General features: G+C 66.1%; 194 protein-coding genes, 4 tRNA genes, 6 pseudogenes and 2 riboswitches (1 of these 206 only partly in view). Of the genes and pseudogenes, 133 read left to right on the top strand and 71 right to left on the bottom strand.

The window, feature by feature from the left end; all coding sequences use genetic code 11:
• Positions 1 to 1,097: peptidoglycan bridge formation glycyltransferase FemA/FemB family protein (locus FDW81_RS07100; RefSeq protein WP_240720018.1), on the top strand; the 1,097-nt coding region annotated here is incomplete at its 5' end.
• A 52-nt stretch (positions 1,098 to 1,149) separates the two neighbouring features.
• Here FDW81_RS07100 and manA read toward each other — a convergent pair.
• From manA to FDW81_RS07080, 4 genes are read right to left on the bottom strand one after another with little or no spacing between them, the layout of a single operon-like run.
• Positions 1,150 to 2,400 (bottom strand): mannose-6-phosphate isomerase, class I, encoded by a 1,251-nt coding sequence (gene manA / locus FDW81_RS07095; RefSeq protein ID WP_138133466.1) that lies wholly within the window; start codon positions 2,398 to 2,400, stop codon positions 1,150 to 1,152.
• A gap of 38 nt (positions 2,401 to 2,438) precedes the next feature.
• A complete protein-coding gene (locus FDW81_RS07090) occupies positions 2,439 to 4,094 on the bottom strand; it encodes an LCP family protein (protein ID WP_138133464.1) in 1,656 nt (551 codons plus the stop codon).
• Between the two features lie 9 nt (positions 4,095 to 4,103).
• Positions 4,104 to 4,685: a 5-(carboxyamino)imidazole ribonucleotide mutase gene (purE, locus tag FDW81_RS07085; protein WP_138133462.1), complete on the bottom strand. Its 582-nt coding sequence runs from the start codon at positions 4,683 to 4,685 to the stop codon at positions 4,104 to 4,106.
• Complete coding sequence (locus FDW81_RS07080; protein ID WP_240720036.1) at positions 4,682 to 5,830, bottom strand: 5-(carboxyamino)imidazole ribonucleotide synthase; 1,149 nt, start codon at positions 5,828 to 5,830, stop codon at positions 4,682 to 4,684. The genes purE and FDW81_RS07080 overlap by 4 nt, the downstream gene beginning before the upstream one ends.
• A 222-nt stretch (positions 5,831 to 6,052) precedes the next feature.
• On the opposite strand from FDW81_RS07080, the gene FDW81_RS07075 reads away from it, so the two are divergent.
• The gene (locus FDW81_RS07075; protein WP_138133458.1) at positions 6,053 to 6,619 is read left to right on the top strand and encodes a GtrA family protein; all 567 of its coding nucleotides are present in this window, start codon (positions 6,053 to 6,055) and stop codon (positions 6,617 to 6,619) included.
• Between the two features lie 45 nt (positions 6,620 to 6,664).
• Here FDW81_RS07075 and FDW81_RS07070 read toward each other — a convergent pair whose 3' ends face one another.
• Positions 6,665 to 7,363, bottom strand: a complete 699-nt coding sequence (locus FDW81_RS07070) for a TIGR03089 family protein (RefSeq protein ID WP_138133456.1) — start codon at positions 7,361 to 7,363, stop codon at positions 6,665 to 6,667.
• A 400-nt stretch (positions 7,364 to 7,763) separates the two neighbouring features.
• On the opposite strand from FDW81_RS07070, the gene FDW81_RS07065 reads away from it, so the two are divergent.
• The 3 genes from FDW81_RS07065 to FDW81_RS07055 are packed head-to-tail and all read left to right on the top strand — an operon-like array spanning position 7,764 to position 13,418.
• Positions 7,764 to 8,297 (top strand): WhiB family transcriptional regulator, encoded by a 534-nt coding sequence (locus FDW81_RS07065; protein ID WP_138133454.1) that lies wholly within the window; start codon positions 7,764 to 7,766, stop codon positions 8,295 to 8,297.
• A gap of 29 nt (positions 8,298 to 8,326) precedes the next feature.
• The gene (locus tag FDW81_RS07060; protein WP_138133452.1) at positions 8,327 to 11,719 is read left to right on the top strand and encodes a glycosyltransferase family 2 protein; all 3,393 of its coding nucleotides are present in this window, start codon (positions 8,327 to 8,329) and stop codon (positions 11,717 to 11,719) included.
• Complete coding sequence (locus FDW81_RS07055) at positions 11,712 to 13,418, top strand: DUF5719 family protein (protein ID WP_138133450.1); 1,707 nt, start codon at positions 11,712 to 11,714, stop codon at positions 13,416 to 13,418. Before FDW81_RS07060 ends, FDW81_RS07055 begins: the two co-directional genes overlap by 8 nt.
• Positions 13,419 to 13,444: 26 nt before the next feature.
• On the opposite strand, the gene FDW81_RS07050 is transcribed toward FDW81_RS07055, so the two are convergent.
• Positions 13,445 to 13,957 (bottom strand): metallopeptidase family protein, encoded by a 513-nt coding sequence (locus FDW81_RS07050; RefSeq protein WP_138133448.1) that lies wholly within the window; start codon positions 13,955 to 13,957, stop codon positions 13,445 to 13,447.
• 119 nt (positions 13,958 to 14,076) lie between these two features.
• On the opposite strand from FDW81_RS07050, the gene FDW81_RS07045 reads away from it, so the two are divergent.
• The 4 genes from FDW81_RS07045 (at position 14,077) to FDW81_RS07030 (ending at position 17,671) form a co-directional block, all read left to right on the top strand.
• Positions 14,077 to 14,466, top strand: coding sequence for a DUF3499 domain-containing protein (locus FDW81_RS07045; RefSeq protein WP_138133446.1), 390 nt, complete (start codon positions 14,077 to 14,079; stop codon positions 14,464 to 14,466).
• 77 nt (positions 14,467 to 14,543) lie between these two features.
• Positions 14,544 to 14,780 (top strand): Trm112 family protein, encoded by a 237-nt coding sequence (locus FDW81_RS07040; RefSeq protein WP_138133444.1) that lies wholly within the window; start codon positions 14,544 to 14,546, stop codon positions 14,778 to 14,780.
• A 110-nt stretch (positions 14,781 to 14,890) separates the two neighbouring features.
• Positions 14,891 to 16,369: an adenosylhomocysteinase gene (gene ahcY, locus FDW81_RS07035; protein ID WP_138133442.1), complete on the top strand. Its 1,479-nt coding sequence runs from the start codon at positions 14,891 to 14,893 to the stop codon at positions 16,367 to 16,369.
• A 63-nt stretch (positions 16,370 to 16,432) separates the two neighbouring features.
• Positions 16,433 to 17,671 carry an Ig-like domain-containing protein gene (locus FDW81_RS07030; RefSeq protein ID WP_138133440.1) on the top strand — a complete coding sequence of 413 codons (1,239 nt, stop codon included), beginning with the start codon at positions 16,433 to 16,435 and terminating at the stop codon, positions 17,669 to 17,671.
• 4 nt (positions 17,672 to 17,675) lie between these two features.
• Here the strand turns inward: FDW81_RS07030 and FDW81_RS07025 are convergent, their stop codons facing one another.
• The gene (locus tag FDW81_RS07025) at positions 17,676 to 18,476 is read right to left on the bottom strand and encodes an RDD family protein (protein ID WP_138133438.1); all 801 of its coding nucleotides are present in this window, start codon (positions 18,474 to 18,476) and stop codon (positions 17,676 to 17,678) included.
• A gap of 71 nt (positions 18,477 to 18,547) precedes the next feature.
• Between FDW81_RS07025 and FDW81_RS07020 the strand changes: the two genes are divergently transcribed.
• On the top strand, positions 18,548 to 19,540 hold the full coding sequence (locus tag FDW81_RS07020; RefSeq protein WP_205754599.1) for a stage II sporulation protein M: 993 nt from the start codon (positions 18,548 to 18,550) through the stop codon (positions 19,538 to 19,540).
• Positions 19,541 to 19,665: 125 nt separating this feature from the next.
• The gene (locus tag FDW81_RS07015) at positions 19,666 to 20,808 is read left to right on the top strand and encodes a TIGR01906 family membrane protein (RefSeq protein WP_138133436.1); all 1,143 of its coding nucleotides are present in this window, start codon (positions 19,666 to 19,668) and stop codon (positions 20,806 to 20,808) included.
• 10 nt (positions 20,809 to 20,818) lie between these two features.
• Here the strand turns inward: FDW81_RS07015 and FDW81_RS07010 are convergent.
• Together FDW81_RS07010 and FDW81_RS07005 are read right to left on the bottom strand one after the other, a co-directional pair.
• Positions 20,819 to 22,388: pseudogene (locus FDW81_RS07010) on the bottom strand (long-chain fatty acid--CoA ligase).
• Between the two features lie 67 nt (positions 22,389 to 22,455).
• Entirely contained in the window at positions 22,456 to 24,072 is a 1,617-nt protein-coding gene (locus FDW81_RS07005; RefSeq protein ID WP_370278817.1) for a dolichyl-phosphate-mannose--protein mannosyltransferase, read from the bottom strand.
• 157 nt (positions 24,073 to 24,229) lie between these two features.
• Between FDW81_RS07005 and rsmI the strand changes: the two genes are divergently transcribed.
• Positions 24,230 to 25,105: a 16S rRNA (cytidine(1402)-2'-O)-methyltransferase gene (rsmI, locus tag FDW81_RS07000; protein WP_138133432.1), complete on the top strand. Its 876-nt coding sequence runs from the start codon at positions 24,230 to 24,232 to the stop codon at positions 25,103 to 25,105.
• A gap of 185 nt (positions 25,106 to 25,290) precedes the next feature.
• Positions 25,291 to 26,790 (top strand): NAD-dependent succinate-semialdehyde dehydrogenase, encoded by a 1,500-nt coding sequence (locus tag FDW81_RS06995; RefSeq protein ID WP_138133430.1) that lies wholly within the window; start codon positions 25,291 to 25,293, stop codon positions 26,788 to 26,790.
• Positions 26,791 to 26,824: 34 nt separating this feature from the next.
• Here the strand turns inward: FDW81_RS06995 and FDW81_RS06990 are convergent, their stop codons facing one another.
• From FDW81_RS06990 to FDW81_RS06980, 3 genes are read right to left on the bottom strand one after another with little or no spacing between them, the layout of a single operon-like run.
• Entirely contained in the window at positions 26,825 to 29,338 is a 2,514-nt protein-coding gene (locus tag FDW81_RS06990) for a DUF3488 and transglutaminase-like domain-containing protein (RefSeq protein ID WP_138133428.1), read from the bottom strand.
• Positions 29,335 to 30,810 carry a DUF58 domain-containing protein gene (locus FDW81_RS06985; protein WP_138133426.1) on the bottom strand — a complete coding sequence of 492 codons (1,476 nt, stop codon included), beginning with the start codon at positions 30,808 to 30,810 and terminating at the stop codon, positions 29,335 to 29,337. The genes FDW81_RS06990 and FDW81_RS06985 overlap by 4 nt, the downstream gene beginning before the upstream one ends.
• Before the next feature lie 9 nt (positions 30,811 to 30,819).
• Entirely contained in the window at positions 30,820 to 31,938 is a 1,119-nt protein-coding gene (locus FDW81_RS06980; protein ID WP_138133424.1) for a MoxR family ATPase, read from the bottom strand.
• Between the two features lie 162 nt (positions 31,939 to 32,100).
• Here FDW81_RS06980 and FDW81_RS06975 point away from each other — a divergent pair, with 162 nt between their 5' ends.
• From FDW81_RS06975 to FDW81_RS06955, 5 genes are all read left to right on the top strand, one after another.
• Complete coding sequence (locus FDW81_RS06975) at positions 32,101 to 33,006, top strand: TatD family hydrolase (protein ID WP_138133422.1); 906 nt, start codon at positions 32,101 to 32,103, stop codon at positions 33,004 to 33,006.
• Positions 33,007 to 33,283: 277 nt separating this feature from the next.
• Positions 33,284 to 34,462: a resuscitation-promoting factor gene (locus FDW81_RS06970; protein WP_138133420.1), complete on the top strand. Its 1,179-nt coding sequence runs from the start codon at positions 33,284 to 33,286 to the stop codon at positions 34,460 to 34,462.
• Between the two features lie 166 nt (positions 34,463 to 34,628).
• Positions 34,629 to 35,501, top strand: coding sequence for a 16S rRNA (adenine(1518)-N(6)/adenine(1519)-N(6))-dimethyltransferase RsmA (gene rsmA / locus FDW81_RS06965; RefSeq protein WP_138133418.1), 873 nt, complete (start codon positions 34,629 to 34,631; stop codon positions 35,499 to 35,501).
• Complete coding sequence (locus tag FDW81_RS06960; RefSeq protein WP_138133416.1) at positions 35,498 to 36,460, top strand: 4-(cytidine 5'-diphospho)-2-C-methyl-D-erythritol kinase; 963 nt, start codon at positions 35,498 to 35,500, stop codon at positions 36,458 to 36,460. Before rsmA ends, FDW81_RS06960 begins: the two co-directional genes overlap by 4 nt.
• 37 nt (positions 36,461 to 36,497) lie before the next feature.
• On the top strand, positions 36,498 to 38,324 hold the full coding sequence (locus FDW81_RS06955) for an ABC-F family ATP-binding cassette domain-containing protein (RefSeq protein ID WP_138133414.1): 1,827 nt from the start codon (positions 36,498 to 36,500) through the stop codon (positions 38,322 to 38,324).
• A gap of 38 nt (positions 38,325 to 38,362) precedes the next feature.
• On the opposite strand, the gene FDW81_RS06950 is transcribed toward FDW81_RS06955, so the two are convergent.
• Positions 38,363 to 38,989, bottom strand: coding sequence for a TetR/AcrR family transcriptional regulator (locus FDW81_RS06950; protein ID WP_138133412.1), 627 nt, complete (start codon positions 38,987 to 38,989; stop codon positions 38,363 to 38,365).
• A gap of 136 nt (positions 38,990 to 39,125) precedes the next feature.
• Here FDW81_RS06950 and FDW81_RS06945 point away from each other — a divergent pair.
• The 9 genes from FDW81_RS06945 (at position 39,126) to sufU (ending at position 51,175) form a co-directional block, all read left to right on the top strand.
• Positions 39,126 to 39,197, top strand: a tRNA-Gln gene (locus FDW81_RS06945).
• A gap of 98 nt (positions 39,198 to 39,295) precedes the next feature.
• Complete coding sequence (glmU, locus tag FDW81_RS06940; RefSeq protein WP_138133410.1) at positions 39,296 to 40,774, top strand: bifunctional UDP-N-acetylglucosamine diphosphorylase/glucosamine-1-phosphate N-acetyltransferase GlmU; 1,479 nt, start codon at positions 39,296 to 39,298, stop codon at positions 40,772 to 40,774.
• Between the two features lie 2 nt (positions 40,775 to 40,776).
• Positions 40,777 to 41,757, top strand: coding sequence for a ribose-phosphate diphosphokinase (locus FDW81_RS06935; RefSeq protein WP_138133408.1), 981 nt, complete (start codon positions 40,777 to 40,779; stop codon positions 41,755 to 41,757).
• Positions 41,758 to 42,125: 368 nt separating this feature from the next.
• Positions 42,126 to 42,740 (top strand): 50S ribosomal protein L25/general stress protein Ctc, encoded by a 615-nt coding sequence (locus FDW81_RS06930; RefSeq protein ID WP_138133406.1) that lies wholly within the window; start codon positions 42,126 to 42,128, stop codon positions 42,738 to 42,740.
• A gap of 110 nt (positions 42,741 to 42,850) precedes the next feature.
• Positions 42,851 to 43,441 carry an aminoacyl-tRNA hydrolase gene (gene pth, locus FDW81_RS06925; RefSeq protein WP_138133404.1) on the top strand — a complete coding sequence of 197 codons (591 nt, stop codon included), beginning with the start codon at positions 42,851 to 42,853 and terminating at the stop codon, positions 43,439 to 43,441.
• Between the two features lie 122 nt (positions 43,442 to 43,563).
• Positions 43,564 to 46,299: a LuxR family transcriptional regulator gene (locus FDW81_RS06920; RefSeq protein WP_138133402.1), complete on the top strand. Its 2,736-nt coding sequence runs from the start codon at positions 43,564 to 43,566 to the stop codon at positions 46,297 to 46,299.
• Positions 46,300 to 46,372: 73 nt separating this feature from the next.
• A complete protein-coding gene (locus tag FDW81_RS06915) occupies positions 46,373 to 48,946 on the top strand; it encodes a helix-turn-helix transcriptional regulator (RefSeq protein WP_240720016.1) in 2,574 nt (857 codons plus the stop codon).
• 433 nt (positions 48,947 to 49,379) lie between these two features.
• Positions 49,380 to 50,705, top strand: a complete 1,326-nt coding sequence (locus tag FDW81_RS06910; RefSeq protein ID WP_138133400.1) for a SufS family cysteine desulfurase — start codon at positions 49,380 to 49,382, stop codon at positions 50,703 to 50,705.
• A 20-nt stretch (positions 50,706 to 50,725) separates the two neighbouring features.
• Entirely contained in the window at positions 50,726 to 51,175 is a 450-nt protein-coding gene (gene sufU, locus FDW81_RS06905) for a Fe-S cluster assembly sulfur transfer protein SufU (RefSeq protein ID WP_138133399.1), read from the top strand.
• 78 nt (positions 51,176 to 51,253) lie between these two features.
• Here the strand turns inward: sufU and FDW81_RS06900 are convergent, their stop codons facing one another.
• From FDW81_RS06900 to FDW81_RS06890, 3 genes are read right to left on the bottom strand one after another with little or no spacing between them, the layout of a single operon-like run.
• A complete protein-coding gene (locus tag FDW81_RS06900; protein ID WP_138133397.1) occupies positions 51,254 to 51,475 on the bottom strand; it encodes an SCO4848 family membrane protein in 222 nt (73 codons plus the stop codon).
• Between the two features lie 3 nt (positions 51,476 to 51,478).
• Positions 51,479 to 51,976: a DUF2505 domain-containing protein gene (locus FDW81_RS06895; RefSeq protein ID WP_138133396.1), complete on the bottom strand. Its 498-nt coding sequence runs from the start codon at positions 51,974 to 51,976 to the stop codon at positions 51,479 to 51,481.
• 43 nt (positions 51,977 to 52,019) lie between these two features.
• Complete coding sequence (locus FDW81_RS06890; RefSeq protein ID WP_138133395.1) at positions 52,020 to 53,528, bottom strand: SDR family oxidoreductase; 1,509 nt, start codon at positions 53,526 to 53,528, stop codon at positions 52,020 to 52,022.
• Between the two features lie 253 nt (positions 53,529 to 53,781).
• Here FDW81_RS06890 and mfd point away from each other — a divergent pair, with 253 nt between their 5' ends.
• The gene (mfd, locus tag FDW81_RS06885; protein ID WP_240720014.1) at positions 53,782 to 57,564 is read left to right on the top strand and encodes a transcription-repair coupling factor; all 3,783 of its coding nucleotides are present in this window, start codon (positions 53,782 to 53,784) and stop codon (positions 57,562 to 57,564) included.
• A gap of 6 nt (positions 57,565 to 57,570) precedes the next feature.
• The gene (locus FDW81_RS06880; RefSeq protein ID WP_138133394.1) at positions 57,571 to 58,383 is read left to right on the top strand and encodes a metal-dependent hydrolase; all 813 of its coding nucleotides are present in this window, start codon (positions 57,571 to 57,573) and stop codon (positions 58,381 to 58,383) included.
• 85 nt (positions 58,384 to 58,468) lie between these two features.
• Here FDW81_RS06880 and FDW81_RS06875 read toward each other — a convergent pair whose 3' ends face one another.
• From FDW81_RS06875 to nirB, 6 genes are all read right to left on the bottom strand, one after another.
• On the bottom strand, positions 58,469 to 58,732 hold the full coding sequence (locus FDW81_RS06875; protein ID WP_138133393.1) for a hypothetical protein: 264 nt from the start codon (positions 58,730 to 58,732) through the stop codon (positions 58,469 to 58,471).
• A 54-nt stretch (positions 58,733 to 58,786) separates the two neighbouring features.
• Entirely contained in the window at positions 58,787 to 59,512 is a 726-nt protein-coding gene (gene deoC, locus FDW81_RS06870) for a deoxyribose-phosphate aldolase (protein ID WP_138133392.1), read from the bottom strand.
• 97 nt (positions 59,513 to 59,609) lie between these two features.
• Positions 59,610 to 60,470, bottom strand: coding sequence for an FAD-dependent oxidoreductase (locus FDW81_RS06865; RefSeq protein WP_138133391.1), 861 nt, complete (start codon positions 60,468 to 60,470; stop codon positions 59,610 to 59,612).
• 214 nt (positions 60,471 to 60,684) lie between these two features.
• Entirely contained in the window at positions 60,685 to 61,833 is a 1,149-nt protein-coding gene (locus tag FDW81_RS06860; RefSeq protein WP_138133390.1) for a uroporphyrinogen-III synthase, read from the bottom strand.
• 14 nt (positions 61,834 to 61,847) lie between these two features.
• A complete protein-coding gene (gene cobA / locus FDW81_RS06855; RefSeq protein ID WP_138133389.1) occupies positions 61,848 to 62,879 on the bottom strand; it encodes a uroporphyrinogen-III C-methyltransferase in 1,032 nt (343 codons plus the stop codon).
• 2 nt (positions 62,880 to 62,881) lie between these two features.
• On the bottom strand, positions 62,882 to 65,524 hold the full coding sequence (gene nirB / locus FDW81_RS06850; protein ID WP_138133388.1) for a nitrite reductase large subunit NirB: 2,643 nt from the start codon (positions 65,522 to 65,524) through the stop codon (positions 62,882 to 62,884).
• Between the two features lie 274 nt (positions 65,525 to 65,798).
• Between nirB and nirD the strand changes: the two genes are divergently transcribed.
• Positions 65,799 to 66,173 carry a nitrite reductase small subunit NirD gene (gene nirD / locus FDW81_RS06845; protein ID WP_138133387.1) on the top strand — a complete coding sequence of 125 codons (375 nt, stop codon included), beginning with the start codon at positions 65,799 to 65,801 and terminating at the stop codon, positions 66,171 to 66,173.
• A 6-nt stretch (positions 66,174 to 66,179) separates the two neighbouring features.
• On the opposite strand, the gene FDW81_RS06840 is transcribed toward nirD, so the two are convergent.
• Both FDW81_RS06840 and FDW81_RS06835 read right to left on the bottom strand, forming a co-directional pair.
• On the bottom strand, positions 66,180 to 67,940 hold the full coding sequence (locus tag FDW81_RS06840; RefSeq protein ID WP_171027126.1) for a phospho-sugar mutase: 1,761 nt from the start codon (positions 67,938 to 67,940) through the stop codon (positions 66,180 to 66,182).
• A gap of 100 nt (positions 67,941 to 68,040) precedes the next feature.
• On the bottom strand, positions 68,041 to 68,859 hold the full coding sequence (locus FDW81_RS06835; protein ID WP_138133385.1) for a purine-nucleoside phosphorylase: 819 nt from the start codon (positions 68,857 to 68,859) through the stop codon (positions 68,041 to 68,043).
• A 103-nt stretch (positions 68,860 to 68,962) separates the two neighbouring features.
• On the opposite strand from FDW81_RS06835, the gene FDW81_RS06830 reads away from it, so the two are divergent.
• From FDW81_RS06830 to FDW81_RS06820, 3 genes are all read left to right on the top strand, one after another.
• A complete protein-coding gene (locus FDW81_RS06830; RefSeq protein ID WP_138133384.1) occupies positions 68,963 to 70,378 on the top strand; it encodes an NAD(P)H-quinone dehydrogenase in 1,416 nt (471 codons plus the stop codon).
• A gap of 150 nt (positions 70,379 to 70,528) precedes the next feature.
• Positions 70,529 to 70,789, top strand: a complete 261-nt coding sequence (locus FDW81_RS06825) for a hypothetical protein (protein WP_138133383.1) — start codon at positions 70,529 to 70,531, stop codon at positions 70,787 to 70,789.
• Between the two features lie 3 nt (positions 70,790 to 70,792).
• Positions 70,793 to 70,978 (top strand): PspC domain-containing protein, encoded by a 186-nt coding sequence (locus FDW81_RS06820; RefSeq protein WP_138133382.1) that lies wholly within the window; start codon positions 70,793 to 70,795, stop codon positions 70,976 to 70,978.
• 62 nt (positions 70,979 to 71,040) lie between these two features.
• Here the strand turns inward: FDW81_RS06820 and FDW81_RS06815 are convergent, their stop codons facing one another.
• From FDW81_RS06815 to FDW81_RS06805, 3 genes are read right to left on the bottom strand one after another with little or no spacing between them, the layout of a single operon-like run.
• Complete coding sequence (locus FDW81_RS06815; protein ID WP_138133381.1) at positions 71,041 to 72,603, bottom strand: FAD-dependent oxidoreductase; 1,563 nt, start codon at positions 72,601 to 72,603, stop codon at positions 71,041 to 71,043.
• A complete protein-coding gene (locus FDW81_RS06810; RefSeq protein ID WP_138133380.1) occupies positions 72,600 to 74,843 on the bottom strand; it encodes a molybdopterin oxidoreductase family protein in 2,244 nt (747 codons plus the stop codon). Before FDW81_RS06810 ends, FDW81_RS06815 begins: the two co-directional genes overlap by 4 nt.
• Position 74,844: 1 nt before the next feature.
• Positions 74,845 to 76,320, bottom strand: coding sequence for an MFS transporter (locus tag FDW81_RS06805; protein ID WP_138133379.1), 1,476 nt, complete (start codon positions 76,318 to 76,320; stop codon positions 74,845 to 74,847).
• A gap of 275 nt (positions 76,321 to 76,595) precedes the next feature.
• On the opposite strand from FDW81_RS06805, the gene FDW81_RS06800 reads away from it, so the two are divergent.
• Positions 76,596 to 78,008, top strand: coding sequence for an MFS transporter (locus tag FDW81_RS06800; RefSeq protein ID WP_138133378.1), 1,413 nt, complete (start codon positions 76,596 to 76,598; stop codon positions 78,006 to 78,008).
• Positions 78,009 to 78,160: 152 nt separating this feature from the next.
• Here FDW81_RS06800 and FDW81_RS06795 read toward each other — a convergent pair whose 3' ends face one another.
• From FDW81_RS06795 to FDW81_RS06770, 6 genes are all read right to left on the bottom strand, one after another.
• Positions 78,161 to 78,892, bottom strand: coding sequence for a glutamine amidotransferase (locus FDW81_RS06795; RefSeq protein ID WP_138133377.1), 732 nt, complete (start codon positions 78,890 to 78,892; stop codon positions 78,161 to 78,163).
• A 35-nt stretch (positions 78,893 to 78,927) separates the two neighbouring features.
• Positions 78,928 to 79,362: a nuclear transport factor 2 family protein gene (locus FDW81_RS06790; protein ID WP_138133376.1), complete on the bottom strand. Its 435-nt coding sequence runs from the start codon at positions 79,360 to 79,362 to the stop codon at positions 78,928 to 78,930.
• Positions 79,363 to 79,380: 18 nt separating this feature from the next.
• Positions 79,381 to 81,195: a biotin carboxylase N-terminal domain-containing protein gene (locus FDW81_RS06785; RefSeq protein ID WP_138133375.1), complete on the bottom strand. Its 1,815-nt coding sequence runs from the start codon at positions 81,193 to 81,195 to the stop codon at positions 79,381 to 79,383.
• A gap of 163 nt (positions 81,196 to 81,358) precedes the next feature.
• Positions 81,359 to 82,000 (bottom strand): nucleoside triphosphate pyrophosphatase, encoded by a 642-nt coding sequence (locus FDW81_RS06780; protein WP_138133374.1) that lies wholly within the window; start codon positions 81,998 to 82,000, stop codon positions 81,359 to 81,361.
• Positions 82,001 to 82,056: 56 nt separating this feature from the next.
• Complete coding sequence (locus tag FDW81_RS06775) at positions 82,057 to 84,579, bottom strand: MMPL family transporter (protein WP_138133373.1); 2,523 nt, start codon at positions 84,577 to 84,579, stop codon at positions 82,057 to 82,059.
• A gap of 35 nt (positions 84,580 to 84,614) precedes the next feature.
• A complete protein-coding gene (locus FDW81_RS06770) occupies positions 84,615 to 85,316 on the bottom strand; it encodes a TetR/AcrR family transcriptional regulator (protein ID WP_138133372.1) in 702 nt (233 codons plus the stop codon).
• A 112-nt stretch (positions 85,317 to 85,428) separates the two neighbouring features.
• On the opposite strand from FDW81_RS06770, the pseudogene FDW81_RS06765 reads away from it, so the two are divergent.
• Positions 85,429 to 85,758, top strand: a pseudogene (locus FDW81_RS06765) (hypothetical protein); the annotation flags it as partial.
• 104 nt (positions 85,759 to 85,862) lie between these two features.
• On the opposite strand, the gene FDW81_RS06760 reads toward FDW81_RS06765, so the two are convergent.
• From FDW81_RS06760 to FDW81_RS06740, 6 genes are all read right to left on the bottom strand, one after another.
• Positions 85,863 to 86,717 carry an IS3 family transposase gene (locus FDW81_RS06760; protein ID WP_240720012.1) on the bottom strand — a complete coding sequence of 285 codons (855 nt, stop codon included), beginning with the start codon at positions 86,715 to 86,717 and terminating at the stop codon, positions 85,863 to 85,865.
• Positions 86,714 to 87,040, bottom strand: a complete 327-nt coding sequence (locus FDW81_RS18695; RefSeq protein WP_370278806.1) for a helix-turn-helix domain-containing protein — start codon at positions 87,038 to 87,040, stop codon at positions 86,714 to 86,716. The genes FDW81_RS06760 and FDW81_RS18695 overlap by 4 nt, the downstream gene beginning before the upstream one ends.
• Before the next feature lie 269 nt (positions 87,041 to 87,309).
• A complete protein-coding gene (locus tag FDW81_RS06755) occupies positions 87,310 to 88,752 on the bottom strand; it encodes a dicarboxylate/amino acid:cation symporter (RefSeq protein ID WP_138133371.1) in 1,443 nt (480 codons plus the stop codon).
• Positions 88,753 to 89,055: 303 nt separating this feature from the next.
• Positions 89,056 to 90,741: a DUF885 domain-containing protein gene (locus FDW81_RS06750; protein WP_138133370.1), complete on the bottom strand. Its 1,686-nt coding sequence runs from the start codon at positions 90,739 to 90,741 to the stop codon at positions 89,056 to 89,058.
• Positions 90,742 to 90,858: 117 nt separating this feature from the next.
• The gene (locus FDW81_RS06745; protein ID WP_138133369.1) at positions 90,859 to 91,095 is read right to left on the bottom strand and encodes an acyl-CoA carboxylase subunit epsilon; all 237 of its coding nucleotides are present in this window, start codon (positions 91,093 to 91,095) and stop codon (positions 90,859 to 90,861) included.
• Entirely contained in the window at positions 91,092 to 92,675 is a 1,584-nt protein-coding gene (locus FDW81_RS06740) for an acyl-CoA carboxylase subunit beta (RefSeq protein ID WP_138133368.1), read from the bottom strand. Before FDW81_RS06740 ends, FDW81_RS06745 begins: the two co-directional genes overlap by 4 nt.
• 218 nt (positions 92,676 to 92,893) lie before the next feature.
• Here FDW81_RS06740 and FDW81_RS06735 point away from each other — a divergent pair, with 218 nt between their 5' ends.
• From FDW81_RS06735 to FDW81_RS06695, 9 genes and pseudogenes are all read left to right on the top strand, one after another.
• Positions 92,894 to 93,781: an NAD(P)-dependent oxidoreductase gene (locus tag FDW81_RS06735; protein WP_138133367.1), complete on the top strand. Its 888-nt coding sequence runs from the start codon at positions 92,894 to 92,896 to the stop codon at positions 93,779 to 93,781.
• Positions 93,782 to 93,816: 35 nt separating this feature from the next.
• Entirely contained in the window at positions 93,817 to 94,725 is a 909-nt protein-coding gene (locus tag FDW81_RS06730; protein ID WP_138133366.1) for a biotin--[acetyl-CoA-carboxylase] ligase, read from the top strand.
• Positions 94,718 to 95,317, top strand: coding sequence for a PH domain-containing protein (locus tag FDW81_RS06725; RefSeq protein WP_138133365.1), 600 nt, complete (start codon positions 94,718 to 94,720; stop codon positions 95,315 to 95,317). Before FDW81_RS06730 ends, FDW81_RS06725 begins: the two co-directional genes overlap by 8 nt.
• Entirely contained in the window at positions 95,307 to 96,470 is a 1,164-nt protein-coding gene (locus FDW81_RS06720) for an adenylate/guanylate cyclase domain-containing protein (RefSeq protein ID WP_138133364.1), read from the top strand. The genes FDW81_RS06725 and FDW81_RS06720 overlap by 11 nt, the downstream gene beginning before the upstream one ends.
• Positions 96,471 to 96,803: 333 nt before the next feature.
• A pseudogene (locus FDW81_RS06715) lies at positions 96,804 to 97,707 on the top strand (PP2C family serine/threonine-protein phosphatase).
• 144 nt (positions 97,708 to 97,851) lie between these two features.
• A complete protein-coding gene (gene ligA, locus FDW81_RS06710) occupies positions 97,852 to 100,185 on the top strand; it encodes an NAD-dependent DNA ligase LigA (protein ID WP_138133363.1) in 2,334 nt (777 codons plus the stop codon).
• Complete coding sequence (locus tag FDW81_RS06705; protein ID WP_138133362.1) at positions 100,182 to 100,991, top strand: inositol monophosphatase family protein; 810 nt, start codon at positions 100,182 to 100,184, stop codon at positions 100,989 to 100,991. Before ligA ends, FDW81_RS06705 begins: the two co-directional genes overlap by 4 nt.
• A 111-nt stretch (positions 100,992 to 101,102) precedes the next feature.
• Positions 101,103 to 101,606, top strand: coding sequence for a GNAT family N-acetyltransferase (locus FDW81_RS06700; RefSeq protein ID WP_138133361.1), 504 nt, complete (start codon positions 101,103 to 101,105; stop codon positions 101,604 to 101,606).
• A 46-nt stretch (positions 101,607 to 101,652) separates the two neighbouring features.
• Positions 101,653 to 102,036, top strand: coding sequence for a RidA family protein (locus tag FDW81_RS06695; RefSeq protein WP_138133360.1), 384 nt, complete (start codon positions 101,653 to 101,655; stop codon positions 102,034 to 102,036).
• 1 nt (position 102,037) lies between these two features.
• Here FDW81_RS06695 and FDW81_RS06690 read toward each other — a convergent pair whose 3' ends face one another.
• Together FDW81_RS06690 and FDW81_RS06685 are read right to left on the bottom strand one after the other, a co-directional pair.
• Entirely contained in the window at positions 102,038 to 102,700 is a 663-nt protein-coding gene (locus tag FDW81_RS06690; protein ID WP_138133359.1) for a response regulator, read from the bottom strand.
• Positions 102,693 to 104,444 carry an ATP-binding protein gene (locus FDW81_RS06685; RefSeq protein WP_138133358.1) on the bottom strand — a complete coding sequence of 584 codons (1,752 nt, stop codon included), beginning with the start codon at positions 104,442 to 104,444 and terminating at the stop codon, positions 102,693 to 102,695. The genes FDW81_RS06690 and FDW81_RS06685 overlap by 8 nt, the downstream gene beginning before the upstream one ends.
• Before the next feature lie 199 nt (positions 104,445 to 104,643).
• Here FDW81_RS06685 and FDW81_RS06680 point away from each other — a divergent pair, with 199 nt between their 5' ends.
• The 5 genes from FDW81_RS06680 to FDW81_RS06660 all read left to right on the top strand — a co-directional run bounded on the left by FDW81_RS06680 (position 104,644) and on the right by FDW81_RS06660 (position 110,271).
• Positions 104,644 to 106,119 carry a CitMHS family transporter gene (locus FDW81_RS06680; RefSeq protein WP_138133357.1) on the top strand — a complete coding sequence of 492 codons (1,476 nt, stop codon included), beginning with the start codon at positions 104,644 to 104,646 and terminating at the stop codon, positions 106,117 to 106,119.
• 146 nt (positions 106,120 to 106,265) lie between these two features.
• Positions 106,266 to 106,562: an Asp-tRNA(Asn)/Glu-tRNA(Gln) amidotransferase subunit GatC gene (gatC, locus tag FDW81_RS06675; RefSeq protein WP_138133356.1), complete on the top strand. Its 297-nt coding sequence runs from the start codon at positions 106,266 to 106,268 to the stop codon at positions 106,560 to 106,562.
• A gap of 4 nt (positions 106,563 to 106,566) precedes the next feature.
• Positions 106,567 to 108,147, top strand: coding sequence for an Asp-tRNA(Asn)/Glu-tRNA(Gln) amidotransferase subunit GatA (gene gatA, locus FDW81_RS06670; RefSeq protein ID WP_138133355.1), 1,581 nt, complete (start codon positions 106,567 to 106,569; stop codon positions 108,145 to 108,147).
• Positions 108,147 to 109,655, top strand: a complete 1,509-nt coding sequence (gatB, locus tag FDW81_RS06665; protein WP_138133354.1) for an Asp-tRNA(Asn)/Glu-tRNA(Gln) amidotransferase subunit GatB — start codon at positions 108,147 to 108,149, stop codon at positions 109,653 to 109,655. The genes gatA and gatB overlap by 1 nt, the downstream gene beginning before the upstream one ends.
• A 361-nt stretch (positions 109,656 to 110,016) precedes the next feature.
• Complete coding sequence (locus tag FDW81_RS06660; RefSeq protein WP_138133353.1) at positions 110,017 to 110,271, top strand: hypothetical protein; 255 nt, start codon at positions 110,017 to 110,019, stop codon at positions 110,269 to 110,271.
• Between the two features lie 99 nt (positions 110,272 to 110,370).
• On the opposite strand, the gene FDW81_RS06655 is transcribed toward FDW81_RS06660, so the two are convergent.
• Positions 110,371 to 111,282, bottom strand: a complete 912-nt coding sequence (locus FDW81_RS06655; RefSeq protein ID WP_138133352.1) for a LysR family transcriptional regulator — start codon at positions 111,280 to 111,282, stop codon at positions 110,371 to 110,373.
• A gap of 126 nt (positions 111,283 to 111,408) precedes the next feature.
• On the opposite strand from FDW81_RS06655, the gene tdh reads away from it, so the two are divergent.
• The 6 genes from tdh to FDW81_RS06625 all read left to right on the top strand — a co-directional run bounded on the left by tdh (position 111,409) and on the right by FDW81_RS06625 (position 117,843).
• Positions 111,409 to 112,455: an L-threonine 3-dehydrogenase gene (gene tdh / locus FDW81_RS06650; RefSeq protein ID WP_138133351.1), complete on the top strand. Its 1,047-nt coding sequence runs from the start codon at positions 111,409 to 111,411 to the stop codon at positions 112,453 to 112,455.
• Between the two features lie 8 nt (positions 112,456 to 112,463).
• A complete protein-coding gene (locus FDW81_RS06645; RefSeq protein ID WP_138133350.1) occupies positions 112,464 to 113,660 on the top strand; it encodes a glycine C-acetyltransferase in 1,197 nt (398 codons plus the stop codon).
• A gap of 54 nt (positions 113,661 to 113,714) precedes the next feature.
• Entirely contained in the window at positions 113,715 to 114,836 is a 1,122-nt protein-coding gene (locus tag FDW81_RS06640) for an FAD-binding oxidoreductase (RefSeq protein ID WP_138133349.1), read from the top strand.
• Between the two features lie 11 nt (positions 114,837 to 114,847).
• The gene (gene hutI, locus FDW81_RS06635; RefSeq protein WP_138133348.1) at positions 114,848 to 116,059 is read left to right on the top strand and encodes an imidazolonepropionase; all 1,212 of its coding nucleotides are present in this window, start codon (positions 114,848 to 114,850) and stop codon (positions 116,057 to 116,059) included.
• A 100-nt stretch (positions 116,060 to 116,159) separates the two neighbouring features.
• Entirely contained in the window at positions 116,160 to 116,948 is a 789-nt protein-coding gene (locus FDW81_RS06630) for a DeoR/GlpR family DNA-binding transcription regulator (protein WP_138133347.1), read from the top strand.
• Positions 116,949 to 117,063: 115 nt separating this feature from the next.
• Positions 117,064 to 117,843, top strand: coding sequence for a CPBP family intramembrane glutamic endopeptidase (locus tag FDW81_RS06625; RefSeq protein WP_138133346.1), 780 nt, complete (start codon positions 117,064 to 117,066; stop codon positions 117,841 to 117,843).
• 174 nt (positions 117,844 to 118,017) lie between these two features.
• Here FDW81_RS06625 and FDW81_RS18395 read toward each other — a convergent pair whose 3' ends face one another.
• Together FDW81_RS18395 and FDW81_RS18390 are read right to left on the bottom strand one after the other, a co-directional pair.
• Positions 118,018 to 118,389: a DUF222 domain-containing protein gene (locus tag FDW81_RS18395; protein ID WP_240720034.1), complete on the bottom strand. Its 372-nt coding sequence runs from the start codon at positions 118,387 to 118,389 to the stop codon at positions 118,018 to 118,020.
• The gene (locus FDW81_RS18390) at positions 118,347 to 118,673 is read right to left on the bottom strand and encodes a hypothetical protein (RefSeq protein ID WP_240720010.1); all 327 of its coding nucleotides are present in this window, start codon (positions 118,671 to 118,673) and stop codon (positions 118,347 to 118,349) included. The genes FDW81_RS18395 and FDW81_RS18390 overlap by 43 nt, the downstream gene beginning before the upstream one ends.
• A 50-nt stretch (positions 118,674 to 118,723) precedes the next feature.
• Here FDW81_RS18390 and FDW81_RS18385 point away from each other — a divergent pair, with 50 nt between their 5' ends.
• Positions 118,724 to 119,023: a hypothetical protein gene (locus FDW81_RS18385; protein ID WP_240720008.1), complete on the top strand. Its 300-nt coding sequence runs from the start codon at positions 118,724 to 118,726 to the stop codon at positions 119,021 to 119,023.
• A 228-nt stretch (positions 119,024 to 119,251) separates the two neighbouring features.
• Here FDW81_RS18385 and FDW81_RS06615 read toward each other — a convergent pair whose 3' ends face one another.
• Positions 119,252 to 119,890, bottom strand: a complete 639-nt coding sequence (locus FDW81_RS06615) for a VOC family protein (RefSeq protein ID WP_138133345.1) — start codon at positions 119,888 to 119,890, stop codon at positions 119,252 to 119,254.
• A gap of 163 nt (positions 119,891 to 120,053) precedes the next feature.
• A riboswitch (SAM riboswitch) is annotated at positions 120,054 to 120,169 on the top strand.
• Between the two features lie 43 nt (positions 120,170 to 120,212).
• Here FDW81_RS06615 and FDW81_RS06610 point away from each other — a divergent pair.
• The 4 genes from FDW81_RS06610 (at position 120,213) to FDW81_RS06595 (ending at position 125,698) form a co-directional block, all read left to right on the top strand.
• The gene (locus FDW81_RS06610) at positions 120,213 to 121,538 is read left to right on the top strand and encodes a bifunctional o-acetylhomoserine/o-acetylserine sulfhydrylase (protein WP_138133344.1); all 1,326 of its coding nucleotides are present in this window, start codon (positions 120,213 to 120,215) and stop codon (positions 121,536 to 121,538) included.
• A gap of 129 nt (positions 121,539 to 121,667) precedes the next feature.
• A riboswitch (SAM riboswitch) is annotated at positions 121,668 to 121,783 on the top strand.
• A 12-nt stretch (positions 121,784 to 121,795) separates the two neighbouring features.
• The gene (locus FDW81_RS06605; protein WP_138133343.1) at positions 121,796 to 122,911 is read left to right on the top strand and encodes a homoserine O-acetyltransferase; all 1,116 of its coding nucleotides are present in this window, start codon (positions 121,796 to 121,798) and stop codon (positions 122,909 to 122,911) included.
• Between the two features lie 201 nt (positions 122,912 to 123,112).
• Positions 123,113 to 124,495, top strand: a complete 1,383-nt coding sequence (locus tag FDW81_RS06600; protein ID WP_138133342.1) for an MFS transporter — start codon at positions 123,113 to 123,115, stop codon at positions 124,493 to 124,495.
• A gap of 84 nt (positions 124,496 to 124,579) precedes the next feature.
• Positions 124,580 to 125,698 (top strand): zinc-dependent alcohol dehydrogenase family protein, encoded by a 1,119-nt coding sequence (locus FDW81_RS06595; protein WP_138133341.1) that lies wholly within the window; start codon positions 124,580 to 124,582, stop codon positions 125,696 to 125,698.
• Between the two features lie 23 nt (positions 125,699 to 125,721).
• On the opposite strand, the gene FDW81_RS06590 is transcribed toward FDW81_RS06595, so the two are convergent.
• Positions 125,722 to 126,621, bottom strand: coding sequence for a LysR family transcriptional regulator (locus tag FDW81_RS06590; protein ID WP_138133340.1), 900 nt, complete (start codon positions 126,619 to 126,621; stop codon positions 125,722 to 125,724).
• Positions 126,622 to 126,760: 139 nt separating this feature from the next.
• Between FDW81_RS06590 and mmsB the strand changes: the two genes are divergently transcribed.
• A complete protein-coding gene (gene mmsB, locus FDW81_RS06585; protein ID WP_138133339.1) occupies positions 126,761 to 127,663 on the top strand; it encodes a 3-hydroxyisobutyrate dehydrogenase in 903 nt (300 codons plus the stop codon).
• 34 nt (positions 127,664 to 127,697) lie between these two features.
• On the top strand, positions 127,698 to 129,182 hold the full coding sequence (locus FDW81_RS06580; RefSeq protein WP_138133338.1) for a CoA-acylating methylmalonate-semialdehyde dehydrogenase: 1,485 nt from the start codon (positions 127,698 to 127,700) through the stop codon (positions 129,180 to 129,182).
• Between the two features lie 22 nt (positions 129,183 to 129,204).
• Here the strand turns inward: FDW81_RS06580 and FDW81_RS06575 are convergent, their stop codons facing one another.
• A complete protein-coding gene (locus tag FDW81_RS06575) occupies positions 129,205 to 129,723 on the bottom strand; it encodes a hypothetical protein (protein ID WP_138133337.1) in 519 nt (172 codons plus the stop codon).
• Positions 129,724 to 129,789: 66 nt separating this feature from the next.
• Positions 129,790 to 130,575: an SGNH/GDSL hydrolase family protein gene (locus tag FDW81_RS06570; protein WP_240720032.1), complete on the bottom strand. Its 786-nt coding sequence runs from the start codon at positions 130,573 to 130,575 to the stop codon at positions 129,790 to 129,792.
• A gap of 150 nt (positions 130,576 to 130,725) precedes the next feature.
• On the opposite strand from FDW81_RS06570, the gene FDW81_RS06565 reads away from it, so the two are divergent.
• Positions 130,726 to 131,376 (top strand): alpha/beta hydrolase, encoded by a 651-nt coding sequence (locus FDW81_RS06565; protein WP_138133335.1) that lies wholly within the window; start codon positions 130,726 to 130,728, stop codon positions 131,374 to 131,376.
• Between the two features lie 63 nt (positions 131,377 to 131,439).
• Here the strand turns inward: FDW81_RS06565 and FDW81_RS06560 are convergent, their stop codons facing one another.
• Positions 131,440 to 131,670 (bottom strand): RNA-binding S4 domain-containing protein, encoded by a 231-nt coding sequence (locus FDW81_RS06560; RefSeq protein WP_138133334.1) that lies wholly within the window; start codon positions 131,668 to 131,670, stop codon positions 131,440 to 131,442.
• A gap of 33 nt (positions 131,671 to 131,703) precedes the next feature.
• Between FDW81_RS06560 and FDW81_RS06555 the strand changes: the two genes are divergently transcribed.
• The 3 genes from FDW81_RS06555 (at position 131,704) to FDW81_RS06545 (ending at position 135,279) form a co-directional block, all read left to right on the top strand.
• Positions 131,704 to 132,690, top strand: coding sequence for a DMT family transporter (locus FDW81_RS06555; RefSeq protein ID WP_138133333.1), 987 nt, complete (start codon positions 131,704 to 131,706; stop codon positions 132,688 to 132,690).
• A gap of 159 nt (positions 132,691 to 132,849) precedes the next feature.
• Positions 132,850 to 134,235: a glycine--tRNA ligase gene (locus FDW81_RS06550; RefSeq protein WP_138133332.1), complete on the top strand. Its 1,386-nt coding sequence runs from the start codon at positions 132,850 to 132,852 to the stop codon at positions 134,233 to 134,235.
• A 3-nt stretch (positions 134,236 to 134,238) separates the two neighbouring features.
• On the top strand, positions 134,239 to 135,279 hold the full coding sequence (locus tag FDW81_RS06545; protein ID WP_138133331.1) for a GNAT family N-acetyltransferase: 1,041 nt from the start codon (positions 134,239 to 134,241) through the stop codon (positions 135,277 to 135,279).
• A 97-nt stretch (positions 135,280 to 135,376) separates the two neighbouring features.
• On the opposite strand, the gene FDW81_RS06540 is transcribed toward FDW81_RS06545, so the two are convergent.
• The gene (locus tag FDW81_RS06540; RefSeq protein ID WP_138133330.1) at positions 135,377 to 136,132 is read right to left on the bottom strand and encodes an alpha/beta hydrolase; all 756 of its coding nucleotides are present in this window, start codon (positions 136,130 to 136,132) and stop codon (positions 135,377 to 135,379) included.
• An 84-nt stretch (positions 136,133 to 136,216) separates the two neighbouring features.
• On the opposite strand from FDW81_RS06540, the gene FDW81_RS06535 reads away from it, so the two are divergent.
• From FDW81_RS06535 to FDW81_RS06510, 6 genes are all read left to right on the top strand, one after another.
• Entirely contained in the window at positions 136,217 to 137,818 is a 1,602-nt protein-coding gene (locus FDW81_RS06535; protein WP_240720006.1) for a YibE/F family protein, read from the top strand.
• An 80-nt stretch (positions 137,819 to 137,898) separates the two neighbouring features.
• The gene (gene dusB, locus FDW81_RS06530; protein WP_138133329.1) at positions 137,899 to 139,077 is read left to right on the top strand and encodes a tRNA dihydrouridine synthase DusB; all 1,179 of its coding nucleotides are present in this window, start codon (positions 137,899 to 137,901) and stop codon (positions 139,075 to 139,077) included.
• Positions 139,070 to 140,359, top strand: a complete 1,290-nt coding sequence (locus tag FDW81_RS06525; RefSeq protein ID WP_138133328.1) for a deoxyguanosinetriphosphate triphosphohydrolase — start codon at positions 139,070 to 139,072, stop codon at positions 140,357 to 140,359. The genes dusB and FDW81_RS06525 overlap by 8 nt, the downstream gene beginning before the upstream one ends.
• Before the next feature lie 82 nt (positions 140,360 to 140,441).
• On the top strand, positions 140,442 to 142,421 hold the full coding sequence (dnaG, locus tag FDW81_RS06520) for a DNA primase (protein ID WP_138133327.1): 1,980 nt from the start codon (positions 140,442 to 140,444) through the stop codon (positions 142,419 to 142,421).
• 77 nt (positions 142,422 to 142,498) lie between these two features.
• Positions 142,499 to 142,571: transfer RNA gene (locus FDW81_RS06515), tRNA-Asn, on the top strand.
• Positions 142,572 to 142,717: 146 nt separating this feature from the next.
• Positions 142,718 to 142,790, top strand: a tRNA-Asn gene (locus FDW81_RS06510).
• Positions 142,791 to 142,840: 50 nt separating this feature from the next.
• Here FDW81_RS06510 and FDW81_RS06505 read toward each other — a convergent pair.
• The 3 genes from FDW81_RS06505 to FDW81_RS06495 form a co-directional block, all read right to left on the bottom strand.
• The gene (locus FDW81_RS06505; protein ID WP_138133326.1) at positions 142,841 to 143,248 is read right to left on the bottom strand and encodes a hypothetical protein; all 408 of its coding nucleotides are present in this window, start codon (positions 143,246 to 143,248) and stop codon (positions 142,841 to 142,843) included.
• Between the two features lie 76 nt (positions 143,249 to 143,324).
• Positions 143,325 to 143,516: a hypothetical protein gene (locus FDW81_RS06500; protein ID WP_138133325.1), complete on the bottom strand. Its 192-nt coding sequence runs from the start codon at positions 143,514 to 143,516 to the stop codon at positions 143,325 to 143,327.
• Between the two features lie 4 nt (positions 143,517 to 143,520).
• Entirely contained in the window at positions 143,521 to 144,744 is a 1,224-nt protein-coding gene (locus FDW81_RS06495; protein WP_171027125.1) for a multidrug effflux MFS transporter, read from the bottom strand.
• 178 nt (positions 144,745 to 144,922) lie between these two features.
• Here FDW81_RS06495 and FDW81_RS06490 point away from each other — a divergent pair, with 178 nt between their 5' ends.
• The 6 genes from FDW81_RS06490 (at position 144,923) to FDW81_RS06465 (ending at position 150,199) form a co-directional block, all read left to right on the top strand.
• Positions 144,923 to 145,774: a phage holin family protein gene (locus FDW81_RS06490; RefSeq protein ID WP_138133324.1), complete on the top strand. Its 852-nt coding sequence runs from the start codon at positions 144,923 to 144,925 to the stop codon at positions 145,772 to 145,774.
• A gap of 96 nt (positions 145,775 to 145,870) precedes the next feature.
• Entirely contained in the window at positions 145,871 to 146,494 is a 624-nt protein-coding gene (locus tag FDW81_RS06485) for a CDP-alcohol phosphatidyltransferase family protein (RefSeq protein WP_138133323.1), read from the top strand.
• Entirely contained in the window at positions 146,494 to 147,402 is a 909-nt protein-coding gene (locus tag FDW81_RS06480; RefSeq protein ID WP_138133322.1) for a DMT family transporter, read from the top strand. The genes FDW81_RS06485 and FDW81_RS06480 overlap by 1 nt, the downstream gene beginning before the upstream one ends.
• Before the next feature lie 122 nt (positions 147,403 to 147,524).
• Positions 147,525 to 148,721: a glycosyltransferase gene (locus FDW81_RS06475; RefSeq protein ID WP_138133321.1), complete on the top strand. Its 1,197-nt coding sequence runs from the start codon at positions 147,525 to 147,527 to the stop codon at positions 148,719 to 148,721.
• 74 nt (positions 148,722 to 148,795) lie between these two features.
• A tRNA-Ile gene (locus FDW81_RS06470) sits at positions 148,796 to 148,869 on the top strand.
• 142 nt (positions 148,870 to 149,011) lie between these two features.
• Positions 149,012 to 150,199, top strand: a complete 1,188-nt coding sequence (locus FDW81_RS06465; protein ID WP_138133320.1) for an acyl-CoA dehydrogenase family protein — start codon at positions 149,012 to 149,014, stop codon at positions 150,197 to 150,199.
• Between the two features lie 20 nt (positions 150,200 to 150,219).
• Here the strand turns inward: FDW81_RS06465 and FDW81_RS06460 are convergent, their stop codons facing one another.
• A complete protein-coding gene (locus FDW81_RS06460; RefSeq protein WP_138133319.1) occupies positions 150,220 to 150,846 on the bottom strand; it encodes a M23 family metallopeptidase in 627 nt (208 codons plus the stop codon).
• A gap of 460 nt (positions 150,847 to 151,306) precedes the next feature.
• Between FDW81_RS06460 and rpsB the strand changes: the two genes are divergently transcribed.
• The 6 genes from rpsB to FDW81_RS06430 all read left to right on the top strand — a co-directional run bounded on the left by rpsB (position 151,307) and on the right by FDW81_RS06430 (position 156,299).
• Entirely contained in the window at positions 151,307 to 152,164 is an 858-nt protein-coding gene (gene rpsB, locus FDW81_RS06455) for a 30S ribosomal protein S2 (RefSeq protein WP_138133318.1), read from the top strand.
• A 129-nt stretch (positions 152,165 to 152,293) separates the two neighbouring features.
• Positions 152,294 to 153,130, top strand: coding sequence for a translation elongation factor Ts (gene tsf / locus FDW81_RS06450; protein WP_138133317.1), 837 nt, complete (start codon positions 152,294 to 152,296; stop codon positions 153,128 to 153,130).
• A 124-nt stretch (positions 153,131 to 153,254) separates the two neighbouring features.
• Positions 153,255 to 153,992: a UMP kinase gene (gene pyrH / locus FDW81_RS06445; RefSeq protein WP_138133316.1), complete on the top strand. Its 738-nt coding sequence runs from the start codon at positions 153,255 to 153,257 to the stop codon at positions 153,990 to 153,992.
• Positions 153,993 to 154,119: 127 nt separating this feature from the next.
• Complete coding sequence (gene frr / locus FDW81_RS06440) at positions 154,120 to 154,677, top strand: ribosome recycling factor (RefSeq protein ID WP_138133315.1); 558 nt, start codon at positions 154,120 to 154,122, stop codon at positions 154,675 to 154,677.
• Positions 154,677 to 155,600 (top strand): phosphatidate cytidylyltransferase, encoded by a 924-nt coding sequence (locus tag FDW81_RS06435; RefSeq protein WP_138133314.1) that lies wholly within the window; start codon positions 154,677 to 154,679, stop codon positions 155,598 to 155,600. The genes frr and FDW81_RS06435 overlap by 1 nt, the downstream gene beginning before the upstream one ends.
• 114 nt (positions 155,601 to 155,714) lie before the next feature.
• Positions 155,715 to 156,299 carry a DivIVA domain-containing protein gene (locus FDW81_RS06430; protein ID WP_138133313.1) on the top strand — a complete coding sequence of 195 codons (585 nt, stop codon included), beginning with the start codon at positions 155,715 to 155,717 and terminating at the stop codon, positions 156,297 to 156,299.
• Between the two features lie 42 nt (positions 156,300 to 156,341).
• On the opposite strand, the gene FDW81_RS06425 is transcribed toward FDW81_RS06430, so the two are convergent.
• The 4 genes from FDW81_RS06425 to FDW81_RS06410 are packed head-to-tail and all read right to left on the bottom strand — an operon-like array spanning position 156,342 to position 160,125.
• Positions 156,342 to 157,808, bottom strand: coding sequence for a cation acetate symporter (locus tag FDW81_RS06425; RefSeq protein ID WP_138133312.1), 1,467 nt, complete (start codon positions 157,806 to 157,808; stop codon positions 156,342 to 156,344).
• A 21-nt stretch (positions 157,809 to 157,829) separates the two neighbouring features.
• Entirely contained in the window at positions 157,830 to 158,180 is a 351-nt protein-coding gene (locus tag FDW81_RS06420; RefSeq protein ID WP_138133311.1) for a DUF485 domain-containing protein, read from the bottom strand.
• Positions 158,177 to 158,893, bottom strand: coding sequence for a LytTR family DNA-binding domain-containing protein (locus FDW81_RS06415; RefSeq protein WP_138133310.1), 717 nt, complete (start codon positions 158,891 to 158,893; stop codon positions 158,177 to 158,179). Before FDW81_RS06415 ends, FDW81_RS06420 begins: the two co-directional genes overlap by 4 nt.
• Positions 158,894 to 158,916: 23 nt before the next feature.
• Entirely contained in the window at positions 158,917 to 160,125 is a 1,209-nt protein-coding gene (locus FDW81_RS06410) for a sensor histidine kinase (protein ID WP_138133309.1), read from the bottom strand.
• Positions 160,126 to 160,305: 180 nt separating this feature from the next.
• On the opposite strand from FDW81_RS06410, the gene FDW81_RS06405 reads away from it, so the two are divergent.
• Positions 160,306 to 160,686, top strand: a complete 381-nt coding sequence (locus FDW81_RS06405; RefSeq protein WP_138133308.1) for a DUF485 domain-containing protein — start codon at positions 160,306 to 160,308, stop codon at positions 160,684 to 160,686.
• Positions 160,683 to 162,299 (top strand): cation acetate symporter, encoded by a 1,617-nt coding sequence (locus FDW81_RS06400; RefSeq protein WP_138133307.1) that lies wholly within the window; start codon positions 160,683 to 160,685, stop codon positions 162,297 to 162,299. The genes FDW81_RS06405 and FDW81_RS06400 overlap by 4 nt, the downstream gene beginning before the upstream one ends.
• An 83-nt stretch (positions 162,300 to 162,382) precedes the next feature.
• Here FDW81_RS06400 and FDW81_RS06395 read toward each other — a convergent pair whose 3' ends face one another.
• Together FDW81_RS06395 and FDW81_RS06390 are read right to left on the bottom strand one after the other, a co-directional pair.
• A complete protein-coding gene (locus FDW81_RS06395; RefSeq protein WP_138133306.1) occupies positions 162,383 to 162,997 on the bottom strand; it encodes a hypothetical protein in 615 nt (204 codons plus the stop codon).
• Between the two features lie 166 nt (positions 162,998 to 163,163).
• Positions 163,164 to 163,490 (bottom strand): annotated as a pseudogene (locus FDW81_RS06390) (Lrp/AsnC family transcriptional regulator); the annotation flags it as partial.
• 142 nt (positions 163,491 to 163,632) lie between these two features.
• Between FDW81_RS06390 and pdhA the strand changes: the two are divergent.
• Genes pdhA through FDW81_RS06375 form a run of 3 tightly spaced genes read left to right on the top strand, consistent with a single transcriptional unit; the run spans position 163,633 to position 167,293 of the window.
• Positions 163,633 to 164,802 (top strand): pyruvate dehydrogenase (acetyl-transferring) E1 component subunit alpha, encoded by a 1,170-nt coding sequence (gene pdhA / locus FDW81_RS06385; RefSeq protein WP_138133305.1) that lies wholly within the window; start codon positions 163,633 to 163,635, stop codon positions 164,800 to 164,802.
• The gene (locus FDW81_RS06380; protein WP_138133304.1) at positions 164,802 to 165,812 is read left to right on the top strand and encodes an alpha-ketoacid dehydrogenase subunit beta; all 1,011 of its coding nucleotides are present in this window, start codon (positions 164,802 to 164,804) and stop codon (positions 165,810 to 165,812) included. The genes pdhA and FDW81_RS06380 overlap by 1 nt, the downstream gene beginning before the upstream one ends.
• Positions 165,813 to 165,820: 8 nt before the next feature.
• Positions 165,821 to 167,293, top strand: a complete 1,473-nt coding sequence (locus FDW81_RS06375) for a dihydrolipoamide acetyltransferase family protein (protein ID WP_138133303.1) — start codon at positions 165,821 to 165,823, stop codon at positions 167,291 to 167,293.
• Positions 167,294 to 167,364: 71 nt separating this feature from the next.
• Here FDW81_RS06375 and FDW81_RS06370 read toward each other — a convergent pair whose 3' ends face one another.
• A complete protein-coding gene (locus FDW81_RS06370; protein WP_305004148.1) occupies positions 167,365 to 168,021 on the bottom strand; it encodes a TetR/AcrR family transcriptional regulator in 657 nt (218 codons plus the stop codon).
• 198 nt (positions 168,022 to 168,219) lie between these two features.
• Between FDW81_RS06370 and FDW81_RS06365 the strand changes: the two genes are divergently transcribed.
• Genes FDW81_RS06365 through FDW81_RS06335 form a run of 7 tightly spaced genes read left to right on the top strand, consistent with a single transcriptional unit; the run spans position 168,220 to position 176,381 of the window.
• The gene (locus FDW81_RS06365; RefSeq protein ID WP_138133301.1) at positions 168,220 to 169,827 is read left to right on the top strand and encodes a carboxyl transferase domain-containing protein; all 1,608 of its coding nucleotides are present in this window, start codon (positions 168,220 to 168,222) and stop codon (positions 169,825 to 169,827) included.
• Positions 169,828 to 169,834: 7 nt separating this feature from the next.
• Entirely contained in the window at positions 169,835 to 172,123 is a 2,289-nt protein-coding gene (locus tag FDW81_RS06360; protein WP_138133300.1) for a biotin carboxylase N-terminal domain-containing protein, read from the top strand.
• 2 nt (positions 172,124 to 172,125) lie between these two features.
• Positions 172,126 to 173,289 carry an acyl-CoA dehydrogenase family protein gene (locus FDW81_RS06355; protein ID WP_138133299.1) on the top strand — a complete coding sequence of 388 codons (1,164 nt, stop codon included), beginning with the start codon at positions 172,126 to 172,128 and terminating at the stop codon, positions 173,287 to 173,289.
• Between the two features lie 35 nt (positions 173,290 to 173,324).
• On the top strand, positions 173,325 to 174,155 hold the full coding sequence (locus FDW81_RS06350) for a CoA transferase subunit A (protein ID WP_138133298.1): 831 nt from the start codon (positions 173,325 to 173,327) through the stop codon (positions 174,153 to 174,155).
• Positions 174,156 to 174,157: 2 nt separating this feature from the next.
• Positions 174,158 to 174,934: a CoA transferase subunit B gene (locus FDW81_RS06345; protein ID WP_138133297.1), complete on the top strand. Its 777-nt coding sequence runs from the start codon at positions 174,158 to 174,160 to the stop codon at positions 174,932 to 174,934.
• Complete coding sequence (locus FDW81_RS06340) at positions 174,931 to 175,545, top strand: MaoC family dehydratase (RefSeq protein ID WP_240720004.1); 615 nt, start codon at positions 174,931 to 174,933, stop codon at positions 175,543 to 175,545. The genes FDW81_RS06345 and FDW81_RS06340 overlap by 4 nt, the downstream gene beginning before the upstream one ends.
• Positions 175,542 to 176,381 carry a CoA ester lyase gene (locus tag FDW81_RS06335; protein WP_138133296.1) on the top strand — a complete coding sequence of 280 codons (840 nt, stop codon included), beginning with the start codon at positions 175,542 to 175,544 and terminating at the stop codon, positions 176,379 to 176,381. Before FDW81_RS06340 ends, FDW81_RS06335 begins: the two co-directional genes overlap by 4 nt.
• 50 nt (positions 176,382 to 176,431) lie before the next feature.
• Here FDW81_RS06335 and FDW81_RS06330 read toward each other — a convergent pair whose 3' ends face one another.
• Positions 176,432 to 177,904 (bottom strand): lipase maturation factor family protein, encoded by a 1,473-nt coding sequence (locus FDW81_RS06330; protein WP_138133295.1) that lies wholly within the window; start codon positions 177,902 to 177,904, stop codon positions 176,432 to 176,434.
• 50 nt (positions 177,905 to 177,954) lie between these two features.
• On the opposite strand from FDW81_RS06330, the gene FDW81_RS06325 reads away from it, so the two are divergent.
• The 12 genes from FDW81_RS06325 (at position 177,955) to FDW81_RS06270 (ending at position 190,337) form a co-directional block, all read left to right on the top strand.
• Positions 177,955 to 178,698, top strand: a complete 744-nt coding sequence (locus FDW81_RS06325) for a TSUP family transporter (RefSeq protein ID WP_138133294.1) — start codon at positions 177,955 to 177,957, stop codon at positions 178,696 to 178,698.
• A 59-nt stretch (positions 178,699 to 178,757) separates the two neighbouring features.
• A complete protein-coding gene (locus FDW81_RS06320; RefSeq protein ID WP_240720002.1) occupies positions 178,758 to 179,549 on the top strand; it encodes an FAD-binding oxidoreductase in 792 nt (263 codons plus the stop codon).
• 69 nt (positions 179,550 to 179,618) lie between these two features.
• Positions 179,619 to 180,803, top strand: a complete 1,185-nt coding sequence (gene dxr, locus FDW81_RS06315) for a 1-deoxy-D-xylulose-5-phosphate reductoisomerase (RefSeq protein WP_138133293.1) — start codon at positions 179,619 to 179,621, stop codon at positions 180,801 to 180,803.
• A gap of 17 nt (positions 180,804 to 180,820) precedes the next feature.
• Positions 180,821 to 182,152: an RIP metalloprotease gene (locus FDW81_RS06310; RefSeq protein ID WP_138133292.1), complete on the top strand. Its 1,332-nt coding sequence runs from the start codon at positions 180,821 to 180,823 to the stop codon at positions 182,150 to 182,152.
• Between the two features lie 108 nt (positions 182,153 to 182,260).
• Positions 182,261 to 182,935, top strand: a complete 675-nt coding sequence (locus FDW81_RS06305; protein WP_138133291.1) for a MarR family transcriptional regulator — start codon at positions 182,261 to 182,263, stop codon at positions 182,933 to 182,935.
• A 13-nt stretch (positions 182,936 to 182,948) separates the two neighbouring features.
• Positions 182,949 to 183,461, top strand: coding sequence for a hypothetical protein (locus FDW81_RS06300; protein WP_138133290.1), 513 nt, complete (start codon positions 182,949 to 182,951; stop codon positions 183,459 to 183,461).
• Between the two features lie 83 nt (positions 183,462 to 183,544).
• Complete coding sequence (locus tag FDW81_RS06295) at positions 183,545 to 183,838, top strand: YciI family protein (protein WP_138133289.1); 294 nt, start codon at positions 183,545 to 183,547, stop codon at positions 183,836 to 183,838.
• Positions 183,839 to 183,868: 30 nt separating this feature from the next.
• Positions 183,869 to 185,035 (top strand): flavodoxin-dependent (E)-4-hydroxy-3-methylbut-2-enyl-diphosphate synthase, encoded by a 1,167-nt coding sequence (gene ispG, locus FDW81_RS06290; protein ID WP_138133288.1) that lies wholly within the window; start codon positions 183,869 to 183,871, stop codon positions 185,033 to 185,035.
• Positions 184,998 to 185,888, top strand: coding sequence for a DUF4081 domain-containing GNAT family N-acetyltransferase (locus tag FDW81_RS06285; RefSeq protein WP_138133485.1), 891 nt, complete (start codon positions 184,998 to 185,000; stop codon positions 185,886 to 185,888). The genes ispG and FDW81_RS06285 overlap by 38 nt, the downstream gene beginning before the upstream one ends.
• 389 nt (positions 185,889 to 186,277) lie before the next feature.
• The gene (locus FDW81_RS06280) at positions 186,278 to 188,089 is read left to right on the top strand and encodes a proline--tRNA ligase (protein WP_138133287.1); all 1,812 of its coding nucleotides are present in this window, start codon (positions 186,278 to 186,280) and stop codon (positions 188,087 to 188,089) included.
• 5 nt (positions 188,090 to 188,094) lie between these two features.
• Positions 188,095 to 188,889: a TSUP family transporter gene (locus tag FDW81_RS06275; protein ID WP_138133286.1), complete on the top strand. Its 795-nt coding sequence runs from the start codon at positions 188,095 to 188,097 to the stop codon at positions 188,887 to 188,889.
• 56 nt (positions 188,890 to 188,945) lie between these two features.
• On the top strand, positions 188,946 to 190,337 hold the full coding sequence (locus FDW81_RS06270; protein ID WP_138133285.1) for a pyridoxal-dependent decarboxylase: 1,392 nt from the start codon (positions 188,946 to 188,948) through the stop codon (positions 190,335 to 190,337).
• 110 nt (positions 190,338 to 190,447) lie between these two features.
• On the opposite strand, the pseudogene FDW81_RS06265 reads toward FDW81_RS06270, so the two are convergent.
• The 3 genes and pseudogenes from FDW81_RS06265 to FDW81_RS06255 form a co-directional block, all read right to left on the bottom strand.
• Positions 190,448 to 191,490: pseudogene (locus FDW81_RS06265) on the bottom strand (aminoglycoside phosphotransferase family protein).
• Positions 191,491 to 191,618: 128 nt separating this feature from the next.
• Complete coding sequence (locus FDW81_RS06260) at positions 191,619 to 192,377, bottom strand: VIT family protein (RefSeq protein ID WP_138133284.1); 759 nt, start codon at positions 192,375 to 192,377, stop codon at positions 191,619 to 191,621.
• A gap of 103 nt (positions 192,378 to 192,480) precedes the next feature.
• Complete coding sequence (locus tag FDW81_RS06255; RefSeq protein WP_240720000.1) at positions 192,481 to 193,749, bottom strand: DUF4439 domain-containing protein; 1,269 nt, start codon at positions 193,747 to 193,749, stop codon at positions 192,481 to 192,483.
• Positions 193,750 to 193,853: 104 nt separating this feature from the next.
• On the opposite strand from FDW81_RS06255, the gene rimP reads away from it, so the two are divergent.
• The 5 genes from rimP to rbfA all read left to right on the top strand — a co-directional run bounded on the left by rimP (position 193,854) and on the right by rbfA (position 199,779).
• The gene (gene rimP / locus FDW81_RS06250) at positions 193,854 to 194,429 is read left to right on the top strand and encodes a ribosome maturation factor RimP (protein ID WP_370278784.1); all 576 of its coding nucleotides are present in this window, start codon (positions 193,854 to 193,856) and stop codon (positions 194,427 to 194,429) included.
• On the top strand, positions 194,429 to 195,409 hold the full coding sequence (nusA, locus tag FDW81_RS06245) for a transcription termination factor NusA (protein WP_138133282.1): 981 nt from the start codon (positions 194,429 to 194,431) through the stop codon (positions 195,407 to 195,409). Before rimP ends, nusA begins: the two co-directional genes overlap by 1 nt.
• Positions 195,410 to 195,607: 198 nt before the next feature.
• Positions 195,608 to 195,964, top strand: coding sequence for a YlxR family protein (locus tag FDW81_RS06240; RefSeq protein ID WP_138133281.1), 357 nt, complete (start codon positions 195,608 to 195,610; stop codon positions 195,962 to 195,964).
• 152 nt (positions 195,965 to 196,116) lie between these two features.
• On the top strand, positions 196,117 to 199,038 hold the full coding sequence (gene infB, locus FDW81_RS06235; protein ID WP_138133280.1) for a translation initiation factor IF-2: 2,922 nt from the start codon (positions 196,117 to 196,119) through the stop codon (positions 199,036 to 199,038).
• A gap of 231 nt (positions 199,039 to 199,269) precedes the next feature.
• Entirely contained in the window at positions 199,270 to 199,779 is a 510-nt protein-coding gene (gene rbfA, locus FDW81_RS06230; RefSeq protein ID WP_138133279.1) for a 30S ribosome-binding factor RbfA, read from the top strand.
• Between the two features lie 77 nt (positions 199,780 to 199,856).
• Here rbfA and FDW81_RS06225 read toward each other — a convergent pair whose 3' ends face one another.
• The gene (locus FDW81_RS06225) at positions 199,857 to 200,981 is read right to left on the bottom strand and encodes a ScyD/ScyE family protein (protein WP_138133278.1); all 1,125 of its coding nucleotides are present in this window, start codon (positions 200,979 to 200,981) and stop codon (positions 199,857 to 199,859) included.
• A gap of 180 nt (positions 200,982 to 201,161) precedes the next feature.
• Between FDW81_RS06225 and FDW81_RS06220 the strand changes: the two genes are divergently transcribed.
• Both FDW81_RS06220 and trxA read left to right on the top strand, forming a co-directional pair.
• Positions 201,162 to 201,647: a nucleoside deaminase gene (locus FDW81_RS06220; protein WP_138133277.1), complete on the top strand. Its 486-nt coding sequence runs from the start codon at positions 201,162 to 201,164 to the stop codon at positions 201,645 to 201,647.
• Positions 201,648 to 201,649: 2 nt separating this feature from the next.
• Entirely contained in the window at positions 201,650 to 202,087 is a 438-nt protein-coding gene (gene trxA, locus FDW81_RS06215; RefSeq protein WP_138133276.1) for a thioredoxin, read from the top strand.
• Between the two features lie 33 nt (positions 202,088 to 202,120).
• On the opposite strand, the gene FDW81_RS06210 is transcribed toward trxA, so the two are convergent.
• Complete coding sequence (locus tag FDW81_RS06210; protein ID WP_171027124.1) at positions 202,121 to 203,278, bottom strand: pyridoxal phosphate-dependent aminotransferase; 1,158 nt, start codon at positions 203,276 to 203,278, stop codon at positions 202,121 to 202,123.
• Positions 203,279 to 203,370: 92 nt separating this feature from the next.
• Here FDW81_RS06210 and truB point away from each other — a divergent pair, with 92 nt between their 5' ends.
• From truB to FDW81_RS06150, 11 genes and pseudogenes are all read left to right on the top strand, one after another.
• Positions 203,371 to 204,300: a tRNA pseudouridine(55) synthase TruB gene (truB, locus tag FDW81_RS06205; RefSeq protein WP_138133274.1), complete on the top strand. Its 930-nt coding sequence runs from the start codon at positions 203,371 to 203,373 to the stop codon at positions 204,298 to 204,300.
• Between the two features lie 2 nt (positions 204,301 to 204,302).
• The gene (locus tag FDW81_RS06200; RefSeq protein ID WP_138133273.1) at positions 204,303 to 204,656 is read left to right on the top strand and encodes a hypothetical protein; all 354 of its coding nucleotides are present in this window, start codon (positions 204,303 to 204,305) and stop codon (positions 204,654 to 204,656) included.
• 1 nt (position 204,657) lies between these two features.
• Positions 204,658 to 205,146, top strand: coding sequence for a hypothetical protein (locus FDW81_RS06195; RefSeq protein WP_370278782.1), 489 nt, complete (start codon positions 204,658 to 204,660; stop codon positions 205,144 to 205,146).
• A 13-nt stretch (positions 205,147 to 205,159) separates the two neighbouring features.
• Positions 205,160 to 205,709, top strand: a pseudogene (locus FDW81_RS06190) (tellurium resistance protein TerC); the annotation flags it as partial.
• A 521-nt stretch (positions 205,710 to 206,230) separates the two neighbouring features.
• Entirely contained in the window at positions 206,231 to 207,214 is a 984-nt protein-coding gene (locus FDW81_RS06180; protein ID WP_138133270.1) for a bifunctional riboflavin kinase/FAD synthetase, read from the top strand.
• Positions 207,215 to 207,245: 31 nt separating this feature from the next.
• Positions 207,246 to 208,100, top strand: coding sequence for a tryptophan 2,3-dioxygenase (kynA, locus tag FDW81_RS06175; protein ID WP_138133269.1), 855 nt, complete (start codon positions 207,246 to 207,248; stop codon positions 208,098 to 208,100).
• A gap of 68 nt (positions 208,101 to 208,168) precedes the next feature.
• Positions 208,169 to 209,389 carry a kynureninase gene (locus FDW81_RS06170; RefSeq protein ID WP_138133481.1) on the top strand — a complete coding sequence of 407 codons (1,221 nt, stop codon included), beginning with the start codon at positions 208,169 to 208,171 and terminating at the stop codon, positions 209,387 to 209,389.
• Positions 209,390 to 209,599: 210 nt separating this feature from the next.
• Positions 209,600 to 209,869: a 30S ribosomal protein S15 gene (rpsO, locus tag FDW81_RS06165; RefSeq protein ID WP_043452786.1), complete on the top strand. Its 270-nt coding sequence runs from the start codon at positions 209,600 to 209,602 to the stop codon at positions 209,867 to 209,869.
• 242 nt (positions 209,870 to 210,111) lie between these two features.
• Positions 210,112 to 212,373, top strand: a complete 2,262-nt coding sequence (locus FDW81_RS06160; RefSeq protein ID WP_138133479.1) for a polyribonucleotide nucleotidyltransferase — start codon at positions 210,112 to 210,114, stop codon at positions 212,371 to 212,373.
• Positions 212,374 to 212,483: 110 nt separating this feature from the next.
• The gene (locus FDW81_RS06155; protein WP_138133268.1) at positions 212,484 to 213,827 is read left to right on the top strand and encodes a pitrilysin family protein; all 1,344 of its coding nucleotides are present in this window, start codon (positions 212,484 to 212,486) and stop codon (positions 213,825 to 213,827) included.
• Positions 213,828 to 213,867: 40 nt separating this feature from the next.
• On the top strand, positions 213,868 to 214,371 hold the full coding sequence (locus tag FDW81_RS06150) for a DUF1579 family protein (protein ID WP_138133267.1): 504 nt from the start codon (positions 213,868 to 213,870) through the stop codon (positions 214,369 to 214,371).
• 201 nt (positions 214,372 to 214,572) lie between these two features.
• Here the strand turns inward: FDW81_RS06150 and FDW81_RS06145 are convergent, their stop codons facing one another.
• From FDW81_RS06145 to moaA, 3 genes are all read right to left on the bottom strand, one after another.
• Positions 214,573 to 216,303, bottom strand: coding sequence for an HNH endonuclease signature motif containing protein (locus FDW81_RS06145; RefSeq protein ID WP_240719997.1), 1,731 nt, complete (start codon positions 216,301 to 216,303; stop codon positions 214,573 to 214,575).
• Positions 216,304 to 216,478: 175 nt separating this feature from the next.
• Complete coding sequence (locus FDW81_RS06140; RefSeq protein ID WP_138133266.1) at positions 216,479 to 216,745, bottom strand: MoaD/ThiS family protein; 267 nt, start codon at positions 216,743 to 216,745, stop codon at positions 216,479 to 216,481.
• A gap of 5 nt (positions 216,746 to 216,750) precedes the next feature.
• Entirely contained in the window at positions 216,751 to 217,878 is a 1,128-nt protein-coding gene (gene moaA, locus FDW81_RS06135; RefSeq protein ID WP_171027123.1) for a GTP 3',8-cyclase MoaA, read from the bottom strand.
• A gap of 224 nt (positions 217,879 to 218,102) precedes the next feature.
• Between moaA and FDW81_RS06130 the strand changes: the two genes are divergently transcribed.
• The 7 genes from FDW81_RS06130 (at position 218,103) to FDW81_RS06100 (ending at position 222,519) form a co-directional block, all read left to right on the top strand.
• A complete protein-coding gene (locus tag FDW81_RS06130) occupies positions 218,103 to 218,333 on the top strand; it encodes a hypothetical protein (RefSeq protein WP_370278780.1) in 231 nt (76 codons plus the stop codon).
• 22 nt (positions 218,334 to 218,355) lie between these two features.
• Positions 218,356 to 219,666, top strand: coding sequence for a gephyrin-like molybdotransferase Glp (gene glp / locus FDW81_RS06125; RefSeq protein WP_138133265.1), 1,311 nt, complete (start codon positions 218,356 to 218,358; stop codon positions 219,664 to 219,666).
• On the top strand, positions 219,654 to 220,148 hold the full coding sequence (gene moaC / locus FDW81_RS06120; RefSeq protein WP_138133264.1) for a cyclic pyranopterin monophosphate synthase MoaC: 495 nt from the start codon (positions 219,654 to 219,656) through the stop codon (positions 220,146 to 220,148). Before glp ends, moaC begins: the two co-directional genes overlap by 13 nt.
• Positions 220,145 to 220,669, top strand: coding sequence for a MogA/MoaB family molybdenum cofactor biosynthesis protein (locus FDW81_RS06115; protein ID WP_138133263.1), 525 nt, complete (start codon positions 220,145 to 220,147; stop codon positions 220,667 to 220,669). The genes moaC and FDW81_RS06115 overlap by 4 nt, the downstream gene beginning before the upstream one ends.
• Positions 220,659 to 221,132 (top strand): molybdenum cofactor biosynthesis protein MoaE, encoded by a 474-nt coding sequence (locus tag FDW81_RS06110; RefSeq protein WP_138133262.1) that lies wholly within the window; start codon positions 220,659 to 220,661, stop codon positions 221,130 to 221,132. Before FDW81_RS06115 ends, FDW81_RS06110 begins: the two co-directional genes overlap by 11 nt.
• A 133-nt stretch (positions 221,133 to 221,265) precedes the next feature.
• Positions 221,266 to 222,036 carry a 4-hydroxy-tetrahydrodipicolinate reductase gene (gene dapB, locus FDW81_RS06105; protein ID WP_138133261.1) on the top strand — a complete coding sequence of 257 codons (771 nt, stop codon included), beginning with the start codon at positions 221,266 to 221,268 and terminating at the stop codon, positions 222,034 to 222,036.
• Between the two features lie 3 nt (positions 222,037 to 222,039).
• Positions 222,040 to 222,519: a hypothetical protein gene (locus FDW81_RS06100; RefSeq protein ID WP_138133260.1), complete on the top strand. Its 480-nt coding sequence runs from the start codon at positions 222,040 to 222,042 to the stop codon at positions 222,517 to 222,519.
• Between the two features lie 64 nt (positions 222,520 to 222,583).
• On the opposite strand, the gene FDW81_RS06095 is transcribed toward FDW81_RS06100, so the two are convergent.
• A protein-coding gene (locus FDW81_RS06095; protein WP_138133259.1) for a heparan-alpha-glucosaminide N-acetyltransferase domain-containing protein crosses the window boundary here: on the bottom strand, positions 222,584 to 222,907 show its end. The gene runs 912 nt beyond the window's last position; the window shows 324 of its 1,236 coding nt (coding positions 913-1,236); its start codon lies beyond the right edge, outside the window; the stop codon is at positions 222,584 to 222,586.

Below are 222,907 nucleotides of genomic sequence, written 5' to 3'. Positions count from 1 at the left end.
CGCGGAGCCCGCCATTATGGCCTTGGTATAGGGTTGAAGCCATGATTCCTGCTGTTGTGCCCTGTACTGACCGCGCCCTCTGGGACGAATTCGTTGACCAATTTCAGGGCCATCCGCAGCAGCTGTGGGGCTGGGGCGAGACCAAGGCGATGCACGGCTGGTCAGTGGACCGGGTGCTCGTCAAGGACGGTGACAACACCATCGGCTGCGCGCAATTGCTGGTCCGCCGCCTTCCGCTTCCGTTCCGGGCCCTGGTCTACATCCCCCGGGGGCCCATGTGTTCGGCCGAGAACGCACAGGTAGTCCTCAACCGGCTGGCCGAGCATGCGGCCGTCCGGCACCGCGGAGTCGCCCTGAGCATCGAACCGGACTGGGACCACGACTCCGTTGTTGCGGGTGCCGTGGCTGCAGCCGGATTCCGTCCCTCCACGAACACCGTGCTGATTCCGCGCACGCTGATCCTCGACCTGAACAGGTCCGACGACGAGCTGATGGCGGACATGTCCAAGTCCACCCGCGCCAATATCCGCAAGGCTATGCGCAGCGACGTGGAGTTCCGCAAGGTGAAGAACGATGCGGAACTTGAGCAGGTGCTTGCCATCTACCACGAGACGGCGGAACGCGCCGGGTTCGGGATCCACGAAGACCAGTATTACCGCGACATCTTCCGCAACATGGGTGACGGCTCACCAATCATCGGCGCGTTCGACGGCGAGCAGCTGCTGGCATTCGCCTGGCTCGCCAGGAGCGGCTCCACGGCTTTTGAGCTGTACGGTGGCGTCTCTGCCGAAGGGCAGAAACAGCGCGTCAACTACGGCGTGAAGTGGGCCGCGCTCCAGGCCATGCGCGAAGATGGCTGCACACGGTACGACTTCAACGGCCTGCTCAATGACGGAATCTCGGACTTTAAGAAGCAGTTCGCCAAGCACGAGAACATGCTCATGGGCACCTGGGAGAAGCCGCTCTCGCCGCTCTACCCCGTCTATGCACAGGCAATGCCCCTGGCGCGCCGCGGGCTGCAAACCGCTCGGCGCCTCGTGAAGGCAGCTGCCCGGCAGGTCCGTCCGGTACTGCAGCGCCTGCGCCCCGGCAGCTAGCTTCACAGGCGGCTGGCGGGGCTTCATAGCAGCCGGTTGGCCGCCAAGCCGGCTAGCGAAGGCCGGTGGTCACCGCGAACGCCAGGGCGGGCACGGTACTGCCCGCCACGGGGTGGACGTTGACGGGGGCCTCGGCCGCGGCCAGGAAAGCGCTGCCGCCACGGGAGAGCTGAAGGTCACCCTTGGGCGAATCGAGATATATATTCCCGGCCACCACAATCACCACTGCTGCTCCCGCCTGTGCCAGCGGAACCGGGCCCGCGTCCGGTGCCAGCTCGATGCGCTGAAGCTGGAACTCCTCGAACGGCGGGCGGAAGACTTCCTGGTCCAGTTCCGTCCTTTCGGCCGGGAGCATGGGCACTGCAACAGGACGAAAGTCAATGGTCCGCAGGAGTTCGGGCACGTCCACGAACTTCGGAGTCAGGCCACCGCGCAGGACATTGTCCGAGGAGGCCATCACTTCCACGCCCAGACCGTGCAAATAGGCGTGGACATTTCCAGCGGGGAGGTAGACAGCCTCACCCGGCGCCAGCGAGATGCGGTTCAGCAGCAGTGAGATCAGTACCCCGGGATCACCGGGGTACTTCTCGTTGAGGCTGATGACCGTGTTGAGTTCGGCCTCGTACGGGGCCAGGGGAGCGCCGGAGACCAGCGCCGCCACTACCAGCGCCGTGTCATCAGAGACGGACCCGCCACCGGTGATCAGGCGTTCAAAGGCCGCCCGGAGACCGGCACCTTCATCGGTGGAGGCGAGGTCTCCAAGCAGCGAACCGATCAGCGGCGGCACATCGCCTCCCGCTTCATCGAACGCTGCTGCCACGTGGGCCAGGATGTTCCGTGTTTCCGCCGCCGGGCGGAAACCGCAGAGTGCCTCGAACGGTGTCAGGGCAAAAATCATCTCGGGCTTATGGTTGTCGTCCCGGTAATTCCTGTTGGGCGCGTTTGCCGCCAGTCCCTCGGCATTTTCGCGCGCAAAGCCAGCCCGCGCCTGCTCGAGGCTGGGATGAACCTGAAGGGACAGCGGCTGCGCCGCGGCCAGGATCTTTGCCAGGAACGGCAGCCGCGGGCCGAAACGCGTCACAGACTCCGTGCCCAGGAAATGCTCCGGGTCGCTGGCCACCAAAGCATCAAGGGGGGTGGCCGTCCCATCTTCGGGGACGTGCGCTACGGACGGTGAGTCCGGGTGCGCGCCAATCCACAGCTCTGCTTCCGGCCGGCCTGACTCCTCCCGTCCCAGGAGGGAGGCGATGGCCGTCGTCGAACCCCAGGCGTAGTCCCGCAGGACATTCTCAATCTCGTACAAAGCCGTTCCGTTCCCCTAGGTTTGCTTATTGAATCCGGCTACAGCGGAGCGCACTGGCCGTTGGTTGCCACGAGTTCACTGATGTACGGCTCATTGCCCTCGAGCTTGAGCTGGTTCAGCATCTCTTCCGTAATCAGTTCGCCGTCCGGTGTGGTGGTCACCGGGGTGAAGTCCGACGGCGCGGGGGACTGTTGCGTTTTGACCCTTCCAGCCAGCGACGCAGCCTGGAAGTGCGGCGCCGCGGCTGCCTGGATGTGCCCGGCACCGGCACCCGGGGCCACCATGACGTCGTCGGGGATGCCCGTGGACTGGCTACCCCCGGCCGATGCCGATGCCAGCAACTGGTCCACCCGGTCATGAATCTGGTCGAAGTCCGGAACGGTGGAGAAGGAGGCATCGAAGTCGGGCGGCCCGATGGTGAGCCGCTTGATGTCCTGGCCCTTGGCCTTAATCGCCAGATCCACAAAGCTGCCCAGCTGCGACGCGGAGATGTTGGAGTCCACCACCTTGGTGCCCGCGTTGGCGATGTCCTCGAATTTCGACAGCAGGGTTGCGGGGTCGAGCTGCTTCAGCATCGCCTGCTGCACGCACTGCTGACGCTGGATGCGGGCGTAGTCATCCACGTACTCCCGCGACCTGCCGTACCAGAGCGCCTGGTTGCCGTCGAGGGTCTGCTCACCGGCAGGGATCCAGCCCAGAGGCATGCCGTGGGTCTTGGTGGCCTCGTCGAAGTAGCCGCTCATGGGCACCCAGCCGCCGGCCTTGATCCTGATGCCGCCCATCGCATCAATGAGCTTGGCGAAACCCTCCATGTCCACCAGCACATAGGCCTGGACCGTGATTCCGAGCGTTCCGGAGACGGCTTCCAGCGTGGCCTGGGCACCGGGATCGGCTACATCCGGGTAGAGATCGGCATATTCGTTGGTGACTTCGGTGTTGATGGCGTTGATAAGGCACTCGTCGCCGCAGTTGTAACCGTCCGGATAGATGGCCCGCATGGGCGAGTCTTTGCTGAACTGGGCGTTCTGGAGGTTCCGGGGCACCGAAATGATCGCGGTCCGGCCCGATTCGGCATCCACGCTGAGCACGGAAAGGCTGTCCGGACGCCTGCCGGTGCGGTCGTCGCCGGCGTCCCCTCCCATCATCAGGAAGTTGTAGCGCCCGTCCACCGGTTCGATGACGGGACCGGAAGAAAAGATGCTGCCGATGGCGTTGCGGCCCACGTTGAGCAGGTAGGCGAGGTAGCTGAGCGAGCCGCTGCCCAGGACCAGCGCGAGCACGAGCACAATCACGACGGCGGGCCGTGCGGAGGGTGCCAGCAGCACAGGACGGATGAGCCGCAGTGTGTTGATGAAGAGCACTGCCCATCCCGCGGCCAGCGCTACCAGCAGGATGACAATCGCCAGCGAGGCAAAAGGATTGGTGACGATGCTGATCAGCAGGCTCCGGTTAAGGAGCAGCAGGAGTCCCGCCAGCAGGACCGCGGCCCACACCCCGAGCGTCACGCGCAGCGCGGCCCGGCCCAGTTTCCGGTCCCCGGCCACCAATTGCGCGCTGCCCGGGATGAAGAGGGTAAGCAGCACCAGCACGAAGGCACGTTTGGTGCGGACCGGAGGGGAGGCACTGACCGGGTACCGGACGGGATCGGTCAGGCCGGTGTCCGTGTCTGACTGCGGGACTTTGCTGCTTGTCATACGCGCCGCCTAGCGGCTGCCCCGGAGCGTGCCGTTGCCATCGGCGAAGACTTCGCTGACTTTTTGCCGCAGGTTCGCGCCCTTGCGGGAGGCGACGGCGTTCAGGTCGGCTGCGAATTCCAAGAGGTCGGTGCGCAGCGACGCCGCCAGCTCGTCCGTGCCCGCAGCGAGCATCCGCACGGCAAGGAGCCCTGCGTTGCGGGCCCCGGCGATGGAGACGGTGGCCACCGGAACGCCGGCCGGCATTTGGACGATGGACAGCAGTGAATCCATCCCGTCCAGGGTTTTCAGGGGGACGGGTACGCCGATGACCGGAAGCGGCGTGACGCTTGCCAGCATGCCCGGCAGGTGTGCTGCACCGCCTGCGCCGGCAATGATCACCCGCAGTCCGCGCTCGTGTGCCGTCTGTCCGTAGCGGATCATCTCCGTGGGCATGCGGTGCGCTGACACCACGTCCGCTTCAAAGGGAATCCTGAACTCCGCCAGCGCATCAGCCGCTGCCTCCATCACCGGCCAGTCCGAGTCGGAGCCCATGACCAGTCCCACCAGCGGGGCGGTCGGCGAAGCGGCGGACTGTGCTTGGGCACTCATGCGGTCTCCTCGAAAGTCTGCGACCGTTCTTCTGCCGGAACCCGACCGTCGCGGATGATGTTTGCTACCAGGGCGGCGCGGCGGCGGACGGTCTCGACGTCCGCGGTGGATTGGCCCACCAGGTTCACGTGTCCGACCTTGCGGCCGGGGCGCACCGACTTGCCATAACAGTGGACTTTGGCAGCAGGCTCGCTGGCGAGCGCCAGCGGGTAGGCGGAAAACAGGTCCTGGTTTTCGCCCCCGAGGAAGTTCTTCATCACCGCGACGGGGGCAAGCGCATCGGTGGCTCCCAGGGGGAGGTTGAGCACTGCGCGCAGGTGCTGCTCGAACTGGCTGGTCACCGACCCGTCCTGCGTCCAGTGCCCGGTGTTGTGCGGGCGCATGGCAAGTTCGTTGATGAGGAATCCGGCGCCGGTTCCGGGGGTCTCGAACAGTTCCACGGCCAGCACGCCCGTCACGCCCAGTTCGCCGGCAATCCGCAGCGCCGCATCCTCGGCGGCTGCCGCAACTTCCACCGGGATGTCCAGTGCAGGCGCTATCACTTCGTCACACACACCATCCACCTGGATGGTGTGGACTACCGGCCATGCACGGGCTTCGCCGTCGGGGGTCCTGGCAACCAGCGCGGAAAGCTCGCGGGTGAAGTCGACCTTGGCCTCGACGAGGAGCGGGCTCATGGAGTCAAACCAGTCACTGGTCTCCGCGGCCTCCTCTGCAGATGAAACGATGCGGACCCCCTTGCCGTCGTACCCGCCGCGTGGCATTTTCAGCACCACGGGCCAGCCTGTCTCTTCACCGAAGCCGACCAGTGCTGCCACGTCCTGCACCTCTGCCCACGCGGGGTTGGGCAGCTCCAGCCGGTCGATCGCTGCCCGCATAACCAGCTTGTCCTGCGCATGGACGAGTGCATCCGGCCCCGGCTGGACATTGACGCCGGCCTCCTGAAGGGCGCGGAGATGCCCTGTGGGCACGTGCTCGTGGTCAAAGGTCATGACGTCCAGGCCCTGTGCAAAGTCCAGGAGCGTCTGGAGGTCCTTGTAGTCGCCCACTGGGGAAGAGGACACTGCCGATACGGCGGAGACGTCGTCGCCTTCGGCAAGGACGCGGAGTTCGAAGCCGAGCGCAGTTGCGGCCGGCGCCATCATTCGGGCTAGCTGGCCGCCGCCAACTACACCTATCACTGGAAAAGTCACAGTAGCCAGCCTACCGAAGACCGCCCGTATCCCGCGTTTCCGTGCCGTCGGCCGGGGAGTGTTTCGGCGGCTGCCCACTCCGCGGGCACAGGTTAGGGAGGCTGTGGCACAGGTTTGGGGGCTAAAATAGGCCTCTGGCCCGATGGCCCACAGTTCACAAAGCCATGGAGGGCCATGATCACCGCACTTGCAGACCGTATTCGGGGGCTCGCCTCGCTTTTTTGGCGCGAGGTGGCCAAGTTCGGAGCAGTAGGCGGGGTGGCGTTCGTCATTGACAACGGCCTGACCTACTACCTGATGCATGGCCCGATGACCGACAGCGAGGCCAAGGCGAGGTTTGTTGGCGCCTCGGTGGCCACGGTCTTCTCGTGGATCGCCAATCGGTTGTGGACATTCCGGCACCGCCGCCAGGCCAACGTGCTCCGCGAATTCCTGATGTTTGTCCTTATCAACGGGATTGGCATCGGCATTTCCACGGGCTTTACGGCCCTTGCCAAGTACGGGCTGGGCGTTACGGACAAGAACCTGCTGTTCTCTGCCGGGGTGTTGGGCATCCTGGTGGCTACGGTGGTCCGATTCTTCGCCTACCGCTTTTTGGTGTTCAACCAGGAACTGGACCAGGAACCCGAGTTTTCCCACGACCACGAGCTCATCGAGCTCCACCACCACAAGGAACACGAGGTTGCAGTGGAGCGGGCTGTGGAGCGCGAGCCTGCCCCTGAAGGTCCCGCCAAGCAGTAGCGGAACCGGTTTGGCAGGGCCGGTCCGCCGGAAGCCTCAGCTTTTCTAGCTGCCGTGGATCCGCTCCGCCGCCAGAAGCTTGTCCGTCAGTTCCACGTCCTGATGCGTAAGCACCACTGAGCCGTCACGCCGCCAGGCACCAAGGGCATTGGAGAGGGCAGCCTCCAGTCCGTCACCGGCGGGTATGTGGAGACGGACGCCTTCTTCATGGGCAACGGCGAAGCCCTCCAGCAGGTCCCGGTGAAGGTGCCGGCGCCCGTCGCTGCCCACAATGGCGCATGCTGAAGGATCGGGATCCGCGTGCGGCATGAAGACGTCCCCATGGGAGCGGACCTCGGCCGCATAGTCAAGGTGTCCGGAGGCCAGCTCACCGGGCCAGCGCATGGCCAGCGCCGGAAGCGCAACGGCAATCACGGCGTCGTAGCGTCCTGTTGCGGATGCGGGCTCGGCGGTGACCAAGAAATCCGCTGCCTCCCCGTCCAGTACAGTCTCCAGCCCGAGCTGCCAGGCGGCCAGCGCCCACACCATGGCTTTCCAGTGCGCCGGAAGGTCAAGCCGGAGCCGCATGCCTGGTTCAGCGTCCAGTTCGTCCTGGAGCAGATTGCTCGTCTTGGCAACCCAGTTGTCCAGCACCCTGCCGGACAACTCCACCCGCTCGGCGTCCGGGCCGTACCAGGTAAGGCGCGGAGCGGTGGAATTGCCGGAACGAAGGGCTGCCATGAGATCAGATGCGGGGGTGTCCATGGCTACATCCTGCCACCGGCACAGAAGCTGGTCACTGCCGATGCTGCCGTTGCCAGGCCTAACAGCACACATCAGACCAGCGTGGTGTGAAATATCTCACATGGAACGCTCAGTTTGCTTGCTAATTTTTCGGGATGCAGGTATTTTCCAGCATTTGACGGCAATTTGGCGGCTTCCGGAAGCCTCACCTGCCGGCCGAGGACTTCCGGCGGCCGCGTCGGAAAAATTCCCGGGCGTGGCGTGCGCCAACTTCAACAGCCGGAGTGATTATTATCCGGCAGCGGCTTGACTCGCCCTAGTTACACACGTGTAATTAGATAACTAAAGGCAACTGCGTAAATGCCGGCACATCACCGAGTGCCACCTATCAGGCAGGGGCTGCAACATCAGGAGGGTCGCCGTGGGGCAAGCAGAGCGTATCCAGGAAGATGCCGTCGTGGCCGGTCAGGCGACGGCGAAGTACCGGGCCCGGGGGGTGCCCAGCGATTGGTTCGTGGACCCGGCCGATCCTGATGCTGCCGAGCGGTACAACAGGGACGCCACCGGCCTGCTGGAAGACCAGGCAACTGCCTTCCTCGCGGCCCATGAAGCCCTGCTGGACGGCGGTGCGGACCCCGACGATGACCTCGACCCGCCCATGGAACTGGCAGCCGCCAGCGCAAGCCAGCCGGTATGGATTGGATTGCCCCTCCAGCAGGATTTCGACGACGAAGGCGAGCTGGGCTGGCAAACAGACGCCCTGTGCGCCCAGACGGACCCGGAGGCCTTTTTCCCGGAGAAGGGCGGGTCCACCCGAGATGCGAAGAAGGTGTGCGGGGCCTGCAACGTTCGCTCCCAGTGCCTGGAATATGCACTGGCGAATGACGAACGGTTCGGGATCTGGGGAGGCCTTTCCGAGCGCGAGCGCCGGCGGCTGAGGAAGCGGGCAGTCTAATTCACCAGGATGTCCATGTCACTGCCGTTGTGGTAGCCCATAACGGCAGCGACTATCTTCCCCGAACCCTCGCGGCCCTGGCGGACCAGACCCGGCCCGTGAACTACGCCATCGGCGTCGACACCGGTTCCCGCGACGATTCCAAGGAACTGCTTCAACGGGCCCTGGGTGAAGCTAACGTGGTCAGCCACCAGCGCGGCAAAGGCGGCATGGGAGCCGCTGTTTCCGCCGGGCTGGCAGAGCTCGCACCGTGGAGCGGAAGCGCTGCCGGCGGCAGGTCCGAGTGGATCTGGCTGCTCCACGACGACGCAGCCCCTGACCCGCAGGCTTTGGCCGAGCTGCTCAGCGCCGTCGAACGTGCCCCTTCCGTGACCGTTGCCGGTTGCAAGCAATTGGATTGGCATGCGGGGAGGAACCTGATAGATGTCGGCCTTTCCACGAGCCGCTGGGCGGAGCGGTTGACCCTGATCGACGCCGACGAGCTCGACCAGGGGCAATACGACGGACGCAGCGACACCTTCGCGGTGAATTCCGCCGGCATGCTGGTGCGCCGCGACGTTTGGGAGCAACTGGACGGCTTCGACCCTGCCCTGCCGGGCAGCGGCGACGACGTTGACTTCTGCTGGCGCAACCGGCTGGCCGGGCACCGCGTGGTGGTTGTACCGGCAGCCAGGATGTTCCACGTGGCGCACCGGCCCCATGCCCTGGGCAACGCCGCAGCAGCGCGGAAAGCCCAGGTTCACCTGCGCCTCAAGCATGCCCCACTGGGGATGGTTCCGGTTCATTGGGCAGGGGCGCTCCTGGGCAGCCTGTTCAAACTCGTGCTGAGCATTCTGGTCAAGGACCCAGGGCACGGCGTGTCGCAGCTCGTTGCCACCTGCGCTGCCTTGAGCCGGCCGCGGGCGGTCGCGAGGACCCGCCGCAGCGCGCGGCAAACCCGCCGGATCCGTCGCTCCGTCATCCGCAAGCTCCAGACGCCCAGGCGCGAAGTCTGGAGCCATCGGCGGTCCCTGATGGAGGCTCTTGGATCGGATACATCGCCCCCGGACGACCTTGAGCAGGATCCGCTGGCCCACCAGCCGTCGGGCGATGCGTCCGACGACTTTGCGGCGTTGGCCACCACGAAGCGGGGCTGGGTGGGCAACGGTGCACTTGCCGCCGTCATCCTTGCGTCTGTTGCGTCCCTCCTGGCCCTGACGGGTCTTTTCCGGGCTGACGCCGTCGCTGGTGGTGCCCTTATTCCAGTCTCCGCCAGCCTGGGTGACATCTGGCACCACGCCTCCAGCTGGTGGATTAACCTGGGGGCAGGGCTGCCCGGCAGGGGAGATCCATTCGACTACGTCCTCTGGATCCTGGGCGTCCTGGGAGGAGGCGACGCCAACCCGGCCGTGGCCTGGCTGCTCCTGCTTGCGGCGCCGCTGTCCGCGCTCACTGCATGGTTCGCCGCCGGAGGGCTGACGGTCCGCCGCCGGCTCCGGCTTGCCGCGGCAGTCCTTTGGGCCGCCGCCCCTGCACTCCAGGTGGCACTGAACCAAGGCAGGGCCGGCGCCCTGATTGCCCACATCATGCTCCCCCTGCTGGTCCTCGCACTGCTGAGGGCGACTGGATCAGCTGCAGGGCACGGCCGCTTCAGGCTGCCGCCCCCTTCTGAACGCCGCCCCTTTGAAAAGCCACCTGCAAGGCCTGGCATCAACGGCATCCCGTCGTGGACGGCAGCGGCCGCAGCCGGTCTTGTGCTGGCTGTTGTTGTTGCCTCTGCTCCTTCACTCCTGGCCCCGTCCGCCGTGGTCATCGTGCTCTGCGGCCTCCTGCTTGGCCGCCGCGGCCGCACAGTCTGGTGGGCACTGCTGCCCACAGCCGCCCTGTTCATTCCCTTCGGACTCTCCGTGCTTGACCGGCCGCGGGCGTTGCTGGCGGATCCTGGCCTGCCCCTGGCTTTTGACGCCGCTCCAGCGTGGCAGCAATTCCTGGGCCAGCCCCTGCGGTTTGATCCGCAGGGAGGGCTGGAAGGGCTTCCACTCTTCGCCGGCGGCACGGTGCCCTGGGCGCTGTTGCTGGCGCTCCTCGTGGCCGCCCCGGTGCTGGCACTGGCTCTTGCCGGGCTTTTGATACCCGGGAACCGTGCCAGGCTGGCGGGGTCTTTCTGGGTCGCTGGGATCATCGCTCTCGTCGGTGGGTGGTTGGCCAGCCACGTGGCCACTGCGGTGAACGCGGACGTCCTCGTGACTCCCTTCACGGGTCCGGCTGTCTCAGCCACCGCTTTCGCCCTCCTGGCAGCAGGCATCCTGGGAGGAGAGAGACTCCTGGCGATGGCGGACAGCGCGGCGGCCGGCACCCGGGCCAGGCACAAGGCAGCTTTTCGCTCAGCCGTTGCCCTTGGCATGGTAATCCTGCTTGCCGGGCCCTTGGCCGGAATGGCTGCCTGGTCAGCCCAAAACCTGCTCCGCCCCGGCACCGCTGCCTCCGCCGCCGGGACCGGTTCCCCGTCCGCCGGCGCCGAAACCGGCTCCGCGGCAACTGGTTCCGGGGGAGACCGCCCAGCCGCCCCGCTCGGTGCTAAGCGTCTGGTGGAAGCCGTTAATGCCAGGACGCTTCCCGCCACTGCGATCGACCGGGGAACCGGGCCGGAGCAGACCCGGACGCTGCTCATCAGCACGCGCGACGACGGAACGTTTGACGCATCCGTGGTGCGCGGCTCCGGCACCACCCTCGACAACCTGTCCACCATTGCCTCCGCACGGAACATCATCGGCAGCCCCGGAAGCGAGACCGTCCGCGAGGACGACGACGTCTCATCCACAGTCCGGCGTGCGGTGGCCACCCTCGTTGTGGGCCAGGGAGTGGACCCGCGCAGCGACCTGGAGCAGCTGGGTGTGGGATTCCTCGTCCTGCGCTCAACGGATACCGCGGCCCAGCTGACGGCAAGCAGAATGGATGCGGTACCGGGGCTCGTGGCGGTCGGCCAGACCGATGTGGGCTGGCTCTGGCGGATTACCCCGTTGAACCGGCCGGCGCTGGAGGCCGCCGATGTGGCACACCGGGTGAGGATCGTGGATGGGAGCGGCGCTGCCATCGCGTTGGTGCCCTCGGCCTATAACGACGTGGACGCCCCCGTGCCGGCCGGCCCCGAAGGGCGCCTGCTGGTGCTCGCTGAACGCGCCGATTCCGGCTGGAGCGCGTGGCTTGACGGCCGCAGGCTGACATCGACCACCTCCGGCTGGTCCCAGGCCTTCACCCTCCCCGCGGCCGGAGGCCATCTGACAGTCCGCTACGAGAACCCCTGGGCGCTGTGGACGGCCATTGCCCAGGCCACAGTGATTGGGCTGACGGTCCTGCTCGCCATCCCAATACCGGCCCGGCGGCCGAGGACCGGCCTGTCCCGTGACGAGGGCTCCCTGCGTAAGGAACACCAGAATGCATGAGCACAAAGTCCCCGGCGGGGCGCCCGATGCCCACCACGATGGTGGCCCCGTCACGCCGACAGGGACGGAGTCATCAGCTCTGAGGCCCGCAGGCAGCGGCTCAACAGCCACCGGCCAGCGGCCTGCCGGCAAAGGAAACAGGGCGGCATTGATCGGGGCCGCGGCGGCAGCACTCATCCTGGCCGGCGCCGGAGCGGTAGTTGCCGGCGGATCGCTCCTGCCGGTTCCTGAGTCGACCCGGCCCGTGCCCGCCACGGCAGCAGCGGTCCCGGCAGGGACTAGCCTGGGCGTCTGTCCTGGTCCTGCCCGGCTGCTCGAGGGCACAGAAGCGGGAACCGATCCACAATTCAGTCCCGTTTCTGCTACTGCGGCCAGTGCCGTGACCGGTGCGGTGCTGGGTGCGGCAGGGGTACTGCCTGCCAGCCGGCTGGCCCAGCTGGACGGGACTGCCGCCGTCGAGATCGCCAAAGAATCCGGTCAGTCGCCGGCTCCGGCCGGCCCGCCCCAGGAACCTGTGGCGGGCGTGCTCGCGTCCCGGCCGGTGGACCAGGTGACCATTCTCAGTGCCGATGCGTTGTCGAACCAACAGGCTTCATCTGCAGGGGCGATGAAATTCACCGCTAGCGACGGTGACCTCCAGGGCACCGCGACGTCCAACTGCCAGCAGCCCTCCAACGACCAGTGGCTCGCGGGGGCAAGCACCACTGTGGGGCGGACGTCCGTGCTGATCCTGGCAAATGCCTCCAGCACACCGGCCACGGTGAGCCTTGAGCTTTTCGGCGGCGGCGGACAGATCCAGGCACCAGGCAGCCGAGGCCTGCTGGTAGCGCCGGGAACGTCGCGGTCCATAGTCCTCGCGGGGCTCGCGCCCGGAGAGGAGCAGCTCAGCGTCCATGTCCGCAGTGCGGGCGGTCCTGTCGCAGCAGTGATCCAGCAAAGCGTCCTGCGCGGCCTAACGCCGGGAGGAGTGGACTTCATCGCCCCCGGCGCGGCGCCTGCAGTACGGCAGGTCATGGCGGGCGTCGACATCCAGGACCCTGCCGGACTGGCCCAGCTGACCGGCAAGCCAGGGTACGAGGACGCCGGACCCGCGCTCCACCTGACAGTGCCCGGTCCGTCGGATGCAGTGGTGGAAGTCAAGCTCTACGGCAGTGACGGCCAGAAGGCACTGCCCTCCGGCGGTGTCGTCACTGCCAAGGCCGGGGCTGTCACCGAAGTTTCCCTCGCGGGTGTCCCCGCCGGGCAATACACGGTGGCCGCATTATCAGACGTTTCTTTTGTGGCCGCTGCGCGCGTCTCACGCGGGCTCCAGGAAGGCCAGGCCTCGGACGTGGCGTGGGCAGCGTCCGGAGTTCGCCTCGGGAGCCAGCACGTTGTTCCGGTGCCCCAGGGCGGGGTCCGCCACATGGTCTTCGGTGCGCTGGATGACAGGGCTACCATCACCTACTCAGCCATCACATCCGACGGCAAGGTCCGCGCGGCGTCCACCGCAGATATCGCCGGCGGCACCACGTCCTCCATCGCCGTTCCTGACAAGGTGGAGGATGCCGGCGTGGTGGGCTACGTGGTGTCCGCCTCCGGCGGAGCGGCCTACGGGGCTTTGCTGGTGCAGCAGGACGGCAGGAACGACGTATCCACCCTGGCGTTCCTGCCGGAAGCCGCAGGCCAGGAAACAGTGCCGGTTACCCTTAGCTACTGAGGACCTCAGGGGCTCAGTTGCCGGCGTCAGTACCGGCGGCGGTAGACCGGGTCCAGTGTCTCCGGAGCAACTCCCAGCATCTCAGCGGTGTGCTCCACCACGACGTCATGAACCAGGTCCTGGAGCTCTTCGGGGCCGGGGCAGGCCTGCTCAACCACGCGCCGGTACACCGTGATCATCGGTCCTTCGCCGTCCGTAGCCGGAGTGTAGGAGCCCATGGGGGCTGTGGCGGCGTTGGCCGCCAACTGTTCCAGATCGGGCGGAATCTCATCCACGCCGAACCGGACGCCGTCCAAAGTCTTTCCCCAGATATCGTGGAGGCGTTGTGCCGAATCGAGCACCATGTCATCAAAGCGGTCCGAGCGCGTGCGGTAACCGGGATGTGTTGGGAGCATGACCTCCCCGCGGAGTCCCCGTCCGTGGCGGTTCCGGCGGCGCATTGCGAAGCTTTTGCCCGGAGAACCGGTGCCCTGAACTTCCGGGGCATCCGGATCAGCCAACCGGACCGTGAAACCTGATTTCTGGTTCGATGACTGCATACTTCGACTCTAAACCCGCCGCTTGATTTACGCGATAGATTCCACCTGCAGCGAAGGCGCGTCCTGCCCGCAGTGCCAATGCGCCGTTTTGGCACCGACACGGAGTAGTCTGTGATGTCGTGGGAGCTATCCGTCAGTGTTCAAGATCGGCCTGCCGCCAGTCAGCGGTGGCAACTCTGACCTACGTGTACGCAGACTCCACCGCGGTCCTGGGTCCGCTCGCCACGTACGCCGAGCCCCACTGTTACGATCTCTGCGAACAGCACGCAGACTCCCTCACCGTTCCCCGCGGCTGGGAAGTCCTGCGGCTGGCCATGCCCGCAACGCCCCAGCAGCCCGGCCCTGACGACCTTCTGGCCCTGGCCAACGCTGTCCGGGACGCAGCGGCGTTGCCCACCCAGGCCCAGCAGCCTCCTGCCCAGCGCGGCCACCATTCAGCCCTCGAAGCGCCGGCCGGGGCAGAAGGCACCCGAAGGGGACACCTGCGCGTGCTGCGTGAACCCTCCTGAGCACCGTCTGGCGGTAGGCTGGTAGCTGAAACCAGTCCGCTACCGGCGCGAGCGCGCCCGCCAGGGAGCATCACTACATGCCAAAAATCAGTCCTGAGCTTTTGTCCGTCCTGCGGTGCCCCGTGACGGGCGCACCCCTGGTCCAGGAGGGCGAGGAACTGGTGGCCGCCCTCACCGGCGAAGCCGGGGCCGCACCGCGGTATGCCATCGAGGACGGGATTCCGCTGCTCCTGCCTCCAGAGCTGCTCCCGGCAGCCACCGCCGCCGGGATGGACCAGCACAATTCCGCTTCCGGAACTTCTGAGGCCCCCTAGCGGAACCACCGGGCTATCCAACCCCAGGAGCACAAGCACCGCGGTTGCCGCTCCGCACCCATACAGAAATACCGGGACATCAGCATTCCGGACGGGACTAAGGACCATTCATGACTTTTGATTACAAGGTTGCCGATATCACGCTGGCCGAAGCCGGCCGCCACCAGATCCGCCTTGCCGAACACGAAATGCCCGGCCTGATGGCGCTTCGGGAGGAATTCGGGCCCACTCAGCCGCTCAAGGGTGCACGGATCGCAGGATCCCTGCACATGACGGTGCAGACTGCCGTACTGATCGAAACGCTTACCGCCCTGGGCGCTGAGGTCCGCTGGGCCTCCTGCAATATCTTCTCCACGCAGGACGAGGCCGCCGCGGCCGTGGTTGTGGGCAACGGCACTGTTGAGGACCCGCAGGGCGTGCCCGTGTTCGCCTGGAAGGGCGAAACCCTCGAAGAGTACTGGTGGACCGCCGAGCAGATCCTCACGTGGCCGGGCGCCGAGTCCAACCCGGAGCTCGGACCGAACATGATCCTTGACGACGGCGGGGACGCCACCATGCTGGTGCACAAGGGCGTCGAGTTCGAGGCCGCAGGCAACGTGCCGTCCGCGGACCCCACTGACTCCGAAGAGTACGGAATCTTCCTGGACGTGCTGCGCCGTTCCATTGGGGCGGACCCGCACAAGTGGACCAGGATCGCAGCCACCATCAAGGGCGTCAGCGAGGAAACCACCACGGGAGTCCACCGTCTCTACCAGCTTGCCGAACAGGGCAAGCTGCTGTTCCCCGCCATCAACGTCAACGACTCCGTCACCAAGAGCAAGTTTGATAACAAGTACGGAATCAGGCACTCGCTGCCGGACGGCATCAACCGCGCCACGGACGTACTCATGGGCGGCAAGGTCGCCGTCGTCTGCGGCTACGGCGACGTTGGCAAGGGAGCCGCGGAAGCGCTGCGCGGCCAGGGTTCGCGTGTCATTGTCACCGAAATCGACCCCATCTGCGCGCTGCAGGCAGCGATGGACGGCTACCAAGTGGCAAAGCTTGAATCCGTCCTTTCCCAGGGCGATATCTTCATCACCACCACGGGCAACAAGGACGTCATCATGGCCGAGCACATGGCCGGCATGAAGAATAAGGCGATAGTCGGCAACATCGGTCACTTCGACAACGAGATCGACATGGCCGGGCTGGCCAAGGTCCCCGGCATCAAGAAGGTGGAAATCAAGCCGCAGGTCCACGAATGGGTCTTTGACGAGGGCAGTGATGCAGAACGCTCCATCATCGTCCTCTCGGAAGGGCGGCTGCTGAACCTGGGCAACGCCACGGGACACCCGTCCTTTGTGATGAGCAACTCCTTCGCCAACCAGACCATCGCCCAAATAGAGCTGTGGACCAAGAAGGATCAGCCGGAAAGCGAACGCGAATACGAAAACCAGGTGTACGTCCTCCCCAAGGTCCTTGATGAAAAGGTGGCCCGCCTGCACCTCGAGGCCCTGGGCGTTGAGCTGACCGAGCTGACCAAGGACCAGGCCGAGTACCTGGACATCGATGTTGCCGGCCCCTACAAGCCCGAGCACTACCGTTACTAAGAAGTGAGGTGCCCGGGTGCTGCGCGCACCCGGGCTGTTACTTCCTGCGCCTAGGATCAAAATATGGAGCCTGAAGTCCAATCCCGCCGCCCCGGGACCCTCAAGAAAATCCTCGTCGTGGTGGCCGTCTGCGTTCTCGCGGCCGTCGGCGGGGTTTTCGCTGCCGTGGCTCCGGGCCTCGCCCGGGGCGCCATTGAGTCCGAGGCCGGCTCCACCGTCAGGACGTCCCCTGGCATAGCCTCGCCGGTTATCGCCCCGGTCAAGTCCGAGGCCACACCGGCTGACGGCGCCAAGCAGGTGAACCCGGCAGCACCAGTTTCGCTGCAGGTGACCAACGGCACCATCGAGCGGGTCACACTTACCAGCACTTCAGGTGAAACGGTGGAGGGCCGCATCGACGCCGGAGGCACAGGCTGGTCAGCTGCCGCGCCGTTGAAGTTCAATACCGAGTACCGCTACACCTACGTCGTCAAGGACAGTGCGGGACGGGACACAAGCACCACCCAGTCCTTCAGCACAGTGTCCAGCTCGCATGAGGCGGACGCCGCCATCTACCCGCTGGACGGCATGAAAGTCGGTGTGGGGCAGCCTCTGCAGATCATCTTCAGCGAGCCCGTGCTTCACCGCGACGCCGTTGAGAAGGCCATCACCATCACCAGCAGCGCAGGCCAGGTAGGCGCGTTCCACTGGCACAGCGACACCATGGTGCGGTACCGGGCAGAAAACTTCTGGACTGCAAACTCCATTGTTTCCATGGACATGAAGCTCTTCGGCGTGGACCTCGGCAACGGCCAGATCGCCAACTTCAACAAGAAAGTCAACGTTTCCATCGGTGACAAAAAGGTGGCGGTCGCTGACGCCGCCGCGCACACGTTCACCCTGAGCGTCAACGACCAGGTGGTCAAGACCCTGCCGGTCAGCATGGGGGACAAGCGCTTCCCGTCTGCCCGCGGCTACGGGGTGCTGATGGAAAAGAAGCGGTATGACCACTTCCGGGCCTCAAGCATCGGACTGAAACCGGATGACCCCGCCTACTATGGCGACAAGGACGTGGAGTACACCATCCGTCTCACCCTGAGCGGTGCCTATATCCACCAGGCACTGGAGTCCGCCTACCCGTTTATCGGTAACACGAACGTCTCGCACGGCTGCATTGGTTTCGCTCCCGACGGCGCCGCCTGGGTTTTTGAGAACATGGGCACCGGGGACGTGGTCAACATTGTGAACACCGAAGGTGATTACGCCGCACACGACGACGGGTTCGGGGACTGGAACATCCCCTGGAGTGAATACGACAACTAGGGGCTCAGCTACCGAATGGCAGCCGGTGCAGCCTCTCGCCAACCTCGGTGTTGCGCCGTCGTGATTGCGTCAGCCGGTTGAGTTCCCTGTTCCGGCGTTCAGCGACGACGGCGGCGAGGTAGTCGTCCGGGGTGGTCCCCGGCGGCGGCGGCGGAGCCACGTGGGCGGAAAGCTCCGAAGCGATGGATGTTGACAGCTCCGCCCGCGACCGGGGAGCCATCCGTCCCGCCTGCCGAATGAATTGGGAAGCCCTCCGCGCGGTCGCATCCGGAATCCTGCCGATGTCGGCGCTGGCGGCCCAGGCCCGCAGCCGGGGCGGCACGAACACCGCAACGGGCTGCTCAACCGGTACCCTGGTGCGGATGGCGTAGGTTCCGGCCATGAGGTCCCCCAGCCGGCGGGACCTGTCATTAAACATGGCAACAGTCAGCGCAATCCCGCCGAACGTCAGGTAAATCTCGAGGAACCCTGTCAGGCCCCGGATCACGGCGTGGCGAAAGCGGATGGCGCCGCCGTCCTCCCGGACTACCCGGAGGCCGGCGGCCAGCTTTCCCAGCGACAGTCCGCGGCTTAGCGTTTCGACTGCCACGGGCACGATGACCAGGGAAAAGACCACACTGGACAGGACCAGGGCACGCAGCGCGGCCTCGTCCAGGTCCTCACCGGCAGCAGCCAGGCCCATCAGGATCACCACGAGCAGGATGACATTGAAAGCAACATCCAGCAGCAGGCCGAGTGCGCGAGCGGCAAAAGATGCCGGGCGCAGCTCCAGCAGCACTGCTTCGCCGGTGACTATCGAACTCACAGTTGCTCCTTGGTCTTCCGGCATAAGGTGTGGTCGCTCAAAGTCTAGTGCCGTGCCGCTAGGCTGGTGCCGTGGATATGGACGCCTTCACCGCTGTCAACGCGGACAAGTGGGCACGGCTGCACGAGCTCGCATCCCGGAACAGGCTGAGCGGGCGCGAGGCCGATGAACTGCTGGTGTTGTACCAGTCCACGTCCTCGCACCTGTCGCTGATCCGCTCGGTTGCCCCCGAAAGCGGACTTTCCGCCTCGCTGTCCGCCACCCTGGCACAGGCAAGGACACGCTTCACCGGCGCGCGGTCCAACCTGATGGCGGACTTGGCACGGTTTTTCGTCGTGGCACTGCCGGCCGCGTTTTACCGGCTGACCTGGCTGACACTCGCCTGCGGCGCAGCATTCACCCTCATCGGCGCGGCGTACGCACTCTGGATCGGCACGTCCCCCGAGGCCCTGCGGGCCGTGGCCTCAGAGGCGGCCGCCCGGCAATACATCGAGGAAGACTTCATCGACTACTACTCGGAAAACCCGGCGGCCTCCTTCGCCGGTGCCGTGTGGACCAACAACGCCTGGATCAGCGCCCAGGCGGTTGCCCTGGGGATCACCGGCTTCTGGGTCCCGATGATCCTGTTCATGAATGCACAGGGGGTGGGCATAGCAGCCGGAATCTTCGCCGCCGCTGGCAAGACCGACGTCTTTTTCAGCTACATCCTGCCGCACGGCCTCATGGAACTCACCGCCGTGTTCATTGCCAGCGCCGCAGGCCTGCGGATCTTCTGGGCCATGGTGTCCCCGGGCCCGCGGACCAGGGGCAGGGCTGTGGCGGAGGAGGGGAGATCCCTGATAACTGTGGCGCTGGGCCTGGTGCTGGTGCTGTTCGTGTCCGGCCTGGTGGAGGGATTCGTCACGCCGAGTGGGCTGCCGGTTTGGGCCAAGATCACTATTGGGGCAACAGTGCTGGCGGCCTACTGGACATATGTGATGGTCTGGGGGCGGCGCGCCTACCTGTCGGGTGAACGGGGTGACCTTCGGCGGGAGGATGCCGGTTATACGGAAATCGCTGCCTGAATCGTTGTAATCGGAACGGGGTGGTTCCTCGCCCAGCTGACGGCCCGGACGGTAGGCTCGAAAACAGATGAAGCGCGCCGGCTGGCCCCGGTTCGGCGTGGAAGCACAACGGAAGTGACGCTGCTGTGAAAGACGAAACACCGGCCCGCGCCAAAAGCGCGGAACCGCAGCCGGAACCTCTCCTGGATACGTCCGGGGACTCCGACGAGCCCGCCTTTTCCTGGCTCACGCCCGGCGGAAGCGGGTCCAGCGCGGCAGCTGGCTCTTCGGCCGCGGCTGCTGCCGGTTCCAGCCCTGCCGGTTCCGGGCGTGCCGATTCCAGCCCTGCCGGCGCCCATGCCATTGAACACGACGGGGACGGAGCCGCCCAACCGGGGAGCCGGGCGGACCGCAAAGCTGCCGAGGCCGCCTCCGAACGCTCCGGAGACGAGAGTTCAGCTGCCTTCAAAGAGCCGCTTCCCACCTCGGCGCTGCACGTCCGGCCGCCCGAGGAAGAGGTGGAGCGCCGGAACGCGCAGCGGGAAAGTGCCGCCAACGCCAAGCCTGTGGCACCGCGCGTGATGCAGGTTTTGCTGGCCGTCTTCTTCCCGCTGGTGTTGCTGATCCTGGCTGTCCGGGCGGTGGCCAGTCCACTGTTTCTGTGGGTGGAATACAACCGGCCCGGCTTCCCCGGCGACGGATACGGCTTCAGCACGGACGACCGGATGACCTACGGCTCCTACGCCGTGGATTACCTCAGCAACTGGGCCGGACCGCGCTACCTGGGCGACCTGGTCCATCGCAGCGGGGACAAGCTGTTCAAGGACGGCGAGGTCAGCCACATGGCTGACGTCAAGCTGGTGATCCTGTCAACGTTCGGTGCCGGCGTGCTGCTGGTCCTGCTGAGCATCATCGCCGTCCTTTACCTGCGCAGGCGAAGCACCGGGGGAGTCCGGCGGGGCCTGTTCGCCGGTTCAATTATCACGCTGGTGCTCATCCTCGGCCTGGGCACCCTGGCCGTCCTGGGCTGGCAGCAGTTCTTCACCGAGTTCCACCGGATCTTTTTCGCCGACGGGTCCTGGACCTTCAGCCTGGAGGATACCCTGATCCGGCTTTTCCCCGGCCAGTTCTGGATTGATGCCGGCATGGTGATCGCGGGACTGGTGCTGCTGGCGGCTTTGGTGACGCTGATCCTCACCTGGCCCACGCGCCGGCGCCGCGGCCTGGTCAAGGACGCCCGTGGTGGTGTCAAGGAGGAACGGGAAGCAGCCGCGGACCAGGCGGCGTAGCCCTTGGCAGTCAGCCGTACAGCTTGACGATTTCCTCGCCGTAATCACGCACGACGACGGCACGCTTCAGTTTCAGGGAGGGCGTCCGGTGTCCTGAGTCCACGGTGAACTGGGTGTCCAGGAGCGAGAAGCTTCGGATGGACTCCGCCCTAGGAGGTCCCTCTTCCTGCCGGTGACGGTGAGGAAACCCTGGGCATCCAGTTCGCCGAGGTCGCCGGTGCGGAAGAACCCGTCCACGAATGCTTCGGCATTTGCGGCCTGGTTGGCGTGGTAGCCCCTGAAGACCCCTATCCCCTTGACCAGGATCTCGCCGTCTTCAGCTACCCGGATGGTGGTGCCCGGAATGGGAATTCCAACTGATCCCACGCGGGTCCGGGACGGGTGTTGACGATGCAGGGGGCGGTGGTTTCGGTCAGGCCGTATCCCTCGAGGACCGGCATTCCGGCGCCCCGGAAAAAGTGGGCGTCTCCGAGTCCGAGGGGACTGGCGCCGGATACCGTGTACCGCACCTGGCCGCCGAAGGCCTGCCGGAGGCGCGGGTACAGCAGGCGGTCGAAGACCGCGTGCCGGATCCGGCACAGCAGGCCCGGGCCAGTGCCCTCCCTTCGGCTTCGTTTGTCCTCTTCCCGCGAGTATTCAATAGCGGCGGCTGACGCTGCCCCGAAGAGCCCGGATTTGCCGGCCACCGTGGCCTCATGCGCGGCTGTGGCCCGGACTTTTTCGAAGATCCGGGGCACCACCAGCAGGAACGTGGGCCGGAACGTGCCCAGGTCGTCGAGGAGTTGCGCTGGCCCGGGGGTGTGCCCCAGGGTTGCCCCGGCAGCGAGGCTAACCACCTGCACGGCGCGCGCAAGGACGTGCGCCAGCGGCAGGAACATCAGGGTGCGCGCCTGTTCCTGCTGCAGCAGCTCCGGCAGGAACGCCACGATGTTCTTTGCTACCAAGGCGAAATTGCCGTGGGTGATTTCGCATCCCTTGGGACGGCCGGTGGTGCCGGAGGTGTAGACCAGGCTGGCGACGTCGTCCAGGCCCGCCCTGCTCCGGTGACGTTCAAGCTCCGCGTCTGTGACGCCCGTCCCGGCAGCGGCGAGGCTGGCGAGGTCCGGCGCTTCGCCGTCATAGTCCATCCGCACCACGTTGACCAGCCGGTCCCGAAGCAGCGCGGAGCCAGCCACGACTCCGCTGACGAGGTCCACGGTGGCGCGGTCCCCGGCAAAAACGCGGCGGACCCCCGCGTCCTGGATGATCCATTCCACCTGTTGGGCGGAGGATGTCTCGTAGATGGGCACCGTCACCGCGCCGGCAAACCAGACGGCGAAATCAACCAGGGTCCACTCATAGGAAGTGGGGGACATGACGGCAACGGTATCGCCCGGTTCGATTCCGCCCGCGATCAGGCCTTTGGCGAGGGCGCTGACGTCCTGCAGGAACCTGTGGGCGGGGACGTCCACCCAGCCGTTGGGACCTTTCCGCCGGTAGAGGGCATGGGCGGGATTGGCCGCATGCCGCTCCAGCAGCAGGTCGGTCACGTTGCTGGCGGCGTCAACCTCAACCAGCAGTTCGGTGTTCGCTTCTCTCACAGCAGGTCTCCGTTCCGCTGCCATAGCGCGGCAGCGGCTCCGTTCGGGGGTCTGACGCCATCCTGCCCTAGATCCAGGACGGCATCCACATCCGGACTTTCCAGTCCTCGTAGGGAATGGTCTCGGCAGTCCAGACAGGATAGAAGAAGGCTGACAGCAGGACGGCGGCCGCCAGGAACAGGGCCACCAGGTACAGCCCGGCGCGGCGGCGCCAGGGCGGATCCTCAGCCCTGCCCAGGACGAGCCCCAGGCAATACACCAGGGCAAGGACCAGGAAAGGCTCGAAGGACACGGCGTAGAAGTAGAACATGGTCCGTTCCGGATAGAGGAACCACGGCAGGTATCCGGCAGCCACACCGGCCAGCACAGCGCCAGCCCGCCAGTCACGCCGCCCGGCCCACCAGAAGAGGAGCACCACCAGGGAAATCACGGCGCCCCACCAGATCAAAGGGTTTCCCACGGACAGGATGGCCGCGGTGCACTTTTCCACCACGCACCCGGGGCTGCCCTGTTGCGGCGATTCATAGAAGAACGACGTCGGCCTGCCGAGTACCAGCCAGCTCCAGGCGCTTGCCTCGTACGGGTGCTCCGATCCCAGCCCCTGGTGGAAGGTATAGGCCTCGCGGTGGTAGTGGGCCAGGGAGCGGACCGGGTCCGGCACCCAGCCCCAGGCATCGGAGGGGTTGCTCTCGGCCCACCGGCGGAAGTATGCGTCCTCCGACCGGAACCATCCTGCCCACGCGGCCGTATAGACGAGGCCGGCCACCGGAACCATGCCGAGGAACGCCGGAATTCCGTCCTTGATGATGCCGCCACTGATCCAGCCACGAATTCCGGCCACCCGCCGGGCGTTGAGGTCCCAAAAGACCGTGAGGAGTCCGAAGCCCGCCAGGAAAAACAGGCCCGACCATTTGGTCCCCACGGCAAGGCCCAGGCAGACTCCGGCAGCAAGGCGCCACCAGCGGACTCCGAGCCAGGGCCCGGAGAGCAACTGGCCTGCAGCCGGGCCACCGCCGTGGGCAACGGCAGCGCCGGCCAGCCGCAGTGCGAGCCGCCGCCGACCGTCATCGCGGTCGAGCAGCAGGGCGCCAAAGGCGGCGAGAATCCAGAACATCAGGAAGATGTCCAGCAGCGAGGTGCGGGACATCACCAGGTGGTGGCCGTCCACCGCCAGCAGCAGGCCGGCGGCTCCCGCGAGGGGAAGCGACCGGAACAGCTTCAGGGCAATCAGGGACACCAGCAGGATGGACAGCGTGCCGGTCAGCGCCGCCGCGAAACGCCAGCCGAACGGGTTGTCCGGACCGAAAAGCCACATCCCGGCGGCAATCATCCATTTGCCCACGGGTGGGTGCACCACATACTCGGGAGAGCCCAGCAGCACTTCCGGGTTTCCGGCATTGAAGGCATCGTTGGCCTTGTCCGGCCAGCTGCGTTCATAGCCGCTGATTAGGTAAGAGTAGGCGTCCTTGACGTAATACGTCTCGTCGAACACCAGCTTGGGTGGAACCTCCAGCCGGAAAAACCTCAGAATCCCGCCGGCAACGGCTGTCAGTACGGGAACCAGCAGGAACCACAATCTCAGGGAGGGCGAGTAATCCCGCCAAGCAGGCACGGACCCCAGGAGCCGCGCCAGGAGGGCGTCCACGGTGAAGGCCTCGGCAGGGCGGCTGATCCAGGGCCGCATGGGGGAACTCCCCCGGCTGCCGGGCGACCCCCCGGTTTCATTGCCGAACCCCGCTGGGATGGCCTGCCCGGTCCCGCCTGGCCGCGTCGAGGTCTGCGTCACGAGCCCCATGCTACCGTTTGCGGCCTGCACACGGCCGCAGCAGTAGGCTGGAGGCGTGGACCCTAACCCCAGCACCCTTCCTGATCCCGGCCAACCGACCGCAGGGCGCATCGTCCTTGCCGCCACTCCGATCGGGAACACCGGTGACGCCTCGGCACGGCTGGTGGAACTGCTGGGAACAGCGGACATCGTCGCTGCGGAAGACACGCGGCGGCTGCACCGGCTGGTCCAAAGCCTCGGTGTGACAGTCGCGGGGCGGGTGATCAGTTACCACGAGCACAACGAGGCGGCGAAGACGTCCGAGTTGCTGGAACAGGTACGGTCGGGGAGCACTCTGGTCATGGTCACGGATGCGGGTATGCCATCAGTGTCGGATCCGGGTTTCCGGCTGGTTGAAGGCGCCGTTGCGGCCGGCCTCACCGTCACCGCTGTTCCGGGCCCCTCAGCGGTGCTCACGGCCCTTGCCCTGTCCGGCCTGCCCACTGACCGTTTCTGCTTTGAAGGGTTCCTGCCGCGGAAAGCGGGCGAACGGGCGTCACGGCTGGCGGACCTTGCGGGGGAGCGGCGCACCATGGTGTTCTTTGAGGCACCGCACCGGCTGGAGGCCATGCTCCGGGCCCTGCGGGAACGGTTCGGACCGGACCGCCCGGTTGCCGTGTGCCGGGAGTTGACCAAGACGTACGAAGAGGTGGTCCGCGGGACACTGGGTCAACTTTTGGCGTGGGCGGAGAGCACGGACATCAGGGGAGAGATCGCCGTTGTCCTCGGCGGTGCGCCCGGGCAGGCTGCAGGGACACCGCAGGATCATGTGGCAGCCGTTAATGAGCTGGTGGCCCAGGGCATCCGCCTGAAGGAAGCCGTGGCTGCCGTGGCGGACGACGCGCGGGTCAGCAAAAGGGAACTCTATTCGGCAGTGCTTGCGGCACGGTAGCGCTGCTGCGCCGCTGCATCCTCTGCTGTGCAGGTGCACAGCAATCTAAAGCTTCGGCAGTGCGCAAAGGCGTAGACCCTTGCAGCAGCCAGCAGTAGTCTGGCAACTAATCAGCCCGCAATCCGGACGGCATTTCCGCCCGACATCGGCGGGCTGCAATAACCCCTACTGACAAGGGAGTCATCGTGACTGTCACTGCACAGCCGGCCGTTTCCGCAGAACGCGAAAGCGCCCTTTTGGCCTCTGTTCCCACTGGCCTGCTTATCAACGGTGAGTGGCGGGACGCCGCTTCCGGCAAGACCTTCGACGTCGAAGACCCAGCCACGGGGAGGGTGCTGCTGAGCATTGCCGACGCCGGAGCCGAAGACGGGAAGGCCGCACTGGATGCCGCCGTGGCTGCCCAGGAGTCCTGGGCGAAGGTGCCGCCTCGCGAACGCGGTGAGATCCTCCGCAGGGCTTTCGAACTGGTCACGGAGCGCGCGGAGGACTTCGCGCTGCTGATGACCATGGAGATGGGCAAACCGCTGGCCGAAGCCCGCGGCGAGGTCACTTACGGCGCCGAATTCCTGCGCTGGTTCTCCGAAGAAGCCGTCCGCGCCTTCGGCCGTTACTCCGTCTCCCCGGACGGCAAGTCCCGACTGCTGGTGACCAAGAAGCCGGTGGGTCCGTGCCTGCTGATCACGCCGTGGAACTTCCCGCTGGCGATGGCCACCCGAAAGATCGCCCCTGCTGTCGCTGCCGGGTGCACCATGGTCCTGAAGTCGGCCAACCTCACCCCGCTCACTTCGCAGCTCTTCGCCGCCGTGATGATGGAAGCGGGCCTGCCCGCCGGCGTCCTCAATGTCATACCCACCTCGACGGCGGGTGCCACTACCGGCCCGCTCATCAAGGACTCCCGGCTGCGGAAGCTGTCCTTCACGGGTTCCACCGAGGTAGGGCGCCGCCTGCTGGCGGACGCGTCCGAAACGGTCCTGCGCACCTCCATGGAACTGGGCGGCAATGCCCCGTTCGTCGTCTTCGAGGACGCGGACCTGGATGCCGCCGTCGCCGGTGCCATGCTTGCCAAGCTGCGGAACATGGGTGAAGCCTGCACGGCAGCGAACCGCTTCATTGTTCACGAATCCGTCGCCGCAGAGTTCGCAGAGAAGTTCGCCGCGAAGATGAAGGAGATGACCACCGCGCGCGGCACTGAACCGGAATCCAAGTTGGGCCCGCTGATTGATGCCAAGAGCCGGGACAAGGTCCACGAACTCGTGTCCGACGCCGTTGCCTCCGGCGCGAAGGCCGTCCTGGGCGGCGGTCCGGTGGAGGGCCCGGGCTACTTCTACCAGCCCACCATCCTCTCCGGCGTCACCGAAGGCACCCGCATCCTGTCTGAGGAAATCTTCGGCCCCGTCGCCCCCATCATTACCTTCAGCAGCGAAGACGACGCCGTGCGCCTGGCCAACAATACCGAATACGGACTGGTGGCCTACGTCTTCACCAAGGACCTTAACCGCGGCATCCGGATGGGCGAAAAACTTGAAACCGGGATGCTCGGCCTGAACGCCGGCGTCATCTCCAATGCCGCGGCACCCTTCGGCGGCGTCAAGCAGTCCGGCCTGGGGCGTGAAGGCGGCCTGGAGGGCATCGAAGAATACCTTTACACGCAGTACATCGGCATCGCCGATCCCTACGCCGAATAGCAGCTGCGTCCGGCGTAGGGACCGCGGTCCCGCGTTACTGCTGAACGCCGTCGCGCGCTCCCGGCCTGGAAGCAACAGGCCAGGAGTGGGCGGCGGCTTTTGCTGTCCTGACGGCGAATTTCCCGGCAGCGGCGAACGGGGCGGCCAGCAACCGGCCAAGACGGCCCGTGATTGACGGCGGGATCCAGGCAGCCTGCAGCCTGCGCAGCAACGGGGCGTTGGCCCGCAGCGACAGTTCCACGGCAGTAATCCTCGTGGCCACTGTGCTTTCGTTAGCCTTGGCGGAGGGCGCACCGCCATTCTCTGCCAAGGTCCCAGGAACGGGAAGCGGCGGGCGGCCGTAGTTGTGGCGTTCGTAATCCGCCGTGAGTGAGAGGGCTGCCCGGTGCGCATCCCGGTCCAACCCGTCCGGATCTCCCAGCAGGGCGTCGCGGAGGCGTGCGGAATACGCCCGCGGTGTCTCGCTTGCGCCCGGGGGCAGGCCGTAGTCCGTGCCGAGGTCCAACAACTCACGCCATCCCAGCGGCACCGCGGCGCCGCGGTCCTGCGACCGGAGCCGCCTTGCCCGGATGCCTGTCCTCACCAGCCGGGGGGCAGCCAGCAAAAGCACGATCCCCATGATGGCGCCCGCACCGAGGAGCCACGGCAGCAGCGGCACGCCCGTTTCAGTGCTTCCGCCGCCGCCGGGGGCGGGAAGCGGGGTGGCGCTGGGTACTGGGGCAGGTGCCGGAGTGGCGTCCGGCACCAGGTCCTGGTTGTTTTCCAGCGCATTAGGGGCGGCGGGGGCCGCTGATTCGATGGCGTAATCGGGAACCACACCGCGGGAAGGGGTGGGCTCGAAAGGCACCCAGCCCAGGCCCTGGAAATAGAGTTCGGGCCAGGCGTGGGCATCTCGGGCATCCACTTCGTACTCGGGCAGCGCTCCCTGGCCGGTCACCGTAACAGTGGCGCCGGTTAGCCTGCCGGGGGCGTATCCAACGGCTATGCGGCTGGGGATGCCCTCCAGACGTGCCATGACTGCCATGGCGGACGCGTAGTGGATGCAGTAGCCGCTCTTCTGCTCCAGGAAGTCCGCGAGGACTGAGAGCCCGTTGCCGTCATAGCCGCCCTGCACCGGCGACTGCAGGGAATAGGTGAATTCGGCCGACCGGAGGTACTTCTGGATCACCAGTGCCTTTTGGTACGGCGTGCCTGCGGAGCCGGCCACGGTTCCGGCAGTGGTACGGACGATGTCGGGCACATTCCCTGGAATCCTGGTGAAATCGTCCGGAATGCCCTGCACCGGAGCTGAGGACCGCGCGAGGACGCTGGCCGTCAGTTTGGGTACGGAGGAGGTGACCAGGTACTCCTGTCGCCGTGAGGTGGTGGACTCGGATCCCTTGATGGTCAAAGTGGCAGGGTCCCAGGTCCAGCGGCCGTTGAGCCCCCGAACGGATTCGGGCGCGTAGGGGGCCGGAAGGTAAGGACTGTTGAAGCTCCCGGCGTCAATGGCCGTGACCAGCCGCAGCTGTTCATCCGCCAGCACTGTGTAACCAGGCTCGATCCGGCCGGCCATCGGCAGGCGGGAGGAGTCACGGTCGTCGGGGCCCCAGGAATCGCCGTCGAAGTGGTCCACGGTGACAGAGCGCAGGTACAGCGGCGTTGACGCATTGGTGGCATAGGTGATCCGCCCGCTGCCGTCAGGGGTGCGGAGGCTGTTGCCAAGGGTGATCATGGGATTCAGGCCTGTAGAAGCGCCCCACGGATTGAGGCGGGACCCTTGCGGAAAGGTCCCCTGATCGAAGCCGGGAATGGCCAAGGGCACCACCAGGGTGGCCGCCAGGGCAATGGAGCCGGTGAGTACTGCGCGCCTCGTTTGCCCAGGAGTGCGGGCGGAATCGGTCTGCAGCCTCGCATCGGGAGCAAACCACTGGCTGCAGGCCAGGATCATCAGGTACCCGGCCACGGTGGCTGAGAACCCCCAGAAGCCCACGCTCTGCGGCTTGATCATCGCCGGTACCACCAGGAGGGCCAGCAGTCCCACACCGGTGGCGGCAGGCATGCCGAGGGGCAGCGCGAGTGCGTCCACCAGGATGACCGCCAAACCCAGGACGGCACAGATGACCATGACGATCCCAACGTTGGGCGCCACGGGTGCGGTCTCGGAAAGTACCGTTTCGCTGGCACGGCGAATCAGGCGGTCCAGGTCGCCCAGGGTGCCGGGAGTGGGGATAACGCCGGCAATGCTGGAGCCGCGGAAGAATGTCAGGGTCAGGATCATGCCCAGGGAGAGGAACCCGCCGGCTGTCACCAGCAGCGGCTGCGCACGCAGCGACCTGAGGGCGGCAAGCGTAAAGCTGACCACCAGCACGGTGGTCAGCGCAGCCCAGTACCATCCCCAGCCCCGGAGCACGCCGTTCAATGAGAGTGCCGCGCCGGAGACCGCAACGGTAATCGCTGCCGCCATGGCCCAGGGATAGGCGCCGACCCGGGGGCGGGTTGCCGGCCTTTCCGCGTAGGTTCCCGGCCGCTGGCCGGTTCCCGGACTCCGCGCTGGTGCCAGGGTCACTGTGCCACCCCCGCTCCGCGCCGGACCTCCGCTGCAGGGACGGGCACGGCCACCTCCTGGTCGAACTGGTTCCAGGCCGCAGCCACCGCCGCCGAGGGCGCCACAGCCACCGCCCGCCAACCTCCCTGCCGAAGCACCTCCAGCACCTCCGTGAATTCTTCCGGTTTCTCAACGACGATGATTGCGAAGGCATTGGTGGCGTACGCTGCGGCCGGGGCCAGGGCAAGTGCCTCCATGCGTGAGACGGCTCCCAGCACCGCTATCACCGGCCCCCGCATCCGGTGGGCGGACAGCTTGTCCATGAGCACGTCACCAAATACCTCGGGCCCCGCCTCATGAATGCTGCCCTCCCTGCCGCCGGCCGCCCGCCCCAGCGAGGTATTCCCAAGTACGCCCCTGCCCGCCAGATCATAAAGGGGGTTTTCGCGGCGGCCATGGAGCGGCCCGGCCAACTGGATTGCAGCCAGGCTCTCACTGATGGACTGCAGGCCGGCTGCTCCGCTGTATTCCTCCACTTCGGGCTCCGGCGCGGACGGTGAGCGGAGGAAGGCCGGTTCGCCGCCGGTGTCCAGCAGGCGCAGGGCGTAGTTTCTCTCCGCCAGGTGCGCACTGATGGACATGACGGCCACTACGGACCACTCGAAGGTCCCGCTGGTGGCCATGGCATGTCCATGCTGTGCCGCCTGCCCGGGCACTCCCGCCCAGGAGCCCCCGGCAAACGCGCTGAATTTGTGGTCCATGATGATGGTGGCTTCTGGCGTGGTGACGGATTCCTCCTGCCGCACCATGAGGTCTCCGTGCCGTGCAGTGGCAGCCCAGTGCACCCGCCGCATCGGGTCGCCGTGGCGGTATTCGCGCGTCATCACGTCGTCGTCGCTGGGGTTGGCCCGGATCCTGGTGGCGGTGATCCCGTCGTTGCCCCGTGCGCCGGCCAGCCCGGTCAGGGGAAGGACGACGGCGGCAGGGGTCACGGTGAGGGTGTCGCCGTCGTCTATTGCCTGGCGGTGCAGTGAAAGACCGAACGGGTCGGTGAATTCCGCGGTCACGGGGCCGATGAGGAACTGGCCGCGCTGTGCTGAACGCAGGTGGTATTCATACCGGCTGGTGCCCCCGGTGGCAGAACGCGAAGGGAAGCGGAACGCGGGCGATTGGCCGAAGCGGGGTGGAAGCCGTTCCTCCATTGTTGCCCTGCCGCTGCTGTTGCCTGTGCGGGCCACTGCGAGCCGCACCACGGTGGGCGCTGACGTTTCCACCGGCGACGGGTTGAACTCGCGGTACACCTGGAATCTGGGTTTGATCAGCCGGATCCCGGCGAGGGAGACCAAGGGAAGCACTATCAGGAGCACGCTCAACGTCAACAGGTCCCTGCGGCCCATGACATGGGCAGCACCAAGGGCGATGCCGCCCGCGGCAATCATGCCCCAGCCGCGATGCGTGAAGAGGTGTCGGGGTACCCTGTCCAGCAGCGCCATGATGTCCGCCTAGTGGTTCCTGCCCAGTCCGGTGACTGGGGCGGCCGCGCTTCTGCCGGCTCCACTCCGGCCGACACCGGCACCTTCGGCAGCGATGGGAAGCCGGGACAGGATGCCCATGAGGACGCTGTGCGGGGTCTCCCCGGTGCTGGCAGCCTTCCGGTCCAGGATGATGCGGTGTGCCAGCACCGCTTCAGCTACAAGGACCACATCGTCGGGCAGGACGAAGTCGCGCCCGTCGAGGGCAGCGGAAGCCTTTGCTGCCCGCAGCAGCTGCAGCATGGAACGGGGGCTGGCGCCCAGCCGAAGCAGGGGGCTTTCCCTGGTGGCCCTTCCCACCGATACCGTGTACTCCTTGACTGCCTGGGACACGTAGACCTGCTGGACCGTGGTGATCATCGCCGCAACATCGGCGGAAGTGACGACGGCGGAGACCTTGGCCAGCGGCGACGCCGCCTGATGTGTTTCAAGCATTTCGATCTCGGCAGCCATGTCCGGGTATCCCATGGAGATTCTCGCCATGAACCGGTCCCGCTGCGCCTCGGGCAACGGGTAAGTCCCTTCCATCTCGATGGGATTCTGCGTGGCCACCACCATGAACGGTTCGTCCAGCCGGTAGGAAGTGCCGTCCACCGTCACCTGGTGCTCCTCCATGCATTCCAGCAGGGCTGACTGGGTCTTTGCGGAGGCCCGGTTGATTTCATCGCCGATGACGATGTTGGCGAAGACCGCACCGGGGCGGAACTCGAACAGCCGCGAGGACTGGTTGTAGACGGATACTCCCGTCACGTCCGAGGGCAGCAGGTCGGGAGTGAACTGGATCCGGTTGACACTGCAGTCGATCGTCCGCGCCAGGGTCTTGGCGAGGAGGGTTTTGCCCACCCCCGGTACGTCTTCGAGCAGCAGGTGTCCCTGGGCCAGCAGGACGGTCAGCGCAAGCTTGGCGGCGTCGGATTTCCCATCGATGACAGTGTTGACAGAGGTGAGGATTCGCTGGCTGGCGGCATGGAACGAAGCAGCGTCCATTGCGGCCGGGCGGTGCCCGTTCAGCGGGACGGGGTCGGTAACCCCCGATAGTGCACGGTTCGCAGCGCTCACATCGTTGGCAGTACGTCGCTGGGATTCCATCGGCAACCTTTCAGCCCGGGGTTCACCTGGACGGGACAGCAAGCCTGCCTTCGCCCGTCGGTGGGCGTTGCATGTGTTCGTACCAGACTACTAACACAACTGCCGCTGCTGACAGAGAGTTCCGACAAATGTGGGGGCACCATCCACGGCTAGGCTGGACGGATGTGCACTTCGCTTCCCCCAGCCGCCTACCGGGGTCCTTCAACGGTTGACGCTAAAGAGCCTTCCGGCTCCCGGCAAAAGGCGTTTCCCCCGGCTCCGGAGCCCCTGCCGATGCCCGTCATGGACAACCACACCCACCTGGATTTCCCGGATGGCCAAGAACCTGTTGGCGTGAAAGCGGCCTTGGACGCGGCCGCGGCGGTGGGGGTGCAGGGTGCTGTCCAGGTGGGCTGCGACCTTGAATCATCCCGGTTCACGGTGCAGGCCGTGGATCTGGATGAGCGACTGCTGGGAGCCGTCGCCCTCCACCCCAACGACGCTCCCCGCTACGCTGCCCGCGGAGAGCTGGAGGAGGCACTGGCGGAGATCGAACGGCTGGCCTCCCATCCCCGGATCAGGGCCATTGGGGAGACGGGGCTCGATTTCTTCCGCACGGAAGGGGAAGGCCTGGCGCACCAGCGTTACTCCTTCCGGCGCCACATCGACATCGCCAAGCGCCTGGACCTGACGCTCCAGATCCATGACCGGGACGCCCATGACGACGTCGTGCAGGTGCTGCGGGAGGAAGGTGCGCCGGAGCGGGTGGTATTCCACTGTTTTTCCGGGGACGAGGAGCTGGCGAGGACCTGCAACGAGGAGGGCTGGTGGATGTCGTTCGCAGGCACACTCACCTTCCGCAACGCCGCAAATCTGCGCTCCGCACTCGCAATCGCGGACCCGGCCTTGATTCTGGTGGAAACGGATGCGCCGTTCCTTACCCCGCATCCGCACCGGGGCCGGCCGAACGCGAGTTACATGGTCCCCTATACCGTACGGGCGATGGCGGAATTCACGGGAACTGACTTGGCCGCGCTGTGCTCGGGAATCAGCGAAAACACTGTCCAGGCGTACGGCACCTGGAACTAGACAGCGTTTTCGCAGCGTTATTGAATCAATACCTGGTATGCAATTTTCTTGGCGACTTTATAACGCTACGGTTACAGTGAACAACTATTAGCCGGGGTCGGGGAAGGCCATCGGGTAATCTCACTTCTTTCTGCAACAGGACTGCCGCGCCTTGCCCGGCAGCCCTGTTGCGTGGAGTGTGGCGGCGCAACGGTGCCCGGACTGCCCCCATAGGCGGTGCCGGGCATTTCATTGCGCGATTCCCCGTGCCCGGACAGACCTAGAGTTACGGGCAATCGTGATCAAGTTCTTCACCTCGGACGGCAAGTTCAGCTTTCTCAAAGTTGGGGCTCAGCTGCTGGTGCTGTGCGCACTCGTCGTAGGCCTCGTAGGCTTTGTCGGCAATAACAAAACCGTCACACTCAATGTTGACGGAAAGGTTTCGTCTGTGCAGACCTTCGGCGGAACCGTGGAGCAGGTGATCAGGAGCTCCAACCTGGAGCTGGATCCCGCTGACCGTGTGTCCCCGGCAGTCGGTGAGTCCGTCCAGGACGGCACTGTCATCAACGTGAACAAGGCCAAAGAGGTCAAGGTCAGCCTTGACGGCTCCGAAAAAACGGTGAACACCACCGCCCAGGACGTCGCAGGCCTGGTGACAGAACTTGGCGTCGCGAGTGCATCGTCCGTCTCCGTCCCCAAGGACGCCCAGCTATCCATCGCCGGTTCCTACGTCTCCATCTCCACCCCCAAGACCGTCAGCATTGTTGCCGACGGCAAGGTGGACACCGCCACCACCACGGCGGCCACGGTGGGCAAGGTTCTTGAAGATGCCGGCCTGGCGCTGGGGGCAAACGACCGCACTTCGCAGCCCGCCAACGCCCACGTGGTCAACAACATGGTCATCAAGGTGTCCCGTGTGGACAACAGCCAGACCGCTGTCACCACCGAGGAGATCCCCTTCGAGACGGAGACCAGCGAGAGTGCGGAACTGCTGAAGGGCGAAAAGGAAATCACCCGGGCGGGCGCCGCAGGCAAGCTGGAGAAGACCTTCAAACTCGTACTGGTGGATGGCCGCGAAGCCTCGCGGACCCTGGTGTCGGAGGCGATTTCGGTCCAGCCCGTCACGGAGAAGGTCACGGTAGGTACGAAGCCGAAGCCGAAGCCCGTGCCCCAGGCTGCTGCTCCGGCAGCCAGCGCAGGTGCCAACACCGGTGCCGCCGCTCCGGCCATGATGAACGAAGCCATGTGGGACGCCATTGCCAAGTGTGAGTCCGGAGGAAACTGGAGCATCAATACCGGCAACGGCTATTACGGCGGCCTCCAGTTCGATATCCAAACCTGGATCGGCGCCGGCGGCGGAGCCTACGCCCCCAACGCCAGCCTTGCCACCAAGGCCCAGCAGATCGACATTGCCAACCGCGTTTACGCGCAGCGCGGCCTGCAGCCGTGGGGCTGCGGGTGGGCTGCCGGCGGCTGACCCTGGCGCTTACCACCCTGCGGAACACAGCGGCCGGGCCCCGAACCTTCGGGCCCGGCCGCTGCCGTTTAACCGGGCCTGCTGCCTCCGCACGCTTCCGCTTCAACCCTTCCCGGGCGCAACCGCTTAAGCCGTCCGGGGGTGCCGCTGGGGATAGGATACCTAGGTGACTGAACCCATCCCCGCCGCGCCCGCACCGCTGTTAGGAGCTTCCGACATTCGCAGGCTGGCGGAGGAGATCGGCATCAGGCCCACCAAGACCCTGGGCCAAAACTTCGTGATCGACGGCAACACCATCCGCAGGATCGTGGCGGCCGCCGGCATCGGTCCAGAGGAGACGGTGCTCGAGGTCGGTCCCGGACTCGGCTCGCTGACGCTCGGACTCCTCGACGCCGCAGCGGCCGTCGTCGCCGTCGAAATAGACCCTGTCCTGGCCGCCAAGCTGCCAGAAACAGTCAGGGAATGGCGCCCTTCCGCCGAGGGGGCATTCCACCTGGTACAGGGCGACGCCATGAAGGTCACGGAGCTGCCGGTGCAGCCCACGGCGCTGGTGGCCAACCTGCCGTACAACGTCGCCGTGCCCGTCGTGCTGCACCTCCTGGAATATCTCCCCTCCCTGCAGCACGGGCTGGTCATGGTCCAGGATGAAGTGGCGGACCGGCTGGCTGCAGGTCCCGGATCGAAAACGTACGGGGTTCCGTCGGTCAAAGCCGCCTGGTACAGCCAAATGCGCAAGGCCGGCGTCATTGGCATGAACGTCTTCTGGCCGGCACCGAAAATCCATTCCGGACTGGTGGCCTTTACGCGCCGCGAGCCTCCGGCCACGTCCGCCACCAGGGAGCAGGTGTTTGCCGTGGTGGACGCCGCCTTCGCCCAGCGGCGGAAGACCCTGCGCGCGGCCCTGGCCGGCTGGGCCGGAGGAGGGCCCCAGGCGGAACGGTTCCTGGTGGCCGCCGGGGTCGACCCCACAGCCAGGGGTGAAGTCATCGACATTGCGGCTTTTGCCAGGATTGCAGAAGCCAAAGAGGTCACCCAGTGAGTTCAGCCGCGGGCCGCTTTGCTGCCAGGACCGTCCGGGTCAAAGCGCCGGGCAAGGTGAATGTCTCGCTGGACGTGGGTCCCTTGCGTGCGGACGGCTACCATTCCGTAGCAAGCGTCTATCTTGCGGTATCCCTCTACGAGGAAGTGGCCGCCACCAGCACCGACACCCCGGGGATTACGGTCAGCCTCAGCCCCGACAGCACCCTGGACTTGGACGCTGCGAACATCCCGCTGGATGCCAGCAACCTCGCCTGCAAGGCGGCCGCGATCATGGCGGACGTCTCGGAACGCCCTACCGGGGTTCATTTGGAGATCACCAAGCGCGTACCGGTGGCGGGCGGGATGGGCGGCGGGTCCGCAGATGCCGCGGCCACGCTGGTGGCATGTGATGCGCTGTGGAACAGCGGCCTGTCCCGCGAAGAGCTTGCGCACCTGGCAGCCGAGCTGGGTGCCGACGTCCCGTTTTCCCTCCTTGGCGGTACGGCGGTGGGGCTGGGGCTGGGCGACGAGCTCTCTCCGGCACTGGCCAAGTCGCAGACCCACTGGGTTCTGGTGACTGCCGATTACGGGCTTCCCACTCCCGAGGTTTACCGGACACTGGACCGGATGCGCGAGGCTGAAGGCGTCAGGGCGGAGGAACCCACGGGAGTGGACCCCCACATCCTTGCTGCCCTGCGCGCCGGAGACGCCGAGGCGCTGAGCCGAGTCCTGGTCAACGACCTCCAGCGGGCGTCCATCGAACTGGCACCGGCCCTGCGGGATACGCTGGGTATGGGAGAGTCGATGGGAGCCCTTGCGGGAATCGTCTCCGGATCGGGACCGACCGTGGCCCTGCTGAGTGATGATTCAGTGGCTGCAGAGGCCCTGGCCGCGGATTTACGGCATCACGGTCTGTCAGCGATGGCTGTCCACGGCCCGGTTCCCGGCGCACGCATTATTTCCGACACGGTCCTGTAAAACATCCAGTCCTTACCCTAATCAGAAAGCAGTTCCTTTGGCACACCTTCTTGGCGGCGAAAACCTGACGGTTTCCTACGCGACCCGCACCGTCCTGGACGGCCTCACACTGGGACTCGAAGAGGGTGACAGGATCGGCATGGTGGGCCGCAACGGTGACGGCAAGTCAACCCTGATGCGGCTGCTGGCCTTGCGGTCCACACCTGACTCCGGCCGTGTCACCAAGCGGGGTGACGTCAACATTGGTTACCTGGACCAAAGCGACGTGCTCGACGGCGACCTCACCGTGGGTGCGGCGATCGTGGGGGACCAGGCGGACTACGAGTGGGCGAGGAACCCGCAGATCCGGGAGATCATGGGCGGGCTGGTGTCCGACGTCGACTGGCACGCCAACGTGCACGCCCTGTCCGGCGGCCAGAAGCGCCGGGTGGCGCTGGCGAAACTGCTGATTGAGGACCATGACGTCATCATGCTGGACGAGCCCACCAACCACCTCGATGTTGAGGGGGTTGCCTGGCTTGCCCGGCACCTGAAGTCGCGGTGGCGGGCCAACCAGGGTGCCTTCCTGGTGGTGACCCACGACCGCTGGTTCCTCGACGAAGTCTGCACCAAGACCTGGGAAGTGCACGACGGCATTGTTGACCCCTTTGATGGAGGTTATGCCGCGTACGTGCTGGCCCGCGCCGAACGCGACCGAATGGCATCCGTAGTGGAAGGCAAACGCCAGCAGCTGGTTAAGAAGGAGTTGGCGTGGCTGCGCCGCGGTGCACCGGCCCGCACCTCCAAGCCGAAGTTCCGGATCGAGGCCGCCAACGCCCTCATCGAGGACGTCCCGGCTCCCCGCGATTCCATGGCGCTGAGCAAGATGGCTACAGCCCGCCTGGGCAAGGACGTGCTGGACCTGGAGAACGTCTCCCTGAACTTCCAGGGCGGCGACGACGGCCGGAAGCTTTTCGACAACATCACCCTGCGCCTTGCCCCCGGCGAACGCCTTGGCCTCGTGGGCGTCAACGGCGCCGGCAAGACGACGCTGCTGAAACTGCTCAACGGGGAGATCACGCCGGACGCCGGGAAGCTCAAGCGGGGCAAGACAGTGGTCACCGCCGTGCTCACGCAGGAGGTCAAGGAGCTCGACGACGTCGCGGACCTGCGTGTCATCGAGGTGATCGAGCGGGAAAAGCGCTCCTTCAACGTGGGCGGCAAGGAGTTCACGGCCGGCCAGCTGGTGGAGCAGCTTGGGTTCACCAACCAGAAGCAGTGGACGCCGGTCAGGGACCTCTCCGGCGGCGAGCGGCGCCGCCTGCAGCTTCTGCGGCTGCTCGTAGGGGAGCCCAACGTGCTGATGCTGGACGAGCCCACCAACGACCTGGACACTGACACCCTCGCCGCCGTTGAGGACGTGCTCGACGGCTGGCCCGGCACCCTGGTGGTTGTCAGCCACGACCGGTACCTGCTGGAACGCGTCACCGACCACCAGATGGCTCTGCTCGGCGACGGCAAGCTCCGCGGGCTGCCGGGCGGAGTGGACCAGTACCTCGAACTCCGGGAAGCGGCACTGGCTGGTTCGACCGTCACCGGCGGCGGAAACCCGGCCGCCAGCGGAGGGGGAGCGCCCGCCACCACCGGGACCGGACCCTCCGAGTCCGAAAAACGGGAAGCCCGCAAAGCCCTCAACAGGATCGAACGCCAGCTCAAGAAGCTGGACCAGCAGGAGAAGAAACTCCACGACGACATGGTCAAGAGCACCGAGAAGTCCGACTTCGACGCCCTCGCCGAACTGAACAAACAGCTTAAGGACCTGGCCGACGAAAAGGACGCCCTGGAACTCGAATGGCTGGAGTCCTCAGAGCTCCTCGGGGACTGACGAAGGGGATGCCTGCTCCGCGGACGGAACCAAGGTGGTCAGTCGGCGACGCGCAGCTCAGGATCCTTTTTGAGGCCGGTCAGGCCGTTCCAGGCGAGGTTGACCAGGTGCGCGGCGACGGTGTGCTTGTCGGGCTGGCGGCTGTCCTGCCACCATTGGCCGGTCATTGCCACCATGCCCACGAGCATCTGGGCGTACATGGCGCCGTCCTCGCCGCTCAGCCCCCGGCGGGAGAATTCGTCGGAGAGGATGTGTTCAACGCGTGCTGTGACGTGGGAAAGCAGGGTGGAGAAGGCGCCTTCGGGTTGTGACGGCGGTGCGTCCCGCATCAGGATGCGGAAGCCGTCGTTGCGCTCCTCGATGTAGGTCAGCAGGGCGAGGGCGGCACGCTCCACCAGGACGCGCGGCTTCGCCTCCTCCGTAAGGGCGGCATTGATTGAGTCCAAGAGCGTCCTGAACTCGTAGTCCACCACCTGGCTGTACAGTCCCTCTTTCGAGCCGAAGTGTTCGTAGATGACCGGCTTGGACACTCCTGCGCACGCCGCGATTTCTTCTATGGTGGTGCCGTCAAGTCCTCGGACGGCGAAGAGGCCGCGCCCGACGTCGATCAGTTGCTTCCGCCGCTGCAGGCCTGTCATCCGGGTCCGCGGAGGGTTGTTGCTCACATTTCCATCATGCCCTACCGGTACTCGCCCGCATTCCGGGGTGACCGGCCCCGGCGCGCGGGGCGCGTGTCGCGCGCCGCCCCAAACCCGTGGCAAAATAAGGACTTGTGCCCAGGGCCTCGCGCCTCCGGCATGGTCCGCTCTGGTGTAACGGCAGCACCCCGGCCTTTGGAGCCGTGGAGTATAGGTTCGAATCCTATGGGCGGAACTGCTGTGCGTGGAGCGTTCAGTAGGATGACATCCGGTGCCGCCCGCAACAGGGCCGGGCACCTCCAGCGCCAGCGCAACCAAGCAAGGAGCCCGTACGTGATCCCCGAGAATGCCGGCCCGGCCGCAGTGATTGTCCTGGCGGCAGGCGCCGGTACCCGGATGAAGTCGCGTACTCCCAAGATCCTCCATGAGATCGGCGGCAGGTCGATGGTGGGCCACGCCCTCCTGGCAGCCCGCAGCATCAACCCCCGCCAGCTGGCCATTGTGGTCCGCCACGAACGCGACCTCGTGGCAGGGCACGTATCGGAGCTGGACCCTGCTGCCGTGATCGTGGACCAGGACGATGTTCCCGGTACCGGCCGTGCCGTGGAGGTCGCCCTGCAGGCGCTTGATGCTGAGCAGGAGCTCACCGGCACCGTTGTGGTGACCTACGGGGACGTGCCGTTGCTGTCCGGGCAGCTGCTCGCTGAACTCGTGGCCACCCATGAGCGCGAAGCGAACGCAGTGACGGTCCTGACCGCAGTCCTTGACGACGCCACAGGGTATGGCCGGATCCTGCGCGGGGATGACGGAACCGTCACCGGCATCCGGGAGCACAAGGATTCATCCGAGGCCGAACGGCTCATCCGGGAAGTTAACTCAGGCATTTACGCCTTTGACGCCGCTGTCCTCCGCGATGCGCTCGGCCACGTCACCACGGACAACTCGCAGGGCGAGAAGTACCTGACCGATGTGGTGGGACTGGCCCGCCGGGCGGGCGGCCGCGTGGCCGCCGTCGTCACCGCGGACCGATGGCAGGTCGAAGGCGCCAATGACCGCGTCCAGCTCGCCGCCCTTGGTGCTGAACTGAACCGCCGCACCGTGGAGGCGTGGATGCGCGCCGGTGTCACCGTGGTGGACCCCGCGACCACCTGGATCGACTCATCAGTCATCCTTGACGAGGATGTCCGCCTTCTTCCCAACACGCAGCTGCACGGCGCCACTACCGTGGCGAGGGACGCCGTCGTCGGCCCTGACACCACCCTGACGGACGTCACCATCGGCGAGGGTGCAAAGGTTACCCGCACGCATGGTTCGAATGCCGCGATTGGCGCCGGCGCCGCCGTGGGTCCCTTTACCTACCTGCGTCCGGGCACCGTGCTGGGCGCAGCAGGCAAGATCGGCGCCTTCTACGAAACCAAGAACGTGACCATCGGACGCGGCTCCAAGCTGTCCCACCTCGGCTACGCCGGCGACGCCGAAATCGGCGAGGACACCAACATCGGCTGCGGAAATATCACGGCAAACTACGACGGCGAGAAGAAGCACCGCACGGTCATCGGCTCGGGCGTCCGCACAGGTTCCAACACGGTCTTTGTTGCCCCGGTCACCGTGGGGGACGGTGCCTACACCGGCGCCGGCGCGGTGGTCCGCAAGGACGTGCCCGCGGGCGCCCTTGCACTGACCGTTGCCGCCCAGCGCAACACCGAAGGCTGGGTCGCCGCCAACCGTCCGGGCACCCGGTCGGCCGAACTGGCAAAAGCGGCCTCCACAGACTCCTCAAGTACCCCGGCATCTACAGAAGAGGGCAAGTAACCATGAGCGAAATTACGGCGCGCGGCGAGAAGAAGCTGGTGCTCGCCAGCGGGCGGGCACACCCGGAGCTGGCCCGGGAAATCGCCAAGGAACTTGGCACGGACCTGCTGCCGGTCGATGCCTACGACTTCGCCAACGGTGAGATCTACGTCCGTGCCGGCGAAAGCGTCCGCGGCACCGATGCCTTCGTCATCCAGGCGCATCCCGCGCCGCTGAACAACTGGCTGATGGAACAGCTAATCATGATCGACTCGCTGAAGCGTGCTTCCGCCAAGCGCATCACCGTTGTCTCGCCGTTCTATCCGTACGCGCGCCAGGACAAGAAGGGCCGCGGCCGTGAGCCCATTTCCGCGCGGCTGGTGGCGGACCTCTACCGGACCGCGGGTGCTGACCGGATCATGAGCGTTGACCTGCACACCTCGCAGATCCAGGGCTTTTTCGACGGCCCGGTTGACCACCTCATGGCCATCCCGCTGCTCGCCGACTACATCCGCACGCGCGTGGACATCGAAAACGTCACGGTCGTCTCGCCGGACACCGGGCGTGTGCGTGTTGCTGAACAGTGGGCCGAGCGCCTGGGCGGCGCGCCGCTCGCGTTCGTGCACAAGATGCGCGACCTCACCGTGCCTAACCAGGCCGTTTCCAAGACAGTGGTTGGCCAGATCGAGGGCCGTACCTGCCTCCTGATCGACGACATGATCGACACCGGCGGAACCATTTCCGGTGCCGTCCAGGTGCTGAAGAACGCCGGTGCCAAGGATGTCATCATCGCCGCCACCCATGCCGTTTTCTCCGATCCGGCTGCCAGGCGGCTCTCGGAATCCGGGGCCCGTGAAGTAGTGGTCACCAACACCCTTCCGCTCACCGCTGCACAGCGGTTCCCGCAGCTGACAGTCCTTTCCATCGCACCGCTGATCGCGCGCGCTGTCCGTGAGGTGTTCGACGACGGTTCGGTCACCAGCCTGTTCGACGGCAACGCCTGAGGCCCGAGCCGGCGACTGCCTGCCGCCAGGGCCGACGCCGGCAGGGTTCCCTGGGCGTGGATCCGTCGCGGCGAGGGCCCCAGCCCGAGCTTGCGAGGGCAGGGAGCCGAGGTGGCCTTGCGAGCTCAGGGAGCCGGTGGGGACCGTTTTCAGTAAACGGGTGCGGCGCTGGTAAACTGTTCAGCGATACCTTGGCGAGGGAGAGCAACCGGGAAGCCGGTGCGCAGGTCTCCGTTATCGACTGGGTCTGATCTGCCCTTCCCCTGAAGGGCTGCCTTCTTGAAGGGCCGCCTCGAGCGGCCCGGCGTTGAAGGTCGCAACAGACCTCCGCCCTTGCTGAACACCGTTTAGTCTTCAAGGAGATTTCCATGTCTGAGCAGAAGCTCGCAGCAGAAGTACGCACCGAATTCGGCAAGGGCTACGCCCGCCGCGCCCGGATGGCCAACCTCATCCCGGCCGTGATCTACGGCCACGGTGCGGACCCCATCCACGTCACCCTGCCCGCCAAGGCCACCACCCTGGCCGTCCGTACCCCCAACGCCCTGCTGTCCCTGGACATCAACGGCGAAGGCCACCTGGCCTTGGTGAAGGATGTCCAGCGTGACCCGATCAAGCAGATCATTGAGCACATCGACCTCCTGACTGTCCGCCAGGGCGAAAAGGTCACGGTTGACGTCCCGGTCCACGTTGAAGGCGAAACCGCCCCCGGCACCGTGCACAACCTCGAACTGACCACGGTTTCCGTTGAGGCTGAGGCTACCCACCTGCCCGAGACCCTTGCCGTCAGCATCGAAGGCCGCGCCGCCGGTGAGCACATCCACGCTTCCGACCTGGCTCTGCCCAAGGGTTCCGTCCTGCTGACCGACGCCGAGGCTCTCGTGGTGAACATCTCCGACGCCACCGTGGCCGAGGAAGGGACTGAAGCAGGCGAGGGCGCAGAAGCCGCTGCCGGGGAAGCTTCCGAAGAAGCCGCAGCCGAGTAAGCAGCCGCACCTTCTGTCAGTGGCCGGACTCCGACGGGGTCCGGCCACTGGCATGTCCACCGCCCGTTGCCGGTGCAGGCCGGACCGGCGCCCCACCCTAGGATTGACTTATGACTGATACCTGGCTCATCGCTGGCCTCGGAAACCCCGGAGCACAGTACCAAGGCAACAGGCACAACATCGGCCAGATGGTGCTCGACGAACTTGCAGGCCGAATGGGAGCCGGGTTCAAAAGCCACAAGGCCCGGGCCCAGGTTCTCGAAGGACGCCTTAGCCTCGGCGGACCGCGGGTGGTGCTGGCAAAACCGATGAGCTACATGAACGTCTCCGGCGGGCCGGTGGCGGCCCTGGCGAACTTCTACGGCATCGCGCCGGACCATGTTGTGGCGGTGCACGATGAGATCGATATCCCCTTTAATACAGTAAAACTCAAGATCGGCGGGGGAGAAGGCGGCCACAACGGACTGCGGGACATCTCGAAGGCACTGGGCACCAAGGATTACCTGCGGGTCAGGGTGGGGGTGGGGCGGCCACCCGGACGTATGGACACTGCCGATTACGTCCTGCGCGACTTTGGGAGTGCGGAGCTCAAGGAACTGCCATTCCTGCTGGATGAAGCGGCAGACGCGGTCGAAGCCCTGCTGCGTGATGGCCTGACCGCAGCACAGCAGAAATTCCATCCCGCGAAGTCCCAGGGCTAGCGCAATCTGAACTTAAAGGCCTTTAGCCCTGTTTCCTTGTCTCTGCCAGGGGGTACGCTACTTCCTATGCGGGGGAGCAATGGGGCTACATCCCGCTATCGCGGGATGTAGGGGATAAGTTCATGTCAATCGAGCCACTCAGCTGGGGACGTGGGTCAACACTTCACGACGCTGGGCTGAACACAGACACCTCCGGAAGGCGGGAGGGGCAACTGTGGTCTGCCCCTGCCCGCGGCGCAAACCTCGAATCCGTTCGGACAGCACTCACCACCGAAGGCTCCCTTGGAGTGGTGATCACCGGCGGGCGCGGCGTGGGAAAGTCCTCCCTTGCCCGTGCCGCGGTGATGGATTTGGGACCGGACGTCTGGTCATTGCAGCTCCGAAGCGGGCCGGGAGGTTCCGCCACGCCCTACGGTTGCCTTTCCTTCCTCCTGGCCAGGCTTCCGCAGGCGTACATGGGTTCCCCCACGGCCATCCTGCGGGGCATTACCTCGCTCATTCGAAGCGACGCAGGGGGCAGGCCCTGCGTTATCACCCTGGACACCTCGGGCAGCATTGACGACATGAGTGCCGGAGTGTTGCTGAACGTACTCCTGACCGGCACGGCAAAAATCGTCGCTGTGGCACCCAAAATCAGTGATCTGCCCCCGGACTTCCACTGGCTTTTGACGGACCGGCGGTTGACCGAGGTCCGGCTCAGCAACCTCAACGAGCTGCAGACCCGCCAGGTTCTGTTGTCCCTGCTGGGCCACCGGGTCTCGGCGTCCCTGGTCAGTACCTACCACCACATGGTGGGCGGCAACCCGTTACTACTCAGGGCGCTTGTCACCGAACAGCAGTTGTCCGGGAACCTGGTGTTGTCCGACTCAGTCTGGACCCTGCGGGACAAGGTGGTCCTCGACGGTGCCGCCAGCCTTGACGACATCGTCCGGTCCCGCTGGTCAAGGGAAACCCCGGAAGCGCGGGAAGTCATCGAAATGCTTTCCTGCGCCCGCCGTGTGGAACTGTCCAGGCTCACTGCCATTTACAGCGCCGAAGTCGTGGCCGACATGGAGGACGGCGGCCTGCTGGAGATCGACCAGTCCGACCATCGCTGGGTGTCTCTGCGCGAGAAATACATCGGCGACGTGGTACGTACCTGGCTCAGCATCGCGCGGCGCCGTGAGCTGCGCGCCCTGCTCCTGGACGGCTCCGAACCGGACCCGGCAGGGATGACCGTGGAAGAGCTGATGGCCTTCGCCGCCTGGACCCGCGAATGCGAGGCGGACCTCAGCCCTGCCCTGGCCCTCGCGGCAGCAGAAGCCGCAGTCCAGCTGTTCGATCCCCGGTTTGCGCTGACGTACGCTGAAATGCTCCAGCGGACGGACCGGCAGTGGGTGGCCGGTCAGCGCCAGAAAGCGGCCGCGTATCTGCAGCTGGATATGCCGGTCCAAGCCATGGCGGCGCTGGAGGACATTTCGCAGCCTGAGCTGGAGGGCCTGGACGTCGGGGAATATGCTCAGGTCATAGCCGCCAAGTCGCAGGTGATGCTGTCGCTGCCCGAGGAGGCAGGCCGGGTGCCGGACCTGCTGCAGGAGGCCCGGAGCCGGCTGGAGGAGGCCGCGAACAACAAGGCCTGGCCGGAACCGGTCGCTACCGCAGCAAACCGGGTGGCGCTGAGCGAGTTCGAATACCGGGTTTTCGCGGGCGAGTACGCCGCCATCATTCCCGCCCTTGAGGCAGCGGCCGATCCGGCGATGAATCCGGACACCCATTACCGTATGCATTCAGCCATCCTGCTCATGAAAGCCCTGGTCATGACGGGCCGGGAGATGGATGCGCTGAGCATCCTGCGCCAGTTGGGAGGCCAAATCAGCGATGCGTCCCACGTCGTGGGATTGCGGGAACGCTACACCAGGGAGGCCTACCTGGTCCTGTTGATGGCGGGACAGTGGCGGCGGTGCATCGACCTCCTGGGTCCGCAGGCAGCGGAGGAACCGTACGGGCTCCCGGTCCGAAGCGCAGCAACTGAACTCGGGGCAGGCCTGGCCTATGTCTACTCCGGCCGGGGTGCCGCCGCCCTTGACCCGCTCATCTCCGCGGCGGCGCAACTGGAGCTTCAACCCGTGCAGGCTGCCCTCCGCTGCGCTTATGCAGCGATTGCCCTGGCACACGCCCAGACGGGCAACACGGCGCAGGCGCGTAAGTACCTCGCCAAACTGCAACGGGTGCCGGGAAAGTCCAGCTTCATCACCGAAAGCATCATCGAATTCTGCTCTCTCGTGGCGGGGCGCTGGCTTGGCGATCCTGACGCCGTTGCCGGCCTTAAGCAGGCCGCGCGGCACAACATGGAGGCGGGGCGCTTCACCCTGGCTGGAGTCAACCTGCTCGCCGCCACCATGAACGGGAGCGACGCTGACTTCCGTCTGCTGGAGGATATCGCCGGCCACCGCCAGGGTCCCCTGGCTGAGGTTTCCCGGCTGATCGCGGTGGGCAGCCGGACCAAGGACGCCAAGATCCTCCTGGCCGGCGGCGAACTGGCGGCCACCCTGGAGCTGGATGCGGTGGAGGCGCGGTGCATGGCCCTCGCCGTGGACTTTGCGCGCCAGAACAGCGACTCCCTCACCGCCCGGACAGCGCAGGCACGGTTGGACATCCTGGCCGCCACCGTGGCAAATCTTCCCATTGTGCCCAGCAGCGGAAGCCCGCTGCTCACCAGCAGGGAGCGCCAGATCGCCCGGCTGGCGGGCAGGGGTGCTTCCAACCGGGACATCGCACTGGAAATGGGCGTGTCAGTGCGCACCGTGGAGGGCCACCTGTACCAGGTCTTTACCAAGCTCGGCGTAACTTCCAGGGGTGATCTGACTGGACTCGTCTAACGGCCACAAGCCCACCACAGCACACCGGTTTCTCTCGGGAAGGCGGGAGCCACTGGAGCGGATCTGCGGGATTGTGCGGAACGTCACCAGCCAGGCGGTCTTCGTCATGGCGGGACCGGGCATTGGAAAATCCTCCCTGGCGGCTGCTATCGCCGAGCGTCTCACCGGGGAACTGAACGTGCTGCAGATGCATGGGAGTTCCGCCCTGGCGGCGGTGCCGTTCGGTATCCTGACTCCCTACACCGGCGAACTGACAGCCGAGGAATCAGTTTCGCCCGTGGCCGTCCTGCGGTCCATGTGGAGTTACTTTGAGAAGTTGAAGGCGGGCAACGGCGCGCCCGTCCTGCTCGTAATTGATGATGCGCACTATCTGGACGAGGCTTCCGCAGGTGTAGTGGCCGACCTGATCTCCGCCGGGTGGGCAACAGTGGTGGCGGCTGCCAGGCCCCGGCCCGGCTTGCCCCAGCCGCTGGACCAGCTGTGGTATGACGGGCTGGCCGAGCGCGTGGACCTGCGTCCCCTGAACCGTGAACAGATCGAGGAAGCGCTGGCCCACCTTCTCGACGGTACGGTTCCTGCGGCCACCGTTGATGCCGTCTGGACCGCCTCCGGGGGCAACCCGCGCCTCCTCGATGCCCTGCTGCACGATGCTGCCGAGGCCGGAATCCTGGCGAAGAGGAACGGGATCTGGATCCTGTTGGGAGCATTGCCCACGGACGGGGTGCGGCTGACATCAGTGGTTACCAAGGATCACCTTCGGCGGCGGCCGGAGGAACAGGAAGCCCTGAAACTCATTGCGCTGGCCGGCCCCGTCAGCAGGAAGGCGATCGAGGATGTCTGCGGGGCAGCCGTGGTCCGGTCCCTGCTGGACCAGCAAATGGTTGTCGAAAACTCCGGCATCGCGGCGGAGCTGATACTGTGGAACGCATTGTTCGCGAAGGCCATCAGAAATACCATCTCGGTATCACGCAGCCTCCAACTGCTGGAAAAACTCCGCGAACACCAGGATCCCGCTGCGCTTCGTGGCGAAGGCTGGCTGCGTTCTGTGGAATGGGCCCTGGAATGTGGCCTGCGGGTGTCCGACGCCGGGATGCTGGAGGCCGGTCGTGAGGCGCTGACACGCTTCCGTAACCAGAGTGCGCGCTCCATCGCGGCCAAGGTCCACGACCCCGAACTCCTGCCGTTGGCCCGGGCCATCCAGGCACGGGCCCTCTACAACGAGGGCTCCTATGCGGAAGCTGCGGGACTGCTTGAAGACTGCTGGCCGCAGTTGGCCCGCCATCCCGAGGGTCCCGCTGTGCTGCTGCTGAGGGCGTCGGCGCAGTTGGCAACCGGCCAGCCGCTCACAGTTTTGGCGGAGGCAATAAGGGGACAGGCCCGGGAGACGCAGGCAGCGGCCCCGGCCTGGCAGGACGAACTTCTGCAGCTGCTGCAGGCCGGTGCGGAGGTGGATTTCCAGGCTCTCCTAACCCGCGCAGCGGATCTCAGGAGCCGCAGGTCGGCGGAAGCCGGCGGTGACCCGGTCAGGGCCATTGGCGAGGCACTCCTGGCCCATGCGCTGGCAGCAGCGGGCAGGCCGGCGGAGGGACTTGATGCGGCGCTCCTGGCGGCCTCGGAACTCGGGCCCCTGGAGAACAGCCTCTTCTTCTTCTCGGAATTCGTGCTGGGACGGCTCGTGTCGGATTACCTGGCGATGGGCGAATGGGCATCGGCGGAGCGTGAGCTTGACAGCTACGCTTCAGGACACGCGCCCGGAGCGGCAACCTTTAACGGCAGCCTGCAAGTACTGCGCGGCTATTCCATGCTGCGGCAAGGCCGGATGGAGCGCGCCTACCAGCTGCTGCTGCCGGCTGTGGAAGCGCTGAGGCTTAACGACCCCCTGCAGCTGTTCCGCTTCGGCTCCGCCCTGGGCTTCTATGCCGCGGCAAGGCTGGGGGACACTGCGCAGGCAAAGCGCTTGGAACAGGACTACAAGGATGCTGTGGCCGGCGGCCCCGCCCATGACTTCCTGGCCGCCGCCTACGTCGCTGCTGCTGGGGAGTACCTGTCCCGGGACGGCAAGGGGCTGGCCTCACTGCACACGCTGGTTACCACTGCGGAGGCCTCCTCGCGGAAGGGTGCCCTGCTGGAACTCCTCGCACTCTGCTGGGATCTGGGAGACTCCTCAGTGATCCCCATGGTGCAGGAGGCGGCCCGGGGCGTGGAGGGCCGATGGGCCGGAGCAATGCTGAAGCTCGCCACTGACTGGGAAGCTGCCAACGGGGACACGCTGATGGCCACAGCGGCCATGCTGGAGGAATCCGGCTTCGTCAACCTCGCCCGCGAGGCCTATGCCCGGGCCAGCACCGTGCTGGAGCAGTCCGGGGAGCGCCGCCGGTCCCGGCAGGCTGTTGCCCAGCGCGAAAAGTGCGACCATGAACTGGGTGAACGGTTCCGGGAGGGCCGTTTCATTGCGGCAGCTCCTGCCGTCCACCTGACCCGCCGTGAGCAGGACATCGTGGAGCTTGCCGTGCAGGGCCTGACGGACCGCGAGATCGCCCAGCGGCTCATGGTGTCGGTCCGCACTGTGGAGGGACACCTGTACCGCACCTACGTCAAGCTGGGTGTGCGCAGCCGGGATGAGCTGGAGTCGGCGCTTCCCAAGTAGCAGCCGCCGTTAACGGTGCGGACCGCGCCATGGTCACGGCTGGGGCTTCAGGCTGCCCAGCATAGAGCGCCCCCGGGTATCGGCCCGTTGCCCCGGTAGTACCCCGTCGGCGAATTAGAGTACTGCCTACTCGTGTGCGCCCGGTCACTGCAGGATTTACTTAAGGAAGCAAAGCAGCGGCAGGAAAAAGCAAGCAGAACCTGCCGACAGCTCTGGAAGCCTCCGAAGTTTCCGGTCCCAGTGGCCGGGCCAGACGGGGCCGGCGACGTTAGAGTCTTCTGAGACCGAGACTCTCCCCCCCAGCCGTCGCCGGCCCTTCTTTCCGCGGGCTGAAGCCCGGAGCGGCTGTGGCGGTTGCCCTTCCAAGGGCGGCCGCCACAGCCGTGCTGTGGGACAATTGAGTGTCATCCGTTGGCATCTCAAGGAGTAAGTCTTGGCCGTAGTATCAACGCCAGTCACGCTGGAGCGTGCCTTGCCCGCTATGGACGACGCCGAGGTTTTGCGTATCCGCAACGACTTTCCGGTCCTGAACCAGCTGGTCAACGGCCAACCGTTGGTCTACCTCGATTCCGGGGCAACGTCCCAGAACCCCCTGAGCGTCATTGAAGCTGAACAGGAATTCTACGAACAGCGCAATGCCGCTGTTCACCGCGGCGCCCATCACCTCGCAGTGGAGGCAACCGAGGTTTTCGAGGATGCCCGGCAGACCGTAGCGGATTTCGTCGGGGCCGACTACTCAGAGGTTATTTGGACGTCGAACGCCACCGAAGGTCTCAACCTGCTCAGTTACGCATTCTCCAATGCAGGACTGTGGGCTGCCCAAGGCCGGGGTGATGAGGGGCTCAGCGAGCTCGCCCTGAACCCGGGTGACGAAATCGTTGTCACTGAAATGGAGCACCATGCCAACCTGATCCCGTGGCAGGAACTGGCGTTCCGTACCGGGGCTGCACTCCGGTATATCCCCGTTGACGACGCCGGTTCCCTCCGTATGGACCTCGCGGGAGGCATCATCGGATCCCGGACCAAAGTGGTGGCCTTCACCCACGCGTCAAACGTCCTGGGCGTCATCAACCCGGTGGCGGAGCTGGTGGGGATGGCGCGCAGGGCCGGCGCCCTGGTGGTGCTGGATGCCTGCCAGTCCGCCCCGCACCTGGCGCTGAACGTCAAGGAACTCGACGTTGACTTTGCTGTGTTCTCCGGCCACAAGATGCTTGCCCCCACCGGGATCGGCGTGTTGTACGGAAAGCAGGAGCTGCTGGACATCCTTCCGCCCTTCCTGACGGGCGGCTCCATGATCACCACTGTCACCATGGAACGCGCCGAATACCTGCCCGCCCCCCAGCGCTTCGAAGCCGGAACCCAGCGAATTTCGCAGGCGGTGGCGCTGGCTGCAGCAGTTAATTATCTGACGGAAACGGGACTGGACCGGATTCACCACTGGGAATCGGAGCTGGGCCAGTGCATGGTGGCCGGGCTGGAGGCCATTCCCGGAATCCGTGTCCTTGGCCCAGCGGCCGGGCAGGACCGCATTGGACTGGCAGCTTTCGACGTCGAAGGCGTCCATGCCCACGACGTCGGGCAGTTCCTGGACTCGAAGGGAATCGCCGTGCGGGTGGGCCACCACTGCGCCCAGCCGCTCCACCGCAGGCTGGGGCTGACAGCCACTACCAGGGCCAGCGCCTACCTCTACAACACCACTGACGACGTGGACCAGTTCCTGGATGCCGTAGCCGGCGTGCGGGCCTATTTCCGCGCCTAGCAGGAAGACGGGAGCAACAGATGAGCCTTGACCAGCTGTACCAGCAGATCATCCTGGACCATTCCAAGGCCCGGCACGGCAGCGGACTTGCCGGGATGGCAGCGCCCGAGGGCACCTCCACGGGCCAATCACACCAGCTCAACCCGGTGTGCGGTGATGAGGTCACCTTGAGGCTGGCGGTTGAGAACGGAAAGGTGGCCCAGGTTTCGTGGGATGGGGCGGGCTGTTCCATATCCATGGCGTCCGCCTCAGTGCTGAGTGAACTGGCCGAGGGCATGACAGTGGAGGAGCTGCATCAGGCCATCGACAGCTTCCGCGAAGTCCTGCGGTCGCGGGGGAAGATCCCCGCTGACCCCGAATTGCTGGGCGACGCCGCGGCCTTCGAGGGCGTGGCCCGCTATGCCGCGCGTGTCAAGTGCGCCATGATTTCCTGGGTCGCCGCCGAGGACGCGCTGAACCAAGCGGCCTAAGCGCAATGTCCGGGCATGAAAAGGCCCTCCTCCCACGCACCGGTTGGTTGTGGTAGGAGGGCCTTTTCACAGGGCTGTTCAGCTGACCAGTGCCATGACTCCGATCAGGGCCGTGGCGGTGCCGAGGACCATCGAAATGGTGACCAGCACCACGTGGACGGTGAGGAATTTAGTGGCCTTACCGGCGGCGTCCCTGGCACGCGGATCCTTCATGACCCGGCGAAGGAACTGCGGCCAGACCACCAGCGACCAGACGCCGGCAATGATCAGGACCAGCGCAGCGAAGACGGGGAGTTCCACGGATCAGTGGCTTTCCAGCCAGGCCTGTGCCTGCTTGGCCTGCAGGTTCAGGGCCTTGGCCACCATCGGCTCCGCGGCGTCGGCAATCTTCCCGCCGAGGAACGGCACGGACGACGTCACGGCGCCTTCAAGCTCAACGCGGGTGCCGCCGTCGGCAGCTACCAGCCGCTGCACCGCAGTGACGTCAACAGGCGCGCCGGCGATCTTCAGCGAGATGTTGCTCTGGCGGGAGCCGTCCGCCGCCGGGGCTTCCCACTTCTCCACCTGGGTCACCTTGAGGTGCTCGCCCACGAACTTACGGGCGATTTCCGGGAGGCGGGTGGTGGGCAGGGTCCGCACCGAGGTGGCGCTGAAGGCTCCGGCAACGTCACCGTCAACCGTGAAGGACTCCAGCGAGCCGCCCACCAGCTGGCTGACGTGGCGCTGGAAATCCTCGTTCACCAGGACAGCTGCGACGCTGTCGACGGGATGCGGAAGGGTGGTGGTTGCGCTCAGGGCCATGGGTCCTCCTGGGACGTGGGGAACGGTTTTAACTCAAGACATCCTACGGGGTCCCGGTGGGCTGCTCCGCATCCAGGAGTTTCCGGGCAGCCCGCGTTATGTTGCGGGCCATGGCCGGAAAGATCACGTGGTGGAACGGAAGGACGGCCAGCCAGTACAGCCGGCCGCTCAGGCCCTTGGGGAAGAAGATGGCCCGCTGCCGGTAGCGGCTGCCGTTCCCGTCAGGTTCCACCGCAAGCTCCAGCCAGGCGCGCCCCGGAGCCCGCATTTCGGCCCGCAGCCGCAGCAGCCTGCCGTGCTCGATCCCTTCCACCCGCCACCAGTCCACAACTTCACCCGCAGACAGGGTCTTGGGGTGGCGCCGGCCGCGCAGCAGCCCTGCGCCTCCGGTCAGCTTGTCCAGCCAGCCGCGGACCTGCCAGGCCAGCGGCAGCGAATACCAGCCGTTGCGTCCGCCGATTCCTTCGATGACAGTCCATACGTGGGCCGGATCCACGTCACCATGGAACGTCCGTTCATCGGTGTACACCTTGTGGCCCGCCCAGTCGGGGTCGCTGGGGAGGGGGTCGGACGCCACGCCTGCATTGGCCCAGGTGGTCTCCACCTGGCCGTCGCGTTCTTTGCCCAATGCCAGGGCGACGGCGGCACGGTAGGGGGTCAGGCCGCCGTCGGGCCGGGGGATGTACTGGTCGATGTCGTGTTCGTTGGACACGGCGTCATGCTGCAGGGACTGGACCAGCGGCACCGCCATGGACAGCGGAATGGGCGTGGTGAGTGCAACCCACATCCCGGCGAGCTTGGGGGCGGGGACGGGCAGTGCCAGCACCACCCGGTACGGGAGGCCTGCCTCGTTGGCGTATTCCTTCATCATCCCGGCATAGGTCAGGACCTGGCGGCAGCCGATGTCGAAAGTCCTGGTGACCGGACCTTCCAGGGAAGCAGCTGCCACGAGGTAGTACAGGACGTCGCGCACCGCGATGGCCTCAATCCTGTTCTGTACCCAGCTGGGGGCCGGCATCAGGGGGAGTGTTTCGGAGAGGTGGCGGATCATTTCGAAGGATGCTGAACCGGATCCAATCACCACGCCCGCCTGGAAGACGATAGCGTCCACGGGGCTGTCCAGGAACACCTCGCCCACTGCCTCCCGTGACCTCATGTGCGTCGAGAGCTCCACGCCCTGGGGGTGCAGCCCCCCGAGGTAGACGATCCGGTGAACCCCTGCGTCCGCCGCGGCATCCGCCGCGTTCCTGGCCATGGCCTTTTCCTTCGCTTCGAATCCCGCCCCTGCCGCCATGGAATGGACCAGGTAGTAGAAGACGTCGACGCCGGCCAGCGCCTCCCGGAGGGCATCGCCGTCATCAAGGCTGCTCTCCACCACGTCCACGTTGTCCCGCCACGGCACCCCGGCAATCTTGTCCGGGGACCGCACCAGCACCTTGACGGTGTGGCCGGCTTCCAGGAGTTTGGGCACCAGCCGGCCACCGATATAGCCGGTGGCGCCTGTGACCAGGACGGACCTCGGCGGACGTGCGGTGTTGCTGGCTACTGTCATGGTTGCTCCTTGTCGTCCACCGTCACTGTCATGCCCAGTCCATTCGGAGCGGAGGGCCGGTTGGACTGCCGCCGGCCCACAACGTGCACCAGCATGCACCGGGAAAAACAGGCAGTGCCAGCCTACGCCCGCTCCCTAGGCGGGAGCCCGTGATGTCGCCGGCTCGCGGTAGGCTGGGATAACCCGGGATTCGCAGCGAATTTCGGGTTTTCGCGTTGCCTGCGATCCGCTGAACACCACAGGAGTTTCTGCCATGAGCCTTCCCGGCCAGTCCACCGCCGGCGCATCCAGTACAGGCGCAGCCACCAACCGCACCTCCGGTGACGGCAAGTCGAACGCCGCCAAACCAGGCAAAGGTAAGTCAGGCACCGCCAAGTCCGGAAGCGGCAAGCCGGGAACAGGACCATCGCTGGACGGACTGCGGCGTGCCCTCGCCGCAGACCAGACCTTTGCCCGCGTCCGCGCTGAGGCTGCGCGCGGTTTCGCCGTCCGGGGCCAGGACTACCAGATCAGCGCCCCCGCCGGGCTGCGGCCGGTACTCCTCGCCGAAATGGCGGACGGCCTCGCGGCCGCCACCCCAGACCAGGCCGACGGCGGGGCACCGGGTGTCGTGCTGGCCGTCACTGCCACCGGACGCGAGGCCGAGGACCTCGCGGCAGCGCTGCGCGCTTACCTGCCCGCCGACGCCGTGGCCGAGTTCCCCAGCTGGGAAACCCTTCCGCACGAGCGGCTTTCGCCCCGTTCGGACACCGTGGGCCGTCGTCTTTCCGTCCTCCGCCGCCTGGCACATCCTGATACTTCGCCGGCCGGGCCGCTCCGCGTGGTGGTGGCGCCCGTCCGCGCCGTGGTCCAGCCCGTCGTGGCGGGCCTGGGCGACCTGGTGCCGGTCACGCTGAAGGTCGGCCAGGACGTTCCGTTCTCGGAGGTGGTGCGGAGCCTGGCGGATGCAGCATATGCGCGGGTGGACATGGTGACCCACCGCGGCGAATTCGCTGTCCGCGGCGGCATCATCGACGTCTTCCCGCCGACGGAGGACCACCCCGTCCGGGTGGAGTTCTTCGGTGACGAGGTGGACCAGATGCGCTGGTTCGCCGTGGCGGACCAGCGCTCGCTGTCCGCCCCCGGCATCCACCACCCCACTGAGCTGCATGCGCCGCCGTGCAGGGAAATACTCATCACCCCGTCCGTGATGTCCCGGGCAGCAACCCTCAAGTCCCAGCTGCCCGCCGCGGCGGACATGCTGGAAAAAATCGCCGGCGGCATCGCGGTAGAGGGCATGGAGTCACTGGCCCCCGTGCTGGTGGATTCCATGGTCCCGTTCGTGGACCAGCTGCCGGCGGATTCGATCGCCGTAGTCATCGAACCGGAAAAGGTCCGGACCCGTGCCCACGACCTCGCCGCTACCAATGAGGAGTTCCTCGAGGCTGCCTGGTCCACGGCCTCCGACGGCGGTGCGGCGCCGCTGGATCTGAGCTCGCAGGCCACTGCCGCCCTCCACTCCGCCAGCTTCCGTTCCCTGGCCGAGACGCGCACCTCGTCCCTCGAGCACGGCGTCTCGTGGTGGTCCATCACGTCCCTGGCCCAGGACGAGGAACTGCTCCCGGAGATCGACGTCCTGAACCTGCATGCCCGCGAACCGCGGGGCTACCAGGGCGACGTGGCGGAAATGATGGATTTCATTGGCTCCCACGTCCGGGACCAGTGGCGGGTGGTGGTGGCCACGGAAGGCCCCGGACCCGCACAGCGCCTGGCGGAACTGTTCCACGAGAACAACATCCCGTGCGCCCGCGTGGACAGCCTGGACCACGAACCCCAGGCGGGCATCATTGAGGTGACCACTGCCGCCGTCGGACGCGGTTTTGTCCTGGACGGACTCAAACTCGGGCTGCTCACCGAAGCCGACCTGCTGGGAAGAACCTCCGCCGGGTCCACCAAGGACATGCGCCGCATGCCCTCCAAGCGGCGGAACGCCGTGGACCCGCTGCAGCTCGTGGCGGGCGACCATGTGGTCCACGAACAGCACGGCATTGGCAAGTTCGTGGAGCTGATCCAGCGCAAGGTGGCCGGTGGAAGCGACGGCGTGCGCGAGTACCTGGTGCTCGAGTACGCACCTTCGAAGCGCGGGGCTCCGGGGGACCGTCTCTTTGTGCCCACGGACCAGCTGGACCAGGTGACCCGCTACGTGGGCGGCGACACCCCGGTCCTGAGCAAGATGGGCGGTGCGGACTGGGCCAGCACCAAGTCCAAGGCGCGCAAGGCCGTCAAGGAGATTGCCGGCGAGCTGATCCGGCTGTACTCCGCCCGGATGGCGTCCCGGGGCCACGCCTTCGCCCCGGACACGCCTTGGCAGCGCGAGCTGGAAGAAGCGTTCCCGTACGTGGAGACGCCGGACCAGCTCACCACCATCAACGAGGTCAAGGCGGACATGGAGCGCGAGATCCCCATGGACCGGCTGGTTTCCGGCGACGTGGGCTACGGCAAGACGGAGATCGCTGTGCGCGCCGCCTTCAAGGCAGTGCAGGACGGCAAGCAGGTGGCCGTGCTGGTGCCCACCACCCTGCTGGCACAGCAGCACTACGAAACGTTCACCGAAAGGTTCTCCGGATTCCCCCTGCGCGTGAAGCCGCTGTCCCGTTTCCAGGCCGCCAAGGAAGCGAAGGAGACGGCCGAGGGCGTCAAGAACGGTGCGGTGGACGTGGTGATCGGCACCCACCGGCTGCTGTCCAAGGACTTCGAGTTCAAGGACCTCGGCCTGGTGATCGTGGACGAGGAGCAGCGCTTCGGCGTGGAGCACAAGGAAGCGCTCAAAAAGATGCGGACCAACGTGGACGTCCTCGCTATGAGCGCCACCCCGATTCCCCGCACCCTGGAAATGTCCCTCACCGGCATCCGGGAAACCTCCACGCTGGCCACCCCGCCGGAGGAACGCCACCCCGTCCTCACCTACGTGGGCCCCTACACCGACAAGCAGACCTCCGCCGCCATCCGGCGCGAGTTGATGCGAGAGGGCCAGGTTTTCTTCGTCCACAACCGCGTTTCCACCATTGAGCGCACTGCCGCGAAGATCCGTGAACTGGTGCCGGAGGCCAGGGTGGAGGTGGCGCACGGCAAGATGTCCGAGAGCCGCCTGGAGCAGATCATCGTGGACTTCTGGGAGAAGCGCTTTGACGTCCTGGTGTGCACCACCATCATCGAAACCGGCCTGGACATCTCCAACGCCAACACCCTGATCGTGGACGGCGCGGACAAGTACGGCCTGTCACAGCTGCACCAGCTCCGCGGCCGCGTAGGCCGGGGCCGGGAACGCGCCTACGCCTACTTCCTCTACCCGTCCGAGAAGCCCCTTGGTGAAGTGGCGCTGGAGCGGCTGAAGGCCGTGGCCGCCCACAACGAACTGGGGGCGGGCATGCAGCTGGCCATGAAGGACCTCGAAATCCGTGGCGCCGGCAACCTGCTGGGCGGCGAGCAGTCGGGCCACATCCAGGGAGTGGGCTTCGACCTGTACATCCGCCTGGTGGGCGAGGCGGTGGCGGACTTCCGCGGCGAGGCCGAGGAGAAGGCCGCCGAGATGAAGATCGAACTGCCGGTCAACGCCCACCTGCCGCACGACTACGTGCCGGGGGAGCGGCTGCGCCTGGAGGCGTACCGCAAGCTCGCCGCGGCCCTTACCAACGAGGCAATTGACGAAGTCCGCGCCGAACTGGTGGACCGCTACGGGGAACTGCCGCTGCCGGCCCTGAACCTGGTGGAGGTGGCCCGGTTCCGGGTGGCGGCGCGGGAAGCGGGCCTGTCGGACGTGGCGCTGCAAGGCAACTTCATCAAGTTCTCACCAGCCACACTGCCCGAGTCGAAAGTCATGCGGCTGAACCGGATGTACCCCGGATCCCAGTCCAAGCCCGCCCTGGACGCCGTGCTCATCCCCAAGCCGAAGACCGCAAGGATCGGTGGCCGGGACCTCCAGGATGCGGAGATCCTGGAGTGGGCCAACGGAGTCATCCGCAACATCTTTTCCGATCAGCCCCTGCCAGTGGGCTAGGAGTTGATGGGAGGACACCACGCCGCGTCAGGGGCCGCGGCGTGGGTAGCTATTGCCTCAACGGGGCCGTACACGCTGGGCTGGTACCCGCTGGACGCCACAGGCATCCTGATCGGCGGGATGGCGACGGCGGGAAGCGCCTTGGTGTGCGACTGGGACCACCGCCACAGCACGGTGGCGAATGCGCTGCCGCCGCTGTCCAACATGATTGCGGTCGGAATTGAGAATGCCAGCGGCGGGCACCGGCAGGGCACCCATTCCGTACTCGGTGCGTCCTTCTTCGTGCTGCTGGCTACGCTGGCGGGGCAGGTCCAGCTGGAGACCGACTGGGGATTGCTGTCCGTGGGAGCGGGGCTGCTGTGCATGTTCATGATCAACATCGCGGCCAAGGCACTGAAACTGTTTCCGAAAGCGGGCTTCATCAGTAACTGGATCTTCGCCCTGACCATGGCCGGGCTGGTCACCTGGTTCGCGCCGGACCAGTGGACCTGGCTCCCTGTCTCGATGCTGACCGGCGTGGTGGTCCATATCGTGGGGGACCTCATCACCACCGGTGGCGTGCCGCTGCTGTGGCCGCTGGTGGTCAAACCGCCCAGGACGCTGCGCCGGGTGCCGTTGCTGCGCCAGGTCTGGCGGCCCAACGGCGCCTTGTCCCTGCCGCTGCTGGGCCGTGCCGGTTCAAAACGCGAGTGGCTGGTGCTGATCCCCGTCAGCGCCTACGCCATGGTGGGAATGTCTGTGGCGGCCTGGTCCATCGGCCGCAGCCAGTGGGCCAGGGTGGCAGCCGAGGCCGAGGCCTTGGTCCGCCTCTGGTTCTAAGCAGGCCCTGGTTTCCGGAGCGTAAACCCCTGGACAGCAGAAGACCCCCTGGACGCGGTCCAGGGGGTCCTTGGCGTGGGGTGTCCTAGTGCTCGCCGGCGGAGTCCGAGCGGCCCAGGATGCTCTGCGGAATCCAGAAAGCCAGGGTGAACAGGACCAGGCAGACGGCCAGCGGCCAAGGGTTGTCCAGGGTGAGGAAGGAAAGAGAGTAAATGGCCCCGAAAAAGAGCGCGATCATGACCACGAAGAGGACAATGCTGGTTCCGAGCTTGTTCTCGTTCTGGGGGGTCTGGACAAATTCATCGTGGGACGTTGAGCCTTCGCTGGACCCGGTAATCTTGCTCGACATGTCGTTCCTCCTCGGCCCCCGCGGGCCTCAATCTGTGGCGGCGTCCGGTTGCTGTCAGTAGGAGGATGAACCCTGCTCACCCTTGACAATGGCAATCCCGGAGCTGGCACCAATACGTGTTGCACCTGCAGCAATCATAGCCTGCGCGTCAGCAAGGGAACGCACCCCGCCGGATGCCTTGACGCCGAGGTCCGGCCCCACCGTTTTGCGCATCAGGGCGATGTCCTCCGCGGTAGCGCCGCCTCCGTTGAATCCTGTTGAAGTCTTCACGAAGTCGGCACCGGCCTCCAAGGCTGCTTCACAGGCGAGGACCTTTTGGCTGTCCGTGAGCAGCGATGTCTCTATGATGACCTTCAGGATGGCGCCGCTGCCGTGGACGGCTTCCGCCACCGAGGTGATGTCCTCAACAAGCGCGCCCTTGTCTCCCGCCCTGGCGGCGGCAATGTTGATTACCATGTCCACCTCGTCAGCCCCGTCCAGCACAGCGCCGCGGGCTTCAAAGGTCTTGACGTCGGTGGGAGTGGCGCCAAGCGGGAAGCCCACCACGGAACATGTCAGGACTCCTGAACCTTTGAGCGCCTTCTTCACCGTCTTAACCCAGATCGGATTGACGCATACCGACTTGAAACCGTATTCGGCGGCTTCCGCGCAGACCTTGAGGATGTCGGCCTCCGACGCCTCGGGCTTCAGCATGGTGTGGTCGATGAAGGACGCGATGCTGCCGGAACCTCCGGTGCCGGTGGCTGCTGCCTGAACGGACGGGGCGGCTTCGTTGCTCATGGTGGTTCTCTCCAGGGGGCGGTGGGCCGGGACGTTTGTGGCGCCGGCACGTTTCGGGAACCATCTTGCCACAGCTGGGACAGCCCCAACCCCGCGTTCAGGCGGCGGCAGGCAGGGGAGCCGGAGATGAGGTAGCCGTCAGCAGCTGGGTGGCGCAGGCGCCCGCCGCGGAAGCCGCAGCAACCAGCAGCCCCAGCCGGACGCCGTCGTACGCTGCGGCGTCGCCGATGGCCCAGATCCCCGGAACCGACGTGCGGAAGCTGTCGCTGATGACAATCCCTCCATTGGCAGCAGTCCGCAGGCCCGCGCTTGCCGCGAGGCCGTCCCGGGATACCCGCTCCTCCGCCAAGACCACCAGGTCGCCGTTCATGCTGCTGCCGTCCTCAAAAATCACCGCGGACGCGGCGGGGTTGGCGGCGGAACGTGAAGGCACGATGGCCGCCGGCCGGGCTGTGGTGCGGATGGGCCGCACGCCCCTGGCGCGCAGCACCGCTTCAGCCTGGCCCGCTGCGGCGCCGGTGCCCACCAGGATCCCCAGCGGACGCCGGCCCAGTTCCCGGGCCACCGCACTGACGGCTTCCCCGATGCGGGCAGCGTCGTCGATGGTTGAGTAGCTCAGGCACTGGGCCGCTCCCTCCACCGGATTGGCCACGGCTGCCGAGCCGGTGGCAATGACCAGCTGGTCGTACGCGAATTCCATGCCATCAGCGGTGGCAACGGTGCGGTTGACGGCGTCGATGTGGCTTGCGGGCTGGCCGAACCGGACCGAAACCTGCGGCAGCAGCGCCAGTTCCAGCAGCTCCGCCGGAGTATCGTCCCGGTTGCTCAGCACGGTGATGGTTCCGGCGAACCGGGCACGGTCAAGCTGCCTGACCAGCGACTGGGCGGCAGGACCTGCTCCGGCGATGACAATGCGGGTGGCGGGGACGGTGGATGTGGAGGGTGCCGGAGCGGACATGTGCTGGCCCTTTCGCTGGCGGCCGTTGAAGGCCGGAACTTCGTGATGGAACCCAGCGTAGGACCCTGCTTTTTCCAGTGTGTTTCCCCGCAGTTGCTGTTTAGCGGCCCTGTGTTCGCCAGTATTTACCGGCCGGTAACAGAATCCGTGACCTGCCTCTCATCCGTCCCCCGGCCGACACATTCGGCACCGGTCCCGCAGGGAGCAGGCCAAACTAGACCCGGATGCGGTAGCCGCGCTTCACGACGGTCTCCACCAGCCGCCCGTCGGGAAGGGAGGAACGCAGCCGGCTCACGGTCATGTCCAGCGCGTGGACCGAACCCCGGAGTTCCAGCAGGTCGGAGAGCGATTCGCGGGAGAGCACCGCGCCGCCGGCACCCAGGAGTGCGCGGAGCAGCAGCAGCGGTGCGGGTGCCAGTTCCACGGGCTGGCCGTCGATGCGCAGGCTGCGCCCACGGAGCTCGATGTTGCCGGACCTGGTATCCAGCCGCCGGACGTGGTTCAGGGCCAGGTGCTCGCACACCAGCCTGATCAGTGCGCCCATGCGGAAACGTTCCGGAATGAGCGGCGTCACCCCGGCGTCGAGCAGGGGCTGGGCAGTGACAGGGCCCACCACTGCGGTGGTGACGCTGGTTTTCAGGGTGTCAATCAGCTGCTTGTAGACGCCCATCTCGTGGGCGGTGCTCCAGAGGGCGTCGACGGCGGGCGCGCTGGTGAAGGTGAGGACGTCGAGGTTCCCGCTGCACACGGCTTCGATGAGGCGGGGGAGCCTGTCCTCGCCGTCGGGCTTCACCCAGCGGTACGGGGTGACGGTGAGCACGGTGGCCCCGGACATGCGGAGGCGCTCAAGCTGCCTGACGTCGGTGTAGCCGTGCAGCTGGACGGCGACTGTCTTGCCCCGGACGCCCTCGGCCAGCAGCATGTCCACCAGTGTCGCAGTGGTTTCGTCGCTGCTGATTCCGACGTCGGCAAGGCCGGCCGCGCGCACGGCACCGCGGGCTTTCGGTCCCCGGACGAACATCCGGCAGCTGCCCAAGACTTCCAGCAACTGTTCGCCGATGCCAAAGGAGTCAGCGGCCTCACACCAGCGGCGCATGCCGTAGGCGGTGGTGGCGATGCACAGGTCCGGCTTGGCCGCGATGATGGCCCTGGTGTCCTCGATCAGCCGCATGTCTTCCTGCACGGGGGCGATCTTGAGTGCGGGGGCGTGCAGTACCTCGGCTCCCCGCCGTTCCAGGGCCTCGATGAGGTCGCTGGAGCGGCGGTCGGAGGTGACGCCGATGCGGAAGCCCTCCAAGGGTGATTCGGCGGTCTCCGGTGCTTCATCAACCCGGGGGGCGTCGTCAGGGGCAAGTGCAGTCATGGGGGTCAATCCTTTCACGAACCCAGCAGCGAGGCCGCCAGCCGGTCCAGGTCGGCTGCGGCCCCGGCATGACCGCGGTTGGCCTCAGCCACCCGAACCACCTCGCCTATGACCAGGACTGCAGGGTTGCTGCACCCCGCAGCAGCGGAGGCGATGGTGCCCAGGTCGGCAATGGTGGTGCGCTGTCCGGGCCGGTACCCGCGCTCCACCACTGCCATGGGCATGTCGGGACGCATCCCGGCCCGGCTCAGTCCTGCCGCGAGCTGGTGCAGGGTGCCGATGCCCATCAGGACCACGATGGTTCCGCCCAGGCCCGCAAGGTGCTCGTGCTCCTTGGCGGTCAGCGGGGCGTGCCCGGAGACCACGGTGAACATATGGCTGACTTCCCGGTGCGTGACCGGGATGCCGGCGGCGGCCGGCACCGAAATCGCGCTGGTAACGCCGGAGATGACGCGGACTTTGACACCGGCTGCCACGCAGGCGGCAACCTCCTCGCCGCCGCGGCCGAAGACATAGGGGTCCCCGCCTTTGAGCCGGACCACATTGTTGCCGGCCACTGCGCTTTCCACCATAAGCTTCTCAATGTCGCCCTGGCTCACCTTGTGGTGGCCCGGCTTCTTGCCCACGTCCACCAGCTTGGCCGATGTCAGGGACGGAAGCTCCTGGTACGGCGCCAGCCGGTCGTAGAAGACCACGTCGGCGTCGCGGAGGGCCTTGGTGGCAGCGACGGTGAGGAGTTCGCTGGTGCCGGGACCGCCGCCCACCAGGGTTACCTGGCCGGGGGCGCCGGCGGCGGGTTCGGCGGCTACGGGAATGCCGGCTGCGCGGCACCGGTCCAGGAAATTCTTCCAGCCGGGCTGTCCGTCGTCCACCGCGGCCACCAGGAAGGGGCGTTCGGGCAGTCCGTCAAACGGACCGCCTTGGGGGCTGCTGAGTCGGGAGACGACGGCACCCGCGGCCTGGTAGCGGCGCACCGCCTGCCGCGCTGCCTGGTCCGAGCCGGTCACCAGTACTTCCCGGCCGGTGAGATCAATGCTGAGCTGCATTCCTATGCCTCGATTCCAGTGTTTTCCGGCGTGCCGGGGCGCACCGGGATGGAGGCACCGATCAGGACCTTTCCCTTCTCCTCGGGTGTGGCGGGGCGCATCTGGCCGCGCTCGTCCGGGACGAAGGTGATGGAATCGTCCTTCTGGTCAGGGGCGTTGACGAAGGAGCGGAACCGGCGCAGGCGCTCGGGGTCCTTGAGGGTGTCGGCCCACTCGTCGATGTAGGTGTCCACGTGCTTCGCCATGGCTGCCTCAAGGTCCTCGGCGATGCCGAGGGTGTCCTTCACGACGACGTCCTCGACGTGCTTGATGCCGCCGTCGAGCTCTTCCTGCCAGCGTGCCGTGCGCTGCAGCCGGTCCGCCGTGCGGATGTAGTACATGAAGTATCGGTCGATGTACTTGATCAGGGTTTCGTCGTCGAGGTCCTTGGCCAGCAGCTGGGCGTGGGCCGGAGTGGCGCCGCCGTTGCCGCCGACGTACAGGTTCCAGCCGTCAGCGGTGGCGATGACGCCAACGTCCTTGCCCCGGGCCTCGGCGCATTCCCGGGCACAGCCGGAGACGCCCATCTTGAGTTTGTGGGGGCTGCGCAGGCCGCGGTAGCGCAGTTCCAGTTGGATGGCCATGGCCACCGAGTCCTGGACCCCGAAGCGGCACCAGGTGGAACCGACGCATGACTTCACGGTACGCAGGCTCTTGCCGTAGGCCTGGCCGGACTCAAAGCCGGCATCCACCAGTTCCTTCCAGATCTCCGGCAACTGCTCCAGCCGGGCGCCGAACATGTCGATCCGCTGGCCGCCGGTGATCTTGGTGTACAGGTTGTACTTCTCCGCCACGGCGGCGATCACGCCGAGCTTTTTGGGGGTGATCTCGCCGCCGGCAATGCGGGGGACCACCGAGTAGGTGCCGTCCTTCTGCATGTTGGCCAGGGCCCGGTCGTTGGTGTCCTGCAGCGTGCCGCGGCCGGCATCCAGGACGTAGGCGCTGTTCTGGCTGGCGAGGATGTTGGCGATGGTGGGCTTGCAGATGTCGCAGCCGGCACCGGTGCCGTACTTGGCCATGATCTCCTCGAAGGAGGTCAGCTCCAGGACGCGGATGGCGTCGAAGAGTTCCTGGCGGGACAGTTCGATGTGCTCGCACAGGGCCTTGGAAACTTCGACGCCGGACTTGGTCAGCTCGGTTTCAAGCAGCTTCTTCAGCATCGGCACACAGGAACCGCACTGGGTGCCGGCGCGGGTGCAGCCCTTCAGCTCACCGAGTTCCTGGACCGGGGCATTGCCTTCGCAGGTGCCGCAGCCGTTGATCGCGTCCCGGATACTTCCGGCGGTGACGTTGTTGCAGGAGCAGAGGGTGGCGTCGTCCGGGAGCTCGGTTTCGGGGGCGTCGCCGCCGCCGGCTGCACTCAGGAACGCGCCGGGCTCGGCGGGAAGTTCGCGGCCCAGGAGCGGGCGCAGGCTCATGTAGGGTGAGGCGTCGCCGACGAAGATGCCGCCCAGGAGGGTCTTGGCGTCGTCAGTGGTGACGATCTTCTGGTAGACGCCGCGGGCGGGGTCTGCGTAGACGATCTCGAGCGCGTGCTCCGTCTTGGCGAAGGCGTCGCCAAAGCTGGCAACGTCCACGCCGGAGAGCTTGAGCTTAGTGGCGGTGTCGAAGCCGGGGAAGGTGGCGTCGCCGCCGTGGAGCCGGTCTGCCACGATTTCCGCCATGGTGTTGGCGGGGGCCACCAGGCCAAGGCACATCCCGCCGAAGTTGGCTACTTCGCCGATTGCCCAGATGCCGGGTACTTCGGTGGCGCAGTAGTCGTTGATGACCACGCCGCCGCGGGGGCCCATACTGAACAGTTGTTCCTCACCCTCGGCGGCGCGGAAGAGTTCGTCGCGCGGCCGGACGCCGATCGCGACAATGACGATGTCCGCGTCGATGACCCGGCCGTCGGCCATGAGGACGCCGGTGACTTGGCCGTCGTCGCCGGACAGTACCTCGGACGGGAACACGCCGCCGTGCACCTCGAAGCCCTTGGCCTCGATGAGGCGGCCCAATGCCTGGCCGGCGCCCTCGTCCAGCTGGGTGTTCATCAGCCAGGGTGCGCCGTTGATGACGATGGGCGTGGCGCCCAGCTGTTCGGTGCCTGCGGCCGACTCAAGGCCCAGGAGTCCGCCGCCAATGGTGACGGCGTTGACCTTGCGGCCCAGCTTTTCGCGCAGTTCCGCGATGGCCCCGTTGATGGCCCAGACATCTTCCAGCGTGCGGTAGACGTGGGTCTTGTCCGCGCCGGGGATTGGGAGGCGGGCGGCGTCGGAACCGGTGGCTACCACCAGCTCGTCGTAGGGGTAGGTGTGGCCGGCAGCGGTCTCCACCGTCTTCGCCCCGGGGTTGATCCGGACCACGCGCTCGCCACGCTTCAGCTCCAGGGATGCGTCGTCCCACATGGAAGCCGTGCCAAGGGTCAGGTCGACATCCTTGTCAGTAAGGGCCTTGGACAGAGCGACCCGGTCATAGGGAAGGTGGACCTCTTCGGTGAGCACCGTAACATGCCAGCCATCGAGGCCACGGGCATGCATCGCGTCGGCGAAGCGGTGGGCTGCCGGGCCGCCACCGGCGACGACAATGCGGCGCGGAGTCTCTGTACGGGAAGTCTGTTCGGTCACTGATGGGCCTTTCGCATGGGCCGCAGGCAGTTTTCCTGCAACCTTCATTGACGAGCTGTCCATCCAGACTAGGAAGCCGCAGTTTCGCTTCAGTTTCCCGATTGTTTCGTCAACTTAACTTCTGCATCACGAACGCATTTCCGGCTGCGTGAGGTGTCTTTTACGCGCTTGACACATTGGCTGCACGCCTTTGAAACACCCGGAGCCTAGCGTGGATCACGGTCGCAGAAGGGGCCACCGAGAAGGACTATACGCACAGGGAGAGGAGCCGGACATGACGGCAACACTGGAACTTGGGGCACTTGCAACCGGCCTGGACGGGGCCGCATCCGGCTGGCACAGCGTCTGCCAAGTCGAGGACCTGGAACCAGCCTGGGGTGAAGCGGCGCTGATCGCAGGACGCCAGGTTGCCCTCTTCCGCACGGGTGCCACCGAGGTTTTCGCAGTGGCGCACGAGGACCCCGCCACCGGAGCACATGTCATGGCCCGGGGCATTCTGGGCTCGAAAGGCTCCCGTCCCACCATAGCCTCGCCCCTGCACAAAGAGGTCTACGACCTTGAAACCGGTGAGTGCTTCAGCACTCCGGGCCTGAGCCTGGCGACCTTCCGCACGCGGATCGTGGACGGCTGCGTCCAGGTCCAGCTGTAGCAGGCGCTAAAGCCCCAGCGCTTCGCTGACGTCCCGGAGCACCTCATCCAACGCCGCCCGCACCGCCTGACGTGCCGCCGGCAGCTCCGCCGCGGAGCCCACGTGGTGGATCACCTCCAGGTAGCACTTCAGCTTCGGCTCGGTGCCGCTGGGCCGGATGATGACCCGCGTGAGGTCCCGGGTCACGTACAACAGCCCGTCAGTGGCCGGCAGGTGGTCACTGCCTTCAGCGAGGTCGGTGTACACCTCCACGGCAGAAGACCCGAATGTCTCCGGCGGGGAGACCCGCAGCCGGTTCATCATGGCGTCCAGGAGCCCCAGATCCGCCACCCGGATGCTCAACTGGTCGCTGGCGTGCAGGCCGTGCTGCAGGTAAAGCTCGTCCAGGGTGTCAAAGACCGTCTTGCCTTCCGCCTTGGCGGCCGCAGCGAGTTCGGCAATTAGCAGCGCAGCCGAAATCCCGTCCTTGTCCCTCACCAGGTGGGGCGCCACGCAGTAGCCCAGCGCTTCCTCGTAGCCATACACAAGTCCAGGAACGCGGGAGATCCATTTAAACCCGGTCAGGGTCTCCTGGTGGGCGTAGCCTGCCGAGGCCGCGATCCGGGCCAGCAGCCGTGAGGACACGATGGAATTGGCAAAGACTCCCGTGGCGCTTTCCTCCGTGCCGCCGTCGCCCTTGCCTGCTGTTGCAGCTAGCCGGGCCGCGACATGCGCGCCCAGCAGCGCCCCCACTTCGTCCCCGCGGAGCATCCGCCAGGCACCGGTGCCGGGGTCCATGGCGGCGACAGCCGCGCGGTCGGCGTCAGGATCGTTGGCAATTACGATGTCCGCTGCCAGCCGTTCGGCTGCTTCCAGGGCCAGATCCAGCGCCCCGGGTTCTTCCGGATTCGGGAAGCTTACGGTGGGGAAGTCGGGGTCCGGCTCGGCCTGCTCCGCGACGAGTGTGATGTCCGTGAAACCTGCAGCGCCCAGTACGCGCTGTGCAGTTCCGCCACCGACGCCGTGCAGGGGAGTCAGGACGATCTGCAGGTCACGGGCCGGGAAATGCTCGGGAAGGGGCAAGGCCGCGGTCTCGCGTTCGTAGTCGGTGGCGAGGGAACCATCCAGGACTGTCCAGCCGGAGGGTGCGAGGGCAATGGTGTCCAGCGGCCCTACGGCGTCGATCCTGTCGGCGATGGCGGTGTCGTAGGGTGCAACTATCTGGGCGCCACGGCCGCTGTCCGCCACAGCGTGCCGGCCCAGGTAGACCTTATAGCCGTTGTCCTGCGGGGGGTTGTGGCTGGCGGTTACCATCACGCCGCCGTCGCACTCCAGCGCCCGCACGGCGAAAGCCAGCAGGGGAGTGGGCAGCGCCGCCGGCATCAGGAAGGCCTCAATCCCTGCTGCCGTGAAAATCGCCGCAGTCTCCTCGGCGAAGATGTCCGAATTGTGCCGGGCATCGTAGCCGACGACGGCGCGCGGCCGGCTTCCAGGGGAGGCCTCGCCTACCGCCGACAGCAGGAAGTCCGCCAGGCCGGCAGCCGCGCGGCGGACCACCACGCGGTTCATTCGGTTCGGTCCGGGACCCAGTGCCGCCCGAAGTCCCGCCGTGCCGAACTGCAGGGGGCCGCGGAAGCTGTCTTCGAGTTCCTGGCGGGCCGCCGCGTCGCCGCCGTCAACGAGTTGGACAAGCTTCAGGAGGGCGGCCGACGTTACGGGATCCGGGTCTTGGGCAGCCCATTCGCGGGCCTCTTTGAGCAGGCGGGAATTGGCATCGGAAGACGTCATGGGGATAACGCTATCGTCATTGGCCCCTCAGTTCCCGCAACCCGGCACCAGGGTGGACCCCTCGGCCTGGAAGGAGCGGCCCCTTCGCGTCCAGGCCGGCTTAGAGCCGGGTGATGATTTCCGCGAGCAGCTTTGAAATCCGCGGGCCAGCCGCCTCTCCTGCTTCGAGGACTTCGTGGTGGCTCAGCGGCTCCGGACTGATGCCGGCCGCAAGGTTGGTGACCAGCGAAATGCCGAACACCTCCATGCCTGCATGCCGTCCGGCGATGGCCTCCAGCGCCGTCGACATCCCCACCAGGTCAGCGCCGATGCGCTTGGCGTACTGGACTTCGGCCGGAGTTTCGTAGTGGGGACCGGGGAACTGGGCGTACACGCCCTCCTCCAGCGTTGCGTCCACTTCACGGGCCAGGGCGCGGATCCTCGACGAGTAGAGATCTGTCAGGTCCACGAAGGTGGCACCCTCCAGCGGGGAGGCGGCGGTGAGGTTGATGTGATCACTGATGAGCACCGGCGTGCCCGGTGCCCACTGTTCCTGCAGGCCGCCGCAGCCGTTGGTGAGCACCAGGGTTTTGCACCCGGCGGCAGCTGCCGCCCGGATCCCGTGCACCACTGCACGCACGCCCTTGCCCTCGTAGTAGTGCGTCCTCGCGCCCAGGACCAGGGCCCTCTTGCCGCCCTTTGTCAGTACCGAACGGATGGTTCCCACGTGGCCTTCGACGGCAGGGGCATGGAAACCCGGAACCTCGTCCGCGGACAGGGTGGCGGTGGTTTCGCCGATCAGGTTGGCTGCTTCAGCCCAGCCCGAACCGAGCACCAGGGCCACGTCATGGCCGTCCACCCCTGTTTCCTCGGCGATGTAGTCGGCTGCGGCGCGGGCGGCTGCGAAGGGATCGGTGTTCAGGAAATCAGTTGTACTCACTGGTACAAGCTATCCTGCCGCACATGATGCCGCCCACCCTCCGACTTTCTTGAGAGACCGTTTTCTTTGGCGGAGCGGCATAGCTGGAGGAGAATGGGGGATTGTGACTACGCATCCAGATTTCAGTTCGCCCCGGATCGCAATCCTGGGAGGTGGTCCCGGCGGTTACGAGGCCGCCATGGTGGCCGCCTCATTGGGGGCGCAGGTCACCATCATCGAGCGGGCCGGCCTCGGCGGATCGGCCGTGTTAACGGACGTCGTCCCGTCTAAAACCCTGATCGCCACCGCTGACCTCATGACCCGTGTGGGCGAGGCGGGGGAGCTGGGAGTCAAGTTCGACGTCGACGGCGGCGACTTCGTGCCGGTGATGCGCGCAGACCTCAAGCACATCAACGACCGCCTGCTGAACCTGGCCCGCAGCCAGTCGAAGGACATCCATGACGGCCTGGAGCACCAAGGGGTGCGGATTCTTTCCGGGTCCGGCCGGCTGCTGGACGACCATACGATCGAGGTCCTGACCGCTGAAGGCACCGAAACAATAGAGGCGGACACCATCCTGCTTGCGGTGGGTGCCCATCCGCGCGAGCTCGCCACGGCCAGGCCCGACGGGGAACGAATCCTCAATTGGACACAGATCTACGATCTCGATGAACTGCCCGAGGAACTGATCGTGGTGGGTTCCGGCGTGACCGGTGCGGAGTTTGCTTCCGCGTACAACGGGCTTGGTTCGAAGGTGACGCTGATTTCCAGCCGCGACCGGGTGCTGCCGGGCTCCGATGTTGACGCAGCTGTAGTGCTGGAGGAAGTGTTCGAGCGCCGCGGGGTCCGCGTCCTGTCCCGTTCCCGCGCCGAAGCCGTGGAACGGACGGAAGACGGCGTAGTGGTCACCCTCAGCGACGGCTCAAAAGTCACCGGCAGCCACTGTCTGCTGTGCCTGGGCTCCATCCCCAATACTGCCGGCATCGGGCTGGAAGAGGCCGGCGTTGCGCTCAGCGAGAGCGGGCACATCAAGGTTGACGGCGTTTCCCGGACCTCCGCCCCGAGTATCTATGCCGCAGGCGACTGCACAGGCGTGCTGCCGCTCGCCTCGGTGGCTGCCATGCAGGGCCGCATAGCCGTAGCGCACTTCATGGGAGACACCGTCACCCCGCTCAAGCTGCACCAGGTGGCATCGAACATCTTCACGTCTCCGGAGATCGCCAACGTGGGCGTTTCCGAAGCCGAGATCGATTCCGGCAAGTACCAGGGCGACGTCATCAAGCTGTCCCTGCGGAGCAACGCCCGTGCCAAAATGCGCAACCACCGGGACGGCTTCGTCAAGATCTTCGCCCGCAAGGGCTCGGGCACTGTGATTGGGGGCGTGGTGGTGGGGCCGAACGCGTCAGAACTGATCTTCCCCATCTCCATCGCGGTGAAACAGAAGCTGCACGTGGACGACGTCGCCAGCACCTTCACGGTGTACCCGTCCCTGAGCGGATCCATCTCTGAAGCGGCGCGGCGGCTCCACGTGCACCTGTAGGTGGTGCGGGCAGGATTTGGGCCCGTACCAGGGCAGGAAGCTGGACCCTTCCGCCGCTGCCTGCATAAACTCCTTCAAGGACCGGCCGGGAATTTCATCAGCGAATTTCCCGGCCGTCCCTGCATCAGCCATCGACGCAAGGAGTAGCTCGTGGAACTGAAGGACGTCAAGTGGAACGAACAGGCGCGCGAAAAAATCCTGCTGGATGCGGACCGGGCACTGCAGGAAGCGGTCCGGCAGGCAAGCTCTTCCTTGGCAAACGCGGACAAGGACGAGGTGTACAAGTTCCTGTTTGAACAGCTGAAGGACCAGTTCGTGGACTTCCAGCCGGGACCGGACCTCACCCGCTACGCGGAGGCAGTGGCCAACGGAGACTTCAACTCCAACTCTTCAGCCGAAACGGAAGGCTAGGCAATGACCACCGCCCTCGTAAGGCCGCGCCACGGAAAGATCATCGGCGGCGTCTGTGCTGCCCTGGCGGCCCGGTTCGGTCTGCCGAAATTCCTGGTCCGGCTTGGTTTCGTCATCTTTGGACTGGTGGGGGTGGGCGAGCTCGCCTACATCGTGCTCTGGATCATCATTCCGAAGGCCCCGGCGTAACTTTCCTTCCGTGCGGCGAGCCCGGAAGCCAAGGCGGGGGCGGCCAGGGCCCTGAACTTTGGTCAGGCAGCTGAGACCGCTTGGAAGTGCTTTTCAATGAGCCCCTTGATGTCCTCGTGGCAGCCGCCGCAGCCGGTGCCGGCACGCGTTACCTTGGAGACTTCGGCCACCGTGGCGCAGCCATCCTCCACAGCGCCCTGGATCGTGGCCCCGCTGACGCCGGCGCACCGGCACACCGTGCCCTCCGGGTTGGCGGGGCCGGTACCGGGAAGCTGATCCGGCCCGTCAAGGCGCAGGAGGAGGGACCTGTCGGCAGGCAGTTCCGCGCCGCGCTCAAACAAACCCACCAGCTCCGCGGCAGTGCGGGGCATTCCCACCGCAACCAAGCCTTCAAGGACCCCGCCGCGGGTGGTCATCTTGACGTAGCGGCCGTGTTCCGGGTCCGCCCACTGGGCAATGTGCAGGCGGGGACGGCCGTTGACAGCGCCGGCGGCCAGCACGTCCTCATCCCACGGCTCCGCGGAGTTGTCGCCGGCCACGGCCATGGTCATGCCGCGGGCTTTGAGCACGATCACGCCGGCCTGCTCGGCGGGCAGTTCAGGCAGGAGTTCCGCGTGTTCCGGTGCTGCAGATGCCAACTCGCCCAAGTATTCGGCCAGCCATTCGGCCTGCCGCCAGCCGGGCCCCACCAGCCCGGACGGGCCTTTGGCGCTGCGGCACCGGGCGCAGTCCGGGTCCGGGCAGCGGACCTCGGCGCAGTCACCGATGGCGAAGATGTGCGGCTCATGGTGGGCACGGAGTTTGTGGTCCACCAGGATGCCCGCGGAGGTGGACAGCCCGCAGCCCTCGGCAAGTTCCGTGCGGGGACGGACACCGCACGAGATGACCAGAAGGTCCCCGTCGATCGCCGAGCCGTCGTCTAGCAGCAAAGCCGAGAAGCCGCCGTCGGACGCGTTGTGCTCCACGCCCGTGGAGCGCGCGTTGCCCGCCATCCGGACGCCGCAGCGGCGGAGGCTGGCGGCGAGGACGGCGCCGCCGCCGCGGTCGATGTTGCGGCCCAGCGGGTGCGGCCCGTTGTGCACCACGGTGACAGTGGCGCCCTCCTCGGCCGCGGCCAGGGCGGTTTCCAGGCCCAGCACGCCGCCGCCCAGCACTACCACCCGCTTCCCGCCCGCAACAGCCCGGCGCAGGACCTCGGCGTCGCGCAGGTCGCGCAGCGCGGTGACCCCAGCCGGAAGCACAGGGGAGGTGGGGTCCGGGTTGATGCCCGTCAGGTTGGGGATGACCGGCCGTGACCCGGTGGCAAAGACAAGGCGGTCGTAGTGCACACCTGCACCGTCGGACAGGAGGACCTGCTGCCGGGCCCGGTCCACCCGCCGAACGCGCACACCAAGGCGCACATCCACCCCGTCTTCTGCCAGGGCTGCAGCGTCCGAGAGGGCCAGCGCCTCCGCGGTGGTGCGTCCAACGCCGAGGTCCGCCACGAGCACCCGGTTGTAGGCTGCCTCGGTTTCCTCGCCCACCACTGTCAGGGCCACCAGGCCGCTGCGGACGGCGGGCAGCAGCTCATCCACCAGCCGGGCGGCCACCGGGCCGAATCCCACAATGACAATCTGCTCGCTCATGAGGCCTCCGTCGTCTGAAGCACTTTGGTGGAATGGGGGACGGCAACCGGCCGGACCCACACGTTGTTGAACTTGAATTCGGGCATTCCGGAAATGGGGTCGGTGGCGGCCTCGGTGAGGCGGTTTGCGCTTTCCAGCTCCGGAAAGTGGAAGGGCAGGAAGACGGTTTCGGGGCGGATGGCGTTGGTAAGTTCGGCCCGGCACACCACCTCGCCGCGCTCGTTGGCCACGGACACGAAAGCCCCTTCGGTGATTCCCATGGAGGCCGCTGCCGCCGGATGGATCTGCACCTTCGCCTCCGGCTGCGACGCGAGCAGCTCCGTCACCCGCCGGGTCTGTGCACCGGACTGGTAGTGCTCCAGGAGGCGGCCGGTGATCAGGGTCATGGCCTGTGCGGCCGGGGCGGGGTTTGCGGCAGGAGTACGACGGCGGCGGGGCGCCACCGGGACCATCACGGCTTTGCCGTCGGCGTGGGCGAAGCGGTCCTGGAACAGGCGCGGCGTCCCGGTGCTGCCCGCGGGGTAGGGCCAGTAGGCTGCCTCGCCCCGGTCCAGCATGGCGTAGTCGATGCCCGAGTAGTCGGCCAGCCCTCCGGCGGAGGCACGGCGGAGTTCTTCGAATACCGTTTCCGGGTCCTCGCTGTAGGTGGACGGGGCGTCCAGGGCTTCGGCCAGCCGGGCCATGATCCAGAGTTCGCTGCGGGCACCCGACGGCGGGGCCAGGGCACGGCGGCGGCGCAGCACCCGGCCCTCGAGGTTGGTCAGGGTGCCTTCCTCCTCCGCCCACTGAAGCACCGGGAGGATGAGATCAGCCTCTGCTGCGGTCTCGGACATGAAGAAGTCGCAGACCATCAGGAAGTCCAGGCTGCGAAGCCCGTCGATCACGGCATTGGCGTCGGGGGAAGCCACCGCAATGTTGGAGGCGTGGACGAAAAGGCAACGGACGCCGTCGGGCTTTCCCAGGGACTTCAAAAGCTGGACAGCCGGCAGCCCGGGGCCCGGGATCAGCTCCTCCGGCACACCCCACACGCCGGCAATATGCGCGCGGGCCGCAGGATCGGTGATCTTCCGGTAGCCGGGGAGCTGGTCCGCCTTCTGGCCGTGCTCACGGCCGCCCTGGCCGTTGCCCTGGCCGGTGAGGGTGCCGTAGCCGCTGCGGGCGGAGCCGGGCAGGCCCAGCAGGAGGCTCAGGTTGATGGCCGCAGTGGCGGTATCGGTTCCGTCCACGTGCTGTTCCACGCCTCGGCCGGTCAGGATGTAGCTGCCGCCTTGCCGGGCACCGGCTGCGAGCCGGCGCGCCGTTTCCCGGATCAGGTCGGCGGGGACGCCTGTGAGGGATTGCACCCGTTCGGGCCAGAAGGAGTTGACGCTGCGGGCCACGGCGCTGTAACCGGAGGTCCGCTCCTCCAGGTAGGCCGTGTCCACCAGCTTCTCGTGGATGACCACATGGGAGATGCCCAGGAGGAGGGTGAGGTCGGTGCCCGGCAGAGGCTGCAGGTGGATGCCACCGCCGTCGGCTGTAAAGGCAGCTGTGGCGGAACGGCGGGGATCGACGACGATCAGCCCGCCGGCGTCGCGCGTTCCCTTCAAATGCTGCACGAAGGGCGGCATGGTCTCGGCGACGTTGGAGCCCAGCATCAGGATGGTGCTGGCCGTGTCCAGGGCCTCCAGAGGGAACGGCAGGCCGCGGTCCACTCCGAAGGCCCGCATTCCCGCAGCTGCGGCGGAGGACATGCAGAAGCGGCCGTTGTAGTCGATGCGGGAGGTACCCAGGGCGAGCCGGGCGAACTTGCCCAGCATGTAGGCCTTCTCATTCGTGAGGCCGCCGCCGCCAAAAACACCGACGGCGTCGGCACCGTAACGTGCGCGGGCATCCCTGACAGCGGAGGCGGCGAGGTCCAGGGCCTGCTCCCAGCTGATGGGGCGGTGGACACCGTCGGCGCCCTTCAACAGGGGTTCGGTGATCCGCCCGGGGTGGTTGAGGAGGGTGGAGGAGGTCCAGCCCTTGCGGCAGAGGCCGCCGCGGTTGGTGGGAAAGTCGCGTCCCTGGACGGTGAGGGGCACATCCGGGCCGGGGGAGATGTCGGCGGACTGCTGTGCGTCGGGCGGCTCTGCTGCCATTGGTGCCGGCACCGGATTTGGCCCCGGCAGGGAAGCCGGGGCCAAATCCTGGGAAGACGTGAGCGTCATGGCGCACTGCAGGGCGCAGTAGGGGCAGTGCGTGTCGGCGCTTTTGGTCATGTTAGACGTGTCCCATCGCGTTTCGGTTGGCGTTGCGGATGTAGCAGGCCCAGCAGACCGTGAGCATCAGGACGTAGGCGGCGACGAAGCCGTAGAAGGCGGGCGTGTAGGAGCCGCTGGCGGAGTTCGATGCGTTCAGCACCTGGGGGATCACGAATCCGCCGTAGGCGCCGATGGCAGAGATCAGGCCAAGGGCGGAGGAGGCCAGGCGCTGGGTGGCCACCGAGCTGGCGCCCTTCCTGGCCGCCCGGCTGGAGGTGGCAAAGATGACCGGGATCATCCGGTAGGTGGCGCCGTTTCCGAAGCCGCTGGCGGTGAAGAGCATCAGGAAGAGGACCAGGAAGAGCCAGAAGTTCTTCAGCGGCAGGGTCCAGATCATCGTCAGGGTGATCACGGCCATGGAGGCGAAGGCCGCCACGGTCATGCGGGCGCCGCCCATCCGGTCGGCCATCCGGCCGCCATAAGGCCGGGCAAGGGAACCGACCAGCGGGCCAAGGAAGGCCAGGGACAGTGCCACGGTGCCCACTCCGATCGAGGAGAACTCGGGGAAGTAGTCCTTGATCAGTTTGGGGAAAACTCCGGCGAAGCCGATGAAGGAGCCGAACGTGCCAATGTACAGCAGCGCCATGATCCACAGGTGCGGTTCCTTGAGAGCAGCTACCGAACCGGCGATGTCTCCCTTGGCGCTGGTGAGGTTGTCCATGAACTTGAAGGCGCCGAATGCCGCGAGCAGGATCAGCGGAACCCACATCCAGCCGGCCAGGGGCAGGTTGACGGTTCCCGCGGCCAGCAGGGTGATGGCAATGGGCACGGCGAGCTGTGCGACGGCGGCTCCCATGTTTCCGCCGGCGGCGTTCAGGCCCAGCGCCCAGCCCTTTTCCCGTGCAGGGTAGAAGAAGGTGATGTTGGCCATGGAGCTGGCGAAGTTGCCGCCGCCGAAGCCAGCCAGCGCTGCGATGAGCAGCATGACACCGAAGGGAGTTTCCGGGTTGGAGACGCACAGGGCCAGGCCGATGGAGGGGATCAGGAGCAGCAGGGCCGAGACGATGGTCCAGTTGCGGCCGCCGAAGCGCGGGACCATGAAGGTGTAAGGGATGCGCAGGGTGGCGCCCACGAGGCTGGGCATGGAGATGAGCCAGAAGATCTCCGAGGTGGAGAAGGTGAATCCTGCTGCCGGGAGCTGGACCACCACGATGGACCAGAGCTGCCACACGACAAAGCCGAGGAATTCGGCGAAGATGGACCAGTTGAGGTTCCGCCGGGCAATGGCACGGCCGGCTGTTTCCCACTGCTCCTTGTTCTCGGCGTCCCAGTTGGCGATCCAGCGGCCGGGGCGGAATTCAAGGGCGGGTGCGTCTGCGGTGCGGGTGGTGCCGGGCTGTGCGCTGGCGGATGCGTTGGCGGTTCCGGGCCTTGCGGTGTCGTCAAGATCCAGGGAATTGCCGGTGCCGGCATCAGCTGTGCGATCAACAGTCACGGTGTACCTCCTTCGGGGGGATGTTGTCCTTCCAAGGTAGGGACGCCGCGTTTCGCAGACAGACGATGTTTGTTAACGAGCTGTGACATTTGCCTATCGGAGCTCCCGGGAGGACGTGAGGCGCCGTCAGGTACCGAAAAATGAGACGGAGCGCACATGTCCGCATCCTGGACCTTTCGTCCATTGACTGGACCGCTGGAACTAATATTGAACTCTAACTATTTCGAGCCGGAGCGCATCTGCTGCCTCCGGACGGCTCTCACGAAAGCGTTTATATGTCATCCACCGATACCTCCACGGTGCCCGGATCGCCGCAGCCGGTGAACTCCCGGGGCCGCGTGATCGTAGCCAGCCTTATCGGCACCACGGTTGAGTTCTACGACTTCTACGTCTACGCCACCGCAGCAGTGCTGGTCTTCCCGCAGCTGTTCTTCCCCAGCCAGAACGAAACCACCCAGCTCCTGAGCTCCTTCGCAGTCTTCGGCGTGGCCTTCATCGCCCGCCCGCTCGGCTCGATCGTCTTCGGCCACTTCGGCGACAAGTTCGGCCGCAAGGGCACCCTGGTGGCGTCCCTGCTGACCATGGGTATTGCCACCTTCCTTATCGGCTGCCTGCCCACCGCGCTGGTTCCGGGCTGGGCCTTCTGGGCGCCGGCACTGCTGGTGGTCATGCGCTTCGCCCAGGGCCTGGCGCTGGGTGGCGAATGGAGCGGGGCTGCCCTGCTGGCCACCGAGAACGCGCCGGCCAACAAGCGCGCCATCTACGGCACCTTCCCGCAGCTCGGTGCACCCATCGGCTTCATCATCGCCAACGTGATCTTCCTGGTCTTCAGCTACGCCCTGTCCCCGGCTGACTTCATGGCCTGGGGCTGGCGCGTGCCGTTCCTGCTCAGCGCCGTCATGGTGATCATCGGCCTCTACGTCCGCCTGAAGCTGATCGAAACCCCCGCCTTCACCAAGGTGATCGAATCCAATGAGGTGGCCAAGCTGCCCCTGGGCCGCGTCTTCAAGACCAGCTGGCGCCAGCTGATCCTGGGCACGTTCATCATGCTGGCCACCTACGTGCTCTTCTACCTGATGACCACGTTCACCCTGACCTACGGCACCCGTCCCGCAAGCCTCGAGGCTGCCCGTGCCGCCGCCGAGAAGGCCGGCAAGCCGATGACGGAAGCAGCCGCTGCAGCGTTCGTTCCCGGCCTGGGCTACACCCGCAACGACTTCCTGTGGATGCTGATTGCCGGCGTCGTCTTCTTCGGTATCTTCACCCTCGTCTCCGGGCCGCTGGCGGAGAAGTACGGCCGCCGCAAGATGCTCCTTGCAGTGACCGGCGGCATCTTCGTGTTCGGCCTGCTCTTCGTTCCGCTGTTCAGCGGCGGCTTCATTGGCACCATGGCGTTGCTGGTCATCGGCTTCTCCCTGATGGGCCTCACCTTCGGCCCGATGGGTGCGCTGCTGCCGGAGCTCTTCCCGACGAACGTCAGGTACACCGGTTCAGCCGTTAGCTACAACTTCTCCAGCATCCTGGGCGCGGCGGTGGCCCCGTTCATCGCGGTGGCGCTCTGGGAGATGGCCGACGGCAGCCCCGTGCTGGTGGGAATCTACCTGACCTCCATGGCTGTCCTGACGCTCATCGCCCTGTTCGTGAGCAAGGAAACCCGCGACCTGGACTACGAAAACAACGTGGCGTAGCAGCGGAGCCTGTGCCTTCCAGTCCGGTTTGTGGCTGAAATGCCCGGCGTTCCCCCCGAGTTTTTGGGGAGTGCGCCGGGCATTTGGCTTTCCGGCCGGAGTAACCGGGCGGGAAGGCACGACGGCGGTGCGCTGGGTATGGCGTGGCTGCCTCAGCGGGCGTAGCGGGCCACGAAGTTCCGGAGGATTTTCATGGGTTCGATGGCAGTGAACTGCCGGGCGCTCTCCATCAGTTCTTCGGCCGACTCCGGCGGGAAGTAGCCGGCGTGCCGGTAGATGTCGATACGGGTGCAAAGACCGTCCGCATCCAGTTCCGGATGGAACTGCGTGGCATAGAGGTTTTCCCGGATCCGGAACATATGGACCGGGCAGGCCGTGGAACGGGCCAGCAGGACGGCGTGCGACGGCAGAACGGTGCACGCCTCCTTGTGGCCGGTGAAGGCGGTGAAAGTCCGGGGGAGGCCCTCGAGCAGTGGGTCTTCGAGCCCGGCCTCCGTCAGTTCGATCTCCACGCCGCCCAGAGGTTCCCCATAGCTCCTGTCAATGACGGCGCCCTGGTGGGCGCCGAGGGTGCCCACTCCGTAGCAGGCACCCAGGAAAGGGAAGTCCCGGGCCACCAGCTCATCAAGGAGCCCTGAGAGTTCCCGTTCCACGCGGTGCTGGACGGGGGACTTCTTCTCCGGCGGGTCACTGGATGTGAACGGGCTTCCGCCCACGATCACGCCCGAGTAGTCCGAGAGGTCCAGTGCGGGCAGCGGGGCAGCCTCCAGCCGGACCCTCAACAGCTCCCGCGGCTGCAGACCGCCATACCGGAGGTACGCGGCATACTCATCCTCGGCGGCAGCGTCCTCGGCCCTTGACGCCAGGAGCAGGAAAGGCTTCATGCGCTAAGTGTGCCGGTTGGGACCCGGCCTGTCAGCTAGCCCGCCGGCTGCGTCAGCGAGCGGCGGGACTGCGGCCGGGCTGCCGGATCGGCGTGGCGGTGTACGAGCTTCCAGTAGCCTTCCTCGCGCCGGAAGATGCTGGTCACCCTCAGCGCGAACTCCTCCACGGCGCCCCCGTCAAGGCGTGCCCGGAAGTGTTCGGTCTCCACGAGGTAGGCGGTGTCGCGGGCCGTGTAGGAGGTGATGGTCTCGAACCCGAGCATCTCGCCGTCCTGGAACTGCCGGGCTGCCTGGTCCAGCCGGGCTTCCACCTGGGCCCAGCCGCGGGCAATCCCACCGAACGGGTTGGCCAGGGTCACATCGTCGAGGCGGGAATAGAGCTCCTTGACGGGCGCGGGGTTGCCTTGGGTGATATCCGGGACGGCCAGGTGGTAGCGGTCCACTTCTTCCTGGAAGCTGGGTGCGAGCATGGGTGCCTCCGGGGCTTTCTAGTCTTCGATCATGGCGATGATGGCACCCGCGGACACCGTTTCGCCGGAGGACGCTTCGAGCCCGATGATGGTGCCGGAACGGTGCGCGGTGAGAGGCTGTTCCATCTTCATCGCCTCCAGGACCACCACCAGGTCGCCCTCGGCCACCACGTCGCCATTGGTGACGGCGACCTTGACGATGGTGCCCTGCATGGGGGAGGTCAGGGCATTGCCGGTGACAGTGGCCGGACCGCCGGAGCGTGCACGCTTCTTGGATTTCGCAGGTTTCGCTGCAGATGCTGCCCCGCCGGCTCCCACGGAACCCAGGGACGCGGGCAGGACCACCTCGAGCCGCTTGCCGCCCACTTCGACCACCACGCGCTGGCGCTCCTCCGCGGCACCGTCTGTAGCGGCAGCGCCGTCGGGCGTCCAGGCGGGAAGGTTGTTGACGAATTCGGTTTCAATCCAGCGGGTGTGGACCGAGAACGGACCCTCGGCCGGGGCGAAGGCGGGATCCGAAACCACGGCAAGGTCGAACGGGATGACGGTCGGAATTCCTTCCACCACCATCTCCTCCAGGGCGCGGCGTGCACGCTGCAGTGCCTGGGGCCGGCTGGCTCCCGTCACAATCAGCTTGGAGAGCATCGAGTCGAAGTTGCCGCTGATCTCGTCGCCCTGTTCAATGCCTGAATCGATGCGGACGCCGGGGCCGGTGGGGTTCTTCAGGACCCGGATGGTGCCGGGGGCGGGCATGAAGTTCCGGCCCGGGTCCTCGCCGGTGATGCGGAACTCGAAGGAGTGGCCGCGCACCTCAGGATCGCCGTAGCCGAGTTCTTCTCCGCGGGCCAGTCGGAACTGCTCGCGCACCAGGTCGATGCCCGTGACTTCCTCGGAAACGCAGTGCTCCACCTGGAGCCGGGTATTGACTTCCAGGAAGGAGATGGTGCCGTCCTTGCCAACCAGGAACTCGCAGGTGCCGGCACCCAGGTAGCCGGCTTCCTTAAGGATGGCCTTGGAGGACTCATAGAGGCGCCGGTTCTGGTCTTCGGTGAGGAACGGGGCCGGTGCCTCCTCCACCAGTTTCTGGTTGCGGCGCTGGAGTGAGCAGTCACGGGTGGAGACGACCACCACATTGCCGTGGGCGTCCGCCAGGCACTGGGTTTCCACGTGCCGCGGGGCGTCCAGGAAGCGCTCGATGAAGCATTCTCCGCGGCCGAATGCGGCGGTGGCCTCACGGACGGCTGATTCGTAGAGCTCGGGGATCTCTTCCCGGGTGCGGGCGACCTTGATGCCCCGGCCGCCGCCGCCGAAGGCCGCCTTGATGGCCACCGGAAGGCCGTGCCGGTCCACGAAATCGAGGATTTCCCCGGCGGACTCCACGGGATCGGCCGTGCCGGGGACCAGCGGAGCGCCTACCTTCTCGGCAATGTGCCGGGCCTGGACCTTGTCGCCCAGGGCGGAGATGGCCTCCGGGGACGGGCCGATCCAGGTGATGCCGGCCTCGATGACGCGCGCGGCAAACTGGGCGTTTTCGGCGAGGAAGCCGTAGCCGGGGTGGATGGCGTCGGCGCCTGACTGTAGGGCTGCGGCGATGATCTTATCCATCACCAGGTAGGACTCGGCCGCGGTGTTCCCGCCCAGGGCGTAGGCCTCGTCGGCGAGGCGGACGTGCAGGGCATCCCGGTCCGGTTCGGCGTAGACGGCCACGGAGGCGAGGCCTTCGTCACGGGCTGCGCGGATGATGCGGACGGCGATTTCACCGCGGTTTGCGATCAGCACCTTTGTGAGGGTCGACTGCGTGGTTCCTGCGGACTGCTCCAAATTTGCTGACAAGGCGTCTCCTTCTTTCCTTCAGGGAGCCTAGCGCGGTTTTGAGGGTTCCGCCGATATTACTTGCGGAATCCGCGCGTAAACCGGTCAGGCTTTGTAGGGAAGCTACAAGACGACGCCAAATGCGGCGCTTTTGCCTTCGCAGGCAGGCAGGGCATGCAGGGCGTCAGGCGGACCACAGGTCGGTGATGCGGACGTTTGCGGAGGCCAGCAGGTCGCGGAGCGTGGAGACCGAAAGCCCGACAACAGTGTGCGGGTCGCCGTCTACCTTGCGGATGAAGGCGCCGCCCAGGCCGTCGATGGTGAAGGACCCGGCGCACTGCAGCGGCTCACCGGTAGCGATGTAAGCATCGATCTCTGCCGGCTCCATCTCCAGGAAGGTGACTTCGGCCGAGGCCACGGTCCCCAAGGTGGCACCCGTGCCGGGCTCCCCGCCGTCGTCGGGATCCGTGTCCCGGCAATCCACCAGCCAATGCCCCGTGTGCAGCACACCGGAGTTGCCGCTCATCCGCAGCATCCGTTCCCGCGCGACGGCGGCCGTGTAGGGCTTGCCGTGGGCCTCGCCGTCGAACTCGAACACCGAGTCGCATCCAAGGACCAATGCGCCCTCCGCTTCCGGGAGCGCCGCTACCGCCTCGGCTTTCGCCCTGGCCAGCAGCAAGGCAGTGTCGTGGGGATCGGTCACGCCGTACCGTGCCTGGACGGCGTCCTCGTCCACGTCGGAGACCAGCACCGAGTGCCGGATGCCGGCCTCCGCCAGCAGCTTGGTGCGGGCGGGGGACTGGGAAGCGAGAATCAGGCGGACCACGGCTCCAGCCTAGTGGACCGGCGCGGGCCAGGAAGACCGGCGCCGGTCCGACAAACTCAGTGGACCAGTTCCCCCGCCGCCGGGGCTGCTTCGGGCCGGCTGAGCTTGGCGCCCTCCACATCCACGTCCGGCAGGATCCGGTCCAGCCAGCGCGGCAGCCACCAGGACTTTTCGCCGAGCAGGTACATCACGGCCGGGACGATGGTCATGCGGACCACGAACGCGTCCAAAAGCACCCCAAATGCCATCGCGAAGCCCAGCGGCCGGACCATCGTGAGATGGCTGAAGATGAAGCCGGCGAACACACTGACCATGATGATGGCTGCGGCCGTCACCACGGCAGCTGCGTGGCTGAAGCCCACCCGGACCGCCTCCTTGGCAGTGGAACCGTGCATATAGGCCTCGCGCATGCCGGAGGCGATGAACACCTGGTAGTCCATGGCCAGGCCGAACAGCACACCGATCAGGATGATGGGCAGGAAGCTCAGCACCGCGCCCGGGTTGGCCACGTCGAAGACGCTGCCCAGCCAGCCCCACTGGTAGACGGCCACCACGGCGCCGAAGGCGGCGGCGAGGGAGAGCAGGAACCCGCCGGTGGCGAGCAGCGGCACCACGATGGAGCGGAACACCAGCAGCAGCAGGACCAGGGAGAGTCCGACGACGATGGCCAGGTACGGCGGCAAGGCGTCACCGAGCTTGGTGGAGACATCGATGTTTCCGGCGGTCTGCCCGGTCAGGCCCAGAGTCACGTCGTATTCGGACTGGACCTCGTCGTTCAGGCCGCGCAGTTCGGAAACCACCTGAACGGTGCTGGCGCTGGCCGGGCCTTCCTTGGGGATGACCTGGAACACCGCGGTCCGGCGGTCCTCGCTCAGGGCGACGGGCAGTGCTGCCACAACGTTGTCCACGGCACGGAGTTCGCCGGCGACGTCGTACTGCAGGGACTGCGCCTGGGCCTCGTCCAGGCCTGCGGGCAACTCGCCGACGGCCACGATGGGGCCGGTGACGCCTTCACCGAAGCTGCGGGCGGTCAGGTCGTATGCCTGATAGGCCTCGGATTCCACCGGCTCCGATCCGCCATCGGGCAGGGCAAGCTGCAGTTGGGTGGCAGGCAGGGCCAGGGTGCCCAGCAGGAGGACGCCGGCCAGGAGGGCCAGCACGGGGTGCCGGGTGACCAGGCCGCCCCAGCCGTGGGTGCTGCGCTCGCGGTCCTTGGCCTCATCCTCGACTCCATGGCCCGGTTCAGCATTGTGCGCTTGGGCTTTGGCCCAGGCCCGCCGGGAGATGATGCGCCGCCCAATCAGGGAAAGCATGGCAGGGGTAAGGGTGATGGCCACCAGCACTGCCACTGCCACGGTTCCGGCCGCGGCCAGGCCCATGACCGTCAGGAACGGCAGTCCGGGCACCACCAGGGCGGCAAGGGCGATGATCACGGTGAGGCCGGCGAAAACAACGGCGTTGCCGGACGTTCCGGTGGCTCGGGCCACCGACTCCTCAGGCTCCGTTCCGGCGAGCAGCTGGGTCCGGTGCCGGTTGACGATGAAAAGTGAGTAGTCGATGCCCACGGCCAGGCCCAGCATGAGGGCCAGCATGGGGGAGATGGAGCTCATGTCGAAGAGGCCGGACAGGGCGAAGGTGATGCCGACGCCGACCCCCACTCCAACGATGGCCATCAGCAGCGGAAGCCCGGCGGCGATGAGGGTTCCCAGCATGAGGATCAGGACCAGGGCCGCGACGGTGATGCCGATGATCTCGGCCGCACCGAAGAGTTCGGAAATGTCCTCGGTGATCTCCTTGCTGGCGTAGGCGGTGACGCCCGCAGCGGAGGTTTCGTGCGCGATGTCCTGGACCTGCTGGCGGACCTCCGGGCTCAGGCCGTTGGTGGACGTATCGAACTGGACCTGGGCCACGGCGGCCCGGCCATCCTCCCACACGAAGCGGATGGCGGATGACGCCTCCGCCTGGCGCTTGCCGAGATCAAGCTTTGCCTTGCTGGCCTCCAATTCACTCGCTCCGGCCTGCAGGCGGGCCTCGCCATCTGCGAGTGCGGCCTTCTGCTGGCCGAGCTGGGCCTCGGTAAGGGCGGCAGGGGCACCGGCTGCAGCCAGCTGCTGTTCTGCTGCTGCGAGCTGCGCCTTGCCGGCTTCAAGCTCGCCGCGGGAGGCATCCAGCTGTGCCTGTCCCGCCGCAAGCTGCTGCTCGCCGTCGCTGATGGCTCGTCTTGCCTGGTCCACCTGGGCCTGCGTGGCGAAAGGATCCACGGTGCCGCGCACATCCGGCACCGACTCGAGTTTCTTCAGCGCATCTGTGACGGCGGTCCGGCTCTCGGCAGTGAAGCCGCCGTCGGGTGCCTCGAAGACGATCGTCGCCGTGCCCCCTGAGGCGGAGGGGAGCTCTTCCTTCAGCTTGTCGGCAATCCGCTGCGTCTCGGTGCCGGGAATCTGGAAGTTGTTGGACAGGGTGCCGTGGAACGCGGCGGCCGAACCGCCCACGGCCACCAGGGCGGCAAGCCACAGTGAGATCACCAGCCAGTGCCGGCGGTAGGAGAACTTGCCCAGGCGATAAAGGAACAAAGCCATGTAAGGAAACCGATCTGATCAGGAGGAACGGGAGTTTAGGAAGCCGGGCTGGCCGGCGCCGGGGTGTACCGCTCCGGGCCCATGGTGTGGCTGCGGGAGTTGAAGCCGGCACCGAGCAGGGCCATGGCGTCGATGAGCAATTGCCGGAGCTCGGCGAGGGATTCCGGTGAGAGGTCAGCACCCCGGCGGCTGAACCACACCTCCATGGCTGCCTTGCCGCATGAGATGACGGAGCCGGCCAGCGCGTGGACGTACAGTTCGTCCTCCCCGCCAGGCGTTACGGCCACGCGTTCCCGGGCCACGGCAAAAACCTGCTCCCGGCAGTGGTCCCACGCCTGGAGTTCTGTATTCGCCATGAGCGGGCTGTGCTGGGTCAGGGTAAACAGTTCCGCCAGCGGTGCCACTGCCTTGGGGTCCGCAAGGGCCATCAGGGCCGCCTGGGCTGATTCCAGGACAGGTTCTTCCGCCGGCCGCAGCCTCAGCTGTTGGATGGCGTTGTGCAGGAACGTGTGGACGACGGACGCCAGCGCGGCATCGGTGCTGCTGAAGTAGTTGAAGAACGTCCGGCGCGAAATCCCGGCCGAGTCGGCGATCTCCTCAGCCGTGAAATTACCGGGGCCCTTGGTTCGCAGGAGGGCCAAGGCTGCATCCGTAATGGCCTGGCGGGTGGCGGCTTTATTCAGCTCGCGGCGGGACGGGACCGTGGCAGTGTCAGCGGTCGATGATGGTGCGGTCATTTTTTTACACTACGTGCAAGTTTGCACTGCGCAACTTGGTTCGCAGCAGAATGAAAGGTTCTGAACAGGCTCCCGGCAACGCCGATTCCGGCAGCCAGGGCCAGCGCCGTAACTGGGCGTGGATGAAGCCAAGGTGGCGGATGCGTTCCAGGCCTTCCGGGAGGCAATCCGACCGAGCATCGCACCGGCAGATGGGGAGAAGCCCGGCACTGCCACCCGTGACGCCGCCCTGGCCAGGTCGCTGGCTGAATCACTGGGCATTGAAGAGTGCAAGGTCACCGCCGCGCTGGAGGAGCTCCGCAGTGAAAGGCAGGCAGAGAAGGCTGCAGAGCTGAAGACGCGGCTGGACCAGGAGGTAACGGACGGGAAGCTGTCACAGGCTGTTTCTGACGCCGTCACCAAGGCGTCAGAAAACGGAGTGGTTGGCGGCGGCTGCCACTGAAGTGCCTGGCGCTGAGGCCTCCGGCACCGACGGCGTCTGAAACGAAAGAAGTCCCCGGGAGATTTTGAACTGCTCCCCGAAAGTTGGACTGGCCAAATAAAATCCTAAGCCGCGAGGGCCTGGGCACGGTATTGCACCGGGCTCAGGCCCTCGAGCTTTGTTGAGATTCTTTCGTTGTTGTACCAGTGGACGTACTCGTGCAGGGCCGCTTCCAGTGCTTCAGCGTTGAGGAACCGGACCCGGTGGAACAGTTCTTCCTTGAGGTGGCCGAAAAAGTTCTCCATCACGGCGTTGTCGTAGCAGTTGCCCTTACGGGACATCGACTGGACCGCGCCGGCGTCCTGCAGCAGATTGCGCCAGGACACGTGCTGGTACTGGAATCCCTGTTCTGAGTGCACAAGCGGCTGCTGGCCTTGCTCAAGACGTGCAAGGGCCTGACGCAGCGAAGTGTTGACGAGCTCCAGATTCGGTGACATTCCAATGGAGTAGGAGATGACCTGCCGGTCGAAGAGATCCATGATTGGCGAGAGGTAGAGCTTTCGGTCGCCAACGCTCAATTCGGTCACATCCGTTACCCGCTTCCGGTTCGGCGCATCCGCCTCGAACTCCCTGTTGAGCACGTTCGGGGCAACCCCGCCCTGACCGCCTTGGTAGGAGTTATAACGCTTCTTCCGCCGTACTTTGCAGACGAGCCCCAGGGAACGCATGAGCTTCAGCACGGTCTTCTTTGCGGCAGTCCACCCGTGCTTGACCATCTCGGTATGGATGCGCCGATGCCCGTAGCGGCCATGATTCTTGTTGAAAATTTCCGTGACCGCGGCCTTGATCGCCTCTTGGGGGTCGGGATTCCGGAGACGGGCCTGGTGATAGAAGAAAGTCGACCCGGCCAAGCCGGAGACCTGAAGCAGAACCGGCAGCGGAAAGTCAGCCTTGAGGGCGATGATGGCCTGGACCTTCACCGTCGTTCCTGCGCCCTCAAGGCCCGCAATTTTCCCAGGTAAGCCACTTCCGCCCGGAGCCGCTCGTTCTCCCGCCGCAACCGCTCCAGTTCGGATACTTCTGCGTGCTGCGCGGCCGGCGGAGCCTGGGGCCTGCCTTTAGGCTTCGGGCGCAACGCGTCCGCTCCCTCGCGACGGTACGCACGGGCCCACGTTTTCAGTAACCCCGGAGAGGACAAACCCGCCTCTGCCGCAAGATCAGGGGCAGTCTCACCCGCGATGAACCGTTCGACCAATGCAAGCTTGAATTCGAACGAGTACGCATGCCTTGTCGGTTTGGCCACCAACGCTCCTCGACCATGGATCTTCCACCGCCGATAGAGAAGCTTTACCGGCCCGCGAGAGACTCCCAGCAAACCGGCTGTCGCCGTATCTGCGATGCCCTTCTCAAACCACGCTACAGCGGCCTCGCGCTGATCCTCTGACAACGAACTACGTGCATGCAAAAAACTGCTCCCCGGAAGTCGGAACTGAATTTCTCAGTCCAACTTCCGGGGAGCAGTTCAAGTGCAACCGGGGACTTCTTCTTCTGCTCAGGGTGGGCAACTGGCCGCTAGGCCTTGGAACCTGCGAGGTCGCGCGGAGCGGTGTCCGTAGTGATTCCATCGGTGGAAGCGGCAGGCTCGGCGTCGACCGTTTCGTCAACAAACGGCGTGCCGTTCCGGGCGGCGTTGTACAGCTGCTCGTCCAGGATCCCCTGGCGCTTGGCCACGATGGTGGGGACCAGGGCCTGGCCGGCCACGTTCACGGCTGTGCGGCCCATGTCCAGGATCGGGTCGATGGCCAGGAGGAGTCCGACGCCGGCCAGGGGCAGTCCCAGCGTGGACAGCGTCAGGGTGAGCATCACCACGGCGCCGGTGGTTCCGGCGGTTGCGGCGGAACCAAGGACGGAAACCAGGGCGATCAGCAGGTACTGGCTGAAATCCAGCTGGATACCGAAGAACTGGGCAACGAAGATCGCGGAGATTGCGGGGTAGATGGCGGCGCAGCCGTCCATCTTGGTGGTGGCGCCCAGCGGAACGGCGAAGGAAGCGTAGGCGCGGGGGACGCCGAGGCTGCGCTCAGTGACCCGCTGGGTGAGGGGCAGCGTGCCAACGGAGGAGCGGGAGACGAAGGCCAGCTGGACGGCGGGCCACACGCCGGAGAAGTACTGCTTGACGGACAGGCCGTGGGTGCGGACCAGGATGGGGTAGACCGCGAAGAGCACCAGTGCCAGGCCAACGTAGATGGCAAAGGTGAACTTGCCGAGGGAGCCGATGGTGTCCCAGCCGTAGACGGCGACGGCGTTGCCGATGAGGCCAACGGTGCCCAGCGGTGCGATGCGGATGATCCACCAGAGGACCTTCTGGATTACGGCCAGGGCCGAGGCGTTGAGGTTCAGGAAGGGTTCAGCGGCCTTGCCCACCTTGAGGGCAGCGACGCCGACGGCGATGGCGATCACCAGGATCTGCAGGACGTTGAAGCTGACGGACGTGGTGACGGCACCGGACTCAGCGACGGTGGAGCTGGCACCCAAACCCAGGAAGTTCTTGGGGAACAGTCCCACCAGGAACGCCCACCAGTCACCGGACTTGCCGGAGTACTTGGCTTCCCCGGTGATGCCGGTGTTGGAACCGGGCTGCAGGAGGACGCCCAAACCGATGCCGATCAGGACGGCGATCAGTGAGGTGATGGCGAACCACAGCAGGGTGTTCCATGCAAGCTTCGCGGCGTTGGACACCTGGCGAAGGTTGGAGATGGAACTGACGACAGCGGTGAAGATCAGGGGGACGACGGCGGTCTGCAGCAGTGACACATAGCTGGAGCCGATGGTCTGCAGCGTGGCGCCAAGGCCGTTGGGGCTGGCCTTGGTGCTGCCGGTGTACTTGGCCAACAGGCCGAGGCCCAGCCCGACGATAAGGGCGGCAATGATCTGGAAGCCGAAGGAGCCAGCCCACTTGGGCAGCTGGAAACCGGTCTTCCCTGCGGGGGAGGGGGTGCTTGTCTGAGTGCTCACCAGAACAAGCTAGACCTCCACCCAATACCACGGCGAACGAACATTGAGAAACATTACGGGCCCAAGGTTCCACTCAAAGCGCCAAAACCCCGGAAAATCAAGGGTGTCAGCCCGTTATGTTACTTATTCCCGGCCAAGGTGTGCTTAATGTCTCGCTACAAGGGGTGGGAGGGCGGCATCCGGAAGCATGCTCCCCACCGGCTGCCTAGCCTCGCAAGCTCGGCCAGGGAACCGTGCCGGCGTGGGCCCGCGAGGAAGGAGCAGCATGCAGAGGATGTTGTCCTCCCGCACCGAAGGCGAGGGCTAGGTAAGCAGCGCCCGCCGGAGCGTGTCCAGTCCAACAGAGCCGATGTTCAGGGCCCTTGTATGGAACTCCTTAAGGTCGAACCCGGGGCGGGCTTCGAGTTCGGCGCGGATCTGTTCCCAGAGGCGCTGCCCCACTTTGTAGGAGGGTGCCTGGCCGGGCCAGCCCAGGTAGCGGGTGAACTCGAAGTTCAGCTGGCCTTCGCTGATGGGCAGGTTCTCCTTGAGGAATTCGTAGCCCTTGTCTGCAGTCCAGGTGCCGGTGCCCCAGCGTTCGGGGACGTCCAGTTCAAGGTGCATGCCGATATCGAACACCACGCGGGCGGCACGCATCCGCTGCATGTCCAGCATGCCCATGTGGTCGCCGGGGTCGTTCAGGTAGCCCAGTTCCTGCATCAGCTTTTCGGCGTACAGGGCCCAGCCTTCGCCGTGGCCGGAGGTCCAGCAGACGTTGCGCCGCCACTTGTTGAGCAGTTCGCGCCGGTAGGTGGCTGTGGCCACCTGGAGGTGGTGCCCGGGGACGCCCTCGTGGTAGACGGTAGTGGTTTCGGCCCAGGTGGTGAAGGTGTCTTCCCCTGCGGGGACGGACCACCACATGCGGCCGGGCCGGCTGAAGTCGTCGGAGGGTCCTGTGTAGTAGATGCCGCCCTCGTCAGTGGGGGCGATGAGGCATTCCAGCTTCTTCATGACGTCCGGGATGTCGAAGTGGACGCCGGCCAGTTCAGCCACGGCTTTGTCGGAGAGTTCCTGCATCCATTCCCGCAGGGCTTCCTTCCCTTTCAGCTGGCGGGCGGGATCGTTGTTCAGGATGTCCTTGGCTTCGGCGATGCTGGCGCCGGCCTTGATGGCATCCGCCACCTGTTCCTGCTGGGCGATGATCCGGTCGAGTTCCTCCACGCCCCAGGCATAGGTTTCCTCCAGGTCTACAGTGGCGCCCAGGAAGGAACGGGAGGCCAGCGCGTAACGGGCCCGGCCCACGGCGTCCTTTTCCGGCGCCGCGGGGAGCAGCTCTGTGCGGAGGAATTCGGCCAGCCCGGCGTAGGCCAATCGGGCGGCGGCAGCACCGCCGTCGAGCTTTTGCTGCACGGCGGCGGGCAATGGCCCGGCGGATGTGGACGCTCCGGCAGCCAGCTTCGCAAAGAAGCCGTCCTCCGCGGCGTACTTGGTGACCTGCTCGATAACGATCTTCACCTGCCGCACTGCGGCCACCCTGCCGGCGTCCTTGGCGAGGCGCAGCGATTCGGTGTAGCCGTCGATGGCTGCAGGAACGTTCTGGGCGCGGCCTGCGATATGCAGCCAGTCCTGCTCGGTCGCGGTCGGCATCAGGTCGAAGATGGCGCGGATGTCCTGGGCCGGGGAGGCAATGTTGTTGAGGTCCGCGTAGTCCCAGCCCGAGGCGTGGATCAGCAGCTGCAGGCTCAGCCGCTCCTGCATGGCGTCAAGGGTGACGGCGTCGACGTCGTCTTCCGGCTCGAGGCCTTCGAGGTCCCCCAGGGCCTTCCGGGCAGCTTCCGCGAATTCGGCGATCCCGGCGGGGGAGAAGTCCTGGTACTCGCTTTCGTGTCCGGGGACGCCAAGGGTGGTGGCGAAGGACGGGTTGAGCCTGATGAGCGTCTCGGTGTAGTCATCTGCGACGGCGTCGATTCGGGTGTGCGGGCGGGCGGCAGGTGCAGTGTCGGTAGTCACTCAACGAGACTAACCGCGCCCTTAGCCTTTAGAAAGGAGGTTGGAGCGGATGGGCCCACGCCGCCGAGGGTGCCCTGCCCGAGCGCAGCGAGGTTGGAGAAGGCGGTGGGGAGCACCCTAGCCGCGGCTCCGCTTCCACGCGCCCGGGCCGGGTGTCGGCTCCAGCCTGAGCTGCTGGCGGCGCACCCAGTGCCGGACCGGCGGCTTGTCCGTCCGGGCCGGTTCAGCAACGCCCAGGGAGAGGACGACGGCGGTCAGGGCCGCGAGCTCCTCGGCAGTGGGCTGTCCTTTCACCACAGAGAGCAGCGGTTCAGCGGCTGGCTGGTTCCCGTCAGCAGGTTCGTTGGGGATCACAGCGGAATGTTTCCATGCTTCTTGGCGGGCAGGCTCGCGCGCTTGTCCCGCAGGGCACGCAGGCCCTTGATGATCTGCATCCGGGTCTCGGACGGGGCGATCACGGCGTCCACGTAACCGAGCTCGGCCGCCTGGTAGGGGTTCAGGAGCTCCTCTTCATACTGCCGGATGACTTCGGCGCGGCGGGCCTCTATGTCGCCCCCGGCTTCGGCCACTGCCGCAAGGTCCCGGCGGTAGAGGATGTTGACGGCGCCCTGAGCGCCCATGACACCAATCTGGGCGGTGGGCCAGGCCAGGTTCAGGTCGGCGCCCAGCTTCTTGGAGCCCATCACGATATACGCACCGCCATAGGCCTTGCGGGTGATGACGGTCAACTTGGGCACGGTTGCTTCTGCGTAGGCGTAGAGGAGTTTCGCACCGCGGCGGATGATGCCCTGGAACTCCTGGTCCTTGCCCGGCAGGAAGCCGGGAACGTCCACCAGGGTGATGATGGGGATGTTGAAGGCGTCGCAGTGCCGGACAAACCGGGCGGCCTTCTCCGAGGCTGCGATATCCAGCGTGCCTGCGAACTGCAGCGGCTGGTTGGCAACGATGCCCACGGTGTGGCCTTCCACCCGGCCGTAGCCGATCATCACGTTCGGGGCGTACAGCGCCTGCATCTCCAGGAAGTGTCCGTCGTCGACGATCTGCTCGACGACGGTGCGCATGTCATAGGGCTGGTTGGCGGAATCGGGGATGAGTGCGTCCAGGGCGAGGTCGTCGTCGTCGAGCTCCAGCACCTGCGTGTGCTCAAGGACGGGCGCTTCGGAAAGGTTGTTGGAGGGGAGGAAATCCAGCAGTTCGCGGACGAACTCGATGGCGTCCGCTTCGTCCGAGGCGAGGTAGGTGGAGGTACCCGTGGTGGCATTGTGCTGGCGGGCACCGCCCAGGGTTTCCATATCCACGTCCTCGCCCGTGACGGTCTTGATGACATCCGGTCCGGTGATGAACATGTGGGAGGTCTTGTCCACCATCACCACATAGTCCGTGAGTGCGGGGGAGTAGGCGGCACCGCCGGCGGAGGGGCCCATGATCAGGGAGATCTGCGGCACCACACCCGAGGCATGGACATTGTTGCGGAAGATATCGGCGAACATGGCCAGCGACGCTACACCCTCCTGGATGCGGGCGCCGCCGCCATCCAGGATGCCCACCACCGGGCACCCATTGCGCAGTGCGAATTCCTGGACCTTGACGATCTTCTCGCCGTTGACCTGGCTGAGGGAGCCGCCGTATACCGTGAAGTCCTGGCTGTAAACGGCCACCAGCCGGCCATCCACCGTGCCGTAGCCCGACACCAGGCCGTCCCCGAGCGGCTTCTTCTTTTCCATGCCGAATGCGGTGGAGCGGTGCACGGCAAGGGCGTCGAATTCGACGAACGAGTCTTCATCCAGCAGCAGGCCAATGCGCTCCCGTGCGGTGTTCTTGCCGCGCGCATGCTGCTTTTCGATTGCTTCTGGGCCGGAGGGCTGTTCGGCACGTGCCTGGCGGTCGCGGAAGTCGGCGATCTTTCCCGCTGTCGTTGTCAGATCGTGGCTCATCAAGTATCTCCGGCTCTGTAGCAGATTGATTCGTGGTGCTGGCGCTCGCGGGCTGTGCTGTGGGGTTTAAGTAGCTTCCACACAAAGGACGAACCCTGCTGGCAAGTCTAGTGACGCTTCCGGCCCCCACGGCTGTAGGGAACCTACAATTTTCTGCGCCGCCCTCAGCGGCACGGGCATGTTACTGAGGGGTAACTTGATTGGGTTACAGTGGTCCCATGACTTCGAGCAATGACGCTTTCCAGCGCCACGCAGGCCCCTATCAGGCGGCCGGATCGCTCCGGGGGCAGACCCTCCTGATCTCCGGCGGCAGCCGTGGGATCGGGCTTGCCATCGCCGGGCGGGCAGCACAGGACGGTGCCAACATCGTGCTGCTGGCCAAGACGGGGGAGCCGCATCCCAGGCTTGCCGGGACGGTGTATGCCGCGGCGGAGGAATTGGTGGCAGCGGGCGGGCAGGCTCTACCCCTCGTAGGTGACGTCCGGAATGACGACGACGTTGCGCGCGCCGTGGCTTCGGCGATGGACCGCTTTGGCGGCATCGACGTCGTGGTCAACAACGCTTCCGCCATCGACCTCTCCCGCACGGACGACGTCGACATGAAAAAGTACGACCTGATGCAGGACATCAACGTCCGGGGCACCTTCCTGATGTCCAAGCTGGCGTTGCCGGCGCTGCGGGCCTCGCGCCAGGGCCGCATCCTGACCCTGTCGCCGCCGCTGAACCTCGATCCGCACTGGGCCGGAAAACACCTCGCCTACACCATGGCGAAGTACGGGATGAGCCTTACTACCCTGGGACTTGCCGAGGAGCTCAAGGCGGACGGTATCAGGGTCAATTCGCTCTGGCCGTGCACCCTGATCGATACGGCGGCCATCAGGAACATGCCCCAAGGCGAGGCGATGGTCCAGGCCGCCCGTGGTCCGCAAATCATGGCGGACGCTGCCCATGCCGTGCTGACCGGCAGCAATCTGCGGGCCGGCGGCCGGCCCAGCGGCAATTTCTATACAGACGAAGAGGTGCTCGCGGCAGCGGGAGTCACTGACTTCCGTCCGTACAGCCTGGGGACGCCCGAGGAGAGCCTGGTCCCGGACATTTTCCTGTAGCCGGGACGCCCGGCCCGTGTCGGTAGAGTTTAGGTATGGATGACGCACATGCCCCCGGCACGCCTCTGAACCGGAGGGAACTCGCGGACCAGGACTTCCTGTCCGCGGCCGGCATTCCCCGGCTCGAGGTGGTGGATTCCACGGGATCCACGAACGCGGATCTTCTGCGGTCCGTGACGGCGGAGCCCTCCGCCTGGCCGGACATGTCCGTGCTCACCGCCGAGTACCAGACAGCTGCCAGGGGGCGCCTGGACAGGCACTGGGAGGCGCCGCCGCTGAGCTCGATCTCGGTTTCGGTGGTCCTGAAACCGGTCAATGCCGAAGGCAGGCCGCTTCCCACCCAGAGCTACTTCTGGCTGTCGCTCATCGCAGCCCTGGCACTGCGCGGGACCCTGCTGGAAACCGCCGGCCTCCCTGCCGAGCTGAAATGGCCCAACGACGTCCTGGTCCGCGGGAAGAAAATCGCCGGCATCCTGGCGCAGCTGGGTCCAATGGTGGACGGCTCAGCGCCGCCCGTCATCCTCGGGACGGGCCTCAATGTCACCCTGCGGGAATCGGAGCTCCCCGTTCCCACGGCCACGTCAGTGGTGCTGGAATCCCCTCGCAGCACAGACCGGACCGGGCTGCTGAAAAGCTACCTGTCGCAGTTTGCCGTGCTCTACCGCAGCTTCTGCAATGCCGACGGCGACCCGGCGGCAGGGCTGGCGGGCGGGGCTTCCCTGCACAAGCGGGTGGAGGCAGTCATGGCTACGCTGGGCAAGCAGGTGCGGGCGCAGCTGCCGGGCGACCACGAGATCATCGGCCACGCCTCACGCCTCGACGACTACGGGTCGCTGCTGGTGGTGGACCGCGAATCACGCGAACATGTGGTGACCGCGGGCGACGTGGTGCATTTGCGGCCATGGACTGCTCCGGAGGATTCCGGCCAGGGCGGTTATGCGTAAAGACCTCGTTCCGGGCGAACAGGTAATCGTCACCACCCGCCCGCAGCCGAGGAAGCTGTCCGGGGCCGCCGCAGCCTTCATTCTGGCACCCGCGGGTGCTGCCTATACTTCAGCATGGATCATCCGCGGGGAAGCGGCGCGTCTCTTTCCCGGCCTTACTTCCCGATGGACGCCGTGGCTGGTGATCGCCTGTGTCCTCGCAGCCGTGGCGGTCTGGGCTGGCTACTGCCTGCCCCGGCTCCTGCGCTGGCAGGGCACCAGGTATATCCTCACCAGCCGGCGGCTGGTGTCCAGGTCCGGCATGCTGCGGCGGCAGGACCAGCAGGTGAACCTGGCCTCGGTGCGCAACCTGACTGTCCACGAGTCGGTACTTCAACGCCTGTTGCGCTCCGGGAATATATCCTTGGAAACCGGGTATCAGGGCGTGGTGACTTTCCAGGACGTTCCTGAGGTTGCCAGGTTCCGGGACTTCATCCTCGATGCGATCGGGGAATTGCCCGATGAACGTGACGGCCAGCCCGGCGGGACAACCGATTACCCTGCCGGAGCATTGCCATGGGATGTGAGAGAAGGTGGACAGGATGAACGATGAGGACCAGCAGGAACGCGTCGATGTCGCCGCGCCTGCCCTACCGGGTGATTCGCCTGACACTCCACCTGCCGGCCAGCTCCATGACGGCCACCATCCCCCCACCGGAACCCTCTCCGCCGACAGACTTGCCATGAAGGCGCTCGAGGCAAGGCTGCTCGGCGGGGAACGCAAGCTCCGCCGTCGTGAAGTTGCTGCCGGTGCCGGACTGTCCCTGCTCTCTGCCCGCAAACTCTGGCGGGCCCTGGGATTTCCCAACTTCGGTGACGAGGACGTTGCCTTTACCGAACGCGACCAGGCTGCGCTCTCCACCGTCGTGGACCTGGTCCGCTCGGGCAAGCTGACTGAGGAAGCAGCCATCTCCGTCACCCGCTCCATCGGCCAAATGACGGACCGGATGGTGGTCTGGCAGATCGAGGCGCTGGTGGAGGACATGGTTCACGAACAGGGCGTCACCGACGCCGTGGCCCGCAAGCGCCTGGTCAACGAGCTGCCGGCGCTCGTGGATGCCCTCGAAGAAGTGCTGGTTTACTCCTGGCGGCGCCAGCTGAACGCAGGCGTCCAGCGGCTCGCCGTCCGTGCCGAAGCGGGCCTGCAGGCCAGCGAAGAGGGCCGCGAAGGCGACGAAGACGATGCGCCGCTGCCGCTCGCCCGTGCCGTTGGCTTCGCCGACCTGGTTTCCTACACCAGCCTGTCCCGGCGAATGAACGAAAAAACCCTGGCCCGGCTGGTCCAGCGCTTCGAAAACAAGTGTGCCGAAATCATCTCCGTGGGCGGCGGCCGCCTGGTCAAGACGGTGGGTGACGAAGTCCTGTACATCGCCGAAACCCCGGCAGCAGGCGCCGAGATTTCGCTGGCGCTTGCACAGGCCTTTACCGAGGATGAGATCCTTCCGGAGGCACGCGTGGCCATGGTGTGGGGACGAATCCTTTCCAGGCTGGGGGACATCTACGGTCCCACCGTAAACCTGGCGGCGCGCCTCACTACCCTGGCGGACCCCGGAACAGTGCTGGTGGATGACATGACGGCTTCAGCCCTGGAACACGACGAACGGTTCGTGCTGGCACCGCAGCCCCCCGAAAACGTCCGCGGTTTCGGGGAGATCCGCCCGGTGCGCCTCAGCCGTGGACTTGGTAAGGGCCTGGTCCTGGACTGACTTGGCCGGAAGCCCCCGCTGCCCACCTGGAAGGGATTCCCGGTACTATCCCGGTAATGCAAAGGTCGCCGGCGCCTCCAGTCCGCGGGCCCGCAACGCCGGCACCGGGCGGCGGAGCGCCGGCGGTTCCACCGGGCAGGCAGCCGGCGACCGTCGCAGGGGGGGAGGAACGGGAATGGCAGTGAAGCGGCTTGTTCCGAAGCCGGCACCGCGCGAGCAGCATGCCGTGAGCGCTCCCGGCATCCGGACGCCCCTTGCACCGGGTGTTTCCAGTTTTGTTACCCCAGGGTCCCGCCTCCACCTCGGGGTCCGGACCTTTTACCTAGGACAGGCATGAACCAATATCCCGCCAGCGTTCCCTCCACTTCCGGGCCGGGTCTTCGCCTGAGCTACGGCTACGGGACAGACCGGGGGCTCCGCCGGGAGTTGAACGAGGATTCCTATATCGCCTCCGATCCAGTCTTCGCCGTGGCGGACGGAATGGGGGGCCACGAGGCCGGCGAGGTCGCCAGCGGACTGTGCGTCCGTGCGCTGGCTGCTATCCCCCAGCTCGCCAGCGGTGAGCGCAGCGTCACTGCTGCTGTCCTCCAGCAGCACCTGGTGATGGCCGACAGCTCTATCCGAGAGGCCACTGGTGCGCGTGCCGGGACCACGCTGGCCGGTGCCGTGGTGGTGGAGCTGGTGGGTGTGCCCTACTGGCTGGTTATGAACATCGGCGATTCCCGCACCTACCGGCTCAGCCAGGGCCGGTTCGAGCAAATCAGCGTGGACCACTCCGAGGTGCAGGAACTCGTGGACGCCGGCGAGATCACTGCGGAAGAGGCCACTGTCCATCCGCGCCGGCATGTTGTCACCCGCGCACTGGGTGCCAGTGATGAGACGGAAGCGGATTTTTGGCTGCTTCCCGTGAAAGAAGGCGACCGGGTCCTGGTGTGCTCGGACGGGCTCACCGGCGAACTGACGGATGACGACATCCTCCAGATCCTCACGACAGTCGGGAATCCCCAGGACGCCGCCGACGCCCTCATCCAGGCCGCCCTGCATAACGGTGGCAGTGATAACGTCACGGTCATCGTCGTGGATGCCCGGCACCTCCCGGACGAGGCCGGCGCCGCCACCACGGCTCTATCGGCAGAGAGCTGACCTTGAGGAGCCGGACACGCTTCCCCGCTCAAAGGCGGCCCAAGCGTCCGCCCAGCCTTTGCAGCAGCAAGCCGGTGCGGTTCGGCCTGCCTGAAGCAGGCAGGCTGACCACCCCGGAGGCCACGATCCGCTGGTGGTCGCCGCCGGCATCCTGCTGATGGGGCCGGGACTGGCGATTGCCTTGTGGGGCAGGAACCGCCTCCGGGCACACTGGCGGGCAGTAAGGCAAGATAGGTCTGTGAGCACAGGACCAGGCACAGCAGACCAGACGGCAACCCGGACCCGCACAGCCAAGGACGGGACAGTCGCTGAGGGTTCACCCAAGGAACCCGAAGCCATTCCCGCAGAGTCGGTCCGCGAGGAATATGAGAACCTGGTGGACCTGGTCAGGAAATACCGGTTCGCGTACTACCAGGAAGACGCGCCGCTGGTTTCCGACGCCGAGTTCGATGCGCTCTTCCGCCGCCTGGAGGAGATCGAGGCGCTCCACCCCGAACTCGTGGCCAACGATTCACCCACCCAGGAGGTGGGCGGGGAAGTCTCCGCGGCCTTCGCGGCCGTTGAGCACCTCCAGCGGATGTACAGCCTGGAGGACGTCTTCTCCCTTGAGGAACTGGAAGCCTGGCTGAAGAAGGCGGAGGCCGGGATCCAGAAGCTCAGCAATGGAACAGCGCCCGCGGCGTGGCTGACGGAGCTGAAGATCGACGGACTGGCCGTTAATCTGCTGTACCGCGACGGCAAACTGGTGCGCGCAGCAACCCGTGGTGACGGGACCACCGGCGAGGACATCACGCACAACGTGCTGACCATCAAGGAGATCCCGCAGGAACTTAAGGGCGGGGGGTTTCCGGCGGAGATGGAAGTCCGGGGCGAAGTGTTCATCCCTTCCAAGGAATTCGCCGAGTTCAACGAGGCCCTGATCGAGGCCGGTAAGGCGCCCCTGGCAAATCCCCGAAACGCTGCGGCGGGTTCCCTCCGCCAGAAGGACCCGGCGGAAACAGCAAAGCGGCCGCTCAAGATGTTCGTCCACGGCATCGGGGCCCGTGAGGGGCTGGAGGCCGGCAGCCAGTCGGAAACCTATGCGCTGTTGAAGGAATGGGGCCTTCCCGTCAGCCCGTACTTCGAGGTGCTGGGAAGCCTGGAAGAGGTCCTGGCCTTCATCAAATGCTATGGGGACCAGCGCCACAAGCTTGTCCATGAGATCGACGGCATCGTCGTCAAGGTGGACGACTTCGCCACCCAGCGGGCCTTGGGCTACACCACCCGCGTACCGCGCTGGGCCGTGGCCTACAAGTATCCGCCGGAGGAAGTGCACACCAAGCTGCTGGACATCCAGGTCAACGTCGGCCGGACGGGCCGCGTGACGCCCTTCGGGCTCATGGAGCCGGTGAAGGTCGCGGGATCAACCGTGGAAATGGCCACCCTGCACAACCAGGACGTGGTCAAGGCCAAGGGCGTGAAGATCGGCGACATCGTGATCCTGCGCAAGGCCGGTGACGTCATCCCCGAGATCGTGGGACCGGTCCTCGCCCTGCGCGACCAGCAGGACCCGCCGGTCCGTGACTTTGTGATGCCCACCGAATGCCCCTCCTGCGGAACACCGCTGGCTCCTGCCAAGGAGGGCGACGTGGACATCCGCTGCCCCAACTCGAAATCCTGCCCGTCCCAGCTGCGCGAGCGGGTGTTCCACCTGGCCGGCCGCGGCGCCTTCGATATCGAGGCGCTGGGCTGGGAAGCCGCCATTGCGCTGACCCAGCCCGCCGAACCGGAGGTCCCCCCGCTGACCTCTGAAGCCGCGCTTTTCGACGTCACCCCGGAGGACCTGGCCGGCGTCCGGATCCGGCGGGAGAAGCGGTCCAAGGGCGTCCCCACCGGTGAGTACGAGCTGGTGCCCTACTTCTACAGCAAGGGCACCGCCAAGTCCCCGTCCAGGCCCACGGCCACCACGGAGAAGCTCTTCAAGGAGCTGGAAAAGGCCAAGAACCAGCCGCTCTGGCGGGTGCTGGTGGCCCTGTCCATCAGGCACGTGGGCCCGCGGGCTTCCCGTGCCCTGGCCACTGCCTTCGGGAGCATGGATGCCGTCCGCCGCGCTTCGGAGGAGGAGCTGGCGCATGTTGACGGCGTTGGCCCCACCATTGCCGCAGCTCTGAAGGAATGGTTCGCGGAGGACTGGCACCAGGAAATTGTGGACCGCTGGGCAGCGGCAGGGGTCCGGATGGAGGACGAGCGCGACGAGTCGATGCCGCGGACTCTTGAAGGTCTGACGGTGGTGGTGACCGGCTCCCTGCCGAACTTCAGCCGGGACGAGGCGAAGGAAGCGATCCTGGTCAGGGGCGGCAAGGCGGCAGGGTCGGTGTCCAAGAACACCAGCTACCTGGTGGCCGGGGAAAGCGCCGGCACCAAGCTGGACAAGGCGGAACAGCTGGGCATCCCCGTCCTGGACGAGGACGGATTCCGGAAGCTCCTGGCCGGCGGCCCGGCGGCCCTTTCGGACGGTGAAAGTGCCGAAGCGGACGCTTCCGAAACAGAACCGGCAGGCGCAGAACCGGCAGAAGCGGAGGCTGCCCGATGACCGGGGCCGCCGAGCTGCTGGAGGTGGCGAAGGCGGCTGCGGCAGCGGGCGCCCGCGTGCTGGCCGGCAGGAGCAGGGACGCGCTCCAGGAGAGCAGCAAGGGGGACGCCGGTGACTGGGTCACGGCATTCGATGTTGCCGCGGAGCACGCGGTCCGGGACGTAATTTCCGCGGCGCGGCCAGGGGACAGCATCACGGGCGAGGAACACGGAACCACCCGGCCCGAGGCCCCCACCGGCTACCGCTGGTCCATCGACCCCCTGGATGGCACCACCAACTTCATCCGCAACATCGTCTACTACGCCACCTCAGTGGCAGTGGCCGATGCCGGCGGCGCCTGGGTGGCGGGTGTCGTCAACGCCCCGGCGCTGGGCCGCGTCTACTACGCCGCGCACGGGCAGGGCGCCTGGCTTGAGGAAGGCGGCAGGGTCACCCGTCTGGAGGGGCCCGTTCCCGGCCGGAAGGGGCAGATCCTGGCCACTGGGTTCAACTACGATCCAGCCGTGCGTGCGGAACAGGCAGCGTTCTTCGCCGAACTGCTGGACGGCTTTGCGGACGTCCGGCGGCTCGGGTCCGCAGCGCTGGACCTGTGCCTGGTGGCGGACGGCACCCATGATGCTTTCGGTGAGCGCGGGCTCAACGAGCACGATTTCTCGGCCGGTGCGCTGATCGCGGAAGAGGCCGGGTGCTGGGTACGGCGCCCCCGCTTGACCAGTCCGCTGCATGGCGGGCCCACTGACGGGGAGCGGCTGGACGCCTGGACCTGCGCGGCCGGCCCGGAGCTCTCGGGCAGGTTCCCGCTCTGACGGCGCCCGCCGCGTTGTGCCCTGCGGCGAAGTGCGGCGCCGGGTGATAGTTCAGTCACGGAAAGCCCCCTTTTGCCCCGGGTTACTGTCCAGTACCACTACCATTGACGGGTGCAGCCGCAGATAACCGTCCGTCCCGCCGTCGAAAGGGATTTCGACGCCGTTGCCCGCATCACGCGTGATTCGTACCTTGCCGCGGGCTACTTCGACGACGCTGACCACCCGTACATGCGCAAAGTCCAGGACGTGGCCTTGCGCGCCGGCCAGGCTACCGTCTGGGTTGCCGAACGGGACGGGGAAGTCATCGGTTCGGTCACGCTGGCGCGGGCGGGGGAACCCTACGCGGACATAGCCCTTGATGACGAGCTGGAATTCCGGATGCTGGTGGTGGATCCGGCAGTGCAGCGCAGCGGTGCCGGCAAGGCGATGATGGCAGCGGTCCTGGCGCATGCCAGGGCACTGAACGGAGTCAAAGCGGTGTCGCTGACAACCGGGTCGACGTGGAAGAGCGCCCGCGGCCTCTACGACAAAACCGGCTTCAGCAGAGTCCCCGAGCGTGACTGGCTGGTCCCGGGCACTGACATAAAACTGCTGGTTTACCGGCTCAAAGTGTAGCCGCCCTACAGTGGTGCCGACCCAATCCAGCAGTGAAAGGCCCACCATGCGCAAAACCTTCGGCACCGGCTCCGTCTGGGAACAGACCCTCGGCTACTCCCGGGCCGTCCAGGTGGACAACACCCTGTACATCTCAGCCACCGCGGCCAGCGGCGAGGACGGGATCGTGGGGGATGACTTCTACACCCAGACGCAGTACATCCTGCAGAAGCTCGGCAAAGTCCTGGCGGACGCCGGTTTCGGCTACGAGGACGTGGTCCAGTCCAAGCTGTACCTGACGGACATCAGCAAATGGGAAGAGGCCGGCCGCGCGCACGGCGAGGTGTTCGGCGAGATCCGCCCCACGCTGTCACTGGTGCACGTCCTGCCCTTCCTGGATTCAGACATGCTGGTGGAGATCGAGCTGGTGGCCCAGAAGAGCGCCGGCTAGTTCACGAAGCGGGCAGGCCGTAGCGGTGCTCCGGCCTGCCCGTCGAGCCATACCGGAGCTGGATGTCTACTGCCCCGTCGTCTGCGAGGGAGGACAGGTACCGCTGTGCGGTGGCACGCGAAACCCCCACGCGGCCGGCCACCTCGGCCGCCGAGTACTGTTCGCCGGGCTCCAGCGACTCCAGCACAGCTGCTTCCGTTGCCGAACGTGGCTTTGACGACGGGGTGACGTCACCCGGGATCAAGGCCCGCTTTGCGCGTTCCACCGCGTCCTGGTCGAGGGCCCCGGGCTGGCCCAGCAGGCGCCGGTAGCGGGCGTACGAGCGCAACTGCTGGGACAGTGCCTCAGAGGTGAACGGCTTGAGCAGGTAGCCGAGGGCGCCGCGGCGGAACGCGGCGCGGACCGACGCGGCGTCAGAGGCTGCGGTCAGCATTATGGTGTCCACATCCAACTGCTGGAGCAGGTCCAGTCCGGAGGCATCCGGGAGGTAGACATCGAGCAGCACCAGGTCCGGCCGCAGGCTATGGATGGACTGCAGGGCAAGTGACGCCGTGCCCGCCGGGGCCAGCGCCAGGAATCCCGCCACCGAATCCACGTAGGCGGCGTGGAGCTTGGCCACGTGGAAGTCGTCGTCCACGATGAGCACCCGAAAGTCGTCAGGCATTGTTGTCCTTTCCTGCTGTCCCTGAATTTTTCCTGCCCGCCGACCCGGCAATGGTCCGGGGCAGGGTGGCCATGAACACCGCACCCGGTCCGCCCCTGGTGCCCCGATCCAGCACCTTGACATCCCCGCCGCGGCGCCGCGCGAGCTGACGTGCCAGGGCCAGGCCAAACCCGTGGCCTCCGGCACCGCCGCCATTCCTGGAAAGCGGGCCGGATGCGGTGGTGAAGCCTTCGGCGAAGATCTCCTCGGGATCCGTTCCCTCCGCCAGCCCGTCACCGGAGTCAGCGACGACGATGTGCAGGGTGCCGCCGTCGTCGGCCGGCTCGTCCAGTGCCTCCACCTCCACCCAGCGGTCCGCCGAGGTGCCGCGCACCGCGGCGTTGACCGCGTTGTCGATCAGGTTGCCGAGCACTGTGGTGACGTCCTGGGCCTCGGCAACCTGCCCCCGGACCAGGGTCTCGGGGCCGATCCGCAGCGCCACGCCCCGCTCGTCAGCCTCAACGCCCTTCGCGCCCACGAAGGCCTGCAGGTACGGGTCCTGGAGGAGTTCGGCCTGGTCAACCGGGAACTTCAGGGGACCGGTGGCCGCCAGCTGGGCCAGGTACTCCCGGGCCTGCCGGTGCTGGCCGATACTCATGAACCCGGCAATGGTGTGCAGCTGGTTGGCGAACTCGTGGCGCTGGGCCCGCAGCGCCGTGGACATGGTTCCCACGGCGTCCAGCTGGTTCGTGAGCTGCTGCAGTTCCGTCCTGTCGCGGAGCATCACCACCCAGCCCAGGTCCTCCCGGCGGTGCAGGGCCTTGCGTGCGTTGGCCACCAGGACCCGTCCGCCGGCCACAAGTTCCAGCGCATCACCATGATCTGTGCCATTGCCGTGGAGGGAACCCTGACGGGTCAGGGACTTCAGCTGGTCCGGTACGGGCGCATCCTCCCAGCGGCTCCCGGCCAGGTCCGGCAGGCCCAGCAGCCGCTGCGCCGCGGAGTTGAAGACGCTGATCCGGCCGTCGGCTGAAACCCCGATCACGCCGTCGTCCACGCCTTCAAGCACGGCCACCTGGTCATGGACCAGCGTGCTGATCTCCTCAGGCTCCAATCCCAGCGTCAGCCGCTGCAGCCGGCGGCGCAGCAGGAACGACCCCAGCACACCGGCCAGGAGCGCGCCGGCGGCCGTGACGGCTACCGGACCGATGTCGCGGGCCAGGCTCTGTCCTACTGTTTCCATGGAGTAGCCCACGCTGACTTCACCCACAACCGTGGTGCCGTCAGGAGCGTAGACGGGAACCTTCGCACCCGCTGACGGCCCCAGCGTTCCGGTGTTTCTGGTGGTGACCTCCCGGCCGGCCAGGGCCTCGGAGGGATCGGTGCTCACCTTTTCGCCGAGCCGCTGCGAATCAGGGTGTGCCAGCCGCAGGCCGGTCTCGTCCGTGATCACCACGAACAGTGCGCCGGTACGCATCCGTGCAGCTTCCGCCGCTTCCATGAGTGGTCCCACGGCCAGCTGGGACGGCGGGGGAGTCCCGGTTTGCCGGCTGATGGCCAGCACGTCTGCCCGGACGGAGGCGTCCGACGCCACGGTACGGGCAAGGGTCAGCGCCTGGTTTTCCGCCTCACTGCCCACCCTGTCGTAGGTCAGCCATGCGTGCACGGCCGCGCTGAACACCACAACGAGCAAAACCACCGACAGCTGCAGCAGCAGGGTCTGGGTGGAGAACCGTAACGGCCGGCGGGGCGCGGAACGCTGCATGATCCTCCTCGATGTGGTACTGCCCAGTGGCGGCAGGCCGCAAAGTGCGGCAATAAGCCCGTGAGCAGAATGAGCAGAATGCTCCCAATAAGCAGTATGCCAATCAATTGAGCCAAAGGCACGGCCGTGACCGCGCCCACCCTACAGTCTGTAGCACGCATCACAACGCTGTGGTGCCGTTCACAAGAAGGAGCCGGCTGTGCTGGTAATACTTGGATTCGCCATGATCGCGGTATTCATGGTGCTGATCATGACGAAAAAGTTGACGCCAGTGCTGGCGCTGATCATCGTCCCCACCGTTTTCGGACTTTTCGCCGGTGCCGGCCTCGGTATGGGCGACATGGTCCTGGATTCCATGAAGTCCATGACCTCCACCGCAGCCCTGCTGATGTTCGCCATCATCTACTTCGGCCTGATGATCGACGTCGGGCTGTTTGACCCGCTGGTGAAGTTCATCCTTCGCAAGCTGGGCAACGACCCCGCCAAGGTGGTCCTGGGCACCGCCCTGCTGGCTGCCGCAGTGTCCCTGGACGGCGACGGCTCCACCACCTTCATCCTCACCACCGCGGCCATGCTGCCGATCTACCTCCGGCTCAAGATGAGCCCGGTGGTCCTCACCTGCGTGGCCGGCCTCGCAAACGGCACTATGAACATCGTCCCCTGGGGCGGCCCCACGGCCCGCGCCGCCACCGCGCTGGAAATCGACGTGAACGACGTCTTCGTTCCCATGCTCCCGTCGCTGATCGCCGGCGTCGCCGTGGTCCTCGCCTTTGCCTGGCTGCTCGGCATCCAGGAGCGCAACCGCCTCCGCGCCACCCAGCCCGAGATCTGGGCAGTGCCGGATACCGCTGAAGCGTTCGACGGCGGCGCTCCCGCCGGCGGCACCGGAACCGGACGCGGACGCAAGGGCTCCAACCCCGGCGGAGCAGCCCCCGCCGTCGGCGGTCTCTCCCCGGAAGGTTCCTCCGTGGCCGTGCTGGACCGTCCCGAAGAGCTGGTGGACGACAGTGACACTGCCATGGCGGACACCGCCCTGGATCCCAACCGCAGCACCCTGCGCCCCAAGCTGTTCTGGTTCAACCTGGCCCTGACAGTGGCGGTCATGGGCATGCTCATCGCCGACCTCGTGCCCCTGCCGTACGTCTTCATGGTGGGTTCCGCCATCGCCCTGCTGGTGAACTTCCCCAACGTCAAGGACCAGGGCACCCAGCTCGTGGCCCACGCCCCGTCGATCGTTGCAGTTGTCAGCATGGTGATGGCGGCAGCCGTCCTGACCGGTGTCCTCACCGGCACGGGCATGGTGGAGGCAATGTCCGCCTGGCTGGTCCAGATCATCCCGTCCAGCATGGGCCCGTTCATGGCAGTCATTACCGGCGTCCTCAGCATCCCCATGACGTTCTTCATGAGCAATGACGCCTTCTACTTCGGCGTGCTTCCCGTCCTGAGCGAAACCGCCGGCCACTACGGAATCAGCGCCGCTGAAATGGCCCGCGCGTCCATCACCGGCCAGCCGTTCCACATGCAGAGCCCGCTGGTTCCCGCCATCCTGCTCCTGGTGTCACTGGCCAAGGTTGACCTCGGCGACCACCACAAGAAGGTCCTGTGGCGCAGTGCAGTAGTGTCCCTGGTCATGCTGGGAATAGGCATGCTGACTGGAGCCATCGGTATCGGTTAGTCTGTAGCTGCCTGTGGTCCCTGCCCCTGGCCGGGACCTCGGCGTAAAGGTGCCCGTCTGACGCCCGCTGGGGGTCGTCAGACGGGCATCTTTGTTTCCCCACTAGAATGGATCGGAAACCAATTCGAACTTTGCAGGGGAGATCCATGGCTGCGATCAACCGTGACGACGTCGCGCACCTCGCGCGGCTCGCTCACATCGAGATGAGTGCTCAAGAGCTGGACAGGATGGCCGGAGAACTCGCCGTCATCGTTGATTCGGTCAAATCCGTCAGTCAGGCCGCCGGCGACGACGTGCCGGCAACGTCCCACCCGATTCCGCTGAGGAACGTGTTCCGCGATGACGTGGTGGGCCACACCTTCACCGCCGAGCAGGCGCTGTCCGGTGCGCCGGATTCCGAAGACAACCGATTTAAGGTCCCGGCCATCCTGGATGAGGCATAAGCACATGACTGAAACCAACGAACTGATCCGCCTCTCCGCCGCCGCGCTGGCAGAAAAGCTGGCCGCCGGCGAGGTAACCTCCGTAGAAGCCACCCAGGCATACCTGGACCGGATCGCGGAAGTGGACGGAGGCGAACGCGGCATCAACGCCTTCCTGCACGTCAACGCCGAGGAAGCGCTCGCCGTCGCCGCCGAAGTGGACGCCATCCGGGCAGCAGGCGGCGCTGAAGCAGAAGCACTCCATGTCCTGGCTGGCGTTCCCATCGCCGTAAAGGACCTTATCGTCACCATCGGCCAGCCCACCACGGCCGGCTCGAAGATCCTTGAAGGCTGGCACAGCCCCTACGACGCCACCGTCGTGGAGCGCCTGCGGGCAGCCAAGATGCCCATCCTGGGCAAGACCAACCTGGACGAGTTCGCCATGGGCTCCTCCACCGAGCACTCCGCCTACGGCCCCACCCGCAACCCCTGGGACCTGGACCGGATCCCCGGTGGGTCCGGCGGCGGTTCGGCTGCCGCCGTCGCGGCCTTCGAGGCTCCGCTCGCCCTCGGCACGGACACTGGCGGATCCATCCGCCAGCCTGGCGCCGTCACCGGCACGGTAGGCGTGAAGCCCACCTACGGCAGCGTGTCCCGCTACGGCGCCATCGCCATGGCCTCGTCCCTGGACCAGATCGGCCCGGTATCCCGGACCGTCCTGGACTCCGCGCTCCTGCACCAGGTCATCGGCGGGCATGACCCCCGCGACTCCACCTCGCTCCCGGACCCGCTGGCCGACCTGGTGGCGGCTGCGAAAACGGGCAACGTCGAGGGCCTGCGGATCGGCATCATCAAGGAGCTGCACGGCGAGGGCTACCAGGCCGGCGTGGAGAACCGCTTCCGGGATGCCCTGGAGCTCCTCAAGGAGGCAGGTGCGGAAATCGTTGAGGTTTCCTGCCCCAACTTCCAGTACGCCCTGGGCGCCTACTACCTGATCATGCCGTCCGAGGCGTCCTCCAACCTGGCGAAGTTCGACGGCGTCCGGTACGGCCTGCGCGTCCTCCCCGAAGAGGGCGCCATGACCATCGAGCGCGTCATGGGCGCCACCCGCGCCGCCGGCTTCGGCGATGAGGTCAAGCGCCGCATCATCCTGGGCACCTATGCCCTGAGCGCCGGCTACTACGACGCCTACTACGGCTCGGCCCAAAAGGTCCGCACCCTGGTGCAGCGCGACTTCGAGGCGGCCTTTACCGTGGCCGACGTCCTGATCTCGCCCACGGCCCCCACCACGGCCTTCCCGCTTGGCGAGAAGCTGGACGATCCGCTGGCGATGTACCTCAATGACGTCGCCACAATCCCCGCCAACCTGGCGGGGATTCCGGGGCTGTCCCTGCCCGGCGGCCTGGCGGACGAGGACGGGCTGCCCGTAGGTATCCAGCTGCTGGCCCCGGCCAAGGAGGACGCCCGCCTGTACAGGGTGGGCGCCGTGCTGGAGTCGCTGCTGGAAGCGAAGTGGGGCGGCCCGCTGCTGCAGAGCGCCCCGGACCTGGCCGCCGCGGTGGCCGGGCCTGTTGAGACCCTTGTTGGAAGCCAGGAGGCAAAATAATGAACACTGACGCAATCCTGAGCTTCGAAGAGGCCATGGAGAAGTACGATCCCGTCCTGGGCTTTGAGGTCCACGTGGAGCTCAACACCAGGACGAAGATGTTTTCCTCCGCTCCGAACGTTTTCGGTGACGAGCCCAACACGAACGTCAACGAGGTGGACCTCGGCATGCCGGGCGTCCTGCCGGTGGTCAACAAGACTGCCGTAGAGTCCTCAATCAAGATCGGCCTGGCCCTCAACTGCAAGATTGCCGAGAGCTGCCGGTTCGCCCGGAAAAACTACTTCTACCCGGACACTCCCAAGAACTTCCAGACGTCCCAGTACGACGAGCCCATCGCGTACGACGGCTACCTGGACGTCGAACTCTCCGACGGCACCGTGTTCCGGGTGGAAATTGAGCGCGCGCACATGGAAGAGGACGCCGGTAAACTGACGCATATGGGCGGAGCCACCGGCCGCATCCACGGTGCGGACTTCTCCCTGGTGGACTACAACCGCGCCGGCGTCCCGCTGGTGGAAATTGTCACCAAGCCCATCGAAGGCGCCGGCTCCCGCGCGCCCGAGCTGGCCAAGGCCTACGTTGCCGCCATCCGCGAGATCGTCAAGAACCTGGGCGTCTCCGACGCCCGGATGGAACGCGGCAACGTGCGCTGCGACGCCAACGTCTCGCTGCGTCCGCACGGCCGTGAAAGGTTCGGCATCCGGTCCGAAACCAAGAACGTGAACTCGCTGCGCGCCGTCGAACACGCCGTCCGCTACGAGATCCAGCGCCATGCAGCCGTCCTGGAAGCCGGCGAGCCGGTCATCCAGGAAACCCGCCACTGGCACGAGGACTCGCGCACCACCACCTCGGGCCGCGCCAAGTCCGACGCCGACGACTACCGCTACTTCCCGGAGCCGGACCTGGTACCTGTGGTACCGTCCCGTGAATGGGTGGAGGAACTCCGCGCCACCCTGCCCGAGCCGCCGGCCGCCCGCCGCAAGCGCCTGCAGGCCGACTGGGGCTACTCTGACCTCGAATTCCGTGACGTGGTGAATGCCGGCGTCATGGATGAGATTGAGGAGACCATCGCCGCAGGTGCTTCGGCTTCGGTTGCGCGCAAGTGGTGGATGGGCGAGATCGTTGGCCGTGCCAAGGCTGCTGACGTTGATCCCGGCCAGCTGGGTGTCCAGCCTGCCACTATCGTGGAGCTCGCCCGCATGGTGGAGGACGGCAAGATCAACAACAAGATGGCCTCCCAGGTACTCGACGGCGTCCTCGCTGGCGAAGGTACCCCGGCGGAGATCGTGGAGAAGCGCGGCCTGGCCGTGGTCTCCGACGACGGACCCCTGCTCGAGGCCATCGACGCTGCCCTGGCAGCCCAGCCCGGTGTCGCGGACAAGATCCGGGGCGGCAAGGTCCAGGCCGTCGGCGCTATCGTGGGCGGGGTCATGAAGGCAACCCGCGGGCAGGCCGACGCCGGCCGCGTCCGCGAGCTGATCCTGGAGAAGCTGGGCGTAACCGTTTAGTTCATCGCACCCACTGGGTCGCACACAGCGTCGCGAAAGCGCGTTTTGAGGACGTTAAGTGCGGCCCAGGTGGGCTTTAAGTACTCGGGTCGGCGCCCCAAGTACTCAGGTTCTTGGGGTGGAAAAGTACTTATGTTCAGCGGCGCATCCTGGTCCTACACTTGACCGCACGGGACCGGATGGCATGGGGCGGTCCCGGCCAACCACGCGAAGGGGCCGCGAATGCGCAAAGCCCTGCTCGCAGGAGAGCCCAGGCAAATCGGACAGGGCACCGGGGCAGAATAAACCGGGACAGAATAATCCGGCCCAGGGCAAACCTGACAAGTCACGGCGTCCGCAGCATCTGCACAGCGAGAGTGTGGTGAGGAAAGCTGATGGGACGTTCGCAACCGAGCTGAGCCAGCGTGGAACGGTGGAGTCTGTCAGCGGCACCGCCATCACCGTCAGGAGCGAGGACGGCTACTCGCAGACCTATGGCGTCAACGCGGAGACCCAGTCAGCAGCGCCCGACGGCGGCGAGCGGCTTGGGCACTCCCGAAGGCACCATCGCGGACATCGCCGCCGGCGATGCAGTGCGGATCCCGGGGGTGAAAGCGGGGGACCAGCTGACCGTTGAGCGCATCGTGGGAGGGCGCAGGCGGCGGTCCTGGCCTCGGTCTCGGACGGGCCGGCATGGGGCATGGCCATGGCAAGGGCCACGCCGGGTAGGCAGCGCTCAGCCCTGTTTAACCAGCCCGGCCATGATGTCCTGCAGCGCCTCGCACACGATAGTGACAGACCGCCGCTTCAGGTTCTCCGGGCGCGCGAGCAGATCGATCCGCCGCCGGGTGCTGATTCCCTCGAGTGGCCGCAGCACGATATCCGGATTAAGTACGGGGCCGGCGGTGTACCTCGGCAGGAGGCCCACTACGCCGCCGCTGGCCACCAGTGCCGCAACCGTGGAGTAGTCGTTGATCCGGTGCACGATATTCGGCTGCCGGCTGGAAACGGCGGCGACGGCGGAGAGCACATCCGCGGGGGAGTAGCCGGTGTGGCTGGTCACCCAGGCCTCGCCGCCGACGTCGTCAGCTGTCAGCGCGGGCTTCGCGGCCAGCGGGTGGTTGGCGGGGAGGGCTACATCCAGGGGCTCGTGCAGCAACGGCAGTACTGTGACGCGTTCCGCCGGCCAGCGGGGGCTGTGGTCCATTCGGTGCGCCAGCACCAGGTCATACCGGGCCGTTAACGCCGGAAAATCCTGCTGGGCCACGTCTTCATCCGAGAGCTCAATCCGGGGCTGTCCGGGCGCATCGAGGACCTTGGCCAGCTTGGCGAACACCGCCTGCCCGGCACTGTGGAATCCGCACAACGTCACCCTGCCGCCTGCCGAGCCGTGATAGTTCCCAATGGCACCCCTGGCGTCGGCCAAGGCACTGACGACGGCGGCTCCGGCGTCGGCGAGAACCTGGCCAGCCTCGGTCAGCACCAGGTTGCGGCCCTCCTTCCGGGTCAGCGGCACCTCCACTTTCCGCTGCAGCAGGGCGAGCTGCTGGGATACGGCGGAGGGGGTGACCATGAGGGTGTCGGCCACCGCTTTGACGCTCCCCAAGGCGCCCAGTTCGCGCAGGATCTCGAGCTGATGAATCTCCATCAGCCCAGTCTATGTATTAGCTTCTGCTACATCGTTGATTGAGTTTTTTGCTGTTGTGCTAAATCTTTTTCCTCGCTGTAATGGGGAGGGCAGACCGTGCCGCAACAGCCAAGAGTAAGGAAGCCGATGAAGGCTTTGTACAAGCCCGGCCCACAGGCAGGGTTCGAACTGGTGGACCGCCCGGAACCTGCGGCGGGCCCCGCTGAGGTGAAAATCCGGGTCATGACCACCGGGATCTGCGGCACGGACCTGCATATCCAGTCTTGGGACGCCTGGGCACAGGGAATCATCGAAGCTCCCCTTATTCCTGGCCACGAGTTCTACGGCGAAGTGGTGGAGGTGGGAGAGGATGTCCGTGACGTCAAGGTGGGCGACCGGGTCTCCGGCGAAGGCCACGTGGTCTGCGGGATCTGCCGGAACTGCCGGGCCGGCCGCCGGCAGATGTGCATCCACACAGTCAGCGTGGGTGTGCAGCGTGACGGCGCCTTCGCGGAATACGTGGTCATTCCGGAAACCAACGCCTGGGTCCACCATGACCCGTCCGTCACGCCGGAGCTCGGAGCCATCTTCGATCCGTTCGGCAATGCGGTCCACACCGCCCTGAGTTTTCCGCTGGTCGGCGAGGACGTCCTGATCACCGGTGCGGGACCGATCGGCCTGATGGCCATCGCCGTGGCCCGCCATGCGGGAGCCCGAAAGATAGTGATCACTGACGTCTCGCGCCCACGCCTGGAGCTGGCACGGAAGCTCGGTGCGGACCTCGCCATCGACGTCTCCACCACGCGCGTCCGTGATGCGCAGCGCGAACTGGGCATGCGCGAAGGCTTTGACATCGGCATGGAAATGTCCGGCCATCCCTCGGCGCTTCCCGAGATGATTGACAACATGAACCACGGCGGCAGGATCGCCATGCTGGGGCTGCCCAGCCAGGAGATCACCATCGACTGGGGCAAGGTGGTGACCCACATGCTCACCCTCAAAGGAATCTACGGCCGGGAGATGTATGAGACCTGGTACGCCATGAGTGCCATGCTGTCCTCCAACCCCGTGCTGCACGCGGGCATCTCCGCCGTTGTCACGGATACGCTCCCCGCCGCCCAGTGGGAAAAGGGTTTCGACCTGGCCCGCAGCGGCATGGGCGGCAAAGTAGTACTCGACTGGACCCAACTCTAAGGAACACCATGTACACCTCAATGAAGGACCAGCTGGGCAGCGAGCTTGAGGAAATCCGTGCCGCCGGCCTTTTCAAGACGGAACGCAGCATCAGCTCGCCGCAGTCGAGCCACATCAGGGCGGGCATCATCGGCCAGCCCGGTGCCGATGTCCTGAACTTCTGCGCCAACAACTATTTGGGCCTGGCGGACCACCCCGAGATCATCAGTGCTGCCAAAGCAGCGATGGATCAGCGCGGTTTCGGCATGGCCAGCGTGCGGTTCATCTGCGGCACCCAGGACCTGCACCTGGAGCTCGAAGCCCGGGTCTCCCGGTTCCTGGGCACCGAGGACACTATTCTGTTCTCCAGCTGCTTCGATGCCAACGGCGGGGTATTCGAATCCCTTTTCGGCCCGGACGACGCCGTCATTTCAGACGCCCTGAACCACGCCTCGATCATCGACGGCATCAGGCTCTGCAAGGCACAGCGGTACCGCTACGCCAACCAGGACATGACTGACCTGGAGGCCAGGCTCGTGGAAGCCAAGGGCGCCCGCCGCAAGATCATCGTCACCGACGGCGTGTTCTCAATGGACGGCTACCTTGCCCCGCTGGAGGCGATCTGCGACCTCGCCGAAAAGCATGATGCCCTGGTGATGGTGGATGACTCCCACGCCGTCGGGTTCATGGGCCCCACCGGCGCCGGCACCCCGGAACATGCCGGCGTCCCGGACCGGGTGGACATCTACACGGGAACCTTCGGCAAGGCGCTCGGGGGAGCATCGGGCGGCTACGTGTCAGGGCGGGCGGAAATCGTTGCCATGCTCCGGCAGAAGGCCCGTCCCTACCTGTTCTCCAACTCCGTCGCACCGGCCATTGTGGCGGCCACCATTAAGGCGCTGGACCTGGTGGAGAACTCGGGCGACCTGCGGCGGACGCTCTTCGAGAACGCCGCGCTGTTCCGCCGCCGCATGACGGAGGAGGGCTTTGACCTCCTGCCAGGTGAGCACGCCATTGTTCCCGTGATGTTCGGCGATGCGGTCATGGCCGCGAAGGTGGCCGACAGGATGCTGCAGCACGGCGTCTACGTCACCGCCTTCAGCTTCCCGGTGGTTCCTCGCGGTGCCGCTCGGATCCGGGTGCAGCTTTCGGCCGCGCATTCAGCCGACGACGTCGAAGCGTGCGTGCGTGCCTTCGTCGCCAGCCGCGCCGAGACGGCAGCCTGAGGCCAGCCACAGCGGAGCATAACTCTGCATCCCTAGTTCTGCAAGGATGAACGCATGGCAGCACATTACGATGTCCTGATTGTGGGCGGCGGCATTGCCGGCCTGTCCCTGGCCTCCGAACTGGCTGGCAGGTGCAGCGTGGCCCTGGTGGAGGCGGAGCAGGACCTTGCGTACCACACGTCGTCCCGCTCGGCCCGCCAGCTGATCCCGAGCTACGGGCCGCCGGTGGTGCAGGAACTGACCGTCAGGACCCTCGAGCTGATTGCCGCCCGAGACTCCGAACTGCCGGAGCCGGTGCTCACGCCCCGCAGCTTCATGCTCATCGGAACCGAGGAAGCGGTGGCCGTGGAGGCCAGTGGACACATGAGGCCGATCACCACGGCGGGGGCGCTGGAGCTCTGCCCCGCGCTGGTACCGGGTTCCTTCGCCGCCGCGGGGCTGGACACCGGATCCTTCGGCTGCAACGCCCCGCTGCTGCTGGCCGACCACCGGCAGCGGGCGGTGGACGCCGGCGCGGACATCATCACCGGAGCGCGCGTCCACTCCGCGCAACGCCTTGGCTCAGGCTGGCAGGTCGGCGCAGGCACGGAGGCATTCGAGGCGGCCGTCCTGGTCAACGCGGCCGGGGCATGGGCGGACGAACTCGCGGTCATCAGCGGGGTGGAGAAGCTGGGACTGCAGCCGTACCGGCGCACCGCGGCGATTGCCGCCGTCGAGCACCCCCTGCCTGAGCACGGTCCCATGGTGGCGGCAGCGGACAATACGTTCTACTTCCGGCGCGAAGGCGCCGACGTGCTCATCTCGCCCTCCGAATCGGAACCAAGCGGCCCTGAGGACGCCCGGCCCAGGCCGGGGGACGTGGAGCGTTTGGTGGTCACGTTGAACAGGGTGACCACGCTGGGGATCAGGGAGATCCGCAAGGCCTGGACGGGACTGCGGACGGAAGCGGCCGACGGCGTCCCGGTGGCAGGATTCGACGCCGAAGCTCCCTGCTTCTACTGGCTTGCCGGCCAGGGGGGTTACGGCTTCCAGACCTCGTCCGCGATGGCGGAGTTGGCGGCTTACCAGATCCTTGCCAAGCTGGGACACCCGGATGCTTCGGCGGAGGCCCGAACGGGTCCGGCATCCCGGACAGTTCAGGCGCTGGCGGCCACCCGCTGGTCCGTCCGGCGCTGAAGAATGTCTTCATGAGTACGCTGATCACCAACATCGCCGAGCTGATGACGCAGGACCTGGAGCACAGGGTCCTCAAGGATGCCGCGGTGGTGATCGAGGGCGAGCGGATTTCCTGGATCGGTGCCGCTGCCGATGCTCCCGCTGCAGATGACGCCGTGGACGCAGGCGGCCGGGCCATGCTTCCCGGCTGGGTGGACTCCCACACGCACCTGCTGTTCGCCGGTGACAGGACTGCGGAGTTTGAAGCGCGGATGGCAGGGGGGTCCTACTCCGCCGGGGGCATAGCGGTGACCGTGAACGCCACCCGGGCCACGTCCGACTTCGACCTCACCCGGCTGGCCTTGGCCCGGGTGGATGAGGCCGTCTCCCAGGGAACCACTTACCTCGAGACGAAGACCGGTTATGGGCTGGACGTCGAGCACGAAGCCACGAGTGCGCGCATTGCCTCCACGGTGGCGGACCAGGTCACCTACCTCGGAGCGCACCTGGTCCCGGCCGGGCAGGACCCGGATGGTTACACCGAGCTCGCATGCGGACCGATGCTGGCGGCGGTCCGCCCCTATGTTCAGTGGGCTGATGTGTTCTGCGAGGAAGGCGCCTTCACGGCCGAACAGTCGCGCCGCGTCCTGCTGGCCTGCCGGGATGCCGGACTGGGCTTGCGCGTGCACGGAAACCAGCTCGGCGAAGGGCCGGGCGTGCAGCTCGCAGTGGAGCTGGGGGCCGCGAGCGTGGACCATGTGAACTACCTTGCGGACAGTGATGTTGAGGCGCTGGCCGGCACGTGGTCGGGCTGGGACCCCGTCACGGGAACGGGCGTCCGGGGCACGGTGGCGACCTGCCTTCCGGCCTGCGATCTTTCCACCAGACAGCCGCTCGCCCCGGCGCGGGAACTACTGGATGCCGGCGTCCGGGTGGCGCTCGCCTCCAACTGCAACCCGGGAACGTCCTACACCAGTTCGATGGCCTTTTGCGTAGCTACCGCCGTTCTGCAGATGCGTCTCAGCGTCCATGAAGCGGTCCGCGCCGCCACGTACGGCGGGGCCTTGGCACTGCACAGGGAGACCGGGAATGACGTGGACGGTGAACGGGCGGTGGGTTCCGTCGCCGTCGGCCATCGGGCGGACCTTCACCTGCTTAACGCACCGTCCCCCACCCATCTCGCGTACCGCCCGGGCATGCCCCTGACGTACGCTGTATGGCGGGCCGGCAAGAGAGCGCGATAGCTTCCCCTTCACTCAGCGTGACGCTTAGTGATCAAAACGGTTCTGTTATGATCAGAAAGCGTCATCGACGCTGGTGGCGGCAGTACCTTGGAGGACCAGAATGACCCGCACCGACCGCCTGACCGCAATCCTTGACCTCCTCGCCAAGACCGGCCAAGTAGAGGTCGAAGAGATCGTCAGCACGCTCAAGGTATCCCCGGCCACCGCGCGGCGGGACCTGGACAGCCTGGCAAAGCGGCGCCTGCTCACCAGGACCCGGGGCGGGGCCACCACGGGAGCGTTGGCCTACGACCTCCCCGGCCGGTACAACCGCGACGACCACGCCGAAGCCAAGCAGCAGATTGCCCAGGCAGCGTCCGACCTGATTGCCCCCGGCGCCGTGATCGGCCTCTGCGGCGGCACCACCAGCACCGTGCTGGCGCAGATCCTGGCCACGCGCGAGGATCTGAATGCACCGTCCAACCAGCCAACGCTCACGGTGGTGACCAACGCCATCAACATTGCCGGGCAGTTGGCGGTACGGCCCAACATCAAGGTGATGGTCACCGGCGGCATCCTCAACCCGCGCTCCTACGAACTGGTGGGCCCCTACACGGACATCATCATGCAGAAGGTGGTGTTGGACATCGCCTTCATCGGGGTCAACGGCATCGATCCCGAGGTTGGCCCCACCAACACCGGGGAAGGGGAAGCCTCAGTGAATGCGCTGCTTGCAAGCCGTGCCCGTGTCTCCTACGTCCTGGCCGATTCTTCGAAGGTGGGGGTGCGTGCCTTCGCCACCATGCACGGCTATAACTTCACCCGCCTTATTACGGACTCCGGTATTTCGGCGCGGGACAAGGCAGCGTTCGAGGCCAACGGCACGGAAGTAATCGTCGCCGCAGGCTAGCTGTGCTCAGCCAGCGGGGCGACTGTGGCAGCGCGGCGGAGGGGGCGCCGGCAGACAGCGATGACACTGGCCGGGCCATCAGCCGGGATCCAGCAACTCCGGGCAAGATGGGTACATGCTGGTTCCCTCGCGCCGCCGCCTGCGGATAGAAGTCTGGATCGTCCTGGGTTTGTCCCTTGGCCAGTCCGCCGTGTACTCGGTGGTGCAGCTCCTGGACAAGATGACCCGGGCCCCGCTGGCGGAAGGCACCTCCACCCTTAACCGCTCGCAAAGCACCAGGGAATACTTCGACCTGACGTACCAGCTGCTGGATATCATCTTCGCCCTGGTGCCGGTGCTGCTGGTGATCTATTTCCTTACGGACCACCGGCAGGCCGGCGCCATTGACGGCAGCCACCCAGGTTCGGCTTTCAGGAAGCTCGGGTTCAACTTCGAGCGTCCCGGCAGGGATCTGGTCCAGGGGCTGGGGCTGGCTGCGCTGATCGGGGTCCCGTCCCTCGGCCTCTACGCCGCTGGAAGGGCATTGGGAATCACCACGGCCATCATTCCCAGTGCGCTTGACGCCTACTGGTGGACGGTGCCGGTGCTGATCCTGTCAGCCATTCGCCACGCCGTGGTGGAGGAAGTCATTGTGGTGGGCTACCTGCTGGACCGTTTCGGAAAGTTCGGCTGGAGTATCCCGCTGTCCATCATGGTGAGCTCCCTGCTCCGGGGCACCTACCACCTCTACCAGGGGTTCGGCCCATTCTTCGGGAACGTGGTGATGGGGGTGGTTTTCGCCTGGCTTTACACCCGGACAAAGCGGGTGATGCCGCTGGTCATTGCCCACGCACTGTTGGACATCGTTGCGTTCGTGGGCTTCAGCCTCTTTGGCAGGGCAGCGGGGCTGGGCTAGTGCGCACGGCACGATGATCATGGGGCGGGTAATCTGGCGACGTCTGGCGCACGGGCAAAAGGTGATTGGGTGCAGGCGACAACTTAGAAAGTTCATCGGGCGCAGGCACTAAGTTGGAAAGGTCAACGGGCGCAGGCCATAATTCCAAAAGGTCCTCAAAACGCACAAAGTCCTTCAGGCACAGCCGCTTCCGGCCACCGTGGTGGTGTCCGTCCCGCCGGTGCGGATTTCGGCGCGACAGCCGGATTGGTCCGGACTGCCGGCACCGTTCCCGGGGTCCGTTCCGCCCATGCCGGTGCCGTCGCCGGTGTTGCTGAGGATTTTTCCGGTGGTGAGGAGTCCGGCGGTGAAGGTGTCGGCCTTCAGTTGGGGCAGGGTGCGGGGTTCGTGGTGGCCCTGCATGCCGCGGGCGATGGCGGTGAGCCGGTTACGGATCGCCGAGGCATGGTCAGCTGGCAGCAGGGCGGCGACCCAGGCCATCGCGTCGCTGTCCGGCCAGAACTCTACCCGCCGGTCCGCGACGCCTTTGGCGTGCCGTTTTTCCAGGCTTTCCGGATGGTGGCGTTCCCGCCAGCCCCGGGCCCTGGTTGAACCGGTACGCCGGCATCCTGCCCCGCCGGGCAGCCGCGCGCCGCGTCCGGTGCCGTCGGGTCCAGGAAGTGGGCCTCCAGCGCCGCCGTCGCGTCCGGGTCAAGACCCGTGGTCTGGTCTGCCATGGTCCGCGCATGGGCCCAGGACACCGTCCCGGCCTGCAGGGCCGCCAGCGATCGGGGGAGGCAGGCGGTCAGGGCGTGGGCGTCGGTCAGCAAAGCACCGGCGGCCCGGTCCACGATGGTGAGTACGCATCCGACCCTCGGCCATCAGGCTCCGGTCCTGCGCCGTGGCCTCATGTGGTGTGGCGGGCGGCCCGTTCAGCGTCTTCGTCGCCCCGGCCAGGACCGTAACCTCCTGCGCCTTCACCGCGGCCAACTTCGCCTCGGACCGCGGCATCGCGGCCGAAGCATCCAGCGACCCGCTGCAACGGATCATCATCCAGCCCGCCACCGCCACCGCCTGCGGCATCGGAACCAGCACCACCGGAGGCTGCACAGGAAACAGCAGAACGTCCCCCGGCCAGCGCAGCCAAAAACGCTGCAACCGAAGCATCAACCGCTGCCTCAGCCTCCAACACCGAATTTGATTCCATACCTGAACGATCCCCGCAGGGTATGACATTCGGAGCCGCGGCCCTCATACCAGCAAGCACGATCAGAGCTGTGTCCAGAATCGCTTGGACTTCACAGGTCAGATCCATGTCCCGCACCGCGCCCTGCCCGAAGACCATTCGCCAGAAAAAGGATTCGGCCGCCATCGGCAGGTGACGCCGTTGTCACAAGCTGATGGCGGCCGAAGTCTGGCAGGAGGTACGTCAGATGGTGACGGCTCCATTGGCGGTTTCAAAGGTGACCGACAGGATGCCGGGCGTCCCATGCGGAGCTACCCATTCCACGGCGACGTCCTCCAGCGGCTTCTCCACCGGCTCGCCCAGCCACTCCGTGACGCGGGAGGCGGAGCCGGCAATGGTCAGGCAGCTCATCTTGATGTTGCTCTGGTAGGCGTTGGACGGGTGCAGGGACGGGTCGCCTTCCCACTTGAGCATGTACGGCACCTGCGGATCGGCAATGAGCCCCAGAATGCCAATCTGCTTCCAGACCAGTTCGCGGCCGTCCGGGAACTTCCGGTTGCCATTGACGGCGGAACGGCCCAGCCGCTCCTCGAAGGGAGCAAGGTCATCCACCTCGACACACCAGCCCATCCAGCCGCCGCCTGCCGCAGAGCGGGCACGCACAGCCTGCCCGAACGGTGCCTTGTCCGACGCCGGATGGTCCAGGACCTCAACGACTTCAAGATACTTGTGGCCGGCGAGGGGAATGATCATGTTCCGGGTTCCGAACCGGGGGTGCACCCCGCCCTTCACTGCCTCAACGCCGAGGGCAGATGAAATACGTTCGGTGGTGGCCGCCAGGCCATCCTGTTCACAGGCGTAAGAGACGTGATCCATGCGCATGCCAACATCTTGGCACTTTGTGATCGGGCTCTCAGCTAAGGGTAGCCTTACTGGGAATTTGCCTTTTACATCCCCCGAACCCCCCAAGGCAGGCGGACAACGTCCTGACCATGTTCGTCACAATCCTGTCCGTTGCGGAGGCTGTGTTCCTACACTGGGCTCAGGTCATGAGCGCCAGCATCCAGCCCCGGCTCGCTGGCCGGCAACCCTCCATCCGCGGTGGGGTGCCCCGGGTGAGGACCTGGCTGTCCGGCAACGGCCGGAGAGCAAGCGCGGCCCGTGGTGCTCCGAGCATGCCGGGCCCATGTCAGAGGAGCCTTAGTTGTCCAACGGATGGTCATTCGAAACCCGCCAGATCCACGCCGGACAGGAGCCGGACGCCGCAACCGGCGCCCGTGCCCTGCCCATCTACCAGTCCACTTCCTTTGTTTTCCCCAGTGCCGAGAGCGCTGCGAACAGGTTTGCCCTGGCTGAGCTGGCCCCGATCTACACCAGGATCGGCAACCCCACGCAGGAAGCCGTGGAACAGCGCATCGCGAGCCTGGAAGGCGGACTGGGGGCCCTGCTGCTCAGCTCCGGCCAGGCCGCCGAGACCTTCGCCGTCCTGAACATTGCGGAGGCGGGGGACCATATTGTGGCGAGCCCCAGCCTCTACGGCGGCACCTACAACCTCTTCGCACACACCCTGAAGAAGTTCGGCATCTCGGTCACCTTTGTGGCGGACCCGGACAACCTGGACCAGTGGCGCGACGCCGTACAGCCCAACACCAAACTCTTCTTCGCCGAGGTGGTGTCCAACCCCCGGCAGGACGTCCTGGACATCGAAGGTGTCTCCCGCGCGGCCCACGAGGCAGGGGTGCCCCTGATCGTGGACAACACGCTGTCCACCCCGTACCTGATCCGCCCGCTTGAGTGGGGAGCGGACATAGTGGTGCATTCGGCCACCAAATACCTGGGCGGCCACGGCGCAGCGATCGCCGGCGTCATTGTGGATTCCGGCAACTTCGATTTCAGCAGGGACCCGGAACGCTTCCCGGGCTTTAACACCCCCGACCCCACCTACAACGGCCTGGTCTATGCACGGGACCTGGGCGAGGGCGGTGCCCTGGGTGCCAACCTCTCCTACATCCTCAAGGCCCGCGTCCAGCTGCTGCGCGACCTGGGCTCGGCGGTCTCGCCCTTCAACGCCTTCCTGATTGCCCAAGGCCTGGAGACTTTGAGCCTGCGAGTGGAACGACACGTAGCCAATGCCCTGGAAGTGGCCCAATGGCTGGAAGCTCGTGCCGACGTCGAATCCGTCGCCTACGCCGGACTGCCCTCCAGCCCCTGGTTTGAGCGGGGCCGGAAGTACGGGCCCAGGGGAACCGGCGCCATCGTGGCCTTCAACCTTGCCGGTGGCGCCGAGGCGGGAAAGCGCTTCGTGGACGCCCTGGAGCTGCACTCCCACGTGGCAAACATCGGCGACGTCCGGTCCCTGGTCATCCACCCGGCGTCGACCACTCACAGCCAGCTCTCGGCGGAACAGCAGGCCGTCGCCGGCGTCACTCCCGGGCTGGTCCGCCTCTCCGTAGGCCTTGAGCACATCGACGACATCCTCGCGGACCTGGCAGCCGGGTTCCGCGCAGCCAAGGGGGCAGTGGGCGCCTGACCGGAGAAACGGCGCCTGGCAGGAGCAACGCACGACGGCGGCCGGTGCGGCAGGTGGGCAGCAAGCCGGGAAGTCACAACCAGTCACACTCTTGGCGGCGGGCAGGGGCTGTTTCGTACACTCGAACCAGGTCATGAGTGCCAGTGACAGCCCCGGCTTGCTGGCCGGCAACCCTCCTTCCGCGGTGGGGTGCCCCGGGTGAAGACCTGGCCTGCCGGTCATACGACGGCGGGCAAGTGCGTAGAAGAGGTCCTGCCATGACGGTAACCGTTGCCCGTACCACCGCTCCCCAGCACGGGATTGTCCGCTACGCCTCGATTGGCGGGCTGGAACTTGAAGCGGGCGGTTACCTGCCGGACGTGGTCCTGGCCTACGAAACCTGGGGCACCCTGAATGAGGACGGCAGCAACGCCGTCCTCATTGAACACGCCTTGACCGGCAGCACCCATGTGACCCGGGGTGATACCGACGAGGCCGGGTGGTGGGAACAACTGGCCGGCCCCGGCGCCCCGGTGGATACGGACCAGTTCTTCGTGGTCTCCATCAACATGGTGGGCGGCTGCTACGGCTCCACCGGACCGTCGTCGCCTGCTCCGGACGGAACACCGTGGGGTTCCCGGTTTCCCCTGGTAACCCTGAGGGACAGCACGGAAGCGGAGGCCCGGCTTGCTGACCAGCTGGGGATCGACAGCTGGTTTGCCGTGCTGGGCGGTTCCATGGGCGGTGCCCGGGCTTTGGAGTGGGCCATCACCTTCCCGGAACGCGTGCAGCGCTGTGCAGTGATTTCGGTGGGCGCAGCCAGCACTGCAGAGCAGATCGCTTTCGCGCAGGCCCAGACCCTCGCCATCCGCCAGGACCCCAACTTCAACGGCGGCGACTACTACGGGGGTCCTTTTCCCGAGGACGGGCTGGCACTGGCACGGCGGATTGCCCACATCACCTACCGCTCGGCAGCGGAGCTGGAGGGCAGGTTCGGCCGTGCCCCGCAGGCACCGGAATCACCGCTCCAGGCGGGCAGGCTGGGCGCCCGTGGACGCTACCAGGTGGAAAGCTACCTGGACCATCAGGGAACCAAACTGGTCCAGCGGTTCGACGCCAACAGCTATATAGCCATCACTGAAGCGCTCATGAGCCATGACATCTGCCGCGGGCGCGGCACGCTTCCGGAGACGCTGGCGCACTCAAGCGCCCGCTTCTTCGTTGCCGCCGTTGACTCGGACCGGCTCTACTTCCCGTCCCAGTCCGTTGAACTCGCCCAGGCCCTGCCGGGAGAGGTGGACGTCCACCTTATCCAGGCTCCGATCGGCCACGACGGGTTCCTGACGGAAATCGGGCAGCTCGGGAACCAGCTACGCGAGCACCTCCTGCCCTGAGCCTCCACCCCGGCCAGGTGCCAAACCTGGCCACAGTGCCCGACATGTGCATTTTTGCAGATGCTTTCTGCAGTATTTGGCGTTGAGCTCCCACGCCGTCCCGGACAATACTCGTGTGAACCTGCGGTTGTGTGGCGAGCGCCATAAAGCCGCTATCCGGTCCCCATGTGGTGTCGACGGAGACGCCAAAGGAGTTCACTCATGAGCACGGAACACTCCGCCGCAGGGCGGATCGAGGAAACCGATGTCAAGGCCTCAGGCCTGAAGAAAGTCGTTACGGCCTCGATGGCCGGCACGGTGGTCGAATGGTACGAGTTCTTCCTCTACGCATCTGCCGCCACCCTTGTATTCGGCAAAACGTTCTTCCCCAATTCAGGAACGGAACTGGACGGCATCATTGCCGCTTTTGTCACCTATGCCGTAGGTTTCGTTGCCCGGCCCATCGGCGGAATTGTCTTTGGCCACTTCGGCGACAAGTTCGGCCGCAAGCAACTCCTCCAATTGAGCATCATCATGGTGGGCGTTGCGACGTTCCTCATGGGCTGCCTGCCCACCTTCGCCGAAATCGGCTACTGGGCCCCGGCACTGTTGGTCTTCCTGCGCTTCGTGCAGGGCTTCGCGGTCGGCGGTGAATGGGGCGGCGCGGTGCTGCTGGTAGCAGAGCACAGCCCCAGCCACTCGCGCGGCTTCTGGTCCAGTTGGCCGCAGTCCGCAGTCCCGATGGGCAACCTGCTGGCCACGGGCGTGCTGTTCACCCTGTCCTCCACCCTGTCCCAGGAAGCCTTCCTCGGCTGGGGCTGGCGAGTGGCGTTCTGGCTGTCTGCAGTCATCGTGATCGTCGGCTACTACATCCGCACCAAGGTCCAGGACGCTCCGATCTTTATCGAGGCCCGCAAAGAAGTCGCCGCGGAAAAGAAGGGGTACGGTGTTGCCGAAGTCTTCCGCCGCTACCCCCGTGGCGTCTTTACCGCCATGGGCCTGCGGTTCGCCGAAAACATCCTGTACTACCTGGTAGTCACCTTCTCCATCACCTACCTGAAGGTCGTCGTCCAGACGGACACCTCGCGGATCCTGCTCCTGCTGCTGGTGGCGCACTTCATCCATTTCTGTGCCGTCCCGCTGGTGGGCAAGCTCTCCGACGCCTTCGGCCGGCGCCCGGTGTACATGGCGGGCGCCATTCTTGGCGGAAGCTGGGGCTTCTTCGCTTTCCCCATGATGGACACGGCCAACGATATGGTCATCCTGGCGGCCATCACCATCGGCCTGCTCTTCCACGCGCTGATGTACGCGGGCCAGCCGTCCATTATGGCCGAGATGTTCCCCACCAGGATGCGTTACTCCGGCGTGTCACTCGGCTATCAGGTGACGTCGATCGTTGCCGGCTCGCTGGCACCGATCATCGCCACCGCCCTGCTGGGCAACTTCAAGTCCTCTCTCCCGGTCGCCCTGTACCTGCTTGCTGCCTGCCTCGTAACGGCCGTCTCCGTGCTCTTCCTCAGGGAGACAAAGGGCATCTCGCTGCACGATGTGGATGCAGCGGATGCCAAGGGCACCGCGGATCTCCTGGCCGCCAGCAAAAAGTAGACCGCACATCCAGGACAGTTGCCCGGATCCGGATCCCGGTCCGGGCAGCTGCATGCCAGAACCGATTCACACCAAGGAACTCCCATGCGAGCCGCTGTCCTTTACAACACCGTCCCTGCGGGAACCAGCTATGCCGAGACGCGCCCCCTGCTGGTGGAGGAGCTTGAGCGGCCGGAACCACGGGCCGGGGAGCTGGGAATTGCCATCACCTATTCGAGCCTGTGCCACTCGGACCTGTCCGTGGTGGACGGTTCGCGCGTCAGGCCTCTGCCCATGGCCCTGGGGCACGAGGCGGTGGGCCGGGTGGTCTCCGTGGGGAGCGGAGTGGCTGGCGTTTCCGTGGGCAACCATGTGGTGCTGGTCTTCGTGCCAAGCTGCGGTGACTGCCGTGCCTGCCGGGCGGGAAGGCCTGCTCTCTGCCACCGTGCTGCCGAAGTCAACGGCTCCGGCGACCTGCTGCACGGCGAAGCGTTGCTCCGGACCGCGTCAGGGGAGCGGATCAACCACCACCTTGGCATTTCCGCCTTCGCGGACTACGCGGCGGTGGCACGGGAATCTGTGGTGGTGATCGACGACGATATTCCGGACACAGTTGCCGCGATGTTCGGCTGCGCGGTACTGACGGGCATGGGGGCGGTCTTCAATACGGCACAGGCCGACGGCGGGGAGTCGGTTGCGGTCTTTGGCCTCGGCGCAGTGGGCTTCTCGGCAGTCATGGCGGCCCGCATAGCGGGTGCGGCTGCGATCATCGCCATTGATCCGAACCAGGGTAAACATCAGCTGGCCCTGGACTGCGGTGCCACCGCGGCAGGTACTCCCGGGGACGCTGCCAAACTGGTCGCAGATGCCGCCGGTGATGGCGTGGACTATGCCGTGGAGGCGGTAGGTTCCGCCCGTGTCATCGCCTCCTGCCTGGAGCTGGTAACCCGGGGCGGTGCCGTGGTTTCGGTGGGCCTGCCGCACCCGTCGGCCGAACTGACGGTCCCAGCGCTGCAGTTTGCCGGTGCGGGCAAGCGTCTGCTGGGCTCCTACATGGGCGACGCCGTGCCGGAACGGGACATCCCGCGGTACCTGGGGTACTGGCGCGACGGCCGGCTGCCGGTCGAGCTGCTGCACTCGGACACGCGCCCGCTGGCCGAGATCAACGAAGGCCTGGATGCACTGGCAGCCGGGGAAGTGGTGCGCAGGCTGTTCCGTCCCTGAACGTTTGTGGGCGGTGGCGGGACTCAGGCTGCGAGCAGGTCCTGCCGGGCGGCCACTTCTTCCTTAAGGGCTGCAATGACGGCCTGGACCCGTCCGGACCGCAGCGACTCCGGCCGGGCCACTGCCCAGATGGGGAGCTGGCGCTCGAAATCGTCCGGGAGGACGGGAACGAAGCCGGGTTCGCGGGCCACCATGAAGTTGGGGAGCAGCCTGATGCCGGCGCCCCTGCGCACCGCCTCCACCTGCGCGAAGATGCTGGTGGCCTGGAAGCTGGATTTCGGTATGGGCAACTGTGATGACCGGTGGCCGAGCTCCGCCACCTGGAGGGCGGATTCGACGTAGGACACGAAGCCGTGCTGCCCCACGCCCTCGGGCGTTTCCGGCAGTCCGTGCCGGGCTGCATAGTCGGCGCTGGCGTACAGCCGGAGGCAGTAGTTCGTGAGGAAGATCGTCTGGGCATTGCTGACGTCGGTTCCGCCGACCACCACTTCCAGGTCCACTCCGGACCGGTTACGGCTCACCTTGCGGGTTGCGCTGAGCATCTCGATGTTCAGCAAAGGATGGCGTTTCTGCAGGCGGACCAGCGCGGGAGCAACGAACTCGGCACCGAAACCGTCCGACGTGCTGATCCGGACCATGCCGGACAAGGCGTCCCGTTCCTGGCCGATGGTGCCGGCGAGTGACCCCAGCGTCTCCTCAATTGACTCTGCGGCCGCCACCGCGGAGGCGCCCAGATCAGTCAGCTCCCAGCCGTGGGGGCTCCGCTCAAGCGTCCGGCCGCCCAGCTGCCGGTCGAGCGCCAGGATGCGGCGGGAAATGGTGGTGTGCGTCGTTCCCAGGCTTTCGGCGACGGCGTTGAAGCGCCCCAGCCGGGCCACTGTCAGGAGAATCAGCAGGTCATCGGGGCTTGGAAGCCGTGCCACTGGCGCAACCTTCCCTCTCTGTGCATCAGCGCACATGGCGTCTGTGAATTTTTCCCTTGATTGCACCCTAACAGGATGTGACGGTGGACACTGAACGTTCCGGCCAAGGCGGCTGGCAGCAAGCAAAGGAGCATACGCGATGGCAGTAATCGGATGGATCGGGCTGGGGAACATGGGCGGGTCGATGTCGGTGAACCTCGCCAAGGCCGGGCATGAGGTGCGCGGCTTTGACCTCAACCCGGCCGCCCTTGCCGTTGCGGAGGCCGGTGGCGTCAAACCCGCCGGCAGCATAGCTGAGGCAGTGCAGGGAGCCGACGCCGTCTTCACCATGCTCCCCAAGGGCGAGCATGCCAGGGCCGTGTACCTGGGCCCGGACGGAGTACTGGCCTCCGCGGATACCCGCACCCTGCTCGTCGATTCCTCCACCATCGATATCGCCTCGGCACAGGAACTGCACGACGCCGCTGCTGCCGCTGGCTTCCGCTTCGTTGACGCACCGGTTTCGGGCGGCATGAGCGGGGCGAAGGCCGGGACGCTGACCTTCATGGTGGGCGGCGAGGCTGGGGCGATAGCGGACGCCACGGACTACATCCGGCCCATGGCCGCCAACATCATCCCCACCGGCGGCGCCACCACGGGCCAGGCAGCCAAGATCTGCAACAACCTCATGCTGTTCATCAACCTCGCCTCGACGGCCGAGGGCGCGGTGCTGGCGGACCGCCTTGGGCTCGACAAGCAGGTCTTCTGGGACATTGCCTCGGTCTCGTCAGGGGACAGCTGGGCACTGCGTACCTGGTACCCGGTGCCGGGCGTGGTGGAGACCGCCGCCTCGAACAACGGCTTCTCGCCCACCTTCACCACTGAACTGGCCAACAAGGACATCGGCCTGGCCATCAGCGCTGCCGAGGACACCGGCACGCCGCTTGAGATCGGCAAGCATGTCCAGCAGCTCTTCCAGCGCCTCATCGACGCGGGGGAGGCGGGCAAGGACTGCTCCATGATCATCAAGCTGGTGGACGGCTCGCTCGGCCCCGCTGAATAACACCCGTACTGCGTACATCCTGAGAGAGGCATCCATGCAGACCATTCCCCACTTCATCAACGCACAGCGGGTCAGCGAGGCAGAACGTTTTGGACCCGTCTTCAATCCCGCCACCGGCGAACAGGAAAAACAGGTGGTGCTCGCATCCCGCGCCCGGGTGGACGAAGCCATAGCGGCAGCAAAGGCTGCACTCCCCGGTTGGCGGGCAACCAGCCTGGCGCGGCGCAGCGGGATCTTTTTCAAGGTCCGTGAAATTTTGAACCGCCGCAAGCCGGAGCTGGCCGCGATCCTCACCAGCGAACACGGCAAAGTGCTCTCCGACGCTGAAGGAGAGATTTCCCGCGGCCTGGAGAACATCGAGTTCGCCACCGGGCTGTCCCACATGCTTAAAGGCGAGCACTCCGAGCAGGTCTCAGGCGGCATCGATGTACACTCCGTCCGCCAGCCCGTGGGCGTGGTGGCCTGCATCACCCCGTTCAACTTCCCGGCGATGGTTCCGCTGTGGATGATCGGCAGCGCGCTCGCGTGCGGCAATACCGTCCTGCTCAAACCGAGCGAGAAGGACCCCTCATCGGCTGTCTTCATCGCGGAGGTCTTCGCGGAAGCGGGTTTGCCGGCAGGGGTGCTGAACGTGGTCCACGGGGACAAGGAAGCGGTGGATGTCCTGCTGGAGCACCAGGACGTCAAAGCCGTCAGCTTCGTGGGTTCAACGCCCATTGCCCAGTCCATTTACAGGCGCGCCGCGGACCACGGCAAGCGGGTCCAGGCGCTTGGCGGAGCAAAGAACCACATGGTGGTCCTGCCCGACGCCGACCTGGACATGGCGGCCGACGCCGCGGTTTCCGCCGCGTACGGTTCGGCGGGTGAACGGTGCATGGCCGTCAGCGTCCTGGTTGCGGTGGGCAACATCGCCGACGACCTCGTGGCAGCCATCAGAAGCCGGATGGCGGACCTGAAGATCGGCCCCGGCACGGACCCTTCCTCCCAGATGGGGCCGCTGATCACGGCCGAACACCGCGACCGTGTGGCGTCCTACGTGGCGGGAGCGGAAGGCGAAGGCGCCAGCGTGGTGGTGGACGGGCGGGAGCAGCAGTTTGATTCGGACGGCTTCTTCATCGGCGTCAGTCTCATCGACCACGTCAAGCCCGGCATGAAGGTCTACGACGACGAGATCTTCGGCCCCGTCCTGTCCGTGGTCCGGGCGGAGACCTACAGCGACGCCGTGCGGCTGGTCAATGAAAACGAGTTTGGCAACGGCGTTGCCATCTTCACCCGTGACGGCGGTGCCGCGCGGCAGTTCGAGTTCGACGTGGAAGCGGGGATGGTAGGCGTCAACGTCCCCATTCCGGTGCCGGTGGGCACGTTCTCGTTCGGCGGGTGGAAGAACTCCCTGTTCGGCGACACCCACATGTATGGCCCGGACAGCATCCGTTTCTACACGCGCGGAAAGGTGGTGACCACCAGGTGGCCCGATCCCTCCACGTCCGTCATTGATCTCGGATTCCCGCAGGTGGACTAGCAGCAGGTGGAGCAGCGCCCTGCTAGCCGTTCATGATGTCGCCGCGGCGGGTCATGTACTCCTCAACGGACAGTTCGCCGTTGCTGTACTGCTGGTCCAGTTCAGCAAGCTTGCGCGCGCGGAATCCCTGGGGGGCCGACGGCGGCGGGGGAGTGGGCGGCCCGGCCGGCTGCTGCGGGGCTTCTTCGCGGGGGGCCTGCTGCGGCTGCCCGGACGGCGGATACTGCTGGTCCTGGGGAAAGGGCGGAACCGGCTGGAAGGGCGGCAGCGGCTCTCCGGGCGGCAGTGGCTGGGGACCACCGAGCTCGCGGAAGCCGCCGGCGAAGTAATCCTGCTGCGTGAAGCCGTCGCGCGGCTGTTTGCTCTGCGGGCCGCCGGAGCCAAACTGCCCGGGGTGGATTCCGCCGCCCGGGAACTGCTCCGGGTACCGTCCCGAGAAGCTCTGCTCTTGGTTCCGGCGGTCCACGGACTTCCGGTACATCCGCATGGCCACCGGGATCAGGAGTGACAGGATGATGATCCAGAAAAACAGGTTGCTCACGGTGCTGCGCCTCTCGAGTGTGTCCTTCAAGCTTAAACGCCCAGGGCGGTGAGGCCGTTCCTCTCCCTAGCTCGCCGTGCCCAGTGGACCCTCGCCCGATCCCAGCGGGACGCCCGGACCGAAGACGGGCCCCGGCGTCGGACGTTTCGCGGTGATCCCGTCTCCGGACGACTGGTGCCGCAGCCGCCGGAGCACCCAGGGCACAAAATACTGCCTGGCCCACACGAGGTCACTGGAACGCGCCTCGCGCCAGGTCCGGGGCGGGAACGGTTTGGGCTGCAGGGGCTCCAGGGTGTGTTCCACGTTCAGCGAATCCAGCACCATGGCGGCGATGGTGTGGTGGCCCAGCGGGGAGAAGTGAAGGCGGTCCTGGTCCCACATCTGCGGATCGCTGAGCTGGCGCAGGGACCACATGTCCGCGATGATGGCGTCATGCCGGGCTGCGACGGTGCGCAGGTTCTCGTTGTAGATGGCCACCTTGCTGCGGATCCTGCCCAGCACGGAAGCGCCGGTGTCCGGCCCGTTAAAGAGGACTACCGTGGCGCCGCCCATGGCCAGGATCTGCACTACCGAGTCCAGTTTCTCGGCGAGGGTATCGGGGTCGCCCCCGGGCCGCAGCAGGTCATTGCCGCCGGCGGAAAGGGTGACCAGGTCCGGCTTCAGCGCCAGACACGGGGCGAGCTGCTGGTCCACGATCTGCTGCAGCAGGCGGCCGCGGACCGCCAGGTTGGCATAAGCGAAATCCGGCTGGGTCCTGCCCATTTCTTCGGCCACCCGGTCCGCCCAGCCGCGGAAGCCGCCAGGGCTTGAGGGTTCGGGGTCTCCGATGCCCTCCGTAAAGGAATCGCCCATGGCCACATACCGGCTCCAGGGGTGGGAGCCGGGGGTCACAGGAGGGGTCTCGACGGCGCTTGTGTCACTCACGGTCCTATCCTGCCTTCCGCCTCTCTGGCTACGCCAACGTAGGTTGTTACCTCGGGGTAACTGGTATGAATGGAAACCATGACTGACGCCGAAGTATTTCCAGCCCCTGTTGTTTTGTGGTCCCACCCGGAGGACCAGCGCGATGGCAAGCCGCTGCTGGTGCTGCTGCACGGCTACGGAGCGAACGAACAGGACCTGCTGAGCCTGGCCGACCTGCTGCCGGCCGAATTCGCCGTCGCGTCGATCCGGGCCCCGATCGCGATGGGTCCCGGGTTCACCTGGTTCCCGCTGACGGCGTCCATCGAATACTCGCTGGAGCGCGTGAAAGCCGCATCCTCCTTTGTGCTGGACTGGATCGACACCATCAGGGTGCGTCATCCGTCCGTGACCCTGCTCGGGTTCTCCATGGGCATGGCAATGGCCACCACGCTCCTGCGGCAGCGGCCCACGGACTTTGCGGCCGTCGTCGGGCTCTCAGGATTCGTGGTGGATGCCGGTGACGATCCCAGCTTCCGGGACGGTGAGCTGGACGGGACTCTCCCGATGTTCTGGGGCCGCGACCAGCAGGACCCGGTGATCACCCCTGACAAGATTGACTTCACCATGGCCTGGGTCCGCAAGCATGTGAAGCTGACCAAGGTGCTCTACACGGGCATGTGGCACGGGATCAACCAGCAGGAAATCGGGCACGTGGGCGAGTTCCTCACACACGAGGTGCTGAAGAAATAGCCCGCTGTGAAGTAGAAGGGCGACGACGGCCGGGCGGCCCGGGAGGTCAACCCGCCGGGGAGGTCAGCCGGCGTCCGGCGCGACGACCTTCACGGTGTGTCCGTTTGCCGTCACGGTGTCCCCGTTGTGCAGCTGCCGGCCGCGTCGCTCGTCGATTTCTCCATTGACCTTGACGAGCCCGTTCTTGATGAGCTCCGCGGCCTCCACGCCGTCCTCCACCAGGTTGGCGAGCTTCAGGAGCTGGCCCAGGCGGATCATGCTGTCGCGGATGGTGATCTCTTCAACATTGCTCATAGAAGCAATAATGCCTGACGTAAGGTGGATTCAATGACCTCCAGCCCCCGCCTGCCGCTGCTCGCAGGCCTTCCGTTGGCGGTGGGCGCGGGCCTCGCCATTCCTGCCCAGGGCCGCATCAACGGAGCCCTCGGATTGCGCCTCGATGATGGCATCGCCGCTGCTGTGGTGAGCTTCAGCACAGGCCTGGTGGTCATGGTCCTGGTGTCGCTGATCCTGCCGCGCGGCAGGGCGGGGCTTGCCAGGATCCTGCCGGCGGTCCGCAGCAGGGCCTTTCCGCGCATCTACGTCCTCGCGGGCGGCATCGGCGCGCTCTTCGTCTTTGCCCAGTCTCTCACTGTGGGCATCCTGGGCGTGGCCCTGTTCACGGTGGCCACCGTTACCGGCCAGACGGTCAGCGGCCTGGTGGTGGATCGGTTGGGTATAGGTCCGGCCGGCCGGAAATCCGTTACCGCCATCCGGGTGATCGGCTGCCTGCTGACCATCGCCGCCGTCTCCTGGGCTGTCTCGCCCCGGTTCGCCGGAACGGCCGGTGGAATGGAGCCCGTCGGCGGCCCGGCTGCTTTGCTGGTTCCACTCCTGCTGCCGCTGGCGGCAGGATTTTTGATGAGCTTCCAGCAGGCCATGAACGGAACAGCGACGGTCCACTACGGCAGCCCGATCGCGGCGACCCTGGTCAACTTCGTGGCAGGCAGCGTTGTCCTGTGGACGGCCTACGCAGTCAAGGTCTCGGCGTCCGGTCCCGGCAACCCGCTGCCGGGGGAGTGGTGGTACTACCTGGGCGGTCCCATGGGCTGCGTGTTCATCGGGCTGGGCGCGCTGCTGGTCCGGAGCCTGGGCGTCCTGGTCACCGGCCTGGGCATGATCGCCGGGCAGCTCCTGGGTTCGCTTGCGTTGGATGTTGTCCTGCCCGCGCCTGGAACGGTGGTGGCACCCGCCACAGTGCTCGGCACCATCCTCACCCTCGGCGCCATCATCCTGGCCACCCTGCCTTGGCCGCGGGGAGCCCTCCACCGGTAGCATCCGGGCCGGCAGCGGCCGGTAGGCTAGGACACGCAGCTTTTCGCACTTTTCCTTCATCCGCCCCCGTCGGCAGCCAGAGGTATCCCGCCGCTGGCGCCACCGGGGCCTGAAAACCGCGGACCGCACCCAGCGGCCCTGTAGAAATTGGAGTTACCCATGGCAGCAAAATCCGTACTCGACCAGGTAATTTCCCTGTCCAAGCGCAGGGGCTTCGTGTTCCAGGCCGGTGAGATCTACGGAGGTTCGCGCTCTGCCTGGGACTACGGGCCCCTCGGTGCCGAGCTGAAGGAAAACATCAAGCGCCAGTGGTGGCAGTCCATAGTCCGCGGCCGCGAGGACGTGGTGGGCCTGGACTCCTCCGTCATCCTGCCCCGCCAGGTATGGGAAGCCTCAGGTCACGTGGAGGTCTTTTCCGATCCGCTGGTGGAGTGCCTCTCCTGCCACAAGCGCTACCGCGCCGACCACCTCGAGGAAGAGTACGAGGAAAAGAAGGGCCGCCCCGCCGAGAACGGCCTGAGGGACATTGCCTGCGCCAACTGCGGGACCCGTGGCCAGTGGACCGAGCCGCAGGAGTTCTCCGGCCTGCTCAAGACGTACCTCGGCCCGGTGGCGAGCGAGGAAGGCCTTCACTACCTGCGCCCGGAGACGGCGCAGGGCATCTTCGTGAACTTCAACAACGTCCTCACCACGTCGCGCAAGAAGCCGCCGTTCGGCATCGGCCAGATCGGCAAGTCCTTCCGCAACGAGATCACGCCCGGCAACTTCATCTTCCGCACCCGTGAGTTCGAGCAGATGGAAATGGAGTTCTTCGTCGAGCCCGGCACGGATGAAGAGTGGCACCAGTACTGGATGAAGGAGCGCATGGGCTGGTACACGGGCCTGGGCATCCGCGAGGAGAACCTGCGTTTCTTCGAGCACCCCAAGGAAAAGCTCAGCCATTATTCGAAGGGCACCACGGACATCGAGTACCGCTTCGGCTTCCAGGGCTCGGAATGGGGCGAGCTGGAAGGCATCGCCAACCGCACCGACTTTGACCTCTCCACCCACGCCAAGGCCTCCGGCACGGACCTGAGCTACTTCAACCAGGCCACCAACGAGCGCTACATCCCGTACGTGATCGAGCCCGCCGCCGGGCTGACCCGTTCCTTCATGGCGTTCCTCGTGGACGCTTACACCGAGGACGAGGCCCCCAACGCCAAGGGCGGCGTGGACGTCCGCACTGTCCTGAAGCTTGACCCGCGGCTTGCCCCGGTCAAGGCCGCCGTGCTGCCGCTGAGCCGCAACGAGGACCTGTCGCCCAAGGCCAAGGAGCTCGGCGCCCAGCTGCGCAAGAACTGGAACATCGACTTCGACGACGCCGGCGCCATCGGCCGCCGCTACCGGCGGCAGGACGAAATCGGGACCCCCTTCTGCATCACGGTGGACTTCGACACCCTCGAGGACCAGGCTGTGACCATCCGCGAGCGGGACACCATGAGCCAGGAACGCGTCTCCCTGGACAAGGTGGAGGGCTACCTGGCCGCACGCCTGATCGGGGCCTAGCCCGTGGCCATCGAATACCGCGAGTGGCGCGAGGGCGACGACCTGGCGCTCCTGGAAATCTGGGGTGACCCCGAAACGCACCAGGCCCGCCAGTTCCGCGGCGCCCTGGCGGTTTCCTCCGCCGGTGCTGGCGGCATGCCGTGGCGGCGCTGCATTGTGGCCGAGGACGTGGTCGACGGCGTCGGCATCCCCGTTGCGGCGGGGGTGGCCTACGAGGCCTCCCTGCACCCGGAGCGGCTGTGGACCTACATCGAGGTGGCCCGGGACCACCGGCGTTCGGGCATCGGCGCCACGCTGCTGACCATGCTGCGCCGCGAGGCCGAACAGTCGCCGTCGGGCGTTTCAAAGCTCCGCGCCAAGGTGGAGCCGGGCACCGCCGGTGCCGCCTTCGCCGAGCACTTCGGCCTGGCTCCCATCCAGCGGTCCCGGCTGGTGGTGGTGGAACCCGGCGCCCTGCGGTTGCCGGTGTTCCCTGCCAAGGACGGCGGCGGGACGGCGAACGATGAAAACGCCGGTTCCGACGTCGTAATGGACCTCGCCACCGGATCTGTGGAACTGACTGACGTCGTGGGCCGGTACTACACCTCCATCCACGACTGGGATTCTCCTGGAGCCCTGTCCGTGGGCCAGGTGCAGAAGCTGTTCCTGGACGAGCTCACCGGTGCCCACGGCGCCATCGTGCTGCGGGCCCGGCCGGAATCGGCGTTTGGTGCCGGCGTGGTGCCCAGCAGGAAGGGCCGGATCCGCGCCTTCGCCGTCAGCTATGCGGCGCCGGCCCAGGATCCGGACCAGGATCAGGCGCAGGATCTGCCGGCGGGCGGCTCCGAAGTGCCCACGGACGTGTTCGTCGGACATGAACCGGCCCTTGCCGCTGACGACGCCGCCGAGGCCGTTCGGGACATCCTGGCCCTGATCGCGTACCAGCACCCGGTGATGCTGGAACTGGACGACTCCATGACAGCCCTGCGCGCCGCCGTCGAGCCCCTGCTCGAAAGCGGCAAAGCCCGGCTCGCAGGTCCGGAAACCCTGGTGGTCTCGGACTAAGCAGCCGTCCCGCTAAGCCCCTGCTTTACCGGCCGGCGGCGCCGGGTGATGCTCACGGCGTCACCGGCGCTGCCTGTCAGGGGTGGGCTCTGCGGTATTACAGGGTCACTTGGACCGCTGCTTCCGGGAGCAGGCGGTGGAAGTCCGTGGGCAGGGCAATCTGGGCGCCGGTGCTTTCGGCGAAGGCCTTCATGACAAAGCCGGTGGTGAGCGTCTGCCACAGCCTGGTCTTGCGGAGCATGAAGTGGCCCGCGCCCCTGAGGGCCACGTACTGCATGCTGGCCGCCTCTGCGGAGGCGCGCCTGGCGAACAGCAGCGACGCCGAGGGGCTGGTCCACCTGTCGGTGGTGCCGTGGACGATGAGGACCTTGCGGTCGGCCACTGCGGAGACTGGAGTGTCCGGGCGCAGCCAGGGGGCAAGCGCGACGACGGCCTCCACCGAGGGGTGGTCGGCGGCGCAGACTGCGGTCAGTCCTCCCATCGAGTGGCCCACCAGGAACACTGGCACGCCCGGGTGCTGCTCCTGGATCTGTGTGAGTGCCCAGCGTGCGTCCTGCAACGGTGACATGTCCGCGCCGTTCCAGCCACGGACGCTGTTGCGCAGGGACCACACGGCCAGCCCGTGCTTCCTGCCGGCGCGGTGCAGGTGCCGGGCGAAGGGCACCATCCTCACCGGACTCAGATGCCTTGCCTCCACTGGCTTACGGCTTTGCGATTTTCCGCCGTGCAGCACCAGGGCAATTCCCCGGGTGGGACCCGGGGAAGCCAGGACGCTGAGTACCGCCTCCCGGGCAACGGCGGGGGTTTCAGCAGGACCTGATCCGCCGTCTCCACCGATACTGCTGTTGGCCATGCCTGGTACCTCCAGTCCCCGATGATCCATTTATCAACCCTACGGGCCCGGACGTAGAGTTCACTGTATGAGGTTCTACTGCTGATGGGGTCCGGCCACTCCCACGCTTCCACAGGCCATTCCGAGCTGACACCGCAGGCGTTGGCTGCCCGGCAGAAAGCCAACCGTATCCTGGCGGCGGTGCTGATCCCGTTGACCCTGCTCACCCTGGCGGGGATGGCGATGCTCTGGCCCTCGGGCAGCAAGGAAGGCATCTCGCTTGCCAACCCTTACTCCGCTGCCCCAGGTGTTACTTTTGACACCGGCACCATCAAGAGCGTGGCCACCGAAAACTGCATGCAGGGCGTGACGCAGCAGGGCCAGGGCCCGGGCCAGGAGGCCCAGCAAAGCCAGCAGGCTCCAACTCAGCAAGGACAGCAAAGCCAGGGATCTGAGTGCACGTTTGCCTTGACTGAGCCGGACAAGGGCGGAAGTCCGGTGAAGGTGGTCATCAACCCGGACGTTGCCAGGTCCCACGGGGTGAAGCCCGGCGACCAGATCCGCTACCTGAATCTGTCCAACGCCCAGGGCGCCTCTGCTTCGCAGGGTTCGCCGGCCTTCATCTTCGTTGACTTCGTCCGGACGCTGCCCATGGTCCTGCTGGCCCTGCTGTACTCCGTGGTGGTTATCGCAGTGGCACGCTGGCGGGGCTTCCGGGCTCTGATTGGCCTCGTCGGCGCCTATTTTGTGCTCGCCGGCTTCATGCTTCCCGGCCTGGTGGAAGGGAAACCGCCGCTGCTGCTTGCCCTGGTGGGGTCCACGGTGATCATGATCGGAGTCCTGTACTTCGCCCACGGCTTCTCGGCACGGACATCGACGGCGCTCCTGGGCACTATTTTCGGGCTGGGGATCACCGCGCTCCTGGCGGCGTGGGCCACCGGGGCCGCCAACCTCGCCGGGGTGGGCAACCACGACGCCACCACCTTGGTGAACACCTCCGCCAACATCTCCATCTCCGGCGTCATCCTGTGCGGGCTCATCATCTCCGGGCTGGGCGTTCTCAACGATGTGACCATCACGCAGTCCTCGGCGGTGTGGGAGCTGTACGAGCTGGCGCCGGGCAGCAGCGCCCGGAAACTGTTCACCTCGGCCATGCGGATCGGCCGTGACCACATCGCCTCCACCGTGTACACCATTGCCTTCGCCTACGCCGGTGCGGCCCTGCCCATCCTCATCATCGTGATGTTGTACGACCGCCCGCTGGCGGACACCCTCACCAGCGCAGAGCTGTCCGAAGAAGTCATCCGGACCCTCGTGGGTTCCATCGGCCTGGTCCTGGCCATCCCGGTGACCACGCTGATCGCCGTCCTGGTGGTCAAGGCCACCGGCATTCAGCCAGTGGCTCCGGGGGCAGGCCCGGAAGCACGGGTCCATGGCAACTCCCCAGGGACCGCCCGGAACCGGGTACTGTCGCGGCAGGGAGCCTCCCCACCAGCGGAGGACACGGCCGACGGCGGAGGGCGGGCCCGTGCGTCGGATTCCGCCCCAGCGGGCACCAGGCCGGAGGGCAACGGCGTGGGAGTTCCCGGAGTGGACGACCCCGGGTCGCTGGCTGCTGCGGCCCTGGCCCGGCGGTCACGCCCCTCAGAAGGAGAACCGGACGGAGAGCTGGCCACCCGGCGTGGGCGCCGCGCCAACCGCCGCTGACGGGCGGCGGGTGATGGACGGCGGCCGCCGGATGCCGCAGGCCCGACGCCCGATTTGCCCGGCTTTGCAACAATGGACAGGTGACTGTTGCAGCAACTCCTCCCGCCCCCAAGCTGGAACTCCCGCCCCTGAAGCTGGGCCCGATCACCGTGGACACGCCGGTGATCCTGGCGCCCATGGCCGGGATCACCAACTCTGCTTTCCGCCGGCTCTGCCGTGAGTACGGCGGCGGCATGTATGTGGCGGAGATGGTCACCTCCCGCGCGCTGGTGGAGCGGACCCCTGAGTCCCTGCGGATCATTTCCCACGACGACGATGAAAAGGTCCGGTCCGTCCAGCTGTACGGCGTGGACCCGGTGACAGTGGGTGCGGCCGTTCGCATGCTGGTCGAGGAAGACCGCGCCGACCACATCGACCTGAACTTCGGCTGCCCCGTCCCGAAGGTCACCCGGCGCGGCGGCGGCTCAGCCCTGCCCTGGAAGATCGATCTCTTCACCTCCATCGTGCAGACAGCTGTCCGGGAAGCCTCGAAGGGCAACATCCCGCTGACCATCAAGATGCGCAAGGGCATTGACGACGACCACCTCACCTACCTCGACGCAGGCCGCATTGCCCGCGATGCCGGCGTCGCCGCCGTCGCGCTGCATGGCAGGACGGCCGCGCAGTTCTACTCCGGACAGGCTGACTGGTCCGCGATCGCCCGCCTGCGCGAAGCGCTGCCGGATATCCCGGTACTTGGCAACGGCGACATCTGGTCCGCTGAAGACGCCGTCCGGATGGTGCGCGAGACCGGCGTCGACGGCGTGGTGGTGGGCCGCGGCTGCCAGGGCCGGCCCTGGCTGTTCGGCGACCTGCAGGCCGCATTCGAAGGCAGCGACACCCGCTTCCGGCCCAACCTGGGGCAGGTGGCCGAGGGAGTCTACCGGCATGCCGAACTGATGGTGGAAACCTTCGGTGACGAAGGCAAGGCGCTGCGGGAGATCCGCAAGCACATCGCCTGGTACTTCAAGGGCTATGTGGTGGGCGGTGAACTCCGTACCCGGATGGCGCTGGTAAGCAGCCTTGAGGACCTGCGCACAGCCCTGGACGAACTGGACACCGAATCTCCCTACCCCGGCAGCGACGCCGAAGGACCGCGCGGCCGCGCAGGGTCGCCCAAACGGCCGGCCCTGCCCAAGGACTGGCTGCAGTCGCGAGCCCTCAACGCCGAGCAGTCGGCCGACATTTCGGCTGCGGAACTGGACGTCTCCGGTGGCTGAAACGCGTACTGCCGCCCCGGTGCTTCCGGGCTACGACACCCACGATTCCGCCCGGTGGATGGAAGAACCGCCAAAGAGCATTTACCGCTCCGACTTCGAGCGCGACCGCGCCCGGGTGCTGCATTCCTCGGCGCTGCGCAGGCTGGGTGCCAAGACGCAGGTGGTAGCCCCGGACACGGACGACTTTGTAAGGACACGCCTCACGCACAGCCTGGAAGTCGCCCAGGTGGGCCGCGAACTCGGCCGTGCCCTGGGGTGCGATCCGGATGTGGTGGACACCGCCTGCCTTAGCCATGACCTGGGCCACCCGCCTTTTGGCCACAACGGCGAATCGGCCCTGAACGAGGTAGCCCACGCCATCGGCGGCTTCGAAGGCAACGCCCAGACCCTCCGGCTGCTGACACGGCTGGAGCCCAAGGTGCTGACGGCAGAAGGCCAGCCGGCCGGGCTGAACCTCACCCGTGCCAGCCTGGACGCAGCCGCCAAATACCCGTGGTCCGCCTTGGAAGCCCCCGTGATCCATGGCCAGCGCACCAGCAAGTTCGGCGCCTACGAGGATGACCTGCCCATCTTCAACTGGATCCGGGAAGGCGCCCCCGAACGCCGGTCCTGCCTCGAGGCCCAGGTCATGGACCTCGCCGACGACATCTCCTATTCGGTGCATGACGTCGAGGACGCGATCGTGGCCGGACACTTCCAGCTCCGCTGGATGGACAACCCGGACCACCGTGCCCGGGTGGTGGGGTATGCCAGGCAGTGGTATCTGCCGCATAATGATCCCGCCGCCATCGACGCCGCCCTGGCCCGGCTTGAAGCCACGGACGTGTGGGTCCGGGAAGCGGACGGCAGCCGCAAGTCCATGGCCGCCCTGAAGAACATGACCAGCCAGCTGATCGGCCGGTTCTGCCAGAGTGCCCTGGAAACCACCCGGGCCGTCTACGGTCCGGAGAAACTGACGCGGTACAACGCCGAGCTCATGGTCCCGGAGGAGACCGTCATGGAAATTGCCGTGATGAAGGGCTTGGCCACCACCTTTGTGATGACCACCGAACACCGGCAGCCCATCTACGAACGCCAGCGCGAAGTGCTGCACGCCCTTGTCACGGCACTGAGCGCCACCGGCGACCGGCACCTGGAGCCAATGTTCGCGGCGGACTGGCGCGATGCTCCCGACGACGCCGCCCGGCTCCGCGTGGTCATCGACCAGGTGGCTTCCCTGACGGACGGGTCCGCCCTGGCGATGTACGAGCGCCTGGTGGGGAGCCTGCCGTCCCTGTGGTGATAAAGGCTGTGGTGATGAACGCTGCGGTGAGACATGCCACTGGCCGTCGAACGCCGTCGTACCCTGTCGCTAGGATGGCTCTGTGCCTGGGCTGATCAAACGTGAAGACATCGACGAAGTACGCCAGCGCACAGACATCAAGGAAGTGGTTGACGGCTACGTCACGCTGAAGGGCGCCGGACTGGGGACCTTCAAAGGCCTGTGCCCGTTCCATGACGAGCGCTCGCCGTCGTTCACCGTCCGGCCCCAGGTGGGCCGCTACCACTGCTTCGGCTGCGGCGAGGACGGCGACGTCATCGCCTTCGTCCAAAAGCAGGACCACAGCTCCTTCCAGGAGGCCGTGGAGAAGCTGGCCGCCAGGATCGGCTATGAGCTGCGGTACGAGGACGGCGGCACCGGCCCCAACCGCGAGGAAGTCGGGCGCCGCCAGCGGCTGCTGGACGCCCACAAGATCGCCGACGAATTCTTCCGCGCCCAGCTCCTGACGCCCGGGGCCGCGGAGGCACGGACCTTCCTGCACGGCCGCGGCTTCGACCGGGCAGCCGCGGAGCACTTTGGCTGCGGCTACGCCCCGCAGGGCTGGGATGCGCTCCTCAAGCACCTCCGCGGCCGCGGGTTCACTGACGCGGAACTGAAGCTGACGGGCATGTTTTCCGAAGGCAACCGGGGGATCTATGACCGTTTCCGGGGCCGGCTCATTTGGCCCATCAAGGACATCGCCGGTGACACCATCGGGTTCGGTGCCCGGAAGCTCTACGAGGACGACCAGGGCCCGAAGTACCTGAACACCCCCGAGACGGCGCTTTACAAGAAGTCCCAGGTCCTCTACGGCATTGACCTCGCCAAGCGCAGCATCGCCAAGGACCGGCAGCTAGTGGTGGTGGAGGGCTACACGGACGTGATGGCCTGCCACCTGGCGGGAATCACCACTGCGGTGGCCACCTGCGGCACCGCGTTCGGCACCGAACACATCAAGATCGCCCGCCGCCTGCTGTCCGATGACGGCACCGGGGGAGAGGTCGTCTTCACCTTCGACGGCGACGCCGCCGGGCAGAAGGCGGCCCTGCGGGCCTTCGAGGAGGACCAGAGGTTCACTGCCCAAACGTACGTGGCCGTGGAGCCCAGCGGCGCGGATCCCTGCGACCTGCGCCAGAGCAGAGGAGACGAAGCCGTGCATGCCCTGGTGCAGTCCCGCCGGCCGCTGTTTGAATTCGCCATCCGGACTACGCTCAAGCAGTTCAACCTGGACACCGTGGAAGGGCGCGTGCAGGGACTGAAGGCCTCCGTGCCGGTAGTGGCCGCCATCCGGGACGCCTCCACCCGGACAGGCTATTGCCAGGCGCTGACCGGCTGGCTGGGCATGCCCGATCCCAACGAGGTACTGCGCCTGGTCAATGCCGAGGTGAAGAATGCCGCGAAGCGCGGCGACACCGGGCGTATACAGGGTTCCGGCCCCCAGGGGCACCACCAGCAACCCGGCCCGCAGCACGGCCACCAGCACGGCCACCAGGGCGCGGCGGGCCGGGGCCCTGGCGGGGGTCCCGGTGTAGCTGCTGGGCCGCCGTCGGGAGCTGTACCGTCCTACCACCGTCCGGACCCACGTGACCCGGTGGCGTCCATGGAACGGCAGGCGCTTGAGGTGGCGCTGCAGGAGCCGTCGCTCCTGGCCGGCGGCAACTGGGAACGCTTCTCCGCGGCGAGCTTCGCCACCCCCGCCTTCCAGGCCGTCCACGACGCCATGCGCGCCACGGACCCGGCCCTGACCGCCGATCCCGTCCGGTGGGTGGAACAGGTGATGCATGAGGTCCCCGAACCGCTGCGGCCCCTCGTGTCCGAGCTGGCTGTGGTACCGCTGCCCGCGAGTACGGAGGAAGCCGTCCAGAAGTACTGCCGGGACATCCTTTCGCGTCTCTTCGAGCTCCAGATTACCCGCGTCAAGGCGGACAAGATGGGCCAGCTCCAGCGCCTGGATCCCGCCACGGATCCGGAGACCTTCCAGCGGCTCAACCGGGAACTGATGATGCTGGAGATGGAACGCCGGGCGCTGCGTGCTGACGCGTAACCGCGTGGGCTGTCTACGGGTCAGGCCCCCGATTTCGTTTCTACGGCAGGTGTTTGCTAGGCTAATACCCGCTTCATTCCTCCTTAGCTCAATTGGCAGAGCATTCGACTGTTAATCGAAGGGTTGCTGGTTCAAGTCCAGCAGGAGGAGCGCACATCCCCGTTCCGGCTTACCGGAGCGGGGATTTTTTGTTGCCCGGGCAGTGCTGTTTGGGGGCCGGCAAGGGGCTGTTCGCCCCGTGGTAACGCCGATTTCACTTTGGCCGGAATCCTTTGCTAATGTCATACCTGCTTCATTCCTCCTTAGCTCAATTGGCAGAGCATTCGACTGTTAATCGAAGGGTTGCTGGTTCAAGTCCAGCAGGAGGAGCAACGGAAAATTCCCCGGCCCTTTTTAGAAGGACCGGGGGATTTTTTATTTCACACAAAGTCCATTTCCACCTGCAGGAAGCGCTCCGCCTCCTCGACTGCGGCCAGGAAGGCCTCTTTTTCGGTAGGCGACTTCCGCGGCTGGCGGGGATTCCATTCATGCGGCGCCGAATGGACGCGCACGAACCCGGTGTCCGGGGGCGCATAAAAGATCCCGAAGCGCTGCACCGGCCACTCCGGGGAGGTTTCGGGGGCCACCAGCAGCGCGGCCTTGAAGGCGGGGTTGTACCACTGGGCGATGGGCCGCCGCCGGTCCTCGGTGAACAGCCCGGCGGCGTAGAGGGCTGCTGACTGCTCGCCCGTCTGGGCACACAACCGGTCCCACCACAGTGGCAGTATCCGGTTGTCGCACCGTTGCCATGTGGCCGGAAGCGGCGGTTGTTCCTGCCAGCGGGGCACGGACAATATTTTATCCCGGGAGCAGTGCCCAGCGGCAGGTGCCGAAAGCCCTGCAACGGGTTGGGGGAAAGAATGGTCAGTGACGGTTCCAGGGGCCGGGGTTGACCCGGTACAGCAGCGCAGAGCCCGCCACCATGCCCAGGATGATGCCCATGGCAGGGTTACCCAGGGCGCGCCCGGCGAAGTAGCCCGCGACGGCGCCAACCACAGCCCCGACGAAGAGTCCCCGGCCGTTGCGGTGCGGCTTTCGCCTCCCAGGATGCTTCACGGCATCAATGGATCGAGGGGACGGTCCGCGGCCGGACCACGATCCAGAGGGCAGCAATCGCCAGCAGGATGCAGCTGGCCTGCACTGCCCCCATGGGGGCGGCGCTGGTGATGCCCAGCCAGCCCACCACGGGCGAAATGAGTCCGGCCATCATGAATGTCGAGAAGCCCAGCAGGGAGGCGGCAGTGCCTGCCTGGCCCGCGTGGCCGGCCAGGGCGAGCACCTGCACGCAGGGGAACATGAAGCCCGTGCCCAGGATGTAGAACCACAGCGGAACCAGGACTCCCCAGAGGCCGAACCCCAGCTGGTCGAACACCACGATCAGCATGGCCATTACGAACATCCAGGCCGTCGCCCCTGCGAGGATCCACTGCGGCGGCACCCGGCGGATGAGGCGGGAACTGGTCTGGATCCCTGCAACGATGCCCAGCGAGTTGATGCCGAAGAGCAGGCCGTACTCCTGGGCGGAAAAGCCGAAAACGTCCTGGAACAGGAAGGGCGAGGCTGACAGGTAGGTGAACAGGCCGCCGAAGTTCAGGCCCGCCACCAGCAGCAGTCCGACAAAGACCCTGTCGCTGAAAAGGATCCGGTAGCGCTGGCGGGCAGTCAGGCCGCTCTGCCGGCGCTTTTCCGGCGGCAAAGTCTCAAGCACCAGGAACAAGGCGGCGACGATCACCAGGGTGCCGTAGGCGGCAAGGAACACGAAGATTCCCGGCCACGGCATCACCAGGAGCAGCTGTGAGCCGATGACAGGTGCCAGGATCGGCGCCAGGCCGTTGACGAGGGACATGCGCGAGAACATTTTGACCATGGCGTAGCCCGAGAACAGGTCGCGCACCATGGCCATGGCCACCACGCCGCCGCCGGCAGCACCTACGCCCATCAGGACGCGGAAGATGCCCAGCGAGGTGATGTCGGTGGACAGGGCAGCACCCAGGGATGACGCAATATGCAGAGCCGTGGCCAGAATCAGCGGGGTGCGGCGGCCGAATCTATCGCTGAAGGGGCCTACCACCAGCTGGCCGATGGCAAAGCCCACCGTAGTACCCGCCAGGGTCAGCTGGACCTGGGCCTCAGTCACCCCAAGGCTCGCCTCCAGCGCGGGGAACGCAGGAAGGTAGAGGTCGATCGTGAACGGACCCAAGGCAGTCAGGGCGCCGAGGAGAAGGATGTACAGGAGTTTTCGTCGGCGGCTCAACAAATCGCCCGGATTGCTGGGTGTGGTCACGGAGATCAATCCTAGGCCCGCCGTTGCCGATTTCTTCAGCGTTGTAGGGCGCGCCGCCCGGCAAGCCCCGAAGTTCGCCCTAAACCTGAATGATAGTTTTGGTGGCACGGACTGTGCAGCTGCACTTTGCCGCGTCACACCGGAGCCGATTCGACCCATGACCAGTAAGGCGGAACTGATGAGCGGACGTCACAGCGGGCCTACCAGCCCCGGATTGCGTATCACTGCCCTGCCCAGGACGCTGAAACTCCTCTTCCGGTTGGCGCCGCGCCAGCTCAACGACGAAATCGCCTTCGCAAAGATTGAGCTCAAGCGCAAGGGAATGCAGGTGGGAGTCGCGGCGGCATTCCTGGCTGTGGCGCTCGTTTTCCTCCTGTTCCTGGTGGTGGGCCTCATCGTTGCGGCCATCATGGGGCTCGCAACCATCATGCCCGCCTGGCTGGCCGCACTCCTGGTGTCCGCTGCGTTCCTGCTGATAGCGCTCATCGGCGGACTGATTGGTGCGCGGAAGTTCAAGAAAGCAATGCCGCTCATGCCTGAGGAAACCATCCGCGGCATCAAGCACGATATCGGTGTGGCCAAGGAGGGGGCGGCGTTCAATCCCGCTGTGCTGGACCCGCAGAGCCCGGAGGGCAAAGCCGCAAAGGCCGCGAAGGACGAAGCCGCCGCGAAGGCCAAAGCCGAGAAGGCGGCGAAAGCTGCCGAGCACGACAAGGAATTCCCGCACGCATCAGAGCCGGAGCTGGTCCACCGCCTGAGCCAGCGCCGCCACCACCTCACCGAAGTCCGCGACGAACTCGGCAATGAGCTGGACGTCAAGACCCAGGCCCGCTTCCTGCTGAGTTCCGCGCAGGTCAAGCTGCGGGAAGGCCAGGCCCTGGCAAGCCATGGGAAGGACGTTGCAGCCCAAAAGCTTGCCGCGTTGCCCGGGTCCACCGACGTTGAGAAACGCTGGAAGCCGCTGGCGGCCTTCATTGCTGCCGGGACCGTTTTCCTGGTGCTGGTCCGGAAGCTCCTCCGCACGTACTAGGACGCTTTCACGGGCCTGCGCCTTACGGCCCGCGGAGGCGGTTCACAATCAGACAGCAGGACCCCGATGGGGCAGCAGGAAGGAAAGGGTCGCGGGGTGAAGTTCATTGGTGCCGGCTCCCGTCCTGGACGTCCCCAGGTGGATCATGACCTTGTGTTCACCATTCCGAACCTGCTCACGGTGGTGCGGTTCATGGGGGTACCGCTCTTCATCTGGCTGATCCTGGCGCAGCAGGAATACGGTGCCGGAGTCGTGGTGCTGGCGGTCATGGGCAGCACGGACTGGATCGATGGCTACATTGCGCGCCGCTTCAACCAGACGTCCAAACTGGGCAGGGTCCTTGATCCCATAGCCGACCGGCTCGCACTGATAGCAGTGGCTGTCACCCTGGTGATTGCCGGCGTCGTCCACTGGCTGTACCTCGCCGCGCTGGTGATACCGGACGTTGTCCTGCTGGCGCTGACACTGTCCCTCTTCGGTGGCCACCCGAACCTCCCTGTCAGTATGGTGGGCAAGGTGCGCACCGGCCTGCTGCTGCTGGGAACCCCCATGCTGTTGCTGTCCCGGCTGGACACCGGATTCTCCGGCGGGCTGTTCATTGCTGCCTGGATCGTGCTGGGCCTCGGCCTGGTGGGCCACTGGATCGCCGCCTACAACTACTTCTGGGCCATCCTTCGGAAGGGCCGCCTGCAGGCACACCACGACGACGGGAGCGCCTGATGGTGTGGGTGGCAGTCCTGCTTGCGCTGCTGGGCGCCTTCTGCCTCGCCCTTGGTGCGCAGCGGCAGGGGAGTGCTGTCAAAGCGGACACCGGTGGCCTGGCCCTCAGCTCCAACGGCTTCCTGCGCCTGCTCCGGAACCCGCGCTGGGTGTTCGGCCTCCTGTTGCTGTGCGCGGGCATGGCCATGAACGCGGTGGCGCTCGTGTCCGCCCCCCTGACGGTCATCCAGCCCATCGGCGCCATCGCGCTGGTGATCACCACCATCGTCAACGCCCGGGACCAGGACCTGACCATCAACCGCCCCACGGTGGTCGCCATCGCTGCCTGCATGACCGGTTCTGCCCTCTTCGTCCTGCTGGCCGTCAACGTCACCCAGGAGAACCACCATGTGAGCCTGGATGACGAGCTCACCATCGTGCTGCTGGTGGCCCTTGCGGTGGGGCTCTTTGGCACCCTGGCCGTCATGTTCAGGCACCGGATGAACGCCTTCGTCTACATCATGGGGGCCGGGGTTCTTTTTGGCTTCGTGGCCGTCCTCACCCGGATCATCGGCAAGCACCTGCTCGACCCAAACGGCCTGTTCCTGCTGAACGTTCAGTGGTACTCCGTGGTGGCCATCATCGCCGCCGGCGGCCTCGGATCCTGGTTCGTCCAGAGTGCCTACTCCACGGGCCCGCCGGACCTGGTGATCGCCGGACTGACGGTCATCGACCCCATTGTGGGGATCGCGATTGGCATTGTGATCCTTGGCGAACTCCGCCCGGATGTCCACGCAGTTCTGGCCATTGCCATGGGAACCGCCGCGTCCCTTGCTATCGTTGGGGTAATCGCCCTTTCAAGGCACCATCCGGAGGTCACGAAGCGCAAGAAGGATGCGCGGAAGGCCGCGGGCCGGGCGACGCGTTAGCACTGTCCCACCGATTCCACACCAGATTTCGTCAGAACCACGAGGCCCCGGCGCCCGGCGCCGGCCGCTAACCGTGCTGCCAGTACATGCTGTCCGCACCGTGACCATCAGGAGTTTTCCCCGTGACCACGCCCGCAGACATGCGCCCCCTGACCATCCTGATCGCGGCGGACACGTATCCTCCGCATATCAACGGAGCGGCCCAGTTCGGCTACCGCCTGGCCAAGGGCATGACCGGCCGGGGCCACAACGTGCACGTCCTCGCCTGCCGGGCGGACAACGGCAAAAGCTTCACCGAGTTCCGTTCAGAAGCGACGGTCCACCGGCTCCGCTCCCATGGCGTACCCACGCATGAGTACTTCCGGATCTGCCTGCCTTGGGAGATCAAAAAGGAAATCAGCCTTCTTTTCGACCGGGTTAACCCTGACGTGGTGCACATCCAGAGCCACTATATGATCGGCGAGCACGTCCTGTATGAGGCAGTGAAGCGCGGGGTCCGGATCGTGGCCACCAACCACTTCATGCCGGAAAACCTCAACCCGTTCCTGCCGTTCCCGCAGTGGTTCAAGAACATCATCGGCCGCATCTCCTGGAAAGACATGGGCAAGGTCATGGGCAAGGCGGACGTGGTGACCACCCCCACGCCACTTGCGGCCAAGGCCATGCATGAACATGCCTTCCTGCGTAAGGTGCTGCCGCTGTCCAACGGCATAGACTCCGCTGCCTACGAACTCCAGCCCGGCGAACAGATCGAGCCGCATCCGCACCCCACGGTGATGTTCGCGGGGCGCCTTGCCGAAGAGAAGCATGTGGACGTGCTGATCGAGGCCATCAGCAAGACGCCGCCTGAACTGAACGTGCACCTGGAGATTGTGGGCGGCGGGGAAGTCCGGCCCGCACTGGAGGAGCTCGTCCGCCGGCTTGGCCTGGGGGACAGGGTGCAGTTCCTTGGCCTTGCCAGCGACGAGGAACTGCGGAAGTCCTATATCCGGGCAGACCTTTTCTGCATGCCGGGCACGGCCGAGCTGCAGTCGCTGGTCACGCTGGAAGCGATGTCGGCCTCCACCCCTGTAGTGCTGGCGGATGCCATGGCGCTGCCGCACCTGGTGCGCGACGGCGGGAACGGCTACCTTTTCACCCCCAACGACAGCGACGACCTGGCGAAGAAGATCACCCAGATCCTGGAGCTTCCGGCCGACCAGCGTGCCGCCATGGGCCAGGTCAGCCGGCAGATGGTGGAACCGCACAGCATCCAGGGAACCCTGCAGACATTCGAGGACCTGTACCGCGGCGCGGGCTTCGAGGACAAGGTGGTCTGAACGCTGACCGGGGTTTGCTAGAGTGTTTTTGCCCAGCCGCCATGCACAGTGTTGTATGGAAGGCCCGGCCGCAAGGGGCTATAGCTCAGCTGGTTAGAGCGCGGGACTCATAATCCTAAGGTCCTCGGTTCAAGTCCGAGTAGCCCTACATCCCAGGAAACCGCTGCCCGCGACCATCGCCGGCAGCGGTTTTCCTTTCTTAACCTCCCGCCCTGCGGTATGTTACTCATCAGTAACTTAAGGTGTTCTTGTCAGAGCAACAGTCACCGCTGATCATTTGCGAGGTAATCATGTCCACTTCTGCTGCCGAATCCATCCTGCCCTACGCCGACGGCGACTTCTATGCCTTCGAGCAGATGCTGACTGACAAAGAACGGGACCGGCTTGCGGAGGTCAGGAACTTCCTGGCCCGCGAGGTCCGTCCCATCGCCGTTGACTGCTGGAACCGGGGCGAGTTCCCGATGGACTTGATTCCCAAGCTGGCAGACATTGACCTGGTCAGTCCTGTCCGCCGGCAAGGACACTCCAACCTCTTCGCCGGCCTGCTGCACGCAGAGGTGACACGGGCAGATGCTTCCATTTCCACCTTCATGGGCGTCCACGACGGTCTTTTCACCGGTTCCATCGAAGCCCTCGCCTCCCAGGAGCAGAAGGACGTCTGGCTGCCGGACATCTACTCGCTCAAAAAGATTGGCGCGTTCGGCCTGACCGAGCCGCTGGGCGGCAGCGACGTTGCCGGCGGTACCCGCACCAGCGCCCGGAGGGAGGGCAGCAACTGGATCCTCAACGGCGCAAAGCGCTGGATCGGGAACGCCACTTTCTCCGATTGGGTGGTGATCTACGCCCGGGATGTGGAGGACAACCAGGTCAAAGGGTTCCTCGTCGACACAACTCTTGAGGGCTTCAGCACAGCGAAGATCGACAACAAAATCGCCCTCCGGACAGTCCAGAATGCCGACATCGCGTTGGACAACGTGATGGTTCCGGACTTTTACAAACTGGCCCATGCCAACAGCTTCCGCGACGTCAACAAGGTCTTGAAGGTCACCCGGCTGGGGGTGGCGTGGCAGGCTGTTGGCCAGCAGCTGGCTGCCTTTGATGTGGCCCGGCGCTATGCAGTGGAGCGCCACCAGTTCGGCCGGCCGCTCGCCTCGTTCCAGCTGGTGCAAAGCCAATTGGTCCAGATCCTGGGCAACGCCGTCAGCTCCATGGGCATGATGGTCCGGCTCTCCCAACTGGAGGACGCGGGACAGGCGAAGGATGAGCAGTCAGCCCTGGCCAAGGCGTTCACTACCGAACGCATGCGCGAGAGCGTCGCCATCGGGCGGAGCATCCTTGGCGGCAATGGCATTGTGACCGACTTCGGGATGGGAAAGATCTTCGCCGACGCCGAGGCCATCTATTCCTACGAGGGAACCCACGAAATCAACACCCTGGTGACGGGCCGGGCCATCACCGGCATTTCCGCCATCGTCTGATTCCGGTTGCCGCGGGCAGGCTACGGGGTCAGCGGCAGGAGGATGGATGGCCGCAGGTCCATGACGAACTGAAGCGGATTCACATAGTCGTCTCCCCGGCGGACACCCCAATGGACGCAGGACGAGGCAGGGCAATGCCCGGCAACGATGGTGCCGATCGCCTGCCCGGCGGCAACGGGACTGCCGGCTGCAAGGGTGCTCTCTACAGGCTCAAAACTGCTGCGAAGACCGTTGCCGTGGTCGATGGTGATGACCGGCCGGTCCACCACCACTCCCACGAAGCTGACGGTACCCGCCGCCGGGGAGGTGACCTGGACGCCGTCGGACACTGCTTCCAGGTCCACGCCCCGGTGGCCGCTGAGCCATGGTTTGGACGGCGGATCAAAATCCCGCAGCACCTGCGGGCGTGGAGTAAGCGGCCACTGCCACGAGGGTTCGGCCGCCACCGGTTCAACTTCTGCGGCACGGATCTCTGCCGCGGCACCCACCTCCACCGCGGCACCCACCTCCACCGCGGCACCCATGCCTCCTGCCGCTGTCGGAATTTCGAATCCCGCAGGTTGAGGACCATGTGAAAGTGGCGCTGCGGCGGACGCCACCGAGGCGGGAAGAAGCAGCACGGCGGCCAGGAGAACCGGTGGTTTCATGCCATCAGCCTGCACCTCCCCGAAACGCGCCGGCAGTGCCAGGGCCGGCTATGTGGATAAGGCCTTCCCCGGCGTATCGATGGCCGCCGCGCGCAGGGGCCTGTAGTACACTTGGTGGAGCAGTTTGCTGCGCCCTCAACGCTTTCCGTCCAGCGTCTATCCCAATGGTCAATCCAACGGTATATGTCGCTGTCTGGGCTGCGTCGGCACAACTCATTCAGGAGTGTGGGGGAGCCGCGGCTGACTACGCGCATCCAGCCCTTGACCGGGCGGGGCTTCGGCTTCCGCCTCCATGGATCAGGCCTCCTGCGGTCCGTGCCACCAGGCACGGATGGGAAGCGTGAAGGATGCCAGGAGCACGGCCCAACCGGGCCACGCTAATCAACCGTCAACTATTGGCAGGGTAAGAAGCCTCCGGGCTCTCTCATGAATGACCTGCCGGAAAATAAGGAGCGTCGGAATGCCCGTCGTAACCATGCGCCAGCTGCTTGACAGCGGCGTCCACTTTGGTCACCAGACCCGCCGTTGGAACCCGAAGATGAAGCGCTTCATCTTCACCGAACGCAACGGCATCTACATCATCGACCTTCAGCAGTCGCTGTCCTACATCGACCGCGCCTACGAGTTCGTCAAGGCCACCGTTGCCCACGGCGGCACCGTGCTGTTCGTCGGCACCAAGAAGCAGGCCCAGGAAGCAATTGCCGAGCAGGCAACCCGCGTTGGCCAGCCCTACGTGAACCAGCGCTGGCTCGGCGGCATGCTGACCAACTTCCAGACCGTCGCCAAGCGCATCCAGCGCATGAAGGAACTCGAAGAGATCGACTTCGACGACGTCGCCGGCTCCGCTTACACCAAGAAGGAGCTGCTGCTCCTCAAGCGCGAACTCACCAAGCTCGAAGCCAACCTCGGCGGTATCCGCAACCTGACCAAGGCACCGTCCCTGCTCTGGGTCGTGGACACCAAGAAGGAACACCTCGCCGTTGACGAGGCCAAGAAGCTGAACATCCCGGTGGTGGCCATCCTGGACACCAACTGCGATCCGGACGAGGTCGACTTCCCGATCCCGGGCAACGACGACGCCATCCGCTCCGTGAACCTCCTGACCCGCGTTGTTGCCGACGCCGTGGCCGAGGGCCTCATCGCCCGCAACAACCGTGGCGCGGGTGCTGCTGAAGCTCCGGAAGAGCCGCTGGCCGAATGGGAGCGCGAGCTCCTCGAAGGCAACAAGGCTGAAGCTGCTGCCGCACCGGCGGAGGAAGCTGCAGCCCCCGCTGCCGAGGCTCCCGCCGCTGACGCTTCCGCTGAAGAAGCCAAGTAACACAAGTAGATCCGGACTCTCCGGCACCGTCCTGCGGTGCCCGGAGCTGCTGACAGGATGGCAGCCCACCACGGGCTGCCGTCCTGTCGGTCCGTACACCACAACACATTTCTAGACAGAGGGGTTCACATGGCGAACTACACTGCCGCGGACATCAAGGCCCTGCGCGAGCGCACCGGCGCCGGCATGATGGACGTCAAGAAGGCTCTTGACGAAGCCAACGGTGACGCCGAGAAGGCCATCGAAATCATCCGCATCAAGGGCCTCAAGGGCGCTACCAAGCGTGAAGGCCGCTCCACCGCTGAAGGCCTGGTGGCCGCAAAGGTCAGCAACGGCGTCGGCGTCATGATCGAGGTCAACTGCGAAACCGACTTCGTTGCCAAGGCTGACAAGTTCATCCAGCTGGCCGACAAAGTCCTGGCCGTCGCCGTCGAGTCCGGCGCTGCCGACCTCGACGCCCTGCTCGCCACCGACGTTGACGGCAAGCCCCTCTCCGAGGTCGTCGTCGAAGAAGGCGCTGTCCTGGGCGAAAAGGTTGTTGTCCGCCGCATCTCCCGCATCGAGGGCGCAACGGTCGACGCTTACCTGCACAAGACCTCCAAGGACCTGCCCGCCCAGGTTGGCGTCCTGTTCGCAGTTGACGGTGAGGGCGAAGCCGCTGCCACCGCTGCCCACGATGTTGCCGTCCACATCGCTGCCATGGCCCCGAACTACCTGACCCGCGAAGACGTTCCGTCCGAGCTGGTCGAGTCCGAGCGCCGCATCGCCGAAGAGACCGCAAAGGCCGAGGGCAAGCCCGAAGCCGCGCTTACCAAGATTGTTGAAGGCCGCGTGACCGGCTTCTACAAGGGTGAGGTCCTGGTTGACCAGGCGTTCGCCAAGGACGCCAAGAAGTCCGTGGCACAGGTCCTCGAAGAGGCCGGTGTCAAGGGAACCGCGTTCGCGCGTTTCCGCGTCGGCTCCTAGCCGGAACTGCAAGGGGGTGGCCACTTCGGTGGCCGCCCCTTTTGCATGCGCGGGACAAGCCGGAACGGGACCTTTGCCCGCGCAGCAGGATAACCTTTTTAGAGTTCACCAACGGGAAGGCATCATGGAAGCCGTCAACACTGTAATCCAGCCAGAGAAAAGCCGACGCCGGGTCCTCCTGAAGCTTTCAGGCGAGGTTTTTGGCGGCGGGAAGCTGGGCGTTGACCCCGAGACCGTCCGCGACGTCGCCAAACAGATCGCCGCAGCCGTTCCCCAGGTGGAGGTGGCCATCGTGGTGGGCGGCGGCAACTTCTTCCGCGGCGCGGAGCTGTCCCAGAGCGGGATGGACCGCTCGCGTGCCGACTACATGGGCATGCTCGGGACCGTCATGAACTGCCTGGCCCTGCAGGATTTCCTGGAGCAGGCCGGCGTCGAGACCCGGGTCCAGAGTGCCATCACCATGGGGCAGGTCGCCGAGGCCTACATTCCACGCCGTGCCATCCGGCACATGGAAAAGGACCGTGTGGTCATCTTCGGTGCCGGCGCGGGACTGCCGTACTTCTCCACCGACACCGTTGCCGCGCAGCGGGCCCTCGAGGTCCACGCCGACGTGGTCCTGATGGCCAAGAGTGGCGTGGACGCCGTCTACACTGCCGATCCCAAGAAGGACCCCACCGCGGAGCGGCTTGAAAGCCTCAGCTACGATGACGCCCTCCGCCGCGACATCCGGGTTATGGACCAGACGGCAATGACCATGTGCAAGGACAACAACCTTTCCATGGTGGTCTTCGGCATGGAGGGTGAAGGCAATGTCACCCGCGCCATCCTTGGCGAAAAGCTGGGCACGCTGGTCACCGCCTAGCTCCAGCTAGGATGTTTTCAGGACAGTTCCGTCCCTGCCCCTGGGGCGGGGACGGTCCAGCAACAGAGAACCACGTTTGTGCATGGAGCCGGCGCCCCGGACTGCACCAGAACCGTCAGGAGAGACCGTGATCGAAGAAACCTTGCTCGAAGCCGAAGAAAAGATGGACAAGGCTGTCGAGGTAGCCAAGGAGGACTTCGCTTCCGTCCGCACCGGCCGCGCCAACCCCGGCCTGTACAACAAGGTCCTGGTGGAGTACTACGGCTCACCCACCCCGCTGCAGCAGCTGGCCTCGTTCGCGATCCCGGACGCCCGCACCATCCTCATCACCCCCTTCGATAAGACGGCGCTGCGCGACATCGAGCGCGCACTGAGCGATTCCGAAGTGGGCGCCAACCCCTCCAACGACGGCAACGTCATCCGGATCACCATCCCGGAGCTGACCAAGGAACGCCGCAAGGAATACGTCAAGATCGTCAAGACCAAGGGTGAGGACGCCAAGGTGTCCATCCGCAACATCCGCCGCAAGGCCAAGGAAACCCTGGACAGGCTGGTGAAGGACGGCGAGGCCGGCGAGGACGAGGGCACCCGCGCCGAGAAGGAACTCGACAGCATCACCAAGGCCCACGTGGACGGCATCGACGAGCTGCTCAAGCGCAAGGAAGCAGAGCTGCTCGAAGTCTGATGGGCCAGGCAGATCAGGCCCCGGCATCAAGGGCGCGCACACGGGGGAAGCAGCCCAGGAGCAACCCGACGCCAAAGGCCGGCAGGAACCTGCCGGCCGCCGTCGTGGTGGGTCTGGCCATGCTGTTTGCCGTGCTGGGCGGACTGCTGTTCCTCCCGCTTGGCTTCGTTGCGGTAACCACCACCTTCGCCGTCTTCGGCGTGTGGGAGATCTACCGGGCCCTGGAGGCGAACGGAACCAGGATGCCCATCATTCCGGTGATGACCGGCACGGTGGCCATGCCGTTCGCAGCCTACCTCGGCGGCATTGAAAGCCTCCTGTTCGCCATGCTGCTGAGCTCGGTGGCCGTGCTGCTGTGGCGCTCGATCGAAAGTGCTGCAGGTTCCGCCAACAGCATCTTCGCCGGCGTCTTCACGTTGGGCTGGGTGCCGTTCTTCATCAGCTTCGCGGCCCTGCCGCTGCATGCACCCAGCGGTGCAACACCCTTGGGGCTCTGGCCGGGCGGAACCATTCCCGAAGGTGCCTGGCAGATAGCGGTGATGCTGCTGCTGGTGGTGTCCAACGACACCTTCGGCTACCTGGTGGGCGCGTCCCTGGGCAAGCATCCCATGGCACCCAAAATCAGCCCCAAGAAATCGTGGGAGGGTTTTGCCGGCTCTATTGGTGGCGCCATGCTCATCGGCATCCTTGCCTGCCTTTTTGTCCTTGATAAGCCATGGTGGGTGGGCGTGGTGCTGGCAGTCGGCCTGGTGGCTGCTTCCACGGCCGGCGACCTGGCCGAATCGATGGTCAAGCGGGAGCTGGGGATCAAGGACATGAGCAGCATCCTGCCGGGGCATGGCGGAGTCATGGACCGGCTCGATTCCATTGTGTTTGCGTCGCCGGTTGCCTTTGTACTGTACGTTCTGGTGGCCGGCGCCTGAAACGAACCTGCGCCCGAGCGGCAGACGGATTCCGCCACACATAAGCTGGTGCAGAAGCATTACGGCTGGAGAGCATTGAAAGCATTACTGCTGAAGAGCATTGAAGGAAGCAAAGTGGCATTGGACATTCATCGGCAGATCCCTGCATCCTTTGAGCGCGTGCAGCGCGGTGAGTACGGCTATAACGCCAGGCAGGTGGATGAGTTCCTGCAGCGGGCACGCGTGTCATTGGAGACCCCGGAGGCGGCAACCGACCCCATCAAAAGCGGGGACGTCAGGGCAGTGTCCTTCGATCCCGTGAAGGGCGGCTATTCCGCCGCGGTGGTGGACGCCGCCCTGGATCGGCTCGAGGACGCCTTCGCCCGCCGGGAACGGGACGAGCTGATCGCAGCCCGCGGCGAGGAAGCCTGGCTGCGCGAGATCGGAAACCTGTCCGGCATCCTGCGCGGCCGGCTCCACCGGCCCGACGGGGACCGCTTCCGCCGCCCCAGCCAAAAGAAGGCCCGCAGCTACAACACGGACGACGTCGACCGGCTCTGCCGCGAGCTGATTGCCTACCTGGAGCAGGACAAGCCGCTCAGCGTGGACAGTGTGCGGCGGGCAGTGTTCCGCCCGGCCGTTGGGCGGGAAGGGTATGAGGAAACCCAGGTAGACGCCTTTCTGGACCGGGTTATCGAACTGATGGCGGCCATCGACTGATCCGGTTGCCCGGGAGCTGATGCCGCGGGGGAGACGGGATGTTCAGCGTTCGGTCGCCAGCGGCCGCTCCGGGGTATGGAGCCGCGTCATTACCCGGGACATGGTTTTCGGAACCCGGTGTACGGTTGCCCGCGACACCATGACCATCACTGCGAAGGCTCCCGGAACCGTCCACGCCGCGGGCTGGGCAAGCCATGCAGGTGTGCTTGAGGCCCCGGCCATCGCGCCCACAACCATGGCTCCGCCGCACAGCACCCCTCCTGTCAGCATTCCGGCGATCGCCCCGGCATCGGTAAGGCCGCGCCACCAGATCCCCAGGAGCAGCACGGGGCAGACGGTGGAGGCGGTGAAGGCGAACACCAACCCCACGCTTCCGGCCAGGGCGAAGGAGTCGGTCATTAGGGCGAACCCCAGGGGGACAAGGGCGGACACCACGGCAGCGAGCCGGAAGCCGTCCACCCCGCCGCCCAGCACATCCTGGCTGATGACCCCCGCCAGGGAGACCACCAGGCCCGAGGTGGTGGAGAGGAAGGCAGCGAAGGCTCCCGCCACCACCAGGGCGGACAGCAGGTCGCCCGCCGTTCCCCCCACCAGCTCGCCCGGCAGCAGCAGCACCATGGCGTCCGCCTGCCCGGACCGCGCCAGGCCGGGCGCGAATATACGCCCCACCAGGCCGTACGCGGTGGGAAACAGGTAGAACACGGACAGCAGGCCCAGGACGATCAGTGTGGTGCGGCGGGCAGACTGCCCGTCCGGGTTGGTGTAAAAGCGCACCAGAACGTGCGGCAGCCCCAGGGTTCCAAACAGCAGGGCCACGAGCAGCGACACGTTCTGGTAGAGCCCGGCCGGGGCTAAGCCCGTGGGATTTGCCACAGGCGGGGCCAGCGCCGGGGTTCCGTTTCCGGCGAGGACGAAGATGATGAAGAGGATGGGGACGGCCAGTGCCGTCAATTTCAGCCAGTACTGGAACGCCTGGACGAAGGTGATGGAGCGCATTCCGCCGGCAACCACGGTCAGGCAGACGACCACCACTACGGCCACCGAACCCGCCCAGGACGGCAGGCCGGTGGTGATGCGGATGGTCAGGGCAGCCCCGTGGAGCTGGGGCACGATGTACAGCCAGCCCACCAGCACCACCACCAGGCTGGTGACCCTCCGCACCGCCCGGGAGTCCAGCCGGGCCTCGGTGAAGTCGGGAATGGTGTAGGCGCCGGACCGCCGCAGCGGAGCCGCGACGAAGAGGAGCAGCATCAGGTAACCAGCCGTGTATCCGACCGGGAACCACAGTGCGTCGGTTCCGGACAGCAGGATGAGGCCGGCCACGCCCAGGAAACTGGCGGCGGACAGGTACTCGCCCCCGATGGCCGAGGCATTCCACCAAGGCCGGACTGTCCGGGAGGCAACATAGAAGTCACCGGTGGTCCGCGAAATCCGCAGGCCATAGAAGCCGATGACCGCCGTGGCCAGGGAAACAACTGCAAGGGCAGCGAGTGCCACACCAGGATTCATGGCGCCCTCACCAATCGCTTGTCATCGGTCATCAGCCAGGTCCCGGTACCGGGACTCGTTGCGGGCAGCCATCCGGATGTATAGCCAGGCGCTGAGGCCGATGACCGGATAAATGCCCACTCCCAGCAGTAGCCACGCGAACGGAACGCCCGCCACCCGGGTTTCGGCAAGGCCGGGGACAGCCGCGAGCAGCAGCGGGAAGGCGCCAAGAATCAGCAGGAAACCGGACGCCACCACCAGCGCCAGCCGGAGCTGGGACCGGATCAGGGACCGGACAAAGACCTGGCCAACCTCGGAGTCCTGCGCTGCCTCCCGGCTCTCCTTGGCAGGCCGCGGAGCCGTCCGCGGAGCCGTCACCCGCACCCTGGTCATGGGATGGGCCTGATGCGGGTGGCCTCGAGCTTCTCCCGCACCAGGGGCAGGTGGCGCCTGCTGATGGGCAGACCGGCCCCCGCCACGGTAACGCTGGGACCGTCGGCCGCTAGCTTCATGGAGGTAACGTGCTTCAGCGCCACGAGGTAGGAGCGGTGCGTCCGGATGAAGCCCGCGCCTGCCCACTGCTGCTCCAGGTCGGCAAGCGGGACCCTGATCAGGTAGCTGGCCTCCGCAGTGTGGAGCCGCGCATAGTCACCTTGTGCCTGGACGTAGGTGACGTCGTCGCGCCTGATCATTTTGGTGGTGCCCCCCTGGTCCACCGTGATCATCTCCGGGGCGGCGCCGCCGTCGCGCAGTTCGCTGATGCGCCCCACGCAGCGGGCAAGGCGTTCCACCCTCACCGGCTTGAGCAGGTAATCCACCGCAGCAAGTTCAAAAGCGTCCAGTGCGTGGTCCTCGTCGGCCGTCACGAACACCACGGCCGGCGGCCGGCTCTGCCCCGCAATGGCGCGGGCAACATCCAGGCCGGACACTGCCGGCATATGGATGTCCAGGAAGACGGCGTCAACCGCTGCGGAGGAGAGGGCCCGGAGGGCTTCACTGCCGGAGGTGGCCCGGAGGACCTTGCCCACCCGTTCGTCCCTGCCCAGCAGGAAAGCCAGCTCCTCAACGGCGGGCAGCTCATCATCGACGACGAGGACGTTAATCATCTTCCTAGCGTAGCTTTCGCACGTCACGCATCGTGGCCAGGCTGGGATTTCGGCACGCGCATGGTGATCAGGGTCCCTTCCCCGGGCGCTGTCTCGATGACCAGCCCGTGGTCGTTGCCGTAGACCTGCCGCAGGCGGGCATCGACGTTGCGCAGGCCCACGTGCTCGCCGTCGGTGTGGCCCGCCAGCATCGACTGCAGCTGTTTCGGATCCATGCCCACGCCGTCGTCCTCGATGGTCACCTCGGCGAACGCGCCGGCGTCGTTGGCTGTGATGCTGATGTGCCCCGGCCCTTCCTTGGCTTCCAGGCCGTGCCGTACTGCGTTCTCCACCAGGGGCTGCAGGCTCAGGAAGGGGATGACGGTGCTCAGCACCTCAGGAGCCACCCGCAGGCTGACCTGTACCCGCTCGCCGAACCGGGCACGTTCCAGGAGCAGGTACCGATCGATGCAGCGAAGCTCCTCGGCAAGGGTGGTGAAGTCGCCGTGCCGCCGGAAGGAGTACCGGGTGAAATCCGCGAACTCCACCACCAGCTCCCGGGCCCGGGCGGGGTCGGTGTTGATGAAGGACGCGATGGCGTTGAGGGAGTTGTAGATGAAGTGGGGGCTGATCTGCGCCCGCAGCGCACGCACTTCGGCTTCCATCAGCAGCGTCCGTGACGCATCCAGTTCGGCGAGTTCCACCTGGGCGGCCACCCAGTCGGCCACTTCGCCGGTAGCCCGGACCAGGCCGGCTCCTGCCGAGGGAGCGAAGGCGGCGACGGCGCCCACCACCCGGGTGCCTGCCCGCACCGGGGCGATGACCGCGGCAAGCCGGCCGCCCGTGCCATCCTTCGGAGCACCGTTGGGCCCCGCAGGCTGGCCCGCCGGAAGCACCGCCGTCCGACCGCCCGCCAACACCCCTTCCGCCAGGCGCATCAGCTGCGGCTTCAGTTCCTCCGCGGCGCCGTCCCAAGCGAGCACCCCGGAGGTGTCCAGCAGCGCGAGCGCTTCGCACCCCAGCAGGGTCCGGAGGTGGCGGCTTGCCTTTGCCGCCCCGGCCGGGTTGAGGCCGCGGCGGAGATGCTGGCCTGCCTGGGATGCGGCATGGAGCGTATGGTAGGTGGCACGCTCGGCGTCAGTGCCCAGGTCACGGAAGGAGCGCAGCACCTTGAGCCCCACGCCGACGACGACGGCAATGGCCATGGCGATCACGGCCACGGCCGCTGCGGTCAGGAGGGGGGAGTCCGGCATGGTGCCAGCGTAGTGGCGGGCGCCGTTTGTCGCAGCATCGCGACCGTTGAGCGACGGCACTCAGCAAAAGACTGGAACGCAGGCCATGCACCCAGCACAGTGATTGAAGTCACATTGTATGGCGTCCCCTGTCCGGGTCCGCCGCCGGTGTGTCCAGGCAAGTCTCAACGAGGAGGAACGATGGGTAAGGATGCCCACACTCCGGACGCAGCGGCGTCCGTGGACTTTGAACAGGTCCAGTCGACCGGGCAGTTCCAGGAACTGCGCAAGCGTCACCGCAGCTTTGTCTTCCCCATGGCAGTCGCATTCCTGCTGTGGTATTTCGCCTACGTCCTGCTGGCCGACTATGCCGTGGGCTTCATGTCCACCAAGGTATGGGGCAACATCAACATCGGCCTGATCCTTGGCCTGCTCCAGTTCGTCTCGACGTTCGCCATCACGGGCTGGTACGTCCATTACTCCAACAAGCGCCTGGACCCCATTGCGGCGGAGATCCGCAACGAAATTGAGGGGCACGAATTTGATAAGCACGGCAACCGCGTGGGCGAGGTAAACAAATGATCGGAATTGCCACGGCGGTGGACGTAGCCGCCCTCAAGGAGACCACCCTGCTGAACATGGGCGTTTTCGCCCTGTTCGTGGCGGTGACCATGGTGATCGTTTTCCGTGCCAGCCGGAACAACAAGACCGCCGCCGACTACTACGCGGCCGGCCGCTCCTTCACCGGTTCCCAGAACGGAACCGCCATCGCCGGCGACTACCTCTCCGCCGCTTCGTTCCTGGGCATCACCGGTGCCATCGCCATCAACGGCTATGACGGCTTCATGTACTCCATCGGTTTCCTGGTGGCCTGGCTCGTGGCGCTGCTCCTGGTGGCTGAGCTCCTGCGAAACACCGGCAAGTTCACCATGGCCGACGTCCTCTCGTTCCGCCTGAAGCAGCGGCCCGTGCGCATCGCGGCCGCGATCTCCACGCTGGCTGTCTGCTTCTTCTACCTCCTGGCCCAGATGGCCGGCGCAGGAAGCCTTATCTCACTGCTGCTGGGCATCAGCGACTGGGGCGGACAGGCGCTGGTGATCATCGTCGTCGGCGCCCTGATGATCATGTACGTCCTGATCGGCGGCATGAAGGGCACCACCTGGGTGCAGATCATCAAGGCGGTGCTGCTCATCGCCGGTGCGGCGGTCATGACCCTCTGGGTGCTGGCGATCTACGGTTTCAACCTCTCCAGCCTGCTGGGTGCAGCGGTGGAAACGGCCAACAACCCCGCCGTGCTCAACCCGGGGCTGCAGTACGGAAAGACGGAGACCTCCAAGCTGGACTTCATGTCCCTGGGCCTCGCCCTGGTCCTGGGCACGGCCGCCCTGCCCCACGTCCTAATGCGCTTCTACACCGTCCCCACGGCCAAGGAAGCACGGAAGTCCGTGGTGTGGGCCATCTGGCTGATCGGCCTGTTCTACCTCTTCACACTGGTGCTCGGCTACGGCGCCGCCGCCCTCGTTGGTCCGGAGACCATCCGCACCGCACCCGGCGGCGTGAACGCGGCAGCTCCGTTGCTGGCCTTCCACCTGGGCGGGCCGCTGCTGCTGGGCTTCATCTCGGCCGTAGCCTTCGCCACCATCCTCGCCGTGGTGGCGGGGCTGACCATCACCGCAGCCGCCTCCTTCGCCCACGACATCTACGCCAGCGTCATCTCCAAGGGCAAGGCCGACGCCGACACTGAAGTGAAGGTTGCACGCCGCACCGTCGTGGTCATCGGTGTCCTGGCCATCCTGGGCGGGATCCTCGCCAACGGGCAGAACGTCGCGTTCCTCGTGGCGCTCGCGTTCGCGGTGGCGGCGTCCGCCAACCTGCCCACCATCGTCTACTCCCTGTTCTGGCGGAAGTTCACCACCCAGGGCGCCGTGTGGAGCATGTACGGCGGCCTGGGCGCAGCGATCATCCTGATCATCTTCTCGCCCGTGGTTTCCGGCGGCGCGACCTCCATGATCAAGGACGCCAACTTTGCCCTCTTCCCGCTCAGCAACCCGGGCATCGTCTCCATCCCGCTCGCGTTCTTCCTGGGCTGGCTGGGGACCACTTTGGACAAGAAGCGCGAAGACAGTGCCAAGCAGGCAGAGATGGAAGTCCGGTCACTCACCGGTGTTGGTGCCGAAAAGGCAGTCAACCACTGATCTGTCAGAAGCAACGGCAGTGAAAGAAGGAGCCTCCGCACCGGGAAACCTGTGCGGAGGCTCTTCCTTTGGGCGGGGTGCCGCTAGGCTGCCGGCCGCAGCTTGATGTTGGTCATCTTGAGGCCGTCGGTGCCCTCAAAGCGGTAGGCGAAGTCCACCTCTTTGCCGTCGCAGGCGATGAGGCCGGCAATATCTGCCGTCTTGGTGCCGTTTTCGGTGCTCACCTTGACGTCGTTGTAGGCCGGCTTGCAGCTGTCTTCCATCTCCAGGCTCCCGACGCCGGAAATGAACTCTTCCTTGGACAGCTGCTCCTGCAGGGCTGGGTCAAGGTAATCGTCATAGGCCTTGGAGCTCTCGCCGGCGATGACCAGCCTGCTGAATTCGTCCGCCAGGCCCCGGGCCTGGTTGGTGGCGCTGCCCACCACATTGATGAGGATGACGACGCCGAGGATCACCAGCAGCAGGACGCCGCCGACGCCGGCCAGGACGATCCAGAGCTTGCGCCTGTTCCTGACCGGCGGCTGCCCCGGAAGGCCAAACGGGCCGGACGCCGGATGCTGACTGAGAAACGGCTGCTGCGGGTTCCCTGCCGGTGGCTCGTGGGGGTTGGCGGCGGGTGCCTGCTGCGGGCAGGGCGGCAGCTGCTGCTGTCCCGGGCCGGCGTGGCCCGGCTGATACGGTTCCTGCAGACTGCTCAAGAGGGAGCCTTTCCGGAAAAGTGGTGCATGGGACGGCCTGGACACGGGGCGTCGACCTGGCCCCGCCGGATAACGGGCACCAGCCTATCGCCCGGGCCGCCGGCGTCCCTACTTCAGCCCTCCGGCCGGCGTCACACCTAACCGCCCCCCGCCGTCGTGCCCTCCCTCAGGGGCGGAAGGCTGCTGGCCGCCCGCGGTATTGCGCCAGGAGGGGCTGCACCCGGAAGGGGATCAGCTTCCCATGGCCAACGCGGTGTCGGTACGCTCCACGCCCCCGAAGGCCAGGATCTTCCCGTCAATCCGGAACAGGTCCTCGGCATCCAGGGCAACCACACGCAGCAGAAGGTCGGCAGAGCCGGTCAGGCCATAGCCCTCCAGGATTTCCGGGATGTCGGCCAGCTCCTTGGCCAGCTGGCTAAGCCGCTGCTGCTGGACGTGGACGGAAATGAAGGCCATGAGGGGGGTAGCCCAGCGCGGCCGGATTGATCCGCCGCGATCGCGCCGGTGGTTGTACCTCCTGAGTATTGTGAGTAGGGTCACAGTATCCGGGGCAACGGCGCCCGGGAGGCCGGCTGCTGACGTGACCACAAGTCGCGAAATTGCTGGTCAACGACGTGAGAAGGTTGCGGGCTATCGTGTCTACAGACAAAACGGGCCAGGGCGGAACAGCCGCCCCTGAGGACGCCGGGCACGCCCAGGAGCAACGGCGGGAGCTGGTCCAGCTGGTCACCCCTGCAGGGGACCGGGTCAGCCATCCGGAATTCGACTATTGGGTCAGGGACATCACTGACGAACAGCTGTGTTCCCTTTACGGGGACATGGCAGTGGTCCGGCGCATCGACGTCGAAGCCACAGCCCTGCAGAGGCAGGGCGAACTCGCGCTGTGGCCGCCGCTGCTGGGCCAGGAGGCCGCGCAGGTTGGTTCCGCGCGGGCATTGCGCCCGGACGACTTTGTCTTTTCCAGCTACCGCGAGAACGGGGTGGCCTACTGCCGGGGAGTGGACCTCACGGACATCGTTCGGGTATGGCGCGGCAATGCCTCCTCAGGCTGGGATCCGTACACCATCAACATGGCCACGCCACAAATTATCATTGGCGCCCAGACCCTGCATGCCACCGGCTACGCCATGGGCATCCAGAACGACGGCGCCGATTCCGTAGCCGTTACTTATTTCGGTGACGGCGCCACCAGCGAAGGCGACGTCAATGAGGCAATGGTGTTCGCCGCAAGCTTCCAGGTGCCGGTCGTCTTTTTCTGCACCAACAACCACTGGGCCATCTCCGAGCCGGTCCGGCTCCAGTCGCACATCCACCTGGCGGACAGGGCCGCAGGCTTTGGCATCCCCAGCCTGCGCGTGGACGGCAATGACGTTCTTGCAGTGATGGCGGCAACCCGGGTGGCGCTGGAGCGGGCGCGGCGCGGCGGGGGCCCCACCTTCATCGAGGCTGTGAGCTACCGGATGGGCCCGCACACCACGGCAGATGACCCCACCCGCTACCGTGATGCGAACGAGCTTGAAGACTGGGCTGCCAAGGACCCGATCAGCCGGGTGGCTGGACTACTGGAGCGGAAGGGCCTGCTGACGGAAGAGTTGCAGCAGCAGGTCAAGGACAAGGCCGACGCCGTGGCCCGCGAGATGCGGGCGGGCTGCACCACAATGCCGGACCCTGAGCCGCTGGACGTCTTCAAGCACGTCTACAGCACGCCCAATTCCTGGCTTGACCGGCAGCAGGACCACTATGCCCGTTATTTGGCCTCCTTCGGTGATCCCGCAGGGGCCGTTTCAGAAGAAGGTGCACGCTGATGAGCCAGATGACCTTTGCCCGTGCCATTAATGCGGGTCTCCGGAAGTCCTTGGAGAACGACCCCAAGGTAGTTCTCCTGGGTGAGGACATCGGAACCCTGGGCGGCGTGTTCCGGGTGACCGACGGGCTGCAAAAGGACTTTGGGAAGCACCGCGTGGTGGATACCCCCCTTGCCGAGTCCGCGATTGTGGGCACTGCCGTTGGCCTGGCCTACCGCGGCTACCGGCCCGTGGTGGAGATCCAGTTCGACGGGTTCATCTATCCCGCGTTCGACCAGATCGTGAGCCAGGTGGCCAAGCTGCACTACCGGACGCGCGGGGCAGTCAGGATGCCCATTACCATCAGGGTTCCATTCGGCGGCGGCATCGGTTCGCCTGAACACCACTCGGAATCACCTGAAGCCTACTTCACCCACACTGCCGGCCTCCGGGTGGTGACCGTCGCCAGCCCCCAGGACGCCTACACGGTCATCCAGCAGGCCATCTCCTGCGACGATCCGGTGGTCTACTTCGAGCCCAAGCGCCGCTACCACGACAAAGGCGAAGTGGATGAGGCCCTCGATCCGGGGATTGCCCTGCCCATGGACCGGGCGCGTGTCCTCACCCCGGGCACCGACGTCACTCTGGTGTCTTACGGCCCGTTGGTCAAAACGGCCCTCGACGCCGCTTCGGCGGCAGCCGACGAAGGGGTGTCCGTAGAGGTCATCGACCTGCGTTCGCTCGCACCGGTGGACTACGACACCGTTGTTTCCTCCGTGCGTAAGACCGGCCGTTTGGTTATTACCCATGAAGCGGGGCAGTCGGGCGGACTCGGCGCCGAAGTGGCAGCCAGCATCACCGAGCGGTGCTTCTACTATCTGGAAGCAGCACCTGTCCGGGTCACCGGGTTCGACATTCCCTACCCCTACTCAAAGCTGGAAATGCACCACCTCCCGGGCCTGGACCGGATCCTTGACGGCGTGGAGCGGGCCTTGGGCCGGCCGAACTCCCTCAGCGGGCTGGAAGGATGAGCGGGACCATGATCAAGGAATTCCGGCTTCCGGATCTGGGCGAGGGACTCACCGAATCGGAGATCCTCAGCTGGAAGGTGCGCGTGGGTGACACTGTCAGCCTGAACCAAGTCATCGCTGAAGTGGAGACTGCCAAGGCAGTGGTGGAGCTACCGTCCCCTTTTGCCGGGGTCATCAGGGAACTCCACGAACAGCCTGGCACCGTGGTTGAGGTGGGCAGGCCCATCGTCTCCTTTGAAGTGGCGGACGACGCCGGACGGCCACCCTCGGGGGCGGGCGGCACTTCCACCCGGGCTGAGGAGGCGGCGGGGGAGGAAGCAGCGGGGGAAGCTGCGGCAGGTCCCGCGGCTGGTCCAGCGGCTGGGACTCCGCAAAGGAAGCCGAACCTGGTGGGGTACGGCGCCGTCGTCGAAGGCACCGGCAAGCCGGTACGGCGGCCCAGGAACTTTCCGTCAGCCGGGCCTGCAAAAGGCGCTGCCCCGGCGCTCCGGCCTGCCGCAACCAATGGCTTCGTGGTTAAGCAATCAGAAACGGCACCGGTCGCATCCCGGCCGGCCGGTAGCCCGCATACGGAACCCGCCCCTGACCGCCCGCGGTCCACACCCCCGGTGCGGAAGCTGGCTAAGGACCTGGGAGTGGACCTGTCGGACGTGCCCGGGACCGGGCCGCAGGGGCTCATCACCCGTGAGGACGTCCAGCATTTCGTCGACCGTTTGTCCACCGGTGCTGCCGCGGGGCCGCAAGCAGCCGCGTCGGCCGAAACGACTGCCCGGCAGGGGGCGAGGGAAACCCGGACCCCCATCAAGGGTGTCCGGAAGCTCACGGCGTCGGCCATGGTGCAAAGCGCCTTCACAGCACCGCACGCCACGGAGTTTTTGACTGTGGACGTTACGCCAGCCATGGAGCTTCTGGCCAAGCTCCGCGACAGCCGGGAGTTCGCCGGCATAAAGCTGACGCCGCTGACGCTTGCAGCCAAGGCCTTGCTCATCGCCCTGAAGCGCAGTCCCGCCCTTAACTCCCGCTGGGACGGGGAAAACCAGGAGATCGTGACCTTCAACTACGTGAACCTGGGGATAGCAGCCGCAACGCCGCGGGGCCTCACGGTGCCGAACATCAAGGACGCAGACGGCATGTCCCTGGTCCAGCTGGCAGAAGCCCTGTCGGCGCTAGCGGAAACAGCCCGTACCGGCAAGACTGCGCCGGCCGACCTATCCGGCGGCACCATCTCCATCACCAATATCGGCGTCTTCGGTATCGATGCCGGCACCCCCATCCTGAATCCGGGGGAAGCCGGAATCCTCGCGCTGGGTGCGGTGCGGAAGATGCCGTGGGAATACCAGGGCAGGATAGCACTGCGCCAGGTGATGACCCTCAGCCTGTCCTTCGACCACCGGCTCGTGGACGGGGAACAGGGCTCGCGCTTCCTTGCCGACGTCGGTGCGGTCCTGGCCGACCCCGGCATGGTCCTCACCATGGTCTAGCGTCCGCGTTTTTGTCCACGTATGCAGGTTTCCGGACAGATTATCCCTGCATACCTGGACAAAACTTCGCTTCAGGGGGAGGGTTCTGGCGTGTCCACCAGCAGCGCCGCCAGGGCCATGCTTTCGAGCAGCGGCCGGGCAGTTCCGGTGGCTATCTTCCGGCCGTGGCTGCGCACCGAGTGCGGGGTGGAGTTGATCAGCCCGAACGTGGCGTGCGCCCGCATCCGGAGCTCCGAAGCGTCCGTGTCCGGCCGAAGCCTGGCAAGCACCTGCACCCAGACCTCCACGTAACTGCGCTGTAAAGCCCGTACCGCCGACTGGTCGTGTTCCGAAAGGCTGCTGAAATCCCGGTCCTGGACCCGGATGACATCCGGCTTGCCCAAGGCGAAGTCCACCTGGAATTCCACCAGGCGCCGCAGGGCCGTCAACGGATCGTCATTCCCGGCCACCACCTGGCGTCCCCCGTCCAGCAGTTCCTGGCTGACGGTCACCAGCAGGTCCGCGAGCACGGCCTGCTTGCCAGGGAAATGCCGGTAGACAGCCGGGCCGCTGACTCCGGCGGCGGCGCCCAGGTCCTCAAGGGAGACGCGGTTGAAGCCGTGCACCGCAAAAAGCGAAGCGGCAGCAGCCAGCAGGGCCTGGCGGCGGTTCTCCTTCGCCCTGCTGCGCTGAGTTGGATTACCAGACAGTGTTGAACTGCCAGCCAGTGTTGAGTTACCAGCCGATATTGGATTACCAGCCGGTGTTGAATTACCGGCAGGCGCTGCGTCGGTGCTTGGCACAATTCCTCCTCGGACCCGGGAAGTCTAGCAAGGGACTTGCTGTGTTGGACATCACAGTTAATCGGGACTAACCTGAATTTCAGTTATTCAGCGCTAACCGAGTCGGCTCCCGCCGGCCAGGTTGAACAGGAACAGGACGCGTCAATGGAGACCCTTGTCAGCCGGATCGACCCCGCCGGCAGGGCTTTCGCGGCCAACCGCGAAGCACAGCTGCTGCTGACGGAGGAACTGCGGAAAAGGCTGGCGGATGCTGCCCTGGGCGGTCCTGAAAAATCGAGGCAGCGGCATGTGGCGCGGGGAAAGCTCCTGCCCCGCGAGCGCGTCGACCAGTTGCTCGACGACGGCAGCCCGTTTCTGGAAATTGCCCCGCTGGCCGCCAACGGGATGTACAACAACGAGGCCCCCGGCGCCGGCGTCATTGCCGGTATCGGCCTGGTCCACGGCCGCCACGTGCTGGTGATCTCCAACGACGCCACGGTTAAGGGCGGAACCTACTATCCCCTGACGGTGAAGAAGCACCTGCGGGCCCAGGAGATCGCCCTCGAAAACCGGCTCCCCTGCATTTACCTGGTGGACTCGGGCGGCGCATTCCTGCCCAAACAGGACGAGGTCTTTCCGGACCGGGACCACTTCGGTCGGATCTTCTACAACCAGGCCCGGCTCTCCGCGGCCAAGATTCCACAGATCGCCTCGGTGATGGGCTCCTGCACTGCTGGCGGCGCCTACGTCCCTGCCATGAGCGATGAAACCGTCATCGTCCGCAACCAGGGCACCATCTTCCTGGGCGGGCCGCCGCTGGTGAAAGCCGCGATCGGCGAGATCGTGACTCCCGAGGAGCTCGGCGGCGGCGAGGTGCATTCGAGGATCTCCGGCGTCACCGACCACCTCGCTGAAAATGACGACCACGCACTCCAGATCATCCGGGACATTGTGGCCACGCTGCCGCCGCCGGCACCGCCCGCCTGGGAGGTGCAGCCCGCCGTCGAACCTTCCGCCGATCCTGCCGAGCTGTATGGGGCCGTGCCCACAGACGTGAACGCCCCCTACGACGTGCATGAAGTGATCGCCCGGCTGGTGGACGGCAGCCGCTTCCACGAATTCAAGAAGGAGTACGGCACCACTTTGGTGACCGGCTTCGCGACGCTGCACGGGCACCCAGTTGGCATCGTGGCCAACAACGGCGTCCTGTTCAGCGAGTCCTCCCTCAAAGGCGCGCACTTCATCGAGCTGTGCGACCAGCGCGGGATCCCGCTGGTCTTCCTGCAGAACATCTCCGGGTTCATGGTGGGCAGGGACTCGGAGCAGGGCGGCATCGCCAAGAACGGGGCCAAGATGGTAACCGCCGTGGCCACCGCCCGGGTGCCCAAGCTGACAGTAGTGATCGGCGGGTCCTTCGGCGCGGGCAACTACTCCATGTGCGGGCGCGCCTACTCGCCGCGGTTCCTCTGGATGTGGCCCGCAGCCCGGATCTCGGTGATGGGCGGCAACCAGGCCTCCAGCGTCCTGGCCACGGTAAAACGGGAACAGTATGAAGCTGCCGGCCAGGAATGGTCCGCCGAGGACGAGGAAGCGTTCAAGGCGCCCATCCGCCGGCAGTATGAGGACCAGGGCAGCCCCTACTACTCCACCGCAAGGTTGTGGGATGACGGCGTTATTGATCCCGCGGACACCCGCACTGTCCTCGGCCTCGCGCTGGACGTCGTGTCCCGCACCGCGCTGCCGGAGACCTCCTTCGGCCTTTTCAGGATGTGAGCCGGCGATGACCACACCTTCCTTGACCAGCACGACGGGCACCGGCACGGCCCCTGCAGGCCCTGCCGCCACCGGCACCTGCACTGACACGTCCACCGGCGCTGCGTCACTGTTCAGCACCGTCCTGGTGGCCAACCGCGGTGAGATCGCCTGCCGCGTCATCCGTACCCTCCGCTCACTGGGCATCAGGTCGGTGGCCGTTTACAGCGATGCCGACGCCGACGCCCGGCACGTGCGGGAAGCAGACGTAGCTGTCAGGATCGGCCCGGCTGCCGCAACGGAAAGCTACCTGAAAATCCAGGCCATCGTGGAGGCCTGCCGCAGCACCGGGGCGGAGGCGGTGCACCCGGGCTACGGCTTCCTCAGCGAAAATGCGGAATTCGCCCGGGCCCTGCAGGAAGCCGGGATTGTGTTCATCGGCCCCGGAGTCGAGGCACTGAATGTGATGGGCGACAAGATCCGGTCCAAGAACCACGTGGTGAAATACGGGGTACCCGTGGTGCCCGGTGTTGCCGAGCCCGGCATGGCGGATGAGCAGTTGGCCCAGGCCGCAGTGGAGGTGGGATTTCCGCTGCTGATCAAACCGTCCGCCGGTGGCGGCGGTAAGGGCATGCACGTGGTGGAGCGCCCTGAGGATCTCCAGGCGGCGCTGGAAACGGCGCGTCGGGTGGCGGCGGGCGCGTTTGGCGACGACACCCTGTTCCTGGAGCGTCTCGTCTCCACGCCGCGGCACATCGAGGTGCAGGTCCTTGCGGACAACCACGGCAACGTCATCCACCTGGGGGAGCGCGAGTGCTCCCTGCAACGGCGGCACCAAAAAGTCATTGAGGAGGCACCCTCGCCCCTGCTGGAAGGACTTCCGGACGGCGATGCCATCCGTGCCCGCATTGGCGAAGCCGCCTGCAATGCAGCCCGCAGCGTGAACTACAGCGGCGCGGGAACCGTGGAGTTCCTGGTTTCCGATGACGCTCCGGACCAGTTCTACTTTATGGAGATGAACACCCGGCTGCAGGTGGAGCATCCCCTTACCGAAATGGTCACCGGCGTCGACCTTGTCGAATGGCAGGTTCGGATCGCCGCCGGCGAGGAACTAACGGTGCAGCAGGCCGACGTCGGACTTAACGGCCACGCCGTAGAAGCGCGCGTGTACGCGGAAGTCCCCGAAAAGAACTTCCTGCCGTCCGCCGGAACGGTGCTCCTGCTGGACGAACTGCCGGGCCTACGGCAGCGCTCCGGTGCCCCCGCAGGAAACGAAACAAGGGCACTGGGGGGCCGGGTCCGGGTGGACTCATCGCTGCTCGAGGGCTGGGCCATTTCCACCAGCTACGATCCGATGATCTCAAAGGTCATCGCATGGGGTGCCAACCGCGCGGAGGCACTCTCGATCCTTGACCGGGCGCTGGCCGGCTACACCACGCTGGGCGTTGACACCAACGTGGAGTACCTGCGCCTGCTGATCAATGATTCCGATGTCCTTGCCGGGCATCTTGACACCGGCCTCATCGAGCGGAAACTGCCGGGCCTGGCCTTCCGGGAGATGGACGACTTCGAGCTGTTGGCCGCCGCCCTCTACGCCTGTGCCATGGAGGAACAGAACCGGCCTGCCGCAGGGGCCGGACCATGGCACCGCCGGGATGGCTGGCGGCTGGGGGTCCCCGCACCCCGCCGGGTCAGCGTGGGAACATCCGACGGCGGAGTGGCAACCGTGGCTGTGGGCGGAAGTCCGGGCGCGGGAGAGACCGTCCTGGTGAGCGTCAACGATGGGCCGCAGCGCTGGGCTGCCCTGCAGATGTCCAGCAGCCACAGCCTTGAACTTCACGTTGACGGCAGGAGCCAAACCTACCAGCTGGCACCGGTCTTCACCGGACCGGTCACTCCAGGCTGGGACAACCCCGTGCCAGGGGCACCCTCCCGGCTGTTCCTCGGAAACGGCGGCTGGTCCTGCCGGCTGGAGATACTCACCCGCGAGGCACGGCTGGAACGGGTCCTCGCGGCCCTCCAGCGGGAGGAGGGCACAGCCGATCCTGCCGTGCGGTCACCCATGCCCGGAACCGTCGTGTCGGTGCCGGTCAGCGACGGCGACACCGTGGCGGTCGGCCAGCTCCTCGTGTCGGTTGAGGCCATGAAGATGGAGCACCAGTTGCTGGCTCCGCTGGAGGGGACAGTTCACCTGGGCGTCAGGCCCGGGGACCTGGTCAAGGCAGACCAGGTGCTGGCCACCATCCATCCCGCCGCGGCCACCCCCGGCACCGCGGACTCCGCAGAAGCACACCCACACAATGGCGAAGGAGCCTAGACATGGCAGGTTTTGAACTCAGCGAGGAATACCAGGACCTCAGCGACACTGTCCGGGACTTCGCGGACACTGTGGTGGCGCCGGTCTCGGCCAAGCACGACGAGGAGCACAGCTTCCCGTACGAGGTTGTCAAGCAAATGGGGGAGATGGGGCTCTTCGGCCTGCCCTTCCCGGAGGAGTTCGGCGGGATGGGCGGGGACTACTTCGCCCTGGCCCTGGCACTGGAGCAGCTGGGCCGGGTGGACCAGTCGGTTGCCATCACCCTTGAAGCGGGGGTCTCCCTGGGCGCCATGCCGGTCTACCGCTTCGGAACTGAAGGGCAAAAGCAGGAGTGGCTGCCCATGCTGGCGTCCGGCCAGGCGCTCGCCGGCTTCGGGCTGACTGAACCTGAGGCAGGATCGGACGCGGGCGGAACCAAGACCACGGCGCGGCGGGACGGCGGGGACTGGGTGATCAGCGGGAACAAGGAGTTCATTACCAACTCCGGAACGGACATCACCCGGCTGGTCACCGTCACGGCAGTCACCGGCCAGAAGGAACGCGCGGACGGAACCCTGCAGAAGGAAATTTCCACCATCCTGGTGCCCACCGACACGCCCGGCTTCAGGGCGGAAAAACCGTACAACAAGGTGGGCTGGAACGCGTCGGACACGCACCCGCTGACGCTCAAGGACGTCCGCGTCCCGGAAGCGAACCTGCTGGGGGTGGAGGGCCGCGGCTACGCAAACTTCCTCTCCATCCTGGATGAGGGGCGGATCGCCATTGCAGCACTGGCCACTGGAGCAGCCCAGGGCTGCGTGGATCTCTCGGTCAGGTATGCCAGGGAGCGCAGCGCCTTTGGCCACCGGATCGGCAAGTACCAGGCCATCTCGTTCAAGATCGCGCGGATGGAGGCCCGGGCCCACACTGCCCGCCTTGCCTACTACGATGCGGCGTTCCGCATGCTTGCCGGCAAGCCGTTCAAGACCCAGGCAGCCATCGCTAAGATGGTCGCAGGCGAGGCGGCCATGGACAACGCGCGGGATGCCACCCAGGTATTCGGCGGCTATGGCTTCATCAACGAGTTCACCGTGGCACGCCACTACCGCGACTCCAAGATCCTTGAAGTGGGGGAGGGCACCACGGAGGTCCAGCTGATGCTGATCGCCCGCGAACTGGGTCTGTAGTAAACAGGACTGCAGCCGGCCTGAGAGGATCACTGATGATTGACAAGGTTGTTGCCAGCGCTGAGGAAGCCGTAGCGGACATACCGGACGGAGCCTCCCTGGCCGTGGGCGGGTTCGGTCTCTGTGGAATTCCGGTGACCCTCATTGACGCGCTGCACAAGGCAGGAACGTCGGAGCTGGAAACGGTCAGCAACAACTGCGGCGTGGACGACTGGGGCCTGGGCATCCTGCTCCGCGACGGCCGGATCCGCCGGACCATCAGCTCCTACGTGGGCGAAAACAAGGAATTCGCCCGGCAGTACCTCGCCGGCGAACTCGAGGTGGTGCTCACCCCTCAGGGCACCCTGGCAGAGAAGCTGCGCGCCGGCGGCGCCGGCGTCCCCGCGTTCTACACCAAGGCGGGGGTTGGCACGCAGGTATCCGACGGCGGCCTGCCGCAGAAGTACGACGCCAACGGCGCCATCGCCATTGCCTCTGTTCCGAAGGAAGTGCGTTCCTTCGGCGGCGTGGACTATGTGCTCGAGGAGTCCCTGACGCCGGATTTCGGCCTGGTCCATGCATGGAAGGGAGACCGGCACGGCAACCTGGTTTTCCATGCCACCGCCATGAACTTCAACCCGCTCTGTGCCATGGCGGGCCGGATCACCATCGCCGAGGTGGAGGAACTGGTGGAGCCGGGGGAGCTGGACCCGGAGCACATCCATACGCCGGGCATTTTCGTCCAGCGGGTGGTGCTGGCTGCCAACGCGGAGAAGCGGATTGAAAAGCGGACTGTTGCCCTTGCGGCCGGTGCGCCGCCCACCGCTGCGGGAACCGGCGCAGAAGCCTCAACAGGACCAGGCAGCAACCAGCAGGCAGGAGCATGAGCATGGACCCGAACAGCCCTGAAGCCCCCCGCCCCGAAGCCGTCCGGCCCGAGTACCGGCGCACAGCCGGCCAGCAGCACGCAGGCTCCGGTGATTCAACCGACCCCGCCGCCGTCAGGGGCTGGACGCGCAACGAGCTGGCGGCCAGGGTGGCAAAGGAGCTCAGCAACGGCCAGTACGTCAACCTCGGCATCGGCATGCCCACGCTGATCCCCAACTACATCCCCGCCGGTGTGGAAGTGGTGCTGCACTCGGAAAACGGAATCCTTGGCGTCGGACCTTACCCGGCGGAGGACGCCGTCGATCCCGACCTGATCAACGCCGGCAAGGAGACCGTCACGGTCAACAAGGGGGCGGCGTTCTTCGACTCGGCTGCCTCCTTCGGCATGATCCGCGGCGGCCACGTGGACGTCGCCGTCCTGGGTGCCATGGAGGTGGCAGCCAACGGCGACCTTGCCAACTGGATGATCCCGGGCAAGATGGTCAAGGGCATGGGCGGTGCCATGGACCTGGTGTTCGGAGCCAAGAAGGTGATCGTGATGATGGAGCACGTGGACCGCAACGGCAACCCGAAGATCGTCCAGCAGTGTTCCCTGCCGCTGACCGGGAAGGGCTGCGTGGACCGGATCATTACCGACCTCGCCGTCATCGACGTTGTTGCTGATGAGACAGGGTCCAGGCTGGTGCTGCGGGAGCTGGCGCCCAACGTCTCACTTGAAGAAGTGGCGGCCGCCACCGGGGCGGAGCTGTTCGAGGAAGACCGGGAACTCACCGTATGACCGATGCGGGCATCAAGGACGACGGCGGGGCACGAGTTATCGAGCAGCGCGGGCTGTACTTCGAGGAGCTGGAGGAGGGTGTCACCTACGCCCACCGTCCCGGCCGCACCGTCACCGAGGCGGACAACGTCCTGTTCACCACGCTCACCATGAATACGCAGGCGCTGCACCTGGATGCTGCCTGGAGCGCAGGCCAGCCCTTCGGCCAACGGCTCGTGAATTCCATGTTCACCCTGGCGACAATGGTGGGCCAGTCCGTGTCCCAGCTGACGCAGGGCACCATCATCGCCCAGCTGGGCCTCACAGACGTCTCTTTCCCGCATCCGCTCTATCACGGCGATACCCTTTACACGGAGACGGTAATCAGCGGAAAACGGCTCTCGGGCTCCCGGCCCGGGCAGGGAATCGTCACCATGGCACACACGGGCCGCAACCAGGACGGCACGGTAGTGGCACTCGCCACTCGGAGCTGCCTGATGTGGACGCGCGAGGCGCATTCGAGGCAACGTGATGGTGGACAACGTGGCCACGGCCAGTCCGACGGAAAACAACCTGACGGCGGACAATTCAACGGCGGACAGGGGAGCGGACAGGAGACAATGCCGGTATGACTTTTGTGATGGGGCCTGCCCTGCTGTTTTGCCCTGCCGACCGGCCGGAGCGCTACCAGAAAGCCGCCACCCGGACGGACGCCGTCATCCTGGACCTTGAGGATGCGGTGGCGCCCGGGGACAAGCAGCGTGCCCGCGGTGCCATCCTCGCCCAGGTGGGGGCCACCGGCGACGTGCCGGAGCTGGAACCAACGCGCACCATCGTCAGGATCAATCCGGCAGGGACCGAGGAGTTTGAGAAGGACCTGCACTGCCTGGCGCACACCCCGTACCGGACAGTCATGCTGGCGAAGGCGGAGACCGCCGAGCAACTGGAAGCCCTGGAGGGCTACCACGTGGTGGCCCTGTGCGAAACGGCGCTGGGAGTGCTCAACGCGCCCGCGATCGCTGCAGCCCCCAACGTGGTCGCACTGATGTGGGGCGCAGAGGATCTGCTGGCAACGCTCGGCGGAACGTCCAGCAGGAAGGATGGCGGCGGCTACCGCGACGTGGCACTTCATGCCCGCTCCTCTGTGCTGCTGGCCGCCCGCGCCTTCGGCAAGGAGGCGATCGACGCCGTCTACGTGAACATCCCCGACCTTGCCGGCCTGGCCGCCGAAGCTGCAGATGCCGTGGCTTCAGGGTTCAGCTCCAAAGCCTGCATCCACCCAAGCCAGGCAGCCGTGGTGCGGGGCGCTTATGCACCGTCGGAGGCAGAGGTCGCCGCCGCTGCCGCGCTGCTGCGCGCGGCATCTGCTGCCGGTTCAGGTGTCTTCCAGTACAACGGGAAAATGATCGACGGGCCCATCCTCAAACACGCAGAGGCCGTTATCCGCCGGGCAGGGGAGCACGTCTAGCTTCTGCTGGCGGCAGGCCTTGTTGATGAACTGCAGCCCTTGTTGATGAACTAATAACCCCGGCGGCCCGGGGACCGCCGAAGGGAGAGCGGCGGGATGGGCTCGTACAGCAGCGTCCGCACCCACCGGTCCCCGGTCTCCCGGAACTCCTTCCGGCTGGCGAACCGGTAGCGGTAGCTGCGGACGCGCACCCAACGCGGCGGGACGCCGTCGAACGGGTCTTGGCGGAGGAGCCGCAGCGTTGGGCGGTCTGCCTCCAGAAGCTTGCCGAGGAAAGCATAAAACCACTCCTCGTGGACGGTCCTGAGCGGCAGGAACCACATCAGCCAGTCCAGCCGGAGATGGTAGGGCGCCCATTGGCGGGGGATCCTGCGGACGTCGCCCGGCTTGCCCTTGAAGCCATACTCCCGCCACTCGGAGGATTCGTCCGGGTCGTCGTCGAGGGTCCCTTCCACCACGATCTCAATCCGCTGCTTGGTGACCGTGCCGAACGCGCCGTAGGTATTGACCAGCTGCCAGCGGTTGAAGCTTGCATTCATGAGCTGGCGGCTGGAGAAGAGGTTGCGCAGGGGCCAATAGCTCAGGACCAGCAGCAGCAAGGTGGCCGCCAGCGTTATGCCAACCCACCACAGCGGGGTCTCCCGGTCGGCGCCGGCCCCTCCGTGCCAGTCCAGGGGGATCGCGGGCAGCACGGCATGGGCCACCGGATCGCTGACCGCGGCGAACGCGAGGACGATGGCGATCCAGTTCAGCCAGGCAAAGTTCCCGGAGGCAACCAGCCACAGCTGCGTGACGATGACGATGCCTGCCGCGATGCTGGCAACCGGCTGGGGCGCGAACAGGAAGAAGGGCACCACCAGCTGGGCGAAGTGGTTTCCGAGCACCTCAACCTTGTGCAGCGGCTTCGGCAGGAGGTGCGCCTGCCGGCTCAGCGGCCCTGGCATCGGCTGGGTTTCATGGTGGTAGTACAGGGCGGTGAGGTCGCGCCATTCCCGCCCGCCGCGGATCTTGATCATCCCCGCGCCGAATTCGAGCCGGAACACCAGCCACACGATCAGGATCAGGATGGTCCGCGGCGGATCAGTCTGGTCCGAGCCCAGGAAAGCGACCGTGAATCCGGCTTCGAGGAGGAGCATCTCCCACCCGAAACCGTAGAACGTCTGGCCCACGTTCACGATGGACATGTACAGCAGCCACAAAACCAGGAAGGCAATGAGCGGAACCCACGGCGGTCCCTGCTGCGGAATGCCGGCCACCAGCAGCGCCGATACCAGGAGCCCCACGGTGCAAACCCACCGCAGGAGCCGGTCCGAGTACCGCCAGCGGAACAGCGTGGGGCGGCGCAGGCGGCTGAACCCCGAAAGGTACTCGGGCACCGGAAGCAGGCCCCGTTCACCCAGCAGCGCCGGGAACTGGTTCAGCGAGGACAGGAACGCAACAAAGAACAGTGCTGCCACCCCCCGCTGCAGCACCTGCCGGGCGAATTCGTATTCCGGCGCATCAAACCAGGAGAGCCACTCCACGCAATCCACGTTACGCTCGCGGTCAGCGCGCTTGCCACTAGGATCGAGGGATGTTTGTACTGGTGCTCGCGGCCGTTGTTGCAGGCGCGCTGGCCCAGCGGATTGCAGGACTCGGCTTCGGACTGCTCGTCTCGCCGGTGCTGGTGGTGCTCCTTGGGCCGTTTGACGGCGTGATGATCATAAACCTCTGCGGCGCCTCGTCATCCCTCCTCATCCTTTCCAGAGTCTGGCGGCACGTGGCCTGGAAGAAGTATTTCGGCCTGGCCCTGGCCGCCCTTGCCGGCGTACTGCCGGGCGCCTGGCTGGCCAGCAACGTGCCGGAAGCACCGCTGGAGATCTGCATCGGACTCCTGCTGATCATCGCGCTGCTCGCCTCCCAGCGGCTGACCCGCAGTACCTGGCGGGCCAGCGGACCGGTTCCCATGGCCTCCCTGGGCTTTTCAAGCGGCCTCATGAACGCTGCCGCGGGTGTTGGCGGCCCAGCCATTACGGCTTACGCCATAGCGTCGCGCTGGGACCAGAAAAGCTTCAGTGCAACCCTCCAGCCTTACTTCATCACCACCGGCTTCACCTCGCTGATCAGCAAATATATGCTGTCCGGCGGACACGTTCCGGGGTTGGAGAGCTGGCAATGGCTTGCCATCCTCGCGGCGATGATCGCAGGGATCGTGGCCGGCGACCTGCTGTCCGGGCGGGTTCAACCGGCGGCTGCGCGCCGCATCGTCACCGTCATCGCCTACCTCGGAGCCGTCGCCACCCTGGGCAAGGGCCTGCTGGAGCTGGCCGCAGCCTGAGAGCCGTACCGCACACCAGCGGTTCCCCGCTGCGCCCACAAACATGTTTTGCTGGACCTATGACACCTGTTGCGGTGTCGGAGATGCTTGCCCCGGCCCAACTCGCCGCCAGGTTGCCCATCCTCGCGGACTTCCGGGGCAAAGCCATGGTCGATGCAGACGGCGGTGCCATCCGCACCCGCGCCGCCTTCAGCGCGCTGGCCGGGAAACTGAAAGACGCGCTGGTGGCGGACCACGTGCTGGCCGTCCGGCACACTGCCGCCGGAGATGTGGAGGTGCGAACCGGAACCCGCGTCGACCGGTTCGACCACGTGGTCCTCTGTGCGGGGCGCGGCACGGCAGGGCTGGCACGTGGTGCGGGGCTGGACATCCCGGTCGGGCTTGCCGCCCACGCCCGCGTGACGTTCCGCGTGCGCGCTGACGTGAACGCTCCGCTGCCGACGTTCCAGGACGCCAGCGGGGTTTTCGGGGAGACAGGTGTTTATGCCGCACCCTCAGCAGACAACCGGCGCTACGCGGTGGGCCTGAGCGAAACAACCGAAGTGCACCAGGACGGGAGCGTGGTCGACCCCACCTCCCTCGAGTCGCTTTGTGCCCGTGCCTCCGCGTATGTCCGGCAGGCGCTGCCTGGCCTGGATCCTGAACCGGTTGACTACGTTCACTGCTGGGTGACCCGGCTGCCCTGGGGAGACGACGGCGTGGGTATCTGGTCTGCGGGGAAGATTAGCGCCGTCGCCGGCCACAACCTCTTCAAGCAGGCGCCGGCACTGGGGGAGGCGCTGGCAGAAACGGCTCTGTCCGGCGTCGTTCCTGCTGTCCTGCGGCCGGAATCGCGGCTCGGGCAATCCTGAGCAGGCTGCTCGCTGTCCCCCCGTGCTTCGCGGCATTTTCCGGCCTGTACCGTGCGGGATACTTAAGCAATGCAGCCACGCAGAATCGTCCTCCTCGGATCCACCGGTTCCATCGGCACCCAGGCGATTGACGTCGTCGACGGCGCCCCGCACCTTTTCGAAGTGGTGGCACTCAGCGCCGGAGGAGGCGACCTCGAGCTACTGGCCCGCCAAGCTGTTCACACCGGGGCCGCTGTGGTCGGCATTGCAGGCGGTGACACCGGGAAGCTGTCAACGCTGATTGGCGAGGCAGCCGCTGCAGCAGGGAAGGACGCATACCGGCCTGACATCATCGCCGGACCGGACGCCGCCACGAGGATCGCCGGGATTGAAGCTGACGTGGTGCTCAACGGAATCACCGGTTCCATCGGCCTTGCCCCCACCCTGGCCGCGCTGAAGTCCGGCGCCACCCTGGCACTGGCCAACAAGGAATCCCTCATCGTGGGCGGATCCCTGGTGAAGGCCGCAGCGCGGGAAGGCCAGATCGTGCCCGTCGATTCCGAGCACTCCGCCATCGCCCAATGCCTGCGTTCAGGGTCGGCGGCGGAAGTGGAAAAACTGATCCTCACCGCCTCAGGTGGTCCCTTCCGAGGCAGGAGCAAGGACGAACTGCATGGGGTGAGTCCGCAGGAAGCCCTGGCCCATCCCACCTGGGACATGGGTGTGATGGTCACCACCAATTCGGCCACGCTGGTCAACAAGGGGCTGGAGGTCATCGAGGCGCACCTGCTGTTCGACGTGCCGCTGGACCGGATCGACGTCGTTGTCCATCCGCAGTCAGTGGTGCACTCCATGGTGCAGTTCATCGACGGGTCCATCATTGCCCAGGCCTCCCCGCCGGACATGCGCCTCCCCATCGCCCTGGGGCTCGGCTGGCCAGACCGGGTGGCCAAGGCTGCCGCCCCCTGCGACTGGACGCGGGCAGCCACGTGGACGTTTGAGCCGCTGGATACCCAGGCCTTTCCCGCCGTCGGGCTTGCCAAGGACGCCGCACGGCAAGGCAGCACGTTCCCCGCCGTTTTCAATGCGGCCAACGAGGAAGCGGTGACCGCCTTCCATGCCGGGCGCATCCGGTTCACCGACATCGTGGACACCATCGGGGACGTCCTCAGCGAACACTCAGGGTCCTCCGGGCTGACGGTGGAGTCGGTGCTGGATGCTGAAGGCTGGGCACGTGCCCGCACCCACGAACGTTTAGCAGTCAGCAGTCTCTAGGAAGCAGCAGCGCGCCAATGACCCCCCTTCTCCTCTTTGTCCTCGGTGTCGTCTTTGTGGCGGTCGGCATTGCGGCCTCCATCGCGCTCCATGAAGTGGGCCACCTCGTGCCGGCCAAACTCTTCAAGGTCCGCGTCACCAAGTACATGATCGGCTTCGGGCCCACCCTGTGGTCCCGGCGAAAGGGCGAAACCGAGTACGGCGTGAAGGCCATCCCGCTGGGCGGCTACGTATCCATGATCGGGATGTACCCGCCCAACAAGGACGACGGTTCCGTCCGTCCATCCAGCACCGGCATGTTCCAGACCCTGGCGAGCGAGGCGCGGTCCATGGCGCATGAGGAAGTGGGCCCGGGCGACGAAAACCGGGTGTTCTACCGGCTTCCGGTGTGGAAGAAGATCATCGTGATGCTCGGCGGTCCCGCCATGAACATGGTCCTCGGCGTGCTCCTCACCGCTGTCCTGCTCATGGGGTTCGGGATTGCCACCGCCACCACCACCATCTCGGACGTTTCCAAGTGCCAGGTGGCGGCAGGGGAGACCGTGGATCCGGATTCGGCGGACTGCAGGCTGACACCTGCCGCAGCGGCCGGGCTCAAGCCCAACGACACCGTTACGTCCTTCGACGGAAAGACCGTCACCAGCTGGGAACAGCTGACGGAATGGATCCGGGCGTCGGCGGGGCGCGAGGTTCCCATCACCGTTGAACGCGGCGGTGTCCAGGTGTCCACCACGGTGACCCCGGTACTGTCGGCCCGGCCCGTCATCGGGGTGGACGGGCGCCAGGAAACGGACGACGCCGGCAACCTCCGGTACCAGGACGTCGGCTTCCTGGGAATCGGTGCGCAGACTGAACTGGTCGCACAGCCGGCGTCGTCGGTCCTCCCAATGGCAGGGGAGAACATCCGTCAGGTGGCAGGGGTGGTGTTCAACCTTCCGGCACGCGTAGTGGGTGTGGCCAAGGCCGCGTTCAGCGAGGAGCCCCGCGACCCCAACGGCCCCATCAGCGTGGTGGGAGTGGGGCGGGTGGCCGGTGAAGTGGCCGCCATGGAAGAAATTCCTGTCCAGTCCCGCATTGCCGCCCTGATCGGGCTGCTGGCCGGGCTGAATTTTGCCCTGGCGGTGTTCAACCTGATCCCGCTGCTGCCCCTGGACGGCGGACACGTTGCCGGTGCCCTGTACGAGGGTGCCCGTCGTCAGGTGGCCAGGCTGTTCGGCAAACCTGATCCCGGAGCCTTCGACATCGCCAAGCTGCTGCCGGCGACCTACGTGGTGGCCGCGCTGCTGATGGGCATGAGTGCGCTCCTTATCTACGCCGACATCGTGAAACCGGTGAACCTTTTCGGCTGACGGAGCGTAGCAGCCTCCCGTACCGGCCTTTTCAGCTGCTATCGGCTGATATTCAGAAATCAGCCGAAAGTGATTGATCGTGGCAGATCCGCTCCCTATGGTTGAGGGATGTACGTTCTCACCATTGACCAGCGGGGCAGCAGCTCCGACATAGACCGCGTGCCCGGGTTGATTGCCGACCTTCGCCATTTGGCGCCCGCCCACTTCGAACGGTCAGTAGGGGATGAACTGCAGGGCGTGGTGGAACACGCCGCCGAGGCGGTGGACATCGCCCTCCATGCGCTGCGCAGCGGCTACTGGTATGTCGGCATCGGCATCGGTGCCGTGCACTTGGCCGAAGGGGGCAGCCCGCGTGAAGGGTCCGGCAGCGGTTTCGTGGCTGCGCGCAAAGCCGTGGAACTGGCCAAGGCAGCCGCCGGGCAGGTTCCGTTGTCAGTAGTCTCCGGCACTATGGTCCGAGGAAAGGAAACGAAGGCCCACATCCAGGAAGGCGCCATGGCCAGTGCAAATGCCCAGGCTGTGCTTCGGCTGCTCGGGCGCGTGGTGCAGCAGCGCACCCCGGCGCAGTGGCGCGTCGTGGACCGGCTGCGGGCCCTCCCCGGCGAGGGCAGGCATGGCAGCCAGAAACAGGTGGCGCGGGAACTTGGAATAACCGAGCAATCGGTGAGCCGTGCCGTGCTCAGGTCAGGCTGGCAGGAAGAATGGGCGGCGAGGCCCGCAGCCGCAATGCTCCTGGACCATGCGCATTCAAGAATCACGCATTCAGAGGTTGCCGGCACCTGATGGAAGGAGACCGGTGAACGCACTCTGGATTACGGCTGCACTGCTTGTTGCCGGGTTCGCTGGATGGCCCGTGACCGCGCTGGTGTTCCGGCTGGCCAGGACCATCGACGACAAGGCTGACGCTGCGAAGGCCGCAGAAGAGAGGAAGCGGGCAGCAGAGGACCCCTCGGCGGACGTCACCGTGGACCCCCGGCCCGCTGCCGGCCAAAGCGTCGACGGCGAGCTGACCGCGGCAAGCGAACCGCCGCCGTCGGGAAGTCCCGGCTCCGAACCTGTGGCGCCCACCCAGCGGATCCTCCGGGGCGGCGCAATCATTGGGATCCTGGAGCGGCTGGGCGTGTGCCTGGCAATTCTTACCGGGCAGCCTGTTGCCATCGCCTACATTGTTGCCATCAAAGGCCTGGGCAGGTTCGCAGAGCTGAAGGAAACGCCTGTTGCGGCTGAACGGTTCATCATCGGGACCTTGACCTCCATGCTGTGGGCGGCGGGAACAGCAGCAGTCGTCAAGGTGATGTTCCTGTCCTGACAACCCATTCCGCAGCCGCCGGCAATCCGCCAGCTTCCTGCGCCGGATGGGTGCCAAGGCAGGCAGGGCGATAGGGTAGCGGTATGACAGTTTTTGCCGTTGAGTACGTTTATGCCGCCGAATCCGCTGAAGAACGCAACGCCGTGCGGCCGGCGCACCGCGAATGGACCGCAGGCCTTGCCCAGGACGGCGCCATCCTGGCCAGCGGTCCCTACGGTGACGGTGCCGGTGCGCTGCTGATCTTCAAGGCTGCCGACGGGGCTGCCCTCAACTCAATCCTCAAGCAGGACCCGTTCGCCGCCGCCGGTGTTATTGCCGGCACCCGCATCACCGAATGGTCCCCAATAACCGGCATGCTGGCCGGCCTCGCCGCCTAAAGCCGCCCCTTTCAATCTCAAGGAGTCCTCGTGACCTCGGTCAGCCTGGGAATGCCCTCAGCACCGCCACCCGTCCTTGCCCCCCGTCGCAAGACGCGGCAGATCAAAGTCGGCTCTGTGGGGGTCGGCTCAGATTTCCCCATCAGCGTGCAGTCGATGACCACCACGCCCACCACGGACATCAACGCAACCCTGCAGCAAATCGCGGAACTCACAGCCTCCGGTTGCGACATCGTGCGTGTAGCCTGCCCCTCCGCCGATGACGCTGAGGCGCTGCCCATCATCGCCCGGAAGTCCCAGATTCCGGTGATCGCGGACATCCACTTCCAGCCCAAGTATGTCTTCGCGGCAATCGAAGCAGGCTGTGCGGCGGTGCGGGTGAACCCCGGCAACATCCGCAAGTTCGACGACCAGGTCAAGGAGATCGCCGCCGCCGCCCGCGACCACGGAACCTCCATCCGCATCGGTGTGAACGCCGGATCCCTGGAGCCGGGCATCCTCAAGAAGTACGGCAAGGCAACCCCCGAAGCGCTCGTGGAGTCCGCCGTCTGGGAAGCGTCGCTCTTTGAGGAGCACGGATTCCACGACTTCAAGATCTCAGTCAAGCACAACGATCCGGTCGTCATGGTGGCAGCCTACGAGATGCTGGCCGAGAAGGGCGACTGGCCCCTCCATCTTGGCGTTACCGAGGCAGGCCCCGCCTTCCAGGGGACCATCAAGTCTGCTACGGCCTTCGGTGCCCTGCTGTCGCGGGGTATCGGCGACACCATCCGCGTTTCCCTCTCCGCCCCGCCGGTGGAGGAGATCAAGGTGGGCAACCAGATCCTGCAGTCCCTCAACCTGCGTCCCCGCAAACTGGAAATCGTCTCATGCCCCTCCTGCGGCCGGGCCCAGGTGGACGTGTACACGCTCGCCGAGCAGGTCACGGCCGGGCTGGAGGGAATGGAGATCCCCCTGCGCGTGGCAGTCATGGGCTGCGTGGTCAACGGTCCCGGTGAAGCACGTGAAGCCGATCTTGGCGTTGCGTCCGGCAACGGCAAGGGCCAGATCTTTGTGAAGGGTGAAGTCATCAAGACTGTTCCCGAGAGCCAGATTGTTGAGACACTGATCGAAGAGGCCATGCGTATCGCCGAAGAGATGGGGGAGGCCGATGGCGAAGATGCTGTCAAGGGTAGCCCCGTGGTTAGCGTCTCGTAAGGACGTCCCCGATCCGCCGGGGATATCCGTCCGCACCCTTGACGGGGAGGACACTGCCGCACTGAGGCTCCTGGCGCAGCGTGATCCGGTCACGAACGTCTTCATGCTTGCGCACCTGCGCGCTGCCGGCACCGCCGCACCCACCAGCGGCGGCGCCGGCGTCCTTGGCGTGTTCGAGGACGGCGTGCTGGCGGGTGCGTGCTGGGCCGGCGCCAACCTGGTCCCCGTCCAGCTTGATCCTGATTTGGCGGGAGTGGTGGCTGTCGCCGCAAACGCATCCGGCCGCCGCTACGCGTCCGCCTTCGGACCGGCACCCGCAGTCCTTGCCCTGCACGCTGAACTGGTTGAGCTGGGACACCGGGCGCACGAAGTGCGCCCGGACCAGCCGTTGATGACCATTGAACAGGCACCGTCCGTGGAGCCGAACCCCGGGCTCGCGCTGGGTAACCTGGCAGATTTTGACCGGATCCTGCCCGCCTGCGCCGCCATGTTCGAAGAAGAGGTGGGATATTCCCCTTTCCTCGGCGGACGGGAGTTCTACAGCCGCAGGGTGGAGGGCCTGATCCGGCAGGGCCATTCTTTGGTGCATATCAATGAAGCCCGTGAGGTGGTGTTCAAGGCTGAACTTGGCGCCGTCACCCCGGACGTCACGCAGGTCCAGGGCGTCTGGATGAACCCGCTCCACCGTGGCCAGGGCTTGAGCGCAGGTTACATGGCCGCCGTCGTGGAGCAGGCACAGAAGATCGCCCCCATCACAAGCCTTTACGTCAACGGCTTCAACACCCGCGCCCGGGCAACCTATGAACGGGTCGGTTTCCGGCAGGTGGGGACCTTCGCCACCGTCCTCTTCTAGCTGGCGCCCTCTTCCAGGAACTGCTCGTCAGCAGCGGGAAAAGAGGGAAAATACTTGTCAACGTGCGCGTCATCACATAGGTTCGATCTAGCTGCGCTGGAGTGGCGTGGGCGGTCTCACCAGTCCTCACCAGTACTTAAGCGATCACGGCGTCGAGCCACGCCCGGATGCGATGACCAGCCTCTTGGGGGGCCAGGGGCTTTGCTGTCCGGGCGTGGCTCAACTGTTTTCCCTGCCGGGTATTGAAGGCGGCGTTCCGGCCGGTCGCGCCCGGCCGTGGGCGGCTGCGGACCCGCCGCCGGGAATCGTCCCGCCAGCCGGTAGATTAGTACCCAGACGAAATCCCGGCCCTGCTGCTTAAGCACTTCCCCAGAAACGGATACCCACCCGTGGTTATACGACTGTCCCAGCTGTTCCTGCGCACCCTGCGTGAAGATCCCGTCGACGCCGAGGTTGCCAGCCACCGGCTCCTGGTGCGCGCAGGCTACATCCGGCGCGCCGCCCCCGGCATCTACACCTGGCTGCCGCTGGGACTCAGCGTCCTGCGCAAAGTCGAAGCTGTCATCCGCGAGGAGATGGCTGCCATTGGTGCCCAGGAAGTCCACTTCCCGGCGCTCCTGCCCCGCGAACCCTACCAGGCCACCAACCGCTGGACCGAGTACGGCGAGGGCCTGTTCCGGCTCCAGGACCGCAAGGGCGCCGATTACCTGCTGGCCCCCACCCATGAGGAAATGTTCACCCTGCTGGTCAAGGACCTGTATTCCTCGTACAAGGACCTGCCGCTGAGCCTCTACCAGATCCAGAACAAGTACCGTGACGAGGCGCGGCCGCGCGCGGGCCTGCTGCGCGGCCGCGAGTTCATCATGAAGGACTCCTACTCGTTCGACGTCGACGACGCCGGCCTGGACGCCAGTTACGCGGCCCACCGCGGCGCCTACCTGCGCATCTTCGAACGGCTCGGCCTGGAAGTCATCCCGGTCACCGCCACTGCCGGGGCCATGGGCGGGTCCAAGAGCGAGGAATTCCTGCACCCCACTGAAATCGGCGAGGACACGTTCGTCCGCTCCGCCGGCGGCTACGCAGCGAATGTCGAGGCCGTCACCACTGTCGTCCCCGGGGAGATCGACTTCAGCGACGCCCCAGCAGCCGTCGTCCGCGACACCCCGGATACCCCCACTATCGATACACTGGTCACCGCCTCCAATGAGCTGGCCCCCCGGAGCGAGGCCGACGGCGGCGCGTGGACTGCCGCCGACACGCTGAAGAACGTGGTGCTCGCCGTGACGCTGCCCACCGGCGAGCGTCAACTGGTGGTTATCGGCGTCCCCGGCGACCGCGGCGTGGACCTCAAGCGTGTCGAGGCCAACATCGGCTCCTTCCTGCCGATCGCCGGTGAAATAGGCCTCGAAGCCGCCAACGACGAAGACCTCAAGAAGCAGCCCCGCATCGTCAAGGGCTACCTCGGCCCCGGCATGTCCCTTGAGGAACCGCTGCTGGGCACCGAGAGCGCAACGAAGCTGCTGTACCTGGTGGATCCGCGCGTGGTCCGCGGCACCAGCTGGATCACCGGGGCCAACGAGGCCGGCAAGCACGTGTACGGCCTGGTGGCAGGCCGCGACTTTACCTGGGACGGCGTCATCGAGTGCACCGAAGTCCGCGAGGGCGACCCGGCCCCGGACGGCTCCGGTCCCCTGGAGACCGCCCGTGGAATCGAAATGGGCCACATTTTCCAGCTGGGCCGCAAGTACGCCGAAGCCCTGGAGCTGAAAGTGCTGGACCAGAACGGCAAGCAGGTGACCGTCACCATGGGCTCCTACGGAGTCGGCGTCACCAGGGCCGTTGCCGCGCTGGCGGAGTCCAACCATGACGCCAGGGGGCTCGTGTGGCCGCGGGCTGTTGCGCCTGCGGATGTCCACGTGGTGGCTGTGGGCAAGGGCGAGGAAATCTTCGCCACGGCCGGGCGGCTGGCAGCGGACCTCGAAGCAGCAGGGCTCGACGTCCTTCTCGACGACCGGCCCAAGGTCTCGCCGGGCGTCAAGTTCGGGGACGCGGAACTGGTAGGGGTTCCCACCATCCTGGCTGTCGGCCGCGGGCTGGTGGACGGCGTGGTGGAGATCAAGGACCGGCGCAGCGGCGACGCCGAGAACGTGGCGGTGGACAAGGCCGTTGATTACGTGGTCAACGCTGTCCGCACCAGCTGACTTCGGTGGAGTTCGGACTCGAATCGCTGGGGCTGACGACACTCCTCCTGATCGTGCTGGCTGGTTTCGCCGCCGGCTGGGTTGATGCAGTGGTGGGCGGGGGCGGGCTGATCCAGCTCCCCGCCCTGCTGCTGGTCCCGGGGATCACGCCCGTTCAGGCACTGGCCACGAACAAGATGGGGTCCATCTTTGGTACCGCCACCAGCGCCGCCACGTATTACCGGCGGGTGGGCCCGGACCTGAAGACGGCTCTGCCCATGGCCGTGATCGCCCTCGCGGGCAGCTTCGGAGGTGCTGTGCTGGCGGCTGCGCTGCCCGCCAGTGTCTTCAAGCCCATCATCGTCACCGCGCTGGTCGCCGTAGCGCTTTTCACCGCGCTGAAACCGGACGTTGGCGGCATCACCGCCTTGCGCCATGGCGGCCACAAGCATTACGTGGTGGCCTGCCTCATTGGTGGCGTGATCGGTTTCTACGACGGCCTCATCGGGCCCGGAACCGGTTCCTTCCTGGTCATCGCGCTGGTCTCGGCCATGGGTTACGCCTTCCTGGAGGCCAGCGCCAAAGCCAAGATCGTCAACATGGCCACCAACGCCGGGGCACTGTTGTTCTTCCTGCCCCACGGCTCGCTGCTGTGGGGGCTGGGCCTGCTGTTGGGTGCGGCCAACATGGCCGGCGGATACCTGGGCGCCAGGACAGCCGTGAAGCAGGGCAGCCGCTTTGTCCGGGTGGTCTTCTTGCTGGTGGTGTCGGCCCTCATCATCAAGCTCGGCTACGACGTCTGGCAGGAAAACTTCGTCTGACGGCCGCCGGCATCGAGGACTCGTGTGCGCCGGGTTTCCGGGCGTAGCATGCAGGTATGTCACACGGGGACGACGAGTATGCCCGGGCTTTGGCAGCGGCAGCCCGCCACTCAACTGCCTGGTTGCGCAGCCTCCGGGAGCGGCCGGTGGGGCCTGCACTTCCCGCCCACGACCTCACTGCGGCCTTCGGCGGGCCGCTGCCGCAGGAAGGGACGCCGGCTGAGGAAGTGGTCGACTTCCTGGCACGGACGGCGGAGCCGGGACTCATGGCCATGCCCTCCGGCCGGTTCTTCGGCTGGGTGATTGGCGGGACCATTCCTGCCGCCCTTGCTTCTGACTGGCTGGTAAGCGCATGGGACCAGAATGCAGGGCTGCGGTATGCCACCCCGGCCACCGCTGCCATCGAGGAGGGCGCAGGTAAGTGGCTCCTCGAGCTGCTGGGGCTTCCCGCCGGTTCTGACGTTGGCTTCGTCACCGGCGCCACGATGGCAAACTTCACCGGAATGGCCGCTGCACGGTGGCGGCTGCTGGCCGAGGCCGGCTGGGACCTGGACCGGGACGGGCTGTTTGGGGCTCCCCGGATCCGCAGCTTCGTTGGCCGGGAACGGCATGACACCGTGGACCTGGGGCTGCGCTACCTCGGCCTGGGCAAACCCGCGGTGGTGGAGGCCGATGAGCAGGGGCGGCTGATTCCGGAAGCGCTGGATGCAGTCCTGGCGGAAGGATCCGGGCCGGCGCTCGTGTGCCTGCAGGCAGGAAACCTGCATTCAGGCGCGTTCGATCCCTTCCCCGAAGCCATCGCCGTTGCAAAAAAGCACGGCGCCTGGGTCCATATTGACGGTGCTTTTGGCCTGTGGGCAGCTGCCGTTCCGGAACTCCGGCACCTGACCTCCGGGCACGGGGATGCCGACTCCTGGGGAACCGATGCGCACAAGACGCTCAACGTCCCGTACGACTGCGGGATTGCCATTGTCAGTGACCCCTCAGCCCTCCGCTCCGCCATGGGTCTTCACGCCAGCTATCTGGTGCATGACGCCGAAGGCCCCGGCGATCCCTTCGAAAAGGTCCCGGAGCTTTCCCGCCGCGCACGCGGTGTTCCCGTATGGGCAGCCCTCAAGAGCCTGGGCCGGGACGGAGTGGAGGCGCAGGTGCGGGGCATGGCAACCGCGGCCTCGGACATTGCTGCGGGACTGGCCCGAATTGACGGCGTGGAGGTGCTGAACGACGTCAACTACACGCAGGTGTCCCTGGCGTTTGGCGACGACGCCACCACCCGGGCAGTGACCGAACGCATCATCGGTGAAGGCAGGGTTTGGATGTCCGGTTCCCGCTGGCAGGGCCGGGACATCCTGCGGGTGTCGGTCAGTAACTGGCAAACCGGCGGGGAAGAGGTACGCACTGCCGTGGACGCTGTGAACTCCGCGCTCTCTGCAGTGCGCGGTAAGTGAGCTGACCCGCCGGAATTCGGCTCTTGCGTGGGACTTCGGCTGCCGAGCGGGGATTCGGCTGCCGCTCGAAGCCAGCTGGCGGGAGCCGCCACCTGCCCGGGATGCGTCGGTCAGGCCGTGATGAAGGCCTGCCCCGGCTCCGGCAACGCATGCGCCGGGGGAAGCCCGTCAAGAGTCCGGCCCGCGAGCGTGCTTGCCACCCAGAGCGACCGGGCCAGGTCTCCCTGATGGCCCGGCAGCCCGGCGTACCACAGCGCGTTGGCAACCTCCCGGGCCACGCCCCACTGCCGGGCAACCTCGGGATCAAGGCCGGCGGCCATGGTGAAATCCGCGCAGCGCTGCCGCAGGCCTGATTCAGGCCGGTTGAGCGGCAGATCCTGCAGCCGGTTCCATAACAGCGGTGCCACACCGAACTCCGGCTCGCCGATCATAGGCTGCGGGTCGATGGCGGCGTAAGCATCCGCCGTCGGCTTTCCTTCCGCGGCCGCGGTGCCTGGCCTGACCAGGATGTTGAGGTAATGGAGGTCCGCGTGGACCAGGGCGTCACGGGCGGTCCGCCGTCCCACCGCGCCGCGGGTCTGGCACACCTCCAGCGCCGCTTCCAGCAACCAACGCGGAAAGGGCCGTCCCAGGTGTTCCCAGTGCGCCGGCAGGTCATCGCTCCACTGCTCTGCCCGTGCAGCGAGTGCTCGAACTCCCGCCACTCCGGCCGATCGTCGGGAACAAGGCTCAGCTGCCGGACCACCCCGCCCCAGACGGCCATGGCCTCATCCATCGGGACGGCAGCGAGCGAGCGCCCGGCGTCCAGCCTTTCAAGGAGCATGGAACAGGTGCCTGCATCGGATGCAATCAGGCGCACGGCGCCCTGTCCGCCCCAGAGCGCCAACGCATGGCGCTCCACCCGGGCCTCATCGTGCGGGAAGGCGATCTTGAGGGCAGCGGGGCCGCCGTCCTCCTGCAGCACCGGAAGAACCAGGGCGCCGTGGCCGTGCCAGGGCATGGCACCCGGGCCGAGGCCGCAGACAAGCGCCCACCGTTCCAGCAGGGTTCCGGCGAGATCGGGCAGGGAGTGGAGCCACGCACGTCCTTCATGCGTGCGGGCGTATCTTGCGGCAAGGTCCGGGGGAACAGGCAGTACGGCTGGCTGGCTCATCGGACCAAGCCTACGTGCAGTGCCCTTCCGCTGGCCCGCCGGCGGCAAGCCTCCGGTGAATGACCCCCAAGCCAGGTCCCTCCCGCTTGGTAACCCCTGCACGGGACAACCCCTGCGCCCTGTAACTTTTACACCACACCCGTGGCACCCAACAGGCTGCCGATGCTGAAGGTTGCTGCGAGAGCCAGGGCGCCGCCGGCCACCACCCGCATGGCTGCCCGTGTCTTTGACCCGCCACCGATCCAGGCACCGAGTCCGCCGGTCAGCGCAAGTGCCACCAGAACCATGACGAAGGTCAGGGGAACCCGGATATCCGGCGGCGGAAGCAGGATGGCCAGCATGGGCAGGATCGCGCCGATGGTGAAAGCAACAGCCGAAGCAAAAGCGGCGTGCCAGGGGCTCACGATGTCAGTCTCGTTGATATTGAGTTCGGCGGAGAGATGCGCCGCCAGGGGGTCGTGGGCCGTGAGCTCCTCGGCCACCTTGCCAGCAGTTTCCGGGCTGAGTCCCTTGGCGAGATAGATCCCGGTGAGTTCTGCAAGTTCCTCGTCCGGCTGCTCGGCCAGTTCCCGCCGTTCCTTCTCAATCAGTGCACGCTGGCTGTCGCTTTGGCTGCTGACGGAGACGTATTCGCCCAGTGCCATGGACACTGCACCGCCCACCAGGCCAGCTGCTCCCGCGGCGAGGATGGGCCCGGATTCCGAGGTGGCGCCCGCTACGCCCACCACGATCGCCGCAACGGAAACGATGCCGTCATTGGCGCCAAGGACGCCCGCCCGCAGCCAATTCAGCCGCTGGGCAATGTCATTGGCGTGCGGCTCCGTCTCCAGGTGGCGGTCAAGGTCGGGGCCTGCGGCGTCAGCCCGTGCCGGTTCCTGTGCATCCATGCCTTCAGCAAACCATCTGAAGTTCTTCGCGGCCACCCTGCTTCACGGCATGTGCGGGCCGTCAGTGGGGGACCGGCCAGGAACGAACGCGGGCAGGCGTTCCTCAGTTGCCTGCACGCGTCACCGCCGGCATTAGGCTCTCCGCCTGTTCCGGGAGTTCCGGCAGTTGGCCCGCGTCAAGGAGGATGCCGGGCACGGGTCCGGGGTCGCCGCCCCAGCGGGCAACGCGCCGTGCTGTTTCCTCAAGGGCGGAAATTGCCCACTTCCGCAGGCCGCCGTCAGCCTGCGAAACGACGTCCCCATAGGCAGGCAGTGCGGCGAGTTCCAGTTTGGCCAGCCCGGCTGCCGGCGCGGCGAGGAATTCAGCGCCCAGTACATAACCCGGCTGTTGAGCGCCCGGATCGCTGCAGGCTGCACTGGAATGGGCGGAGGCTTCGGCGGCAAGTTCCTGATGCTGGTCCAGGAAGGCAGCGGCGGTGGCGGCGTCGGCCGGGGCGAGCCGTGGAAGTGCGGCCTGGTAGGCGTAAACGCTGCGCTGTTCCACTGCAACCGCCATGGACAAGGCACTGCCCAGTCCGGCAGGGGTGCCTGCTGTGCTTGTTTCCTGTCCCGCTTCCTCCCCGGCGGATTCAGTTCCCGCAGGCCCCGGCCGCGGAGAGGGGCAGGAGGTCGGCGTGGGGCCGGTTCCCGCCGCATCCGCGGGCGGGGCGCTGGTCTCCCGCATGGCGGTGGCCGTCCCTGGCCGGGCGTGGGGGAGTGGATCTCCCGGGACGCCGACCGAGGCGGCCATGGTCTCCGCCGCAAGCAACTGGGCCGTGCCGGTCCCGGCCAGGAGCCGCGCCATCCCGCCGTGGGCCTTTTCCGCATCGGTGAGGCGTTGAACCCCGCTGGCCGAGAGCGCGGAAGCCAGTTCCCCGGGAGTTGGAACATGTGCCGGGGCCGCCGTCGTTGCTGCCGGCGGACCCGGCTCCTGCTGGGAAAGCGGGCCTGACGGGGAAGAATCTGCCGCCGTGGCCTCCGCCGCCGGCGAGGAACCGGGCGCTGTTGGCCGCGCTGTCGGGAGAGAATCCGACGGCGACAGGAGGGCGCGTGCCTGCAGGGTCAGCAACGTCACAGTTGCGTCCAATACCGCAGGGTTCACGGGGGCGCCGGCAGCAGGGGTCGCCAGATGCACGGCGGCTGCGCGAAGACGCAAGGTTTCCTGCAGGGCGGCCGCCCGGGCCTGCTCCGGGAAGGGCGGCACCGCGGCGGGAGGCGGAGCCGCGGGAATCAGCCCGAATCCGAGGCTCAGGACAAGGAGTGCAGTGAAGGCAAGGACGGCATACCGGAAATAGCGCAGCGCGGGGCGGTTTTCCGGATTGTCGGCTTTCACAACAGACCATGGTGTCACGCCGGCGGGGAAACTCCGTCCCACCGGACCGGTAAAATAGCTACGCTAGTAAGCAGAACATCATCTATAGGGAGGCGGCCGGCATCGTGAGCAATGCAGAAGCCACGGCTTCATCAGGAAATCCGGAAGCGGCCCGGCTCCGCGCGCTCCTTGAACCCTCGGTCCAGGCGAACCGCCTGTACCTGGAGGACGTGGCCATCGTGCCCGGTTCGCACCGGGTGGTCCATGTGGTGGTGGACCTGCCGCAGGAGGAAACCGGCGGCGTCAGCCTTGACGTCATTGCAGACATTTCAAAGGTCCTCTCCGACGTCCTGGATAATGATCCAGGAGACGACGGACGCCCCTACGATCTTGAGGTCTCCTCTCCCGGCGTCGGACGCCCCCTGACAGAACCCCGCCACTGGCACCGGGCCAAGGGCCGCATGGTCAAGGTCAACGTGCTCCAGGGCGGGAACGTCACCGGCCGCATCCAGTCCGTGGACGACGCCGGGGTGACGATCATCCCGGAGATCGCCGTCAAAAAGGGCATGAAGCCCAAGCAGGGTGACCCCATAAAGCTTCCTTTCGACAGGATCCGCAACGGAAAAGTCGAGATCGAATTCAGCCACCTCTCCGAGGACGGTCTGGAACCTGAACACAATGGACCTTCTGAGGAGGCCTGATGGATATTGACATGAGCGCACTGAGGCTTCTGGAGCGTGAGCGTGAAATCCCGCTGGACCTCCTGATCCCCACCATCGAGCAAGCGCTCCTGGTGGCCTACCACAAGTCGCCGGGTGCCCACGAAAAGGCCCGTGCCGAGCTGGACCGCAAGAGCGGCCATGTGACCATTTGGGCTGTGGAGATTGACGACGACGGCGCTCCCATTGGCGAATTTGAGCACACCCCCGAGGGATTCGGCCGCATTGCCGCCAGCACCGCCCGCCAGATCATCCTGCAACGGCTGCGCGACGTTGAAGACGACAACGTCCTGGGCGAGTTCAAGGGCCGCGAGGGTGAACTCGTGTCCGGCACCATCCAGCAGGGCAACAACCCCCACATGATCCAGGTGAACCTGGGATCGGTGGAGGCGCTCCTGCCGCCGCCCGAGCAGGTGCCCGGCGAGAAGTACGTCCACGGAAACCGCCTCCGTGCCCTGGTCATCGACGTTCACCGCGGCTCGAAGGGCCCGTCTGTCACCCTGTCCCGGTCCCACCCTGGACTGGTCCGCAAGCTCTTCGAACTTGAGGTCCCGGAGATCGCAGACCGCTCCGTCGAGATTGTTGCGCTGGCCCGGGAAGCCGGCCACCGGACCAAGATCGCGGTCAAGGCAAACGTTCCCGGCATCAACGCCAAGGGCGCCTGCATTGGCGAAATGGGTTCGCGCGTACGCGCCGTGATGACCGAACTCAACGATGAAAAGATCGACATCGTGGACTTCAGCGAGAATCCGGCGACCTTCATCGCAAGCGCACTCTCGCCGTCGCGTGTGAATTCGGTCACCATCACCGACGAAGCCACCCGCTCGGCCCGCGTGGTGGTTCCCGACTACCAGCTTTCCCTGGCCATCGGCAAAGAGGGCCAGAACGCCCGTTTGGCGGCGAAGCTTACAGGCTGGCGGATCGACATTGTGTCCGACGCCGCGGCCGGCCGCGATAACTGACACGTCCCACAGGCCCCTCCCGGGCCGGAAACCCCCGCGAAATTTCGGGCAGAACGGCAGGGAGGGGCTAGAATAGTAAAGACCGCGCCTAACGGCCGGCAGCCGTGCGCCTTGGGCGTGCCCCATACGGTGTGCTCCTGATACCTCCATTGCGGGGTTCAGGTGAACCGCGGAGGGGACCGTCCGCGGCCAGCAGATATGAACGTCAGGAAGATGACCGTGCCAGAAGCAAGCGGGAATCAACCGGAGCGTACCTGCATCGGATGCCGAAAGAAGGGGCTGCGGTCGGAGTTACTCCGGCTCGTCGCCGAAGGCAGCGGTTCGTCCGCTGTCCTGGTGGATGAACGACGCCGGATGGCTGGCCGGGGTGCATGGCTGCACCCCAGCGAATCGTGCCTGGCTCTGGCGATCAAGCGGCGAGCATTCGGACGTGCCCTCAACGGCGCAACCGGTACCGCTGACGTCGAGCGCCGGATCAAGTCAGGCCCGAACGTTGCAGGCGTTACGGCAACTGCAACACCAACCGTCCAACCTGAAAGCGGGTCAGAAATCTGATGGAAACCCGATGAGTTCCCAGCGATGAGTGCGTAACGATGACAACTTTGTTGCGCTCTGCAATGGGCCCTTCTGCACGCTATGCGGCCGGGGCCCGCAGTAAGAAGTAGACGGTTCGTGCCTGGCTCGGTGCGGACCGAGACAGGAGAAATGTGGCCAAGGTCCGCGTACACGAGCTTGCGAAAGAGCTCGGTATCACTTCCAAAGATGCAGTGACAAAACTGCAGGAACTGGGCGAATTTGTTCGCTCCGCCTCTTCCACCATTGAGGCCCCCGTAGTGCGCAAGCTGCGCAACGCCTTCCCCGACGCTGCTGCCAAGGCGTCAGCTCCCGCAGCCGCGCCCAAGGCGCCGGCCCCGGCGGCAGAAGCACGTCCCTCAACCCCCGCTCCCGGCCCGGCAGCACCCAAGGCCCCCGCCCCCAAGGCGCAGGCACCTGCCCCCGCCGCTCCGGCAGCACCGTCACAGCCGGCTGCTCCGGCAGCACCGGCCGCCAGCACACCCGCAGCGCCGGCTGCCTCCGCCCCGGCAGCTCCCGCTGCCCCGTCCACCGGCGCAAAGCCCGGGGCACGGCCGGCACCCAAGGCTGAAACCCCCGCCGCACCTACCCGTTCCGGCGGGCCGGGCCAAGGCGGTGCTCCCCGTCCCGGCGGTCCCCGTCCGGGCAACAACCCCTTCGCCACGTCCCAGGGCATGCCCCGCGGCCGCGGCGGCGACGGCGACCGTGCTCCCCGTCCCGGCAACAACCCGTTTGCCACCTCACAGGGCATGCCCCGTCCGGGTGGAAGCCGCACCGACGGCGACCGTCCTGGTGGTCCCCGTCCCGCAGCAGGCGCCGGCGGCCCCCGTTCCGGTGGTCCCCGTCCCGCAGCAGGTGCAGGCGGCCCCCGTCCCGCAGCCGGTGCGGGTGGTCCCCGCCCGGGTGCACCGCGTCCCGGCGGCGCCGGCGGAAACCGTCCTACTCCGGGCATGATGCCCAACCGCACTGAACGTCCCGCACCCGCAGGTGCAGGCCGTCCCGGCGGCGGCGGGCGCGGCCCCGGACGCCCCGGTGGCGCTCCCGGTACCGGTGGTCCCGGTGGCGGCGGCGGTGCTCCCGCCGGCGGTGGCTTCGGCAAGGGCGGCCGCGGACGCGGCGGTACCCAAGGTGCCTTCGGCAAGGGCGGCGCAGGCCGTGGCAAGCAGCGCAAGTCGAAGCGCGCAAAGCGCCAGGAACTTGAGCAGATGAGCGCACCGTCGCTGGGTGGCGTGACCGTACCCCGCGGCGATGGCAACACTGTGATCCGCCTGCGCCGCGGCTCGTCCATCACGGACTTCGCCGACAAGATCGAGGCGAACCCCGCCGCGCTGGTGACGGTACTGTTCCATCTCGGTGAAATGGCAACCGCAACCCAGTCGCTGGACGAGGAAACCTTCGCACTGCTGGGCGAGGAGCTTGGCTACAAGCTCCAGGTCGTGTCCCCGGAGGACGAGGAGCGCGAGCTGCTCTCCACCTTCGACATCGACTTCGACGCCGAGCTCGAAGCCGAAGGCGACGAAGACCTCGAGGCACGTCCTCCGGTAGTCACCGTCATGGGCCACGTGGACCACGGTAAGACCCGCCTGCTCGATGCCATCCGCAAGTCCGACGTCATGGCGGGCGAGCACGGCGGCATCACCCAGCACATCGGTGCCTACCAGGTCACGCACAACCACGAGGGCGACGACCGGAAGATCACCTTCATCGATACCCCGGGCCACGAGGCGTTCACCGCCATGCGTGCCCGTGGTGCGAAGGTCACCGACATCGCCATCCTGGTGGTGGCAGCGGACGACGGCGTCATGCCCCAGACCGTTGAAGCCCTCAACCACGCACAGGCAGCAAACGTGCCCATCGTGGTGGCCGTGAACAAGATCGACAAGGAAGGCGCCAACCCCGACAAGGTCCGCGGCCAGCTGACCGAGTACGGCCTGGTTCCTGAAGAATACGGTGGAGACACCATGTTCGTGGAGGTATCTGCACGCCAGAACCTCAACATCGACGAGCTGCTCGAGGCAGTCCTGCTCACCGCGGACGCTGCCCTGGACATGCGCGCCAACCCGAACAAGGACGCCCGTGGCATCGCGATCGAAGCCAACCTGGACAAGGGCCGCGGTTCCGTGGCCACCGTCCTGGTGCAGTCCGGTACCCTGCGCGTCGGCGACACCATCGTGGCAGGCACAGCCCACGGCCGTGTCCGTGCGATGTTCGACGACGACGGCAGCGCCCTGACCGAGGCAGGCCCGTCCCGGCCCGTCCAGGTACTGGGCCTGTCCAACGTCCCGCGTGCCGGCGACACCTTCTTCGTGACCGCTGACGAGCGCACCGCCCGCCAGATCGCCGAGAAGCGCGAAGCAGCCGACCGCAACGCCGCCCTGGCCAAGCGTCGCAAGCGCATCAGCCTGGAGGACTTTGACCAGGCCGTCGCCGAAGGCAAGATCGACACCCTCAACCTCATCCTCAAGGGTGACGTGTCCGGTGCCGTGGAAGCCCTCGAAGACGCCCTGCTCAAGATCGACGTGGGCGAAGGCGTGCAGCTGCGCGTCATCCACCGCGGTGTTGGCGCCATCACGCAGAACGACGTCAACCTGGCGACAGTGGACAGCGCCGTCATTATCGGCTTCAACGTCAAGCCTGCAGAACGCGTTGCCGAACTGGCAGACCGCGAAGGCGTGGACATGCGCTTCTACTCCGTCATCTACTCGGCAATCGATGACATCGAGATGGCGCTCAAGGGCATGCTCAAGCCGGAATACGAAGAAGTCCAGCTGGGCACCGCCGAGGTCCGCGAAGTCTTCCGCTCTTCCAAGTTCGGAAACATCGCCGGCTCGATCGTCCGCTCGGGCATCATCCGCCGCAACGCCAAGGCCCGCGTCAGCCGCGACGGCAAGATCATCGGTGACAACCTCACCGTTGAGTCGCTCAAGCGCTTCAAGGACGACGCCACCGAGGTCCGCACGGACTTCGAATGTGGTATCGGTCTTGGCTCGTACAACGACATCACCGAAGGCGACATCATCGAGACCTTCGAGATGCGTGAGAAGCCGCGCGTCTAGCTCTCCCACCGCAGGCCGCCTCCTAGTTTTGGGGGCGCCCCGCCCCTACGCTGGGCGGCAAAGGATCTTGCGATCCTTTGCCGCCCAGCTCCGGTAGGCCCGATGCCACTCCCGGGCGCCCCCAAAACTCTCCGGCATCGTCTCTGACTCACCAAGGTGCGCGGCAGTGAAGGCAACTTAGCCAAGCCATGCCCGCGCCGTCGTACGTTCCAAATTTTTTAGGAGTTGTTCATGGCTGATCCGGCACGTGCTGCCAAGTTGGCGCAGCGGATTAAGGTTGTTGTTGCTGAGGCCTTGAGCCGGAAGGTTAAGGATCCCCGGCTTGAGGGCATCACTGTGACTGATGCCCGCGTGACGAACGATTTGCAGCATGCCACCGTCTACTACACGGTCTTTGGGGACCAGGCCGTCCAAGCTGATGCTGCCAAGGGGCTGGAGAAGGCCAAGGGCGTGCTTCGTCAGGAGGTGGGCCGGAACATCACCGTACGGCTGACTCCAACCCTGGAATTCGTGGCTGACCAGATTCCCGTGGTTGCTTCCAACCTCGAGGAGCTGCTGCGGGAGGCCAGGAAGCGGGACGCCGAGGTGGCTGCCCTTGCAGCCAAAGCCCAGCACGCAGGTGACGCGGACCCCTACAAGAGCGATGCGTCCGCGGACGTTGACCTCGACGACGACGATTTCGACGAAGAGGACTTTGACCTCAACGACGACGAGAATCCCGACGAAGACGAGCATAAATAAAACCGTCTGAACGGTAGAAGGCCCGGACCGCACCTGAACTGGTCCGGGCCTTCTGCTTCCCGGACAATGCACGGGCACTACCAGATGCCGGCTTTGATCACCTTGCCCTGGGTGGGATCGGCGAAACTGAACCCAACCGTGGCATAAAGCGAATTTCCACGGATTTCTACTGCGGCCGGCCCACCGATGGCGAGGAACTGCTTCTTCTCGTAGGTCGAGGCATCGATCTCAATGATCTCGTTGCCGAACATCGACGCCACGTAAACGTCGCCGTCGTCAGCGATGGCCAGGCCGGTCGGACTCAGGATGTCCTTCGCCCACACCTTCGTGCCGCCGGTCGAGGCGTTCACCCGGAAGATGGCGCCCCGGGCTCCCAGGGAAGGATCCTCGGGTCCGCCGGGAAGGGTGGTCACGTAGAGGCGTCCGTCCGGGCCGAACTCCAGGTCCGTCGGCACCGGCTCAAAGGCGTATTCGTGCCCCACAACACACGCCGGGACCTCCACGGTGTTTCCCGCCATGTCCACTGGGATCCTGGTCCCGGCCGGGATCACCGCGGGCTGGGGCGGCAGGACTGCCAGCGTGGAGACGTCACCAGATTCCAGGTCCACTTCCAAAATAGCGTTTGCGCCCGCATCCGCGATGTATGCCTTATCGCCGCGTACGGCTACTCCGTAAGGATGCGAGTCAAGACCTCCTTGGTACCGGGCCGGGGGGAAGGCGGGCCACTCCGCCAGGCATGCGTCCGAGAGCTCAGGGCCGAAGCCGTAGTGCTGAGCGCCGTCCGGGTTCTTTTCCCGTTCGTAGCTGGCGAGGTCGGCAAGATCATGAATGGCACCCTGTGGGTCAAGGGACTTCAGCCAGCCCTTGAGCGCGGCCGGATCCGTTCCTCCTGCGCCCGCGCTCTCCACGAAATACCTCGTTCCGTGGCGGGTTTCAACGCCTCCCACGCTCCAGCCCTCTTCCCCCTGATGGAGGGTAGTGGTAGAGCCATCGTCGTTGACGTGGCTGAGGAGGCCGGCGAAATTCTGGGTCACCAGGACGGATTCATCGTAAGTTACGGTCAGGCTCAGAGGGCCAACCAAGCCCTCAGCCAGGGTGCGCGGCGTCGAATGCTCAAGGTCGGAGCCAGCCATTGCAGGGCCGGCAGGAATAACTAGCAGCGCAGCAGCGAGCCATGCAACGATCGGTATTTTCGTTTTCATTGGGTACTCCGGTTTGGCGCCCTTGAAGGGCCGGATAAGGAGCCTCCCTGGCGGAAGGCAGGAACTTCGGAAACCCCCGGCGCCAGATTATTCCTGCAGGGGTCGAATGTCGCCGGGATTTCCCCCTATCCGCCCCCCAATGTCATCCCCTAACGGCTGCCCCATGATTAGGATCGAGCTATGACTCAGCCGCATGACCTGGACCACAGCACCAAGTACCTCGAGCAGGCCGTGGAACTGGCCATCCGGAACGTCAGGGAAGGGGGCGGGCCATTCGGCGCGCTGGTGGTGACGGCGGACGGGCGGGCGCACGAAGGCGTCAATCGCGTCACCCGTGACAATGATCCCACCGCCCACGCTGAAGTGGTGGCCATCCGCGCCGCCGCAGCGGCAACCGCCAACTATGACCTGCACGGCGCTGTGCTCTATGCGAGCTGCGAACCCTGTCCGCTGTGCCTGGCCTCGGCGCTCTGGGCCAGGATCGAACGCGTCTACTTCGCCGCAGACCGCCACGGCGCCGCTGCCGCGGGTTTCGACGACGCCGTCTTCTATGACTACTTCAACGGAACCCGCCCGGAGCTGATGCCGGTCACGAGGAGTGACATCCCGACGTCGGATGCCCCGTTCCAGGCATGGGGTGCCTTCACAGACAGGAAGGAATACTAGGAATGGAAGCGGCGCACACCGCCTGTCCAGCCTGCGGGAAGACCAACCGGGTCCCGGCGCAGGCTGCCGGCCGGCCGCGGTGCGGCAACTGCAAGGCTGAACTGCCATGGATCGTGTCAGCGGGCGATGCCGACTTTGCCGCCGTCGCGGAGCAGTCGCCGGTTCCGGTGCTGGTCGATTTCTGGGCCGCCTGGTGCGGCCCCTGCCGGATGGTGAGTCCAGTGCTGGACAAGCTGGCCAGGGAGCGGCCGGGCAGCATCAAACTCGTCAAGGTGGACGTGGACAAGTCTCCGGGCCTGTCGCGCCGCTTCGACGTGCAGGCCATCCCGACCCTGATGGTGATGGTGGACGGCCGGGTGGCGGCGCGTCAGGCGGGAGCGGCCCCCGCAGAGGTTCTGCGGTCCTGGCTGGACGGGGCCCTGTCCAGCACCCGGCAGTGATCCCTGCCTGCCCGCACCTGAGCCTGGCTGGAATTATGGATTCCGGCCCGGCAGCCGGCCTAGGCCTTCCACGAGGTCGTCCTGTTTTCCGCACAGGGCAATCCGGACCCATCCTTCGCCGATTGAACCAAAGGCCGTTCCCGGTGCCAACGCAACCCGGGAATCCGCGAGGAACCGGCGCACCCAGCTGCGAACGTCCCCGCCGGTGGCGTGGGAAACGTCCGCCCACAGGTAAAAGGCCCCCTGGGCTCTGAGATGGGGGATTCCCTTCGCGTCCAGGACTGCGGAGGCGGCGTCCCTGTTTGCCCGGTAGTGCGCGCGGGCGTGCTGGATATAGTCCTGCGGGCCGGTCAGGGCGGCGAGCGCCGCATACTGCGACGGCGACGCAACGCAGGACACGATCGACTCCATGACGTTGTCCATCTTCTGCTTCAGCCCGGGCGGGCAAATCAGCGCGCCTATGCGAAGGCCGGTGAGGCCGTAGGTCTTGGAAAGAGTCAGCGAAGTGAACACGCGGGCATCACCCGGCGTATCGCCGTCGAACTTCGCAGGGCTGACGTGCGGCACATCGTAGGTGAAGGCCTCGTAGCATTCGTCCGAAATGACCCACAGATCGTGCCGGCGGGCCAGCTCCATCAGTTCGCGGGTCAGGTCTTCGGCCAGCACGGCTCCGAGGGGGTTGGAGGGGGAGTTCAGGACCAGCACGCGGGTCCGGCCGGTGATGAGGGACTCGATGTCCCGGGTCCTCGGCTGGAAGCCGTGGTCCGGGTACAGCGGGTAACCCACGGGCACGGCATTGAGGAGCCGGCTGGTCATGGCAAAGGTGGGGTAGCCGGGGTTGGGCACCAGGATTTCATCATCCGGTGAGAGCAGCAGGCTCATGGCAAAGTGCAGTCCCTGTTGCGCGCCGGACACCACGTATACGCGGTCCGCGCCCACATCAATACCTTGCTGCTCCAGGAACCGTGTTGCGAAAGCCCCGCGCAGCGCGGGGATGCCGGCATTGGGCGTGTAATTGGTTTCGTCGCGGTCCAGGCAGGCCATGGCGGCGTCCAGCACGTGCCGGGGGAGCGGGAAGCCGGGCTCTCCAATGCTCAGTACCAAGGCACCGGGAGTACGCCAGGCGGCCTCGGTAATCTCCCGGATTTGGTTGACGGGCACGTCGCGGACATGGGCGGCAAGCTCTGGCATGCCAGCCATCCTAGCTGGCACGTCCGCAGGTGCAGGCCTTCCTGCCCTGGGTGTGCGAAGGCGGCAGGACCAGCGCCGATATACTGGGAGGCGTGCTTTCTGGACTGGTGATAGTGGACAAGCCGCAGGGATGGACCAGCCATGATGTGGTTGGCCGGATGCGGCGCATCGCAGGTACCCGGAAAGTGGGTCACGCGGGAACCCTGGATCCCATGGCCACCGGAGTCCTGGTGGTGGGCATCAACAAAGCGACCCGCCTGCTCACCTACATTGTGGGCACCGCCAAGACCTACACCGCCACTATCCGGCTGGGACAGTCCACTGTGACGGACGACGCCGAAGGTGAAGTTACCGCTACGGCAGGCACCTCCGCGGTCAGCGATGAGGCAATTCACGACGCCGTTGCCCGGCTGACCGGCGACATCCAGCAGGTGCCGAGCAGCGTCAGTGCCATCAAGGTGAACGGTGAACGCGCCTACGCGCGGGTCCGCTCCGGCCAGGATGTCACCCTTGCCGCACGTCCCGTCACCATCCATAGGTTCGAGGTGCACGCGATCCGGCGGGACCCGGCCGCTGATGTAGTGGACCTGGATGTCACGGTTGAATGTTCCTCCGGCACGTATATCCGCGCCCTCGCCCGGGACTTGGGCAATGCGCTGGGGGTGGGCGGACATCTCACCGCCCTCCGCCGGACCCACGTGGGCCCCTACTCCCTGGAGCAGGCACGCACACTTGAGCAGCTGGCCGAGGAACTCAACATCCTTGAGATGTCCCAAGCTGCCCGGGCACTGATGCCCAACCGCCAGCTCAGCGCCGAGGAAACCACGGAGATCTCCTTCGGCCGCCGTATTGCCGCCGGCGCGGCTCCGGGAAGCCCCGCCGCTGCTACGGCCGATCATCCGGCAGCCGCCTTCGCGCCGGACGGAAGCCTGGTGGCACTGCTGGCCGATGCCGGCAATTTCGCCAAGCCGGTCCTGGTGTTTGCGCCGGGCAACGGCAGCTCCGGTCTTGGGGCAGGCTGACCGTGGACGCTTACTTTTACATCCTCCTGGTGGTGGGCCTCCTGTCCACGGGCGTATGCCTGGCCGCGGGCATTCTCAAGAAGGCGCCGAACGACGTCACCATCCTGTCCGTCGCGGCCGTGGAAGTTGCCCTGCTGGTCTACCTGGTGGGCTCCATCATCCGCGTCATCGCCGGAGAGCCCATTGCGGGGGAGGCGTGGGAATTCTGGGGGTACATGGTGACCGCCATGCTGCTGCCCCCGGCTGCTGTTTACTGGTCCATCCTGGAGCGGACCAGGTGGAGCAATTTCGTCCTGGCCGCCGTCGGAGTGACCGCCCTGGTGATGGCGGCGCGCATGAACCAGATCTGGTACTGAAGTGGAAGAGGCACACAACGTGAAAGACCAGCGCACCGCATCGCCTGCAGGGCAGGGTCCGGCGGGGGACGGCCCCGCTGCCTCCAACAGCCGTAACACCGGCCCCGGACGGCTGCTCATCGCCGTCTACGCCGTGTTCGCGATTTCAGCGTCCGCGCGCGCCGGCTATCAGATCCTCACGAAATTCCCGGAAGCTCCGCTCGCCTACCTGCTCTCGGCCTTCGCCGCACTCGTGTACGTGGTGGCCACCGTTTCACTGGCCAAGGCCGGCAGTACCTGGTTCAAGGTTTCGGTGGCTGCGGTGCTGGTTGAGCTGGTGGGCGTGCTGGTGGTGGGCGCCCTGAGCGTCTTCGATCCCGTGGCTTTCCCCCACGAGACCGTATGGTCCCTCTTTGGCCGCGGCTATGCCTTCGTTCCCCTGGTGCTGCCCATCCTCGGCCTGGTGTGGCTGTACCGGCGGCGGCCGGGCGGGCTGGCCTCCGCGGCCTGACGGAACGCATCGCCTGATCGGAGTGCGCGAAGCAGCCCTTGGTCCGCCGTTTGGGGTGCCTTCGGCTTGGTTTCGGAGTGCTGGTCTGGCAGTTCTACGGTGCAGAGTTTGGTCAGCAATACTTTGCCGGTTATTTGATCGAGAAGTCCCTAGCCGTGGACAACGTCTTTATCTGGGCCATCATTTTCACGTACTTCGCCGTGCCCCGGGAGTATCAGCACCGCGTCCTGTTCTTCGGCGTCCTGGGGTTCCGCGGCATCTTCATCGCTGCCGGTGCTTCCATCATCGCCATTGCGGGATGGGTGCTGCACCTGTTCGCAGCCTTCCTGCTGGTCACGGGTTGCCGGATGCTCAGGCACCGGAACGAGCACTTGGACCCGGAGAAGTCCCGGGCGCTGCGGCTCTTCCGCCCCTACGTACCCATGACGAATAACTTCCATGGGCAACGGTTCCTGATCAGTCGCAACGGCGTCCTCCTGGCGGCCCCGCTGCTGGCCGTCCTGGTGCTCGTAGAGGCTACGGACATCATCTTCGCTGTCGACTCCATCCCCGCGATCTTCGCCCGGCAGGCATCCGGCAGGTCCGACCACCCATAACAAGGAAGGCGTGGAGCATCCATGGCAGTTGAAAGTCGGGGCAGCAGCCCGGGAAAGCCCAGCGGCAGCACGCGCACACCGGGCGGCAGCACGGACACATCCGGCGGCAGCGGCCAGGAAGCTCAAGCTTCAGCGGACCAAGGTGGGGCGCGGACCCGCTGCACCATCCGGCCGCATCAGCATTTCCGCCGTCCCACCACGGCGGCACAGGAAGTGGACGGATTGACCGGCCTGTTCTCGGGAGCGGTGCCGGATGACGGGCCGGCGCTGGAAAACGGCGCAGCACCCGGGGGCGGGCCGCCGGCACTGGATTCCGGTCAGGGGCTGGAGGCAGGCAGGGCGCCACGGCCGATCACCAGCAGGCACCTGGCTGACAGCCCGGGCGCTTTCCCTCGTCAGGGCGGAGCCGGGAATGCGGGTAATCTTAGAGAGTTCCGCGGCCGGACCGGCCCGGACGCAGAAGCTTGCAAGCGGTTAAGGCGAGGGTGATGGTCTACATCTGGAACGATCCGTCCGAGGTCCCGGCGGACTTCGGCCCATCTGTCGTTACCTTCGGAAATTTCGACGGCGTGCACCGGGGGCACCAGCAGGTGCTGTCCGAACTCATCCGCACCGCCCGCATCACCCGCACAAAAGCGGTGGCAGTCACCTTTGACCCGCACCCTGCCGTGGTGCACCGTCCTGAATCTGCCCCAGAACTCATCATGGGCCTGCAGGACAAGCTTGAGGCGCTCGGGGAACTCGGTCTTGACGCCATCCTTGTCATGAAGTATTCGCTGGACCTCGCCGGCCTCACCCCTGAAGAGTTCGTGGAGCAGTACCTGGTGGACCGCCTGCACGCCGCACATGTGGTGATCGGCCACGATGCCCGCTTTGGCCGCGGCAACTCTGGCGATCTGGACACTATGAAGGCGCTCGGCCAGAAGTTCGGCTTTGAGGTCCAGGTGATCAGCGAGTTTGGCTCTGAGGGGTACCCGCTGCATGACGACGACGGCAAGGACCGCCGCTGCTCCTCCACCTGGGTGCGTGAAGCCCTGCAGGACGGAGACGTCGCCACGGCGTCCGCCGTCCTGGGCCGCCCGCACAGGATGCGCGGCGAAGTTGTACACGGCGCAGCCCGTGGCCGGGCTCTCGGGTTCCCCACGGCTAACCTTGCCGGCAATGCCAGCGGTCTGGTTCCTGCCGACGGCATCTACGCGGGCTGGCTCGTGGACCAGGCGGGGACCCGCTGGCCGGCAGCCATCTCCGTGGGCTCGAATCCCACGTTCGACGGCGTCAGCCGCCAGGTCGAGGCCCACGTGATCGACAGGCCGAAGGAGGCCGTGGAGGACTTCGATCTGTACGGCCAGACAGTAATCGTGGAATTTGTTGCCCGCCTTCGGGGCATGGTGGCTTACCGTGGGCCGGAGGCACTCGTGGAGCAAATGCGCCTGGACGTCGCCCAGGCCCACGATCTGCTGGCCCGGCGCTAGGGGCGCCAGCCACCCGAGGGAAAGGCAGCACGTGTCCGTCGAAAAGAACACCCGGAAACTGGACAAGGGCATCGTCCGCGACTTCAGCGCACGGATGAGCTACGCCTCCTACCTGCAGCTGCCGACCCTCCTGAGTGCCCAGCAGCCAGTCAGTAAGCCGGAACACCACGATGAACTTCTCTTCATCATCCAGCACCAGACCACGGAGCTGTGGCTGAAGCTGGTGCTGCATGAACTGCGCAGCGCGGCGGAGTGGCTGCGGGACGACGACCTGGGGTCGGCGCTTAAAGGCATCGCCCGGGTCAAGCACATCCAGAAGACCCTGACGGAGCAGTGGTCCGTGCTGGCTACCCTGACACCTACCGAGTATGCCCAGTTCCGGGGCTTCCTGGGCAACTCATCCGGTTTTCAGTCCGCCCAGTACCGGGCTGTCGAATTCGTCCTGGGCAACAAGAACCGCAAAATGCTGCCGGTCTTCGAGTCCGATCCGGCAGCGCACGCCTTGCTGGAGGAGCTGCTGGCTGCGCCCAGTATCTACGACGAGTTCCTGGCGTACCTCGCGCGGCAGGGGTTCGATGTTCCGGCGTCCGTCCTGGAGCGGGATGTAACGAAGGCCCACGAGTACACCCCCGAACTGGTACCGCTGTTCAAGCACATCTACGAACACGCGGCGGACAACTGGGGGGCGTACGAGGCCTGCGAGGAACTGGTGGACCTTGAGGACAACTTCCAGCTCTGGCGTTTCAGGCACCTGCGGACGGTGCAGCGGACCATTGGCATGAAGACCGGAACCGGCGGCTCCAGCGGCGCCGCCTTCCTGCAGAAAGCGTTGGAACTGACCTTCTTCCCGGAACTCTTTGCTGTCCGTACGGAGATCGGGCAGTGAGCACCGGCGCCACCACTGGGCCTGATGCGGCCCTGAACTTCCGAAAGCCCACCGTGGAAGAGGCCACCATGACCCTGCAGCAGCGCGCCGAAGAACTGGACAGCCAGGACCCGCTGGCTCATTACCGGCACCACTTCATCGGTACGGACACCGGGTTGTCCTACCTGGACGGCAACTCCCTGGGCCGTCCCCTCAAGCGCACCGTTGACGACATCAGCCGCTTCATCCAGGAGGGCTGGGGTGGCCGGCTGATCCGTGGCTGGGACGAGGAATGGCTGGGCCTGCCGCAGTCCATCGGCGACCAGCTGGGCCGGGCCGTGCTGGGCGCAGCCTCTGGCCAAACAATCATCGCCGACTCCACCACCGTCGTGCTGTACAAGCTGATCCGCGCAGCCCTCACTGCCGTGGCTGACCCCGACCGCAACGAACTGGTGCTGGACACCGAAAACTTCCCCACCGACCGCTATCTGGTGGAAGGCATAGCACTCGAGGAGGGCCTGACCCTCCGCTGGATCCAAGCCGACCCGGCCTCGGGGGTGACCGTTGACCAGGTGCGCGGGGCAGTGGGGCCGCGTACCGCCGTCGTACTCCTAAGCCAGATCGCCTACCGCTCAGGGCACCTGGCCGACCTTCCCGCCATTACTGCCGCTGTCCAGGACGCCGGAGCGCTGGTGGTGTGGGACCTTTGCCATTCCGCGGGTTCAGTCGAAATAGACCTCGACGGCGCCGGGGTGGACTTCGCCGCCGGCTGCACCTACAAGTACCTGAACGGCGGGCCCGGCTCACCGGCGTTCGCCTACGTCAACCATCGGCATCTGCCCTCGCTGAACCAGCCCATCTGGGGCTGGATGGGCCGAAAGGACGCTTTTGACATGGGGCCAGGGTATGAACCTGCCCCTGGCATCCGCGGTTTCCTAAGCGGGACTCCCGCGATCTTCGGGATGCTGGCGATGCGGGGGACCCTGGACCTCATCGAGGAGGCCACCATGGCCGCAATCCGGGAAAAATCAAAGAAACTGACCGCTTTCGCGGTCGAGATCTTCGATGCCCGGCTGGCGCCCCTGGGGGCAGAGCTTGCGACGCCCCGCGACCCGGCACTGCGCGGCAGCCACATCACTGTGGACCACCCGCACTTCACCAAGGAAACAGTGGAAGCCCTATGGGATGGGGATGTGATTCCGGACTTCCGTTCTCCGCGTGGCATCCGGGTGGGCCTGTCACCCCTCAGCACCAGCTTCAAAGAGGTTCTGCAGGGCATGGAGGCCATGCAGAGCCGCCTGAAGCCCTAGCGGACGCCGGCAGGGCGGGTCACCCAGCCACAGCTGTTTCGACAACTTTAGGCAGCGGCCGGTAAACTTAGCGGTGGATCCGGCTGCAGTCCGTGGCGGCTGGTTCCTGTTGCGTACGGCGCGGCCCGAACAACCGGGATCAGCCGCGGCAGCAGACCCGGCAGTGAATTTCTGACCTGGGCCCTCACGGCACATTTCCTAGGAGTTATTGTGGCACTTGACGCCGCTGTAAAGCAGTCCATCATCAAGGAGTACGCAACCGCTGAAGGCGACACCGGTTCACCGGAGGTCCAGGTTGCTGTCCTGACCCAGCGGATCAAGGATCTGACTGAGCACATGAAGGAGCACAAGCACGACTACCACACCCAGCGCGGTCTGCTGGCCATGGTTGGTCGCCGCAAGCGCATGCTGAGCTACCTCAAGAAGACCGACATCGCCCGCTACCGTTCGCTCATCGAGCGCCTCGGCCTGCGCCGCTAGTCGGACTTTGGGGCGGCCCTTTCCACCATGGAACGGGCCGCCTTCTTCAAACGAAAAACTAAACAGGAGGATCAACCGCATCACGCATTCGCGGTCCTCGGTAGTGATCCCCGGGAAGGCTTCGTTGACCGAAGCCCCGGCCCGTGGGTCTCGATCGATGACCGGGTGCAGGGCCAGTAGACAGATGCTGGGCTGGGTTGATGCGGCTGGACTTCCGCAAAACAGAAACGGAGGTGACTCTCTTGGAGGGTCCCGAAATCCAGTTCTCGGAAGCAGTCATTGACAACGGCCGTTTCGGCAAGCGCGTGGTCCGCTTTGAAACCGGACGCCTCGCCAAGCAGGCAGCCGGCGCAGCCATGGTGTACATCGACGACGACACCGCACTGCTGTCCGCCACCACTGCCGGCAAGCACCCGCGTGAAGGCTTTGACTTCTTCCCGCTGACGGTCGACGTCGAAGAGCGCATGTACGCTGCCGGCCGCATCCCGGGCTCGTTCTTCCGCCGCGAAGGCCGCCCGTCCACCGAAGCCATCCTGGCCTGCCGCCTGATGGACCGCCCGCTGCGCCCCGCCTTCATCAAGGGCCTGCGCAACGAGGTCCAGATCGTCGTCACCGTCCTGGCCATGAACCCCGACGAGCTCTACGACGTAGTGGCCATCAACGCCTCCTCGATGTCCACGCAGCTTTCCGGCCTGCCGTTCTCCGGACCCATCGGCGGCGTCCGCGTTGCCCTGGTTGCCGATGAAAACGGTTCACAGTGGGTTGCTTTCCCCAAGCACTCCCAGCTTGAAAACTCCGTCTTCAACATGGTGGTGGCCGGCCGCATTGCCGGTGACGACGTTGCCATCATGATGGTGGAAGCCGAAGCCACCGACAACTCCTGGAACCTCATCAAGGAACAGGGCGCCACTGCCCCCACCGAAGAGGTTGTTTCCGAGGGCCTTGAGGCTGCCAAGCCATTCATCAAGGCACTCTGTGAAGCCCAGGCGGACCTGGCTGCCCGCGCTGCCAAGCCCACCGTCGACTTCCCGGTCTTCCTGGACTACGAGGAGGACGCCTACGCCGCCGTCGAATCTGCCGCCACTGACAAGCTGACCGCTGTCTTCCAGATTGCGGACAAGCAGGAGCGCGAGAACGCGGCGGACGCCCTGAAGGACGAGGTCCTCGCGGACCTTGCCGGCCAGTTCGAAGGCCGCGAGAAGGAACTGTCGGCAGCCTTCCGCTCGCTCACCAAGCACGTTGTACGCCAGCGCATCCTCAAGGACCAGATCCGCATCGACGGCCGCGGCCTGACGGACATCCGCCAGCTCACCGCCGAGGTCGAGGTCCTGCCGCGCGTCCACGGTTCCGCCATCTTCGAGCGCGGCGAGACTCAGATCATGGGTGTCACCACGCTGAACATGCTGAAAATGGAACAGCAGATCGATTCGCTGTCGCCGGTGAAGACCAAGCGGTACATGCACAACTACAACTTCCCGCCGTACTCCACCGGCGAAACCGGCCGTGTGGGTTCGCCCAAGCGCCGTGAAATCGGCCACGGTGCCCTGGCCGAGCGCGCACTCGTGCCGGTGCTGCCGTCCCGCGAGGAGTTCCCGTACGCCATCCGTCAGGTGTCCGAGGCCCTTGGCTCCAACGGTTCCACGTCGATGGGTTCCGTCTGCGCCTCCACTCTCTCGATGCTGAACGCCGGTGTGCCCCTGAAGGCCGCCGTCGCCGGCATCGCCATGGGCCTGGTCTCCGACCAGGTGGACGGCCAGACCCGCTACGCTGCCCTGACTGACATCCTTGGCGCCGAAGATGCCTTCGGTGACATGGACTTCAAGGTGGCCGGTACCTCCGAGTTCGTCACCGCCATTCAGCTGGACACCAAGCTCGACGGCATCCCCGCCTCGGTCCTGGCAGCAGCCCTGAAGCAGGCCCGCGAAGCACGCCTGCACATCCTCGAGGTCATGGATTCGGCCATCGACACCCCGGACGAGCTCTCCGAGTTCGCACCGCGCGTCATCGCCGTGAAGATCCCCGTGGACAAGATCGGCGAGGTCATCGGCCCCAAGGGCAAGATGATCAACCAGATCCAGGAAGACACCGGCGCCGACATCTCCATCGAGGATGACGGCACGGTCTACATTGGCGCCACCGACGGACCGTCTGCCGAGGCAGCACGCTCCGCCATCAACGCCATTGCCAACCCGCAGGTCCCGGAAATCGGCGAACGCTACCTGGGCACGGTCGTCAAGACCACCACCTTCGGTGCCTTCGTGTCGCTGACCCCGGGCAAGGACGGTCTCCTGCACATCTCCGAGCTGCGCAAGCTGGCCAACGGCAAGCGCGTGGACAATGTCGAGGACGTTGTCTCGGTGGGCCAGAAGGTCCAGGTGGAGATCACCAAGATCGATGACCGTGGAAAGCTCTCGCTCGCCCCGGTTGTTGCCGAGGAAGAAGGCGCCGAGGTTGAGGCCGAGCGTGTTCACACCACGGAACCTGCTGAAGGCGCTGACGTCTAAAAGTTCCGGTTTCCGGCACAAGCACTGATCGGCGGGGCCGGTGGATGATCCACCGGCCCCGCCGCTGTTACGATGGCAGCCAGATCCGGCTGCCCCTGTGAAAGGCCTCAATGACTGTTGTACCCCTGCCGCTTGAGCAGAACCACCGCGGCGACACCCTGGTCCACGGCTCCGACGGCGGTTCCGAAGTCCGGCGTTCGGTGCTGCCCGGGGGAGTGCGTGTGCTGACGGAGGCGATGCCCGGGCAGAGGTCCGCCACGATCGGTTTCTGGGTGGGTGTTGGATCACGGGACGAGGCCCCCGGCCAGCATGGGTCCACCCACTTCCTGGAGCATCTCCTCTTCAAAGGGACCAAGCGCCGCACTGCGCTGGAAATTGCTTCCGCTTTCGATGAGGTGGGCGGCGAATCCAACGCAGCCACCGCCAAAGAGAGCACCTGCTACTTCGCCCGCGTCCTCGACACCGACCTGCCGATGGCCATCGACGTGATCGCAGACATGATCACCGGCGCTGTCCTGGATCCGGCCGAGATGGAACAGGAAAGGGACGTCATCCTGGAGGAAATCGCGATGGACAGCGATGACCCCACCGACGTTGCCCATGAACACTTCGTGTCCGCCGTCCTCGGCAGTCACCCCCTGGGGCGCCCAATTGGCGGGACGCCGGACGCCATCAAGGCAGTGGCCCGTGACTCCGTGTGGGAGCACTACCAGCGCTACTACCGGCCGGACGAGTTGGTCATCACTGCCGCCGGCGGCCTGGAGCACGACGTTGTTTGCGACCTCGTAGTGGACGCCCTTGAGTCTGCCGGATGGTCACTGAAGGCGGACGCTGCACCGGTGGAGCGCCGTTCCACCGAACGGGCCCTCATCACCGGCACTGCCGGTCTGCATGTCGTCAAACGCGCAGTGGAGCAGGCGAACATCATCATGGGCTGCCCCACCATCGTCGCCACGGACGAAAGGCGTTACGTCATGAGCGTCCTGAATGCTGTCCTGGGCGGCGGAATGTCCTCGCGCCTGTTCCAGGAGATCCGTGAGAAGCGGGGCCTGGTCTACTCCACCTATTCCTTCGCATCCTCCTACGCGGATGCCGGGTACTTCGGGATGTACGCCGGGTGCACCCCGTCCAAGGTCCGCCAAGTGCTGGACCTGCTGGCCGTTGAGCTGGACAAGCTGGCAGAGCACGGCATTACCGAGGACGAGCTCCGCAAGGCCGTGGGCCAGCTGGGCGGCGGAATTGTGCTGGCCTTGGAGGACACCGGCTCCAGGATGTCACGGCTGGGCCGGGCCGAACTCGTTTCCGGTGAATACCAGGACATCGACGAAACCCTGCGGTTGATCAAGGCCGTTACAGCCGAGCAGGTCCAGGACCTTGCAGCGGAGCTCGCAGCAGCGCCGAGGACAGTCACGGTTGTGGGACCGTTCGAGGAGACGGAGACCTTCGGGCTCTAGGCGCGCAGCGGCAGGGATCTGGGACAGGAGGTGAGGGACTGTGAAAGGAATCCCTCCTGTCCGTGGTCTGGGTGTCTTGGCCCGCTTCCTTGGGCACTGGCACGGCAGTACCCGCTTTGCCGCCGGCCCTTGGGGACCGGAACGCACAGTTGAAGCCGACGTGACCTACCGGCCGGTTGCTGGCGGTGTGGCGGTTGTGCAGAGCTACCGCCACGTTGAACCGGACGGGACGCATTTCGAAGGCCACGGGATTTTCACTCTCGATCCGGACCACCGGAACGTCTTCTGGTACTACGTGGACAACGCGAGCCCGGCGCCGGGTGCCCCCGTCCGGTGCACATGGCACGGCGGTGCCCTGAGGGTGGAGCGCCATGGCTCCGCCGGTTGGACCCGTCACACGCTGAGCGTCGACGGCGATGTCCTCACCCATGTGACAGAGCTTCGCACCCCTGGCGGCAAAGCAGCGGATCAGGAGTCCGGCGTGGCCGATGGGACTGGCTCAACGTATGTTCCCTTCATGACCTCGAGGTTCCAGCGGAGCTAAAGGGTTCCAGCGGCTGCGGATACAGGCAGGTCAGAGCTGGATCTTGTCCCAATCCCGCTCGTTGAGCGGGTCCTCAGAAGGTTTCGGGGGCATGGCGTAGAAGTCATCCCACAAGCTGTTCCCAGCCGGAAGATCGTCGGGATGCACGAGGTTGTCGCTTGCGGGTTCTTCAGGCGGAGGGTCCGGCAACAGGACGGGGCATCAGCGCTGTGATGGGTGTCGAACAGGGGCAGCCGAAGCAGCTGTGCGCCCGCTCTGTAGAGGTGCCGATGGCTGAACCGGTAACTTACCGGCATTCCCTTCCTTCGCAGGGTCAGCTTCCAGAGGAACAGGCCGTTCCGGCCATTGTGGTGGTTCCCAGTCGTGGTGTTCGTTTTTGTAGTGGCGGCCGGTGGGTGAGGTCCAGCCGGGTGGTTGGTTTTTGGTGGCTGGTGTTGGTGTCCAGCGGCTGTGGTGTTTGAGGCGGTGGTGTTTGGGGCAGAGTTGTGCGAGGTTGCTGATCCCGGTGGTTCCGCCGCGGTGCCAGGCTGTGAGGTGGTCGGTTTCGTTGTCGGGGGAGTGGTTGCTGCAGCCGGGGAAGGTGCATTTGCCGTCCCTGAGGCGCAGTGCTTGTTTCATTGCTTTGGTGAGCCGGTAGCTGGTGCGGCCGATTTCCAGTGGTGCCCCGTCCCGCGGGTCGACCAGTACCCGGTAGAAAGATTCGGCGCCGCCGGCGACGAGGGTCCTGGCCATGGAGGCGGGGATGGGGCCGTAGCCGTCAAGGGTTGCTGGTTCGTCGGTGAGGCCGAGCAGGGAGAATACCGGGACGGTGACGAGCACGTCCGCGCGGGGCGGGGAGACTCTTTGGCGGGCGGCAGGGCCTGCGCTGGCGTGATGGGCATCCTCCGGGCTGACAGTAGTGCCAGGCCTTCCGGTGCCGGGGCTGGAACCGCCGGCACGGGTGCAACTGTCATCAAGGCCGGCGGCGTTGGCGGCGGTGGAAAGGAAGGCCATGCCGATCACGTCATGGGACTGGTCTGCATCGTTGCCCACGCCGTTCTTGCCCAGCCTGCCGCTGTCCAGCCCGTTCTTCGTCCCGGTGTGGGTTCCGGGGTGTCCGGCGGTGGAAAGGGTGTTGGCGATGATGTCGGCGCGGAGTTGGGTGAGGGTGCGGGTTTCCTGGGGACCTTGCTGGCCGCGGGCGATGGCAGTGGTTTTGTTCCAGATTCCCAGTGCGGTGTCGGCCGGGAGGTAGGCGGAGAGCCAGGCCATGCCGTCCCGGTCCGGGCTGTATTCCACCCGCCGGTCCGTGACGCTTTTGGCGTGGCGTTTTTCGATTGATTCGGGGTGGTGGCGTTCGCGCCAGGAGCGGACCTTCGCCCGGAACCGGGACGGGACCAGTTCCCCCGCCGGACACCCGCGCGCGGCCTCCTGGTTGAGGATGTGTGCCACCAGCGCTGCGGCGCCCGCCGGGTTGAGGCCTTCGGTTTCGTCCGCGAGGATCCGGGCGTGCTGCCAGGACATGGCCCCGGCGGCGAGGGCGGCCATGGCCGGCGGCAGGGAGCAGAGCCGCCGGGCCTGGGTGACGAACGCGGCGGCGGCCCCGGAGCTGACCGTGAGGACCCCGGCGATTTCCTCGATCGTGGAGATCTCGTTGAAGGTCCGCTCCTGCACCGGTGCCTCCGGCGGTGTCATCGCGTGCTGCAGGCCGATGGCTTCGGCCGCGTCCCGGGCCTTCAGCGCCGCGATCTGGGCTTCCAGCCGCCTCATCACCGCCATCCGGTCCAGCCGGATCCCGTACGCCCGCTGCAACCTATCCATCGCAGGGACACTGCCCCCGGCAACACCGTCAGCAGCGGCCAGGGCAGCATCCTCGGCAAACAGCGCACCGAGCCCGGCAACAGAGGCCTCAATGCCATCCATCACCGATCCCGGACCCGTGCTGTTTTCCATGCCAACATCATCCCCGGAGGGTCTGACATTCCGGGGTGCAGTTGATGGGAGGTCCGGAGCAGTCGCGGCACCGACCAAGGCCGCCGCCCCCGCGATCATCTGCTTCATACGAGCATCATCCACGCAGGCACCGACAATCCACGCGGCCGCGCGAACCAAACGTCGAAAGGTGCTCCTAGCCCCCCGCAAAGGGAGGCAGCACGTCCACTACGTCGTCCGGAGCCAAGACCGTCGAATGGTCCCGCACTGCCACCTCGTTGAGCAGAAAACTGCTACGCGACAGGATGCGGGGCAGCGGGGGAGTTCCGGCAGGAGGCTCCGGCCGCTCAACAGACAGGACCGTCTTCAGGAGGTCGGCCACGGTAGCGCCCTGCGCCAGGTCGAAGCTCTCCTCCTCCAGGCCCGCCGCAGCGCGTGCGGCAGCGAAGTAGCGTACGTTCATAGGTGTCAGCCCCCGATGGCGCTCATGCTGCGGTCCGGCTGGACGAAGTCCGGAGCATCGAGTCCCACGTGGTCCATTCCGTGGGCCTTTGGCTTGAGCCACATGGCGTCCTGCCACCGCTTGGCGAGGGCTTCATCGCTCGCCCCCGAACGCAGCAGGCCCAGCAGGTCAAACTCCTCCCGGGAGAAGAGGCAGCTCATGATCTTGCCTTCGGCCGTTATCCTGGTCCTCCGGCAGTCCGAGCAGAAGGGTTCCGTGACCGAGGCGATTATCCCCACAGTCCCCAGCACCGGGCCGGACGCAACCGCGGACCCTGCCGCCCGCCGTCGTACTTCAAACCGCTCCGCGGGGGCGCCGTCACGCGCACGCGGATCCGGGCTCAGGACAAAATCAGAAGACAGCAGCTCGCGGATTTCGGCGGCCGTAATCATGTTCCGGCGGGTCCAGCCGTGGTCGGCGTCAAGGGGCATCTGCTCAATGAAGCGCAGCTCGTACCCCCGCCCCAGCGCCCAGGCGAGCAGCGACGGCGCCTCAGCGTCGTTGATGCCACGCATCAGGACGGCGTTGAGCTTTACGGGCCCCAAGCCGGCGGCCCAGGCGGCATCAACGCCCGCCAGCACCTGGTTCAGGAACGGCCGTCGCGTGAGTTGGGTGAAGGTTTCCTCGTGCAGGGAGTCCAGGGAAACATTGATGCGGGTGAGGCCTGCCGCCTTCAACGCCGCGGCTTTTTTCGCCAGACCCACGCCGTTGGTGGTCATCGAGACAGGAAGGCTGGGGTGGTTGCTGCGCAGGGCGGCGAGGATCTCCACCAGGTCGTGCCGCACCAGCGGTTCTCCGCCCGTCAGCCGCAGTTCCCGCACGCCCAGTTGCTCAACGCCGATCCGGACAATCCGAACGATCTCCTCCGCAGACATCACCGCTTGCTTCGAGAGCCATTCCAGCCCCTCCGCCGGCATGCAGTAGGTGCAGCGAAGGTTGCACTTGTCAGTCAAGGACAACCGCATGTCCGTGGCGCGCCGGCCGTACCGGTCAGCCAACCCGGGCGGAGCATCGGCGGGACGGGCAGCGGGTACCGACGGCAGGGCACCGGCTGCTTCCTCCCGGGGCTGCGGCATGCCTAGCTGGACACTCATGAATTCAGGCTACGCCACCTTGGGGCGTGCATCACACCCGTGACGGCTGAAGGCGCAGCAGCAGAACCTGCAATCGAACAGGTCCCCCGGGTCACTCCCGAACCTATGCTTGAGGTGTGGACAGCTCCCAGCCACGGCTTCATCAGCCCGGCCGGTGGAGTGGGCCTGCTGGCTGTCTTGACCCCGGCGCAGACGCCTGGGCCCAGTACACGGGGATTGGGAAGGTGGAGCTGCGCGTAAACCGCGGCCCCTGGCAACAGGCGGACCTGTCCCAGAGCATCTCGCTGGACACCTGGTATCAATGGAAGCTGGCAGTGGACATGACTGAAGGGCAGTATGAGGTCCAGGCCAGAGCCACGGATCCCGCCGGCCGCGTCCAGGAGGAGCAGGGCCGGCCGGTAGCCCCGGACGGAGCAACAGGCCTGCACACGATTAGAGTGGATGTGCAACCCTGAAGGCTGAACTGAAGGTGGAACCATGACCAGCCCGGAACCGCACGGAGCCTCACTGGAGAACACGCTGCATCACGGCGGCAGCGGAACTACCCCTGCGGCCAGGCACCATGCCGGACACCAGTCTTGGTCCATCGCTGACCATGCGGCCGCCGTCGCTGAGCTCCTCCAGCCGATGCGGTCACCGGAGCGGACTGAAATGCTGCCCCTGCAGGAAGCGCTGGGCCGCGGCCTGGTCGAGGATGTCCGCGCACCCATCAGTCTTCCGCCTTTCGCCAACTCGCAGATGGACGGCTATGCCGTCCGTTCCGCAGACGTGCCCGACGGCGGAGCAGGGCTGCGCGTCATGCCTGCCGTTCCGGCGGGCGCCAGGCCCGCAGCACTCGAGTCCGGGATGGCTGCGCCCATCATGACCGGCGCCATGCTCCCGGATGGGGCCGACGCCGTCGTTCCCATTGAAAGGGCTGTCCCGGACCGATTCCTGCCGCATGCCGGGCTGGGCACGGAGGCGACGGTGTGGCTGCCCCCGGCAACCCCCGGCACCTTTGTCCGGGAGGCCGGCAGCGATGTGCGGGCCGGCGAAACGGCTCTGGCCGCCGGCACCTTCCTGGGGCCGGCGCAGCTCGGGTTGCTCGCGGCGCTGGGCATCCCGGAGGTGGCTGTCCACCGGGCCGTGACAGTCCTGCTCGTCACCACCGGTGACGAAGTGGTCCAGCCCGGGCAGGCGCTGCCGGCCGGAAAAATCTACGACTCCAACGGCACGCTCCTGGAAGCTGCCATGAAGCAGGCAGGGATGGAGGTCCGGCGTGCAGGAATCGCCACCGATGATCCGGAAGCACTTCGACAGCTGCTGCGAAGCGAAGGCGCGGGTGTTGACCTGATCGTCACGACCGGCGGGGTCAGCAAGGGCGCGTACGAGGTGGTCCGGCAGGCCATGGCGGACCAGCCGGCGGATTTCCTGCACGTGGCAATGCAGCCGGGCGGCCCGCAAGGAATCGGCACGTTCGAAGGGCGGCCCTTCCTGGGCTTTCCGGGCAATCCAGTCAGCTGCCTCGTGTCCTTTGAAATGTTCCTCCGCCCCGTCCTCGCCGGCCTCTTCGGTGCTCCGGCACCGCGCCTGCCACTGCGCGCGCGCCTGAGTCAGCCCCTCACCTCCCCGGAAAATAAACACCAGGTCCGCCGCGGCACCCTCGGCCCGGACGGGACAGTGGCACTGCAAGGCGGGGAAAGCTCGCACCTGATGCACGCCTTGGCCGGTTCAAACGTGCTGGTCCACGTCCCGGCAGGAGTGGGCGCGCTCGCGGCGGGGGAGGAGGTGGAAGTATGGATGCTGTGAATGCAGAACAGACCCCTGCCGGACTGACGCACCTGCGCCAGGACGGCAGCGCCCAGATGGTGGATGTTTCCGCCAAGGCCGAAACCACCCGCGAGGCCACCGCCAGAGCCACCGTCCAAACCACGGCAGAGGTGATGGGCCTGCTAGGAACCGGCGGCCTGCCCAAGGGGGACGCCCTGGCCGTGGCCCGGGTGGCCGGCATCATGGCGGCCAAGAGGACCCCGGAGCTGATTCCGCTGTGCCACCCGCTGCCGCTGTCCAAGGTCACCGTTGACTTCGAGCTCGAAGCGGAGTCCGTGGCCATTCTCGCCACCGTCAAGACCCGCGGCGTGACCGGGGTGGAAATGGAGGCCCTTACCGCTGCCTCGGTCGCGGCGCTGAGCGTCTACGACATGATCAAGGCCGTGGACAAGCACGCCGTCCTGAACGACATCAAGGTGCTGGCCAAGAGCGGCGGCAAGAGCGGGGACTGGACACTGTGACCAGCACCCTCAACGCCCCCGAACCCCACCGTCACGGCGACGTCCAGGGCCGGAAGGCCGGCGTCGTGATCGCCTCCACGCGTGCCGCCGCCGGCATCTACGACGACGAAACCGGGCCCGTGATCACCGACTGGCTTACGGAACACGGCTTTGACGTCTTTCCTGCCATGGTGGTTCCCGACGGTGAGCCCGTTGGGGCCGCCCTCCGGGCGCTCCTCACCCAGCGCCCCGCCGTCGTGATTACCAGCGGCGGCACCGGTCTGAGCCCGGATGACAGGACACCGGAGGTCACCCTGCCGCTGCTGGACCGTGAGATCCCGGGCATCATGGAAGCGATCCGCCGCGCCGGTGCCGTGAAGACTCCGCTGGCGGTCCTCAGCCGCGGACACGCAGGTGCCGCGGGAAAGACCTTCATCATCAACCTGCCCGGCTCACCAAAGGGAGTCATGGACGGACTAAGCGTCCTCGACCCGGTGATCGGGCATCTTTGCGACCAGCTGGAAGGCGGACATGGGCACTGAAGCGGCATTCGAGGTAGTCAACGCCGTCCTGAGCGCGGAGCCGATTTCCGTCGACCAGGCCATCGCGGCGGTGGAAAGCGATACCGCCGGCGCGGTGGTCAGCTTCAGCGGCGTCGTACGGAACCACGACGGCGGCAAAGCGGTGGAGCGCCTCAGCTACAGCGCGCATCCCACGGCCCACCAGGTGATGTCCGACGTCGTCGCGCAGCTGGCCGCCGAACAGGCGGCAGCCAGCGGGGAAGGCGGCGGAACCTCGCAGCCCGTACGCATCTGGGCAGCCCACCGGATCGGCATGCTCCACATTGGCGATCCCGCGCTGGTCTGCGCGGTATCGGCCGCGCACCGCGGCCAGGCCTTCGCAGTGTGCTCCGAACTGGTGGACCGGATCAAGGAGCAGGTTCCCATCTGGAAAGAACAGTTCTTTGCCGACGGAAGCGTGGAATGGGTGGGTGCGGGCGGCTGACGCTGCCGGGCACAATAAGGTAACTGGCGCATATCCGTTGGTTTCGCCCTTTCAGGGGAAGCGCCGCTTCCTGCGAGGTAACGCACACTCCCCGTTTCCTGCGCGGTGCATGCCCCCCGGTAGGCTTAAAGCCATGACCGAACAACTCTCTGCTCCCTTGCCCGTAGCCGTGCTGGGCGCTAGCGGGCGCATGGGCGCCGAAGCCGTGAAAGCCATTGAAGCCGCGCCCGACATGAAGCTGGTCGCCGCCCTCGGCCGCGGCGACTCCCTGGACCAGGTGACTGCCGCCGGCGCAAAATTCGTGGTGGACCTGACTGTGCCGGAAAGCACCGAAGCGAACGTCCGCTTCGCCGTCGAAAACGGCATCCACGCCGTTGTTGGCACCACCGGCTGGGATGAAGGAAAGCTCTCGGCCCTGAGGCATCTGCTGGCAGGCCAGCCGGAAACCGGCGTCCTGATCGCCCCCAATTTTGCCCTCGGCTCGGTGCTCGCCTCGGCCTTCGCTGCGAAGGCAGCCAAGTACTTCGAATCGGTGGAAATCATCGAACTGCACCACCCGGACAAGGTGGATGCGCCGTCGGGAACCGCAGTCCGTACCGCACAGCTGATCGCAGCCGAACGTGCCGCTGCACAGGTCCCGCCCAGCCCCGACGCCACCACCAGCGAACTCGCCGGTGCCCGCGGCTGCGAGGTGGACGGCATTCGGGTCCACAGCGTGCGGCTCCGCGGCCTTGTTGCCCACCAGGAAGTCCTGCTTGGCGGTGCGGGGGAGCAGCTGACCCTGCGCCACGATTCCTTTGACCGCGCGTCCTTCATGCCGGGCGTCCTTCTGGGCGTGCGCAACGTTGCCGCCCACCCCGGACTGACTGTGGGGCTGGACGGCTACCTGGACCTGGGACTCTAGGCCATGGGCGGGCTGGTGGCAGCGTTCGGGAAGAACCGCACCAAGATCTGGGTAGGGGCAGTGACACTGCTCCTGGTTTTCTACCTGGTGGTGTCCTTCCAGCGGTCCATCCTCCTGCTGACGGACAGCAACCCGGCAGCCGTGGCGATCGGAGCGGCCTACCTGGTGCTGCCTGTCATCGGCGCATGGGCATTGATCCGTGAACTGATGTTCGGCGCCCGGACGGAGCAGATGGCAAGGGTCCTGGAAGCCGAGGGCGGCCTGCCCGTGGACGATCTGCCCCGCACGCCCGCCGGCCGGATCGTACGCTCAGCAGCCGACGCCGAGTTCGAGAAATACCGTGCCGAGGCGGAGGCGGCTCCCGACGATTGGCGCTCCTGGTTCCGTTTGAGCTGCGCGTACGATGCCGCGGGCGACCGCAAGCGCGCCCGGGCATCCATGCGCGACGCCGTCAGGCTCTTCCGCGGCAAGGTTCCGGCGTAGCTGACCTTCGAGCAGGTTGCCGCGGCACCAAGGGAGGGTTTGGCCTTGCGGCGCCAGGTGGGCGCTACCGCAGGTTCCTGACCTGGCCGCGGCCCGCCTGGTTAGCGGCATGGCCCAGCCATTCCAGCGGACCGCGCCACTTGAGCAGGACGAACACCATCCCCACCACAATGGCAGTGGCGGCCTGGGCAAAGTACATCCCGTCCTCCGTCCAGCCCGCGGGGAGCGGCTTGAGGTAGAACCCGGACACCACCCAGACGTGAACCGTGTAGAGGGAAAGGGTCATGGCGCCGGGACCACGCAGCGGCAGCAGCAGGTCCAGGTCCACCCACTCCGCCAGCCGGCCCAGCAGAAGGCAGGCGCCGATCACCGCGACCGCCACCGCAGA

The organism is Pseudarthrobacter sp. NamB4 (genome assembly GCF_005796185.1).
Lineage (GTDB): Bacteria > Actinomycetota > Actinomycetes > Actinomycetales > Micrococcaceae > Arthrobacter.
The sequence above is the reverse complement of the archived record's forward strand: the minus strand, read 5'-3'. Positions and strand labels throughout refer to the sequence as shown.

Coding starts and splice junctions, on each gene's coding strand:
- FDW81_RS07090 (WP_138133464.1), bottom strand. CDS start 4,094: ATGACAAGCAGCAAAGTCCCGCAGTCAGACACGGACACCGGCCTGACC.
- purE (WP_138133462.1), bottom strand. CDS start 4,685: ATGAGTGCCCAAGCACAGTCCGCCGCTTCGCCGACCGCCCCGCTGGTG.
- FDW81_RS07080 (WP_240720036.1), bottom strand. CDS start 5,830: ATGATGGCGCCGGCCGCAACTGCGCTCGGCTTCGAACTCCGCGTCCTT.
- FDW81_RS07075 (WP_138133458.1), top strand. CDS start 6,053: ATGATCACCGCACTTGCAGACCGTATTCGGGGGCTCGCCTCGCTTTTT.
- FDW81_RS07070 (WP_138133456.1), bottom strand. CDS start 7,363: ATGGACACCCCCGCATCTGATCTCATGGCAGCCCTTCGTTCCGGCAAT.
- FDW81_RS07055 (WP_138133450.1), top strand. CDS start 11,712: ATGCATGAGCACAAAGTCCCCGGCGGGGCGCCCGATGCCCACCACGAT.
- FDW81_RS07050 (WP_138133448.1), bottom strand. CDS start 13,957: ATGCAGTCATCGAACCAGAAATCAGGTTTCACGGTCCGGTTGGCTGAT.
- FDW81_RS07040 (WP_138133444.1), top strand. CDS start 14,544: ATGCCAAAAATCAGTCCTGAGCTTTTGTCCGTCCTGCGGTGCCCCGTG.
- ahcY (WP_138133442.1), top strand. CDS start 14,891: ATGACTTTTGATTACAAGGTTGCCGATATCACGCTGGCCGAAGCCGGC.
- FDW81_RS07030 (WP_138133440.1), top strand. CDS start 16,433: ATGGAGCCTGAAGTCCAATCCCGCCGCCCCGGGACCCTCAAGAAAATC.
- FDW81_RS07005 (WP_370278817.1), bottom strand. CDS start 24,072: ATGCGGCCCTGGATCAGCCGCCCTGCCGAGGCCTTCACCGTGGACGCC.
- FDW81_RS06985 (WP_138133426.1), bottom strand. CDS start 30,810: ATGGCGCTGCTGGACAGGGTACCCCGACACCTCTTCACGCATCGCGGC.
- FDW81_RS06980 (WP_138133424.1), bottom strand. CDS start 31,938: ATGGAATCCCAGCGACGTACTGCCAACGATGTGAGCGCTGCGAACCGT.
- FDW81_RS06975 (WP_138133422.1), top strand. CDS start 32,101: ATGTGCACTTCGCTTCCCCCAGCCGCCTACCGGGGTCCTTCAACGGTT.
- FDW81_RS06935 (WP_138133408.1), top strand. CDS start 40,777: ATGAGCGAAATTACGGCGCGCGGCGAGAAGAAGCTGGTGCTCGCCAGC.
- FDW81_RS06930 (WP_138133406.1), top strand. CDS start 42,126: ATGTCTGAGCAGAAGCTCGCAGCAGAAGTACGCACCGAATTCGGCAAG.
- pth (WP_138133404.1), top strand. CDS start 42,851: ATGACTGATACCTGGCTCATCGCTGGCCTCGGAAACCCCGGAGCACAG.
- FDW81_RS06920 (WP_138133402.1), top strand. CDS start 43,564: ATGTCAATCGAGCCACTCAGCTGGGGACGTGGGTCAACACTTCACGAC.
- sufU (WP_138133399.1), top strand. CDS start 50,726: ATGAGCCTTGACCAGCTGTACCAGCAGATCATCCTGGACCATTCCAAG.
- FDW81_RS06895 (WP_138133396.1), bottom strand. CDS start 51,976: ATGGCCCTGAGCGCAACCACCACCCTTCCGCATCCCGTCGACAGCGTC.
- FDW81_RS06890 (WP_138133395.1), bottom strand. CDS start 53,528: ATGACAGTAGCCAGCAACACCGCACGTCCGCCGAGGTCCGTCCTGGTC.
- mfd (WP_240720014.1), top strand. CDS start 53,782: ATGAGCCTTCCCGGCCAGTCCACCGCCGGCGCATCCAGTACAGGCGCA.
- FDW81_RS06880 (WP_138133394.1), top strand. CDS start 57,571: ATGGGAGGACACCACGCCGCGTCAGGGGCCGCGGCGTGGGTAGCTATT.
- FDW81_RS06875 (WP_138133393.1), bottom strand. CDS start 58,732: ATGTCGAGCAAGATTACCGGGTCCAGCGAAGGCTCAACGTCCCACGAT.
- deoC (WP_138133392.1), bottom strand. CDS start 59,512: ATGAGCAACGAAGCCGCCCCGTCCGTTCAGGCAGCAGCCACCGGCACC.
- FDW81_RS06865 (WP_138133391.1), bottom strand. CDS start 60,470: ATGTCCGCTCCGGCACCCTCCACATCCACCGTCCCCGCCACCCGCATT.
- FDW81_RS06860 (WP_138133390.1), bottom strand. CDS start 61,833: ATGACTGCACTTGCCCCTGACGACGCCCCCCGGGTTGATGAAGCACCG.
- cobA (WP_138133389.1), bottom strand. CDS start 62,879: ATGCAGCTCAGCATTGATCTCACCGGCCGGGAAGTACTGGTGACCGGC.
- nirD (WP_138133387.1), top strand. CDS start 65,799: ATGACGGCAACACTGGAACTTGGGGCACTTGCAACCGGCCTGGACGGG.
- FDW81_RS06840 (WP_171027126.1), bottom strand. CDS start 67,940: ATGACGTCTTCCGATGCCAATTCCCGCCTGCTCAAAGAGGCCCGCGAA.
- FDW81_RS06820 (WP_138133382.1), top strand. CDS start 70,793: ATGACCACCGCCCTCGTAAGGCCGCGCCACGGAAAGATCATCGGCGGC.
- FDW81_RS06815 (WP_138133381.1), bottom strand. CDS start 72,603: ATGAGCGAGCAGATTGTCATTGTGGGATTCGGCCCGGTGGCCGCCCGG.
- FDW81_RS06810 (WP_138133380.1), bottom strand. CDS start 74,843: ATGACCAAAAGCGCCGACACGCACTGCCCCTACTGCGCCCTGCAGTGC.
- FDW81_RS06800 (WP_138133378.1), top strand. CDS start 76,596: ATGTCATCCACCGATACCTCCACGGTGCCCGGATCGCCGCAGCCGGTG.
- FDW81_RS06795 (WP_138133377.1), bottom strand. CDS start 78,892: ATGAAGCCTTTCCTGCTCCTGGCGTCAAGGGCCGAGGACGCTGCCGCC.
- FDW81_RS06790 (WP_138133376.1), bottom strand. CDS start 79,362: ATGCTCGCACCCAGCTTCCAGGAAGAAGTGGACCGCTACCACCTGGCC.
- FDW81_RS06775 (WP_138133373.1), bottom strand. CDS start 84,579: ATGGCTTTGTTCCTTTATCGCCTGGGCAAGTTCTCCTACCGCCGGCAC.
- FDW81_RS06770 (WP_138133372.1), bottom strand. CDS start 85,316: ATGACCGCACCATCATCGACCGCTGACACTGCCACGGTCCCGTCCCGC.
- FDW81_RS06740 (WP_138133368.1), bottom strand. CDS start 92,675: ATGAGCCACGATCTGACAACGACAGCGGGAAAGATCGCCGACTTCCGC.
- FDW81_RS06735 (WP_138133367.1), top strand. CDS start 92,894: ATGACTTCGAGCAATGACGCTTTCCAGCGCCACGCAGGCCCCTATCAG.
- FDW81_RS06730 (WP_138133366.1), top strand. CDS start 93,817: ATGGATGACGCACATGCCCCCGGCACGCCTCTGAACCGGAGGGAACTC.
- FDW81_RS06725 (WP_138133365.1), top strand. CDS start 94,718: ATGCGTAAAGACCTCGTTCCGGGCGAACAGGTAATCGTCACCACCCGC.
- FDW81_RS06720 (WP_138133364.1), top strand. CDS start 95,307: ATGAACGATGAGGACCAGCAGGAACGCGTCGATGTCGCCGCGCCTGCC.
- FDW81_RS06705 (WP_138133362.1), top strand. CDS start 100,182: ATGACCGGGGCCGCCGAGCTGCTGGAGGTGGCGAAGGCGGCTGCGGCA.
- FDW81_RS06695 (WP_138133360.1), top strand. CDS start 101,653: ATGCGCAAAACCTTCGGCACCGGCTCCGTCTGGGAACAGACCCTCGGC.
- FDW81_RS06690 (WP_138133359.1), bottom strand. CDS start 102,700: ATGCCTGACGACTTTCGGGTGCTCATCGTGGACGACGACTTCCACGTG.
- FDW81_RS06685 (WP_138133358.1), bottom strand. CDS start 104,444: ATGCAGCGTTCCGCGCCCCGCCGGCCGTTACGGTTCTCCACCCAGACC.
- gatC (WP_138133356.1), top strand. CDS start 106,266: ATGGCTGCGATCAACCGTGACGACGTCGCGCACCTCGCGCGGCTCGCT.
- gatA (WP_138133355.1), top strand. CDS start 106,567: ATGACTGAAACCAACGAACTGATCCGCCTCTCCGCCGCCGCGCTGGCA.
- gatB (WP_138133354.1), top strand. CDS start 108,147: ATGAACACTGACGCAATCCTGAGCTTCGAAGAGGCCATGGAGAAGTAC.
- FDW81_RS06655 (WP_138133352.1), bottom strand. CDS start 111,282: ATGGAGATTCATCAGCTCGAGATCCTGCGCGAACTGGGCGCCTTGGGG.
- tdh (WP_138133351.1), top strand. CDS start 111,409: ATGAAGGCTTTGTACAAGCCCGGCCCACAGGCAGGGTTCGAACTGGTG.
- FDW81_RS06645 (WP_138133350.1), top strand. CDS start 112,464: ATGTACACCTCAATGAAGGACCAGCTGGGCAGCGAGCTTGAGGAAATC.
- FDW81_RS06640 (WP_138133349.1), top strand. CDS start 113,715: ATGGCAGCACATTACGATGTCCTGATTGTGGGCGGCGGCATTGCCGGC.
- hutI (WP_138133348.1), top strand. CDS start 114,848: ATGAGTACGCTGATCACCAACATCGCCGAGCTGATGACGCAGGACCTG.
- FDW81_RS06630 (WP_138133347.1), top strand. CDS start 116,160: ATGACCCGCACCGACCGCCTGACCGCAATCCTTGACCTCCTCGCCAAG.
- FDW81_RS06625 (WP_138133346.1), top strand. CDS start 117,064: ATGCTGGTTCCCTCGCGCCGCCGCCTGCGGATAGAAGTCTGGATCGTC.
- FDW81_RS06615 (WP_138133345.1), bottom strand. CDS start 119,890: ATGCGCATGGATCACGTCTCTTACGCCTGTGAACAGGATGGCCTGGCG.
- FDW81_RS06605 (WP_138133343.1), top strand. CDS start 121,796: ATGACGGTAACCGTTGCCCGTACCACCGCTCCCCAGCACGGGATTGTC.
- FDW81_RS06600 (WP_138133342.1), top strand. CDS start 123,113: ATGAGCACGGAACACTCCGCCGCAGGGCGGATCGAGGAAACCGATGTC.
- FDW81_RS06595 (WP_138133341.1), top strand. CDS start 124,580: ATGCGAGCCGCTGTCCTTTACAACACCGTCCCTGCGGGAACCAGCTAT.
- mmsB (WP_138133339.1), top strand. CDS start 126,761: ATGGCAGTAATCGGATGGATCGGGCTGGGGAACATGGGCGGGTCGATG.
- FDW81_RS06580 (WP_138133338.1), top strand. CDS start 127,698: ATGCAGACCATTCCCCACTTCATCAACGCACAGCGGGTCAGCGAGGCA.
- FDW81_RS06570 (WP_240720032.1), bottom strand. CDS start 130,575: ATGGGCGATTCCTTTACGGAGGGCATCGGAGACCCCGAACCCTCAAGC.
- FDW81_RS06565 (WP_138133335.1), top strand. CDS start 130,726: ATGACTGACGCCGAAGTATTTCCAGCCCCTGTTGTTTTGTGGTCCCAC.
- FDW81_RS06560 (WP_138133334.1), bottom strand. CDS start 131,670: ATGAGCAATGTTGAAGAGATCACCATCCGCGACAGCATGATCCGCCTG.
- FDW81_RS06555 (WP_138133333.1), top strand. CDS start 131,704: ATGACCTCCAGCCCCCGCCTGCCGCTGCTCGCAGGCCTTCCGTTGGCG.
- FDW81_RS06550 (WP_138133332.1), top strand. CDS start 132,850: ATGGCAGCAAAATCCGTACTCGACCAGGTAATTTCCCTGTCCAAGCGC.
- FDW81_RS06540 (WP_138133330.1), bottom strand. CDS start 136,132: ATGGCCAACAGCAGTATCGGTGGAGACGGCGGATCAGGTCCTGCTGAA.
- FDW81_RS06535 (WP_240720006.1), top strand. CDS start 136,217: ATGGGGTCCGGCCACTCCCACGCTTCCACAGGCCATTCCGAGCTGACA.
- FDW81_RS06490 (WP_138133324.1), top strand. CDS start 144,923: ATGAGCGGACGTCACAGCGGGCCTACCAGCCCCGGATTGCGTATCACT.
- FDW81_RS06480 (WP_138133322.1), top strand. CDS start 146,494: ATGGTGTGGGTGGCAGTCCTGCTTGCGCTGCTGGGCGCCTTCTGCCTC.
- FDW81_RS06465 (WP_138133320.1), top strand. CDS start 149,012: ATGTCCACTTCTGCTGCCGAATCCATCCTGCCCTACGCCGACGGCGAC.
- FDW81_RS06460 (WP_138133319.1), bottom strand. CDS start 150,846: ATGAAACCACCGGTTCTCCTGGCCGCCGTGCTGCTTCTTCCCGCCTCG.
- rpsB (WP_138133318.1), top strand. CDS start 151,307: ATGCCCGTCGTAACCATGCGCCAGCTGCTTGACAGCGGCGTCCACTTT.
- tsf (WP_138133317.1), top strand. CDS start 152,294: ATGGCGAACTACACTGCCGCGGACATCAAGGCCCTGCGCGAGCGCACC.
- pyrH (WP_138133316.1), top strand. CDS start 153,255: ATGGAAGCCGTCAACACTGTAATCCAGCCAGAGAAAAGCCGACGCCGG.
- FDW81_RS06435 (WP_138133314.1), top strand. CDS start 154,677: ATGGGCCAGGCAGATCAGGCCCCGGCATCAAGGGCGCGCACACGGGGG.
- FDW81_RS06425 (WP_138133312.1), bottom strand. CDS start 157,808: ATGAATCCTGGTGTGGCACTCGCTGCCCTTGCAGTTGTTTCCCTGGCC.
- FDW81_RS06420 (WP_138133311.1), bottom strand. CDS start 158,180: ATGACCAGGGTGCGGGTGACGGCTCCGCGGACGGCTCCGCGGCCTGCC.
- FDW81_RS06415 (WP_138133310.1), bottom strand. CDS start 158,893: ATGATTAACGTCCTCGTCGTCGATGATGAGCTGCCCGCCGTTGAGGAG.
- FDW81_RS06410 (WP_138133309.1), bottom strand. CDS start 160,125: ATGCCGGACTCCCCCCTCCTGACCGCAGCGGCCGTGGCCGTGATCGCC.
- FDW81_RS06405 (WP_138133308.1), top strand. CDS start 160,306: ATGGGTAAGGATGCCCACACTCCGGACGCAGCGGCGTCCGTGGACTTT.
- FDW81_RS06400 (WP_138133307.1), top strand. CDS start 160,683: ATGATCGGAATTGCCACGGCGGTGGACGTAGCCGCCCTCAAGGAGACC.
- FDW81_RS06380 (WP_138133304.1), top strand. CDS start 164,802: ATGAGCCAGATGACCTTTGCCCGTGCCATTAATGCGGGTCTCCGGAAG.
- FDW81_RS06375 (WP_138133303.1), top strand. CDS start 165,821: ATGATCAAGGAATTCCGGCTTCCGGATCTGGGCGAGGGACTCACCGAA.
- FDW81_RS06365 (WP_138133301.1), top strand. CDS start 168,220: ATGGAGACCCTTGTCAGCCGGATCGACCCCGCCGGCAGGGCTTTCGCG.
- FDW81_RS06360 (WP_138133300.1), top strand. CDS start 169,835: ATGACCACACCTTCCTTGACCAGCACGACGGGCACCGGCACGGCCCCT.
- FDW81_RS06355 (WP_138133299.1), top strand. CDS start 172,126: ATGGCAGGTTTTGAACTCAGCGAGGAATACCAGGACCTCAGCGACACT.
- FDW81_RS06350 (WP_138133298.1), top strand. CDS start 173,325: ATGATTGACAAGGTTGTTGCCAGCGCTGAGGAAGCCGTAGCGGACATA.
- FDW81_RS06345 (WP_138133297.1), top strand. CDS start 174,158: ATGGACCCGAACAGCCCTGAAGCCCCCCGCCCCGAAGCCGTCCGGCCC.
- FDW81_RS06340 (WP_240720004.1), top strand. CDS start 174,931: ATGACCGATGCGGGCATCAAGGACGACGGCGGGGCACGAGTTATCGAG.
- FDW81_RS06335 (WP_138133296.1), top strand. CDS start 175,542: ATGACTTTTGTGATGGGGCCTGCCCTGCTGTTTTGCCCTGCCGACCGG.
- FDW81_RS06325 (WP_138133294.1), top strand. CDS start 177,955: ATGTTTGTACTGGTGCTCGCGGCCGTTGTTGCAGGCGCGCTGGCCCAG.
- FDW81_RS06320 (WP_240720002.1), top strand. CDS start 178,758: ATGACACCTGTTGCGGTGTCGGAGATGCTTGCCCCGGCCCAACTCGCC.
- dxr (WP_138133293.1), top strand. CDS start 179,619: ATGCAGCCACGCAGAATCGTCCTCCTCGGATCCACCGGTTCCATCGGC.
- FDW81_RS06310 (WP_138133292.1), top strand. CDS start 180,821: ATGACCCCCCTTCTCCTCTTTGTCCTCGGTGTCGTCTTTGTGGCGGTC.
- FDW81_RS06305 (WP_138133291.1), top strand. CDS start 182,261: ATGTACGTTCTCACCATTGACCAGCGGGGCAGCAGCTCCGACATAGAC.
- FDW81_RS06295 (WP_138133289.1), top strand. CDS start 183,545: ATGACAGTTTTTGCCGTTGAGTACGTTTATGCCGCCGAATCCGCTGAA.
- FDW81_RS06285 (WP_138133485.1), top strand. CDS start 184,998: ATGCTGTCAAGGGTAGCCCCGTGGTTAGCGTCTCGTAAGGACGTCCCC.
- FDW81_RS06270 (WP_138133285.1), top strand. CDS start 188,946: ATGTCACACGGGGACGACGAGTATGCCCGGGCTTTGGCAGCGGCAGCC.
- FDW81_RS06260 (WP_138133284.1), bottom strand. CDS start 192,377: ATGGATGCACAGGAACCGGCACGGGCTGACGCCGCAGGCCCCGACCTT.
- nusA (WP_138133282.1), top strand. CDS start 194,429: ATGGATATTGACATGAGCGCACTGAGGCTTCTGGAGCGTGAGCGTGAA.
- FDW81_RS06240 (WP_138133281.1), top strand. CDS start 195,608: ATGAACGTCAGGAAGATGACCGTGCCAGAAGCAAGCGGGAATCAACCG.
- rbfA (WP_138133279.1), top strand. CDS start 199,270: ATGGCTGATCCGGCACGTGCTGCCAAGTTGGCGCAGCGGATTAAGGTT.
- FDW81_RS06225 (WP_138133278.1), bottom strand. CDS start 200,981: ATGAAAACGAAAATACCGATCGTTGCATGGCTCGCTGCTGCGCTGCTA.
- FDW81_RS06220 (WP_138133277.1), top strand. CDS start 201,162: ATGACTCAGCCGCATGACCTGGACCACAGCACCAAGTACCTCGAGCAG.
- trxA (WP_138133276.1), top strand. CDS start 201,650: ATGGAAGCGGCGCACACCGCCTGTCCAGCCTGCGGGAAGACCAACCGG.
- FDW81_RS06210 (WP_171027124.1), bottom strand. CDS start 203,278: ATGCCAGAGCTTGCCGCCCATGTCCGCGACGTGCCCGTCAACCAAATC.
- FDW81_RS06180 (WP_138133270.1), top strand. CDS start 206,231: ATGGTCTACATCTGGAACGATCCGTCCGAGGTCCCGGCGGACTTCGGC.
- FDW81_RS06170 (WP_138133481.1), top strand. CDS start 208,169: ATGACCCTGCAGCAGCGCGCCGAAGAACTGGACAGCCAGGACCCGCTG.
- FDW81_RS06155 (WP_138133268.1), top strand. CDS start 212,484: ATGACTGTTGTACCCCTGCCGCTTGAGCAGAACCACCGCGGCGACACC.
- FDW81_RS06145 (WP_240719997.1), bottom strand. CDS start 216,303: ATGGAAAACAGCACGGGTCCGGGATCGGTGATGGATGGCATTGAGGCC.
- FDW81_RS06140 (WP_138133266.1), bottom strand. CDS start 216,745: ATGAACGTACGCTACTTCGCTGCCGCACGCGCTGCGGCGGGCCTGGAG.
- moaA (WP_171027123.1), bottom strand. CDS start 217,878: ATGAGTGTCCAGCTAGGCATGCCGCAGCCCCGGGAGGAAGCAGCCGGT.
- glp (WP_138133265.1), top strand. CDS start 218,356: ATGACCAGCCCGGAACCGCACGGAGCCTCACTGGAGAACACGCTGCAT.
- moaC (WP_138133264.1), top strand. CDS start 219,654: ATGGATGCTGTGAATGCAGAACAGACCCCTGCCGGACTGACGCACCTG.
- FDW81_RS06110 (WP_138133262.1), top strand. CDS start 220,659: ATGGGCACTGAAGCGGCATTCGAGGTAGTCAACGCCGTCCTGAGCGCG.
- dapB (WP_138133261.1), top strand. CDS start 221,266: ATGACCGAACAACTCTCTGCTCCCTTGCCCGTAGCCGTGCTGGGCGCT.
- FDW81_RS06100 (WP_138133260.1), top strand. CDS start 222,040: ATGGGCGGGCTGGTGGCAGCGTTCGGGAAGAACCGCACCAAGATCTGG.